This is a genomic window from Ruegeria sp. TM1040, assembly GCF_000014065.1.
Taxonomy (GTDB): Bacteria; Pseudomonadota; Alphaproteobacteria; order Rhodobacterales; family Rhodobacteraceae; genus Epibacterium.
Window position 1 is genome coordinate 147,501 of record NC_008044.1, and the last position, 223,594, is coordinate 371,094.

Sequence of the window (223,594 nt, forward strand, 5' to 3'; positions counted from 1 at the left end):
CTTAATCAAGTACTTATTACCTGAATACATAGGGTTTTAAGAGCAAACCCGGGGAACTGAAACATCTAAGTACCCGGAGGAAAGGACATCAATAGAGACTTCCCTAGTAGCGGCGAGCGAACGGGAACCAGCCGAGCCTGATGAGTGACTAGAATGTGTTGGGAAGCACAGCCATAGCGGGTGACAGCCCCGTATAGGAAGCTCTGAGGGACGTATTAAGTAGGGCGGGACACGTGAAATCCTGTCTGAAGATCGGAGGACCACCTCCGAAGGCTAAGTACTCCTTACTGACCGATAGCGAACCAGTACCGTGAGGGAAAGGTGAAAAGCACCCCGACGAGGGGAGTGAAACAGTACCTGAAACCGAACGCCTACAATCAGTTGGAGGCTCCTTGCGAGCTGACAGCGTACCTTTTGTATAATGGGTCATCGACTTGGTCTTACGAGCAAGCTTAAGCCGTTAGGTGTAGGCGCAGCGAAAGCGAGTCTTAATAGGGCGCATGAGTTCGTGGGATCAGACCCGAAACCGAGTGATCTAGGCATGACCAGGATGAAGGTGCGGTAACACGCACTGGAGGTCCGAACCCACACCTGTTGAAAAAGGTCGGGATGAGTTGTGCCTAGGGGTGAAAGGCCAATCAAACTCGGAGATAGCTGGTTCTCTGCGAAATCTATTTAGGTAGAGCGTCATCCGAATACCCCGGGGGGTAGAGCACTGGATGGGTAATGGGGCCCCACAGGCTTACTGATCCTAACCAAACTCCGAATACCCGGGAGTACTAGATGGCAGACACACTGCGGATGCTAACGTCCGTAGTGGAGAGGGAAACAACCCTGACCTCCGGCTAAGGCCCCTAATTCATGGCTAAGTGGGAAAGCAGGTGGGATGTCCAAAACAACCAGGAGGTTGGCTTAGAAGCAGCCATCCTTTAAAGATAGCGTAACAGCTCACTGGTCTAAATAAGACGTCCTGCGGCGAAGATGTAACGGGGCTCAAGCCATGAGCCGAAGCCGAGGATGCACATAGTGCATGGTAGCAGAGCGTAGTGTGACATAGAACAGCTCCTCCTTAGACCCCTCGGGGTCATTGGAGGAACAGTTCTTTCGATGAAGCGGGCGCGTGAGCGATCCCGTGGAGAGATCACTAGCGAGAATGATGACATGAGTAGCGACAAAGAGTGTGAGAGACACTCTCGCCGAAAGTCCAAGGGTTCCTGCTTAAAGCTAATCTGAGCAGGGTAAGCCGGCCCCTAAGCCGAGGCCGAAAGGCGTAGGCGATGGGAACCAGGTTAATATTCCTGGGCCAGGAGGATGTGACGGATCATGAAGGTTGTTCGCCCTTATCGGATTGGGCGGGCCGCTGATTGGTCCCTGGAAATAGCCCTCCATCAGACCGTACCCTAAACCGACACAGGTGGACTGGTAGAGAATACCAAGGCGCTTGAGAGAACGATGTTGAAGGAACTCGGCAAAATACCTCCGTAAGTTCGCGAGAAGGAGGCCCGGGTCCTACGCAAGTGGAATCCGGGGGCACAAACCAGGGGGTGGCGACTGTTTATTAAAAACACAGGGCTCTGCGAAGTCGCAAGACGACGTATAGGGTCTGACGCCTGCCCGGTGCCTGAAGGTTAAAAGGAGGGGTGAGAGCTCCGAATTGAAGCCCAGGTAAACGGCGGCCGTAACTATAACGGTCCTAAGGTAGCGAAATTCCTTGTCGGGTAAGTTCCGACCTGCACGAATGGCGTAACGACTTCCCCGCTGTCTCCAACATCGACTCAGCGAAATTGAATTGCCTGTCAAGATGCAGGCTTCCCGCGGTTAGACGGAAAGACCCCGTGCACCTTTACTACAGCTTCGCACTGGCATCAGGATTGTGATGTGCAGGATAGGTGGTAGGCATCGAAGCAGGAACGCTAGTTCCTGTGGAGCCATCCTTGAGATACCACCCTTCGCACTCTTGATGTCTAACCGCGGTCCCTTACCGGGATCCGGGACCCTGCGTGGCGGGTAGTTTGACTGGGGCGGTCGCCTCCTAAAGCGTAACGGAGGCGCGCGAAGGTGGGCTCAGAGCGGTCGGAAATCGCTCGTTGAGTGCAATGGCAAAAGCCTGCCTGACTGCGAGACTGACAAGTCGAGCAGAGACGAAAGTCGGCCATAGTGATCCGGTGGTCCCGAGTGGAAGGGCCATCGCTCAACGGATAAAAGGTACGCCGGGGATAACAGGCTGATACTGCCCAAGAGTCCATATCGACGGCAGTGTTTGGCACCTCGATGTCGGCTCATCTCATCCTGGGGCTGGAGCAGGTCCCAAGGGTACGGCTGTTCGCCGTTTAAAGAGGTACGTGAGCTGGGTTTAGAACGTCGTGAGACAGTTCGGTCCCTATCTGCCGTGGGTGTAGGATACTTGAGAGGAGTTGCCCCTAGTACGAGAGGACCGGGGTGAACGATCCACTGGTGGACCTGTTATCGTGCCAACGGTAGTGCAGGGTAGCTATGATCGGAAAGGATAACCGCTGAAGGCATCTAAGCGGGAAGCCCCCCTCAAAACAAGGTATCCCTGAGGGCCGTGGAAGACCACCACGTCAATAGGCCGGAGATGTAAGCGCAGCAATGCGTTCAGTTGACCGGTACTAATCGCCCGATTGGCTTGATCTGATCCAGTAAAAGACAGCCAAAAACCAAAAAGCAAAAACAAAACTTGGACAACTCGTTGACCCTCATAAAGGGGTCAACACGTTGATGATGAAAATCATCAACACGTTGATAAAACTGAAATGAAGCAGAACATACATGTTCTGTGACATAACTCAGGTGTGGCCACGCGATTTGCCTCCGGCATATCGCTTCCGGCCACCGTCTGAACTCGCTTCGCGAGTGCAGCTTTGGGTTCTTATTCGGTTTGGTGGCCAAAGCACAAGCGAAACACCCGGTCCCTTCCCGAACCCGGAAGTTAAGCGCTGTTGCGCCGATGGTACTGCATCTTAAGGTGTGGGAGAGTAGGGCACCGCCAAACCTAATAAGAACCCAAATAAATCCTCTCTAAACAAAAAAACAAAACAAACAACGCGGGATGGAGCAGCCAGGTAGCTCGTCAGGCTCATAACCTGAAGGTCGTAGGTTCAAATCCTACTCCCGCAACCAAATCAAATACATGATTACAACAAACTAAACCTCGCATCCGCGGGGAAAATCGCGTTCGAGAAAACGAAAAACAACGCACAAGGGTCACGAGAACTCGGAAACAAGTTGGTCCAGCATATCTCGTCCCAAGGGCTTCGACAGAAACCAGCCGACTGACGCAAATGACTCAGCCTTGCGTGCATCCGCGGGATTGCTTGACGTCGTCAAAAGAGCAACTTTGACTGGCGGTTGCGCCTGGCTCAACTTCTCATCGACAATCTCCAGGAACTCAAAGCCGTTCATTCGGGGCATGTTGATGTCCAGAAGAATAAGCTCCGGTAGCCTGTCACACCGCTCAAGCTCCTCAATCGCCGACTCGGCATAAGAGTAGAGTTCGAGCGAATTGACCTTGCCAGAGCGCTCGACCACACGCTGAAGCATCTTGCGGTCCAACATGTCGTCGTCGATTGCATAGATCTTGGTTAATGCCATGTATCAACCTCCTCGCTTTCGATAGAGAAGCTGAATATAGTCCCTTGCCCCTCGACGGATTCGACTTCGATGTCACTGTTATGATTATTTGCCACGCGTTTACATAATGCTAACCCAATGCCGGATCCTTCAAAATCGCTGTAAGTGTGAAGCCTTGTGAACAGGTTAAAAATCCGGGCATGGCAGTCTGGTGGCATGCCGATGCCGTTGTCGGCAATCGAAATCAAAACCCGGCCAGTCTCTGCGGTGGGTCCCGCTGAGATCTCGACCCTTAAGGGGCGAGAGGCATCGCGGTAGGTCAGTGCGTTTGATAGGAAATTTCGCAGCATGATAGCCAGTTGAAACGCGCTTCCGCGCACGACCGGGAGATGGGAGCATGAGATATCGGCTTGTGCTTCGTCGATCGCGTGGCGCATGTCAGACAGGGCGTCTTGGCACAGTTGGCTCATGTCGACCAATTCCCGTTCAAGCGTGTTTCCAACGACTTGCGAGTATTGCAATACATCATCGATCAGACGCTTCATGCGCTCTGCTGTCAGCGATGCATCCGATACGAGGTCTGCGCATTCGGATTCGCTGTCTGGTGGCAGTTCCTCTCGGATAGCATCAAGAAGCATGCCTATCGTGTTGATCGGAGATTTGAGGTCATGAGACAGCGCGTAGGAAAACTCTGATGTCTCCTTGTTGGTCTGGAGGAGCAAGCGATTGGACTGCTCCAGCTCCTCCGCCCTCTCTCGCAACTCTGCGGTGCGTTGGCGAACTTGAATGTCGAGGTCGCTGCGTTGTCGAGACAGCTCAAAGGTGGCGGCGCGCAGATCTTCCTCTATGCGCCGTCGCTCTGTGACTTCTTCTTTGAGGCGCGCAACATTGTTTTGGTACCCATGGATGGCCATATCGAACACTGAGACCCCTTCGAGATAAAAGTCCAATGCGCGTTCATAAAGATTGTTCCCCGGACCGGATTGCTCGAGAAGCTTGAAAAATGCTGCATGATGGAGACACGCAAAAACTGCGAGGGTCATGCTGGCAGCAAGACCTTCCCGGGCAAAGGCATATGCTTCGATCAAAGCCTCCTCGGAGCCGGTGTTGCAATATGTCACAAAAGCGGTTTCGTATTGTTCGGCCCAGGCCTCTGTGACCTCACTCTCGAGCATCGACATTGTCATGTCCCCTCCTGTGTCCAGGAGAAGGTCGCCAACGTCCGATCATCATTGTCACGGCCGAAGTCATTGAAGCAGCTATCGGCAAACTCACGCGGGGCTTGGTCATTGGGGTGTCTTTCACGAAACTTGCGAGAAACGCCATCGGTACAAAGTGCGAGCATGGACGTGGGCGGCCATGCATGTTGTTGCGGTGTGATTCCGGTGAAATAGTGACCGAGGGTGCCACCCCGCTGCATCATGCTGATCGTACGACTGCTGGTGGGTTCGGTGGGATAGATACAGCCCTCAATGTCGCCGACAGCGGCCCATTCCAGAAAGCCCTGGCCCAAGAAAAACTTGACCAGGCCCAGAGCAGCGCCGCGCGTACTGGTAAGCTGCGTGTGACAGGTTTCAAACAATGACGGCAAATCCATGTCATCCGACGCGGCAAGGATCCGGAGGCATGCGCTGGAGGCGTCATGCGCCAACTGACCACTCCCAACGCCATCGGCCAACGCAAAGAGCAGCGTGTCCTCGTCGCGTTTTAACAGGTAGCCGTCCCCATTCAATGCGCCATCGGTTTTGGTGGCCTGCGCGATGCACCAATGCAAAGACGCGGCCCTGGTCGTGGCATGAATCACGCCATCGGTCAGATGCGAAGCCATTTTACCGCCGTCACCGTAACACCGTCTCCGGGCGCGGATTGCAGCTGAAATTCGTCGACAATCCGTTTTGTCCCCGGCAAGCCCAAGCCGAGACTATTACCCGTAGAAAAGCCATCAATCATGGCGGACTCTATGTCCGCAATACCCGGTCCCTCGTCATGAGCCACAACCTGAATGCCCACGTACCCTGGCTTTTGAAGTTTTCCGAGCTCGATCCCTCCCTTTCCGGCATAGTTTACGATGTTGCGCGCCAACTCGGATATCGCGGTGGCGATGAGCGCCTGATCGGGGCGCGAAAACCCCATCTCAGCCGCCATCTTGCGCCCATTGCTGCGCGCGGTGACCACGTCGCGATCATCCTCGATCTCCAACTGAACCAGGTCAGTTTCGGTGAGAATGGCGTTCATGGTCTGGCTTTCAGAAGTTCGATGCCATGGTCGAGATCAAGTGCTGTTGGCACGCCTTCTAGCGACAGGCCCAGGAGAACCATGGCCATGGCCACTTCGGGCTGAATGCCAACAATGACCATTTGGGCTCCTCTCAAGCGGACCGCTGCCGCGATTTCGGACAGTGTTCTTGTTCCAAAGCTATCGAGGACGTCAAGCAAGCTGACATCGACGATAACGTTTCGCGCCTTCTTGGCGGCGACCTCATCCAGAATACGGGCCTGCAGATCAAGGATCTCACTATCTGACAACTCCTCCTGGATCGAGGCGATGAGCAACTCTCCTTGACTGAGGATCGGGACACGCAATGCCATCTTTAGCCGTCCAAAAGCGCTTCTGCCGTTTCGATCCCACGCTGAAGGTCGCCGGCTGGGTTCAGGGTTTCACCGGTGACGCCGAGCTTCACGAGGGATTGAGCGACATCCGAACTTATGCCCGTCAGGACGGAATGTGCGCCCATCAGGCGGGCAGCGCCCATGGATTGAATCAGGTGGTTTGCAACAGCGCTGTCGACGGCGGGGACGCCCGTTATGTCGAGCACCACCGCGCGAGCGCCGACCTTGCTGATTTCGTCCAGCATGCGAGACGTCAGTAGTCTGGCACGGTGGCTGTCGAGGGTACCGACGACCGGCACCAGAAGAAGGCCCTCGCGCATCTTGAGCACCGGTACCGGCAGTTCGCTGATTTCCCGTTCCCGATCCTCAATGGTCTGTTCCCGAGCCTTGGCAAAGGCCTCAATTGTCAAAGACTTGTGGCACGCTGCAATCCTGTGAAGCGACAAAAAGATCTCAATCGCTTCATCTTTGTTTTTTGCTTCCCTTTTTACGATGTCACAAATCCTATCGTAAAAATAGGAATAAGCGCCCATGTAAAAACTTGGGGAAACGCCAAATCGCTCGTTGAAAATGCCAGCATTCTTTCGCGTTTGGAAATAATCTTCGCCCAATCCGGCGTCCATAAGCTCAAGGAAGTGCCTTTTTTGCTCTTCTTTTATGAGCTCAAGGCTGTTTTTGTCCTGTATTTTCAACGCCGAATGATCAAAGCCGCCAGCGCGTTCATAAAAGTCGTTGATAATCTCATCAATATTATCGCGCACGAGAGGTTCGAGCGCAGATACGCGGGTGCGATCTTCAGCCGATACATCAAACCAGCCAAATGCATCATTCATTCCAGTGGTGTCTTCGGAAATCGTGGACGAAATAATCTGTGACATACAGCGACCTCATATCGTTGCCCCAATATTATGAAGTGTTCCTTATATTTGAGTAAACGACTCTTGAGGATGCTATTCAATCAATAGTTGTTTGATGCGGCGTGGATTTTCTGAATGAGCTTTTGGAGAGACTGTTTTTAAATGGCAGACTGTACCGCGATGACACTGCCCTGACGCATGCGGCGGGCAGTGGGGCGCAGCATGCATAACCTTCTATGAGGCTGGGCGTATCTAACTCAGCCGCCCCCAAAAGCCCGATTTGCGCGCATGTGCTTTTTGCAAGTCGCGCAGATACGCGCCATGGGGCGGGTGGCCCCTGTAATCTGAAATCTGGGCGTCCTCCGTTTCACAGGCGGTCAGTTGACGCGCCGCATGGCGATAGCGCGCAGCGCGCGCCTCGGAGAGCGTGTCATCAATCATCGCGCGCCACAGAAGCACCGCCGGCAGGGGGAACTCCGCACGAAGCGCTTCGGCAAGCGGCGCAAGGCACGTAAAGGTCTCGCCATCGATCTCAGGATGGCGTGCCAGGATCAGTTCTGAGGCCAAGCTGAGATCGGGGGCATCAAGGCAATAGCCCAGGGCGACTTCGATGGGAGCAAAGGTGAGTACATGTTGACGTGCCTGCTCTGCGGCTTCGATGTCGTCAAAATCGGGCAGGCGCTTCAGGTATTGCCGCAACGCGCGGGGGCAGAGCCGTCTCTCGAACCGGGCCCAAAGGGCAGACCTCAGATCCTCCTGCCGCCCCAGCGCCTCAAGGCAGGCAAAATGCGCGTCGTCCAGATCCGCTTTGTCGTGCCAGAGATCACCATTTGGCAAAGCCTGTTCGATGAGAGCCAGTGCTTCCTCCGCACGCCCCGCATCGAGCAATCGCGCGCTTGCTTCGGGTGCAATCGCATCTTGCGTGAGCTCCTCGGGTGCATAATGCGAGAGCCAGGCGTCCACATCGCCTCTCAGGTCAGCAATATCCAGCAAAAGCATCTCGCTGGCACGGTCGCGCGCGTTGCGCGCGCGGTCTTCGCGCTGTTGCGGATCGGTGATATAACCAAACAACAAGAGATCCGCGTCCGACAGAGGGGCTTCTCGTGCGCGCTCGGCGAGGGTCTCCAACCGCGCCAGTCCACTTCCTCCCAAAGCTTCTGCAAGCGCCTCTACGGTTGTATCAAACACGCCGTATGAATCTGTTGAGACAGCCTCGAAAATATCATCAGCCAAGGCAACAGGGTCACGGGTAAGCGACGACGAGAGACGCGTGACTGCCGCCATTGCCTCCTGCATGACGTTGGCAATCACGCCCTGACTATCGTCGGTGCGATCAAGGATATCATTCGCCAAGTGTAGCTGCGCCCACAGAAGATCAAACGCGAGGTCCGGCGCGTGCGGTGCAATCCTGGCTTCGATCAGTTGGGTGTGGTTCGCAAGTTCCTTGGCGAGGGTCTTTTGTGTCTTGCGCGAGATAAAACTGCGCGCCCGCCGGATCGAGGCAAAGCGTTTGCGCACATCGGCGGCAACCGTTTCGGGACCTTGATTGGCGGCGAGGGCCATCCGCACGCGCCTCTGCCGCGCTGCGTCTCCTTTGACGCTCTCTAGCAGAAGATCCGCGAGCATCTCGGCTCCCAGTGCTACAAGGTTGTTTTTATTCAATGTTTTGCCAGCCATGCGGACCCCACCTCCAGATATGGAAAAAGCGCCCGTGGGGCGCTTTGTTGTTTGGATCTGACGGCACCTCAAGAAGGAGCGTGCTCTGTCTTTGAGGGACTTAGTGCGTCCAAGGGCCGCGTCTATTGGTGGCGAAGTTTTCTCCGTAACCACCTGCCCGCAGATTAGGCTTGCGGGTCTTGGGCTCGTGTACTTCAACTTCGATGCCGTGGTCATCGGCGTATTCCAGTGCCTCTTCCTTGGTATCGAATTTGAGACGCACCTGGCTCTGGGTGTCGGAGGACGACGTCCAGCCCATCAGCGGATCCACCTCGCGCGCATCCGCAGGGGCGTATTCCAGCACCCATTTCCGCGTCTTGGCCATACCAGAGGTCATGGCGTTTCGAGCTGGCCGGTAAATCCGCGCACGCATGGCTGTCTCCTCAAGAAGATTCCTTTGCATCTATATGCGACGGATGATGGGGCGCGGCAAGGTCGCAAATATCGCTCATTTAACAGAGGTTGTATGTCGGCCACCCTGCCGGGAGAAGCAGGGATGTTTGACTTGTCCCTTGAAGTGGAACAAAAACGGACCAAACTCTGTCTGCGTGCCCGACAAGGAGTCGCCGATGCCTTACGCTCATTCCGACAAGACCCTGCCGATGATGGCCGATCGCGCCCCGGAGCGGCGCGAGAAGCTCGAAGGTGGGAAGAAATTCGTCATGCAGACGGCCTTTTCTCCGGCAGGCGACCAGCCCACCGCAATTGCCGAATTGAGCCAGGGTGTGCTCGATGGAGAGCGCGATCAGGTATTGCTTGGGGCGACTGGCACCGGCAAGACCTTCACCATGGCCAAGGTGATTGAGGAAACCCAGCGCCCCGCCATCATCCTTGCGCCCAACAAAACGCTGGCAGCGCAGCTTTACGGTGAGTTCAAAGGGTTCTTTCCTGACAACGCGGTCGAGTATTTCGTCTCATTCTACGATTACTATCAGCCCGAGGCCTATGTGCCACGTTCGGACACCTACATCGAGAAAGAAAGCCAGATCAACGAGCAGATAGACCGGATGCGGCATTCGGCTACGCGGGCCCTGCTGGAGCGCGACGATGTGATCATCATCGCCTCGGTGTCCTGTATCTACGGTATCGGTTCGGTGGAGACCTATTCCGCGATGACGCAGGATCTGATTGTCGGGCAGGACTATGACCAGCGCCAGATCATGGCGGATCTGGTGGCGCAGCAGTACAAACGCAACGATCAGGCGTTTCAACGTGGCGCGTTCCGGGTGCGCGGCGACACGCTGGAGATTTTCCCCGCTCACCTTGAGGACCGGGCTTGGAAGCTGTCGTTTTTTGGCGAGGAACTGGAGTCGATCACCGAGTTTGACCCGCTCACCGGCGAGCGTACCGGGAGCTTTGAGAAAATCCGCGTCTACGCGAATTCGCACTATGTGACACCAAAGCCGACGCTCAATCAGGCGGTGATTTCGATCAAGAACGAGCTGCGCCAGCGGCTCGACAATCTGGTGAGCGAAGGCAAGCTTCTGGAAGCGCAGCGGCTGGAGCAGAGGACCAATTTCGACATCGAGATGCTGGAGGCCACCGGGCATTGCAATGGGATCGAGAACTACTCGCGCTATCTGACGGGACGCGCGCCGGGAGAGCCACCGCCAACCCTGTTTGAATTCATCCCCGACAACGCCATCGTGTTTGCGGACGAGAGCCACGTCTCCGTGCCGCAGATTGGCGGCATGTACAAAGGCGACCACCGCCGCAAGATGACGCTCGCAGAGCATGGTTTCCGTTTGCCGTCCTGCATGGACAACCGGCCTTTGAAGTTCGAAGAATGGGACGCGATGCGCCCGCAGTCGGTCTTTGTATCGGCCACGCCTGCCGCATGGGAAATGGAGCAATCCGGCGGCGTGTTTGCGGAGCAAGTCATCCGACCAACCGGCCTACTCGATCCAGAGGTCGAGATCCGTCCGGTGGGGATGCAGGTGGATGACCTCCTCGATGAAATCCGCGATGTCACCGCGCGGGGATACCGGACGCTGGCCACAGTTTTGACCAAACGCATGGCAGAAGATCTCACAGAGTATCTGCACGAACAGGGTATCAAGGTGCGCTATATGCACTCGGATATCGACACCATCGAGCGCATCGAGATCCTGCGCGATCTCCGGCTTGGGGCCTTTGACGTTCTTGTGGGGATCAACCTGCTGCGCGAGGGGCTCGATATTCCCGAGTGTGGATTGGTGGCCATTCTGGATGCGGACAAGGAGGGCTTCCTGCGCTCTGAAACCTCGCTCATCCAGACCATCGGTCGGGCGGCGCGAAACTCCGAGGGCAAGGTCATCATGTACGCGGATCGTATCACCGGCTCGATGGAGCGCGCGATCGCTGAAACCAACCGCCGTCGTGAAAAGCAGATCGCCTACAACGAAGAACACGGTATCACGCCGGAGACGGTGAAGAAGAATGTCGATGACGTTCTGGCCGGGCTCTATGAGGGCGACACGGACATGTCCCGGGTCACCGCCACCATCGACAAACCCTTGCATGGTGCCAATTTCGAGGCTCATCTTGATGGTCTGCGCGAGCAGATGCGCAAGGCGGCAGAGAACCTCGAATTCGAGGAAGCCGCACGCCTGCGCGATGAGGTCAAGCGTTTGGAGGCGGTGGATCTGGCGATTGCGGACGACCCGCTGGCGCGCCAGTCTGCTGTCGAAGCCGCCGCCGAAGAAGCGACCCGCACGCGCGGTCGCTCCACCGCGGGCAAGGCCGGACAGCGTGGCGGCAACGTAAAGCGCCGGGGGCGGTAACGCCCCCGCAGGACCGTTGGATCAGCTTGGCACCTGACCGGTGATCATGTCGCGCACGCGGATCGCGTAGCGGTCGGTCATGCCGGAAACAAAATCGGTCAGCGCATGGGCGGCCGTGTAGTCGTCCGTTACGCCGCGCAGGTCGAGATCGACAGCGCGCACGAGCTGGGTCCAGTAGCCATGTTCCTTGAGCAAGCGCTGCGCATCCCAGTCGCAGGCCTTTAGGGCCACAAACAACGCGTGGAATTCGTCGAGGATCGTGAAGATCACTTTGCGTCCCACCACTTCGAGCGCAGTTTTACGCTGGGCGGTGAAAATGCGCGCGTTTGAGATCTCTTTCAGCCGGGCAAAGGTGGCAGCCTTGCTCGACACTTCCATCAGCCCATCATTGAAGGTGCCGTCCATGATGGCATCGTAGTGTTCAAGAAACGCCTCAACCGCGCTGTCGATGGCAGCGCCAATCGCCATCGCGCGCTGCATGCCGGTGCGCTCGCGCAGGGTCATTTCTGGCTCGGGCGAGCGGTTGGGCTTGCCGGTGATCTCTTCGAGGATTTCAGAAACCACCTCGCCGCCTAGATCGCCCACGGTCGCCGCGTCTTCGAGGTCGAGAATGCGATAGCATATGTCATCTGCCGCCTCGACCAAGAACGCCAGCGGGTGGCGGCGCCACCACCGCTCGCCAGAAGGGGTGCGTTCCTGGGGCAGGCCAAGGGCGCTTGCGACTTCGGCGAAAAGCGCTTCTTCGCCGGCAAAGCAGCCGAACTTCTTGAGGCCCACATAGGTGTCCTGCGCATCGGCGGCGGCACTGGCGGTGCAGGGGTATTTCGCAAATGCACCGAGCGTTGCATATGAGAGCCGCATGCCCCCCTCGCGCCGCGCCATTTCCAGCCGGGACACGATCCGAAAGCCCTGAGCGTTGCCTTCAAAGGCCTCAAATTCAGCGCGATGCTCGGGCGCGATGCCCGCGGCGATGCCGATCCCTGTGCCATTGTTGGCGGCAAATTGCTGCGCAAACCACGCACCGATGCTGGCTTCGCCGGAATGCCCAAAGGGCGGATTGCCAATGTCATGTACCAGACAGGCCGCCTGCACCGTGCCCGCCATCACATGCTGCAGCCCGTCCTCGAGCCGGCCATCGGCCACGAGCGCCTCGCCGACCTGAATTCCAAGGGAGCGCCCGACCGAGGAGGTCTCCATTGAGTGGATCATCCGGTGGTGGACGTGATCATGGTCATAGAGCGGATGGACCTGCGTTTTCTGCGCCAGACGGCGGAACGGCTCTGAGAACAAGATGCGGTCGTAGTCCTGCAAATAGGCGGGACGGTTGGGTTTGTCGGCATAGTCCGGGCGACACAGCCGTCTTGGGTTCAGCAGTTGTGTCCATTCCATCCGTGATCTCTCCTGCGCCGTAGGTTTGGGTCTAGAAACCCGCATGTGGTGGAAATTGCAACCGATCCCGTGGGATCAGAAATTGTCCGAAACGCGAAAGCCCTCGGGGATGGTGTCATTTCCATCAAGGAGCAGCTCCGCCATGACCTCGGCGACCTTTGGCGCCATTCCAAAACCGATCTTGAAGCCGCCATTGGCAATGAAATGACCGACGCGGCCCGGATATTCGCCCAGCATTGGGGCGCGCGTGCGGGCGCGTGGACGTACCCCGGCCCAGCGTTCCAGCACTTTGGCTCCCGCCAGTTGCGGCATGGCAGCAATCGCCCGAGAGATCACCTGATCTAGCTGAGCGTCTGGCTCGTCGGGGTGAAGAAACTCGCGCTCGCTGGTCGATCCAATGGCAAGGGTTCCATCCGCATGTGGGATGATATGCAACCCGTCGGCATAAAGCTGGGGCACGTCGCCCGCGTCATAGGCCAAAAGCGCGGCCTGGCCCTTGACGCCTGTGCCCACAAGGCGCGGCGACAGGGCATTCAGATCCAGTAGCCCCTGATAGCCGGTGGCATGGACAACCTGTCCCTCGTCGCGCCCATCGCCTTCGACCTCTATGCCGCCTGCACGCAGAGCGGCGACCAATGCGGCGCAGGCACGGCGGGGATGCATGCGCGCAGAGAGCGTGTCGTGGATCACCATGCCGGTCGGGCTTGGCGGGCACCATGCAGCAAAATCCGTCGTGGGGCGCACCTCCCAGATGGCGTTGTCCTGCCAGAGCTCGGCAGCGGTTTCACGGCGTGCATGAGCCAGTTCCAGCGCGCGGTCATCGCTGATCGGTTGCAATCGGCCCAGTCGCCCATACCCGGCAGAGATGCCGCCCGTCGCTTCAACTTCGGCCCAGAACCCTTCGGCCATCAACAGACTTTCAAGCTGAAAGGCTTTCTTCGGGTTCCAGTTTTCCGGCACATGCGGCGCGAGCGCTCCAACGAGTCCGCCGCTTGAGCCTGCACCGGGGCCCGCAGGGTCGATCACCTGCACCCGTGCGCCACGCCGGTGGCAGGCCCAAGCAATCGAGAGCCCAAAGATCCCAGCGCCGCGCACGGTGATTTCAGCAGTTGCCATTTCCATGACCTTTCGTCAGGTTCGCCCTCGTGTCATGTCCCACCTAAAGGAATTCGCGATGGCAGACCAGCAGGCACGGCTGAGCTGGCGAGAAGGCGATCTGCCTGTCTCCGATCAGTTCGACGATCCTTATTTCTCGCTGCAAAACGGACTTCTGGAGACAGAGCACGTCTTTCTGGCGGGCAATGACCTGCCCGCACGCTTTGGGCCGGGGTTTCATATCGCGGAACTTGGCTTTGGCACCGGGCTCAATATGCTGGCCGCCTGGCGCGCCTGGGAAGAAAGCGGACAAGACACGCCGCTGCACTTCACCAGCTTTGAGGCCTTCCCGATGACGCCAAGCGATATGGCGCGCGCGCTCGAGGCTTTTCCTGCCGTATCCCCCTGGGCAGACCGGTTTTTGGCAAAATGGTCCGGCGGCGGGCGTTGCGATCTGGGCAGTTTGCAGCTCAACGTGATCCTCGGAGATGCGCGCGAGGCGCTGCCTGTATGGTCAGGTGCGGCGAATGCCTGGTTTCTGGACGGGTTTGCGCCCGCCAAGAACCCGGAGCTCTGGCAAGAGGATCTTATGCAAGCTGTCGCCGACCACACCGCGGCGGGTGGGACCGCTGCAACCTATACTGCCGCAGGGTTCGTCCGTCGCGGCTTGGAGACGGCCGGTTTCACGGTTGAGCGCAGCCCCGGTTTTGGCCGCAAGCGGCATATGACACGCGCGGTACTGACCCCCGCAGCAGAGGACTGACCCATGGATCAACTCATGGCTAAGAACGATACCAGAATGGGCATTCTACTGATGATCGGCGCGACGATCATTTTTGCCCTGCAAGACGGGATCTCGCGCCACCTGGCCAGCGAGTACAACGTCTTTATGGTCATCACCATCCGCTACTGGTTCTTTGCGGCCTTTGTGATCACGCTGGCGCTGCGCCAGACCGGGAGCATCCGCGCGGCAGCGCAGACCAGCCAGAGGTGGGTGCAGATCTTTCGTGCCTTCGTACTGGTCGCGGAGATATGCGTGATGGTGCTGGCCTTTACGGTGCTCGGTCTTGTGGAGAGCCATGCGGTGTTCGTCTGTTACCCGCTTCTGATTGCCGCGCTGTCTGGTCCCATCCTGGGCGAGCAGGTGGGCTGGCGGCGCTGGGCAGCGATCGGTGTGGGCTTCATCGGGGTTCTGATTATCCTGCAACCGGGCTCTGGCGTGTTCCAGATTGCCGCGCTTATTCCGCTTTTGGCGGCCTTGATGTTTGCCCTTTATGGCTTGCTCACCCGCTATGTGGCGCGCCGGGACACCACTGCGACAAGCTTCTTTTACACGGGCGTCTACGGCATGCTTTTTGTAACGCCCCTGGGGGTGTGGTGGTGGGAGCCGATGACGGCTGCGGACTGGGGCTGGATGGCGACACTCTGTGTGACCGGAGCGCTCGGGCACTGGCTCTTGATCAAATGTTACGAGATGGCCGAAGCCAGCGCTGTGCAGCCCTTTGCGTACATGCAGCTCCCTTGGGCTGCGATGATCGGGCTGTTGGTCTTTGGCGAGGATATGCGCACCAATGTGATCATCGGTGCTGCCATCGTCGTCGCCGCAGGTCTATTCACCTTTTGGCGCGAAAGCCTGAAGCGTGCGGCCCGATAGTTCGCGTGAGAAGGGCACGGGCAGAGGCGCTTCTCCAAGCCGCGCTCGATAAACCGGCAGGCTCTCGGTCACGCGCATGACGTAATTGCGGGTTTCATTAAAGGGGATGTGCTCGATCCAGTCGATCACATCGACCTTTGGATCACGGGGATCACCATAGCGTTCCATCCAGGCGATCGGACGGTGCGGCCCCGCGTTGTAGCCCGCCGCCATCAGGACCACGTTGCCGTCGAATTCCTTGGCCAGCGCCGCAAGGTAGGTGGCGCCCAGCTTTGCGTTATATTGCCAGTCCGAGGTGAGGCGCGCGACCGCGTGCTCCTCCAGAATGCCGAGGCCCTTGGCGACCAGTTCTGCGGTGCCGGGCATCACTTGCATCAACCCGCGCGCGCCCGCATGGCTTACGACCACAGGGTCAAATTCGCTCTCGCGGCGGGCAATCGCCAGAACCATCTCGGGCGCCATGGGGAGGTCGAGGTCGGTAACCGGATGCAGCGGGTAATAGGCACCCGCAAGCTCCAATCCGTCCTGAGCAGCTCGCTTGGAGATCATCACGGCCAGATGCGGCAGTTTCATGTCGACAGCCATCTGCCCCAGTTGCAACGCCTGATCCGGGGGGAGGCTTTCCACGAGATGAGTGAGGAACCGCTCTGCAAGCGACACCTCACCGGCCTCCAGCAAGGCAATGCCTGCGGCATAGACTGAGGACTGCAAAAATGGGGCGTTGCGCCAGTTCGGGGCCTCTGGACGGGTCAGGCGCGGATCGAAGCTGCGCCCAAGCGCCTGGGCAGAGAACAGCCCGTAATAGGAGCTTTGATATTTCGCCCCCAGCCGATAGGCCGCGTGAGCCTTGTCGATCTCACCGAGCTGCGCATAGGCCCGCCCGAGCCAATATCCGGCACGGCCCACGGAGATCGGGCTTTCAACCGCGGCAAGGAAACGCGTGAAATGATAGACGGCAAGTTCCGCATCGTCGAGCTTGCGCAACGCGACATAGCCCGCAATCCATTCGTTGTCGGCGTAGCCATAGCCAGCATCGGGCGTGGCAAAGTGATAGGCCGCGAGCTTATAGGCGCGGGTATTGTCATTGTCGCGCATCAGCTGACGCGCGAAATCCGCACGTCTGCGCAGCCATTTTGCCGGCTCCCCCAGCGCCTCGGCAGAGGTGGAGCGTTCAAACATCATGGCAATCGCATCATCCTGGCGTCGCTTTGCGTCGCGCCAGGCGAAACGGTCATAGGCCAGCCCTGCATCGTCCTTGAGCGCATCCGGCACTGCAGCAATTGCCGCGTCTACGCCGTTGGCCTGCTCCTGCAAGGCAATGCGCGCTTCCGCCAGTTTGCGCGCACCATCGCTCACAAGCTCCAGCATCCGACGCGAGGACACTTTGTGCCCGTCCCAAAGCAAACGGCTGAGGCGTGCTTCGTGGTGTGCGGCCAAAAGGGTTTTGTGTCGCGCTAGATAGGCGTCGTGGACCTCCTGCGGCATCGCCATGCTACGCCAAGCGCGCACGATTTCTGCCTGGCCTTCGCCTGTGCGCCCGGCCTCGATCAGCGCTTCCCCGAGGCTGAGCGCGCCTTCGGCGGTCTGGGCCGAGGGCATATCGCGATAAAACGCGAGGATGGCGGAGTGTCCGGCCTTGGCAAGAGTCTCTTCGCTCTGGCGGCGCAGATAGTCCATGCCGGGCCAGTCGGGACGGCGGTCGATGAAGGACAATACATCGCGTGCCGTGCCTTCACCCGCGCGCAGGCGATGCCACTCGATGATGTCACGCTGGATCGAGCCTTCGCTTCCTGCATCGATCAGCGCCTCCTGCCATTGTCCGTCGCGCATCAGGGGCAGGGCGGTGTCCAGCCCGCGCGCTAGGGCGGGCGCGCCAAAAAGGGTCGCGCAAATCAGCAATGAGCAGGCGAGTCTGCGTGTCATCTCTTGCATTTTCCAGCAATCCGGGGATAGAGGCTGTGACGATAGTGCGAATGTCGCGGGGTGCAACTCAATTTCCCGCCAGCGCGCGCGTCCGGGCAAGGAATTGCCCGCATGAAAACCACTAACTGGAGCGTTCCCATGTTCAAAGGCTCTATGCCAGCCCTCGTCACCCCGTTTCGCAATGGTGAGTTGGATCTGGACACGCTCAAACACTTGGTGGAATGGCATATTGCGGAAGGGTCTACCGGTCTGGTGCCGGTTGGAACCACCGGTGAAAGCCCGACCCTGACCCACGAAGAGCACGAACTGGTCATCAAAGTGGTGGTCGAAACCGCCGCAGGCCGCGTGCCCGTGATTGCGGGCGCCGGGTCCAACAACACAGTCGAGGCGATTCGCTTTGTGGAGTATGCGCACCGCGTGGGGGCAGATGCCGCCCTCGTTGTGACGCCTTATTACAACAAGCCCACGCAGCGGGGTATGATCGCCCATTTCAGCGCGCTGCACGACTGCGCCGACATCCCGATCATCATCTACAACATCCCGCCGCGTTCGGTTGTCGACATGTCCCCTGCCACGATGGGTGAGCTGGCCAAGCTGCCGCGCATCATCGGCGTGAAGGACGCAACCGGCAAGCTCGAGCGTGTCAGCCAGCAACGGGCGTCCTGTGGCGCTGACTTCATCCAGCTCTCGGGCGAAGATGCAACCGCGCTTGGCTTTAACGCGCACGGTGGCGTCGGCTGCATCTCGGTGACAGCCAACGTTGCTCCCAAGCTCTGCGCCGAGTTCCAGGCGGCGACGCTTGCGGGTGACTACAAAAAGGCTCTGGACTACCAGGACCGCCTGATGCCGCTGCATGAGGCGATCTTTATCGAGCCGGGTCTTGTGGGTGCAAAATACGGCATGTCCAAACTGGGTCTCTGCACCGAAGAGGTGCGCTCTCCGCTCACGGGACTCGAAGACAGCACCAAGGCCAAGATCGACGCAGCCATGGCCCACGCAGGCCTGCTCTGACGACACTGGTCAGTTTTTGATTGCAGCAGCCCCGGTTCTTCCGGGGCTGTTTTGTTTTGCGGATGAGTTTTGCCGGGAGCGCCGCCCGGGACGCATCTGATTACAGCACGGCGGCCAGATGCGCGGTCTTTTCTGGGTTGCGGATCACATAGACCTTGGCGATCCGCCCGTCGCGGATTTCCAGTGCGGTCGCTTGAACCAGCCCTTCTGGCTCTTGGCTGAGGATCGCGGGCAGGCCGTTCAGCATCGCAAACCGCCAGCGCGGCGGCAGATGTGCGCCGTATTTGCGTGCAAGCCCTTCGGCAAGGCGCATCACCTTGTCGCGTCCGTAAATCGGGTTGAGCGCCGCCATGGCCTTGCCGCCCCCGTCACTGACCAATTCCACATCCTGCGCCAGAAGCTGCGTCAACGCCGCCATGTCGCCGGTCTTTGAGGCACGAAAGAAGGCCTCGGTCAGGGCCCGGCTCTCTTCGGGGGCAACCTGGCTGCGCGGGCGTTCGGATTGCACATGACGTCTTGCGCGCGATACCAGTTGGCGGCACGCAGATGGGCTGCGGTCGAGGGCACTCGCTACCTCGTCATGGCTGTTGCCAAAGACGTCATGCAGCAAGAACGCGGCCCGTTCGAGCGGGGTCAGACGTTCAAGCGCCAGCAAAAGCGCCACCGAGACATCATGATCGATCAGCTCTGCGGGATCTTCGGTCAGCAGCGGTTCGGGCAGCCAGGCCCCCGTGTAAGTCTCGCGTTTGACACGCGCCGATTTCAACTGGTCGAGACAGAGCCGTGTGACCACCCGCACGAGATAGCCGGTTGGGTCGCGCACCTCGCCTCGTGGTGCCGATTGCCAGCGCAAATACGCGTCCTGCAGGATGTCTTCTGCATCGGCGACACTGCCCAACATGCGATAGGCGACCGCGAAAAGACGCGGCCGCACCGAAAGGAACGCATCGGTTCCGGTATTCTCTGTGCCGTGGTTCACGCAGCAGAGGCCTCCTTGGCGGCAGGGTGGGGGGTGCGAAAACCAATTGCAATGCGGTTCCAGGCATTGATCGCCCCAATCAAGAGCGTCAGTGCGACCTGCTCGCGGGGGCTGAACGCCTTGGCGACCAGTTCATAGTCGGCGTCAGGGGCGGCCGTATCGGCAACCAGAGTTAGTGCCTCGGTCCAGGCCAAGGCTGCGCGTTCGCGAGGGGTATAGAGCGTGCTTTCACGCCATGCAGGCAACAGATGCATCCGGTCCTCGCTCTCACCCGCGTTGCGCGCGTCATGGGTGTGCATGTGGATGCAGAACGCGCACGCGTTGATTTGCGAGGCGCGCAGTTTCACCAGCTCGATCAGGCTGAACTCGAGGCCCGAGGTCTTCAGCAGCTCTTCTTGCTGCATCATCGGCTTGAAGAGATCGCCAGCGGCGGCGAATTGGTCGAGACGTTGTGTCATGGTCCAGTTCCTTTTCTGTCTTGGGGACTGACAACAGGACGCACGAGGGGGATGATCTGTGACAGGGGAGTGCAATTTTTTGCAAAAAATCTGATCAGGTCAGCAACAGGATGCCCAGAAGGATCAGCCCGGCGATGAATACCGTTTCGGTCACCAAGAGCCCGATGGCTGCGCCGCCCACCGAGAGCACCTGTTTGAGGTTGCTTTTCATGCCGACGGCGGCAATCGCGATCAGCAAGAGCCACCGCGAACAGGCGCTTAGAAAATCTGCAACAACAGGCGGGATCAGCGCCAGCGAATTGAGTGCGGCGAGCGCGATAAAGCCGATGACAAATCCCGGCAGGAGCGGAGGTTGGCGCCCTTCGGCGGAGGTCTCGATACGGGCGCGGATGAAGAGCGAGGCCACAAGCACCACAGGCGCCAGCATGGAGACGCGGATCAGTTTTACCAAAGTTGCGGTGTCTCCGGTCTCCTCCGAGATGGAAAAACCGGCCCCGACCACTTGGGCTACGTCATGAATGGTCCCGCCGAGGAAGACCCCGGCCTGAATGTGGTCAAACTGCAGGCTGCCCGCAAGGATCGGATAGAGGATCATGGCGATGGTCGACAGGACTGTGACCCCCATCACGGTGAAAATCAGCCGCTGCTCCGAGGATTTATCGCGCGGTAGGATCGCAGCAATTGCCATTGCCGCAGAGGCACCACAGATCGCAACCGAGCCCGCCGTCAGGAGTGCAAACCGCCACTCCTGACCGAAGAAGCGCGCAACCCAGAGGCCAAAGAAGATGGTCGCGACTACGCCGCCCGCGGTGAGAAAGATCAAGGGCAGTCCCAGTCCGGCGAGCACCATCATCGAGACCCGCACGCCCAAAAGCGCGACCCCGAGGCGCAGGAGGGTTCGCGCAGAAAACGCGACTCCCGGCACCGTGCGCCCCTCTTCGCCCAGAAAACTGACGGCAATCCCGAGGAGCAGCGCCATAAGCATTGCAGGCGTTGCGTAGTGTTCGGCCAAAAACTGCGCCGTGGCGGCAACGATAAAAGAGACGGCAACGCCCGGAAACAAGACCTTTGCCCTGCTGCGCAGGCGCGCAATCGAGAGGGGCAGGCGAGGGGACGGGGAGGTTTCAGGCACGGCGACCTCATCAGCTTGGGTGGTCAGGGACAGATGGTGCGGAGGCGATCCAGGCCCTGCTGCGCGCCGTGACAGGACCATAGCGCCCAATGTCCCTGCAGGAGTGGTACGCCTGTTCCTGCAACTTGGAAAGAGAGGAACATTTGTTTTTTGCGGGTCAGGGCACGGGCCGTGTCAGAACATCGCCCGTATCAGGCTGATGGTTGCAAGCGTCGCCAGAAGGATCACGACCTTTTGGCGAAAACCATCGGGTCGCGCATTGGCAAAGCCCCTGCTGCCGCACCACACGCCCAGGGCGAGTATCGGAAAGGCCATGACGGCGGCCCAAGCGGTTTCGGAGGTCACAAGCCCATGCGCCGACATCGTCGGCAAAGCCATGAGGTCAATTCCCGTCAGGAAGATGATCATGGTCGCTCGAAAAGCGGCCGGCGGCATGGCTTGCGCGGATAAAAAGGCGGCTGTCGGCAGGCCACCAACGCCTGCGGCATTGGCGGTCCCAGAAAGAATACCGACCCCAGCGTGCCCGAGGGCACCAATGGGGCGACGCAGTTGCCAGCCGCTCAGCAAGATGAGGCTCAGCAGCAAGATAAGCGCCGAGACCACCATCCGCGCATGCGTGGGCTCGAGCCGGGCCATCAAGGCGACAGCCGGGATCACCGCGATTGCGGCCCCTACCAGCAACGCAATCGCGCGGTGCCAGTCGATATGCGCCCGGATGCCACGCGCCTGAAACGCGGTCATGGCGATCTCGCAGGTGAAGACCACCGGAATGAGCGGCAGTGGATTGGTGACCATCGAGGCGATCACGATAAAGATCGCCGAGAAGCCAAAGCCCGAATAGCCGCGAATGACGGCCGCGAAAAACAGGGCAGCTGCCAGAAACAGCCCCTGCATCGCCGTGAGCGCAAAGGGCAAATCCACCAGCATCTCCGGCCCCATCAGGCGCGCGCCTGTGGACGCATGTCTGCGGCCGAGATCCCGGCAATCGCCACCGGCTTTTTCATGGCGTCGCGGCGAAAGGGCTCTCCCAGCTCCTGATTGATCAGGGCTTCGATCAGCGTGGTGATGCCTCGGCCCTGATCCTCGATCGCGTGGCGCAACGTCGCGGTCAGCTCTTCCATGGTGCGCGCGACAACGCCTTTCAGGCCGCAGGCTTGTGCAATCCCCGCATAAGAGACCTTGGTGTCGAGTTCTGTGCCCACGAAATTGTCGTCAAACCAGAGCGTCGAGTTGCGTTTTTCGGCACCCCATTGGTAGTTGCGAAACACCACCTGCGTAATTGCGGGCCACTCTGCGCGTCCAATAGCGGTCAGCTCGTTTACCGAGATGCCAAACGCACCGTCTCCGGCAAAGCCCACGACCGGGGTCTCGGGGCAGCCGATCTTGGCGCCCATGATCGCTGGCAAACCATACCCGCATGGGCCAAACAGCCCCGGGGCAAGATATTTGCGGCCTGCTTCGAAGGTGGGATAGGCGTTGCCGATGGCGCAGTTGTTACCAATGTCGGACGAAATGATGGCGTCTGAGGGGAGTGCGGACTGTATCGCGCGCCAGGCCATGCGTGGGCTCATCCAGTCGGGTTTTGCGGACCGCGCGCGGGCGTTCCAGGTGGTGCCGGGGTCGTCGTCTTCATGGTCCATCGCGGCAAGCTGCTGCGCCCAGCGGGATTTTGTTGCTGCGATATGGGCCTTGCGTGCGGAGCGCCCGGCATCTCCGGCGTCCTCTGAGAGCTGTTGCAGAATGCCATCGGCCACTTTGGCCGCGTCCCCCACAATCCCCACACGCACCGGTTTCGTCAGCCCGATCCGATCTGGGTTGATGTCCACCTGAATGATATCGGCTTCCGTTGGCCAATAGTCGATCCCATAGCCGGGCAGAGTGGAAAAAGGGTTGAGTCGGGTGCCGAGGCAAAGCACGACATCGGCATCGCGGATCAGCTCCATCGCCGCTTTAGAGCCATTGTACCCCAAGGGACCCACAAAAAGAGGATGCGTGCCGGGAAAGGCGTCATTGTGCTGATAGCCAACGCATACCGGCGCATCGAGCCGCTCCGCCAGCGCCATGGAGGCGGCGATACCCCCGCCAGAGAGCACCACGCCTGCGCCATTGAGGATCACCGGATTTTGGGCCTCAGAGAGGAGCGAGGCGGCTTCTGAGACGGCCTGCGCCCCTCCTGCAGGACGTTCGAACGTGAGGATTTCGGGGAGGGCGATATCGATGACCTGAGTCCACATGTCGCGAGGAATGTTGATCTGCGCCGGGGCCGAGGCGCGTTTCGCGTTGCAGATCACGCGATTCAGAACTTCCGCAACGCGGCTCGGGTCGCGAACCTCTTCTTGATAGGCCACCATATCCTCGAACAGTTTCATCTGTTCGACCTCCTGAAAGCCCCCTTGGCCGATGGTCTTGTTGGCAGCCTGTGGCGTCACCAGCAGCAGTGGCGTGTGGTTCCAATAGGCGGTTTTTACGGCGGTGACGAAGTTGGTGATGCCCGGGCCGTTCTGCGCAATCATCATCGACATGTTGCCCGTCACCCGCGTGTAGCCATCGGCCATCATCCCGGCGGAGCCCTCATGCGCGCAGTCCCAGAACGTGATCCCAGCCTTGGGAAACAGATCTGAAATCGGCATCATCGCGGAACCGATAATGCCAAACGCATGCTCGATACCATGCATTTGCAGTGTTTTTACAAAGGCTTCTTCGGTGGTCATGCGCATGGTTGGCTCTCCCGATTGCGGCGTGGCGAGACGCGCATTCGCGGCGCGCCATGCCTTGGTTTATGCAGGCTTGCGCGAAGGGGTTAGGGCCAGTTGTATGGTGCGGTAGTGCCAGAAGCGGTAGATGCTAGTCGGACCACCTTGTATGGCTCGCGCATCAGGACTGGCTATCCCGGATCGCCTCGGCCACATGTGCGATGCCTTGCGGGATGCGCTCTGAGGCGATCGACGAATATCCGAGCCGGTAGAAGTTGTGCCGCCGAGTGTCTCGCGCAAAAAAGGGCGCGCCGGGTTCGATCAACACACCTTTTTCGCGCAGCTTCAGGCCCACCTGCCCCATGTTGACCTGATCAGGGGCCTGCATCCAGAGAGAGGATCCCCCGTATAGGCTGCGATTGGCGGGGCACAATCCTTCGGCCTCGACCGCGCGCTCCAGTACGGCGCGGCGCTCTTGCAGGACTTTGGCGGTGCGCCGGATTTGCGCGTCGTAGTGACCAAGAGACAGGAAATAGGCAACGGTGCGCTGCACATGGCCCGGCGGATGGCGCAAGACATTGGCCCTGAGTGCGCGCGCCTGTCGGATGAAGGGCTCCGACCCCACCAGATACCCCAACCGCAACCCCGGAAAGAGCGATTTGGAGAAGCTGCCCAGATAGATCACCCGCCCATCGCGGTCGATGGATTTGAGCGCAGGCGAGGGCTGATTGCGAAAGGACATCTCGAATTCATAGTCGTCCTCCACTACCACCGCACCGATTTCAGTGGCGCGCGACAACAGCGCCTTGCGGCGCGCCATTGGCATTGTCGCGGTGGTCGGACTCTGATGGCTCGGAGTGGTGAAAATCACATCGGTGTTGGTTGCGATCTGTGCTGGCGGCAACCCGTCCTCATCCACCGCGATCACATCCAGATCGCAGCCTGTATGACTGAGTTGGTCACGCAGCGTGTAATAGCTCGGGTCTTCAATGGCGGCCTTGCGGCCGGGCTGCAACAACAGCTGCACCACGGTCCAGAGCGCGTTTTGTGCACCCAGCGTGATCAGGATTTCCTCGGGCCGGGCAATCACCCCTCGGCGCGGCAGCGTGTTGCGGGCGATATATTCGATCAAGAGCGGGTCATCCTGATCAAAGTAATCGCCGGTCATCGCAGCAAAGTCCTTTTGCCCGAGCGCCCGGAGCGCGCAGAGGCGCCAGTTGGCGTGATCAAACAGGGTGGCATCCGCCTGCCCGTAGATGAAGGGATAGCGATAGTTGCGCCAGTCACGCGGTTTGGGGGGGCTGTCGCCGCCGGTGAAATCCTGAGTGATGGCGCGGTTCCAATCGACGCTGTCCGCTTCTTTTTGAATAGGCGAGAAAGAGGGCGGCACCGGCGCGGTCTGGGAGACGAAATATCCCGACCGTCCGCGAGCGCTCAGATAGTCATTTGCCACAAGTTCCGTATAGGCCAGCGTCACGGTGATGCGGCTCACCCCGAGATGCTGCGCCAATTTGCGTGATGAGGGCAGTTTTTCACCCGCGCGAAACCGCCCCGAGAGAATGCCAGCGGCAATCATCTCCTGGATCTGGGCCTGTAACGTGCCCTGCGCATCGGTATTGAGAAAAAACGTTTCGACGGAAATGGCCATGCCGCGACCCTAGTCTGGACTTAGGGCCGGGGCAATCTGGACTGTTTGATGGGTTTGATTATGCAGGGTTTGGAATTTGGACTTGCGGGATCGATATTAAACTACAAAACTAGATATATAGAATCATGTTGGAGATCAGCTATGGATGAGGCTGTTGCCGCGCAGGGCTTTGCTGCGATGGGATCTGAGGCTCGCCTTGAAGTGCTGCGCGTCCTGGTACGCGCAGGAGAAACAGGGGTGAGCGTTGGCGATATTCGCGAGCGCACCGGGATCGCAGCGTCGACTCTGGCGCATCACTTGAAATTCCTGGCTGCCGCCGGCGTGGTCTCGCAGGAGAAAGTCGGCCGGAGCACGATCTGTCGTGCCGATCTGGCGCATCTGGAGCGTCTTGCGGGGTATATCCTGAGCGAATGCTGTCTAGATGAAAAACTGGGGCAGGTTGCAAGGGTGGCAAACGATGGCTGATACTTCTCTTTCCCTGCGGCCGATGCGGGCCGCTCTTGAAGGGATGCAGAGTCCGTGGACCCTCGGCGCGCTTATTCTGGCTGTTGTCGCTTTGGTGGATGGCGCAAATTTCTGGCCGGTTCTGAGTTTTGCAGCGCAGGCCTTGTTGTCGACATCCAAGTACATCCTTTTTGCGGTGACTCTCTTGGCCTATCTCAAGGCCACTGGCGCAGAGGCGATGGTGGCGCGGGCCTTTGTGGGGCGCGAGACACGGATGATCTTCCTTGCAGCGCTTCTTGGGGGGCTTGCTCCGTTCTGTTCTTGCGAGGTGATCCCATTCATCGCCGGGCTATTGGCGCTGGGCGCGCCGCTTTCGGCAGTGATGGCGTTCTGGTTGTCGTCGCCGCTGATCGACCCGCCGACATTGTTGATCACTGCGGCGGCGCTTGGCTGGCCCTTTGCGCTGGCAAAGGCGGTGAGCGCGGTGGCGCTTGGTCTATTTGGCGGTTTTGTCGTCAAGGCATTGCGCCGTGGCGGGCTTTTTGCGGAGCCTCTGAAACGAGCTCCTGTCAAAAGCTGCTGCGGATGCGCAGCGCCTGCCACCGATGCACGGCCCAATTGGCGTTTCTGGCAAGACGCAGAGCGCCGCGAGATATTCCGCGGTCAGTTTGTGGAGAACGCTCTGTTCCTGTTGAAGTGGCTTGCGTTTGCCTATGTGCTTGAGGCGCTTCTGGTGACCTATGTGCGTCCAGAGTGGATTGCCGCGATCGTGGGAGGAGAAGGCGTTGTCCCGATTGCAATCGCTGCGGTGGTTGGAATGCCCGCCTATCTCAACTCCTATGTGGCGCCGCCATTGTTGGCTGGATTGATGAGCCAGGGGATGAGCGCGGGTGCGGCGCTTGCCTTTATGATCGCTGGTGCCGTGAGCTCGATCCCGGCAATGGCGGCGGTGTGGTCGCTGGTGAAGCCGCGGGTCTTTGCCACCTATCTCGGGCTTGGTGTTTCGGGGGCGATCCTGTCGGGCGTCGTCTTCCAGATGATCTGAGGGCCTTTTGGGGGCGTGCTCCCGCCGACTCACGCTCCCATGCTGGTGCATGCGAGATGAGTCGTTGGGCCGCGCGCCTTCGGCGCGGGATGCGCACTAAGGGCTCTGAGGAGCAGGTTTGCCCGTCAAAGCCTGTGTCCATTCTGATAAGAGAGGCGGGTCAAGGACTGGCGGCCCCGAGGGGCGGGGCCTGCGGCCTCCTTGACCCGCAAGAGGCCTCCCGCATGCCGCAAGTGGATCTAAGTGCCGCATGTCAGACGATGTAAAAAGGCGGCCCCGAGGTGGGAGCCGCCTTTTTCAATGGGCGTGGGACCTATTGGTCAGGTTAGCCAAAGACCGTGGTCAACGCCTTGTCGACCGCATCGGTGATCTTGTCGATGTCATCCGCAGTGGCGATGAGCGCGGGCGAGAAACACAATGTGTTGTTGCGTCCGGGCACCGAGCGGTTGGTGACACCGATGATGACCCCATGATTTCCACATTCGGCGACGACCTTCTGTGCCAAGGCTTCTTCCACGGGTTCCTTGGTGTCGCGGTCCGTCACCAGCTCGGCGCCAAGAAACAGCCCCTTGCCCCGCACATCGCCGATCACAGCGTGTTTTTCCTGTAGGACGCGCAGGTTCGAGATCATCCGTTCGCCCATCTTGGTGCAGTTTTCCAGAAGGCCCTCGTCCTCGATGATGCGCATGTTTTCAAGCGCGGCCGCAGGACCCGCGGTGCAGCCACCAAAGGTCGAGATGTCACGGAAATAGTTGAGCTTGTCGGAGGTATCGTCCTTGAACAGTTCAAAGACCTCTTCGGTTGTGACCATACAGGCGATGGCTGCATAGCCGGAGGCAACGCCTTTGGCCATGGTCACGAAGTCAGGCTTGATTCCGTAGTGCTGGTAGCCAAACCAATGGGTGCCTGTGCGCCCGATGCCGCAGACGACCTCATCGATATGCAAGAGCACATCATAGGTCTTGCAGATCTCCTGCACGCGCGGCCAGTAGCCCTCTGGCGCTTCGATGACGCCACCACCTGCGGTGACGGGCTCAAGGCAGAGTGCGCCGACGGTCTCTGGGCCTTCGCGCAGGATGACTTCTTCGATCAGGTTGGCCGCCGCGATGCCGAATTCCTCGCCAGAGAGATGCTCAAGGCCAAGCTCATGCTTGCGGTATTCCATGCAATGCGGAACGCGGACGAAATCGGGGGCGAAGGGGCCGTATTGCGCGTTGCGCTCGTCCTGACCGCCCGCAGACATCGCCGCCAGCGTGGAGCCATGATAATCGCGGTCGCGGTAAAGGATCTTGGTTTTCTTGCCGCCGTATTTCTTGTGTGCGATTTGGCGCACCATCTTAAAGGCCTTCTCGTTGGCCTCGGAACCGGAGTTGCAGTAGTAGACACGGGACATACCCGGCATTTTCTCAATGAGCTTTTCGGCATAGAGCGCGCCTGGAACAGACCCGGCCGCCTGCGCAAAATAGCACATCTTCATCATCTGGTCGTAGACGGCCTTGCAGATGCTTTCGCGTCCATAGCCGACGTTGACGGTCCAGACCGCACCGGACACCGCGTCGAGCCATTCTTTGCCGTTCTGGTCCCAGACGCGCATGCCTTTTCCCTCGACGATAATCCGCGGATCGGAGGTTTCAAACGGCTTGTGCTGGACCAGGTGATGCCAGACGTGGGCCTTGTCGGCCTCGATCACATGGCTGAGGTCATTGTCGGTGAACGTGCCGTGCATGACATGTTCCTTTCATGGCTTATTCGAAGAAGAGCAGGGGCGTGATGAATGCGCCCTGTGTCGGGCGTCAGAAAATGACACTTTGCAGATGTGGAATAGGTCCAGGTGAGCGCAATGTTTAGGTCCAAAAGTAGAAAGCACATATGTTCTCAAATGTCGGCATTGGGGACATATGTGTTTGATGGCAATCTGAGCACGACGAATCCGACCGGCGGACTTCTCTGGGGCCATGTGTGCAGCCAAGGACCCGTATATGGTCGCGCAACGGGTGAAGGAGCACGGCGTTGACGGAATTCACACTGATGGTGGCGCCAAATGGTGCGCGTCGCGGTAAGGCAGACCATCCGGCCCTGCCGATGACGGCGCCAGAACTGGCCGAGACCGCACTGGCATGTCATCGCTTGGGGGCGCAGGCGCTGCACTTGCACGTGCGCGATGCCGAGGGTGTCCATTCGCTGGACGCCGGGCGCTATCGCGAGGCCATGTCACTGGTGTCTGAGGCTGTGCCCACGATGGGCATTCAGATCACCACCGAGAGCGCCGGTCTCTTTGATGTGGGTGCACAGCTGGCTTGCCTTGAGGCGCTGCGCCCGGCGGCGGCCTCTGTTTCGGTGCGTGAGATGGCGCGGGACAAGAGTTTGGCAGCGCGGGCCTATGCGCTTTGTTCGGAGGCAGGCACACAGGTGCAGCATATTCTTTACACGCCCGAATGTGTGGAACAGCTTGAGGCGTGGTATGCAGATGGAACGGTCCCCGACGAGATGCGGGACGTGATCCTTGTGCTCGGGCAGTATGCCACCGGACAGCCTGCGCGGCCCGCGATGTTGCCACCGTTTCTGGCGCTGATCGCGCCGTTGGACCTTCGCTGGTCGCTCTGTGCCTTCGGGCCCGAGGAACACGCCTGTTTGCTTGCCGCGGTAGAGGCCGGTGGCCAGGTGCGTATCGGATTTGAAAACAGCCTTGGCCCAATGGGCGGTCCTGCCTGGGCCGACAACGCTGCCTCTGTTGAGGCGTTTTTGAACCTGACCGTCGCGCGCGGTCACACCCTTGACCCGCATCAGAACATGCCGGGTGCAAATCTGCGAGAGCTGACATGAGCCACGTTTTTCCCCGTCACACAAAATCCGACCTGCCCACCGCTGTTGGTGGGGATGGCTGCTATCTGATTGATGCAAATGGAAAACGATACTTCGACGGTTCAGGCGGGGCGGCGGTTTCTTGTCTCGGGCATTCCGATGCGGCCGTGATCAAGGCCGTGCAGGAGCAGGTTGAAAAGCTGGCCTTTGCGCATACTGGTTTCATGACGTCCGAGCCTGCCGAGGCTCTGGCGGACCTGCTGATCTCAAAGGCGCCGGGCACTCTCGATCGCGTCTATTTTGTCTCTGGCGGGTCTGAGGCCACCGAGGCCGCGATCAAGCTGGCGCGGCAGTATCACCTCGAACGCGGTGAGCCGCAGCGGCGTCACCTGATTGCCCGGCGACAGAGCTATCACGGCAACACACTGGGTGCCCTTGCAGCTGGAGGCAATGCTTGGCGGCGCCAGCAGTTCGACCCGCTTTTGATCGGCGTGTCGCATATTGCGCCTTGCTATGAATACGTGGATCGCAGCGACGGAGAGAGCAGCTTTGACTATGGCCAGCGGGTCGCAAATGAGCTCGAAGCTGAAATCCTGCGTCTTGGTCCCGACACGGTCATGGCCTTTATGGCCGAGCCCGTGGTTGGAGCAACCCTGGGGGCTGTGCCTGCGGTCGAGGGCTACTTCAAGCGGATCCGCGAGATCTGTGATACCTATGGTGTGTTGCTGATCCTCGACGAGGTGATGTGCGGCATGGGGCGTACCGGACATCTTTTTGCTTGCGACGCAGATGGGGTGGCGCCTGACATCCTTTGCATCGCCAAGGGGCTCGGCGCGGGCTATCAGCCGATTGGAGCGATGCTCTGCTCCAGCGCGATATATGATGCGATTGCGCAGGGCACGGGGTTCTTTCAGCACGGGCATACCTATCTCGGGCATCCGGTTGCCACAGCGGCAGGGCTTGCAGTGGTCAATCAGATGCTGGAACGCGACCTGGTTTCGCGCGTGGCGGAGAAGGGCACGCAGTTGCAAGCGGCGCTGATGGAGCGATTTGCGCAACACCCCAATGTGGGTGATATCCGCGGGCGCGGTTTGTTTCGCGGTCTCGAATTGGTGCAGGACCGCGACAGCAAAGCCCCGTTTGATCCGGCACATGGTCTTGCCGCGCGGATCAAGCGGGCCGCGTTGGAGGCGGGTCTGATCTGTTATCCGATGTCGGGCACGCGCGATGGCCGGATGGGCGATCATATCCTGCTGGCACCGCCCTTCATCCTGAGTGAGACGCAGATCGAAGAGATCTGCGACAAGCTGGCGATTGCAATCGAAGAGGGGCTCGCCTCGATCTGATCATACACTTGCTTTCTGCCAGGTCGCTTAGGGCGGCTGGATTGTACTTGCCACGCTGCCGCCCATTGCACTGTGCTCTGGGATGGTTTCAATATGCCGCGACATCGAGACGACACAGCGCCCCGGCGGCAGAAAAGGACAGCGATCATGAGCCAGTACACTCAGACACCCGGAGCTCGACCGCAGCAGGTGCTATGCGATCTGCGCAGCGATACCGTTACGCGTCCTGATGCCGGCATGCGCGCTGTGATGGCCGACGCGGAGGTCGGGGATGATGTCTATGGCGAAGATCCAAGCATCAACCGCCTCGAGTCCGCCTTGGCGGAGCGCGCAGGAAAAGAGGCGGCTCTGTTCCTGCCCACTGGCACCCAGAGCAATCTTGTCGCCATGCTGGCCCATTGTGGTCGCGGCGAGGAGGTGATCACCGGGCGGGACTACCACGTCTACAAATACGAGGCGGGCGGCGCCTCGGCACTGGGCGGCGTTGTTCTGGACGCTCTGCGCGTCTCAGAGGATGGCGGATTGGAGCCTGCAGAGATTGCAGCCGCCATCAAGGAAGATGACTCGCACCATCCGATCTCGCGGCTGCTGTCACTGGAGAATACCCACAACGGTAAGGTCGTGTCGCTGGCGCGATTGGACAAGAGCATCGCGGTCGCGCGCGACGCCGGGCTCGCAGTGCATCTGGATGGGGCGCGGGTTTTCAACGCGGTGACTGCGCTGGGCTGCGAGTTGACCGACATTGCTGGGCGCTTTGACAGCGTCTCGATATGTCTCTCAAAAGGGCTTGGCGCGCCGGTTGGCTCTGTTCTGGTTGGCCCCACAGAAATCATCGTGCGGGCGCGACGTCTGCGCAAGATGGTAGGCGGCGGCATGCGTCAGGCTGGTGTTCTGGCGGCAGCGGGGCTCTATGCGCTGGAGCATAACGTGACGCGGCTCGCAGAAGATCATGCTCGGGCAGCCGAGCTTGCTGAGACATTGCGCGGGCTCGGGGCCGGCATGGTCGCGCACAACACCAATATGGTGTTTTTCACACCCGAAGCGGGGAATAACGCGGCGCTCGGTGCAGCGCTAGCCGAAGCTGGAGTGGTCATCTCCGCCGGTGGCACCGGCGCCATTCGAATGGTGCTCCACAAGGATGTTACCAGTGAGGGGTTCGAAGCGACATTGGCGGCTTTGCGATCCCATTACGGATAAGCCTAGAGAGCTGAGGGCGCCGGGGTGGTTCCCGCCCCCGGCGCCGCGCCAGCGGCGCGGCGGGACTGCACACCACACGGTGATGCGCAAACTCTAGGCGCGCAGTCTGGCCTCCGCAGCTTTGAGGTCGGTCAGGAACTTGAAGAACGGTCCCGGACCGTAACTGACCCGCGCGACATTCAAAGCCGCAATTTCTTTGAGGGACTGGGCCTGCCCACGCATCATTACGTTTACCGGCAGGTGCGTATGCTCCACACAGTGCGCGATGAGGTCGAGCTCTGTAAGCCCCGGCACAAAGAAACCGCAGGCTCCGGCCTCTGAATAGGCGGCTGCTCGCTCGAGCGCCTCTGGCAGCTGGTCTCGATGCGTCTCGGGGTCGCGTCCAAGGAACAGATCGGTCCGGGCGTTGATAAACAGCGGCACGCCTTCTTCTGCCGCGACCGTTTTGATGGCGTGAATGCGGTCGACCTGTACGGAAACCGGATGCAATCCCGAGCCGCCCACAACGCGGTCTTCGAAATTGATCCCGACGGCGCCCGCACGCAGGACCTTGCGAACGTTCTCGCCAACTTCGGAAGGCGCGGTTGCATAGCCGCCTTCAAAATCGACCGTGACAGGGACAGAAACCGTTTCACAGATCCGCGCCACGATGCGCAGGACAAAATCAAGGGGTATGCTCTCACCGTCTGCGTAGCCATGTGCTGCCGCCATCGACAAGCTTCCTGTCGCGACCGCAGGCGCACCGTTTTCAGCCAGTGCTTTTGCGCCTGCTGCATCCCAGATGTTGTAGAGCACCACTGGATCACCTTTTTGGTGGAGCGCGGCAAAGCGCGTGGCTTTTTCAATCTGCGACATGGGTAAATCCTCTCTTCAAATGCTCTGCGCCACTCAGTACGGCCAGTGCGGCCCGGTATGGCAGGTGCCCTGAAATAACACAGACAGAAAATCGCGCCGCCTGAGATCGGGCGCCGATCTCAGGATTTCAAATCTGCGCGCGGGAGGCTGCAAATCCCTGTTTGCAAAGGGGGCAAGCGTCGCGTCGGCCCGAGCTCAGATTTCCTTGCGGGCGCGCAATGCAGCCGAGATCGTGCCATCATCAAGATAGTCCAGCTCGCCGCCGATGGGCACACCCTGCGCAAGTGACGTGAGTTTGACACGTCCAGACAGTTGATCTGCGATGTAATGCGCCGTGGTCTGGCCATCGATCGTCGCGTTGAGTGCGAGGATCACCTCACTTACCCCTTCGGTGGAGACCCGATCCACGAGGCGAGGGATGCGCAGATCTTCGGGGCCAATGGCATCAAGTGCTGACAACGTGCCGCCCAGGACGTGATAGCGTCCCTTGAACACACCAGCGCGCTCCATCGCCCAGAGGTCCGCCACATCCTCGACCACGCAGAGTTCGCCATTGGCGCGCGTCTCATCCTCGCAGAGCGCGCAGATGTCGCTCGTGCCCACGTTGCCGCAGTTGAGGCACTCGCGCGCGGTCTCTGCAACACGGCTCATGGCATCGGCGAGTGGGGTCAGGACAAGCGCACGCTTGCGGATCAGGTGCAACACAGCACGGCGCGCGGAGCGGGGGCCAAGCCCCGGTAGCTTGGCCATCAATGCAATCAATGCCTCGATATCGCTGTTGTCCTGCGCAGCCATTCCTCTGCTCCGTTCTGCTTCTGTTCAACTAGGCCGCATTGCGCGGTGAAGTGCAAGCCCTGCTGGCATTTGCAGGCAGAGCCTGCGCGCGGTCATGAAAAAAGGCGACCCTCGGGCCGCCTGAATTTCGCATGTCACTGGCGTCAGAACGGCAGTTTCATGTCCTTGGGAAGGCCCAGACCTTCGGTGAGTTTGGTCATTTCGTCCTGCGCACGCTCGGCCGCTTTGGTCTGCGCGTCCTTGACGGCGGCGAGGATCAGATCTTCGACCACTTCCTTGTCATCCCCGTTGAAGATCGACGGGTCGATATCCAGCGACTTCAGATCGCCCTTTGCGCTCGCGGTCGCCTTGACCAGCCCGGCACCGGCTTCGCCGACAACCATGATATTGTGCAGCTCTTCCTGCATTTCGCCCATTTTGGACTGCATCTCTTGGGCTTTTTTCATCATCCCGGCCATATCGCCGAGGCCGGAAAGGCCTTTAAACATATCCTATCACTCCTGATTTCAGGTTTGCCACGTTAGATATGTGAGCGGCTGCGTGCAGGCAAGGGCAAAGCCTCTGGTGCTGCGCGCCGGCGCATGGGTCACTCCTCGAAGGGGTCCCATTCGTCTTCGACCTCGGGCAGGGCTTCGGCCTGAACCTCGGCGGCCAACTCCTCTTGGGTGCGGATCTTGGTGATCTTTGCCTTGGGAAAGTTCTGAAGGACCGCCTGAACAAGCGGATGTGCCGAGGCTTCGGCCCGCAGAGCGTTCTGCGCCGCATCGCGCAGCTCTGCGATCGTGGGCGCGTCGCCATCCGGGGCGATCGAGACGACCCAGCGGCTGCCGGTCCAGTTCTGGAGCGCAGTGCCGATCCGGGCCGCGAGATCCTGCGGGGCATTGGCGGCGGGGGTGAATTCGATCCGACCCGGCTGATAAGACACGAGCCTCACGCCTGTTTCGACCTCCACCAGCAGTTTGACATCGCGGTGATGGCGGATCAATTCGATCACATGTTCGAAGCTGGGATAGCGCGCGAGAGCGCTGTCGGCGCGCTGTGCAAGAACTGCGCTCTGTCCGCCGGAAGTCGACATCGTATGGCCTCCGCGCGGGTCCCCACCGGGCGCGCCTTGCGGCGGGGCGGAGGCGTAAGCCGGAGCCCCGCCTCCCCCGCCCGCCGCAGGCGATCCCATGCCCTGCATGGGGTGTCCGCCGCCCGGCCCACCTGGATGTGGCGGCGGCGGTGTGTCCTGCAGTTTGCGCAGCAATTCTTCTGGCGAGGGCAGATCGGCCACATGGGTCAGGCGGATTACCGCCATTTCGGCCGCCATCATCGCATTGGGGGCGGCGGCGACTTCTTCGAGCGCCTTGAGTAGCATCTGCCACATCCGCGTCAGCACTCGCATCGGCAGGCGCGCCGCCATATCCTGTCCACGGGCTCGCTCATCAGGGCTGATGGTAGGGTCCTCGGCGGCATCCGGCGTGATCTTCACCACCGAAACCCAGTGGGTGATCTCGGCCAGATCGCGCAGCACAGCCATCGGATCGGCGCCTTCGGCGTATTGTGCGGACAATTCTGTCAGTGCTGCAGCGGCGTCGCCGCGCAGGATCATATCCATCAGATCCAGCACCCGGCCCCGATCGGCAAGGCCAAGCATTGCACGGACCTGATCGGCCGTGGTTTCTCCGGCACCATGGCTGATTGCCTGGTCCAAAAGGGATGTCGCATCCCGGGCCGATCCTTCTGCCGCGCGGGTAATGAGCGCCAGCGCATCGTCGGCAATCTCGGCCTGCTCGCTGGTCGCAATCCGGCGCAAGAGGTCGATCATCACCTCCGGTTCGATCCTGCGCAGATCAAAGCGTTGACAGCGGGAGAGCACCGTCACAGGCACCTTGCGGATCTCGGTGGTGGCAAAAATGAACTTCACATGCGCGGGCGGCTCTTCCAGCGTTTTCAGCAACGCATTGAAGGCCGAGGTCGACAGCATGTGAACCTCGTCGATGATATAGATCTTGTAGCGCGCCGAGGCCGCACGATAGGCCACGCTGTCGATGATCTCGCGAATGTCGCCCACGCCGGTGCGCGATGCGGCGTCCATCTCCATCACGTCGACGTGGCGGCCTTCCATGATTGCGGTGCAGTGCTCGCACTTGCCGCAAGGCTCAGTAGTGGGGCCACCTTGGCCATCCTCGCCAATACAGTTCATGCCCTTGGCAATGATCCGCGCGGTGGTGGTTTTGCCCGTGCCGCGGATGCCCGTCATGATGAAGGCCTGCGCAATGCGATCCGCGGCAAAGGCGTTCTTGAGCGTGCGCACCATAGCGTCTTGCCCGACGAGATCAGCAAAGGTTTCGGGCCGGTACTTGCGTGCCAGAACCTGATATTGTCCGCTCTGTACTGCGTCAGAGATCTCGGGGCTGTGCTCGCTCATGAGGGCCTTTCGAATGGTCTTTAGGGGCGCAGGCCGGATTCGACCCCAGCGCCAAGTGTTCCGTGCAAACTAAGCTCCGACGACAGCTTCGTCCACCGCTGTTGGGGATGATCGTGCAGAATGGCGAGGTGACAGAAAAGACTACCTGTAGGACGCTTTGGCAGGCTAAGGTGACAAGACGGTATCGCGGATATGGGTCCGCGGCTCCCGGGGGGGAGAGTAAATGGTAAGTGCTACGAAATTGCAGCCGCAGCAGGCTGAACCAACTTTGTCGCTACATGCGCTTTCGGTGGGCGATGGGATCCTCGCCCTGAGCCGGGCGCCCGGTGCAGGGGGCGATTATGCCGCCGATCTGCGCCTGATCCACGAATGGCGCCCGTCTATGGTGATCTCGATGACCACGCGCGTCGAGCATGTTATCCTTGGCGTAGAGACTCTGGGCACGGACATTCAGGGGCTTGGCAGCCGCTGGTTTCATATGCCGGTTGAGGATTACCAGACCCCGACAAAGGATCTTGAGGATCATTGGCATCAGGTCAGCGCGCTCGCGCGGCAGGCCTTGTCGGGTGGAGGGCGTGTCCTTGTGCATTGCCGTGGCGGCTGTGGACGATCCGGCATGGCAGTGCTCCGGCTGATGATCGAGAGCGGCGAGCCGCCGGATGCAGCTCTTGCACGGCTCAGGGCCCTGAGGCCCTGTGCGGTGGAAACGGATGCGCAGATGGCCTGGGCCTATGGCCGCCGTCGCCAAGCGCCGCCAGCATAGGCCGAGCAGCTTAGCTCATCAGACGTGGTCTCTGTGCCCCCTGCGGGTGGCGAATTGAGGGCGCTTGCACGGGCGGACGCGCTGGGCGGGCTTCGCCAAACGCGCGGGGCATGTCTGCGCTGGAGGTGCCATGCGCGCTGCCCCCGTCTGCCGACAACATTGCATCCGCAAATCGGTCCAGCGTCTCTGTTTTGGTCGTGGCCTGCACATCGCAAAACACCCGAATACGGGCATGACTTGCGGCAAATCGCGCCGGGCAGGCTTTCTCACAGCCATCGAGGCGGCTTTCACCACTGATTTCGAAATCGTCTTTCGTAAGCCCGCGGGCGCTGTCGAGCGCTTTTGCCAGCGCCGCCAGCATCCGCTGCGCCGCTGGGCAGGGGCGCCCGAGGTGCAAACATGTTGTTGATACAAACTCATGCGTGCCCGCGTCACGCGTCTCTGTGTGGTCCGTCATTCTCGTGCCCTCCGCACTCGGATCAAGGGGCCGTAGGGATGAGCGGGACATCGGATGGGATCAGGCCCTTCGGGCGCGGAGTGATCAGCCATCAGACCTCCTCCGAGACACCCCGCCCGGCTTCAGGTTTACATTGCCGATGGCAGGTCTCCTGACTTGCGGGTCATCGCGAACCGGCCCTTCCCGACCCTTTTTTGCCGGTTACGACGTTGGGGTCAGTGGCTTTGCCGGGGAACTCGCCGCTCACAGTTGCGGGGGCAGTCACGGACTTGGCGGGACCCAATGGTCCAAAGCCTCACCGTATTCCCTTTTCATCCCACCCCAAACAGAGGCAGGAACCATCTGTCTGGATGCTACGCAGCGGTAAGTCGCCTCGTCAACTGGGATCTTTCTGCGAGCGCGAAATAGGTCAGCGGCGCGGCACAAGACACATGGGATGCGCAAGACAATGCGAGGATGTGCAGGTAGGGAGCAGGCTCATCAAACACAAAACCCCGCCTGGGGCGGGGTCGTGTGACAAGTGAGAGGCTGGACATCGACCCAAGCGGGGCTCGTTGTGGCTGCTTCCTTCCGGACCTGACCAGGTTGGCGAGGCGCTTGCCCGCGCCAACCTCTCGAATCCCGATATAGGGAAGCCGCGGAAAGATGACAACCCGCTGCCGGTTTGAATCCTCGTGTGTCGCGCGCTCAGAGGCGCAGCTTCAGCGCCAGAAACCCAGTGTCGAGCTCTGTTGCGGAGCGGGCCACATTCTCGGGCAATTCATGGAGGTGGCGCCTGGCACCCGGGCCCGTGAGGGCAATCGCATCCACGCCCAAGTCCGGGCTGAAGCGCCAGGGCGCCGGAAAGACGGCGGAAAGGTCATGTGCAGAGGCCACATAGGCGCCGACCACATCCCGGATCATCTGCGGCGGCAGGGGCAGACCGGGCGCATCCATAAGCATTCGAAAATTGCCACCGCCGCTGCTGCGGTAGCTGTTGAAGGCAACTGCAAACTGCTGGTCCCCGTGCATGGGGCGGCCATTCCACTGCAGGTTCCTGATCCGCCCCGGCCCTTCATGGAGCCTGCGTCCTTCGGCATCAAATCGCGCGTGCTCTCGAGGGTCGATTTCATACTGCAGGCCGAAAATGACATCAAAGTTGTGCCCCGGGCGCGCAGGATCTGCCAGCAGGCGCGCGTCTGCATCAGGCTCCAGCTGATTAAAGAGCCCTGCGGACATCTCGAGCCAGTCTCGCACTTGATGGCCGTTGACGATGATGCAGCGCAACTCGTTGGGGTAACTATAAATATCTGCGACATGACGGCGCGAGATCTCTCCCGGTGGGACGTCCGTGTAATTGAGCGGCCCGGCGCGCCCGCCAAATTTGGCCGGCGCCACGGCAGACAAAAGTGGCAGGTCCGCATACTCTGATTTCAGCAGCATCGGCTGCACTGCGGCAGCCTGTGCCGTCGCAATGAGTGCGAGGGCGCGATCTTCAGCAAAATAGGTGAAATAGGAATGATGTGCCTCGGACAATGTGCCGACTTTTGCCGCCATCTCGGCACGCGTCTGTTCGTGGACATCCCGTAGCGCCAGAACGAGATCTGGTGCCTCAGAAACAACCGGGCGCAGACCGTCGCGGGTTTGATGCGCTACGGCGCGTAGCGCCGCGCTGCCGCCTTCAACGCGCCAGCCCTGTGGCGTCTGACGCAGGCCGAGATCTATCACCCCGAGATGAGACCCGCCGGACCCGGGCATGACGACCGGAATCTCCCAGTCACGTCCCGAGCCGTCGGGCGGTGGGAGCAACAAATGCGTATGCCCTCCGATGGCTGCGTCGAGACCGGGCAGACGCGACAGGGGGCGAAGCGCGTTTTCCATTCCGTCCCGCGCAGTGTCATCGCCTTCTCCTGTGTGGGCGAGGGCAATCACCACATCCGCACCGGACGCCCGCAGGTCTGAAATCGCAGCCTTTGCGCTGCGCAGCATGTCATCCACATGCAAGCGTCCGGCCAGATGGTCCGCGTCCCAGAGCATGGTTTGAGGGGGCAGCACCGACAGCAGGCCAATCTTGACCTCCGCCACACCATCCTGGCCACCTGTCGCCCTTCGAAAGTGCCGCGTCAGGATCAGATGTTTGTGAACTGGCAAGGTGTCATCTGCTGAAAGCGGTGTGATGTTGCTGCTCACCGCAGGGCAGGGGAGCGCTGAGAGAACCCGGGACAAGGCGGATAGGCCGTAGTTGAACTCGTGATTGCCGAGGCCGACGGCATCATACCCGAGGACCTCAAATGCATGGATAGCAGGCGCCAAGGCGCTGTCCGTTGCCAGAGCCGGTTCTGCAAGCGGCGAACCTTGGAGCCAGTCGCCATTGTCCAAGAGTACAGCAATATCACCAGCTTCGGCTGCCTCTTTCCGGGCCTCTGCGATCAACTGAGCCGTGCGGCTGAGGCCGATGCCGGGGTGCTCTTGATCGGCGTAATAATCAAAGCCGAGAAGGTGACTGTGGACATCAGATGTCGCAAGCACGCGCAACCGCCCCGTCACGCCAGGTTGGTCGCCCGCCTCTTCTTGCGTTCCCGTGGCATCTTGATCGTCTTGGGTCATTCTATGCCATTCACCATCGCTCACAGGCGCCGTTCCGATATGGAACGCACCCGGTGCTAGATCTGTTTGTTAACGATTAGAAGAACAGAGACATGGGCCTCTGAGAAACCCCTGCGATGGGCTTTTTTTGAGTTTTTGAAAAGCGTGGCATTTTTGCTTGTGTGTATGACTCGATCACGGCATCACGCCTATCGCGGGCTGGCCAGTCATCGCCTATATAGGACGGTGACTTGAAATAAATTTCGGAAAGTGAGGCGGTTATGAAGCGAGCGGAGCAGGTGACCTTTGGTGGCAGCGGTCTCGATCGCGCCGCGCTTTTGCGTGCAGATGGCGATGCGCTTCAGACGCTTTGGGACGCCGCAGATGTCCAGATCATGCTTTTGTGGCGTGGCAAACCCTTGTGCGTTTTTGCGCCGGATCATGCCGAAATCGAGGGGCTGGCGTTTTTGAACGCGCGCGATCCGCTTGTCTCTGGGCGCCGTGCGGAGGCGCTTTTTCTGGGCCGGAGCGCAGAGGGGGCGGGGTATTTTGCCGTGAGCCTCGAGGACTGGCAGCCTGAGGGGCTTGATACAACCACGCTCGACAGTTTTCTCGATCCAAGCGAACAGCGTCATCCGGACCTACCGGACTCATATGCTTTTTTGGAATTGCGGCGGGTCATGACGCATCTCTCGGCCCGTGACGCAGAGCTGGCGGCAACAGCCAAGGCAATGCTCAGTTGGCACGCGAGCCATGGGTTCTGTGCCTGCTGCGGTGAGCCCAGCCGGGTGGAGCAAGCTGGCTGGCAACGCCGCTGCCCGAGCTGCAACGCGCCGCATTTTCCACGCACCGATCCGGTGGTCATCATGCTAATCACACGCGGGGATCGCGTTCTGATGGGACGGTCGCCCGGATGGCCCGAGGGCATGTATTCGCTGCTTGCGGGATTTGTAGAACCCGGAGAGACGCTTGAGGCGGCTGTGCGGCGCGAAGTACTGGAAGAATCCGGAGTGAGGGTTGGCGAGGTCGGCTACCTTGCCAGTCAGCCCTGGGCCTTTCCCATGTCGTTGATGTTCGGGTGTTCCGGCGTTGCACTGAGTGAAGACATCACCCTTGATCCACAAGAGCTAGAAGACGCATTCTGGATGACACGCCAAGAGGCGATGGACGCGATCGCGGGTCATCATCCCAAGGTGCGTGCCCCGCGAAAAGGTGCGATTGCGGGTTTTCTTTTGGAAAACTGGGTTGCAGATACACTTGAGTAACCAACATAAGTTATCTTGAAGCCAGAACACCCGGTGAAATACAGTTTTGCCGACCCAACCCGTGACCAAACGACAGGTCTGAGATATGCACTTCGAAACCAAAGAAGATACCGATAGCCCCATCGACGAGGTGTTCGCGGCGGTCACGGACTTTGAAAGCTTCGAGCGATCTGCAATCCGACGTGGCGTTGAAGTGCGCCGAAACGGCGACAGTGATGCGGCGCCCGAAGACCTATCTTGGGATGTGGTCTTTATGTTCCGTGGGTCTGAGCGCAAAATGCGGGTAGAGGTCGCCGAATGCGACCGTCCCAACACGGTTGTTTTTGCGGCCACCGGAAGCGGCATGACCGGTCTGTTGCGGGTGGATCTGATGGCCTTGTCTCCGCGACGGACGCGGATGACCGTGCGTCTGGAAATGAAGCCCAAAACTCTGGCGGCGCGACTGTTGGTGCAATCCCTGAAACTGGCACGCAATAAGCTCAATCGCCGCTATCGCAAGCGCGTAGCCGAGTTTGTCGACCTGCTCGAAAACCGGCAGTCTCAGACCGCATAGTTGCGAGCACCTCCTGCGGCCACGCCTTCCCCACAGCCAAATTCCTTCGCAAGGACTGACCTCGTGTGCATTGCATTTAATGCATTTTGAGTCTGATTGTTCTTTGTTTTTCCAAAGTTGTTAATCGCCTTGTGTCAGGATGCAGATCGAACTGCAGGACTCAAGGAATAGTGAATGTACCGCTTGCTGGATTGCATCACGCAAGAACATGATTACGCGTTTGTCGCGGTTGCGGCTCTGATCTGCGTGATCGGGTCGCTTTTGTCGGTTCATATGTCCGGGCGGCTGACTGAATGGACCGGCAAGCGAAAGATCGTGCAGCTCCCCCTGGCTGGCCTGGTGACGGGCGCGACGATCTGGTCCACGCATTTCATTGCTATGACAGCCTATGACCCGGGGTATGAACATGGCTATGAGCCTGTGTTGACGGCCACATCGCTCTTTGTGGGGGTGATCGGCTCTTTTGCGGCGAATGCGAGTCTGGCCTTTGTACCCGGTCGCGGGGCGCCGGTGCTGGCGGGCGGCCTGTTTGGCCTGACGGTATCGGCCATGCATTACACCGGAATGCAGGCCTATCTGGTGCCGGGTACGCTGTATTGGAATACCGGTGCGGTTGCGGCCTCGGTGCTTTTGGGCGTCGGGCTTGGCGCGTTGAGCTATGTGCTGATGGCGCGCCCGATGCGGGGCATTGTGGGGCGACTGGGACCGGCGCTGGTAATGGTGTTGGCGATTTGCCTCATGCATTTCACCGGCATGAGCGCGATTGAGGTCCTGTTTGATGTCGCGGTGGATGTACCGCCCAAGACCATTTCCGACAACGCCATGGCCCTGCTGGTTTTTGCGGTGACGGCAATCATTTTGCTGATCGCCATGGCCTCTGCGAGCATCGAGGTGAACATGGAGGATGATGCCCGCGATCAACTCAACCACGCCGCCACCCATGACCCGCTGACAGGCATGCCCAACCGCATGTGGCTCACCCGGAAGCTCGACGCGCTGAAGATCCGGCTCGACGAGAACGAGACCAGGCGCTGCGCGATCATGACCATCGATCTCAACCTCTTTAAGGAGGTGAACGATGTGTACGGACACAGTGCCGGCGATGCCGTTCTGCGGTGTGTGGCGTTGCGGATGATGCAGCATGAGGGTGAGGGCGAATGTGTCACGCGCGTAGGCGGGGACGAGTTTGTGGCGATCAAAGAGGGTTTTCGCCGGATGGAGGAGGTGCTGAGCTTTGCCGAGCGTCTCCACGCAGCCATTGTCGAGCCGGTCGACTTGGAGGATGTCTCTCTGCGGGTGGGGGCTTCGATCGGGATTGCGACAACCATGGATGACGGCCGCGACCCTGCGGATCTGCTCCACAAGTCGGATGTGGCGATGTATCGCGCCAAGTCGGATCCAGACACGCCGATTTGTCGGTTCAATGCGGAGATGGACCGCCGCAGTCGTGAAAAGACCCAGATTGTGCATGACCTGCGTCTGGCGGTGGACAACGACGAGTTCGAGCTGGTGTATCAGCTGCAAAATGCGCTCGACACGATGGAGCCGGTTGGATTTGAGGTGCTGTTGCGCTGGAACCATCCAAAACGCGGGCGGGTGTCGCCGGATGTTTTTATTCCGATCGCCGAGGAAACAGGCCTGATTCGAGACATCGGTCATTGGGTCTTGCGCGAAGCCTGCCGAGAAGCCTCACTCTGGCGCCGTCCTTTCAGTGTGGCGATCAACGTGGCGCCGCAACAGCTGGTTCAGCCCTCGTTTGTCGAGGATGTGATGGACATCCTGATGGAAACGGGCCTGGATCCCGCCCGTCTTGAACTCGAAGTCACCGAAGCCAGCATCATCGACGATCAGGCCCATACCTTGAAGGTGATGCATAAGCTGAAATCGATCGGCATTCGTATTGCGATGGATGATTTCGGCACGGGTTACTCTTCGCTTGCGACGCTTCAGGCGTTCCCGTTTGACAAGATCAAGATCGACCGCAGTTTTGTGCAGGATGTTCACAAGGACGCGCAGCGTGCTGCGATTGTGCGCTCGACACTGCTCTTGGGCGCGGCGTTGGATATTCCAGTGCTGGCTGAAGGGGTCGAAGTGGAAGACGAGTTGCGCTTTCTGCGCGCGGAGAGCTGCTCGTCGGTTCAGGGCTTTTATTTTGGCAAACCGATGCCACGCGATGATATGCGCGCGATCGCCTGCCGGGATGATGGTGAGGCGGACGTCGGTGTCGCCTGATGGGGCGGCAGCCTAGGGTCAGGACCCATTGATTTCCGTCCAGCGGCATGATTCACGGTTCGAAAACGAGCGTTGAACATGTCTGATCTTTCTGGCTTACGGACGCGCAGATGGCGCGTCTCAAGCCCTTCTTTCCGAAGTCTCATGGCAGACCCCGCGTCGATGACCGGCGCGTATTGAGCGGGATTATCTTCATTAATCGTAATGGGTTGAGATGGTGCGACGCCCCTTCGGCCTATGGCCCGCACAAGACCCTCTATAACCGTTGGAAGCGGTGGAACGACAAGGGCATCTTCGCCCAGATGATGGCGGGCCTGGCTGCCGAGCACGGCGAAGAGAAGACCGTGATGATCGACGCCACCTACCTGAAGGCCCACCGTACTGCGACCAGTTTGGGCGTCAAAAAAGGGGGCGTGGACGCCTGATCGGCCGCACCAAGGACGGCATGACCACCAAGTTGCATGCCATCTGCGACAGTCGGGGACGTCCACTCAACCTGTTCGTCACCGCCGGTCAGGTCAGCGACTACAACGGTGCACGAGCATTGCTGAGCAGCCTACCGGATGTCGAGTGGCTACTCGGGGACCGCGGATATGATGCCGACTGGTTCCGGGAAGCGTTGAACGACAAAGGGATACGCGCCTGCATCCCTGGACGGAAGCAACGGAAGAAACCGGTAAAGTACGACAAGCGCCGCTACAGGAGGCGCAACCGGATCGAGATCATGTTCGGCAGGTTGAAGGATTGGCGGCGTATCGCAACGCGATACGACAGATGCCCAAAGGTCTTCCTGTCAGCCATCGCCCTCGCAGCACTCGTCATTTACTGGCTATGAGTCCTGACCCTAGTGAAAATCCCGGCTTGGAAACAGGCGCTTGGCCTGTTCGCGTGGATGGCGCGCGCTTGTGGTGGCCTGTCTGGGGCGGGGGGCGTCATCGGCCTGCGGTTGGGTGATCCCCACGGCCTCGTCCAGCGGGTGCCCAAGGTCGGAGAGCCGGTGCGACATATCGGTGATCTCCTGGGCGATCAGATGCACGACGATCCCTTCGCGTTGCAGATATCCGCGCACCTGCAGCAGCCGCCCTCCCATGACGATGCGGCGATATTGTTCATAAATCTTGGGCCAGACGACCACATTGCTGACCCCGGTTTCATCCTCCAGCGTCAGAAAGATGACACCCGATGCCGTGCCGGGGCGCTGGCGTGTGATCACCAGCCCGCAGACCGTGTGCCGCCCCAATGGCGCGTCCAGAAGCGCGGCATGCGGGGTGAGGCCCGGCAGCGCGGGGCGCAGCAATTCCATCGGATGTGCGCGCAGTGTCAGCCGGGTGGAGATGTAATCCTCCACGACCTCTTCGCCCAGATGCATGACGGGCAGGTCTACGGCAGGCTCTGAAATGCTCTCGCCATCAATCGGGTCGTCAAACAGAGGCAACGGCTTGGCGCTGCGGATTGCCTTGACCTGCCACAGGGCGTCGCGGCGTGTAAGCCCCATGTCGGAAAACGCATCCGCCTCGGCGAGCCGGGTCAGGACATCCGGGCGCAGGCCAGCGCGCAGCCACAGCGATTCTGGGTCGGGATAGCCATTGCCGCGCGCGGCGGTGATCCAGCCTGCGTCCTCCTCGCGAAACCCTTTGATTTGGCGAAACCCCAGTCGCAGGGCCAGCGCCCCATCCGGGCGACGCTCCAGCTGGTTATCCCAATCCGACGCATTGACGCAGATCGGCCGGATCTCGACGCCGTGTTCGCGCGCATCGCGTACGATCTGGGCCGGGGCATAGAACCCCATCGGCTGTGAGTTCAAAAGCGCGCAGGCAAAGACCGCCGGATGGTGGCATTTGAGCCAGGCCGAAACATAGGCCAGCATGGCAAAGGCGGCTGCGTGACTTTCGGGAAAGCCATAATCGGCAAAGCCCTCGATCTGAGAAAAGCAGCGCGCGGCGACCTCCTGGCTGTAGCCTTTGTCGAGCATGCCGTTGATGAACTTGTCGCGAAAGGTGCCAATGGTGCCCATGCGCCGAAAGGACGCCAGCGAACGACGCAGGTGGTCGGCTTCTTCGGGGGTGAAGCCCGCACCGACCACGGCAATCTGCATGGCCTGTTCCTGAAACAGAGGCACGCCCAAGGTGCGTTTGGTGACCTGTTCAAGCTCCGGGCCAAAGGGTTCGGGCTCCTCGAGGCCATTGCGGCGGCGGATATAGGGCTGGACCATATCGCCCTGAATGGGGCCGGGGCGCACGATCGCCACCTCGATCACCAGATCATAAAACTCGCGCGGCTGCATGCGGGGCAGAAAGTTCATCTGTGCCCGGCTCTCCACCTGAAAGACCCCGACCGCATCCGCGCGGCATAGCATGGCATAGGTCTTGGCATCCTCCTGAGGAACGGTGCCGATAGAAAGGGTCTCTCCCTCATGCGCCTTGAGCAGGGCAAAGGATTTTTGCAGGCAGGTGAGCATGCCCAGCGACAGCACGTCGACTTTCAGGATGCCAAGCGCGTCGATGTCGTCCTTGTCCCACTCGATCACGGTGCGGTCTTCCATCGCGGCGTTTTCAATCGGGGCCAGCTCATCCAGGCGGCCCTTGGTGATGACAAAACCGCCGACGTGCTGGGACAGATGCCGGGGAAAGCCGATGATCTCTCCGATCAACCGGATGGTCTGCATCAGGCGGCGGTCCTGAATGTCGAGGCCAAGCTCTTCGATGCGTTTGAGATCAACGCCGCCGTTGCTCATGCCCCAGATCTGGCCCGACAGGCCTGCGGTGACGTCCTGAGAGAGACCCATGACCTTGCCCACCTCGCGGATGGCGGCGCGCGAGCGGAAATGGATCACGGTGGCACAAAGCCCCGCCCGGTCGCGGCCGTACTTCTGGTAGATCCATTGGATCACCTCCTCGCGGCGTTCATGCTCGAAATCCACGTCGATGTCCGGCGGCTCGCCCCGGTATCGCGAGACAAAGCGTTCAAACACCATGGTGATCATGTCGGGGCTGACGTCGGTGATGCCAAGCAGGTAACACAGGATCGAATTCGCTGCCGAGCCACGCCCCTGGCAGAGGATGTTCTGCGATTTGGCGTATTGCACGATGTCATGCACGGTCAGGAAATAGGCGGCAAAGCCCAGTTCCGCGACGAGTTTCAGTTCCTTGTCCATGAGGACGACGGCTTTTTGCGTGGGGCCGTCGGGATAGCGCCTCCTGAGCCCCTCTGCCGCCAGCCGCTCAAGCCGCGCCTGCGGTGTCTCACCATCGACGATCTCATGCGGGTAGTCATACGACAGCTCACCGAGATCGAAGCTGCATTTGTCCGCGATCTCCAGCGTGCGGCGTAGGGCGGCGGGGTGGGCCTGAAAGAGCCGGGCCATGTCTGCACCCGCCTTGAGGCGGCGTTCAGAGTTCGGCAGGGCGCGGCTGCCGATTTCATCAATGGTGATATGTTCGCGCATGCAGGTCAGCACATCCGCCAGCGGTCTGCGGCTGGCGCGGTGCATCAGCACATCCCCGACCGCCACCATTGGTGCGCTTGTGATCTGCGCGGCATGAGCGCAGGCCGCCAGATAGGCCTGATCGCTGCCATCGTACCGGGGCGCTGCGCCTAGAAACACATAATGCGGAAAACATTGCTGCATCCGGCGGATTTCGGGAATGGCGGTTTTCAGATCCGATTGTGGCAGCGCAATCAGACTCATGCCCCGGCAGGCCGCCATCAGATCTCTGGCGTCCAGATGACATTCGCCCTTGGGCGCGCGTCGTTTGCCAAGCGTCAAAAGGCGGGTCAGGCGCGCGTAAGCAGCCCGATCGCGAGGCAGGGCAATCCAGTCGGTCTGGCTGTCGCGCAGCACCAGACGGCAGCCGACAATCAGCTTGGGCAGGGTCGGGGCCGCAGGCGGCTCAAGCGGCGCGGAGGTGTCGATCTTCTGGCGCGAAGAGGGATCAACGCGCTGGTGCGAGCGGATCTGGATACCCGCCTCTGCCTCACGCCGCAGCTCTTTCAGGGCGCTCCAGGCGCGCACCACCCCGGCCAATGAGTTGCGATCCGTTATGGCGATAGCGGCAAGCCCGAGTTCCGCGGCGCGTGTCACCAGTTCCTCGGGATGAGAAGCCCCGGTCAGAAAGGTGAAGTTGCTGGTCACGCAGAGCTCGGCATAACCGGGCCCCGCGTGCGGGGGGCTCAGGCGCGCGGTGCTGAAGGTCTCGACCGGGCGGTGGGTTCGGTTGGGCTCCATCAGGCGAACTCCCCTTGCACGAACCAGCTTGGGGCTTGGGGCGTGAAAAACAGCCAGAGCCTGCGCCCTTCTTGGGTCTCCACCCGCCAATAGTCGCGCAGCCCGCTGCGCCAGGCCTCGTCCTCCATCCACCACTCTGGGCAGATCCGTTCGGGACCGATGGCGCGACCGGTGGTCAACGCCATGCGCCGCCAGCGAAACCGTTGCGGGGGGCGCGGGGTGCGTCCGGCGATGGGTTCGGGGGCAAACAGCAGCAGCGGGCGCGGGCGCGGCAGGGTCCAATGAGGTGCGGGGTCTGAGTAGGCGGCGGGCGAGATGATAAAGCTGCGCTCCGGGATGTGGCTGTCGGCGGGCAGGAACCGCTGGATGTTCTCCAGCCCCACCCGTGTGCCGAGGCGCGAGATCAGGTCTTCGAGCTTGTCCTTGCGCGCCGCCGAGACGTGAGTGAGCTGGCGTGCGGGCAGGGGTTCCACCACGGTGGCCTCAAGGCGCAAACGTTCGATGCCGAAACCGGCGTCCAGATCCTTTAGCCCGCGCTCGAACAGCGGCAGGATGCGATGGGCGTCATGCAAGGGGCGCGCGAGGCGCAGCTCGATTTGCTGGCTGTCGCGGTCCACGCGCCCCAGCGTCACGCAGAGCCGGCGCGCGCCGACCTCCTGCGCCTGTAGCTTTGGGCAGAGCTGCTCCAGCAGACGCCGGATGCCCGCCATGACATCCCCGACCAGCCCGATGGGCTCGGGCAGGGTCAGGCGCACGCCGTAATGGGGCGGCTCGGCTTGCGGGCTGATCTCCTCGGGCTGATTTCCAAGGGCCTGATCCAGTCGCATCAGCGCCGTGGGGCCAAAGCGGCGCGTGAGCGGCGCGCGCGGCGTGGTGGCCAGCTCGCGGATCGTGCGGATTCCCAGACGCTGCAGGGCAACCGAGGTGTTGGTGTCCAGTCGCAGCGCCGCCACGGGCAAGGGGGCGAGCGCCTCCAGCATGTCACCAGCAGGGGCGATCCCCTCGCCGTGATGAGCCAGTGCCCAGGCCGCCCCACGGGTATTGCCCAACCCGATCCGTACTGTCATTCCGGCGCGTGCCAGCCGCCGACGCATCTGCGTCAGCATCGCCTCTTCGCCGCCGAACAGATGCGTGGAACCGGTGACATCGAGCACCAATCCGTCATCGCCCTCAAGCCCAACCCAGGGGCAATAGCGCGTGGCCCAGCGGCGCAGTCCCTGCAAGAATCGCTGGTCCTCTGGGGGGTGCGCCACCTGGCTGCGCAGATCCGGGCAAAAGGCGCGCGCGTCAGAATAGGTCATCCCTTTATGAAGTCCCTGTGCCTCGGCGGTGGCGTTGAGGCAATGAATCCGGTTGGCATTGTTTTCCTTGAGGGTCAGGACAAAGGGGCCATCATTTGGATTCAGCCGTAACGCCCGGTCACTTGCCAGCCGGGGAAACCATAGCGAGACGACGCGACGCTCTATCCCATCGAACATACCAGACACCCAATGTTCCCGATTTGTTCTTAATAAGCTCCCACCGTTGGAGAGTCGAGTCATCGGGCGAAGGCGAGGGTCGATTTAGCGAGGTCTCGGCGGCGTCAAAATGAGGGCTACAGCGCCAGCGGGTTTCAGCGGCATTGCTGCCCATGCCCTCTGGGATCAGGGCCAGCCCGATGGATTTCCCTTCCTTTGCGGCCAGTTGCAGGCGCCGCCCTTCGGTCAGGCCAAGGGGTTTGGTGAGGCTCACCACAACGAGCGCCACTGCGCCAGAGCGCAGCGCCTCTTCGGTGGCGGCAAGGGCGTCGATCTGGCTGGGCGCATTGCACAAGAGCAGATCGGCTGGGTTGATGAACTCCGCGAATCCATCCGGGTTGATTCGTGCGGCTTCCCAGGTTTCGCGCACCCAGAGCACCTGCCCGCCGCGCGCAGCTGCCAGCGCGAAAGCAAAGCTATAGGCCCCTGCGCCGCAGACCTCATGGGCGCGGCCTTCAACAAGGGGAAAGGGGAGGGGGGCGTTGGCCATGGCGCATATTCAAGGCAAAGAAGGGGACAGGGTCAACACCCATACACTGCCTGCGCCGGATTGTCTCGCGCCTCTTAGGGGGCCAGCCCGGCGGCAATGGAACGGGCCGCGGTTTCAATAAAGCGCCGCACCTCATCCGGCTCGGCGCCTGCCCGTACCCGCAGGCCCAGCGAATGCAGAACCGCCGCTGCCATCTCTGCGGCGGCCTGTCTTGCGGTCTCTGATGCACCCGGGGCGGTGTGGTCAAAAAGGCGGCGAAACTGCGCGTCGGTCTGCACCAGGCGCTGGGCCAGCCGGGCGCGAATCTCCGGGTGCGCGGGGGCCTCTGCGACAGCGGTCGAGAAAACCAGGCAGCCCTTCGCATGCGCCCCGCTATAGATCTCCAGCATGGCGGTGTAGATGATCCGCAACGCGTCCTCGGGCGTCGCGTCGCGGGGCACTTGTCGGTTCAGATCACTCTGCACGCGGATGACAAAATCATCCATCGCGCGCAGGAACATCTCTTCCTTGTTACCAAAGGCCGCATAGAGGCTGGGGCGGACGAGGCCGGTGGCCTTGGAGAGGTCATCCAGCGATGTAGCGGCATAGCCCTTCTCCCAGAACACGCTCAGGATGGTCTGGCGCACCACCTGTTCGTCGAACTTGCGCGGACGCCCCCGACCCCGTACCTGCCCCGCCTTGCTCATTCGGGGAAATCCGCCCCATGCAGGACATCGCAAAAATGCGGCGGGTGAAAGTCCGGCACATGACGATGGGCCACGTCGGCGCCAAAATTATGCATCGCCGTCATGGGCTTGGCGGCATAGACCTTGATGAGGGCTTGTTCCATGGCCTTTTTGAACCCCAGTCGAGGGTAGGCGTCAAGCACCTGCTCCATCACTTCTGGGGTGATATGGTCATGCGGCATGACGCCCACATCGAGCCCCGCGCCGATCTGCACCAAGGCTGCCTCGGGCGACTTTTTTTGCGGGATCGAAAACGTCGTGTGCAGCGCAATCGCATCCCAGACACGGTCGATGCGGGATTGTTCGACATTTTGCGCCGCAAGGAACTTGGCGGCGGCTTCGGCGGCGTCCACCTCAAAGCGATCTTCTGCCATATAGGTTTCGGTCAGGCCAAGGTCGTGCAGCATGGCGGCGATGTAAAACAGCTCCGGATCATACTGCGTGCCCGTTGCGCGCGCCGCCAGCGCGCCAAAGATATAGGAGCGGCTGACATGGTTGTAGAGGAAGGGATCGCTGGCCATGCGCGCCATCTCTTCTGCGGCGGCGCAGAGGGCTGTGTCGGGCGGGGTGACAAGGTCGGTGAGAAGCATCTGAATTATCCTGTACGCAAAGGTTGCACATTTATTATGCGATTCGGTATAAAATAAAAGAGCCGGGCTTCAGATCGCTTGTGACAAAAAGAAAAGGCGCCCCGAAGGGCGCCTTAAGACCATGATATTATGAGTAATATCAGAGGTGTTCTTGTTGGGGCATGCCAAGCACATGGAAGCCGCCATCAACGCGGATGATCTCGCCCGTGGTATAGGCGCCCGCGTCGGACGCCAGGTAGACGGCGGTGCCGCCGACGGCCTCAAGCGTGGCGTTCGACCGCAGCGGAGCGTTCTGCTCGGTATGCTTGTAGGTCTTGCGCGCACCACCGATCGCAGCCCCGGCGAGGGTTTTCATCGGGCCGGGGGAAATCGCATTTACGCGGATGCCATCGGGACCAAGGTCATTGGCCAGATAGCGCGTGGCGCTTTCCAATGCGGCCTTGGCCACACCCATCACATTGTAGTTCGGCGTCACGCGATTGGAGCCACCGTAGGTGAGCGTCATCATCGTGCCGCCGCCGTTTTCCTGCATCAGCGGGTAGGCGCGGCGCGCCACCTCGATGAAGGAATAGGCAGAGATATCCATGGAGTTCTTGAAGTTCGCACGACTGGTGTTGATGAACCGGCCGGTGAGCTCGTTTTTGTCCGAATACGCAATCGCGTGGACAAGGAAATCAATCTTTGGCCAGCGGGCGCCCAGTTGTGCGAACGCCGTATCCAGCGAGGCATCGTCGGTGACATCCACGTCCACCATGAAGTCGCTGTCCACCGAGGCCGCAAGCGGCTCAAGACGTTTGCCGAAGGCTTCGCCCTGGTAGGTAAAGGCCAGCTCGGCCCCTGCCTCATGCATCGCCTTGGCGATCCCCCAAGCGATAGAGCGTTCGTTTGCAACGCCCATGATCAGGCCCCGTTTGCCGGTCAATACTCCAGTCACGGTCGTTATTCCTTGTACTTACTCAGAACCATGGAGCCGTTGGTGCCGCCAAAGCCGAAGCTGTTGGTCATGACACTGTCGAGTCCCGCGTTTTCAACATATTGTGTGGCCACTTCGCCCTCTTCGATGCCCTCTGCGAGGGTCTCGACGTTGATGGACGGCGTGATGAAATCATTGTCGAGCATCAAGAGGCAGAAGATTGCCTCCAGAGCGCCTGCCGCACCCTGCGCATGGCCGGTCATGGATTTGGTCGAGGAAATTGGCGGCACATTGCCGGCGCCAAAGACACGGCGCGCGGCTTCGACTTCGCCGACATCGCCCACCGGCGTCGAGGTGCCATGCGCGTTGATATAAGACACCTTGCGCCCCTCGGGTAGGGTTTGCAGGGCCAGTCGCATCGCGCGCTCGCCGCCCTCGCCGGACGGTGCGACCATGTCGTGCCCATCGGAAGTCGCAGCAAAGCCGGTGACTTCTGCATAGATCTTGGCGCCCCGCGCCAACGCGTGTTCGAGATCCTCGAGCACCACGATGCCGCCACCGCCCGAGATCACAAAACCATCGCGGTCCTGATCGAACGCGCGGGAGGCTTTTTCGGGGGTTTCGTTGTATTTGGAGGACATCGCGCCCATGGCGTCAAAGAGGCAGGACAGGGTCCAATCCAGTTCCTCGCCACCACCGGCAAACATCACGTCCTGCTTGCCCATCATGATCTGCTCTGCTGCGTTGCCGATGCAGTGCAGCGATGTGGAGCAGGCCGAGGTGATGGAGTAGTTGATGCCCTTGATCTTGTAGGCAGTCGCAAGGTTGGCCGAGATCGTAGAGGACATGCACTTTGGCACTGCGAAGGGCCCGATGCGCTTGGTTGCGCCGGTTTTCAGCACGGTCTGATGCGCGGTCAGCATTGAGGACGTGGATGGCCCGCCAGAGCCTGCCACCAGACCGGTGCGCTCGTTGACGACCTGATCTTCGGAGAGGCCCGCATCTGCAATCGCCTGGCCCATTGCGATATGGGCATAGGCCGCACCGGGGCCCATGAAGCGCAGGGTGCGCTTGTCCACGTGCTCGGCAGGGTCGATTTTCAGCGTGCCTGCGATCTGGCTGCGAAAGCCATGCTCCGCCATCTCTTCGCTGGCGACAATCCCGGACTTTCCGGCCCGTAGGGAGGCGATGACCTCTTCGGCATTGTTCCCGATCGAGGAGACAATCCCCAAGCCGGTGACGACGACGCGACGCATATTGCGTACTCCTGTAACTGGTGTGAAGGGGGCGCACCCCAATTGGAGGGCTCTGGGGGCCCGAGGCAATCCGACAGGCGGATCAGCTCTCGGACAGAGCCACCTTCATGTCCTTAACCTGATAGATCACTTCTCCATCGGCTTCCACGATCCCGTCTGCGACGCCCATGGTCAAGCGGCGGGTCTGGATTGCCTTGGTGAAATCGACGCGATAGGTCAGCATTTTGCGATCCGGTCGCACCATGCCGGTCAATTTGACCTCCCCAACGCCAAGCGCGTAGCCGCGTCCCTGCCAGCCGCGCCAGCCAAGGTTAAAGCCCGTGAGCTGCCACAGACCATCGAGTCCGAGACAGCCGGGCATGATCGGGTTGCCGGGGAAGTGACAGTCAAAGAACCACAGGTCCGGGGTGATGTCGAATTCGGCGAGGATATGGCCTTTGCCATGCTCGCCCCCATCCGCGCTCACCTCGGTGATGCGGTCCATCATCAGCATCGGCGGAGCAGGCAATTGTGCGTTGCCGGGTCCAAACAGCTCGCCTCTTGCGCATTTAAGCAGGTCTTCTTTGTCAAAGCTGTTGGGGTATTGGGCCATGTGCGGGGCAACTCCTGCCTGTGGGTCTGAATATAGGTTCAACGCCCCCATTAACATCGCGTTCACATGTCCTGCAAGGGGAGCGCGATGCCGCAAGTGCAAAGGTCTTTGGCCGAGTAAGGTCCGGCCCGTGCCGCGCAGCGGAGACGTTTTTTGCAAATCCGTTTGAAAAAAGGCAGGATAGTGCGATATAAGCCTGAGGTCGCAATGAATGCTAGGAAGGTGAGATGACACCGACCCATGAAGAGAATGCCAACAAGTGGCTGATGGAGGCGGGCCTGCGCCCGACTCGGCAGCGCGTGACGCTGGCTGCTCTGCTCATCGGCGATGGACAGCACCGCCATGTGACCGCAGAAAGCCTGTTCGACGCCGCCAAAGATGATGGCGCCGCCGTCTCGCTGGCGACGGTCTACAATACTTTGCGCGCTTTTTGCGATGCGGGCGTGCTTCAGGAAATCACTGTGGATGGCTCCAAGAGCTATTTCGACACCAATGTGCATGACCACCCCCATTACTATTGGGAAGGCGAGGGACGTGTGTCCGATGCCCCGTCCGAAGAATTGGTCATTCAATCCTTGCCGGAGCCGCCCGAAGGCATGGAAATCGCTTCTGTAGATGTGGTGATCCGCCTGCGTCACAAGGCCGAACGCGGCTGAAAGGGGCCTGGCTTCGGGTGCGTTACTCCCGCGGTATAGAGCTCAGACCTGAAAAAAAGGGGCTCTGCCTCCTCGGTGCTTTTGAACCTCACCCACGAGGTGTTTTGGAAAAGGTGAAGGAGCAATGCGCCGGACCGCGCAGGCTCAGAACCATTGTCCCGGCTCCATCAACCCAAGATCAAGAAGCTGACGGGAGTGCCACTCAAACGGGGCGGAGTTGTGCCATTTGAAGCTCTGAATGTCGAAGGTCGATCCGGGGTTGCGCTTCAGTGCTTTGGCGGCGCGGAAGGAACAGATCGCGGCCGTCAGATTGTGATGCCACGGACAAGAGTAGGTGTTGTATTCCTGATCGTTGAAGGTGTGATCCGATTGTAGCGTCAGATCAGGTTTGGCCTGAAACAGCGCAATGCGGTCGATTTTACGGCTTGTTTCGGGGATGTGCTCCTCGTGCCGCCAGCGGATGCCACCAAAAAAGTCAAGCTGGCGTTCCCGGGGATGCCCTGTTTCGGGATCTTTGCGCCCCTGCGCGTAATAGCCGGACTTGTCCAGATGCGCGTTTTCGATTGAGACCGCACCGGGGTGGGCCGCGAGGTCGCCTGCGTAGAGGTCGATCACATATGTCAGCATCGCATTGCGGCGCTCTTCGGTGTGGAATGTCAACATTTCGCTGACGGTCCGGGTCTCGCAGAACGGGTAGAAGAGGTATTCGCTGTTGTAGCAGTAGTAGAGCCAGCATCCCGGCGTGGCGGCCGCGATGATCTGGTTCATGGCCATGGTCACCGAATTTGCGCTGCTACAGTCATAGGGCACGCGATGGATCAGGGGCGCGACGTCTTCGGGGATGTCGAAGGCGTCCGGCATCAGCGCGACCACGGCCTTGAAGCCGCAGTTCAGGTGGTGACGCAGGGTCGTGCCGATTTCCACCTCGTCCTCGATAAAGATCAGCGCGACCGGCCCTTTGGAAAGAATGGGTTTGCCTGTCTGAAGAAAATCCCCCAGCGCGCGATAATGCATCGGGCCTGTCCTTATGCTCTGCTCTGGCTTCGCTGCCGAGCGCCTTCTGGTCTTTGACGACAAAATCGGGTAATTGCCCTGCCATTGCAAGCGGCCTAAATCCGCGCTATGCGCAGCCGCTGGTTATTCCGCCTTGGCCCATCCCGAAAAAGGTAGCTCACGTCATGTCCGCGCCCAAGAAACTCTATATCAAGACCTACGGCTGTCAGATGAACGTCTATGACAGCGAACGCATGGCCGAGACTTTGGGCGGGCAGGGGTATGTGGAGACACAGACGCCTGATGATGCGGATATGATCCTGCTCAATACATGCCACATCCGCGAGAAGGCTGCGGAAAAGGTCTATTCCGAACTTGGGCGCTTCAAAGGGCTGAAGGCCGAAAAACCTGATCTCAAGATCGGCGTGGCGGGTTGCGTCGCCCAGGCCGAGGGTGAGGAAATCATGCGCCGCCAGCCCCTGGTGGATCTCGTGGTCGGCCCGCAAAGCTACCACCGTCTGCCGGAAATGGAGGCCAAGGCCGGCACCGGGGAGAAGGTGCTCGACACCGATTTCCCCGAGGAAGACAAATTTGAAAAGCTGAAGCGCCGCCCCAAGGCCAAGCGTGGACCCACCGCGTTTTTGACTGTGCAGGAAGGCTGCGACAAATTCTGCGCCTTCTGTGTTGTGCCCTATACTCGCGGTGCAGAGGTGTCGCGTCCGGTGGATCGCGTGTTGCGCGAGGCAGAGGATCTGGTCGAGCGCGGCGTGCGCGAGATCACTTTGTTGGGCCAGAACGTCAATGCCTATCACGGCGCTGGGCCCAACGGAGACATGACACTGGCCCAGTTGATCTGGGAGCTCGACAAGATCGACGGGTTGGAGCGGATCCGGTTTACCACCTCGCACCCCAATGACATGATGGACGATCTCATCGAGGCGCATGGCACGTGCAAGAAGCTGATGCCCTATCTGCATCTGCCGGTGCAGGCCGGATCAGACAAGATCCTGAAACGGATGAACCGCAGCCACACCGCCGAAAGCTATATTCGCCTGATCGAGCGCATCCGCGCGGCGCGTCCGGACATTTTGATCTCGGGCGATTTTATTGTCGGTTTCCCGGAAGAGACCGAAGAGGATTTCCAGGCCACGCTCGATCTGGTGGAAGAAGTGAAATACGGGACCGCCTATTCCTTCAAATATTCCACCCGCCCGGGCACCCCTGCGGCGGAGCGTGCGCAAGTCGATCCCAAAGAAGCGGATGACCGGTTGCAGCGTCTGCAGGCCGTGCTGACGCGTCAGCAGAGGGAGGTGCAGGACAGCATGGTGGGACGCGAACTGGGCGTGTTGTTTGAAAAGGCCGGGCGCTTTGCGGGGCAGATGGTCGGCAAGTCTGATTATCTGCATGCCGTTCATGTGGCCGATTGTGACGCCAAGATCGGTGATCTGCGCCGCGTGCGGATCGTCTCTTCCGGGGCGAACTCGCTGGCAGGTGAACTGATCGACTGACATCCCTCAGCAAGTATCCCCAAAAATGGGGGCGCTGCCGAAGTTGGCAGCGCCCTTTCTTTTTGCCTGTGTCGAGGACTTGCTCTGAAGTGGCGCTTTTATGCGGCGCGACTCAGTTTTGCGCGCGACCGGGGTCACTTTATTGCCAAATCATTGATTGAGTTCTTGGCGTGGGCAATGCGGCACATGCCCTGAAATTGTTTCTCAGGGCGGCCTTTCTTTGGGCGAACTTCGCGCTTTAACGCCCTCAGATTCAGGGAAAATTAGGATAAACTGTAGATGTAATTAGGACCGGGGAAGCCAGAAGGACTTCTCTCAAGTGGGCCAACCGAAGGAAGCCTGTTGTGTTTGACCAAGTATTCGCCAAGACCTCTGCGGTCCTCGCTTGCGTTGGATTTTCCATCGTGCTCAGCGGGGCCTCTCCTGCATTGGCGCAGGATGGAAACCAGATCCGCGCAGAGCGGTATGTCCCGACAATTTGGGTTGACCCCGATGGGTGCGAACATTGGGTCATGGATGATGGCGCCGAGGGCTATATGACCACTCATATGACCCCGGATGGCAAGCCTGTCTGCCGTCGCGGTCAGTTGTGTGGCATGATGCCGACGGATCAGTTCTTCCCCACCAATGGTAGCACCGTGAATGCCGCAGGGCGCAAGCGACTGCAGGAGTGGTTTCAAAGCGTGATGCCCGGAACCCGGTCCTTTGTTGTGGCGGGTCATACCGACAGCCGCGCATCTGACGAATACAACATGGCCTTGTCGCAGCGCCGCGCTGACGCGGTGGCGCAGATCGGTCGCTCTGTTGGGGCGCGGATCAAGGATGTGCGTGCCTATGGCGAGCGCAGCCCGCGTGTTCCCAACCGCGGCGCGGCCAATCTGGCACAGAACCGCCGTGTTGAAATCTACTGCATCCGCCGCTGAGGACCCAGACTATGAAAACCACCAAGGCAATTGCCATCTTGATGCTTGGCCTTTCGCTTGCCGCCTGTAGTGACAATGGCGACAAAACGCGTGACCGGAACTTCTTTGACGGTGGCGATGGGGATCTGGCCGGCCTGGTAGCCGGGATCTGGGTTGACCCGCAAGGGTGTGAACACTGGATCGTGGATGACGGGGTCGAGGGGTATCTTGATCCGCGGCGCACGCCCGATGGCCGCCCGGTGTGCAACAGCGATCTGCCGCGCAATACGGCTTCCGGTCCGTTCAAAAGCGGCTCGAGGTTTGCAGACCCCATCTGATCCCCCCTGCGGGCATCGGCATGCAAGAGGACGGACATGACCATAGAAGGGCGGCTCCTCAGTGGCGCTGCCCATTTCTTTGTGGGGCATATTTGAGCGCAAGATCAGAGAATGTTTCAGTTCCGTGAAATCCGGCCCCTGTTTTGGGAGGGGGCCTTGCGCGTGCGCGCGCGGAGAGGCAGACTGAGAGGGCAATACCAAAACAGGAGAGCCGTTTGGCCACCAGTGTTCTGCCCCCGTCCTCCGAGCACGCCCAGCCACCCGAAGTGCTGCTGGAATTTCCTGACAATCGACTGCTGATAGAGCTTTGTGGCGAATTCGACCGCAATCTTGCGGAGATCGAGCAGCGCCTGGGCGTTCAGATCGTGCGACGTGGCAATCAATTGATCGTACATGGCGATGCCGACATGCGTCAGCAGGCCGGAGAGTTGTTGCAGGTGCTTTACGAGCGCCTCGAGAGCGGCCGTCCCGTGGAGCGTGAGGACATCGATCGCGAAATCCGTCTGGATCGTTCGGATGAAGATGGCGGCGCCGGTCCCGATAGCCAATTGGAGATGTTTTCCGGCGGCAAGGTCGAGATCAAGACACGCAAAAAGCTGGTGGAGCCGCGCACCGATGCGCAGAAGGTCTATGTGAAGAACCTCTTTGAGCATGAGATGGCCTTTGGCATCGGACCTGCGGGCACCGGCAAGACCTACCTGGCCGTGGCGGTGGGCGTGTCGATGTTCATTCAGGGGCATGTGGACAAGATCATCCTGTGTCGTCCAGCGGTTGAGGCGGGTGAGCGTCTCGGGTTCCTGCCGGGCACGCAGGAGGAAAAAGTCGATCCCTACATGCAGCCGCTCTATGATGCGCTGAACGACTTTCTGCCGGGCAAGCAATTGGCAAAGCTGAAGGAAGAAAAGACCATCGAGATCGCGCCGCTGGCCTTCATGCGCGGGCGCACCCTGTCCAATGCCTTTGTGGTGCTGGATGAGGCACAAAACGCCACCACCATGCAGATGAAGATGTTCCTGACCCGTCTGGGCGAGGGATCACGTATGGTGATTACGGGGGACCGTTCGCAGGTTGACCTGCCACGCGGGGTGCAGTCGGGGCTTCAGGATGCGGAGCGCCTGCTCTCGCCGATCCCCAAGATCTCGTTCAATTATTTTACCGCCAAGGACGTGGTACGCCATCCGCTGGTCGCGGCCATCATCGAAGCCTACGACAAGGACGAAAACTCCGCCTGAATACTCCATGAGTATACTCCGACCTTGAGCCTCCGCCCCGGTTAAAGGTGGGGGATGCAAGGTCGGATGCCTCCGGCAGGACATCTTGAGAGATCGGGAAGACCTAGCCCGCGCATGCATAGCGCATAAAAGCGCTTTCTGGATGCGCAGTGTAGTCGCCAAATGGTGCGCAATACGTGTAGCCGAGGCGCTCATAGAGCGCACGGGCGGCATCAAAGGCTGGCAACTGGTCTGAACCTGTCTCGAGGAACAGGGTTCTTGCACCGGATTGTGCGGCAAAGGCGTGCAGCCTGAGCATGAGGGCACGGGCAATGCCGCGTCCGCGAGCGCTGGCGGCCACATGCACGGATTTGACTTCCATCTGGCCTTGTCCAAGGTCCTTGAGAGCGCCACAGCCAACTGCAATGTCGTTGTCATATGCGGCGAAGAAGTGGATCTCCGGGGCTTTGAGCGCGTCGAGATCCAGCGCGTGACAGGCTTCGGGCGAGCTGGTGGTCGAGGTATGTTTCAGATGCGCTTCCAGTAGTGGTTTTACGGGGGCGCTGGCGGGATCTGCAGGGCGAATATCAAGCGCTGTGGGCATCGATGGGGTCCTTCATAGGGCGGGTGCTTTCAAAGGTTCTTTTTTTCCGGGGCGGGTCAAGCTATGGCGGCAGGATGATACTGGATGTTGTGATTGAAGATGCGCGTTGGGATGCGGCGGCGCTCGAGAAACAGGCACAAGAGGCCGTTTCGGCGACGCTGGCCTATCTTGAGCTTGAAGATGAGGATTGGGAAGTCACGGTCCTCGGCTGTGATGATGCGCGGATTGCGGATCTCAATGCAGAGTTTCGCGAAAAGCCAAAACCGACGAATGTGCTGAGCTGGCCTGCGCAGGAGTTGGCTGCCGCCCAAGACGGTGGTCAGCCCACTCCCCCGGAGGTCGATTTTATGGGGGATGCGGCGCTGGGCGATATCGCGATTTCCTATGATACCTGCGTAAAAGAGGCCAATTTGGCGCATAAATCACGCGAGGATCACGTGCGTCATCTGCTTGTTCACGGAACATTGCATCTTTTGGGGTACGATCACATTCGTGACGGCGACGCCACGATTATGGAAACTTTGGAGGTGGGGATACTTGGCAAACTGGGTATTCCTGACCCATATATCATAGAGGACGGGCCGTGAGAGGCCTCTTTGGAATGGATCAATGGGCGATATAGAAGGCAGTTCTAACGCAGCGCATCGCGCGCTGCAGGATATTGAAGCGACGGAACCGCATGTGGACGGGGCAGAGACGCCCGGATTCCTGAGCAAGATTTTTGGGAGTTTCTCCCCGTCCGCTGAGGACGATGAGCCGGAAAGCGGCGAGGATGAGGTCCTGGCGGATCCGCCTCCGGGCATGATGAACCTGCGCCGGTTGCGCGTCGAAGACGTGGCCATTCCCACTGCGGAAATCGACGCTGTTCCTGTGACCATCTCCCGCGAAGATCTGGTTCGCGTGTTCCGTGATTCAGGCTTTACCCGTATTCCGGTCTATGAAGGCACGCTTGATACGCCATTGGGGTTTGTGCACCTCAAGGATCTGGCGCTGACCTACGGGTTTGACTGTGAAAACGACGATTTTGACATCACCCCGATGCTGCGGCCCCTCCTGTTTGTGCCGCCGTCGATGCCGATTGGCGTTTTGCTGACCAAGATGCAGGCAGAGCGCCGGCATATGGCCTTGGTGATCGACGAATATGGCGGTGTTGACGGTCTTGTGACGATTGAGGATCTGATCGAACAGGTCGTTGGCGAAATCGAGGATGAGCACGACAGCGGTGAGGATCAGACCTGGGTGCAGGAAAAGCCAGGCTGCTATGTCGCGCAGGCGCGCACCCCGCTCGTGGACTTCGAAAATGAGATCGGCATCCCCCTGACGCAGCATGAAGATGTGGATGGGGAAGAGATCGACACGCTTGGCGGGCTGGTCTTTATGCTCTCGGGGCGGGTTCCGGCCCGTGGAGAAGTGATCGAGCATCCCGAGGGTGCTGAATTCGAGGTCGTTGACGCAGATCCGCGTCGGATCAAGCGGTTGCGCGTGCGTCTGCCGGGTATCGCGGCAGAATGAACTTGCCGCAACGGCTCGGCAGGCTCGGCTCCTATGGGCTGGCGGCGGGAGCGGGCGCGCTTATGGCGCAGGGCTTGGCTCCCGTCTCTGCTGTTTGGGCGACGCCGATATCGCTGTTGGTTGTGGCCGCGCTTTTTCATCATGCGTCCTCTCCACGCGCTGCCGCCGTGGTTGGTTGGCTGTTTGGATGTGGCTATTTTGGCTTTGGTCTCAGTTGGATCATGGAGCCGTTTCAGGTCGATGCGGCGACGTTTGGCTGGATGGCGCCCTTTGCGCTGATGTTGATGGCGGCGGGGCTCGCGCTTTTCTGGGGCGTGGCGTTCTGGGGGGCTGCGCGGCTTGGGCGCGGGAACGGGCGCATATTCGCGCTCATCGGTGGCTGGACGCTTATGGAGCTGGCACGGGCCTATGTGCTCACGGGGTTTCCTTGGGCCGGGTTTGCGCAGCTTGCCTTGATCGGCGATCTGGCACTGCGGGCGGTGCCCTGGGTGGGGCCGCATGGTGTGGCATTGGCCATCTTGTTGGCCATTTTACCGCTCGTCTTGATCCGGCGGCGTCCTCTTTTGGCTATTGGGCCCGCAGCATTGGTTGGGGTTGTGACGATCTGGCTACCGCAGGGGCAGCCGTTTGGTGGTCATCTGCCCCTCACCGAGCAGACCGTGCGGCTGGTACAGCCAAATGCGCCGCAGGCGGAGAAATGGCTCCCTGAAAAGCGGTGGTCATTTGTGCAACGGATGTTGGAGTATACCGCCGCCGAGCCGGAGCAGGCCTTTGGGAATCGTCCTGATCTGGTGATCTGGCCCGAAACTGCCATCCCGACACTCCAGAACTATATTGACGACTTCCGGCCCGCACTGGTGGAAGCGACCAGAGGGTCAGAGCTTCTCTATGGGATTCAGCGCGAGGAAAACGGGCGCTACATGAACTCCGCCGTGGTAATGAATGCTGCGGGAGAGGCGCTCGACATCTATGACAAGATGCATCTTGTGCCCTTTGGGGAGTATATGCCGCTCCCGCAATTCTGGGAGAGGTTTGGCGTCTTCGGCCTCGCGTCACGCGCCAAGGGGGGCTACGCGCCCGGCACGGAACGCAGGCTCTTGCAGACCTCCGCAGGCCGGGCGCTTGCGCTGATCTGCTACGAGGGTGTGTTTGCCCAGGATGTCAACGCAGCCCCCGAGCGCCCCGATTATCTGGTGCTGATTACCAATGACGCGTGGTTCGGGAGCTATTCGGGCCCCTATCAGCACCTCGTACAGGCACAACTGAGGGCCGCCGAACAGGGGCTGCCCATGGTGCGCGTTGCCAATACCGGGATCACCGCCGTGATCGACCCCTATGGTCAGATCCGCGATAGTTTGGCGCTGAACACCTCCGGATATCTCGATGCCCGCCTGCCCGCGCCGCTGCCTCCGACGCTCTACAGTGGCACCGGGGATTGGCCGGCGGCATTGGTGGCGGCCTTTCTCTTGGGTGTCTCCGTGCTGCCACGTTTGCGTTTGAAGCGCCGGCGAACACTTGCTTAATCTCTCAAAGCTATAGATTGACCCAGCACACGAGTGCGCTTAATGCGCTCTTTCATGCCGCCACAACGGCTTCCTGGCGTGGCGGATCTCATCCAATGGAGCACATCTCTTATGAGCCGTACCAACTACACCTTCACCTCGGAATCCGTTTCCGAGGGGCATCCGGATAAAGTCTGCGACCGGATTTCCGATGCCGTTCTCGATGCGCTGATCGCCGAAGAACCCGAGGCGCGCGTTGCCGCCGAGACCTTTGCCACCACAAATCGCGTGGTGATCGGGGGTGAGGTTGGCCTGTCCGATCAGGCCAAGCTGAAGGACTACATGGGCAAGATCGACGAGATCGCCCGCGCCTGTATCAAGGATATCGGCTACGAGCAGGACAAGTTTCATCATGAAACTGTCGAGATTACCAATCTTCTGCACGAACAATCCGCGCACATTGCGCAGGGTGTAGATGCCGCAGGTGACAAGGACGAGGGTGCGGGCGACCAGGGCATCATGTTCGGTTTTGCAACCGATGAGACCGATGCGCTGATGCCGGCCCCGATACAGTTCTCCCACGCGATCCTGCGCCGCCTTGCCGAAGTGCGCAAGAATGGCACCCTGCCGGTTCTGGGCCCCGATGCAAAATCCCAGATCTCGGTCCGGTATGATGCGGGCAAACCCGTTGAAGTCACCTCCTTGGTTCTGTCCACGCAGCACCTTGATGAGAAACTGACGTCCGCTGATATTCGCGCGCTCGTTGAGCCGTATATCCGCGAGACCCTGCCCGAAGGCTGGCTGACCGACAACACGGTCTGGCACGTCAACCCGACCGGAAAATTCGTGATCGGCGGCCCCGATGGCGATGCAGGTCTGACCGGACGCAAGATCATCGTGGACACCTATGGTGGGGCAGCCCCGCATGGTGGCGGCGCGTTTTCGGGCAAAGATCCCACCAAAGTGGACCGTTCGGCGGCCTATGCGGCACGCTACCTCGCGAAAAACGTGGTTGCGGCAGGGCTTGCGCATAAATGCACCCTGCAGCTGTCCTATGCGATCGGTGTGGCAGCGCCTCTTTCGATCTATGTCAACACCCACGACACCGGTGCTGTGCCGGATGAAAACATCGAAACCGCAATCCGCAAGTGCATGGACCTCACGCCACGCGGGATCCGTACCCATCTTGGCCTCAACAAGCCGATCTACCAGCGCACCGCGGCCTATGGCCACTTCGGTCGTGCACCCGAGGCCGATGGCGGTTTCTCGTGGGAGCGTACCGATCTGACCGAGGCTCTCAAAGGCGCGGTCTGAGGCGCAAGCCAAGGCCTATACGACCAAAGGCATCAGGGCGGGGGCAACCTCGCCCTTTTCTGTTTTGGGCCATGTCTTGGCGTTCGTGGGGTGGTTCAGCTTTGCTCTCTGTGCTTTGATCCCGGTATTGAAAAGACAGGCAGAGAGAGCAGTGGTAGCGAGTGTTATGGCAATGGCAGCATGGAAAAAGACAATCTGGGTACATGCTGCTGTCGTATGTGTGGCCCTCGTCGCGCTGGCGGGACCAGCGCTGGCGCGCAAGGGCAGCGATAAGCGCCTCTATGTCGACGGTGCGACCCTTGTTTTTGATACAGAATCGGTCTCCAAGGGCCAGCCTGGTGAAATCGTCGTCTCGGACATCGACCTGTTCCGCAGCATGCTTCAGGAACGGTCCGGTATTGAAACGCTCCGCCTCAATTCGAGTGGTGGCAGCGTCTATGCCAGCTCCGAAATCGCCTGGATCGTATCGGACTATGGGCTTCATACACAGGTGGATGGCGAATGTGTCAGCGCCTGCGTCGACATTTTCCTGGCGGGCGCACGACGCCAGATGACATTGGGGTCAAAGATCGGCTTTCATCGGCGGTCCTGGTCCCCCGAGGCCGTCGAGGGCTATTACAATGATCTGCGCGAAAATCAGGGGTGGGACACGCCCTTTGTGTTTGGGTCCTGGATCTACGCAGATACCCAGCGCGAGATGTATGAATACCTGAGCTACCTGGTCGAGCGAGGCGTGGAGGCCGGGTTCGCCATCGAGACACTGCAGGTGGACTCGGGCGACGAGTGGTATCCCTCACGTCTTCAACTGATGGCCGCAGGGGTGCTGCGCGAGGCTCCCTGAGCGCCCATGGGCGCGGATTCAGCCTCATGGCTTGACCTTTGGGGCCACCTGCTGCAGATGAAGGCGCGATTTCGTCTGCCCCTATTGGGGTGTGTAATCGATACGAGTTTATCAAAGAAAGCCCGCACACGATGTCCGACTCTGACGCTAGCCGCCCTTCCGCCATCGCCAGCGATGGCCCTGATGCTGCTGGCAAGCACGCGTCAGGTGCCCCGTGGCGGAATTTCTACGGTCGCTTCAAAGGCAAGACGCTGAAACCAAATCAGGTGCGCGATCTTGATGAAATGCTGCCCGAGCTCAGCCCCGGTGCGGTTGGGTGGGACGAGAACCCCGAGCGAGAACCGCTGGATCTTGAAGCGCAGTTTCAGGGGCGTGATGTCTGGCTCGAAGTGGGCTTTGGCGGTGGGGAGCATCTGGTGCATCAGGCCGAGAGCAATCCTGATGTTGGGATCATCGGGGCGGAGCCCTATGTGAACGGTGTCGCGATGCTTCTTGGCAAGCTGCGCAAGTCGTCAGCGGAAAACGTGCGCGTGCACGCAGGCGATGCCCGCGATCTGATGGATGTTTTGCCCGCACAAAGTCTTTCTCGTGCATTCTTGCTCTATCCCGACCCGTGGCCCAAGGCGCGCCATCATCGGCGTCGTTTTGTAACGCAAGAGCATCTGGAGCCCCTCGCGCGCGTCCTGAAACCGGGGGCGATTTTTCGCGTGGCTACCGATATTCCGGACTATGTGCGCCAGACCCTTGAAGAGGTGCCAAAGGCGGGCTTCAAGTGGCTTGCCGAAGGCCCCGAGGATTGGCGAAAGCCTTGGGGTGACTGGATCTCTACCCGATATGAGCAAAAGGCGCTGCGCGAGGGGCGCACGCCGCATTACCTGACGTTCCAGCGTCAGGACTGATCTGCAAGAGGCAGCTTGTCCGATAGAGCATCCCCCCGCCACAGAGGGCAGGGGGCTTTTCGCATTGATTAGTCGATCTCAGTGACCAGTGCGGCTTTGGATTTGCGCACTTTCGGCATTGGCAACAACCAGTCGCCCTCTTCTGCCCGGGTGCCGAGCGGCAACAGAACCTTGGCGCGCAGGCCCTTTGCGCGCAGGTCGAGGATCTCATCCACCTGATCGGGGTCAAACCCTTCCATCGGGGTGCTGTCGACGCCGAGTTCTGCGGCGGCGGCCAGTGCAAAGCCAAGCGCGATATAGGCCTGATGGGCTGCATGGGCGTGGTTCACCTCTGCGGGGCGCGGCAGGAGCATCTCCTTGAGATTGGCAAAGTAGTTCTGAAGCAACTCGGAATCGCCGCGCTCTTCGACCATCTGCGCCACGACCGCGTCAATGCGCTCTTCGGTGTAATTGTCCCAGGCAGCAAAGACCAGAAGATGGGAGCCATCTGTGATCTGGGCCTGATCCCAGGACACCGGGCGGATTTTCTCGCGCAGGTCCTTGTTGCGAATGACCAAGAGTTCAAACGGCTGCACGCCGCTGGAGGTCGGCGCCATGCGAATGGCCTCAACGATCTGAGCGACCTTATCCTCGGATACGGGCTTTGAGGGGTCCATTTTCTTGGCGGCATAGCGCCAGTTCAGCTTGTCCAAAAACATGGGAGACATCCTTTTCTTCATGTTGCCGCAGACATAACAACTAAACTGAACAGTTCAAGTTGATTTATCTCGACGTCGAGATTTATTTAGACGCCAAGGGAATGGGCAACAACCCCCATATTCAAGTTTTATTGGGTCGATGGTGGCGCGCAGCTGCGCGACAGCCAAAATGGACCTCAAATGACGTTGGGTCTAGCGGGGCTTGCGCGCCTCGATCGCGGCAATCGCCTTTGCGACGGCGTCGTCGATGCTGAGGGCGCTGGTGTCGATGATGACCGCATCCTCTGCTGGCCGCAGCGGCGCTTCGGCGCGGTTCATATCGCGCTCGTCCCGCGCTTTGACATCAGCGAGAACCTCATCGAGCGTAATGACGCTTCCCTTGGCGGTCAGCTCCAGAAACCGCCGCCGCGCCCGCACGTCGGCGCTGGCCGTCACAAAGAGCTTGGCCTCAGCTTCGGGGCAGATCACGGTGCCGATGTCGCGCCCGTCCATCACCGCGCCGCCCGATCGGCGGGCAAAGGCGCGTTGAAAATCCACCAAAGCGGCGCGAACTGCTGCAATCACGGCCACCTTTGAGGCTGCCTGAGCCACCTCTGGTGTGCGCAGGTCTTCGCGATCCAGATCGCTCACATCAAGCGCTTCGGCGGCGGCAACGGGATTGTCCCCATCCAGCATTTTCGCCCCGACGGCACGATAGAGCAGGCCTGTATCAAGGTGACCAAAGCCAAAATGCGCGGCAACCGCTTTGGAAATGGTGCCCTTGCCTGCAGCGGCTGGGCCGTCGATTGCAATCGTAAAGGCCATATGTGTCCTCATGGGTCGGAAAGGTCAGGGGTCTTGTCTACTTAAGCTTGCCGCGCCTGTCACGCGGGTTGGGGGCGCCAGCGATAGGAATCGTCGATCCCGTCACTGCCTGTGCGCTGAAATCCCGCGCGCTCGTAAAACGGCCCGGCAGGGCTCCCGGTGAGGGCGATCAACCGGATTTCCTGACGCGAGGGGCGCGCGATCTCTTCTTGGATCGACTGCAGGATCTGTGCGCCGAGCCCCGTTCCTTGATGCGTGGGCGCAAGATAGAGGTGATCGAGGTAGAGGTGGTCTGGCATCTGCCGCAGTACCAAAACCCCCACAAGCTCTGACCCGTCATAAAAGGCGGCAGTCGCCGTGGGGTCATAGCGATCCAAGAAACGACGTCGTACGCGCCCGGGATCAAAACGACCTGACGCTTCAAGGCTTGGACGCATCGCCTCTGCCCGCAGCTCCGCCAGCGCTTGTGGATCAAGGGGGCCACCTGTCACCACTCGCAAACCTTGCGGTGGCGGCATGCGGGAAAGATCGACGTCAGCCATCCGTGCGGATGATCGACGCCCCAAGATCGCCCATCAGCCGCTCGAAGATGGGAAAGGACGTCGCGATCGGGCTGCCATCGTCGACGGAGACCGGGTTTTGTGCGCCCATACCCATCACCATGAACGACATGGCGATGCGGTGATCAAGGAAGCTCTCGGCAGTGCCACCGCCTTTGACACCCTCGGGGCCGCAGCCTTCGACGCTCCACCAGTCCTCGCCTTCCTCGACGGTGACACCATTGGCGCGCAGGCCCTTTGCCATTGCATCGATGCGGTCGCTTTCCTTCACGCGCAATTCCTTGACGCCAGCCATCATGGTGGTTCCGGTGGCAAAAGAGGCCACCACAGACAGAACGGGATACTCGTCAATCATCGACGCGGCGCGTTCTGGTGGGACCTCGATCCCTTTCATGTCGGGCGAGTATTTGGCGCGCAGATCGGCCACAGGTTCGCCGCCTTCGGTCCGAGGATTCTCAAACGTCAGATCCGCGCCCATGTCTTGCAGGGTGTAGAACAGGCCCGCGCGGGTCGGGTTGAGACCAATCCCCGGCACCAGCACGTCAGAACCGGGCGTGATGAGCGCGGCGCAAACCGGGAAGGCGGCAGAGGAGGGATCGCGCGGTACTGCAATCACTTGCGGTTTCAGCTCAGGCTGACCGGTGAGGGTAATCACGCGGCCTTCCTTGGTGTCCTCAACCGTGATTTCAGCCCCAAAGCCCGCAAGCATCCGCTCGGAATGGTCGCGGGTGGCTTCGCGCTCAATCACAACGGTTTTGCCGGGCGCATTGAGGCCTGCAAGCAGAACGGCAGATTTCACCTGCGCTGAGGGCACCGGCACCTCATAGCGCACCGGCACGGGCTCGGCCGCGCCAACGATGGTCATCGGCAGACGGCCGCCCTCGCGGCCCACGGATTGCGCGCCAAAGAGCGCAAGCGGATCGGTCACACGCGCCATCGGGCGTTTGTTGAGCGAGGCATCGCCGGTAAAGGTCGCGGTGATCGGCGAGGTCGCCATCGCGCCCATGATGAGCCGCACACCAGTGCCGGAATTGCCGCAGTCAATCACGTTTTCCGGCTCGGCAAAACCGCCGACGCCCACGCCAAAGACGGACCATTCTCCACCGCCGTGATTGACGACCTCGGCCCCAAAAGCCTGCATCGCCTTGGCGGTGTCGAGCACATCTTCGCCCTCAAGGAGGCCGGAGATTTTTGTCTCACCCACAGCCATTGCGCCAAGGATCAATGAGCGATGCGAAATCGACTTGTCGCCAGGGACATGCGCCTCGCCTTTGAGGGGGCTTGCGCGGCGGGAGGTCATCGGGATGGGCGTGCCGTGGCCGGACATGTGGGCTCCTCTCATCAGTCGGTCGCAAAAGCTGTTAGCGCATTCACCTCAGCACGTCCACGCAGAAGAGAATGGGCGCGCGGCGGAGAGTGTTCACCGTTGCGCGCGGCGATCGTCTGCGCGGAGATTTGAAAAAGACGGATTGGGCGGGGCGTTGGATGCGACCGAAGAGTTCACAGTCGCTTGTGTGGGGGGCTGGAAAGAGCAAGGTCTAAGAGGCCTACATCACTGGCAATTCGATGAAGTTGTGCCACGCAAGCAATGTTAAGGCTCAGTCCGTCCGTTCAGCTGGGTCGCGCCTGACATTCTATCAGAAGGTCGCTTCTCGCTTCGTCAAAGTCAGGTGCTGGCTTATCCGCGGGGCGCCATGTGATGCCCCTTGCCAGCAAGGCCCAAACCGCCTATAAGCCGCCTTGTCAACTGAGATGCGAAAACGCACCAGGACGGACGGAGCAGGGTCGGGGCATACCTCGGCCCTTTGTGTTTGTTTGTGGTTCCGCCCCCGCCCGCGATTCGCGCTTTGACCGACCAACCCTGTTCAGACCGGTGGAGACAACCACTCGGCCAGCAAAACTCTGTAAAGGAAACCTGAGACCACATGGCTCAAACAACATCGATGGAGGAATTCGAAGCCCTCCTGCAAGAAAGCTTCGAAATGGACACCCCCGAAGAGGGTTCCGTTGTCAAAGGCAAGATCATTGCCATTGAGGCCGGTCAGGCCATCATCGACGTCGGCTACAAGATGGAAGGTCGCGTCGAACTCAAAGAATTCGCAAACCCCGGCGAAGCTCCTGAAGTTTCCGTTGGTGACGAGGTAGAAGTCTACCTGCGCGCCGCTGAAAACGCCCGTGGCGAAGCTGTTATCTCCCGCGAGATGGCACGCCGCGAAGAAGCATGGGACCGCCTGGAAAAAGCATACGCAGACGACCAGCGCGTCGAAGGTGCAATCTTCGGTCGCGTCAAAGGTGGCTTCACCGTCGATCTCGGCGGCGCCGTGGCCTTCCTGCCCGGCTCGCAAGTTGACGTGCGCCCCGTGCGCGACGCAGGCCCGCTGATGGGTCTGAAGCAGCCGTTCCAGATCCTGAAAATGGACCGTCGTCGTGGCAACATCGTTGTCTCCCGTCGTGCGATCCTCGAAGAGTCCCGCGCCGAGCAGCGTGCCGAAGTCATCGGCAACCTGTCCGAAGGCCAGGCGGTCGACGGTGTGGTCAAGAACATCACCGAATACGGTGCGTTTGTTGACCTAGGCGGTGTTGACGGCTTGCTGCACGTCACCGACATGGCATGGCGCCGTGTGAACCACCCCTCCGAGATCCTGTCCATTGGCGAGACCGTCAAGGTTCAGGTCATCAAGATCAACAAAGAGACTCACCGTATCTCCCTCGGCATGAAGCAGCTGCAGGAAGATCCGTGGGATCTGGTTGGCGCCAAGTACCCGCTGGAATCCGTTCACAAGGGTCGCGTCACCAACATCACCGATTACGGTGCATTTGTTGAGCTGGAGCCCGGTGTCGAAGGTCTGGTCCACGTCTCCGAGATGTCCTGGACCAAGAAAAACGTGCACCCCGGCAAGATCGTTTCCACCTCGCAGGAAGTGGACGTCATGGTTCTGGAAATCGACGGCGCCAAGCGTCGCGTGTCCCTGGGCCTCAAGCAGACCATGCGTAACCCGTGGGAAGTGTTTGCAGAAACACACCCCGAGGGCACTCAGGTCGAAGGCGAAGTCAAGAACATCACCGAATTCGGTCTGTTCATCGGCCTCGACGGCGACATCGACGGCATGGTTCACCTCTCCGACCTCAGCTGGGACGAGCGTGGCGAAGATGCGATCCAGAACTACCGCAAAGGCGACATGGTTTCGGCCGTTGTCTCCGAAGTGGACGTTGAAAAAGAGCGTATCTCCCTGTCGATCAAAGCCCTGGGCGGTGACAAGTTCGCAGACGCCGTTGGCGGCGTGAAGCGTGGCTCCATCGTGACCGTGGAAGTGACCGCGATCGAAGATGGTGGCATCGAAGTGGAATATGAAGGCATGAAGTCCTTTATCCGCCGCTCCGACCTCAGCCGTGACCGTGCCGAGCAGCGCCCCGAGCGTTTCTCTGTCGGTGACAAGGTCGACGTCCGCGTCACCAACATCGACTCCAAGACTCGTCGTCTGGGCCTGTCGATCAAGGCACGCGAGATCGCAGAAGAGAAAGAAGCCGTCGAACAGTATGGTTCTTCCGACTCCGGCGCGTCTCTTGGCGACATCCTGGGCGCAGCGCTCAAGAGCGAGTAATCCACTCCTCTGAAAGAATGGAAAGCCCCGCAGGTTCATTCCTGCGGGGCTTTTTTGTGAGGTAAGCCCGGAGAGGGCCGCTTTGGGCGGGGGCGCAGACTTAATGCGCGATCATGTCGTGCACGATGTCATCCCCACTGTAGCTTGCCGGGAAATAGGTCGGCCAATTGGTCAGCTCTTTCAGCACCTCGGCGCGATCATCTCCCCAGTAGAGATGATAGTGGCTCACTTTCTTGGGAGCGATGTGGTGATCGCTGAACTGGATGAAGGCTGGGGCGAGCGCGTCGCCGCTTTCTTTGGCAAAGACGTAGCGCACACCTCGGTTGCCCTTCTTATAGGTCAGGACCTCGTAGCCGTCCGAAACATATTCGCCACCATAACTCGCGCCATTTGCGGTGAATGTAACGGTCTGTCCTTGGATCGTGATGGCGTCCACATCGGTTGCGTATCCGATTTCATAATAGGCGCGGTAATCTTCGGCGGTCTTCTCGCTGTGTTCCGCTTTGTGGGCCAGCACGGGGTCCAACGTGCCATCAACGAGAAACGGATAAATCGACTGCCAGTCTCCTTCCCAGTCAGAGAGCGTCCGAGGCTGAATTTGGCTGTCGTCAAAGTACCCTTTGTAGACTTCTTCATCATGCGTATGCGCGTGATCGTGTTTGTTTCCAGCAGCGCCGGGGCTCGAAAAACCAACCGTCATTGCTGCCACGAGGGCAAGCGCACCAGTAGAAAACGGTCTCATTGTCGTTCACCTTGATTCGTTATGTTATAACACGTTACTAGTGGGACTCCTTGCGCGCCGCAAGGCACACCCTTCCCATTGCGCAGCGCGTGCGCTGCGCTGCCCTTCGAAGCAGAAGGGCGCCGAATCGTTTTGGAATGCGCTTGGGCGCAAGCTCTGCGGGGCACTGGTTTTGCCCCGATCTGCCCATTTCATGCTGCGAGAATTGTCAGCGGAACTGCGGGAAATGGGGCTGCGACTGGAATTTTACCCCTCCCCCCTTTCTAACCTGTTTGCGCAGAACAGTTTTCTTCCTATAGTGAAGCTATCCTTGATGTCACTGCGGCACAGATAGGCGACTTTGGGAGGTCCATACGCATGATCCGTTCGGAACTGATTCAGAAGATTGCAGACGAAAACCCGCACCTGTACCAGCGGGATGTGGAGCGGATCGTCAACACGGTCTTTGAGGAAGTCACCAATGCCATGTCGCGCGGCGACCGGGTGGAGCTGCGTGGCTTTGGGGCATTTTCGGTGAAGAAACGTGATGCGCGCGTCGGGCGCAACCCGCGCACCGGCGAGACGGTGCATGTTGAAGAAAAGCATGTGCCTTTCTTCAAGACGGGTAAGCTTCTGCGCGACAGGTTGAACGGAAAAGAAGAGTAAATGCGTTACATTCGCTATGCCGTATGGGGCGTTCTGGCGGTGGTGCTTGTCTCCGTCAGTCTCGCCAATCGCGGCCTCGTGAGTTTGAAACTGATGCCTGAGGCGTTGGCGGAACTGGTCGGGTTCAACCCCTCCATCACGCTACCTTTGTTTGTCGTGGTGCTTGGGGGGCTCGCCCTCGGCGTAGCGCTTGGGTATGTGCTCGAGTACCTGCGCGAGTACAAGCACCGCCGTGAGGCCCGCGTGAAGCACGGTGAAGTCAAAAAACTGTCGCGCGAAGTGAAACGTCTCAAGCGTCAAAAACACGAAGGCAAGGACGAGGTTCTCGCCCTTCTGGACGACGCCTCCTGATATGGCAGATATTCGGGTCAAGATTTGCGGCATGAAGACGCGCGCCGACATGGAGGCTGCGGCAGCTGCAGGCGCGGCCTATGTGGGTCTGAATTTCTACGCCAAATCAGCACGTTCCGTCACGATTGCTCAAGCTGCCGCACTTGCTTCAGACGCGCCTGTGGGACTTGCGAAGGTGGGGCTCGTCGTCAACCCCACCGATGCAGATCTCGATGCGATTACCGGATCCGTCCCGCTCGATATGATTCAGCTTCACGGTCAGGAGAGCGTGGAGCGCGTGGCCGAAATCAAGACACGCTACGGGTTGCCCGTCATGAAGGTGATCGGCGTCGCCGAGGCCGCAGATCTGGATCCCATTGATCTCTACGCGCAAGTTGCCGATCAACTGATGGTCGATGCCAAGGCCCCGAAAGGGGCGAAACTCCCCGGTGGAAATGGGATCTCCTTTGACTGGCAGTTGCTGGCCAGTAAAAAATACTGGCAGGCACCTTGGATGTTGGCTGGTGGTCTGACGCCTGAGAATGTCGCTGAGGCGATCCGGAAAACCGGCGCGCGCCAGGTGGATGTCGCCTCTGGCGTTGAGAGCGCTCCGGCACAGAAAGATCCGGATCTGATGCGCGCCTTTGTCGAGGCCGCGCAAGCCGTCTGACCGGTCCTACCGTTTCAATTTCAGCCCTTTCTTGACCCATCTGAGTGCCCTCAGGCGCAACAGGCGTCTTTTACGCCTGCGATAGCTGGCAAGGCGACGTTGCGCCCTGTGTCGTTCGATTTGCCAGTTGCTGTGTTCAGTAACGCGCGGCGATCGCGGTTGCGTATAGATCAAGGGCATCCCGCATGACTTTCATTTGTGATATGATGATGCCAGGATTGCCGATGTTTTGATGATGTTAGAGTGGGTGTCTTTGAAATCTGAGTTTCAAAAATGAAAAGCATTCCATCCCTTGATGATCTCGACCTATTTGCACGCATCGCTCAGGCGGGCGGCTTGGCTGTGGTTGCACGGCAAAGCGGAGTGAGCGTGCCAACCCTCAGCCGTCGCATGCGCGCGCTCGAACTTCAGATCGGAGTACATTTGTTTGAGCGTGGCTCTCACGGTTATCGCGTGACTGCGCTGGGGCGGGCATTTCTGAGCGAGACGCGCGCGTTTCAAGCGGAGGCGCAACGTCTGCGGCGGATGGTTGCGACGCCTCTGATGGCAGAGGTTCGCATTACTGCGGGCAGTTGGACCTCTGCTTTTCTGGCGCAGCAGTTGCCGCGCTTCTGGCAGGAGGACGCGCAGTGGCGTCCGGCCTTTCTGGAGGCTGATACGCGGCTGGATATCGCGCGGCGTGGGGCAGATATTGGCATACGGAACCAGCGTCCTGAGCAAGCCTGGCTGGCTGGGCGGTACACCGGTTTGATTACCTATGCGGTTTACGCGATCTCTGATCAGGTGCGAGGCTATGTCGTTTTGCCTGAGAACCAGGCAAAAACGCCATCCGCAAGATGGGTATGGTCGCACCATGGCGGCGAGGTCGCGGCGACGGCGCGTAGCCCACGCATGGTGGCTGATCTGGCCTGTGCCGGAGTGGGGCAGGTGGTGCTGCCTCGGTTTGCAGCGGCCATGTTTCCGGCCTTGCAGCAAGTTGGCCCAGAAATTGCGGAGCTCTCGCATGAGGAATGGCTGGTCTGTCATCACGACGGTCGGCATGATCCACCTGTGCGGGCTGCGCTAGAGGGGATCGCAGCTGTGCTGACCGATACAACCCTGCGCCCTATAGGAGCTTGACGGCAAAGGCTCCCGCCCGCTCTTGTGCTTCCCATTGGGAAGCCCATCGTGCCGTTGGGCTTGGCGCCGCGCGCGCCCGAAGGACGCGCGCGGCGCGAAACCACTCTGAAACCTCGCTTTCCACCGGTCGAAGGCGGAAATTGGCGAGAAACCTGTTTCTCTTGTTCTAAATGCACTTTAGAACCAGCGCATACGGAAGACGGAGACATCACCATGGCCGAAGATCTCATCAATAGCTTCATGAACGGGCCGGACGAAAACGGTCGGTTTGGCATCTTTGGCGGCCGCTTTGTCAGCGAGACACTGATGCCGCTGATCCTGAGCCTCGAAGAGGAATACGAAAAGGCCAAGGTGGATCCGGATTTCTGGGCGGAAATGGATGATCTGTGGAAGAACTATGTGGGCCGCCCGAGCCCGCTCTATTTCGCCGAGCGCCTGACCAATCATCTGGGCGGCGCCAAGGTCTACATGAAGCGTGACGAGCTCAATCACACCGGCGCGCATAAAGTGAACAATGTGCTGGGTCAGATCCTGCTCGCCCGCCGCATGGGCAAGACTAGGATCATCGCCGAAACCGGTGCTGGCCAGCATGGGGTTGCGACCGCCACTGTCTGTGCCAAGTTTGGTCTGAAATGCGTGGTCTACATGGGCGCTCATGACGTACGTCGACAGGCGCCCAACGTGTTCCGGATGCGTCTTCTTGGCGCTGAGGTGATCCCAGTCACCTCTGGCCGTGGCACGCTCAAGGATGCGATGAACGACGCGCTGCGGGACTGGGTCACCAATGTGCGCGACACATTCTACTGCATCGGCACCGTTGCGGGCCCGCACCCCTATCCGGCTATGGTGCGCGATTTCCAGTCCGTGATCGGCAAGGAAGTGCGCTGGCAGCTTGCAGAGCAGGAAGGCGAGGGCCGGTTGCCGGACACGGTGATTGCGGCTATCGGAGGGGGCTCCAACGCGATGGGCCTGTTCCACCCGTTCCTCGATGACCCTTCGGTCAATATCATTGGCGTTGAGGCCGGCGGCAAAGGTGTGGATGAGAAAATGGAGCATTGCGCCTCATTGACAGGCGGCCGGCCGGGCGTGCTGCACGGCAACCGGACCTATCTGCTGCAGGACGATGACGGCCAAATCCTCGAAGGCTTCTCGATTTCGGCGGGCCTGGATTACCCGGGGATCGGGCCGGAGCATGCCTGGCTGCATGAGACCGGGCGCGCGCAATACGTGTCCATCACCGACAAGGAAGCCCTCGAGGCGTTCCAGCTGTCCTGCGCGATGGAGGGGATTATCCCGGCGCTCGAGCCGAGCCACGCGCTCGCTCATGTCACTAAGATCGCACCAGAACTGCCCAAGGACCACATCATCGTGATGAACATGTGTGGGCGTGGCGACAAGGACATCTTTACCGTAGCCCGCCACCTCGGGTTTGATATGTCAGACACCGAAGAGGGCCGCGACCTCGAAGAGTGAGCGCAGGCTTTTTCGGAAAGATCCAAGTGGAAGGCGCGTCCTGAGGGGTGCGCCTTTTCTTTTTCTGGCGTGCGCCGGGACAGCCGTCGCGTCGTGGATCGACACAGGCGCAGGCGGGGCGATGCAGAGGGTCAGGATGTGGTTAGCCCTTCTGGCAGGCTCTCGCTCCATTTGCGCAACTCATCCAGAAAGCCAAGCGCCGTGCGACCGAGCTCCGTGATCTCGTAGTGGACTGAAACGGGGGCCGTCTCCATCACAGTGCGGGTGATCAGGCCCTGGGTTTCGAGCTGGCGCAACCGTTCGGAGATCATCTTTTTGGAGGCACCGCCGATCATACGCGACAAATCGTTGAACCTCACCGGGCCATCCTTCAGATGCCACAGGATCGATCCCGTCCATTTGCCACCAATGATGCGCATCCCGCGCTCGATCGCGCAGGGTTCCAGGCAGACGTTATAGGCCTGACGGCGGCCTGTCCCGTCCTCTTCGACGCGTGCATCCATTGCGATTCTCCTCAGCGATCTCTCAGCGAGTACTAGGTTACAAAAAGTATACTGGTTGAATATCGTTTCCACCATGCGCAATTTCGGTCCGAGCGGGACGCAAGTCAAGCGCCCCGGTTTACGCCAAGAAGGACGAGATTGATGAGCAAGATACTGATCCTGAACGGGGCGCAGCCCTATCCCTTTGCGCCGGGCGGGCTCAATGCGACCCTGGCAGAGCGGGCGCGCGCACGCCTCCTTGCGCAAGGCCACGAGGTACGCCTGACCACCGTGGCCGAGGGCTATGACGTGGAGCAGGAGGTCGCCAATCACCAGTGGGCCGATGCGATCATCCTGCAGTTCCCGGTAAATTGGATGGGGGTTCCGTGGTCGTTCAAGAAATACATGGATGAGGTCTATACTGCGGGCATGGACGGGCGGCTCTGCGCTGGCGATGGTCGCACGGCTGATGCACCCAAGGCGAACTACGGCATGGGCGGCACACTCGGGGGCACGCGCTATATGATTTCGGCAACATTCAACGCCCCGGCAGAGGCGTTCGACACCCCCGATGAGCCGTTCTTTGAAGGCGCGTCTATGGATGACCTGCTTCGTCCGGTGCATCTCAACGCAAAGTTCTTTGACATGGCGCCTCTGCCAAGCTTTGCTGCCTTTGACGTCATGAAAAATCCCGAGATTGACGCCGACCTGATCCGGTTCGACGCACATCTCGACAGCCTATTTGCGGAGGCCGAAGATGTCGCAACCTGATATAATCCTCTACACCGCCAACACGATGAACGGGTGGAAGCCGCTAATCTTCTTGCACGAAGCGGAGATCGATTACGAATTGGTCAATGTCGACTTTTCCAAAAAAGAGCAGCATGCCCCCGATTATGTGAAGATGAATCCAAACGGAAAGATCCCGACGATCTGGGACCGCTCCGAAGGGCGCGCGATCTTTGAAAGCGGTGCAATCCTCTGGCATCTGGCCGAGAAATACGGGCGCTTTCTGTCTTCTGACCCGGTGGAGCGGTCTGAAACCTTGCAGTGGCTTTTCTTTCAGGTCGGCCATATCGGTCCGATCATGGGGCAGGCGATGTTCTTTCAGCGCATCGCCAAACCCAATGGCGACGAGGTGCCCTATGCCATCAAACGCTACGTGGATGAGAGCCGACGCCTGCTGGAGGTGCTCGACACAAGGCTTGCGGGGCGCGACTGGCTGGTTGGCACAGAGATGTCGATCGCGGACATCGCAACCTACCCTTGGGCGCGCAGTCATTTTTGGGCCACGGTAGAGGTCGAAGGACTACCGCACTTGCAGGCATGGTTCGACCGGCTTGATGCGATGCCAAAGGTACAAGAGGCCCTGCAACTGCCCGAGCCGCGTCCTTCGGCGTTTGGCAAGGGCGACATCGCGGCGGCGGCCTCCGCCAATGCTGCCCGTTTCAAGGAGTAAAGCGATGACCCTTCGTGTGGATATTGTGTCGGACGTGGTCTGTCCCTGGTGTGTGATCGGGTATCTCCAGCTGGCCAAGGCTGCGGCAGAAACCGGCACAGACCTTGAGGTGCATTGGCATCCGTTCGAGCTGAACCCGCAGATGGCCCCGGAAGGCGAAAACTTGCGGGAGCATCTGGCTGCCAAATATGGTACCACGCCGGAAGACTCGCGCGCGGCGCGGCTGAGGCTCACGGAGCTTGGCGCGGCGCTGGGGTTTGCGTTCGACTATGCGGACGACATGCGGATGGTGAACACCTTCCGGGCCCACCAGCTGATTGACTGGGCTGAGGATCAGGGCAAGGCGCATGAGATGAAGCGCGCGCTGTTTGCCGCGTTCTTCACCCGGCGCGAAGACCTCAATGATGTATCGGTGCTTGCAGATGTCGCAGAGAGCCTTGGCCTTGATCGTGTGGCTGCAGTTGCCATGCTCGAGGGCGGCGAGAGGGCAGACGCCGTGCGCGAGAAACAGCAGTTCTGGACCTCCAAAGGCATAACGGGTGTTCCGGCAATGATCTTTGAACGTCAGTATCTGGTGACCGGCGCGCAAGGCGAGGAGACCTACGCTCGTATCCTGACGGAACTGTCAGAGACGACCCCAGCGTGAGCGCGCGGGTCTGACAGTAAATATGCAGGGGTGGTTCTCGTGTTCCGGGGGCTGCCCCTTTAGGCGAAATAGATCGGGACAGACATGGGGTTTGCCAAGTGAAGGCAAGCCGATTTAGCGCTATCAAGACGTAACGAAGCGTTACGACTCGAAAGGATGACCATGCGCGCCCGACTTATGTTGCTGCTTTCAGCTCTGGTGATGTGCTTTGCCGCTCCGGTGTGGGCCGAGACGCGTCTGCTTGACCGGGCCAGTGTCGTGGCGCCCCATGACGGGCGCGTGTCTGATTTTCTTGCGGTCGATATTGGCGCGGGGACGCGGTGCGTGCTGTCCGGCAGTGATCTGACCCGCCGTCACGCCCCATGGTCGAGCTTCAAAATCCCAAATTTTGTCATCGCGCTTGAAACTGGGGTCGCAACCGGCCCGGATCATTGGCGCGCCTGGGACCCCAGCCTGCGACCGGCTGCAGGCTTTTGGCCCAAGAGCTGGCGTCAGGGGCAGACGCTCGAAACCGCGCTTCAGCGTTCGGTGGTCTGGTATTTCCAGGACATCGCCCGAGACGTGGGGGGCAGCCGCTACCGTGAGATCCTGAAACGCTGGTCCTATGGCAACGCCGAGGCACCTGATGGCGATGACGGCTTTTGGCTATATGGCCCGCTTGCTATCTCCGTCGAAGAACAGGTGGCTTTTGTCTCCGCCTTGCTTTCCGGCGGGATCGCTCGGTCTCAGGACACTCTTGCGGCGCTGTTTGCCGCCACGCGCGACAGCGAAGACAAAGGCCGTATCATCTATGGCAAAACCGGCTCCGGCCCGTTGGAGCAGGGGCGTGCGGGCGCAGGGTTTGAGGGCTGGTATGTCGGATGGGTGACGCGGCAGGACCGCGCGCCTGTTGCCTTCGCGCATTATGTGCGCGCCAGGACATATGCTGACCTGAGGGTGTTTCGCCGAGACCAGAGCCTGATCCTGCTGGAGGCCTGTGGATTTTAAACAGGGTAAAAGGGGTGCCGCCGCGCTGGTGAAACAGTGCGGCGGCAGGTCGGCTCACGCATAGGCGCCGGCGGAATAGGTCAGCTCATAACTGTGGCTATAGAGCTCGAAGATGTTCCCAAAGGGGTCCTCGACGTAGACCATGCGGTAGGGTTTTTCGCCGGGGAAATACTCCCGCACGGGCATGCGCTGCTTGCCTCCGGCGGCAATGATCTTTTCCAGGAGCCCCTCAAGATCCGGGTCCTGGATCGCAAAGTGGAATGTGCCATGGCGACGGAAGGCGAAGTTGTCATCCGGTGCGTGATTTCCTGCAAATTCAAAGAGTTCAATGCCGATCCCGTCGCCGGTCGAAAGATGCGCAATCCGCAAATGCTCCCAGCCGGGGCCAAAGACATCGGTGCACATGACGCCAATCGCGCTGTCGTCTTCGACAACCTTGCTCGGCGGCATGAGGACATAAAACCCCAGGACTTCAGAGTAGAATTTGACGGCGGCATCCAGGTCCGGAACGGACAGGCCGATATGAGAGAAAGTGCGGGGGGTGGGTGTCATGATGATCTCCTTTCAGATTTGCTTGATGGAAATCTAGACACGCGCCACCCGTATGTGAAATTATCATATCGAATTAAAATGCAAATGAATGGTTATCATTTTGGTGCTCAATTCTACCTGGCTCGAAACCTTTACCGTGCTCGCCGAAGAAGGGCATTTCACCCGCGCGGCGGCCCGCTTGAATATGACGCAGCCCGGAGTGTCCCAGCACCTGCGCAAGCTCGAGCAGCAATTGGGACGGGCGCTGATCTCGAAGGAGGGCAAGCGCTTCACCCTGACCTCCGCCGGGGAGGCAGTGCGCGACCTCGGGTTGGCGCGGCGTGTCGAGGAGCAGGCGCTGCGCGATACAATTACGCGCGATGATCCGGACCGAGGGGAGCTGCGGATCGCATGCTCTGGCAGTTTTGCGATGCTGTTTTACCCACGCGCCATCGCGTTGATGAAAGAGGCACCGGGGCTTGTGATCCATGTGGAGGCTACGCCGCAGGCGCGCGTGCTAGAGGGTGTTCTGGCCGGGCATTTTGATCTTGGGATTGTCTCTGATGTCCCACACCATCCACGTGTCGAAGCACAGCAACTGGGGCAGGAGGAACTGTGCTTGCTGTTGCCGGCTGAGGTCGAGGACCCGGTGTCTTTCGAGACGCTTGAAGCCCTGGGACTGGTCGCACACCCGGATGTGGCCAACTATGCGGATGATCTGTTTTCACGTAACTTCCCCATAGATTTTGCTGGGGCGGACCGGTTGAAGCTGCGCACTTATATCAACCAGATCAGCCAGATCCCGTCTCCGGTGGCCGCTGGGGTTGGCTATACGCTGCTTCCGCGCAGTGGTCTTGCGGCGTTTGCGCAATCGGCACAGATCAGGACGGCGCGCCTGCCGCAGCCACGGTATCGGGAGCTCTGGCGCATAACCCGTCGCGGACGTATCGCAAGCGCGCGGCTAAAGCGGGTCTTGGCGGTCGTCGAAGACATCGCCGCGACCTTGGGATGAGATCTCTTCGCCTTGGCGTCCGGGCCGGAATGGGCGTGGTCTGCCTTGTGAAAGCGGATACCAAAGCGAGGCGCTTCGGGATCTCTATTTGAACTTGTCGAGCAGCTTTTGCATCGGGCTACGGCTGTCCTCGGGCGCTGCGGGAATGTCGCCCGCGGCGGGGGCTTCGGGCGTCGCGGCCTTGGCTGGCGTTTTTGCGACCCCCGGCTCGGACTTCTGTGCTTTCTTGCGCCCTTTGGAGGCCTCACCGGTAGAGCTGCGCGGTGGCGCGACCCGCAATGCGACCGCGTTCATGAACCGCCCGCTGTCGCCCGTGGCCAGCGCGGCCGCCCCATCCGATAGCCCGCGCATCAGATCATCTAGCCAGCCCTGATCCGCTTTGGGGAAGTCCCGCAGAACGTAGCCGGCAACTGCATCCTTGTGTCCGGGGTGGCCCACCCCGAGGCGCACCCGGCCGTAGTCGGCACCAATATGGGCATGGATCGAGCGCAACCCGTTGTGACCTGCATGGCCGCCGCCGTTTTTCACGCGGCATTTGCTCGGCGCGAGGTCAAGTTCGTCATGAAAGACCACAACATCCGCCGGTGTGAGTTTGAAAAAACGCAGCGCCTCGCCGACGGATTGGCCGGAGTTGTTCATAAAGGTCTGGGGCTTAAGCAGGATCACTTTTTCACCTGACAGGGTGCCTTCGCTCATTTGGGCCTGGAATTTCGATTTCCAGGGGGAAAACCCGTGATCTGAAGCGATCTGATCCAGCGCCATGAAACCGATATTGTGTCGGTTTCCGGCGTATTTTGCGCCCGGATTGCCAAGCCCTACAAAGAGTTTCATGCGCTGCGTCCCGCTGTCGTTTCGGGCGCAGTGATGCCCTTTTTTGAGAGGAAAATCCAGAGCAGCGGTGATAGGGATATGCAGGTGCATTTTCCCGCTCCTTGGCTCAGAGCCATTGCAGCGATTGCGACATTCAAAGAGGCGGTGCCGCCTCCAATAGACTTTGAGAAGGACAGCGTGATGAAAGACGCCATTTCAGGAAGAAGCCAAAGCCCGGCGGGCGCACGCCTTCTGCATCGCCTGGGTGCAAAAGCTGCTGTGATCGCATGTGGTCTGAGCGTGGCGGGCTGTGCCGCGGTAGAAAGCGGCCCTGCTGTGCCAGCCAAAAGCGGCAGCACCGTCTTTGAAGCGCGCCAGTCGCTTGCGTTTTGTGCGCCGCAAGGGCCCAAAGGCGCCAAAGCGGCAGTGACCTCGAGCTACATCGCCTCGATGCTGTTTCTGGGGATTTTGCCCGGCGCCGTTATTGCAGCCGCTGGCGAGGAGCATACCCGGTCACAAGGTGCCGTGAATGCGGTGGATGACTGCCTGAAAGATCAGGGGTATGAGCGGCGTGAACTGACTGCCGAGGAAACCACGGCAATCAAGCAACGGGATCGCTACGCGCGCGAGCAGCTTCTCTCGCATCTGATCGGCGGCGGAACATTGGCCGACTATACGGGCCCCTAAGTCGGACGATCTGCGCCTGACGCGCCTCGTTACGATACCACAATCCGACAACAAAAAACGGGCCCCGCAAGGGACCCGTTCTCAGCATTCAGTACCCAAGAGGGCAGCGCTGATTATTCAGCTGCCGCTTCTTCGGCGTCTTCACCTTCTGCTTCATCGTCAGCGGACTTGAGCCCGGACGGTGCAGAGATGTTTGCGATGACGAAGTCACGATCGATCGTCGGCTTGCTGCCTTCGGGCAGGGTCACGTCAGAGATGTGGATCACGTCGCCGATGGCTTTGCCAGTCAGGTCAACGGTCAGCTTCTCGGGGATGTCACCCGCGGTCACAACCAGTTCGACTTCGGCGCGCACAACGGTGAGAACACCGCCACGCTTCAGACCAACGCACTCTTCTTCGTTGATGAACTCAACGGGGATGAAGAGGTTGATTTTCGAGGTGCGGCGCAGGCGCATCAGGTCGAAGTGGGTGGGCAGGTCTTTGACAACGTCACGCTGAACGTCGCGGCAGATCACACGCACGTCGTCGTGGCCTTCAACCTTGAGGTTGAAAAGGGTCGACTTAAAGCGGCCAGCTTTCAGGCGCTTCAGCAGGACGTTGTAGGGGATCTGGATTGCCAGCGGGTCTGCGTCGCCGCCAAATACAACACCAGGAACCAGGTTCGCACGACGTGCTGCGCGAGCGGCGCCCTTGCCCGTCCCCGCGCGTACCTGGCACTCGAGATCAGGAATCTCATTCGCCATCTTAATTCTCCATATATGATTGGGGGTGCCTCCAAGGCTGTCACCCCGCGTGAAGCCGCCCTGTTAGACGGAAAACCCCTTTTTGGAAAGCCCTAATCCGCCATGTTCCGCAGTCGGGGCTGCAGTTTCCCGTCTGTATCCATCAAGCGGGCGTGCAAATCGAACTCTGCTCTGCGGGCAGCGCGAAGTTTGCGCTGCAATGAAGGCGAGAGCTCCGCCTTGGCAAAGGGCGAAACATTGTGGGGTTCAAAGATGATTCTGTGGCCAAACCTGTCGGCGAGGAAGGTCTCAAGCTGATCCCAGCGCTCATAGGCAAAGAGATGATCCACCAGAATTCGCCCACCACGACCGCTCAGCATGCGGTATTGGCTGCCGATCTGTGCGCAAGGGGGCGGATCTTCTGAGAGGACCGCCCCCACATATGCATCAAAGCTCAGGTGCCCTGCAAATTCGGGCTTGTCGCGAATGTCATCGCGGCAGCGGTATTTGTACCAGCTGCGGATCTGGTCTTCGGGATCCCTCAACACGGCAAAGCTCTCGAGCGCGATGCCAAAGGTACTGCGCACAAAGGGGCGGATCCGGCGGTGAAACCGCTGCGCAGACGTGTGTTTCTGAGACTTGCGAAACACGATGTCGGCATGGGGGCGCAACGCCTTTTCAATGGCGGTGGTTCCCGTCTTGGGCAGCGCGACAAATGCAAGAGCCTGCGGCGTGAAGATCAGCATACCCATGAAATAGCCGGTGCGCGAACGGCAGGCCAGCTTGTGCGCAGAGATTTTGGTGATTGTGGCGGCGCGCCCACTGTGCATTGTCGCCTTATGGAAATGCTGACGGATATGCGCACCAGTGCGGTGCATGGGCGGGCCTTTGTGGTCATGGGGTTCTGTGTCGGGGCCTTTGCGGCCTATGTGCCCCAACTGAAAAGTCAGGCGGGGCTGAGTGATGCCGAATTTGGCCTTGCCCTGTTGATCGGTGCCGCCGGAGCCGTGGGCGCGATGTGGCTCGCGCCGCGCGTGGATCGCCTGCTGGGACATGCGGCGATGACCATCTGCGCGCTCTTGCTGGCGACGGCCTTTCTGCTGCCGGGCCTTGCGCAGAGCTGGGCCGGTTTTGCCGCGGCGATGTTTCTGGCCTCCGGGGCGGGAGGGCTTCTGGATGTGGTGATGAATGCACGTCTGTCCGGGCTCGAGGCACGTTCTGGCCGCTCCTTGATGAACCTCAACCATGGTCTGTTTTCGCTTGCCTACGCCCTGGCTGCCCTGGTCGCCGGGCTCGTTCGCGAAGCAGGTGTGCCGCCCGTCTGGTGTTTTGCGGGCATCCTTTTGGTGTCGGGCCTGTTGGCATTGGGAATGCGGGATGAGGTGCCGCCTGCGCCCGCCGAAGATCCGCAAGGGAACGCGTCGCTGCCTCTGCCTGGGGCAATGATTGTGATTGCCGGGCTGATCGTGCTCATTGCCTTTACGGCTGAGCAGGCAACGGAACATTGGTCTGCACTGCATCTGGAGCGCGCCTTTGGCGCGAATGCGGCGGAAGGGGCTTTGGGGCCTGCGATTCTCGGTTTCACGATGGGTATCGGGCGTCTCTCCGGACAGGAGCTGGTGCGCCGCGTGGCCGAGGGCAGGCTCATGCAGATCGCCGCGGCGCTCGCGGCATCGGGGTTGATCCTTGCGGCGTTTGCCCCCGTGCAGGCTCTGGCCTACGCGGGCTTTGCGATCCTTGGATTGGGCGTTTCTACAGTCGGGCCGACGGCGCTCGCCTGGGTGGGCAAAACAATCCCATCGCGCCTGCGCGCGGCGGCCATTTCGCGGCTGGTGATGATTGGCTATTGCGGGTTCTTTGTGGGGCCGCCAGTGATCGGCTTTATTGCAGAGGTATTTGGTCTGCGGCTGGCATTGGCCCTGATGGGGGCAATGCTGCTCTGTATCACGGTACTTTTGGTGCCCGCCCTGCGCGCCAGTGCGCGGAAATCCGAGCTGATTGCCTGAATGCTACCGGGGCAACATGGCTGCCCCGGGGTGTGTCGACCAGGGTTCAGGCCCAGCGACCGGTGAAATCCTCTGGCACCAAGAGGTTGTGGCGACCAAGGTCGGTAACGTGTTTCTCGCCACAGAGCGCCATGGAGGTATCGAGCTCCTTGTGGATCACCTCAAGGGCACGGGTCACACCCTTTTGTCCCATGGCGCCCAACCCATACACAAAGGCTCGCCCAATCATGGTGCCGGTCGCCCCAAGCGCCAGCGCCTTCAGGACGTCCTGACCGGAGCGGATGCCACTGTCGAGGTGAACCTCCACCTGATCGCCGACCGCGTCCATGATCCGGGGCAGCATGCGAATCGACGAGAGCGCCCCGTCCAACTGCCGCCCACCATGGTTGGAGACGGTGATCGCATCCGCGCCGACCTTTGCCGCCATCTTGGCGTCTTCCTCATCCAGGATACCTTTGAGGATGACTTTGCCACCCCACATTTCCTTGAGTTTTTCGATCTTGCCCCAATCCAGCGAAGGGTCGAATTGCTCGGCCGTCCAGGACCCCAGCGAGGACGCATCCGAGACCCCCTCGACGTGGCCGACGATATTGCCGAAATTGCGTCGCTTTGCGCCGAGCATTTCGATGCCCCAGGCCCATTTCGTCATCAGATTTGCGATGGTTTTTGGGGTGAGCTTGGGCGGCGCAGAAAGGCCGTTTTTCAGGTCTTTGTGGCGCTGGCCAAGGATCTGCAGGTCGAGCGTGATCACCAGAGCCGAGCAATTTGCATCCTTTGCACGCGCGATCAGGCGGCGGATGTAGTCGTCGTCCTTCATGGTATAAAGCTGGAACCAGAAGGGCTTACTGGTCGCTTCTGAGACTTCTTCGATCGAGTTGATCGACATCGTCGAGAGCGTGAAGGGCACGCCAAAGGCTTCGGCTGCGCGGGCCGCTTTAATTTCGCCATCCGCACATTGCATGCCCGTCAGCCCAACCGGCGCCAGAGCCACGGGCATGGCGACATCCTGACCGATCATCTGCGAGGCTGTCGAGCGCCCCGCCATGTCGACCGCCACCCGCTGCCGCAGCCGGATCTGGTCGAAGTCCGTGCTGTTCTCGCGAAAGGTCTGTTCGGTCCAGGATCCGCTTTCCGCGTAATCATAAAACATCTTTGGCACACGCCGCGCATAAATACGCTTGAGATCTTCGATGTTGGTGATCACTGGCATGGGGGGCTCCTCGACCTGCGCAGAACTGGTAATGTTTTCTTACCAATATCTGACTGTGCTGGCAAGCCAGCCTGTCGTAACTATGCATTTACGGATTTCTGCAAGTTTATCGGTTAATATCTGCTGGAATCACTATGTATGCGTGCACGAGCCAGCAGAGCAGGAAGCTTCTGGAGAATTGCCGGAGTTTCGACAGCTGACCAACGCGCGGCTTGGAGTTTTCGTCGCCCCGATTGCAGAGCAACCCGGGGTTTTTGTGATATTGGTTCTTGCGCCTGCCAATCGGTCGTTTTGACCGGGCAGCAGCCCACGGGGCGGGCGCCAGTTGGAGTGAGAGACAACGTGAGAGTTGTGTTTTCAGATCGGGATCTGGCTGGCATGCGTATTTCTGCATGGGCCGCTCCGACATCGCCGCAGATCTGGCACTGTTGTGCAGGCGGGCAGGGGGGGCGCCTCGCGCCGCATGACATCAACGTGAGACGCAGCTGCAATGTCTGATCCTGCGTATGATGCCATGACCCCAGAGGAGTTGCGCGCGGCTTTGATGCAAGAGCGCAGGTTGCGCGCAGAACTCGAAGAATCCATGGAGCGCAAGTCCCAATCGCTGCGCCGGGCGAACGCGTCCCTCGTGTCCTTGGCCCGACAGATCGACCGGATGGTCAAAGAGCGCACCGAAGACCTCGCCCGCGACCGGGCCGAGGCGGAGGCCGAAAGTGCCGCAAAGACCCAGTTTCTGGCCACGATGAGCCATGAAATCCGCACCCCGCTCAACGGTGTTCTCGGGATGGCATCGGCACTTGCGGATACCGAACTGGCCGAGCGTCAATCGCAGATCCTTGGGGTTCTACGCGAAAGCGGGCAATTGCTCCTGAACATCGTTGATGACATTCTCGATCTCTCCAAGATCGAAGAGGGCAAGCTCGAACTCGAACGTCTGCCGACAGATGTGGTAGCTTTGATCGAGACGGTTTATCGCCAGTTCAAACCGCGTATCGAGGCCAAGGGGCTCAATTTCAGCTCGATCTATGGCGAGGGGTTGGCGCAGGGCCCCGCCTGGGTCCACATCGATCCCACCCGATTCCAGCAAGTGCTGACCAACCTGTTGTCCAATGCGATAAAATTCACCGACACGGGTGCGATTGCGCTTTCGTCCAGCCTTGTCTTGCAGCACGACGGTGAGCTCATTTTATGCGTTGCCGTGCGCGATACCGGCGTCGGGCTCACGGATGCGCAAGTGGAGCGCTTGTTCCAACCCTACATGCAGGCCGATGCGAGCGTGGCGCGCAGCCATGGCGGCACCGGTCTTGGCTTGGCCATCGCGCGCCAGATCTGCGAGCGCATGGGGGGCACCCTGACCTGCCGCAGCCATGAGGGCGATGGCAGCGAATTCTGCGCGACCTTTCGCGCCGCTCCGGCAGAGCCCGTGGTCTCGTCCCATGACCCCCAGGACGAGAACGAACTGGAGGCGCTGAGGGCGCAACGCTGGAAGGTGCTGGTGGCCGAGGACAACCGAACCAACCGGATGGTTCTCCACCATATCCTGCGCGGCTATGACCTGGATTTGTACTGGGTGGACAATGGCGAAGAGGCGGTAAAAACCTGGCGTCAAGAACGGCCGGATCTGGTGCTGATGGATGTGAATATGCCGCAGCTCGACGGGGTGTCTGCGACCTCTGTAATCCGTCAAGAAGAGGCTGATGCACAAGCCGCGCCGGTGCCGATCATTGCGGTGTCGGCCAATGCGCTGGTGCATCAGATCAAAAGCTACCTCGCGAGCGGCATGACCGACCATGTCGCCAAACCGATCCGCAAGAAAAAGCTGTTGTCAGCCATGGCGCGCGCGTTGAAGTCCCGCCCAACGCTGCCCCCCGTGCCAGAAGAACCAGCGGACAAAGGCGCAGCGCGGGTGCTCTCGCCCTAGCAGCTATGCCGCGCGCCGCCTCAGCAAATAAAAACCAGCAGGGAGGATCGCTCCGATGCTGGTTCCATGTGCGCCCCCTGGGGCGGTGTCTCAATTGGGATCAGCCCGCGTGGGCGCCATCCGCCAGTGTTTTTACAAAGGCCAGCACCTCGGCAGGTGATTTCCCGGCTCCGATCTCGGCCACGATGGCGCTGCCAACGACGGCCCCATCCGAGATCGAAGCGATGGTCTGCGCCCGTTCCGGCGTTTTGATCCCGAACCCCACGATGATCGGCAGATCCGTGGCCGCCTTGATGCGAGCCACTTCGGGCCCGACGTCCGCGGCCTCTGCCTCGGCGGCGCCGGTGATCCCTGTGATCGACACATAGTAGACAAAACCGGATGTGTTTTGCAGCACGCGTGGCAGACGAGCATCATCGGTGGTGGGGGTCGCAAGACGAATGAAGTTCAGCCCCGCCGCTTGTGCAGGCAGGCAGAGTTCGCTGTCTTCTTCTGGCGGCAGATCCACCACGATCAAACCGTCGATGCCGGCCTCTTTTGCATCGCTGAGGAATGTCTCGACACCGCGCGAGTAGATCGGGTTGTAGTAGCCCATCAGCACGATTGGCGTGGTGTCATCCTCCTTGCGAAAATCCCGCGCCAGCTGCAGTGTGCGCTCCAGCGTCATTCCGGCCTCCAGCGCGCGCTGACCTGCGAGCTGGATGGTTTCGCCGTCCGCCATCGGATCGGTAAAGGGCAAGCCGAGCTCGATCACATCGACGCCAGCGGCGGGCAGGCCTTTGACCACCTCCAAAGAGGTGTCGTAGTCGGGATCGCCCGCCATGACATAGGTGACGAAGGCCTTTTTGCCCGCGGCAGCGAGTTCAGCAAACTTAGCGTCGATGCGTGTGGTTGGGCGGGTCATATGAAGGCCTTTTTCGATCTCTGTTGCCTGCCTGATGTGCCGAAACTTCACGGTAAAATCAATCCCGGACGACAGGTCGGGCCAGCGCAGCGGGCAGTTTAGTTCAACGCGCGTTGCCCAAGCGGCATATGCAGCCGCAGGGTGATCGTATTGAGGCCCGGGTTTTCACGCGCCAGAGAGGCGTTGGACATATGCGTGAGCGCCAGTGACAGGCGCTTGCCCCCGCGCAGGTCGCGCCCGATGCCGATCAGCGAACGGATTTCAAAGTTGGACCCCAGATCATTGCGGGCCTCATTCTCGAAGTAGAGACCGGGCATCAGGCTGGCTTCGATGAACCAGCCGCGCCCGATATCGCGCTGGGCCTGCAGCCCGCCCCCAAAAAACACATCACCCGTCTCGTGGATGTGGCCTGCGACGCCCAGCCCAGCGTCAAAGCCCCAGACCTGCCAGTCGCGTGGCCCGAGGTACTCGGCGGAGAAATACGCGCCACTCTCGGCGATCTCATTGTTGAATTCCGCATGGCCCAGCCCGAACGTCAGCTCCTGAGCCCGGAGCGCGTGGCTCTGAAGGAGTGTAGAAATCAAAGTAGCAGCAATGATGATTTTGCGCATGCGGACCTCACAGTCTGTTTATACATCAAACCGGCTGGCCGGCAGAAGCGATTGAACAGATCAGCATAAGTGAATGCGTCTTTGCCATTTCAATAAGCGCCGCGTGCGTGTTGCAACGGCTGCGTGCTTGCGAAAACGGCGATTTGAGCCTAAGTGCTGGCTCCCAAATGGCATCAGGAGGCCGGTATGGGCTTTAAAATGGGAATCGTGGGTCTGCCCAATGTGGGCAAGTCGACCCTGTTCAACGCGCTGACCAAAACCGCCTCGGCGCAGGCGGCAAATTTTCCGTTCTGTACGATCGAACCGAACGTGGGTGAGGTGGGCGTTCCGGACGCGCGTCTCGACAAATTGGCGGCGATTGCGCAGTCCAAACAGATCATCCCAACCCGCATGACGTTTGTGGATATTGCTGGCCTCGTCAAAGGCGCCTCAAAGGGCGAAGGTCTGGGCAACCAGTTCCTTGCCAATATCCGTGAGGTGGACGCAATTGCCCATGTTTTACGGTGCTTTGAGGACGGTGACGTTACCCATGTCGATGGTCGCGTTGATCCGGTTGCGGACGCCGATACCATCGAAACCGAGCTGATGCTGGCGGATCTTGAGAGCATCGAGAAACGCCGCGCCAACCTCGTACGCAAGCTCAAGGGCAACGACAAGGAAGCCCAGCAGCAGGACCGCCTGCTCGCAGCGGCGCAGGCCATGCTCGAAGATGGCAAACCAGCCCGTCTGGTTGAGGTCGACGCAGAGGACCAGAAGGCCTGGACCATGCTGCAACTGCTGACCACAAAGCCGGTGCTTTACGTCTGCAATGTGGGTGAAAGCGAGAGCGTCGAAGGCAACGCACATTCCGCCAAAGTTGCCGAGATGGCCGCGGCTCAGGGTAACGCGCATGTGATCATTTCGGCGCAGATCGAAGAGGAAATCAGCCAGCTTGAGCCCGAAGAAGCGCAGATGTTCCTCGATGAGATGGGTCTCGCAGAAGCCGGTCTCGACCGCCTGATCCGCGCCGGTTACGAGCTCTTGCATCTGGAAACCTATTTCACGGTCGGCCCCAAGGAAGCGCGCGCCTGGACCATTCGCTCGGGCACCGCTGCGCCCCAGGCGGCAGGCGTTATCCACGGCGATTTTGAAAAGGGTTTCATCCGCGCGGAGACCATCGCCTATGACGACTACATCGCTTGCGGCGGTGAATCCGGCGCCAAAGAAGCGGGCAAGATGCGCGCCGAGGGCAAGAGCTACATCGTCAAGGATGGCGATGTGATGCACTTCTTGTTCAACACCTGATCATCCGCATCGTCACAAGTTCAGAATGCCCGTCTTCGAAGGAAGGCGGGCATTTTTGCGAAACAGTTGATGGATAATCGAGAGGCTGGCAGGCTTGAGTTGCCGCTAACATAGGTGCTAAACCCGCTCGATTAATCAGTCTTGGGGATAACAATGACAACAAAACTCATCATCGACACGGACCCCGGCATCGACGATGCGATGGCTATTTTCTACGCCGCCGCCGCGCCCGATATCGAGCTTCTGGGGCTGACCACGATCTTTGGCAATGTGACCACCAAGATGGCCACCCGCAATGCGCTGCGTCTGCTTGAGGCCGCTGAACTGGATCTGCCCGTTGCCCATGGCGCGGAAAAGCCGCTGGTCCTGCCCCCCTTTGAGCCTTCGGCCCATGTGCATGGCGACGAAGGCTTTGGCGACATTCCCGCCGTCAATCCCAAAGGGCAGGCGATTGCAGAAGATGCCGCCGATTTCCTGATCCGAATGGCGCGCGAACACAAGGGCGAGCTGGTGGTCTGCCCGGTGGGGCCGCTGACGAATATCGCCATCGCGATCGAGCGTGACCCGGAGTTTGTGAAAAACTGCAAGCGCATCGTCATCATGGGGGGCTCGCTTGAGGCGGGCGGAAATATCACGCCCCATGCCGAGGCCAATATCTACCACGACCCCCACGCCGCCGAGGCGGTCTTTGCCGCCGCCGCGGGCAAGGTGGTGATGGTTGGGCTTGATGTGACGCTCAAGATTCTCTGCACTCCCGAGGATTTCGACGGCATCAAGGAGCGCTCGCCGGAGCTTGGTGGCATGCTCAAGGACATGAGTGTCTTTTACATCAAGTTCTATCAGGAAGTGGCCAATCTCAATGGATGTTCTCTGCATGACCCCGCAGCGGTGATTGCCTGCACCCATCCCGACCTCTTTAAGACCCGGGCCGTGAAACTGGCCGTTTCGGTCGAGGAGGAGACCTCTGGCAAGACCCAGCTGGCCGAGGATGGTCGTGGCGATACACATGTCGCGATGGACGTGGACGCAGAGGCCGTCAAGGCACTGTTCCTGAAGCGCCTATCGCTGCTGCCCTGAACCACTCCGCCTGTGCCGGTGTGGCGCGGGCGGATCGGGCGAGAGGGCCAAGTCGCCCTCTTGCCGCCACGTCCAAAACGACGAATTCAGCCGGAGGGTGCCTCTCACAAGCAGCGGCTCTTGAATTTGCCCCCGCTCTCGGGTAGATCGCCCTCCTAGTCGACAAGAGAGAGTGCGAGAGCCCTATGGCCACCATCAATCCCGTTAAGTTCATCCAGCAGGTGCGCGCAGAAGTCAGCAAGGTTGTCTGGCCGACCCGTCGCGAGGTTCTGCTGACCACGGTCATGGTGTTCATCATGGCGGCTCTGGCTGCGGCATTCTTTGCTGTGGTGGACCTCTTGATCCGCACCGGTCTCAACGGTGTGCTCGGGCTCTTTGGCTGAGGCAGGCATTTGCAGCGCCGCCTTCGTCGCGGCGCCGTTGCCTCTTGATCTTGCCCGCGCAGGGGGATAGTTCAGCCGATACTGGATGAGGCGTGCGGCGATTCGCACGCCGATTTTTGTTGCACCGCAGCCACTGGGCTGCACAGAGATATTTTGCGGCAAAGCCCGCAGGGAACAAGAAGGACGAGCAGGTTCATGGCGAAACGGTGGTATTCGGTCAGCGTTCTTTCGAACTTCGAAAAGAAAATCGCAGAACAGATTCGCACCGCGGTCGTGGAGCAGGGTCTAGAGGACGAGATCGACGAGGTTCTGGTTCCCACCGAGGAAGTGATCGAAATTCGCCGGGGCAAGAAAGTCTCGACCGAGCGCCGCTTCATGCCGGGCTATGTTCTGGTTCACATGGAAATGTCCGACCAGGGCTATCACCTGATTTCTTCCATCAATCGCGTCACCGGTTTCCTCGGTCCGCAAGGCCGCCCGATGCCGATGCGTGATGCCGAAGTGCAGGGCATCCTGGGCCGCGTCGAAGAAGGTGTCGAGGCGCCGCGTACACTCATTTCCTTTGAGGTGGGCGAAAAGGTCAAAGTCAACGACGGCCCCTTCGAGGATTTCGACGGTATGGTCGAGGGCGTGGACGACGAGAACCAGAAGCTCAAGGTCACGGTGTCCATCTTTGGTCGCGAGACCCCGGTGGAGCTCGACTTCACGCAGGTCACCAAACAGGTTTGATCTGCGCCGGTTTCCGGCGCTACACGGAATTTCCCATTGGGAACTTGAGGATCGGCCCCTAAAATGGGGCCGATTTTTGTTTGGTCCGCCGGAGTTCCCGCCCATGAAATTGCTCGTCGTATCGACGAATGCTGCCCTCACCATGGGGGGCGAGGCGATGAAGGCGCTGCAGTATATGCAGCAGCTCTTGGCGGATGGACGCGATGCCACTCTCATCACCCATGAACGCTGTCGCGAGGCTCTTGCGGGGCAATTGCCAGAAGATCGGGTGATCTATGTGCATGACAGCCGTGCAATGAAGGCCTGTTGGCGCACGCCGGGGCTTGGGCGGTTGGTGAACAGTTTTTTTCACCTCGAGGTCGCCCGGATCTGTCGCGGCTTTAACCCGAGCGAGGTGGTGATCCACTATCTTTGTCCGATCTCCCCCGTCGAGCAGCGCTTCCCGCCGAAGGGGTATCGCTATGTCATCGGCCCGCTTTCAGGCAATATCTTCTACCCAGAGGGGTTTCGACATCTTGCGGGGCGGGGGCTGCGCCTGCAGCATCAGGCGTATCGGCCTTTGCAGATGGCGCTTGGCCTCTTGTCTAGGCAATTCACGCGCGCCTCGACCGTGTTGGTCTCTGGCTATGACCGTACCCGAGAGGCCCTCGGCTGGGCGGGTTGCCCGGAGGCCCGCATGCAGGACGTCTGGGATGCGGGCCTGTCTCCAGATTTCTTTGCGCGTTCCCGGATCCGGCCGGGCAAGAACCCGGCGCATTTTGTGTGGATTGGACGTATGGTGCCCTACAAGGGGGCGGATCTTGCGTTGCGCGCGCTGGCGCTTGCCCCGGCAGAGGCACGGCTCACGCTCTATGGAGATGGGCCGGATCGTGCCGAACTGGAGGCGCTCGCCCGCGATCTTGGCCTGATGTCGCGGGTCACCTTTGCGGGCTGGCTTGCGCATGGGGATCTCTCCGAGGCGTTGGGCCAGTACCGAGCACTTTTGTTCCCGAGCCTCAAAGAAGCCAACGGCATCATCGTGCAGGAATGTATGGCGATCGGCTTGCCGGTCGTGGCCTTGCGCTGGGGCGGGCCTGTGGGGCTCGCGGATGACACTGAGGCGCTGTTTGTCGAGGCGCAGAATGCCGTACAGGTCGAGCAGGACTTGGCTGCGGCCATGGCGCGTCTGACAGAAGACCCAGCCCTTGCGGAGGCGCTCTCTGATGCGGCGCGACGCAAGGCTGAAAACGAGTTCCCCTGGCCGCAGGTGGCCCAAAGCTGGTGCAGCGCAGCGCTTCGCGCGCAGGATGCGGCTGCAGCAGAGCCAAAGCACCGCGGCGGGGGTTGATCTCTGCAGAGATGGGGCGTATGAGCCGCCAATCTGCCCGGTTTCTCAACCGGGCGTGATTCTTGTGGGAGGCCCAAGCGTCGCGACGTGTTGGGTCGAACCACGCAACGCAAAAGAGCGTTTGGGCGCGCCCAAAGGCTGTTGAAAAGGAGACAACCACATGGCTAAGAAGCTTGTTGGTTCGATGAAGCTGCAGGTTCCTGCAGGTCAGGCAAACCCATCCCCGCCAGTTGGCCCCGCACTGGGTCAGCGCGGCATCAACATCATGGAATTCTGCAAGGCGTTCAACGCCAAGACCGCAGACATGGAGCCCGGCGCTCCGTGCCCGACCGTGATCACCTACTATCAGGACAAGTCCTTCACCATGGACATCAAGACGCCGCCCGCGTCTTACTACCTGAAGAAGGCTGCAAAGATTAAATCCGGCGCGAACAACCCGAGCCGTGAGACCGCAGGCACCGTCACTGCCGCTCAGGTGAAAGAGATCGCCGAAGCGAAGATGAAAGATCTGAACGCGAACGACATCGAAGCCGCGATGCAGATCATCCTGGGCTCCGCCCGCTCCATGGGCATCGAGGTGAAGTAAGATGGCAAAGCTCGGTAAACGTACCCGCGCAGCGCGCGAAGCCTTCGCAGGCAAATCGAACCTCACCATCGAGGAAGCCGTCGCACTGGTGAAGGCAAACGCCACCACCAAATTTGACGAAACCGTCGAAATCGCGATGAACCTCGGTGTTGACACCCGTCACGCAGACCAGATGGTCCGCGGCGTTGTTGGCCTGCCCAACGGCACCGGCAAAACCATGCGTGTTGCCGTGTTCGCACGTGGCCCCAAGGCTGACGAAGCCAAGGAAGCTGGCGCAGACATCGTTGGCGCAGAAGACCTGATGGAAACCATCCAGGGCGGCACCATCGATTTCGATCGCTGCATTGCAACCCCGGACATGATGCCCGTCGTTGGTCGTCTGGGTAAGGTCCTTGGCCCGCGCAACCTGATGCCGAACCCCAAAGTTGGCACCGTGACCATGGACGTGAAAGCGGCCGTGGAAGCAGCCAAAGGCGGCGAAGTTCAGTTCAAAGCGGAAAAAGGCGGCGTTGTGCACGCTGGCGTTGGCAAAGCGTCCTTCGACGAAGCCAAGCTGGTTGAAAACGTGCGTGCCTTTGTGTCCGCAGTGGCCAAAGCCAAGCCCTCCGGCGCCAAAGGTGCCTACATGAAGAAAATCGTCCTGTCCTCCACCATGGGCCCGGGCGTCACTCTTGACGTGGACGGTGCGGTCTCCGAGTAATCGGACCCCTTCCACATCTGAGAAAAGAAAGGCGGCACTCCGGTGTCGCCTTTTTTTGTGCACGATCCGCGCGTATGGGTGATCCTGACTGACGCGGGCCACACGCCCGGCGGGGCGCAATTTGCAAAGGATCACTGGCGGATATGGCACAGGCAAACAGGCAGCTTTGGCGCGTGGGAGCGATCATGAATGAGCCTCTCGCAGAGGTGCTGAAGTTCTGTGCGTGGTACCTTGAGCGCGGCGCGCATGAGTTGGTGATCTGTTTCGACAATCCCGACGATCCGGCGATTGCGCGGCTTGCCGGTCATCCTCGCATTCGCGCCATCCCCTGCACCGCTGCGTTCTGGGGCGCGCTTGACCTGACCCCGGATGTGGCCTTTGTCACGCGTCAGAACGCGGCGCTGACGTGGATCTATCATCAGTATCCGGACGGCTGGCTCTTGAACGTTGATGCGGATGAGTTCCTGTATCTGGTTGGGCGTGACGTGGCCGATCTCTTGGCGGAGGTGCCCGCAGAGAAAAAATCCCTGCGCGTGCGAACCGCCGAGCGTGTTTTGACCGAAGAGAATCCCACCTGCGCCCATTTTCGCCTGCCGATGGCGCGTCCGGTCCGACGCGCGGTGTATGGCGAGGATGCGCCTCTTTTTGGCCCCCGAAGAGAGGGGCTTGTGGGCCATTCTCACGGCAAATCCTTTGTGCGCAGCGGCATAAGGGGTCTCGTGCTCAGGCAGCACTGGCCGCGCGGGCTGCGTGACGATGGCGCGGATGAGCTGGTTCTGGGCCATCAGGATCGGGCCTATCTCTTGCATATGATCGGCGCGCGCTATGATATCTGGCGCGACAAGGTGACCTGGCGCTCCGCATCGCGCGGCTTTACCACGGGGCTGACCGAGCGCATTGCGGCAGCACAAGCCGCGCCCGCGCCGGAGGAGTCGCTTCGCGATTTGCACCGGCGTCTGCATGCTGCCACGCCCGCGCGTCTCTCCGCGCTCCGGGCCAGGGATGTTCTCCTGACGGTCCCGCTGGAACTAGATGCTTTGGCAGAGGCGCATTTCGGGGCGTGAGCTGCGCCGCGCCCAGAACGGGCATCGCGCTCGGCGCTGCCCAATTAAGGGGTTGGAAATCCGCCGCGACAGGACTATGAAGCCCCCACGGAGCAAAGCGTGCGATTCGTCGTGCGCTTTTCTCCTTTTCGTCCAAGATGGTGGGTGGTCTGTCGATCGGGCCTTAATTTCCCTCCTGAGACGGGTAAGACCAATGAAAGATCGAGAGTTTTCACTCTCGGGCGACTTTGGCTGGAACCCCGTAAAACGGACTTGACCGCCGCATCTTTCGGGATGTGGCAGAAAATGAGCCGGGGCATCTGCCCCTAATTTGGAGAGAACTGTGGATAGAGCCCAGAAAGAGAAAGTGGTCGAGGAACTCGGCCAGATCTTCGAAAGCTCTGGCGTGGTGGTCGTAGCCCACTACACCGGTCTGACAGTATCCGAGATGCAGGACCTTCGCGCACGTGCTCGTGACGCGGGCGGCTCCGTGCGTGTTGCCAAAAACAGGCTCGCCAAAATCGCCCTCGAGGGTAAGCCGTGTGAAAGCATGTCTGACCTGCTGACAGGGATGACCGTTCTGACCTATTCCGAGGACCCCGTGGCAGCAGCCAAGGTGGCCGAGGACTTCGCCAAGGAGAACAAGAAGTTCGAAATCCTTGGCGGTGCAATGGGCGAGAACGCTCTGGACCGCGCAGGCGTTGAAGCCGTGTCGAAGATGCCGTCCCGCGAGGAGCTCATTGCTTCCATCGTTGGCTGCATCGGCGCACCGGCCTCCAATATCGCCGGCGCAATTGGCGCACCTGCAAGCAACATCGCAAGCATCCTTTCGACCATCGAAGAGAAGGCGGAAGCTGCGTAAGCGGTTGGCACTTAATGACTGGCGTAGGGTGATATTACCCACGTTGGAACACACATCTGTAAACGGAAAGAGCTAATACAATGGCTGATCTGAAAGCACTCGCGGAAAGCATCGTTGGTCTGACCCTGCTGGAAGCACAAGAACTGAAAACCATCCTCAAAGACGAGTACGGCATCGAGCCGGCAGCTGGCGGCGCCGTAATGGTTGCAGCCGGTGGCGACGCAGCAGGCGGCGCAGCTGAGGAAGAGAAAACCGAATTCGACGTCGTTCTGAAGAACGCCGGCGCGTCCAAAATCAACGTGATCAAAGAAGTCCGCGGCATCACCGGCCTGGGCCTCAAAGAAGCCAAAGAGCTCGTTGAAGCTGGCGGCAAGATCAAAGAAGGCGTGGACAAAGCAGAAGCCGAAGACATCAAAGGCAAGCTGGAAGCAGCTGGCGCCGAAGTCGAGCTGGCCTAAGCACCGCGTTAGAGGACATTCGGGCTGGATTTCCTGCGGGAACTTCTGCTCTATAGGCCTCAAATCATTTGGCTGGATCCGGGGATGCCCGGGTCCAGCTGAACCTGTCTCAGAAAGGGGCCTTTTCACCTGTGTTTGGGTGGCCCTTTTCTCAGGCGAGGTTCGTTGGATCGGGAGGTCGCCATTCGGGACGGTGGCCATGAATTGATCCAGACCACGCTGTCTCTGACGGATGAGGTGCCGGGGCCCGGCGGCTGCCTTGTTTGTTGAGAACTCTGAAAGGTGAACTCTGACATGGCTCAAACGTTCCTTGGCCAGAAACGTCTTCGCAAATATTACGGCAAAATCCGCGAAGTGCTGGATATGCCGAACCTCATTGAGGTTCAGAAATCTTCTTATGATCTTTTCCTGCGCTCCGGTGATGCGCCTCAGCCGCTTGACGGCGAAGGCATCAAAGGTGTGTTCCAGTCGGTTTTCCCGATCAAGGATTTCAACGAAACCTCCGTTCTGGAGTTCGTGAACTACGCGCTTGAGCGTCCCAAGTACGACGTTGACGAATGCATGCAGCGTGACATGACCTACAGCGCACCGCTGAAGGTCACTCTGCGCCTGATCGTGTTTGATGTCGATGAGGACACCGGCGCGAAATCCGTTAAAGACATCAAGGAACAGGATGTCTTTATGGGCGACATGCCCCTGATGACCCCGAACGGGACGTTCATCGTGAACGGCACCGAACGTGTGATCGTGTCCCAGATGCACCGCTCACCGGGTGTGTTCTTTGACCACGATAAGGGCAAAACCCATTCCTCCGGTAAACTGCTGTTTGCCTGCCGCATCATCCCGTATCGCGGCTCCTGGCTCGACTTCGAATTCGACGCCAAAGACATCGTCTTTGCTCGCATCGACCGTCGCCGCAAACTGCCGGTGACCACGCTGCTTTATGCGCTGGGTCTCGACCAGGAAGGCATCATGGATGCCTACTACAACACCGTGAACTTCAAACTTGAGAAGTCGCGCGGCTGGGTCACGCCCTTCTTCCCCGAGCGTGTGCGTGGCACCCGCCCGACCTATGACCTCGTGGATGCCGCCACTGGCGAAATCATCTGCGAAGCAGGCAAGAAAGTCACCCCGCGCGCGGTCAAGAAGATGATCGACGAAGGCAACATTACCGAGCTGCTCGTTCCGTTCGAGCATATTGTCGGTAAATATGTCGCCAAGGATATCATCAACGAAGAAAACGGCGCGATCTATGTCGAAGCGGGCGACGAGCTGACGCTTGAGTATGACAAAGACGGCGACATCATTGGCGGGTCCGTCAAAGAGCTGCTCGATGCCGGTATCACCGACATCCCGGTTCTCGACATCGACAACGTCAATGTCGGCCCCTACATGCGCAACACCATGGCGCAGGACAAGAACATGTCCCGCGAAACCGCGCTCATGGACATCTACCGCGTGATGCGTCCGGGCGAGCCGCCCACCGTCGAAGCGGCCTCCGCGCTGTTTGACACCCTGTTTTTTGATTCCGAGCGCTACGACCTGTCGGCCGTTGGTCGCGTGAAGATGAACATGCGTCTGGCTCTGGATGCCGAAGACACTCAGCGGACCCTGCGCAAAGAAGACATCGTCGCCTGTATCAAGGCGCTGGTGGAGCTGCGTGACGGCAAGGGCGACGTGGACGACATCGACCACCTCGGCAACCGCCGCGTGCGTTCCGTGGGCGAGCTCATGGAAAACCAGTACCGCGTTGGTCTCCTGCGCATGGAGCGCGCGATCAAAGAGCGTATGTCCTCTGTCGAGATCGACACCGTGATGCCGCAGGACCTGATCAACGCCAAGCCCGCTGCTGCGGCTGTGCGTGAATTCTTTGGCTCCTCGCAGCTGTCGCAGTTCATGGACCAAACGAACCCGCTGTCGGAAGTCACCCACAAACGCCGTCTCTCGGCGCTTGGCCCCGGTGGTCTGACCCGCGAGCGTGCCGGCTTTGAGGTGCGCGACGTTCACCCGACCCACTATGGCCGGATGTGTCCGATTGAAACGCCGGAAGGTCCGAACATTGGTCTGATCAACTCGCTGGCGACCTTTGCCCGCGTGAACAAGTATGGCTTCATCGAGACCCCCTATCGCGTGGTGAAGGACGGACAAGTGACCGATGAAGTTCACTACATGTCCGCCACCGAGGAAATGCGTCACACCGTGGCGCAGGCGAACGCCAACCTCGATGAAGACAACCGCTTTGTGAATGACCTTGTGTCCACCCGTCAGTCGGGCGACTACACGCTGGCTCCGAATGAAAGCGTCGACCTGATCGACGTGTCGCCAAAACAGTTGGTATCGGTTGCGGCCTCGCTCATTCCGTTCCTTGAGAACGACGACGCGAACCGCGCCCTGATGGGTTCGAACATGCAACGTCAGGCGGTTCCGCTGCTGCGCGCAGAAGCGCCGCTGGTCGGTACCGGCATCGAGGAAATCGTGGCGCGCGACTCTGGCGCGGCGATCATGGCGAAGCGCGCAGGCGTGATCGACCAGATCGACGCTCAGCGTATCGTGATCCGTGCAACCTCCGATCTGGAGCTGGGCGACGCAGGCGTGGACATCTACCGCATGCGCAAGTTCCAGCGCTCGAACCAGAACACCTGCATCAACCAGCGCCCGCTGGTGAAAGTGGGTCAGACGGTCGAGAAGGGCGAAGTGATCGCAGATGGTCCCTCCACCGATATGGGTGAACTGGCGCTCGGTAAAAACGTGGTTGTCGCGTTTATGCCGTGGAACGGTTACAACTATGAGGACTCCATCCTGATCTCCGAGCGTATCGCGCGTGACGACGTCTTCACCTCGATCCACATCGAGGAATTCGAAGTCGCCGCTCGTGACACCAAGCTTGGGCCGGAAGAGATCACCCGCGATATTCCGAACGTTGGTGAAGAAGCGCTGCGCAACCTCGACGAGGCAGGCATCGTCTACATCGGTGCCGATGTGGAGCCGGGCGATATCCTCGTGGGTAAGATCACACCGAAGGGCGAAAGCCCGATGACGCCGGAAGAAAAGCTTCTGCGCGCCATCTTTGGTGAGAAAGCCTCCGACGTGCGTGACACCTCGCTGCGTGTGAAGCCGGGCGACTACGGTACTGTTGTTGAGGTTCGCGTCTTCAACCGTCACGGCGTCGAAAAAGACGAACGTGCCCTGCAGATCGAGCGCGAAGAAGTCGAACGTCTGGCCCGTGACCGGGACGACGAGCTCGGCATTCTGGACCGCAACATCTACGCCCGTCTGCGTGACCTTCTGCTCGGCAAAACTGCCGTCAAAGGCCCCAAAGGCGTGCGCGGCAACACCGTCATCGACGAGGATCTGCTGGACAACCAGCTAACCCGTGGTCAGTGGTGGATGCTTGCTCTGGAAGAAGAGCAGGACGCTCAGATCCTTGAGGCTCTGAACGAGCAGTACGAAGCACAAAAGCGTGCTCTGGACGCCCGTTTCGAGGACAAGGTCGAGAAGGTCCGCCGCGGCGACGATCTGCCTCCGGGTGTGATGAAGATGGTCAAAGTCTTCATCGCCGTGAAGCGTAAGCTGCAGCCGGGCGACAAGATGGCCGGTCGTCACGGGAACAAAGGTGTTATCTCTCGCGTGGTGCCGATGGAGGACATGCCGTTCCTCGCCGATGGTACCCCGGTGGACTTCTGCCTTAACCCGCTCGGCGTGCCGTCGCGTATGAACGTTGGTCAGATCCTTGAAACCCACATGGGTTGGGCCGCACGCGGCCTGGGTCTGAAAATCGACGACGCACTTCAGGACTATCGCCGCACTGGCGATCTGACCCCTGTGCGTGATGCGATGCGCGAGGCCTATGGTGAGGACGTTTATGAAGAGGGGATCTCTTCCATGGACGAAACCCAACTCATCGAGGCTGCTGGTAACGTGACCCGTGGTGTGCCGATCGCAACGCCGGTCTTTGACGGTGCGAAAGAAGATGACGTCAACGACGCGCTGGTGCGCGCGGGCTTTGACCAGTCCGGTCAGTCGATCCTGTTCGATGGCCGCACCGGTGAGCAGTTCGCACGTCCAGTGACCGTGGGCATCAAGTATCTCTTGAAGCTGCACCACCTCGTGGACGACAAGATCCACGCCCGTTCCACTGGTCCGTACTCGCTGGTTACCCAGCAGCCGCTCGGTGGTAAGGCACAGTTCGGTGGTCAGCGCTTTGGTGAGATGGAGGTCTGGGCTCTGGAAGCTTACGGCGCCGCCTACACCCTGCAAGAGATGCTCACCGTGAAATCGGATGACGTCGCTGGCCGGACCAAGGTCTATGAGTCGATCGTCAAGGGCGAGGACAACTTTGAGGCGGGCGTACCGGAATCGTTCAACGTTCTGGTCAAAGAAGTCCGCGGCCTCGGCCTGAACATGGAACTCCTGGATGCGGAGGTTGAGGAGTGAGGGGGCTTCCCCTCACCCCACGTCCCCCCTTCCGCAAGATTTGAGGTATCAAAATGAACCAGGAAATCACCAACAACCCGTTCAACCCGCTGACTCCGCCCAAGGTCTTTGACGAAATCAAAGTCTCGCTGGCCAGCCCCGAACGGATCCTGTCTTGGTCCTACGGCGAGATTAAAAAGCCGGAAACCATCAACTACCGTACGTTCAAGCCCGAGCGTGACGGCCTGTTCTGCGCGCGTATCTTTGGCCCGATCAAAGACTACGAATGTCTCTGCGGCAAATATAAGCGCATGAAGTATCGCGGCGTTGTCTGCGAGAAATGTGGTGTTGAAGTTACCCTTCAAAAAGTGCGCCGCGAGCGCATGGGCCACATCGAACTGGCGGCACCCGTTGCGCATATCTGGTTCCTGAAGTCGCTTCCTTCCCGGATCGGCCTCATGCTGGACATGACCCTGCGTGATCTGGAACGTGTTCTGTACTTTGAAAACTACGTTGTCATCGAGCCGGGTCTGACTGACCTGCAATACGGCCAGATGATGACCGAAGAAGAGTACATGGACGCGCAAGACGCCTATGGCATGGACGCTTTCACCGCCAATATCGGTGCGGAAGCGATCCGCGAAATGCTGGCGGCGATCGATCTTGAGGCAGAAGCCGAGCACCTGCGCGCCGAACTGGCCGAGGCCACCGGCGAACTGAAGCCCAAGAAGATCATCAAACGTCTGAAAGTCGTTGAATCCTTCCTCGAGTCGGGCAACCGTCCTGAGTGGATGATCATGACCGTGATCCCGGTTATCCCGCCGGAACTGCGTCCGCTGGTTCCGCTGGATGGGGGCCGTTTTGCGACCTCCGACCTCAACGACCTCTATCGTCGTGTGATCAACCGGAACAATCGTCTGAAGCGACTCATCGAGCTGCGCGCGCCTGACATCATCGTCCGCAACGAAAAGCGGATGCTGCAGGAATCCGTTGATGCTCTGTTCGACAACGGCCGTCGTGGTCGCGTCATCACCGGTGCCAACAAGCGTCCGCTGAAGTCGCTCTCCGACATGCTGAAGGGTAAGCAGGGTCGCTTCCGTCAGAACCTTCTCGGTAAACGCGTCGACTTCTCCGGTCGTTCGGTTATTGTGACCGGCCCCGAGCTGAAGCTGCACCAGTGTGGCCTGCCCAAGAAGATGGCGCTCGAACTCTTCAAGCCCTTCATCTACTCGCGTCTGGAGGCCAAAGGTCTGTCCTCCACCGTGAAGCAGGCGAAGAAGCTCGTTGAAAAAGAACGTCCCGAAGTTTGGGATATCCTCGACGAGGTGATCCGCGAGCACCCGGTGATGCTGAACCGCGCACCGACGCTGCACCGTCTTGGTATTCAGGCGTTCGAACCCACGCTGATCGAAGGTAAAGCGATCCAGCTGCACCCGCTGGTCTGTTCGGCGTTCAACGCGGACTTCGACGGTGACCAGATGGCCGTGCACGTCCCGCTGAGCCTTGAGGCCCAGCTGGAAGCGCGCGTCCTGATGATGTCGACGAACAACGTTCTGTCGCCCGCAAACGGTGCGCCGATCATCGTTCCCTCGCAGGATATGATCCTTGGTCTCTACTACCTCACGCTGGAGCGTGAAGGCATGAAGGGCGAAGGCAAGATCTTTGGCAACCTCGACGAGGTCCAGCACGCGCTGGACGCGGGCGAGGTGCATCTGCACTCCAAAGTGACCGTGCGGGTTCCGCAGATCGACGAAGAGGGCAACGAAGTCTTCCAACGCTTCGAGACCACGCCGGGCCGTGCCCGTCTGGGCTCCTTGCTGCCGAAGAACGCCAAGGCACCGTTTGAACTGGTGAACCGTCTGCTGCGCAAACGCGAAGTTCAGCAGGTCATCGACACCGTCTACCGTTACTGCGGTCAGAAAGAGTCGGTGATCTTCTGTGACCAGATCATGACCATGGGCTTCCGCGAAGCGTTCAAGGCGGGCATCTCGTTCGGCAAGGACGACATGGTGATCCCCGACAACAAGTGGACCATCGTCGACGACACCCGCGATCAGGTGAAAGACTTTGAACAGCAGTACATGGACGGCCTGATCACTCAGGGCGAAAAGTACAACAAGGTTGTCGATGCCTGGTCGAAGTGTAACGACAAGCTCACCGAAGCCATGATGTCCACCATCTCGGCGGTCAAAAAGGCTGAAGATGGCTCCGACATGGAACCGAACTCGGTCTATATGATGGCGCACTCCGGTGCGCGTGGCTCCGTGACGCAGATGCGTCAGCTGGGCGGGATGCGCGGCCTGATGGCAAAGCCGAACGGCGACATCATCGAGACCCCGGTTATCTCGAACTTTAAAGAAGGCCTCACCGTTCTGGAGTACTTCAACTCCACCCACGGTGCGCGTAAGGGTCTGTCGGACACCGCTCTGAAAACGGCGAACTCCGGTTACCTTACACGTCGTCTTGTGGACGTGGCGCAGGACTGCATCGTGCGCGAGCACGACTGTGGCACCGAGCGTGCGATCACGGCTGAAACCGCGGTCAACGACGGTGAAGTTGTGGCGTCTCTTGGTGAGCGTATCCTGGGTCGTGTGGCGGCAGATGACGTCAAGCGTCCAGGCACCGAAGAAGTCCTGTTGGCTGCAGGTCAGCTCATTGACGAACGTATGGCCGACACCATCGAGGAAGCTGGCGTTCAGTCCATGCGCATCCGCAGCCCGCTGACCTGTGAAAGCGAAGAGGGCGTCTGCGCCATGTGCTATGGCCGCGACCTTGCACGCGGCACCATGGTCAACTCCGGTGAGGCCGTCGGCATCATCGCGGCGCAGTCCATCGGTGAACCAGGTACACAGCTGACGATGCGGACCTTCCACATCGGCGGCGTGGCCCAGGGTGGTCAGCAGTCCTTCCTCGAGGCGTCCCAGGAGGGCAAGATCGTGTTCGAGAACACGAACACGCTCACCAACGCCAACGGCGAAGTTCTGACCATCGGCCGGAACATGAAGCTGATCATTCAGGACGAGCACGGTGAAGAGCGCTCCAGCCACAAGCTGGGCTACGGTACCAAGCTCTTTGTGAAAGAGGGCCAAGAGGTCAAACGCGGCGATAAACTGTTCGAGTGGGACCCCTATACCCTGCCGATCATCGCCGAGAAGCCGGGTACCGCGAAGTACGTGGACCTCGTGTCCGGTCTGGCCGTGCGCGAAGAAACCGACGATGCCACCGGCATGACCCAGAAGATCGTGATCGACTGGCGTGCGGCACCGAAGGGGTCTGACCTGAAGCCGGAGATCATCCTTGTGGGTGACGATGGCGAACCAGTGCGCAACTCCCTTGGAAACCCGCTCACCTATCCGATGTCCGTGGATGCGATCCTGTCCTGTGAAGATGGCCAGAAGATCGAAGCCGGTGACGTTGTTGCGCGTATCCCGCGTGAAGGCGCGAAGACGAAGGACATTACCGGTGGTCTGCCGCGTGTGGCCGAACTCTTCGAGGCGCGTCGTCCGAAGGATCACGCGATCATCGCGGAAATCGACGGCTATGTGCGCTTTGGTCGTGACTACAAGAACAAGCGTCGTATCTCGATCGAGCCGGCAGATGAGTCCATGGAGGCCGTGGAATACATGGTGCCCAAGGGCAAGCACATCCCGGTGGTCGAAGGCGACTTCGTTCAGAAGGGCGACTACATCATGGACGGCAACCCGGCGCCGCATGACATCCTCTCCATCATGGGTGTCGAGGCTCTGGCGAACTACATGATCGACGAGGTGCAGGACGTCTATCGCCTGCAGGGTGTGAAGATCAACGACAAGCACATCGAGGTGATCGTTCGCCAGATGCTGCAGAAGTGGGAGATCTCCGACTCTGGCGAGACCACGCTCCTCAAGGGCGAACACGTCGACAAGCAGGAGTTCGACGCTGCAAACGAGAAGGCGCTGGCCCGTGGCAAGCGTCCTGCTCAGGGCGAGCCGATCCTTCTTGGTATCACCAAGGCGTCGCTGCAGACCCGCTCCTTCATCTCCGCGGCCTCCTTCCAGGAGACCACACGGGTGCTCACCGAAGCCTCCGTACAGGGCAAGAAGGACAAGCTGGTCGGCCTGAAGGAAAACGTCATCGTGGGTCGTCTGATCCCGGCGGGTACCGGTGGTGCCACCCAGCAGGTGCGTCACATCGCGGCCTCGCGCGACAATGTGGTTCTTGAGGCCCGTCGTGAAGAAGCCGAAGCGGCGGCAGCCCTTGCTGCGCCGATGGCGGATGATGCGGCGGATGCGGACTTCCTCGTGGAAACCCCGGAAAGCCGCGACTGAGCCTGACCGGCCGTTTTGAAATGAAGAGCGCCCCGCGTCCACCGTGACGCGGGGCGCTTTTGTTTCGCGCGCGGGGCCTTGCAGGTGTCGCGCCTAGGCTCTTGGCAAGCGCGCGGCGGCGTGATTTCTGTGAGGGAACCAATCTGGGGAGGCGGGCGCGATGGCGGCGACATTCAAGATGGTGGGCGTGATCCGCTTTTCGCTGCTGACGCCTACGTTCAATGCGGACCGCTATCCCGATCTGGAGGCGGCGGCCGCCGCGATTTTTGCGCCGGACCGCATGGCCCTGCGGCTGCATCTTTTTGAGACGCTCTGCCTGCCCTCGCTTGTGCGGCAGAGCGATGCGGCGTTTCACCTGGTGGTAGCAACCTCAGATCGTCTTCCTGCGGTGATCTTGCAGCACCTTCAGGCGCTTCTGGCGCCGCATGATCACATGCAACTGATCCAGTTTGCCCCCGAGAACCACTATCAAATCCTGAAAGAGGCCTACCGCGCAGTGCCACAGCAGGGGGAGAGCCACCGCATCCTGTTTCGTCTTGATGATGACGACGCGCTGGATCGTCACTATGTGGCGCGCTGCAAGCGTCTGGCGGCGGGACTGGTGCCATTGCAGACCGAAGCCGTCTCTCCCATCGCGCTTGCGTTCAATCGCGGCTATTATCTGATCCGCGAAGAGGGTCAGCCGCCAGTGGTGATGGACAGTTGTGAACGTGCGCCGCTCTCGGCGGGGACGGCGCTGGTGCAGCCGATCGCGGCGCGCGGAAATCCCTATCGTTACAATCACCGCAAGTTTGCGCAGCACTACACGCTCTATTCCGATATTTCCGTTCCATCCTTTGTGCGCACCGTGCATGGCGACAACCATTCGACCCCGGCGATGATGGGGCTCACGGCGCGACAGAGCGATGCGGAGATGGACGCCGATCTACAGCGCCATTTCGACCTCAGCCTGTCCGACCTTAAAGCGATTTGAAATGACCACATCCCTCAGCCCGAACCAAAGAGGCGCGCTCTTGATGCTTGGGAGCATGGCGTTCTTCACCTTTAACGATACACTGGTCAAACTGGTGGGGGAGACGGTTCCGCTCTGGCAGATCGTAACCGTGCGCGGCGTTCTGGCGAGCCTCTTGCTGTTGGGGCTGGCCCGGGCGATGGGCGCGTTGCGGTTTGATTTCAGCCGTCGGGACTGGGGGCTGGTGCTGGCGCGCTGCGCCACCGAGATGGGCGCGACCTATTTCTTTCTGTCGGCACTTTTGCAGTTGCCGCTCGCCAATGTCACCGCGGTGCTACAAATGCTGCCGCTGACGGTGACACTGTGCGCGGCGTTGTTTCTGGGCGAGGCTGTCGGCTGGAAGCGTAGTCTTGCGATTGCGGTTGGGTTTGTCGGGATGTTGCTGATCGTGCGGCCGGGCGGTGCCGATTTTGGACCGGCCACGGCCTATGCGGTGCTGGCGGTTGGGGTCTTGACGCTCCGCGATCTTGTGACCCGGCAGATGTCAGCCGCCGTGCCGTCCCTGACGGTGACGTTCCTGTCGGCTTTTGCGGTGATGCTCTTTGGTCTCGGGCTCGGGATCGGCGAGAGCTGGCAGCCAATGGGGCTGCGCGAATGGGGGCTTCTCGCTGGCACCTCGGTGCTGATCCTGCTCGCCTATCTTTTTGCCGTAATGACGATCCGCGTGGGCGAAGTTTCGGCGGTGGCGCCGCTGCGCTATACCGGGCTTGTCTGGGCTCTGCTGTTGGGCTGGGCGGTCTTTGGCGAATTCCCGTCCGGTCTCACGCTCCTTGGCGCGGTCATCGTGGTGCTGGCCGGGCTGTTCACGCTCCTACGGGAACGTCAGGTGGCAGAAAACACCTGACGCACCTTATCCTCACGAATGGCAAAGCGCGCCACGAATTCGGCGATTTGGGCGGGGGTGAGCGGGGCGAGATCGAGGGATTTGACCGGCTTTTGACGCGAGTCGTTGGAGCCATGCCAGCCGCGCACAAACATGGGCGCATCCGACAGGGTCACTGTAGGCATAAATCGCAGGATCTTGTGGTGGGCAAAGTTCATGATCGTGACCCTCGCCCCGCCCCGGACATACATGCCAAGGGCTGCGACGTTATAGGGGCTGTGGACCTCTGCGGCCTTGATGCCTTCAGCGCCAAACTCGGCGACATAGCCCATGTTGAAATCCACCGCGACGCTCTTGTGACGAGCCACAAGCCCGGGGCAATCGGCGATGGTGCTGCGCAAGCGTTCCACAAAATCGACCGAGACCGCATCATCGTCATCAAAGCGAAATTGCAGGCAGGGCGCAGTGGGATCGCGCCGCGCCCGGTTCAGAACATCTTTCATGATCTCGCGCTGACGCCGAGGGGGATGCTGCTCGATCCGCGCCTGCGGCATCCCCGAAATCAGATCGCGCAGGCGGGCCTCGTGCCGAGCGGGCAGGCAGCTGCCAATGACGATCACAAGGTCAAAATCCTGATCTGTCTGCGCGCGAAGCGAGGGCAGGGCGACCGTCTCAAAGAGGCGAAACCGCTCTTGAAGGCGGGCGTCGTCATAGAGGAAGGCAATGCGTTCAGCGTGGCTCTGGTGTTCGATTTGAAAGCCGCCAATGGCGGGATAGGAGAACCGGCACAGGCCAATCACTTGCATCTCGAAATCCCCTCGTAAATAATCCTGCGCGACTATGGCGGGCCGATCCCAACGGGGCAAGGCCTGCTGGCGGGGCATGTGTTGACATCCCGCGCGACTCTCAATATACGCGCGCTATCCGGCATGGGGGAAATCCCTCTGACGCCGAACTCATATCTGTAGTGGCTCAAGGTCAGGGCACTTTTTTCACCCTGACCCTCTGTAAACCCACCGCGACGTTCACCTCGGAATGGGAACGTTTGCGGTTTTTGCGTTTGCGCAGACGCTGCTGATGATCTCGCCGCACGGCGCCTGCCGTGCATGACCATGTGTTGCAAAACGGGGAATAACCGGAATGCCAACGATCCAACAGCTGATCCGCAAGCCGCGTCAGCCGAAAGTAAAACGCTCCAAGTCCATGCACCTGGAGCAGTGCCCGCAAAAGCGCGGCGTTTGTACTCGCGTCTACACCACCACACCGAAGAAACCGAACTCCGCTATGCGGAAAGTTGCCAAGGTCCGCCTGACCAACGGTTTCGAAGTGATCTCCTACATCCCCGGTGAATCCCACAACCTTCAGGAGCACTCCGTGGTTCTGATCCGTGGCGGCCGTGTAAAAGACCTTCCGGGTGTCCGTTACCACATCCTGCGCGGTGTTCTGGATACCCAAGGTGTTAAAGACCGTAAGCAGCGTCGCTCCAAGTACGGCGCGAAGCGTCCTAAGTAAGAAGAAGGATAAGCACAGATGTCCCGTCGTCACGCTGCTGAAAAACGCGAAGTTCTGCCCGATGCAAAATTCGGCGACCGCGTTCTCACCAAATTCATGAACAACCTGATGATCGATGGTAAAAAATCGGTCGCAGAGCGTATCGTTTACAACGCCTTCGATCGCGTTGAATCGAAAATCAAGCGCGCGCCCGTGGAAGTGTTCCACGAAGCTCTCGACAACGTGAAACCCTCCGTTGAGGTCCGTTCGCGTCGTGTGGGTGGTGCAACCTACCAGGTTCCCGTCGAAGTGCGCCCCGAGCGTCGTGAAGCGCTGGCAATCCGCTGGCTGATCACTGCGGCCCGTGGTCGCAACGAGAACACAATGGAAGAACGCCTCGCCGGCGAGCTCCTCGATGCTGTACAAAGCCGGGGTACTGCCGTTAAGAAGCGCGAAGACACTCACAAGATGGCAGAGGCCAACAAAGCCTTCTCGCACTATCGCTGGTAACTCTTCAGAGGCTTATCCAATATGGCACGCGAATATCCGCTCGAACTATACCGTAACTTCGGTATCATGGCGCACATCGATGCAGGTAAGACGACCTGCTCGGAGCGCATCCTGTTCTACACCGGCAAATCCCACAACATCGGTGAAGTGCACGACGGTGCAGCCACCATGGACTGGATGGAGCAGGAGCAGGAACGCGGCATCACCATTACTTCGGCTGCGACCACCACCTTCTGGGAACGCACCGAAGACGGCGAAACCGCTGACACTCCGAAGCACCGTCTGAACATCATCGACACCCCCGGCCACGTTGACTTCACCATCGAAGTTGAGCGCTCGCTGGCGGTTCTCGACGGTGCAGTCTGTGTTCTCGACGCCAACGCTGGTGTTGAGCCCCAAACCGAAACCGTGTGGCGTCAGGCTGACCGCTACAAGGTTCCGCGTATGGTGTTCGTCAACAAGATGGACAAGATCGGCGCAGACTTCTTCAACTGCGTTCGCATGATCGAAGACCGCACCGGCGCCCGCGCGGTTCCGGTTGGTATTCCGATCGGCGCAGAGAACGAGCTCGAAGGCCTCATCGACCTGGTCACCATGAAAGAGTGGCTGTGGCAGGGTGAAGACCTTGGTGCGTCCTGGGTCCAGGTCGACATTCGCGACAGCCTCAAAGAGATGGCTGAAGAATGGCGCGGCAAGATGATCGAAGCGGCCGTCGAAATGGACGACGACGCGATGGAAAACTACCTGATGGACGGCGCAGAGCCCGACGTCGCGACCCTGCGCAGCCTGCTGCGCAAAGGCACGCTGTCGCTCTCCTTCGTACCGGTTCTGGGTGGTTCTGCGTTCAAGAACAAAGGCGTCCAGCCGCTTCTTAACGCTGTGATCGACTATCTGCCGAGCCCGCTCGACGTTGTGGATTACATGGGCTTTAAGCCGGGCGACGAAGAAGAAGTTCGCAACATTGCACGTCGCGCTGACGACGACATGGCGTTCTCCGGTCTGGCGTTCAAAATCATGAACGACCCCTTCGTTGGCTCCCTGACCTTCACCCGGATCTACTCCGGCGTGCTGAACAAGGGTGACTCGATCCTGAACTCCACCAAAGGTAAGAAAGAGCGCATCGGTCGTATGATGATGATGCACTCCAACAACCGCGAGGAGATCGAAGAAGCGTTTGCAGGCGACATCATCGCGCTGGCGGGTCTTAAGGACACCACCACCGGTGACACCCTCTGCGACGCCAAGGAGCCGGTGGTTCTGGAAACCATGACCTTCCCGGATCCGGTGATCGAGATCGCTGTGGAGCCCAAAACCAAGGGCGACCAGGAGAAAATGTCCCAGGGTCTGGCACGTCTTGCTGCCGAAGATCCGTCCTTCCGCGTCGAAACCGACCTCGAGTCCGGTCAGACCATCATGAAGGGCATGGGCGAACTTCACCTGGACATCCTGGTGGACCGTCTGAAGCGCGAGTTCAAAGTCGAAGCCAACATCGGTGCCCCGCAGGTTGCTTACCGCGAGACCATTGGTCACGAGGTCGAGCACACCTACACCCACAAGAAACAGTCGGGTGGTTCGGGTCAGTTCGCTGAGGTGAAGATGATCATCTCGCCGACAGAAGCTGGTGAAGGCTATTCCTTCGAGTCCCGCATCGTTGGCGGCTCGGTTCCCAAGGAATACATCCCCGGTGTTGAAAAAGGCATCAACTCGGTCATGGACAGCGGCCCGCTCGCTGGCTTCCCCGTGATCGACTTCAAGGTTGCCCTGATCGACGGTAAGTTCCACGACGTTGACTCCAGCGTTCTGGCGTTCGAAATCGCAGCCCGTATGTGTATGCGTGAAGGCATGCGCAAAGCTGGCGCGAAGCTGCTCGAGCCGATCATGAAAGTCGAAGTGATCACCCCGGAAGAATACACCGGCGGTATCATCGGCGATCTGACGTCCCGTCGTGGTCAGGTGTCCGGCCAGGAGCCGCGCGGCAACGCAATTGCGATCGACGCAAACGTGCCGCTGGCGAACATGTTCGGCTACATCAACACCCTGCGCTCCATGTCCTCGGGCCGCGCGCAGTTCACGATGCAGTTCTCGCACTACGATCCGGTTCCGCAGAACATCTCTGAAGAGATCCAGGCGAAATACGCATAAGCGTAACGATTTGGGGGAGTGCCGCCGCCGGCGCTCCCTCCCAAAGCTAAAAGGAGGCCATCATGGCTAAGGAAAAGTTTGAACGTAATAAACCGCACGTCAACATCGGCACCGTTGGCCACGTTGACCACGGTAAAACCACGCTGACCGCAGCAATCACCAAATACTTCGGCGACTTCAAGGCATACGACCAGATCGATGGCGCGCCGGAAGAAAAAGCGCGTGGTATCACCATCTCCACCGCCCACGTGGAATACGAAACCGAAGGCCGTCACTACGCACACGTCGACTGCCCCGGCCACGCTGACTATGTGAAAAACATGATCACCGGTGCGGCGCAGATGGACGGCGCGATCCTGGTTGTGAACGCAGCCGACGGCCCGATGCCCCAGACCCGCGAGCACATCCTGCTGGCGCGTCAGGTTGGCGTTCCCGCGCTGGTCGTGTTCATGAACAAAGTGGACCAGGTCGACGACGAAGAGCTGCTCGAGCTCGTCGAGATGGAAATCCGCGAATTGCTGTCGTCCTACGACTTCCCCGGCGACGATATCCCGATCATCGCAGGTTCCGCTCTGGCGGCGATGGAAGGCCGTGACCCGGAAATCGGCGAAAACAAGATCAAGGAACTGATGGCGGCTGTGGATGAGTACATCCCGACCCCCGAGCGCGCTGTTGACCAGCCGTTCCTGATGCCGATCGAAGACGTGTTCTCGATCTCTGGCCGTGGTACCGTTGTGACCGGTCGTGTTGAGCGTGGCGTGATCAATGTTGGCGACAACATCGAAATCGTTGGCATCAAAGACACCACCACCACCACCTGTACCGGTGTGGAAATGTTCCGCAAGCTGCTGGACCGCGGTGAAGCAGGCGACAACATCGGCGCCCTGCTGCGTGGTATCGACCGTGAAGCGGTTGAGCGTGGCCAGGTTCTGTGTAAGCCGGGCTCCGTGACCCCGCACACCAAATTCGAGGCAGAAGCTTATATTCTGACCAAAGAAGAAGGTGGCCGTCACACCCCGTTCTTTGCGAACTACCGTCCGCAGTTCTACTTCCGCACCACCGACGTGACCGGCACCGTGACCCTGCCGGAAGGCACCGAAATGGTGATGCCGGGCGACAACCTGAAGTTCGAAGTTGAACTGATCGCCCCGATCGCAATGGAAGACGGTCTGCGTTTCGCGATCCGCGAAGGCGGCCGCACCGTTGGCGCGGGCGTTGTGTCCAAGATCCTCGCGTAAGCGAAGATCCTCGCCTGATTTAAATGGCGAGTGACAATAGAGAGGGCCTCCCAATGGGAGGCCCTTTTTTGTTGCGAGGCGCTGCCTCGCGCTCCGAGGTATTTGGGAAAAGGTGAAATGGGCCGCGTGATTTAATTAGATCGCGTGAAATTCATCTCTTGATTTGACCTGCGCGTCTGGCGCAAATCACCTCATGGTTGAATTTCTCTTTATTGTATTTCTGATTGGCCTTCTGGCCCTTCTCTTGCGGCGGGATCGCCGCAGGCGCGCCATTAAAATTGCAGTCATCGATGGCTCAAACCTATTGTATTGGAAGGGCGAGGCGCTGTCTTTGCAGCCGGTTCATGATGCAATCGAAGCGCTCGTCGCGGCAGGGTATCGTCCCTGTGTGATATTCGATGCCAATGCTGGCTATCTGGTGGCCGGGCAATATTTGGATGGCGCTCGCTTTGCCAAACTGTTGGGGCTGAGGGCGGCACAGGCCTATGTGGTGCCAAAGGGCGAACCTGCAGACCCACATATCCTGCAGTTGGCGCGCAAGAGCGGCGGCATCGTGATCTCTCGTGACAGGTTTCGCGATTGGGCTGACAAGTTTGCGCCGGAGACCGCCTCGGACCGGGTGGTGCGCGGTGGCTATCGCCGGGACAAGCTCTGGCTCGATCTGCCGAAGGACAAGGTTGCCTGAAGGGGCAGGCGGGCGGGGCGTATCGCGCCTTTCGCGATCATAGACGCTCTGCGCTGTGCGATCCGAGAAGGTAGCTGCTCCGTCGGCGCGCGCGTCAATCCAGAGACCTAGGGGTCAGGCCTGTGTCGAAGATCACTGAATAATTACAAATATGCTGTGACGACGCGGCGGCAGAGTATCTGTGCCTCAGGCTGACGAGGCGGGAGGGGTGTCTCGCGGAGTAGTCAGTCAACAATTGGAAAGAGCCTGACTCGGGAGGCGTTTCTCTGTTCGGACCTGCGTGCCAGCCGTGTCGAAGCAATCGCATGTAGGCCCCGGATCAAAGAAGAATGATCGCAATTTATACGAGAGCGAGAGAAACATCATACACCTCTCGGTCTGGATCTTTCCGGGCCTGGCTGTTACGTCTCGAGCCCGACTAGGATGAGGAAATTCACATGCGTGCAGTATTGATGTTCGGTGCTTCGATTATTGTTTTAGCGGCTTGCAGCAGCGGCACTTCGGAAGGGCAAGTGTCCGTAAGTTATGATAATGGCGCGTTTTCAGGAAAGGCCGGCTCGAACTGGTCAGATGAAGAACTGCGCAGTAATTCTTTTGGAGTTCTCTGCGGCGAAGACGGCAAGGTCGCTGACCTTGCGATCTCCAGAGATAGCAAGGGCGTGGCCACGATCAGTGGTAAATGCGTGTAGCGACAGTAGGCGAGGTGCTGTCGGGGCCACCAGACGGTCAAGACGAGTTGCTTGGATTGCCTTGCAACCCCCTTGCCAAACCTCTGAGGAAGCCGTAAGGAGCGGCATCTCGCATTGCGAGACGAAGGCGGGGTGATTCCCGCCTTTTGGGTTCGATGAGGGTAGGTGATGAGCACTGGCCCTCCTCTCAACTCCAACGCCTGACTAAAAGGCTATACGATGCAAAGCCAAAACATCCGTATCCGGCTGAAGGCATTTGACTATCGTGTGCTGGATGCGTCCACACAAGAGATCGTCAACACTGCCAAGCGGACCGGCGCCCAAGTGCGCGGCCCGATCCCGCTGCCGAACAAGATCGAGAAATTCACTGTTCTGCGTGGTCCCCACGTGGACAAGAAATCCCGCGATCAGTTCGAGATCCGTACGCACAAGCGTCTTCTCGACATCGTCGACCCGACCCCTCAGACCGTGGACGCGCTGATGAAGCTCGACCTGGCTGCTGGCGTTGACGTCGAAATCAAACTGCAGTCATAAGATCGGAGGGTAATTCATATGCGCTCTGGTATTATCGCAAAAAAAGTGGGCATGACCCGCTTGTTCATGGAAGACGGCAAGCAGATCCCTGTGACCGTTCTTTCGCTTGATGGCCTGCAGGTTGTCGCTCAGCGTACCGAAGACAAAGACGGCTACACTGCCGTTCAGCTCGGTGCCGGTTCCGCAAAAGTAAAGCGCGTCTCCAAGGCGATGCGCGGTCACTTCGCGGCCTCCAAAGTTGAGCCCAAGCGCAAGCTGGTTGAGTTCCGCGTTCCCGCGGACGGCCTGATCGAAGTGGGCGCGGAAATCTCCGCCGAGCACTTCCTGGAAGGTCAAAAAGTCGACGTCACCGGTACCTCCATTGGTAAAGGTTTCGCCGGTGCAATGAAGCGCTGGAACTTCGGCGGTCTGCGTGCCTCTCACGGCGTGTCGATCTCTCACCGTTCCCACGGTTCCACCGGTCAGTGTCAGGATCCGGGCAAAGTCTTCAAAGGTAAGAAGATGGCCGGTCACATGGGCGCTGCACGCGTGACCACCCAGAACCTCGAGGTTGTCAAAACCGACGCCGATCGTGGTCTGGTCTTCATCAAAGGCGCTGTTCCCGGTCCGAAATCCGGCTGGGTCACCGTCAAAGACGCCGTGAAGAAGAAAGCACCCGAAGGTCTGCCGTTCCCGGCGGCTCTGAAGACTGCTGCTGAAGCTGCGGCTGAAGCACCCGCGGAAGGGGGTGAAGCATGAAACTTGACGTGATCAAACTGGACGGCGGCAAAGCGGGCGACATCGAACTGTCCGAAGACCTGTTCGGCCTGGAGCCGCGTGCGGACATCCTGCACCGTGTGGTCCGTTGGCAGCGCAACAACGCGCAGGCCGGCACCCACAAGGTGAAGACCCGCTCCGAGACCTCCTACTCCACCAAGAAGATCTACCGCCAAAAAGGCACCGGTGGCGCACGCCACGGCGACCGTAACGCGCCGATCTTCCGCAAAGGTGGTATCTACAAGGGTCCGACCCCGCGTAGCCACGGCCACGATCTGACCAAGAAATTCCGCAAGCTGGGTCTGCGCCACGCGCTGTCCGCCAAAGCAAAAGCGGGTGAACTGGTCGTGATCGAGAACGCAGAAGCCGAAGGCAAGACCGCCGCTCTGGCCAAGCAGGTTGCAAACCTGGGCTGGAAACGCGCTCTGGTCATCGACGGTGCTGCCGTCAACGAAGGCTTCGCTCGTGCCGCCAAAAACATCGAAGGTCTGGATATACTGCCGTCGATGGGCGCAAACGTCTATGACATCCTGAAGCGTGACACCCTCGTGCTCACGAAGTCGGCTGTCGAAGCACTGGAGGCTCGTCTGAAATGAGCGCGAAGGCAGAACACTACGACGTGATCCGCAAGCCGATCATCACCGAGAAATCCACCATGGCGTCCGAAAACGGCGCAGTGGTGTTCGAGGTGGCAATCGACTCCAACAAACCGCAGATCAAAGAAGCTGTTGAGGCTCTCTTTGGTGTGAAGGTCAAAGCGGTCAACACCACCGTCACCAAGGGTAAGGTCAAGCGTTTCCGCGGCCAGCTGGGCAAGCGGAAAGACGTGAAAAAAGCCTACGTCACCCTGGAAGAAGGCAACACCATCGACGTGTCCACCGGACTCTGAGATTTGGTTGCTTGAGAATTGAGAAGGCCCCTCGCAGCGATGCGGGGGGCTTTTTCATTGCGTTTTTGCTGTTAGCTTTGTCGCATTATGTTTTGGGAGATTTCGGATGAACCATAGGTACCGACCGCTGCTGTTTTCACGTGATTGGTGGTGTACAGTGCTCGTTGGTGTCTCAATGACTTGCGGAATCGTTAGCATCTCTTGGAGGTCTGCAAACGGCGGCTTTCTACCATCTGACGCATGGCACAGCTTAGGGGCACAAGTCGCATAGGGGTGGGCCTGCGTGACAGGAATAGGTACGTTTATTCTTGTGAATTCCAAAGCTGATCCCTTTAAAATTGGACGACGTCCTCTTGTGCGGCTCTTTTGGAATACTTTTGGAACTGCGTTTTTGGCTCATATAGGTTTTTTATCGGCCTTTACGACACCAGCAATGGTGTCCACATGGGTATCCTCCCAGTGGGAAGAGGCTGAGTATCAGGTGTTGAATCCACATGGTTCCAGCTCGCGACTTTGCGGAAAGCGGATGGATTTAGGAGATCGTTCTTCCTTTCAATACGAGCTTTGCGGAGTTCCAGACGTTTTGAGAGACAGTCTGGAAATTGGAAGCCGTGTGGTTATTTCTGGGCGTAAAAACTGGTTTGGGATGGTCCCCGACACTATCAGGCGCGCTGAAGAACGTTAGGCCCTTGGGCTGCAAACGCTGCTGTTTTCCGTCTTCCTCGCCACCGTTGCCGGGCAGGCCACGGCGATGTTCATCCAGCCGGATTGGTTTGATCCGACCCAGCCAGGGGTGGGGACGAATAGGTATTCTTATTCGAATAACGATCCAGTCAACTTACTCGATCCTTCTGGGAATCAAGCTGTTTCTGCCTTCACGCAGTCGCAGGAAGAACGTGACAGTGCCTACCGCGATACGGCTGACATGTACGATCGGCGCGCTGACGAGTTGGTAGCGGATGGCGCGCCGGACGATGATCTTGAGGTGTTGGAGTATCGCCAGAAGGCAAAGGATCAGCGCAGTCGAATTGGCGTATCCGGCACTCAGTTGGTAGTTGAGGATGTGGCGTCTGTTGCGGTGCCGTATGCTGCCGGGAAAGCTGCCGGGCTTCTCAGTCGCCTTTTCGGTGGCGCGGCGAAATCATCTACATCCGCTACAGCACCTGAGCTATCGACGGAGATTGCTTCGACCTTCCGTAGTTCAAAATACTCAACTGTTGTCGTAGAGGAGCCAACAACCCTATATCGAGTATACGGGGGTAGTGCGCGAATGATTGGCGGTTTTTGGACGAGGACAAAACCTCAAGGGCCACTACAGTCCTAATTGGATAGTGCGTTGGCGCCACAATGGGGAAATACTGCGGAAAAAGTCGTGACAATGACCGTTCCAAGAGGAACCGTAATTTATGAGGGGGTCGCCGGACCACAGTCAACGGGTGTTGGCCAATTGCTTGGCGGCGGCAGTCAAGTGTACGTTCCAAGGGTTGATACAAAATGGCTCCACTGAGGCAAGTTTAGCAGGTTTTGAGCGAGATAAATGAAATTTTGGACTCTGCTGGAGAGACTTATTGGCAGTCAAAAGTCGAAGAGGCCTTTGCTCGTTCAGGTGACAGACAAAGGGATCTGATCGCTTCTTGGTTTGGAGGGATGGGCTCGTTCTCCGACTTAATGCTCATGAAAATCAATGGCCACACTGTTGAAGAAGACCAAGAGCCTCAGTTAAATGAGAGGCTACGTATGCTCAGGAGTGAATTGTACAGCTTGATAAGGGCGAGGAACTGACGCTGCTCTCGCGGTTCTCTTCCCCATTGCCACCCCCTCCAACCTCTGCTACATCGCACCAATCCTGACAGGCCTCGGATTCGTTCCGGGGCCGTTATCTTTGTCGGGACATTCGACCCAGGGACCTTCGGGGCCCTTCATCGGTCACCTGAACCCGGCGCGGATGCGCCAAGGCAGGGGGCTTTAACATAGCTGGGCCAAAGATAATAACCTAAGGCTCGGCACGCTAAACGGAAGACAGAAAGCATGGCACTTAAGTCGTATAAACCGACGACGCCGGGCCAGCGTGGGCTGGTTCTGATCGACCGTTCGGAGCTTTGGAAAGGGCGTCCGGTCAAGTCTCTCACTGAGGGTTTGACCAAATCGGGCGGCCGGAACAACACCGGACGGATCACTTCTCGCCGCCGTGGTGGTGGCGCAAAGCGTCTTTACCGGATCGTTGACTTCAAACGGAATAAATTTGATGTCGCCGCGACCGTCGAGCGCATTGAATATGACCCCAACCGGACTGCCTTCATCGCATTGGTGAAGTACGAAGACGGCGAGCAGGCTTATATCCTCGCGCCGCAGCGTCTGGCAGTTGGTGACAAGGTCATCGCCTCCGCAAAGGCAGACATCAAGCCGGGCAACGCAATGCCGTTCTCGGGCATGCCGATCGGTACCATCGTTCACAACATCGAAATGAAGCCCGGCAAAGGCGGCCAGATCGCCCGTGCAGCCGGTACTTACGCTCAGTTCGTTGGTCGTGATGGTGGCTACGCTCAGATCCGCTTGTCCTCGGGCGAACTGCGCTTGGTCCGTCAGGAATGCATGGCCACCGTTGGTGCCGTGTCCAACCCCGACAACTCCAACCAGAACTACGGTAAAGCCGGTCGCATGCGCCACAAAGGCAAGCGTCCGAGCGTCCGTGGTGTGGTTATGAACCCGATCGACCACCCCCATGGTGGTGGTGAAGGTCGGACCTCCGGTGGTCGTCACCCGGTGACCCCATGGGGTAAGCCGACCAAGGGTAAGCGCACCCGCAACACCAACAAGGCGTCGCAGAAGCTGATCATCCGCTCGCGTCACGCTAAGAAGAAAGGGCGCTAATCTATGACTCGCTCTGTATGGAAAGGCCCATTCGTCGATGCTTACGTGCTGAAAAAAGCCGAAGCAGCGCGCGATTCCGGCCGCAATGAAGTGATCAAGATCTGGTCCCGTCGTTCCACCATTCTGCCCCAGTTCGTGGGTCTGACCTTTGGTGTGTACAACGGCCAGAAGCACATTCCTGTCAACGTCACGGAAGACATGATCGGTCAGAAGTTCGGTGAATACTCCCCGACTCGGACCTATTACGGTCACGCCGCTGACAAAAAAGCGAAGCGGAAGTAAGTCATGGGCAAGGATAAAAACCCCCGCCGCGTGGCAGACAACGAAGCAATGGCAAAAGTCCGCATGCTTCGCACCAGCCCGCAGAAACTGAACCTGGTGGCTCAGATGATCCGTGGCAAGAAAGTGGACAAGGCTCTGACCGACCTCACTTTCTCCAACAAGCGGATCGCGCAGGACGTGAAGAAATGCCTTCAGTCCGCCATCGCGAACGCCGAAAACAACCACAACCTTGACGTCGATGAACTGATCGTCGCCGAGGCATGGGTCGGCAAGAACCTGACCATGAAGCGCGGTCGCCCGCGGGCCCGTGGTCGCTTCGGCAAGATCCTGAAGCCGTTCGCTGAGATCACCATCAAGGTGCGTCAAGTTGAGGAGCAAGCCTAATGGGACATAAAGTCAATCCGGTTGGCATGCGCCTGCAGATCAACCGCACCTGGGACAGCCGCTGGTACGCTGACACCAAGGACTACGGTGATCTCCTCCTCGAGGACATCAAGATCCGTGAGTTCATCAAAGAAGAGTGCAAGCAGGCCGGTGTTGCCCGCGTGATCATCGAACGCCCCCACAAGAAGTGCCGTGTGACCATTCACACCGCGCGTCCGGGCGTGATCATCGGCAAAAAAGGCGCGGACATCGAAGTTCTTCGCAAGAAGATCGCTTCCATGACCGACTCCGAGCTGCACCTCAACATCGTTGAGGTTCGCAAGCCGGAACTCGACGCACAGCTCGTTGGCGAGTCCATCGCTCAGCAGCTGGAGCGCCGTGTGTCCTTCCGCCGCGCGATGAAGCGGGCCGTGCAGAACGCCATGCGCATGGGCGCCCTGGGTATCCGGGTGAACGTCGCTGGTCGTCTGGGCGGTGCAGAAATCGCACGTACCGAATGGTACCGTGAAGGTCGTGTGCCGTTGCACACCCTGCGCGCAGACATCGATTACGCACACTCTGAAGCATCCACCCCCTATGGTATCATCGGTATCAAGGTCTGGATCTTCAAAGGTGAGATCATGGAGCATGATCCTCAGGCGCGTGATCGCAAGGCTCAGGAACTCCAGGACGGTCCGGCACCTCGCGGTGCAGGCGGTAACCGTCGTGGCGATCGCTAAGGAGAACGCGACATGCTTCAGCCAAAGCGTACTAAATTCCGCAAGATGCACAAAGGCCGGATCAAAGGCCTCGCAAAAGGCGGTTCCGACCTGAACTTCGGCACCTACGGCCTGAAGGCAGTGACACCCGAGCGTGTAACCGCCCGTCAGATCGAAGCTGCACGTCGTGCAATGACCCGTCACATGAAACGTCAAGGTCGTGTCTGGATCCGTATCTTCCCAGACACCCCGGTGACCTCCAAGCCCGTCGAAGTGCGTATGGGTAAAGGTAAAGGCTCCGTGGACTTCTGGGCGTGCAAAGTGAAGCCGGGCCGCGTGATGTTTGAAATTGACGGCGTCAATGAAGACATCGCCCGCGAAGCTCTGCGCCTCGCAGCCATGAAGCTGCCGGTTCAGACCCGCATCGTGGTGCGCGAAGACTGGTAATCCCGGTTTTCCGTAACGGATAGAACCCCCCGCCAGGTGACTGGCGGGGGGCTTTTTTGTTCGTGCATGTGTAGGCCAGGTAACGGGTCGGAAAGGCCGTCGGTGCGTCTTCGCATTTGCCTGTCCGTGTTGGGCGCCGTTGCGGGCGAGATTTGCGAAAGGCTGATGGAAACTTATGCAAATGTTCACTTAATGTTCTTAATCTGAGTGGCAGATCAGGCGGGAACTCTAACCGCCACGTCGTTCAGGAGGCGAGAGCATGACATCCAAGAAATGCATTCGGCTATGCGTCACCGGCCTGTGCCTCGCCGCTCTGATGTCCTGTTCGGACACGTCGATCCGCCTCGAGAGCGCGGACCCCGCCGCAGTCACGCGGATTAGCCAAGCGCCCTATCGCTATCAGCACGTCACTTATTGGACCCTCGCCAATGGATGCACCTATTCGCGTGGGTTTTCAGGTCGGGGTGGATGGCGGTGGTTCTTGGTGGGCAACCCGATGTCACCGGAGCAGGGTGTGGTCCACGAGGGCTGTACATTTGTTTTTGATGCATCTGATTAAAAAGCAATTGAGCTACACGCTGCGTTTGGGGCTTTGGGGAACTTTTCCTTCAGCTTTATCAAATATGCTGCGCTCCAGAACAAAAGAGAGAAGGACGCTCCCGGATGAAATTTGTAACCAGTGTTGCCACCGTTTTTGCCCTTGGCTTTGCCGGGGCTGTGCAGGCCGCCGATGTCACCTTGTTGACCGAAGACTATGCGCCCCTCAACTTTGAGCGGGATGGCCAGATCGTTGGCCTTGGCGCGGATCAGGTGTTTGAGATCATGAGCCGGGCGGGCATCGCCTATGAGGCGGAATTGACCCAGTGGTCCCGTGCGATTGGTCAGGCGGAACGCCGTCCCAACACCTGCGTGTTCAGCACCACGCATACCGAAGAGCGTGATCCCAAGTTCCAATGGGTTGAGCCGCTCGCCAGCGATAGCACCATCCTCGTGCGTAAAGCTGGCAGTGACATCGCCCCGGCAACCATCGAAGACGCGCGCAGCTATCGCACCGGGACCCAGACCGGCGACTACACCGTCGGTGTGCTCGAAGAAGCCGGTTTTGAATCTATCGATCTTGCGCCAACCCAATCGGCCACGGTGAAAAAGCTGCTGCAGGGTCGGATTGACCTGATGATCACCTCCGGCTCTTTCCTCGAGGCGGCACTCGCCGACGGAATCGAGATTGAAGAAGCGCTGGTGGTTTCCACAACCACCATGTCGCTGGCTTGCAGCCTCAAGACCGACGAGGCGCTAATCGCGCGGATGCAGGACGCACTGCAGAGCATGATCGACGACGGCACTCAGGCCGAAATCATCGCGCGTTACGAATAAGTCGCGTCCTAAACCTATTTTGGTTTCGCAGCGCGCATGCTCGGTTCAGGGCATGCGCGTTTGCGTTTCAAAAGGCAGGGCGCGGCCAGCGCACAACGGCATCAAGCGCTCTCGCCAAACCTGGCGCGCCTGCGCTAAGAGAGCATCATGGCCCAGATTGATTCCCTCTTCGTGACCCGCCTTTATCGTGCTGCGCTCTCCGAGCACGGCCCCAAAATTGACCCGCAGGAAATGGAGGCGTCGTGCATCGCGATCGCCGAAGATGATGAGGCGGGGCAGGACTGGTGCGAGGAGAATGGCTATCCCGGCTATACGTCCTATGCGTCGCTCACCGATCTGCCCTGGCGGTTCCCTATTTTTGCTGATCTGGTCAAATCTCTGGACGCCCATGTCGCAGCCTTTGCGCAGGATCTCGAACTCAATCTCGATGGGCGTGATCTGAAGCTTGAAGATCTGTGGATCAACATCCTGCCTGAGGGCGGCACCCACGCCAGCCACATTCACCCACATTCGGTGATTTCCGGCACCACCTATGTCTCGATGCCTGACGGCGCGTCGGCGCTCAAGCTCGAGGACCCGCGCCACGCGATGATGATGGCGCATCCGCCGCGCACCAAAGACTGCCGCCGTGAGCTGCGCAGCTTTGTCTATGAGGCGCCCAATGTGGGCGATGTCCTGCTCTGGGAAAGCTTCATCCGCCACGAGGTGCCCATGAACATGGCCGAGGACGAGCGGATTTCCGTCTCCTTCAATTACGCCTGGGCCTGATCGCGCGGGACAGATTGTAAAGCGCTGAAAAACCTGCATAGCTTCTCGGACATCCTGTCCGAGAGGCTTTTTTATGGCGCGGCGTTCCCCTTTTGAAATTGGTGGTTTCCATATTCCGCCCGGCACCCGGCGCACCGTTGATCTGCCGGTGAGCGTGCTGTCGGATCACACACCGGTCAATATGTCGGCGCATGTGATCCACGGGTCCGAGGATGGCCCGACGCTCTTTGTGTCTGCGGCTATCCACGGCGATGAGGTGATCGGAGTGGAGATCGCCCGCCGCCTGTTGCGCAGCCGTCAGTTTGCGCGCCTGCGGGGCACCCTGATCGTGGTGCCCATCGTCAATACCTTCGGGTTTCTCAATCATTCCCGCTATTTGCCGGATCGACGCGACCTCAATCGCTGCTTTCCCGGCAGCGAGGGAGGCTCGCTCGCCAGCCGCCTCGCGCATCTTTTTATGACAGAGATCGTGGCGCGCTCGGATCTGGGGATTGACCTGCACTCCGCCGCGATCCACCGCACCAACCTGCCGCAGATCCGTGTCTCACCCAAGGCTCAGGATACGCTTGCCTACGCCGATGCCTTTGGCGCGCCGGTGGTGATCCGCTCGGGGCTGCGGGATGGCTCTCTGCGCAAAGAGGCGCAAAAGGCCGGGGTCGATATTCTGCTCTACGAAGCGGGGGAGGGGTTGCGGTTTGACGAGCAATCCGCCCGTGTTGGTGTCGCCGGGATTTTGCGCGTGATGCATGCGCTCGACATGATCCCCGAGGATGGCGTGCCACTGGCCGAAGGTGTGCCGGTTCGCGCCGCGGACTCGGCGTGGGAACGTGCACCCGCCGGCGGATTGCTCCGTGCCTATAAAACCACTGGCGAGATGGTCGAGGCCGGGGATGTGCTCGGGATCGTTGCCGACCCCTTTGGCGAAGAGGAAATGGAACTCACCGCAAGCCAGACGGGTCTTATCATCGGGCGCGCCAATATGCCCATTGTGAACGAGGGTGACGCGCTGTTTCACATCGCCAGCGTGAATTCCGCCACCGCCGAACAACAGATCGAAACGCTCAACGCGCAGCTTGATGGCGCGGCGATGTTTGACGAGGATGAGATCATCTAGGCTGCTGAAGCGTCACAAGGCGCGTGCAAAGAGGCCGATGATCCGGGTCATCTTTTCGCGGGGCAGGGCGGTTGGTTCGACCTCAAAGCGGGCCATGTAGCCGCGCATTTCTTTCAGCTCGAGAAACTCCTCGAGCACGCGATAGCGTTTGCGGTCGCGGTAGTCATCAAAGAGGATCGTGACCTTCCGGGTGCAGCGCAGCATCGCAGCCAGGGCGCAGGCGACCCGAAACCGGCCGTCAATCAGGATCAGATCCGGGTGCTGAAAGCCGTCGATATCCCAGATCGAGAGCGGGTATTTGTGATAGCGGTGGTGCTGCTCGGTGTTCACCGGCAGGCCCCACTTCCCGGTCTTGCCGATGTTGACGTAGTGCAGATGCGGCAGAGAGGGGACATCGTTTTCGTCAAAGTAGCGCTGCATCATCTTGTGCCAGTCGCGGCTGCTCTCGACAGAGTAGAGCGTTTTGCCGGGCATCTCGGCGCCGAGCACGGTGGATCCGCCGCTGCCATACTCCAGAATGACGTCTGCATCCTTGTAATGACCCTCGACCCAGTCGCAGACCTCCGGCGCAAAGGTCAGCTTTGGCCGCTCAATCCGGGGTTCACGGGTCTCAGACGCTTCCATGCCGATGGCCTTTGTCATAAATCACCTTATGGGTTTGTGGTGTGGGCTGGTTAGGACAAAGTCAAGCCTGCGCAAATATGTGGCTCTGGTTTGCGACGCCCTGCTGCCCACCGGACAAGCGTTGCGATCTTTCCCTTGCCCTTCTGGCATGGCTCCTGTAGAGGGACGCATCGCTCACCGCAATTCGCGAGTCGGATTGTGTCGGGCGATTCTTTTTCTGCACAATCTGTGCAGACGACATAACCCACCAGGGCAAAGGGTGACCCACCATAAGGGGCCCTCTGGTGCCAAGGAAAGGAACGCAAGGCGATGAACGCCAAGGATCTGCGCGACAAAACCGTGGACGAGCTCCGCGACGAACTCGCAAACCTCAAAAAAGAGAGCTTCAACCTGCGCTTTCAACAAGCGACCGGTCAGCTGGAAAACACTGCAGGCATCAAAGCGGCTCGCCGCAACGCTGCTCGCGTGAAAACCATCCTGAACGAAAAAGCTGCAGCAGCAGCTGAATAAGGAGCCTCTCAGATGCCCAAACGTATCCTGCAAGGCGTCGTGACCTCCGACGCAAACGCTCAGACCGTCACCGTGTCCGTGGAACGTCGTTTCACACACCCGGTTCTGAAGAAAACCATCCGTAAGTCCAAGAAATACCGGGCTCACGATGAAAAGAACGCTTTCAAGGTCGGCGACACCGTACGCATCATCGAATGCGCGCCGAAATCGAAAACGAAACGCTGGGAAGTTCTGGAAGCCTAAGAGCCTCGTTTGAGGCTCCTGGCGACTAGGCTTTTTAGCACAGTCGAAACCCTGGGGGATCACAGCACGCATCGCTGCCCCAAAGGTCGGGAGAAACCACATGATCCAGATGCAAACAAATCTGGATGTTGCTGATAACTCCGGCGCTCGCCGAGTTCAGTGCATCAAGGTTCTGGGTGGCTCCAAGCGTAAATACGCTTCCGTTGGCGACATCATCGTCGTCTCGGTTAAAGAAGCCATCCCGCGCGGTCGCGTGAAGAAGGGTGACGTCCGTAAGGCCGTTGTCGTTCGCACCGCCAAAGAGGTCCGTCGTGAAGACGGCACCGCCATCCGTTTTGACCGCAACGCTGCTGTTATCCTGAATAACAACAACGAGCCGGTCGGCACCCGTATCTTCGGCCCGGTTGTTCGCGAACTGCGCGCGAAGAACTTCATGAAGATCATCTCGCTCGCTCCGGAGGTGCTCTAATGGCTGCTAAACTGCGCAAAGGCGACAAGGTCGTCGTGCTTGCTGGTCGCGATAAGGGCAAAGAAGGCACCATTGCCTCCGTTGACCCCAAAGCCGGTAAAGCTGTCGTAGATGGCGTGAACATGGCCATCCGTCACACCCGTCAGACCCAGACGTCGCAAGGCGGCCGCCTGCCCAAGGCCCTGCCGATCGACCTGTCGAACCTGGCTCTGCTGGACTCCAACGGCAAAGCAACCCGCGTCGGCTTCCGCGAAGAAGACGGCAAGAAGGTGCGCTTTGCAAAAACCACCGGGGAGACTGTCTGATGCTTGACGATGCAACCTACACCCCGCGTCTGAAGACCCTCTACAAGGACACCATCCGTGGCGCCCTCAAAGAGGAATTCGGCTACAAGAACGAGATGCAGATCCCCAAGCTGGACAAGATCGTTCTGAACATCGGCTGCGGCCGTGCAGCCGTCAAAGACAGCAAGAAGGCGAAATCGGCTCAGGAAGACCTGACCAAGATCGCCGGTCAGAAAGCGCTGACCACCGTTGCAAAGAACTCCATCGCTGGCTTCCGCGTTCGTGAAGGCATGCCGATGGGTGCAAAGGTGACCCTGCGTGGCGAGCGGATGTATGAATTCCTCGACCGTCTGATCACCATCGCGATGCCCCGGATCCGCGACTTCCGCGGTGTGTCCGGCACCTCTTTCGACGGTCGTGGCAACTACGCCCTTGGCCTCAAAGAGCACATCGTGTTCCCGGAAATCGATTTCGACAAGATCGACGAAGCCTGGGGCATGGACATCGTAATTGCCACCACCGCGAACACCGACGCGGAAGCTAAGGCGCTGTTGAAAGCTTTCAACATGCCCTTCAACAGCTGATCGCGGAGAGGAAGAGACATGGCTAAAAAAGCAATGATCGAACGCGAAAAGAAGCGCGAGCGCCTGGTGGCCAAATACGCTGCCAAACGTGCCGAGCTCAAAGAGATCGCGAATGACGAATCCCGCCCGATGGAAGAGCGTTTCAAAGCGCGTCTGAAACTGGCGAAACTGCCGCGCAACAGCTCGGCAACCCGTCTGCATAACCGCTGCCAGCTGACCGGCCGTCCCCACGCTTACTACCGTAAGCTGAAGGTAAGCCGTATCGCTCTGCGGGAACTGGGCTCCAATGGCCAGATCCCCGGCATGGTGAAATCGAGCTGGTAAGGGAGAGACAATATGAACGATCCTATCGGCGATATGCTCACCCGTATCCGTAACTCTCAGATGCGTGGCAAATCCACCGTCATGACCCCGGCGTCCAAACTGCGCGCATGGGTTCTGGATGTGCTGCAGTCCGAGGGCTACATCCGCGGCTACGAGAGCGCGACTGATGAACGCGGCCACCCGGCGCTGGAAATCAGCCTCAAGTACTACGAAGGCGAACCTGTCATTCGCGAACTGAAGCGGGTCTCCAAACCCGGTCGTCGCGTTTACATGGGCGTCAATGACATCCCGTCGGTCCGTCAGGGCCTGGGTGTGTCGATTGTCTCCACCCCCAAAGGTGTGATGTCGGATGCAAACGCACGCGCGGCCAACGTTGGTGGCGAAGTGCTTTGCACCGTCTTCTAAGGAGGCCTCAGCACAATGTCTCGTATTGGTAAAAAACCGGTCGAACTGCCCAGCGGTGTTTCCGCGAGCCTGTCCGGCCAGACCATCGAAGTGAAGGGCCCGAAAGGCGCCCAGACCTTCACCGCAACCGACGACGTGACCCTCACCGTTGAGGACAACGTGGTGAAAGTTGAGCCGCGCGGCAAATCCAAGCGCGCGCGTCAGCAGTGGGGCATGTCCCGCACCATGGTGGCCAACATGGTCCAGGGCGTCACCCAGGGTTTCAAGAAAGAGCTTGAGATCCAAGGTGTTGGTTACCGTGCTCAGATGCAGGGCAACACCCTGAAGCTGAACCTCGGCTACAGCCACGACGTCGATTTCACTGCCCCGGAAGGTGTGACCATCACCGCTCCGAAGCAGACCGAAATCGTTGTGGAAGGTGCAGACGCGCAGGCGGTTGGCGAAGTGGCGGCGAAAATCCGCGACTGGCGTCGTCCCGAGCCCTACAAAGGCAAAGGCATCCGCTACAAGGGCGAATTCATCTTCCGCAAGGAAGGCAAGAAGAAGTAAGGACAAGCAAAATGGCAAACAGCAAACGTACCCTGTTTCTGAAGCGTCGTCTGCGCGTCCGGAACAAGCTTCGCAAGGTGAACGCAGGTCGTCTGCGTCTCTCCGTGCACCGCTCGAACAAGAACATCTCTGTTCAGCTGATCGACGACGTCAAAGGTGTGACTCTCGCCGCAGCCTCGACCCTGGAAAAGGATCTTGGTTTTGTGGGCAAGAACAACATCGAAGCGGCAACCAAAGTGGGTTCCGTGATCGCAGAGCGCGCGAAAGCGGCTGGCGTGACCGAAGCATACTTCGATCGTGGCGGTTTCCTCTATCACGGCAAAGTGAAGGCTCTGGCCGACGCTGCGCGTGAAGGTGGTCTGAAGATCTAAGGATCAACCGGGCGCCCCGCTGGCCGGGGCGCCCGAGCGATTTTGGAAAGAGTGGACCGCCTTGGTGGTCCCGATGATCCGGGAGCAGGCCGTGTTGCAGGCTCACCAGGATTGGAACATTTGACGGGGCGGTCTGACTTCCTCGTCACATCATGAAGGAATGCCAAATGGCAGAACGTGAAAACCGCCGCGGCAACCGCCGCGACCGTGAAGAGACACCGGAATTCGCAGATCGTCTGGTCGCGATCAACCGCGTGTCCAAAACCGTTAAGGGTGGTAAGCGCTTCGGCTTCGCCGCGCTCGTCGTCGTAGGTGACCAAAAAGGTCGCGTCGGCTTCGGCAAAGGTAAAGCCAAAGAGGTGCCCGAGGCGATCCGCAAGGCAACCGAGCAAGCCAAGCGCCAGATGATCCGCGTGCCGCTGAAAGAGGGTCGTACCCTGCACCACGACATGTACGGTCGCCACGGCGCCGGCAAAGTGGTCATGCGCACCGCTCCGGAAGGTACTGGTATCATCGCCGGTGGTCCGATGCGTGCTGTGTTTGAAATGCTGGGCATCAAGGACGTGGTTTCCAAGTCCGTTGGCTCTCAGAACCCTTACAACATGATCCGCGCCACCATCGACGGCCTGAAAAAAGAGCAGAGCCCGCGCTCTGTTGCTCAGCGTCGTGGCAAAAAGGTTGCTGACATCCTGCCCAAGCGGGACGAAGCACCCGCGGAAGCAGAAGCGTAAGGAAACTGATCCATGGCTAAAACCATCGTCGTGAAACAGATCGGCTCGCCGATCCGTCGCCCCGCCGAACAGCGCGCAACCCTGATCGGTCTGGGCCTGAACAAGATGCACAAGACCCGCGAACTGGAAGATACCCCTTCCGTGCGCGGCATGGTCAACAAGATCCCGCATCTGGTGGAAATCGTCGAAGAGCGCGACTAAGCCTCTTTGTCGACAAGACTTTGAAAACGCCCGCGGAGAAATCCGGGGGCGTTTTTTCGTCAGGGGAGAGCGCGCGTTCTATGCATCTGCGGCATAGCGGGTGTTCCGAACCGTCAGTTGTTAGCGCCAACAAGCTGCCTTATCTTCGCAAGTGTCAAAGGAATTGAACAGAGACAACAAGAGCCGCGGAAACCCGTCCCGGCTAGAGATAAGGACCAAAACACATGGCACATGTACTGAACACAAACATCGCATCTTCCTCTTTTGTGGCACGCCTGCGCGACGCCATCGAGCAGACCCGCAGCTCCTGGGCGCTCTACAAGGAATACAAGAACACCTATAACGAGCTGGCCTCCCTCACGGATCGCGACCTGGCCGATATCGGTGTGCGCCGCTGCGACATTGCAGACCTGGCCCGCAGCCACGTCTACGGCGCCTGATCGCGCGTCTGACAGGACTTTTCGGCCAGGTTCCCTTCCTCCTCCCTCGGGGAGCCATGGCCCATCAAGAGCGCCTCCACATCGTGGGGGCGTTTTTGTTGCGCGGGGGGGCGTACGCTCTGGTGAGGAGATTTTCAGCTCGATCAGGCATCGTGTTCGGCGTGTTGCGCAACACGCGGGCCTGCGGTGGCATGTAGGTCCACCCCGGAAAACGGGGCCCCGGAATGACGTCCGGGGCTGCAAGGTCAGATATCTGTTCTTCTTGGAGGGTGACGCCTCTGAACCCATTCCGAACCGGCGGCGCCGCCACCTTTAACGGGACGCACCAGCAGCCAAAGACATCGATAGAGGCGAATGGCGGCAGGGCAGGGGCCCTGCGGCCCGATACGGCATTGTTGCCGTCCGCTCCGCGTGGGGCAAGTCAAACCTTGATCCTGCTGTGCATCCCGTCTATACGCCCCCGGTGGCTATCTGTGCCGCAAGAATCAAAACCAAGAAATGCCGTGTCTGACCCTGCTCGCTTCATGGGGTCACTTCCGGCTTTAGGAGAAGCGATATGAAACTCAATGAACTGCGCGACAACCCAGGTGCATCCCCGAAACGGACCCGCGTTGGCCGTGGTCCGGGCTCCGGCAAAGGTAAAATGGGTGGCCGCGGTATCAAAGGTCAGAAGTCCCGTTCCGGTGTGGCGATCAATGGCTACGAAGGTGGCCAGATGCCGCTCTACCAGCGTCTGCCCAAGCGTGGCTTCAACAAGCCCAACGCGAAGAAGTACGCTGTTGTGAACCTCGGCCTGATCCAGAAATTCATCGACGCAGGCAAGCTCGACGCAGCTTCGATCACCGAAGACAGCCTCGTGGCATCCGGCCTCGTCCGTCGCAAGCTCGACGGCATCCGCGTGCTGGCGAAGGGTGAATTCACCGCCAAGGCGACCATCGCTGTGACCGGTGCCTCCAAGTCTGCCGTTGAGGCAGTTTCCAAGGCAGGCGGCGCCCTGACCGTGGCATCTGAGGCCGCAGCTGAGTAACGGCTTGTGAGCGGCGCGTAAGCCGCTTACATAAGTCATCAGTTTTCCCATACGCCGTCCGAGCCGGAAAACGGTTCCGGGCGGCGTTTTCGCAAGAAGAGACTCCTTTTATGGTATCAGCAGCAGAACAAATGGCGGCGAACACCAGCTGGGCAGCGCTCGGCAAGGCCACGGATCTGCGCAACCGCATCCTGTTTACGATTGGACTTTTGATTGTCTATCGTTTGGGCACTTGGATTCCCGTTCCGGGGATCGACGCCGATGCATTGCGCCAGTTCATGGACACCGCCGGGCAAGGCATTGGCGGCATGGTGTCGATGTTTACTGGGGGCGCTTTGGGCCGCATGGGTATTTTTGCCCTCGGCATCATGCCCTATATCTCGGCCTCCATTATCGTGCAGTTGCTGACCTCGATGGTGCCCGCGCTCGAACAGCTCAAGAAAGAGGGCGAGCAGGGCCGCAAGAAGATCAACCAATATACCCGTTACGGCACCGTCCTGCTGGCAACCGCTCAGGCCTATGGCCTCGCAGCATCGCTGGAAGCCGGGGATATGGCGTTTGATCCGGGTCTCTATTTCCGCCTGTCGTGCATGATCACGCTGGTGGGCGGCACCATGTTCCTGATGTGGCTGGGTGAGCAGATCACCAACCGCGGCATCGGCAACGGTATCTCGCTGATCATCTTCGTCGGCATCATCGCCGAAATCCCCGCCGCCATTGTACAGTTCTTTGCCTCTGGCCGCTCTGGTGCGATTTCTCCGGCCGTGATCATTGCTGTGATCGTGATGGTGGTTGCGGTGATCATGTTTGTGGTCTTCATGGAGCGTGCGCTGCGCAAGATCCACATTCAGTATCCGCGTCGCCAGGTGGGTATGAAAGTCTATGACGGCGGCTCTTCGCACCTGCCTGTCAAGGTCAACCCGGCGGGCGTGATCCCTGCGATCTTTGCCTCCTCGCTGCTCTTGCTGCCGACCACGATCTCCACCTTCAGCCAGGGCTCTGCTTCGAGCCCGGTGATGAGCTGGCTCTTGGCCAACTTTGGCCCCGGTCAGCCGCTCTATCTGCTGTTCTTTACGGCGATGATCGTGTTCTTTGCGTATTTCTACACCTTCAACGTCTCCTTCAAGCCGGATGACGTGGCGCAGAACCTGAAGAACCAGAACGGCTTTGTGCCCGGCATCCGCCCCGGCAAGAAGACCGCGGAATACATCGAATATGTGGTGAACCGCGTCCTCGTCCTCGGCTCTGCCTATCTCGCGCTGGTGTGCTTGCTGCCTGAGATTTTGCGCAACAATTTCGCAATTCCGGTTTACTTTGGCGGCACCTCGGTTCTGATTGTGGTCTCTGTGACCATGGACACGATCCAGCAGGTACAGAGCCATCTTCTCGCGCATCAGTACGAAGGCCTCATTGAGAAGAGCCAGCTGCGCGGTCGGAACAAGAAACGCACCAAACGGGGACCGTCTCGTCGATGACCAATATTATTCTTCTGGGCCCGCCCGGCGCGGGCAAGGGAACGCAGGCCAGCCACCTGGTCAAGACCCGCAACATGACCCAGCTCTCCACCGGGGACATGCTGCGCGCGGCGCAGTCCTCCGGCTCCGAGATGGGCAAGAAGGTCGCGGCGATCATGGCCGAGGGCAAGCTCGTCACGGATCAGATCGTGATCGGTCTTATTCGCGAGCGTCTGCAAGAAGGTTCCGAGGGCGGCTTCATCTTTGACGGCTTCCCACGCACCCTCGCGCAGGCAGACGCGCTCGAGAAGCTCCTGACCGAAATGGGCCTGAAGCTTGATGCAGTGATCGAGATGCAGGTGGATGACGAGGTGCTCGTGAAGCGCATCGTCAACCGCGCCGAAGAGGCCCGCGCTGCGGGCAAGGAAGCGCGCGCCGATGACAATGAGGACTCGGTCCGTATCCGGCTGATGGAATACTACAAGAAGACCTCGCCGCTTATCGGCTATTACTGGGCCAAGGGCAATCTGCAGCGTCTGGACGGCATGGCCTCCATCGACGAAGTGCAGAAATCCATCGCTTGGATTCTGGGCGACTGATCGCACCCGTCGCGTTCACGCGGTGCATGAAATAGACCAGACAGGCTGCCCTTGGGCGGCCTGTTTTGTTTTGGACGCAGGGCAGGGCGCAGGGGTGGGCCAAGAGAGGCGCGCAGGGTCGAATTGCCCAGAGATTATGCATTGCGGCGCGCCTCAGGATGGGCGATACGGGATTGACGCAACAGGAACTTCAGCCCGTGCCAGTTGATGCCGGTTTCAGGGTTGACCCATAGGTCAAATCCACATACCAACCGACATCCCTGCTGGGAATCATTCCAGGCGGGCAATTTGCGTTGTCCACCTGATTACCTCGATACATCCGAGACCCTTTGGCCCATGCCAACTGGTTGAGTGTTGTGAAAAAAGGTTCTGGAGCTACGGAACCGCAACCAAAAAGGAAAGTGACACGTGGCACGTATTGCCGGCGTTAACATCCCGACCGCCAAACGGGTTCCGATCGCCCTGACTTATATCACGGGTATCGGCCCTGCATCCGCCAAAGCTATCTGTGAGGCCGTGAACATCGACGCAACCCGTCGTGTGAACGAACTCTCCGACGCAGAAGTTCTGGCCATCCGCGAACACATCGACGCCACCTACACCGTTGAAGGTGACCTGCGTCGTGAAGTGCAGATGAACATCAAGCGCCTGATGGACCTGGGCTGCTACCGTGGCCTGCGCCACCGTCGCAACCTGCCGGTTCGTGGTCAGCGCACCCACACCAACGCTCGTACTCGCAAAGGCCCCGCAAAGGCCATTGCCGGTAAGAAGAAGTAAGGGAGGGTCCTGACAGATGGCACGCGATAAAACCCGCACGAAGCGTAAAGAGCGTAAGAACATTGCATCGGGCGTTGCCCATGTGAACTCCTCGTTCAACAACACCAAGATCCTGATCTCTGACGTTCAGGGCAACGCGATCTCCTGGTCCTCCGCTGGCACCATGGGCTTCAAGGGCTCCCGTAAGTCCACGCCCTATGCCGCGCAGATGGCTGCAGAAGACGCAGGCCGCAAGGCACAGGATCACGGCGTAAAGACCCTCGAGGTCGAGGTTCAAGGCCCCGGTTCGGGTCGTGAATCCGCCCTGCGCGCGCTGGCCGCAATCGGTTTCAACATCACCAACATCCGTGATGTGACCCCGATCGCACACAACGGCTGCCGCCCGCCGAAGCGCCGCCGCGTCTAAGCGACACAAACTTTGACTGAGGCCTTGTCTTGGACAGGGCCTCAGTTCGTCATTTGAAACCTCGGGCGTCTGATCCTTTGGACATGGGGTTCAGACAGGAATGGAGGGAACGCATGATCCATAAGAATTGGGCAGAATTGATCAAGCCCACGCAGCTTGAGGTGAAACCGGGCAATGATCCGGCACGTCAGGCAACGCTCGTTGCGGAACCGCTGGAGCGTGGCTTTGGTCTGACGCTCGGCAACGCGCTGCGCCGCATCCTGATGAGCTCGCTGCAAGGCGCGGCCATCACATCCGTCCAGATCGACAACGTGCTGCACGAGTTTTCCTCCGTGGCCGGTGTTCGTGAAGACGTCACAGACATCATCCTGAACCTCAAGCAGGTCTCCCTGCGCATGGAAGTCGAAGGGCCCAAGCGCCTGTCGATCAATGCCAAAGGTCCGGCCGTCGTCACCGCAGGCGACATTGCCGAAACCGCTGGCATCGAAGTTCTGAACCGCGAGCACGTCATCTGCCACCTCGACGATGGTGCGGATCTGTTCATGGAACTCACTGTCAACACCGGCAAAGGCTATGTCTCTGCCGAGAAGAACAAGCCCGAGGACGCACCGATTGGTCTTATTCCGATCGACGCGATCTATTCCCCGGTCAAGAAGGTCTCTTACGACGTTCAGCCGACCCGCGAAGGTCAGGTTCTGGACTATGACAAGCTGACCCTCAAAGTTGACACCGACGGCTCCATCACCCCCGAAGACGCGCTGGCTTTTGCGGCCCGCATCCTTCAGGACCAGCTGTCGATCTTCGTGAACTTCGACGAGCCGGAATCCGCAGGTCGTCAGGACGAGGACGATGGTCTCGAGTTCAACCCGCTTCTCCTCAAGAAAGTGGACGAGCTGGAACTGTCCGTGCGTTCGGCAAACTGCCTCAAGAACGACAACATCGTCTATATCGGCGATCTGATCCAGAAAACCGAAGCCGAGATGCTCCGCACCCCGAACTTCGGCCGCAAGTCCTTGAACGAAATCAAGGAAGTGCTGTCTGGCATGGGTCTGCACCTCGGTATGGACGTCGAGGACTGGCCGCCGGACAACATCGAAGAGCTGGCCAAGAAATTCGAAGACAGCTTCTAAGCTGGACTTTCGATCCGAGGGGGGCTAAGGCCCCCTTCAAAATTCCCGGAGCTGCCGGGGAAAATCCGGGCCTTCCGCCCCAAGGTGAGCAGCCGACACGCATCAGCTGCCTGACAAAGCAAAACGCAAGTTAAAGGATATCAAAAATGCGTCACGCACGTGGTTATCGCCGCCTGAACCGTACTCACGAGCACCGTAAGGCCCTGTTCTCCAACATGGCTGGCTCGCTGATCGAACACGAACAGATCAAGACGACCCTTCCCAAAGCAAAAGAACTGCGTCCGATCATCGAAAAGATGATCACGCTGGCAAAGCGCGGCGACCTGCACGCTCGCCGTCAGGCCGCGTCCAAGCTGAAAGAAGACAAGGACGTTGCAAAACTGTTCGACGTTCTGGGCCCGCGCTACAAGGATCGTCAGGGCGGTTACGTCCGCATCCTGAAGGCCGGTTTCCGTTACGGTGACATGGCGCCTATGGCGATCATCGAATTCGTTGACCGCGACGTTTCCGCCAAAGGCGCAGCCGACAAGGCCCGTCTGGCAGAAATCGAAGCTGTCGAAGACGAAGAATAAGATCTCGCGGTCATCTGACCGTCTGACTTTCCCCCGCTCTGGCAACAGGGCGGGGGTTTTTGCTTTTCGGACCCGACCTTGGCAGCTAACATCCGCTCAAGGTACATTTTTGGGCAAGGCATGTTTAATCAGATTATCACGAAGGCCGCGTTCATACTGGGTCTGAGCCTCGCAGGGGCGCTCCCTGCTGGTTCAGAAACTGTCGCAGGGCAAGAAGATGCCGCATACCTCTCTGCACGCGAGGATTGGTTGGCGGGAAACGACATCAAGGCACTTAAAGCTCTTGGTGTTCTGGCAAGGCAAGGCAACACCGCTGCCCAAATACTTTTGTCACGGATCGCCGCATCGAAGCTTACACATCAGCATGTGACGGCAGATTTACCGCGTCGCGAGCGCATCGCCTTGCTGCGCAAGGAACAGGGATTGTCTGGCAAGGATTGGCTGACAGAGGCGCGGTCTTCTTCTGAACTTGTAGAGGCGCTTTGGACATTGAACAGAACCCCGGATGCGATGGACGCAGGACAAGCTGTCGAAATCCTTTGGGACCACGGCGAGGCCAAAGCCGCAATCAATATGATGCTTGAAGCGTGGTCTCGGGGCGAAGAGGATAGCGTTCTGAAACGGATCGAAGCGAGCAGTCACGATCTCGGACCCGATGGGGCGCAGATGCTGGCCTTCCTGAAAGGAGATATTGACCAATGGCGAGTGGACGAGCTGCGCGGGCGGCTTGCACTTGAAGGGTTGCTAGAGCCGCTCACCAGTCTCTCGGATGCGTCCCGCTTGGCCAAGGTGGAGGAGATTCCTTCTCTGGAGCCATTGAGCAAATATTGCGCGGCCACCTGTCCCGAGTCCGTTGCGCTTTGCCTCAGATCGGGGCTTCGTGCTGCAACCGTTGCCGGTCGCTTCCCACAGCCTTTCGCAAGCCCGTCGCAATCCCTCATTCCCGACGAGGAATACTGGGACAGTGCCCGATTTCAGGGTGATTTCTCGGCGCTCATGAAGGCCGGAGGTGGGTTGACCTGCGAGTAGCCGCAGCGATGCGCGCTACTCTGCCGCCTTTTTCACGAACTGGCTCTTGAGGCCCATCTGGCCGATGCCGGGCACTTTGCAGTCGATGTCGTGATCTCCGTCCACCAAGCGGATGCCGCGCACCTTGGTGCCGACTTTGACCACAGAGGAGGAGCCTTTGACCTTGAGGTCCTTGATCACCGTTACGGTGTCGCCATCGCTCAGCACGTTGCCGACGCTGTCGCGTACCACCGGCGCGTCTGAGGCGGTCTCGGCGGACCATTCATGGCCGCACTCGGGGCACACAAGCAGCGCGTCCATTGCATAAGCATAAACGGAGCCGCATTCGGGGCAGGGGGGCAAGCTATCTGTCATGTCCCGTCTTTAGCGCCCCATGCGCGCCGCGCACAGGGTTATTTCAGTCTAGGTTCTATTCTCTGGTCGTCCCGGTGATCAGGCCTCGCGCGGGTCATTGAGGTACATTCGCCAATTGTGCTCCGGCGCAAATCCCAACATCCGCTTTGCTTTCTCGATGGAATAGAAGGTCTCCGTCTCGCCCATCTCGGCCTTGGGGATGCCGCGATAGTAGTGGCTGATGATCTCCGAGGTGCTGAGGTTCACCGAATGGTCCTCATTGGCGACGTTGAAGATCTCATAGCCAAGCCCGTCGGCGTCCAGACAGCGCTGCACCATCTGGCCGAGGTCGCGGGCGTCGATATAGGCAAAGATATTGCGCCGTCTGAGTTCGGGATCGGCCATATAGGCTGGGAAGTTCGCCTTGTATTCATGGGGTTCGATCACGTTGTTGATGCGCAATCCATAGATGTCGGCGCCACTGCGGCGTTGAAAGCTCAGCGCCGCCTGTTCATTGGCCACCTTGGACATTGCATAGGCGTCTTCGGGCACCACCGGATGTGCTTCGTCGATCGGCAGATACTCGGGCTTGCGCTCGCCCCCGGCAAAACAGATGCCATAGGTGGTCTCGGACGAAGCAAAGATCACCTTGCGCACCCCCGCCTTCAGGGCGGCGTCGATCACATTGTAGGTGCCCACGGTGTTGATCCGGTAGCACTCATTGTCCGACCGCATCAGCAGGCGCGGGATGGCTGCAAAATGCACCACCGCGTCAAAGGGCGGCGGGCTCCGATGCTGCTCCATCTCGTCATATCCGGCCCAGGCGTGCATCACGTCATGCATCTGACCCGCATCGGTCATATCCGCGATGCGATTGTCCACACCGGGCAGATCGAGCGGGGTGAGATCCACATTGACGACCCGATGCCCCTGCGCCAGCAGATAGGCGATGACATGGCGTCCAGCTTTGCCAGAGCCTCCGGTGAACAGAATACGCATGATGGCCTCCTCTCCTTGCGGCGAGGATAGCGGTAACGGCGCTGTGGTCCAGTGCACGCTTACGTGATCTTTGCCGTCACGGCCGAGTCCCCCCGGCGGCCTCGGCGATTGTTTTATGTCCTGCAGCGGCTTATCACGGGAACACAGCCTCAAGGAGACCGCTGATGCGCACCCCACAGACCAAACCCCTCCTGACCCTGTTTGATCTTCAAGGGTTGGTGTTCGGGGTATTGATGTGCTCGCTCGGGGTGGTGTTCCTCAAGGCGGCAGGGCTAGTGACGGGACAGACGGCAGGCATTGCGCTCTTGTTGTCCTATGTGCTGCCGCTCGGCTTTGGGCCGTTGTTTTTTATGATCGGTCTGCCGTTTCTGGTGCTGGCGTGGGTCAAACGGGGCGCGGTCTTTGCCCTGCGCACGGTCCTCGTGGTGCTCGGGATCTCTGCCGGGGCGCAGATCCTGCCACTCTACCTGAGCTTTGACACGCTGCACATTGGGATTGCTGCGCTTTTGGGCGGGGCCTGTAGCGGGGCGGGGCTCATTGCGATCTTTCGCCACAACGCTTCGGCGGGGGGGATGACGATCCTCGGGATCATCATCGAGCACCGTACCGGCTTTAAGGCGGGCTGGTTTCAGCTTGGCGTTGATGCTTGCGTTTTTGCGGTCTCGGCTCTGGTGCTGTCGCCCGAGCAGCTGATCTATTCCTTTGTCGGGGCGATGTTCACCAACCTCTGCATCGTGTGGAACTTTGACGTTGCCCAAAGCGGCACGGGCCGCCCCGGATACGGGCGCGCGGCCCCAAAGGGCGCTAGCGACGACTGAAGGCCAGGATGATCTGGCGCGCCTGACGCTGGAACAGGCCGGGACCCTTGGGGGCGCCGCCGCGCGCCTCGACCTCTGCGATCACCCGCCGTGCAAGCCAGATCGCAAAAAGCCCAAAAATCACGCCGCCCACGGCCTGGCCGATCAGCGCGCCCGGGGCGCCAAAGAAATGCGCCCCGATCCAGACCAGAGGAATGGTCCCGATGGTATGCCGCCCCCAGTTAAGCCATGTGGAATGAAACGGATGGCCGAGGTTGTTAAAGCTGGCATTGGCCACAAAAATCGCCCCGTTGAAGAAAAACGCCAGCGCAAGCGGGCCGCAAAAGAGGTAGATCAGCGAGAGCGCGGTCCCTTGCGCATCAAACAGCGCCGCAATGGGCGCGCGCAACACAAAGAGGATCGCGGTCACGGCCACCACAAAGAGCCCCGTGAACAGGAGCGCGTCCCAGAACGCGCGCCGCACGCGGTCAAAATTCCCCGCCCCGTAGTTCTGCCCCACGATAGGGCCAATCGCCCCCGAGAGCGCAAAGATGGTGCCAAAGGCCAGCGGTGACATCCGCGCAATCACGGCCATGCCCGCCACGGCCTCCTCACCAAACTCCGCCATCGCGCGGGTGACAAAGGCCTGTCCCACGGGCGTGGCAAGCTGTGTCAGGATCGCGGGAAAGGAAATCGCAAAGATCGGCGCAAGCCCGGCCACAAAGAGCGCAAACGGCGGGCGCTCCAATCCGCCGTGGTGGCGAAAGATTGGCCCCAGGGCAAAGACCGCAACCGCAACGCGCGAGGCGGCACTGGCCCAGGCCGCACCGATCAGCTCCAGATCGAAGCCGAAGATCAGGATCGGGTCGAGCGCTGCATTGACCACGCCGCCTGCAATGGTTGCCATCATGGCGCGTCGGGCATCGCCATGGGCGCGCAGGATCGCCCCTCCGGCCATCCCCATCAGCAAGAGCGGCAGCGTCGGCACGATGATCTGCAGATAGGCCACCGCCAGATCGAGCGCGCGCCCCTTTGCCCCCAAAAGCGCCACCAGCGAGGCGAGGTTGAACCAGATCACCAGCGCAAATATGGCTGAGAAAATCCCGCCCCAGATCAACGCGTTAGAGGCTTGCTGGCGGGCCAGAACGGACTCCCCGGCCCCCAGCGCCCGCGCCACAAGGGCGCCCGCGGCAATGGCGATCCCGATGTTGAAGGAGGTGGTGAAAAACAGGATGGCGCCCGCATAGCCCACCGCCGCGGCCAGCTCTTCCTTGCCGAGCATGGCGATGAACACCATGTCGATGAAATCCACCGCAAATACCGCCATCAACCCCACCGATGAGGTCAGCGACATCACCGTGATATGGCGCAGCAGGTTGCCCTTGAGAAACTTGGCCTGTTCCATCGGAGATCTCCTCGGATCGGGTTGGACTCGGTGCGGAGCCTCCGCCACCCTTAACTAAGCGCCTGACACAGAAGTATAAACCCTGCGCCTTGTGTTTTGAGGTCTGGCCCGCTGACGCTCCGCGTGATTTGGGGGATCGACAGGCTGGCGAATCTCGGCTAGCGTCCGGCCCATGACCCAACAGTTCGCTCAGTTCTGGTATTACTTTTATCCGCGCCACATGGCGGACGGAGGGTCTTTGCGTTTCTGAATTGAACTGACAGAAACAGCCGAATACCACACCAAACCGCCCCGGGACCGAGGGCGGTTTTTTGTTGCCCAGAGGTCCACGCGGGGCCCCCGCCCAAGGAACCGCCCGATGACCACCCTCTCTCAGACACCGACCCATGATCTGCGCATCACCGACATGCAGGAATTGATCTGCCCCGAAGCCCTCGCGGTGAAACACCCGCTGACAGATGCCGCGCGCGAAACCGTGCTCTCGGCGCGCGCCAGCATCCAGAAGATCCTGCATGGCGCCGACGACCGGCTGGTCGTCGTGGTCGGCCCCTGTTCGATCCACGACCCGGAGGCCGCGCTGGACTATGCGCGCCGTCTTGCGCCGCTGCGCGCCGAGCTGGGCGATGCGCTTGAGATCGTGATGCGGGTCTACTTTGAAAAACCGCGCACCATCGCGGGCTGGAAGGGGCTGATCAACGACCCCAACCTTGATGGGTCTTTCCGCATCAACAAGGGGTTGTCGGTCGCCCGCAAGCTCTGCCTGGATCTGAGCGAAATGGGCCTGCCCGTGGGGACCGAATTCCTCGATGCCTCGGTGCCGCAATACATCAGTGATCTGGTGAGCTGGGCCGCGATTGGCGCCCGCACCACCGAGAGCCAGATCCACCGCGAAATGGCTTCGGGCCTGAGCTGCCCGGTGGGCTTCAAGAACGGCACCCGCGGCAATGTGCAGATCGCCATTGACGCGGTGCGCTCGGCGGCCACACCGCATCATTTCATGGCGCTGGCCCCCTCGGGTCTCGCGGCGATTGCGGCGACGGCCGGAAACCCGGATTGCCACATCATCCTGCGCGGCGGCGGTGGTACCAACTTTGATGCCGAGAGCGTGGATTCAGCCTGCAAAAAGGCCGAAGCCGATGGCATCCGTCCGCAGGTGATGATCGACGCAAGCCACGCCAACTCTGCCAAGGATCCCGCCAAACAGCCCGAGGTGCTCTCGGATGTGGCCGGCCAGATGGCACAGGGTGAGACCCGCATCACCGGCATCATGATCGAAAGCCACCTCGAACAGGGTCGTCAGGATCTGCCCAAGGACGGGGACCTGTCGAAACTCACCTATGGTCAGTCGATCACCGACGGCTGCATCGGCTGGGAGCAAACCGAGGCCGAGCTGCGCAAACTGGCCCAGGCGGTCAAAACACGCCGCACGCAGGGCGCCCGCCTGGCGGGTTGAGCTCGGATCAAAACGAAACGGGGCGGTGCACCGCCGCCCCCCTTCATCTTCTGACCAAAATATCCCGGGGTGAACTGACCGCAGGTCAGGAGGGGCAGCGCCCCTCAGCCGCCTTTGTGCTGTTGCGCAGCAGCGGCTTGCAATCCCCTGCGCGCCTTCGCATATCATCAGGACCAAAATCACGTCCCGGAGGCCCCATGATCCGCAGTCTCGCCCTTCCCCTGACGATTGCCCTCGCAACTGCTCTGCCGCTTGCGTCACCAGCAGAGACCAAGATCCCGCAGAGCCAGACCGAGATCTCGCTGGGCTTTGCCCCCTTGGTCAAAGAGGCCGCGCCCGCTGTGGTGAATATCTATGCCAAGATCATCCGTCAGGACCGTGCGCGCAGCCCCTTTGCCGATGATCCTTTCTTTGATGATTTCTTTCGCCAGTTTGCCCAGCCGCGCCCAAGGGTGCAGAACTCGCTCGGCTCTGGTGTAATCCTCTCCGAAGATGGCATCGTGGTCTCCAACTATCACGTCGTGGGCGAGGCGTCGGATATTCGCGTGGTGACCAACGACCGCCGTGAATATCAGGCCGAGGTGATCCTTGCGGATCAGGCGTCCGATCTGGCGATCCTGCAACTGCAAGATGCCGAAGGGCTGCCGCATCTGGGATTGCGCAACAGTGATGAGGTCGAGGTGGGCGAGCTGACCCTGGCCATCGGCAACCCGTTCGGGGTCGGTCAGACGGTGTCCTCCGGCATTATTTCCGGGCTTGCGCGCACCGGTACCGGCGGCGGGCAGGGCTTTGGCTATTACATCCAGACCGATGCGCCGATCAATCCTGGCAACTCTGGTGGGGCGCTGATTGATGTGAATGGCGATCTCATCGGGATCAACACGCGGATCCTCAGCCGTTCGGGTGGCTCCAACGGGATTGGCTTTGCCATTCCGGCCAATCTGGTGCGTGAATTTGTGCGACAGGCGCGGGCCGGTGCAGAGGAGTTTCAACGCCCCTGGGCGGGGATGACTGGCCAGCCGGTGGATTCCGATCTGGCAGAAGCGCTGGGCCTTGGTCAGGTGGATGGGATGTTGATTTCAGAGCTCCACCCCCAGAGCCCCTTTGTCGAGGCGGGATTTGAGGTTGGCGATGTGGTGCTGGCCGTGGATGGCGAGCCGGTGAACTCGCCCTCGGAGATGGCCTTTCGCTTGTCGGTGGCGGAACTGGGCGGCACCAGCGCGGTGACGCGGGTGCGTCAGGGCAAGACGGACACTGTTGAGGTCGCCTTGATCGAAGCGCCTGACACCCCCGCCGCCGATCCGATCACGCTGAGCGAGCGCACCCCGATGCCGGGTCTGGTGGTGGGACGGGTGAACCCGCAGGTCATCACCAAGATGCAGCTACCGCTATCGACCGAGGGTGTTGTGGTGATGGACCCCGGCCCCTATGCCGGACGCGGCGGCGTGCGCGCGGGGGATTTGATTTTTGCGATCAACGGCGAGGCGGTTGAGGCCCCCGAAGATGTAGCAAATCTCCTGATGAGCAGTGACCGCTGGATGCGGATGGACCTGATGCGTCAGGGCCAGCGCGTGTCTCTGCGGTTCCGGCTCTGACATGGCGGATCTCTTTGACAGCGAGGAGGCGGGCGCTCGGGCGGCGCAGAACGGGGCCAGTGATGCCCCGCGCCCGCTCGCGGACCGGTTGCGGCCCCGAACCCTTGCAGAGGTGATCGGGCAGGACCAGGTGCTGGGTGCAGAGGCGCCTTTGGGGGTGATGCTCAGCTCGGGGAGCCTCTCGTCGCTCATTTTCTGGGGGCCGCCGGGTGTCGGGAAGACCACCATCGCGCGGCTCCTGGCGCAGGAGACGGATCTGCATTTTGTGCAGATCTCGGCGATCTTTACCGGTGTACCGGATCTGAAGAAAGTGTTCGAGGCCGCCAAGATCCGGCGCCAGAACGGGCAGGGCACGCTCTTGTTCGTGGATGAGATCCACCGTTTCAACAAGGCCCAGCAGGACGGGTTCCTGCCGCATATGGAGGATGGCACCATCCTTCTGGTGGGGGCCACCACGGAGAACCCGAGCTTTGAACTCAATGCCGCGGTGTTGTCGCGCGCGCAGGTTCTGGTTCTGGAGCGCCTGAGCCTTGCGGATCTGGAGCGGCTGACGCAGCGCGCGGAACAGGCGCTGGAGCGCCGCTTGCCGCTGTCGCCCGAGGCGCGCGATGCGCTGCATCAGATGGCCGATGGCGACGGGCGGGCGCTCTTGAATTTGATCGAGCAGGTCTCGGCCTGGAAGGTCGACCAGCCCCTGGGCCGCGAGGCGCTGGCGACGCGGCTGATGCGGCGGGCGGCGAAATACGACAAATCCGGCGATGAGCATTATAACCTCATCTCGGCGCTGCATAAATCGGTGCGCGGTTCGGACCCGGATGCGGCCCTTTATTGGTTTGCGCGGATGCTGGAGGGCGGCGAGGACCCCAAATACCTCGCCCGGCGCCTGACCCGGATGGCGGTGGAGGATATTGCGCTCGCGGATCCGCAGGCGCAGGCGATCTGCCTTCAGGCCTGGGAGGCCTATGAGCGGCTAGGCTCGCCCGAGGGCGAGTTGGCGCTGGCGCAGGCGGTGATCTACCTCGCGCTCGCGCCCAAGACCAACGCGGGCTACATGGCCTATAAGGCGGCGCGGCGTCTGGCCAAGGAGACCGGGTCGATGTCGCCACCCAAACATATCCTCAATGCGCCGACCAAGCTGATGGCGGAGCAGGGCTATGGCAAGGGCTATGACTACGACCATGATGCCGAGGATGGGTTTTCGGGGCAGAATTATTTTCCCGACGGGGTCAAACGCCCTGTGCTTTATCAGCCGGTGGAGCGCGGGTTTGAGCGCGAACTGCGCAAGCGCACGGAATTCTTTGCCAAGAAACGCATCCAGCGCCAAGGAGAGTAAATCAGGTTTTGCGGACAAAACCTGAAGGCCTCCGGCGGGGATATTTTCTGTTAGAAGAAAGGGCGGCGTCAGGCTGTGACGCGCACCCATGTGCCCATGCCCGCGGCGTGATGCGACAACATATGGCAGTGAAAGAGCCAGTCGCCTGCGTTGTGCGCCTGAAAAGCGATCTCGCGGGTCTCTCCCTGCAGCATCAGGAGTGTGTCGCGCAGGGGGCCGAGGCTGCCGTCCGCACGGACCTCGGAGAAATGCATGCCATGGAGGTGCATCGCATGCGGAAAGCGAGTGTCGTTGACCATGCGGATGCGAATGGTCTCGCCGAGGCGCGCGGTCACAAAGGGCTCAGGCGGGCGGCCGGCGCTGCCGTTGAACGCCCAGAACTGCCCCAATTGGGCGAGATCCTGACCGGAGAGATCCTCGCCCTTGAACCTGGCGCCGCTGAGCCACGCCATCGCGCCGCCCTCGGTGATGAGATCGACGCTGCGCGCGGACGGGAGGTCGATCGGGAAGTCGGGATTGGGGGGCAGAGCGCTGGGCGCGGGGCGGCGGGCGCGGGTGCCGGAAGCCACCGGGAAGCGCGCAAGCTCGTAGCCACCATCGCGTTCAAACTGTACAAGGAAGGCGTCTTCGCCTGCGGCTGCGGTCACATCCACAAAGAGGTCGACGCGCTGGGCGGGGGCAAGCAGGAGCCGGTCCGGCAGCGCCTCAGGGGTGGCCAGCGGCATACCGTCATAGGCCATCACCCAGCCCTCGAGGCCCTGCAGGCCGAGGGTGAAGATACGCGCATTGGCGCTGTTGATGAGGCGCAGGCGCAAGCGGTCTCCGGTTTTGACGGGATGATCGGCAACCATTTTGCCATTGCAGAGCAGGATGTTCCCCATGCGCCCGGCGTGTGACAGATCGTGCGGCACGGCGAAATTGGCATCTATCGCCGCCTCGGCTGTGACGCGCAGGTCGTCGATCACCAGCGGCAGGTCCTGATCCACGTCGGGCGCGTCGGGTTCTTCGATGATCAATGCGCCTTGCAGGCCACGTTCGACCTGCTCCACCGATTGCGCGTGGGAATGATACCAATATGTGCCCGCATCGGGCAGGGCGAAGTCATAGGTGAAGCGCGTGCCGGGCTGGATCGGATCCTGGGTGACGCCCGGCACCCCGTCCATGGCATTGTCGATGCGGATGCCGTGCCAATGGAGGCTTGTGGCCTGCGGGAGCTGGTTGTCGACCTCAACCACCAGACGCGCGCCCTGTGTCCGGCGCAGGGTTTCGCCCGGCATTGTGCCGTTGACGCACCACAGATCTGTGGCGGGATAGTCGGTTGGTGCAATCTGCTGGCGGGCCGGGGCAAGGGTCAGACGATGCGCCGCTGATTCCACATTTGTCTCTGTGCTGGCCTGTGCAAAGCGGGGCAGGGCGGGCAGGCTGGCACATGCGGTGAGACCTGCAAGGACATGGCGACGGCTGGGGTTCATGACACACCTTTTGGATTTCGATGTCATAACCCTAGTGGGCGGCCGCGCGGGGGCAAGACTTCCACCCACTGGAAGCTGTCGCATTTGTGAAGCGTTCAGCGAGGAGCTGGTCGGGGCTTGCGTCTGGTGCAGAGCGGCCATGGGGGCCGGGATGAGCCGCAAAACTTGACATCCTGCGCGCCCCGCGCGAAGGGAGCGGGCATGTTGATAACCGTATTGAATGTGGCGCTTGGGGGCGCGATCGGCGCAAGCTGTCGCTACCTGATCGGTGTCGGCGTGCTGCGCGCGCTGGGACCGACGGGGTTTCCGGTCGGGGTGCTTGGGGTGAATATCCTTGGCTCTGCCCTGATGGGGGCCTTTGTGGTGCTGGCGGCGCATAAGGGGCTGACGCATCTGTCGCCCTTTGTGATGACCGGCGTTCTGGGCGGGTTCACCACATTTTCGGCCTTCTCACTGGAGGCGGTTACCTTGTTCGAGCGTGGGGCCTACGGGCAGGCCGCGCTTTATATTGGCCTCTCCGCAGGCCTGTCTATTGCAGCCCTTGCCCTTGGCATGATGGCGGCCAGAGGAGTGCTGACATGAGCGGCGTGCAAATGATCACCGTGACCGAAGACGACGGCGGCCAGCGGATCGACCGCTGGTTGCGGCGTCTGTTCCCGCATGTGAACCAGGGCCGCATCGAGAAGATGTGTCGCAAGGGCGAGCTGCGTCTGGATGGCGGTCGCGTCAAGGCCAACACCCGTGTTGAGGCGGGACAGGTTGTGCGGGTGCCCCCGCTGGCCGAGAGCGACATGAAACCGGCCGAGGCGCGCCCGGTGAAGATCTCGGATGCTGACGCCAAGATGATTCGCGATTGCGTGATCTACAAGGACGACGATGTTCTGGTGATCAACAAACCGGCCGGACTGGCGGTGCAGGGCGGCTCTGGCACCACCAAACACGTAGATGGCCTCTCGGAAGCACTGCGCTTTGACGCCGAGGACAAGCCGCGGCTGGTGCATCGTCTCGACAAGGACACATCCGGGCTCTTGGTGCTGGCGCGCAACCGCAAGGCGGCGCAGGGGCTGACCGCAGCCTTTCGCCACAAGAACACCCGCAAGATCTACTGGGCCTTGGTGGCAGGCGTGCCGACGCCCTACCTTGGCGAGATCAAGACCGGGCTCGTAAAGGCGCCGGGACATGGCAAATCCGGCGAGGGCGAAAAGATGATCCCCGTTGATCCGCGCGATGTGGATGCCACGCCCGGGGCAAAGCGCGCGCATACCTATTATGCCACGCTCTACCGCGTTGCGAGCCGTGCAAGCTGGGTCGCGATGGAGCCGGTGACGGGCCGCACCCACCAGCTGCGTGCGCATATGGCGGGCATGGGGCATCCGATCATTGGCGATGGCAAATATGGCGGCTCGGGTCAGGAGAACCTCGGCGATGGCTGGGGCGCGCAAATCGGCGGTCTGATCTCGAAGAAACTGCACCTGCATGCGCGCCGTTTGCAGTTCGAACACCCCGTCACCGGCAAAGTGGTGACAGTGACTGCCGCGCTGCCCGACCACATGAAAGAGAGCTGGGACACCTTTGGCTGGACCGAGGATCTGGCCGCCGACGACCCGTTTGAGACGCTGTTTTGACCTCTGCGCTAAAGCTCATTCTGTTTGATGTCGATGGCACCCTGGTGGACAGCCAGGGGACCATTGTGGCCTGCATGAACGAGGCCTTTGAACGCGAGGGGCTTGTGCCCCCGTCGCATGCGGCGATCCTCTCGATTGTGGGGCTGTCGCTGCCGCAGGCGCTGGCGCAACTGGCACCGGAGCAATCGGCGCAGGCACAGGGTGCGCTCGTAGAGGGCTATAAGCAGGCGTATATGGCAGCGCGACAGCGCGAGGGGGCAGCACATTCGCCGCTCTATCCCGGTGCGCGCGAGGTGCTGGACACGCTTCATGCGGTGCCGGAATACATCCTTGGTGTGGCCACCGGCAAATCTCAGCGCGGGTTGGACGCGCTGATCGAGGGGCATGATCTGGGAATGTTCGTCACCCGTCAGGTGGCCGATCACCACCCCTCCAAACCGCATCCCTCGATGATCCTCACGGCGATGTCGGAGACGGGCATCCCGCCTGCCGACACGGTGATGATTGGCGACACCACATTCGACATGGAGATGGGTCGCGCCGCCGGGGTCAAGACCATCGGCGTGGATTGGGGCTATCACCCGGCTGCGCATCTGCGCGCCGATCACATGCTTTCGGACTATCGCGCCCTGCCGGATCTGCTGCGCCGGATCTGGTCGGACTGATCCCGTCAGCGACCACGCTAGAGACAAAGACCGAGACGAAGACCGAGACGAAGAAGGACAGACCTAGATGAGTGAATGGAAACAGAAGCGATTCTGGAAAGCAGTCAGCGTCGAGGAGGACGACAGCGGTTTTGCCGTGGCTCTGGACGGGCGGCGCGTGAAAACACCGGCAAAAACCGCGCTATTGGTGCCCACGCGCGCGCTGGCCGACGCCATCGCCGCCGAGTGGGACGCACAGGAGGAGCAAATCGACCCGCTGTCGATGCCCTACACGCGCTCTGCCAATGCGGCCATCGACAAGGTCGCGGTACAGTTTGCCGAGGTGGCGGATATGCTGGCGGAATACGGCGACAGTGATCTGTTGTGCTACCGCGCCGAAAGCCCCGAAGGACTGGTGGCGCGGCAGAGCGAATCTTGGGACGCAGCGCTCGATTGGGCCGAGGGCGCGCTGGGCGCACGCCTCTTGCCGCGTGCCGGGATCCTGCATGCACCCCAGGATAGCGCCGCTTTGGAGACCCTGCGCACCCGAGTGCATCAAATGACGCCGTTTCAGCTCGCGGCCTTTCACGATTTGGTGGGGTTGACCGGATCCTTGATCCTTGGATTCGCCACCGCAGAGGGCTGGCGCGCGTTGGATGAGATCTGGGAAATTTCGCGCATTGATGAGCGCTGGCAAGAAGAGCTCTGGGGCCCCGATGACGAGGCACAGGCCATCGAAGCCCAGAAAAAACAGGCCTTTGAGCACGCGGCAGCCTTCTACGCCCGCGCCTGAGCCGCGCGCCGAGAGCAGTGCGAATCCATCTGCGTTTTTGCGACATCGATGGCGGCGTTCCGGTCGGAGCGCCGTTTGCCGAATCGCGCGGTCTGTGATTCGCGCCAAAGGCTGCGCAAAAAATACCAGCCTCACGCGGTTCAAGGCGAAAAGCCCATTGATTTCGGTGATACTGCCCTTGACGTACGTTGATGAATCCGCCCAAACTCGGCCTCGAAAACGGGGCCAACCCCGTTTCAAACAGCCCGCACCGTGACGGGGTGGGTGATAAAGAACCACCAAACTCAGGTGGATAGTCAGGAAGAGGTAAACATGAACAATTCCGTATTCTTTGGCGCGCTGACCGTGGCCGGTCTCGCAGCCGGTGCAGCCGCAGCCGGCACGCTTGACGACGTCAAGGCACGCGACAAACTGAACTGCGGGGTCTCCACCGGTCTGGTCGGCTTTTCTGCGCCGAACGCGAACGGTGAGTGGGAAGGCTTTGACATCGCGGTCTGCCGCGCTGTTGCTGCAGCCGTCCTGGGTGACCCGAGCAAGGTCGAATACGTGCCGACCACCGGCAAGACCCGCTTCACCGCACTGGCCTCCGGCGAGATCGACATGCTGGCCCGCAACACCACATGGACCTTCAGCCGCGACGTTGACCTGAAGTTCGAATTCGTCGGCGTGAACTACTACGACGGTCAGGGCTTCATGGTCCCCAAAGAGCTGGGCGTGTCCTCCGCCAAGGAGCTGGACGGCGCAACTGTCTGCATTCAGACCGGTACCACCACCGAACTGAACCTCGCGGACTTCTTCCGTGCCAACAACATCTCCTATGAGCCGGTTCCGATCGAGACCAACGCAGAAGCGCGCCAGCAGTATCTGGCCGGTGCTTGCGACGTCTACACCACCGACGCATCCGGTCTGGCGGCAACCCGCGCGACCTTTGACGACGCAGCAAACCACGTGATTCTGCCGGAGATCATCTCCAAAGAGCCGCTCGGCCCGCTGGTCCGTCACGGTGACAACGAGTGGGGCGACGTTGTGCGCTGGACTCTGAACGCAATGATCGCAGCTGAAGAGCTGGGCATCACCTCCGCAAACCTGGCTGAGAAAGCTGCAGGTACCGACAACCCGGAAATCAACCGTCTGCTCGGCACCGAAGGCACCCTCGGCGAGATGCTTGGCCTGGAAGCTGACTTTGCTCAAAAAGCGCTGGCCGCTGGCGGCAACTACGGTGAGATCTTTGCCAAGACCATCGGCGAAGACACCCCGGTTGGCCTGGCGCGTGGTCTGAACGCACAGTGGACCGATGGTGGCCTGCTCTACGCACCGCCGTTCCGTTAATTAGCGAAACCGGAAAAGGGCGTGAGGTTCTCCTCGCGCCCTTCTTCCAAGTTAAAGAATAACGAAATCTGCGGCTGATCCCGGAGTGAGGAAGAACCTCACCGGGAGGATTGGAACCGCAGGCCTCGGGGATCCCAACATATGTCGACTTTGACTGACCCGCCGAAAGAGACTTTTCGGCTGTCGATGCTGATTTACGACACCCGTTATCGCTCAGCCACCATTCAGGTTGTCGCGCTGATCGGGTTCTTGATCCTGGTTGGATCAATCATCAGCAATACCGCACAAAACCTAGCAGATCTGGGTAAAGAGCCCAGTTTCAGATTCCTGTCAGAGCCTGCGGGCTATGACATCAACCAGCGCCTTCTGGATTATGACAATCAGGACAGCCACATGCGCGCGTCCCTGATGGGGCTGTTGAACACGCTGGTTGTGGCCGTTCTGGGCTGTATTACCGCAACCATTCTGGGTGTGATCATCGGTGTTCTGCGCCTGTCTTCGAACTGGCTTGTTGCCCGTTTGATGGCCGTTTACGTCGAGATGTTCCGCAACGTGCCGCTGCTCTTGTGGATCGTGTTCATCATGGCGATCCTGATCGAGACCCTGCCTGCGCCGCGGGCGTTCCGGGGGGAAAACCCCGAAGCGACCATGAGCGTCTTTGACAGCGTTGCCGTCACCAACCGCGGTGTCTATGTCCCGGAGCCGCTGTTCCATAACTCCCTTGGAAACATAGGTGTTTTTGGTGATTCAGCTGTTCGCTTTGACGTCTCGCTGGACCTGATCGCGTTGCTGGTCGTTCTGGGCGCGAGCCTTTATGTCTCCAAACGCATCCGCCTCTGGGCCGATCAGACACAGGAGAGCACGGGGCTTCGGCCAACCACCTGGCACATGCGCTCTGCCGTGGTTGTGCTGCCTTCGGCGTTGCTGCTGTTCGTGCTGGGGTTCCATCTGGGCTATCCGGCGCTCAAGGGGTTCAACTTTGCGGGCGGCACTCACCTGCGGAACTCCCTGATCGCTTTGTGGCTTGCGCTTTCGCTTTACACGGCTGCGTTTATCGCTGAAATCGTGCGCTCTGGTATCCTTGCGATCTCCAAGGGGCAGACAGAGGCGGCCGCCGCCCTTGGCCTGCGTCCCAAGCGTATCATGAACCTTGTGATCCTGCCGCAGGCGCTGCGCGTGATCATTCCGCCGCTGATCTCTAACTATCTGAACCTGACCAAGAACTCCTCGCTCGCGATCGCCGTGGGCTACATGGATCTGACCGGGACCTTGATGGGGATCACCATGAACCAGACCGGACGGGAGTTGGAAACCGTGCTTTTGGGCATGCTCGTGTACCTCACGATCAGCCTGCTGATTTCCAGCGTCATGAACTGGTACAACAATCGCGTCAAACTGGTGGAGCGGTAACATGAGTGACATTTCTTTTGTACGCACAGAGATGCTGCCGCCCAAAGAACCCCCTGCAAGCGAAGTGGGTGTGCTGGGCTGGATGCGCGCAAACCTGTTCTCGAACTGGTTCAACTCGGTCCTGACCCTGGTATCGCTCTATTTTGTGATCCAGATCCTGATAGGGCTGATCACTTGGGCCTGGGTGCCAACATGGTCGGCGGGCTCGCTCCCGGAGTGTCGTGTCATCTTTGAAGAGCTGGGCCGCACGGGCCACAATGCCGGGGCCTGCTGGGGCGTGATCGCCGAACGCTGGCCGCAGCTGCTGTTTGGGTTCTACCCGAATGGCTCCGAGCCGGGGACGGCTGACCTGCGCTGGCGACCGGTTCTGGCCTTCTTGCTGCTGTTCGTGGCTTTGGCGCCGGTGCTCTTTGCCGACAAGGTGCCTGCAAAGCTGATCTACTTCAGCGCAGCATACCCGTTCCTGATGCCCTGGCTTCTGTGGGGCGGTACCGTTTGGACGCCGGTTATGATCGCAGCGGGCTTTGTTGTGGGCTACTTCGTCTACAAAGCGGTGTCGCAAGCGACGTCGGAACTGATTGGCCTGATTTCAGGGGTCGTTGGCGCCGTTGTCTGGTGGCTCTTTGTGGCGTCGTTCATTGCGTCGGTTCTTGCAGGGATCGTGCCTTTGGCACTGGAATCTGTCGAGTCGCGCCAGTTCGGGGGCTTCATGCTGTCGATCCTCATCGGGGTTGTGGCCATCGGTCTGTCCTTGCCGATCGGGATCGTGCTGGCGCTTGGTCGTCAGTCGGACCTGTTGATCGTCAAGACACTCTGCGTGGGCTTTATCGAGTTCATTCGCGGTGTGCCGCTGATCACGCTTCTGTTTGTGGCCTCGACGCTGTTGAACATCTTCATGCCTCCGGGGACGAACTTTGACATCATCATGCGTGTGTTCATCATGGTGACGCTCTTTGCCTCTGCCTATATGGCCGAGGTGATCCGGGGTGGCCTCGCGGCTCTGCCCAAGGGTCAGTATGAGGGTGCCGACAGTCTTGGCCTCAATTACTGGCAGGCGCAGCGTCTGATCATCATGCCGCAGGCATTGAAGATCTCCATTCCGGGCATCGTCTCCACCTTCATCGGCGTTTTCAAGGACACCACCCTGGTGTCGGTCATCGGTCTCTTTGACCCGCTGAACCTGACAAACGCCATCCGTGCTGACGCAAATTGGAACGGCCTCGTGTGGGAGCTTTATGGCTTCATCGCGCTTCTGTTCTTCGTCTTCTGCTTCGGCATGTCCCGCTATTCCATGTACCTGGAGCGCAAACTCCAGACTGGCCACCGTTAAGGAGTTCAACATATGTCTGAACTTGCTCTCGACCGAGAAATCGACCGCTCCAAGATGAAAGTCTCGGATGAGGTCGCCATCCAGATCACCGATATGAACAAGTGGTACGGCGCGTTTCACGTGCTGCGCGACATCAACCTGACGGTGAACCAGGGCGAACGCATCGTCATCGCGGGGCCTTCGGGCTCCGGCAAATCCACCCTGATCCGCTGTCTCAATGCGCTCGAAGAGCATCAGGCGGGCAAGATCGTGGTGGATGGGACCGAGCTGTCGAATGATCTCAAGAACATCGACAAGATCCGCTCCGAGGTTGGCATGGTGTTCCAGCACTTCAACCTCTTCCCGCATCTGACCATTCTGGAAAACTGCACGCTGGCCCCAATCTGGGTGCGCAAGACGCCCAAGAAGGAGGCTGAAGAGCGCGCGATGCATTTCCTCGAAAAGGTGAAAATCCCCGAACAGGCGGATAAATATCCCGGTCAGCTGTCCGGTGGTCAGCAGCAGCGTGTGGCCATTGCACGGAGCTTGTGCATGATGCCTCGGATCATGCTCTTTGACGAGCCGACCTCGGCGCTCGATCCGGAGATGATCAAGGAAGTGCTCGACACCATGATCGAGCTCGCCGAAGAAGGCATGACCATGCTCTGCGTGACCCACGAGATGGGTTTTGCCCGTCAAGTGGCGAACCGCGTGATCTTTATGGATGCGGGGCAGATTGTGGAGCAGAACGAGCCCGAAGAGTTCTTCAACAATCCGCAAAGCGAACGCACCAAGCTGTTCCTGAGCCAGATCCTCGGTCACTGAGATCTGTTGTCAAATTGAGAAAAGGCCGGGCGATGCCCGGCCTTTTCGCATGGTATGGGGGGAGGGGGCGCTGCCCCCTTTCGAGCCCTGCGGGCCCGACCCCCGGGATATTTTCAAAAAGCTGAAGGCAGAGCGCAGTTGCTTTTGCGCTCCGGTTCCTGCGTCAGCTTGGTAGGCGCATCACGATTTCTTTGTGTTTGAAGAAAGGGTTGAGGCGTTCTTCTAAAGGTGTGAAACCGTAGGCCTCGTAGAAACGACGCGCCGTGTGGTTTGCCGCAAAGACACTGAGCGTGAGCGCCTCGCGGCGCGCTTGTACGTGATCCAGAAGGGCGCGCCCGTAGCCCTTGCCCTGATGGTCTGGAAGAACAAACAGCCCGCCGACCTCATTGCCCAAGAGTGCGATGAAGCCAACGGGTGTGGCACCCGGCGCGATCATCCAGGTTTCGGCAAGGTCAAGGAACTGGTCGCGGATCATGGCTTCGGCCTCGGCCACAAGCCTTTGGCTGAGGAACGGGTGGGCGATGGCACTTGCCGCGCGCCAGATGTCGAGGACCGTCGATTTATCCGACGGAGAATAGGGTCTGATCATTGTCAGGACTGTCCCGTGTTGCGCCGCACAGGGCGGCGGAGGAGTTGATGGGATTGCACACACCAGCAGGAGCGGCCGAAGCGGCACGCGATTGCCTGGTTGGGGGTGCAGCACTGGCGCGGTTGCGCCGGTATCAACGGGACATCAAATCTCCTGTGTCTGAGCTAGAGCCTACCGCGCGGGGCCTCTGCAGGCAAGGCGCGGTTATTCTCCCAAGAGTTCGCGGGAGACCACAAAATCGATCACCCGGCCGCTGTGCGGTTGCATCTCGGCCCAATGCGCGATGTCGAACTCGACCAGCAGAGTTGCCCCTGTGGGGTAGTCGTCGAACCGCGAGTGTGGCGGCGGATGTTTGACGATATCATGAGCAAAGGCCAAAAGACCCGGATTATGGCCCAGCAGCAGCACATTGGGCTGGGTGGCCTCGCGCAGCACATCGTAGAGGATCTCGGGCGTGGCATGATAGAGGCGCTCGGTGAAGGTCGCCGGAGCGGTGAGTGCCATGAGATCATAGGTCTCGCGGGTGCGCTGCGCCGAGGAGGAGAGCACTTGCAGAGGCGGGCTGCTCTGTTCGCGGACCCAGGCGCCCAGAGCGGCGGCCGAGCGGCGGCCGCGCGTGTTCAGCGGGCGCGCGTGGTCGCTGGGGGCGTCGGTGTTCCAGGCGGATTTTGCGTGGCGGGTCAGAAACAGGGTACAGGTCATGGGCGATGAAAATATCTCATGTGGTGGGCAGATTGCGCAGGCTGGCGTCCGGCACCGTCACTGAGCGGGCAGGCCCGGCGCGCGATGCAGCCCGATGCCATGCACTCCGCCCCCTGTGGTGTGTCCAGGTGGTTGTGGCAGGCTGCCAGTTTATAGGGGCCTTCGTCAACCAAGGCGTGTACGGGGCAGGCCGAGAGGCAAGGGCGCGCGGCGCAGCTTGCACAGGGAGAGCGGGAAAGCCGGGGCGGTGGGGTCGCAAATGTCTCGTCAAAAAACAGGGCTCCGCGGTAGGAAATCAGCATGCCGACCTCATCATGCACCAGCAGTTGCGACGGAGATGTGAAGGCGCGCCCCGAGGCGAGCGCCCAGGCGACAAATGGCGCGTAGGGTGGCCCGCCAAAGGGAAATTCTGCCTTCTGTGCCCCATGGTCGTGCGCCAGTCTTTCAATCACCCGGCGGGAGTAGCGATCAACCGGATCCGGCCTGTTGTCGCGGCCCTCGGGGGCGGTTGACAGCACCTGCCAAAAGGTAGACGCGGCGCCGATCAGGATCAATGTGCCGCTATCATAGCCGGGCACAGGCACACGTTTAGGGTGAACACTGCCATAAACCATCAAACCAAGCGGAGGGAGCGCTGCCGAGAGCTGGTCGTATCGGTTTTGAAGGTCTGGAGAAAACTGAGGGGCTGCCATTGCCCCAGAAGACCCTGAACCGGGCGTTCTGGCAAGCCTGCGCGCAGACAAGGGCTGCGCGGGGCATTTGTATCGGCCGGGTCGTGGTCCCGAGACGCCCGGGACCAATACAGCGCATCAGCTGAGGATCAGCTGCGGATCATCGAGCCTGCGCCGTGATCCGTGAACAGCTCCAACAGGACCGCGTTGGGCACGCGTCCGTCGACGATGGTGCAGGCGCGCACCCCGCCGCGGACGGCGGCCAGAGCGGTCTCGGTCTTGGGAATCATACCACCGGCGATCACGCCCGCGGCGGTCATTTCCTCCACATCGGCGGCCTTGAGCTCGGTCACGACCACACCTTCGGCGTTCTTCACACCGGCCACATCCGTCAGCAGCAAGAGCCGGTCGGCCTTGAGTGCGGCGGCCACGGCGCCTGCGGCGGTGTCGCCGTTGATGTTGAAGGTTTCGCCGGCCGTCCCGGAGCCGATGGGGGCAATCACGGGGATGAACTCTTTTTCAAAGAGGTTCTTCAGCATGTCGGCGTTCACCTCGGAAGGGGTGCCCACGAAGCCAAGTGCGGGATCGGTTGCCTCGCAGGTGATGAGGTTGGCGTCTTTGCCCGACAGGCCAATCCCCTTGCCGCCCTGGGCGTTGATCGCCTGCACGATGCGCTTGTTGACCATGCCGGAGAGCACCATCTCCACCACTTCCATGGTGGCTGCGTCGGTGACGCGCTTGCCGTTCACGAATTCGGACTTGATCTGCAGCTTGTCGAGCAGCGCGTTGATCATCGGCCCGCCGCCATGCACGATCACCGGGTTCACGCCCACCTGACGTAGAAGCACCACGTCGCGGGCAAAGCTCTCCATGCCTTCGTCGCTGCCCATGGCGTGACCGCCGAGCTTGATGACCACGATGGCGTCGTCATAGCGCTGCAGGTAGGGCAGGGCGCTTGAGAGGGTTTCGGCAGTGGCAATCCAGTCGCGGTTCATGTCTCTGGTCTTCATCTGTCTGGTCCTGAGGCCTCGGGGGATGCCGGGGCGAAGTGTTCCATCGGTGTTACGCATTTCCGGCCCGCCTGCCAAGCAGGATCTGGTTGCAGCGCTCCTCTCCGATGGGGATCTGACCCGCATGGTGGTGCAGGGCGCCCTCTGCTGTGCCGGATGCCATTGCCGTGGCGGCACGGGCTGCTAAGGTCTGCGCAGCATCAGCCGTGAGAGGACAGCCCATGCGTCGCAAAACCCTGCTCTTGACCGGAGCCAGCCGGGGCATCGGCCATGCCACCGTGCGCCGGTTCAACGCCGAGGGATGGCGGGTGATTACCTGTTCACGCCAACCGTTTCCCAAGGAATGCCCCTGGGGCGGCGGCGAGGAAAACCATGTGCAGCTGGATCTGTCGGACCCCTCGGATACCATCAATGCGGTTGGTGTCATTCAGGAACGTCTGGAGGACGGCAGGCTTGACGCTTTGGTCAACAACGCGGGTATCTCGCCCAAGGGCCCCGATGGCGAGCGGCTGAGCACGCTCAACACCGATCTGATGGATTGGGCCAAGGTGTTTCACGTCAATTTCTTTGCCTCGGTGGTGCTGGCGCGCGGCCTGCGCGAGGAACTGGCCGCGGCCAAGGGGGCAGTGGTCAATGTGACCTCGATTGCGGGCAGTCGGGTGCATCCTTTTGCGGGGGCGGCCTATGCCACCTCAAAGGCGGCGCTGGCGGCGCTGACGCGCGAGATGGCGCATGACTTCGGGCCGATGGGCGTGCGCGTAAATGCGATTGCGCCGGGCGAGGTGGAGACCTCGATCCTCAGCCCTGGCACCGACAAGATCGTGGAAAAGCTGCCGATGCGCAGGCTTGGCCAGCCCTCCGAGGTGGCGGATGCGATCTATTTCCTGTGCTCGGAGAAGAGCAGCTATATTTCCGGCACCGAGATCGAGGTGAACGGCGCGCAGCACGTCTGAACGCCGCAGGATTGGCCCGGCCTTGTGCGCAAAGCCGGGCCGAGGGTCAGCTGACCACGCGCTTGAGGCGGGGCAGGTTCGACAGGATCAGCACATCCAGTGCCAGAACCGCCAAGAGCGTCAGACCCACCAGCGGGAAGGCCAATGAGGCAAAGAGCCCGATCAGCACCGCACCCTTCCAGAACGGCAGATCCTCGGGCATCGGCGGGGCCGCGAGACGTGCGGCACGCGTGGGGCGGCGCTTGAGCCACATCACCATGCCCGAGATGCAGACAAAGATCATCGACAGGCAAAACACCGTGTTCAGAACGAGGTTCCACAGCCCCATGAGCCCCATGTGAAAGGGGATGCCAACCGCCATGGCCTTGCCCGCCAGCGAATAATCGTCAAAACGCACGTCCGCCAGGATTTTGCCCGTGTATTGGTCGACATGCACCGTGCGGTCGACAAAGGGGTCCGTGCTGTCCCCGGACATGCTGTCGCGATTGAGGGTCCAGACCCCATTGGCATCGCGCGGGAGGGCGACGCGGAAGCGGCCTTCCATCCCGAGCGCGCGCCCAAGCGCAATCACCGACCCCAGCGAGACCGCTTCGCCCGGTGCAAGCCCCTGTGTTCCGGCGGTGGAGCCAGACATGGGCATCGGCGTCTGTTCCAGTGCCCAGGGGACATCATTGGTGCTGCCGTGGTTCAGATGCGCGGCATGGGTGCTGTCCGAGGTGGGCACGGCGTCCCATTTCTGCGCCGGAAAGCTGGACCAGGCCTGCACGAATTTCTCACCCCAGATGCCGGTCCAGGCCAGACCGGAAATGAGAAACACCACCAGAAGGCCGGACATCCAAAAGCCCAGCACCCCGTGGAGGTTTTTCCATAGGGCGCGTCGCCGCGCGCGCAGATCCGGCAGCAGCGCTGCACGCCAGTTGCCGCGCGGCCACCAGAGGTAGAGCCCGGTGACAACCAGCACAATCCCGAGCCCGGCTGCGATCTCGATCAGGCGGTCGCCCGTCTCTCCGATCAGGAGAGTTCCATGCATATTGTCGGCCCAGTCGTACCACCCGGCGCGCCGGTCCCAGATCTCAAGCACCTCGCCCGTGTATTGGTTGAGAGCAACCATCCGGTTTCCGCCCTGAGGCGGGGCAATGCGATAGACGGTGGCGAGATCGGCGCTCTTGGGGGCGATCCATTCGACAATTGCGCCAGGCTGGGCGGCCAGGACGGCCTGCATCTGCGCCTCGATCGGCATCTCGACGCCCGTGACTGAGACGCGCAGGGTCTCGCCGTCGCGACCGTCCACCTGCGTGATGAACATCATCATCAGACCGGTGACGGCCAGCATGATCAGAAAGGGAATAACGTAAAGCCCTGCGTAGAAATGCCAGCGCCAGGCGGCGAAGTAGAATTTCTGCGACAGGTTCGGGGCGGCGGGACGGCTGTCCACGCCGGTGGTTTGGCTGAGTGCCATTGTGGGATGTCTCCATACCAGTAAGACCACGTTAAAACGCGGTGAAATCAGGGTGATTTTTGCAAGGATCAGGAGAGAGCGGGCGGGCCGCGGGCGTCATAGCGCCAGTGAAAGCCAGCGCTGTGATGGGTAAACGGCGCGCGCGCCCAGAGATCGCGCTCCGGCCCGCTCAGGGGCAGGGGCAGGAGGACCGCGTCATGCGCCGCAAGCGTGGGCTGCGCCGCAAACGGACAGTCGCGGCTGGTGCTTTGGTCTTCGTCGTGGGCCGGCACAGGCGCGCCCAGATCGACCCAGCGTTCCTCGACGCCCTCGGGGGTACAGAGCACCAGCAGCACCTTGCCATCCTGCGCCGTCACCGGCATCCAGCCCGCCGGGATCAACCCGGCGATCAGAATGGCCATCAGGCCCAGATGTGACAGCAGGCGGCGCAGGCGCCTAGTCCAGATGCGCGATAATCGAGCGCAGGGTGGCGATGCCGTCGCCTTTTTCCGAGGAGGTCAGCACGATCTCGGGATAGGCGGCGGGGTGTTTGGAGAGCGCGTCGCGCACCTGATCAAGGATTTTGGCGCGGTCCTTCTCTTTCACCTTGTCGGCTTTGGTCATCACCACCTGAAAGGTCACGGCCGACGTATCAAGAAGCTTCATGATCTCTTCGTCGACCTTTTTGACACCGTGACGGGTGTCAATCAGCACAAAGGCGCGGCGCAGGGTCTGGCGGCCCGAGAGATACTGTTTCAGGAGACGCTGCCATTTCTCCACCACGGCGAGCGGCGCGTTGGCATAGCCATAGCCGGGCAGGTCCACGAGATAGAGCTCGGGCCCCTGGGTGAAGAAGTTGATCTCCTGCGTGCGCCCCGGCGTGTTTGAGGCGCGCGCCAACCCTTTGGTGCCGGTGAGCGCGTTGATGAGCGAGGATTTCCCCACGTTGGAGCGCCCGGCAAAGCAGACCTCGATGCGGTCCGCGGGCGGCAGGCCGGACATGGCGACCACGCCCTTGAGGAACTCGGACTGGCCGGCAAAGAGCTTGCGCCCGGTTTCCATGGCCGCTGCATCGGGCTCTTCGGCGAGGGGAAAGGGAAGCTGCATCACAGAACCTCTAGGCTGTCGGAAAGCGCGATGTCGCCATCGCTCAGGACTCTGGCGCGGATGCCAAAATCGGTGTGGCCCCAATGCTCGCGCAGCGCTTTCAGCGTGTTGGCATCGCGCGCGCCGGTCTCGGGGTTGGTCTCGGTGGCGCGACAACGGGTGATACGGTCCACCACCTCAAGGCGCGCGGTTCCTATCTTGAGCTCGCGCCCGACCCAGTCAAATTCTTCAAAGGGGGCGGTGCCGTCGATCCAGAGATTGCCCCGGAACCGGCGCGGGTCGAGCTCCTGTCCCAGCGCATCACCAAGCGCCTTGAGGGAGGTGAGCGACAGGATCGCTACGGCAGAGAAATCCGCATCCGCCATGCCGCCCGCGGGGGCCTTGATGAGCGTATGAGGCTGAGGGCGCTCGGCGGGGTAGAGCGGCAGGAGCCACTCCAGAAGCCGTGCGCCATCGGTGGCCGGATCAAGGGTGATCTCGCCCTGTTTGGGGTGGCGCAGGGTGATCTGGTTGCCTTGCGTCTCGGCGGTGATCGCCATCAGTTCGGGACCAAAGCAGCCGCGCGCAAAATTGCGGCAAGGCTGCCATGCGCCGGTGTCCTCGGAGGTGCCGGTCAACACTGCCCAGGCCCGATCCAACGGCATAGGCCCGCCTGTTTCCAAGCGGACCTCTGTCAGTGGTTCGGCCCCGATCCCCTTGATCGGGTGCCGCCACATTTGTCTGACAGTTGCTGTCATTTCTTCTCGGCTTTCTCGGCTTTGTCCTTCTTGAAGCCTGACTTGATATTGCCAAAGACATCAGGGGTATAGCCGTGCGAGCGCATGATCAGATACTGCTGGGTGAAGGTGATCACGTTGTTGGTGATCCAGTAGACCACGAGGCCCGAGGCAAAGCCGCCCAGCATGAACATGAAGACCCAAGGCATCCACGCAAAGATCATGCGCTGGGTTTCATCCGTCGGGGCAGGGTTCAGTTTCTGCTGTACCCACATGGAGACCCCGAGGAGGATCGGCAGGATGCCGATGAAGACCAGCGACAGCAGGCTGTCGGGGGCCGGTGCCGCCCAGGGCAGCAGGCCAAAGAGGTTGAAGAGCGAGGTGGGATCGGGCACCGAGAGATCCTGGAAGGGACCAAAGAAGGCTGCATGGCGCAGCTCGAGTGTCACGAAGATCACCTTGTAGAGCGAGAAGAAGATCGGGATCTGGATCAGGATCGGCAGACAGCCTGCGGCCGGATTGACTTTCTCGCGCTTGTAGAGCTCCATCATCTCCTTTTGCATCTTCTGACGGTCATCGCCCGCGCGTTCGCGCAGCTTTTCCATCTCGGGCTGCAGTTCCTTCATCCGCGCCATCGAGGCGTAGGATTTATAGGCCAGCGGGAAGACGAGGATTTTCAACAGGAACGTCAGCGCGATGATTGCAACACCCATGTTGCCGATCGCGGCATTGAGCCAGTGCAGCACGGCAAAGATCGGCTTGGTGAAGAAGAAGAACCAACCCCAGTCGATCGAGTCGAGGAAGCCTTCGATGCCTGCACGCTCATACTCGCGGATGGTGGCCCATTCCTTCGCGCCCGCAAACAGCTGGGTGTTCGCGCTGGTGCTCTCGCCGGCGGCGAGGGTCACGGTCGGCAGAACCACATCCGTCTGGTAGATGTCGCGGCGTTCGTCGTATTTTGCGATGGCGCGGAAGGCCTCACCGGGGGCGGGGATCAGCGTCGACATCCAGTAGTGGCCGGTAAAGCCAATCCAGCCGTTCTCGGTCACGGTGTTGACCTGCGCGCGCGACCCGTCGCGGGGATCGGGGTCGAAATCGGTCATGTCGTCATAGTCGATTTCCGACAGCTCGCCATCGGCCATGCCCACAACGCCCTCGTGCAGAACAAAGAAGTTCTCGAGGTTGGCGGGTTCGCCATGCCGGGCGAGGGTGCCGTAGGGCGCCAGCGCGACGGACGCGCCGGAGCTATTGGTCACCGACTGGGTGATCGAGAACATATAGTCCTCATCGATGGAAACTTCGCGCGAGAAGGTCAGGCCCTTGCCGTTGTCCCAAGTGAGCGTCACCGGGGTGTCTGGGGTCAGGGTCGCGCCCGCTTCGGCCTGCCAGAGCGTATTGGCGGTGGGCACATCTTCGATGCCAAGACCGGCCCCCGGCGCCCAGCCGTAAAGCGCGTAGTAGGCATGGGGCTGACCGGCAGGCGACAAGAGCGTCACGATTGGCGAATCGTCATCCAGCGTCTCGCGGTAGTCCTTGAGCCGCAGATCGTCGATCCGGCCCCCTTTGAGAGAGATGGAGCCCTCGACACGCGGGGTGTCGATCGTGAGGCGCGGGACGTCTTCGGTGATTTCGGTTTCGGCGGCGGCCGCGTCGACCTCGGCGGTTGCCGCACCGGCACTGGGCGCGGCCGCAGGTGCGGTCGTATCGCCTTGGGGCGCGGTTTCAGTGACTTCAGTCGCAGGCTGAGGCGCCTCTTCCGGCGGGGGGAAGAAGAAATACCAGCCGAGGATCACCAGGAAACTCAGAGCGGTTGCGAGCAGTAGATTCTTGTTCTGATCGTCCATCTGGACAGCCACCTCATGCATGCAAAGTCAGGGTGTGGTTCAACAGAGGTCGGTCCGGAAGGTCAAGGGAAATCCGGGTCTCGCATCCAACTGTGGGCCGGGAATCCCTAAAAATGGGGGCGTGGCGGTGGCGTGGATGCGCAAACCACTTGCCTCGTCGTGTTTTCTCAGGCGCAAGCGTGCCTCGGGGTGCGTGCCACGGCGCGTCGAAAACGTTGCGCGGATTCGCGGTCAGTGGCAGCAGCGTGAGCCGCGCTTCCAAGACCGGATTATGGCAAGGTTCGGGGCATCAGAAGGCGGCGCGCGCATGGCGGGCGGGCGCAACGGCCGGCCTTGTCGCTGATCTCTGTACTGATCTCTGACCGGTGGTTTCTGGCTAGAGGTTTCTGGCAGGTCGTTTCTGGCGGGGCGTCTTCGGCGCGACCTCAGGGGCGCTGGCGACCGATGGCGGGGGCGTCCTGAAGCTTGGCCTCGTGGTTGATGACCCAATCGATGGTCTGGTCAAAGGGCATCGGGCGACCGATCCCGAACCCCTGCACATGATCACAGCCCAGCTGCGCCAAGAGAGCGTGTTCGCCTGCGGTCTCCACCCCTTCGGCGAGGGTCTTGAGGTCAAGCCGTTCTGCCATGGTCAGAATCGCGGTGATCATCTTCTGCTGCTCGGGATCGTGATCCGCTTTGGTGACAAAAGACCGGTCGATCTTGATCCGGGACACGCGGAAACGGCGCACGGAGGCAATGGAGGCATGACCGGTGCCAAAATCGTCGAGATCAATGTGGCAGCCCATCTCGCCCAGGGCGGTGATGTTGCGTGCCACCACCTCGTCCGGCTGATCGGTCATTACCGTTTCCAGCACCTCGATGGTGAGCCGGTCCGGGGTCAGGCCAAAGCGGTCCAGTTCCCAGCGAATGCGGTTGACCAAGCCGGGATCGCGCAGCTCGTCCGTGGCGAAGTTCACTCCAACCGTTGGCACCTTGAGCCCAGCGGCATCCCAGGATTTCAGCGCGGTCAGCGCTTGTTCAACCATGACCTGGCTGAGTTTTTGCAGCAGACCGGCATGTTCGAGAGCGGGCAGAAAAGCCGACGGGGGGATCATGCCTTTGACCGGGTGGCACCAGCGTGCCAGCGCCTCAAACCCCGATACGCGCCCGGTGTCGGTGCAGATCTGTGGCTGGAACCAGGCCTGGATCATACCGTTCTGGAGCGCGGAGGCCGCGTCCTCCATCAGGTTGACGGTGCGGTCCAGATGAACATGCGTGTCACTGGAATATGCGCGGATGCTGGAGGGGCCGACCACCAGCGCCTCGTCAAGGGCGGCGACCGCGCAATCGAGCCAGCTGCTGCCGGCGTCCTTGGGGACGCGGTGGCGCTGACAGATTCCGATCGAGCAGGACACAAAGAGCGATGTGCCCCCGAATTTGATCGGCTCTTCAATCCGGAACTGCAAGCGTCCGGCGAGCTGGATGCAGAGCTCCAGATCAAGCTGCATGATCGGGGTGAGGCAGATCGCAAAGCGGTTGCGCCCCAGTCGCGCAATGGTGTCGCGATGACGCAGGATCGAGCGCATGCGCTCGCCCACGCGCTGCATCACGATGTCACCGGCGTCCTGGCCATGGGCGGCCACAAGCGCATCGAATTCGTCGATTTCGACCACCACCAGTGCGGATTTGAGGCCCGTACCCTCGGTGCGGTCAAACACATCGCGCACATGGGTTTCAAACCCCGGCGCCAGCAGGAATCCGGTCAGCTCGTCCCGCCCCGGTGTAGTTTCGCGCGATTTGGAAAAACCCCCAAGCACGGCGTAGGTCAGCGGCAATCCAAGGGCCACGGCCAGCAGCGCGGATTCGCCGCCAAACCAGAAGGCGCTGAGGCTGATGGCAGGCAGGAAGGCCAGCATCGGCGGCCCGAAGACAACTCGCGACATTCCGTCCCTGACCCGCAGTAGAAGGCGTGAATACGGAAAATTCATGAGTTCGAGACCTTTCGACTTCGCCGGTGGTGCAGGCATAGACTAGGTCGCGGGTCTGACTGAGGAGTTAACGCAGCTCGGGGATTTCTTCAGTTTCCGTCGAATTATCGATATTTTTCAGCGCAAGCCCCGTGAAATCAAAGAGCTTCGGGTCCAGAAGATGCGACGGACGCGCATTCATGAGCGCCCGGAACATCACCTGCCGCCGTCCGGGGCTGTTTGATTCCCAGGTATCAAGGATCTGTTTCACCTGCTGGCGCTGCAGCCCATCCTGGCTGCCGCAGAGATCGCAGGGAATGATCGGATAGTTCATCGCGCGGGCAAATTTCTCGCAATCGGCCTCGGCCACATGTGCGAGCGGGCGAAACACAAAGAGGTCCCCCTCTTCGTTCACCAGCTTTGGCGGCATCGTGGCGAGGCGCCCGCCGTGAAACAGGTTCATGAAGAACGTCTCGAGAATGTCGTCGCGATGATGACCAAGCACCACTGCAGAGCAGCCCTCCTCGCGGGCGATGCGGTAGAGATTGCCGCGACGCAGACGCGAGCAGAGCGCGCAATATGTGCGCCCCTGCGGGACTTTATCCATCACGATGGAGTAGGTGTCCTGGTATTCGATCCGGTGTGGCACCTGCATCTTTTCCAGAAACTCCGGCAGCACCGTCGCGGGAAACCCCGGCTGGCCCTGGTCGAGATTGCAGGCCAAGAGATCCACCGGCAGCAATCCGCGCCACTTGAGCTCGTAGAGTACGGCCAAGAGCGTGTAGCTGTCCTTGCCGCCCGAAAGGCACACCAGCCATTTTGGCAGGGAGCCATCCTCGCGCCGTTCAACCATGCCATATTGCTCCACCGCCTCGCGGGTGTAGCGCACGATGCGTTTGCGGAGTTTCTTGAACTCGGTGGTTTGTGGCGCGCCCTGAAAGAGCGGGTGAATATCGTCGAGATCCTGGTCCAACATGTGCGCCCCGTAGCGCCTGTCAGGAGGCTTGCCAAGTAAAACCTGCATCTCGGCTGCGCAAAGTCAGCGATGATTTTGGATCCGTAGCCACCGCTGGGGCGTATCTATTCGTGAACTGGCAGGGAGAGACCTCAATGAGATATCTGTGGCGTGCGGCGCTGATGATGGGCGCTTTGGTGGCGATGCTGGGGCTTGCCAACTGCGGGCGGCCCTCGCTCGAGGATGAGAAGCTGAGCGATCAAAAGCTCAATCTTGAGGAGTATTTTGACGGCAAAACAGTGGCCTACGGTCAGTTCAAGGACCGCTTTGGCACCGTGCGGCGGCGCTTCAAGGTGGAGATCGACGGCACATGGGATGGCGAGCAGCTGAGGCTCAACGAGCGTTTTGCCTATGCGGATGGCTCCAGCGAAACGCGCAATTGGGTGCTCACGAAGACGGGCCCTGACGACTGGGTCGGCACCGCCGAGGGTGTGCAGGGCGAGGCGCGCGGACGCGAGGTCGGAGACACGTTCAACTGGGCCTACACGATTGATCTGCCACTGCCCGACGGCGACAGCATGCGAGTCGATTTTGACGACTGGATGTGGCTTCTGGAGGACGGGCGGCTTTTGAACATCGCCTATATGGAGCGCTTTGGCGTGACCCTGGGCGAGGTCACGATCTTCTTCGAGCAGCGCTAGGGCGTGCGTCCGCAGCAGCGGTCGTGCTTCGGGTCCGCGCCCGGAACAGGATCATAGCCCGACCCGCCAAAAGGGTGACAGCGGCCAATGCGGCGCAGCATCAGATAGGTGCCCTTGAAGGGGCCGTGACGCTCCAGCGCGTCGAGAGCATAGGCCGAGCAAGTCGGCTGGTACCGGCAGTTAAAGCCGACCCAGGGGCTGAACAGCAGCCGATAGCCACGAACGGGCAGGGCAATGAGGCGGGCGAGAAGGCGCATGGACGTGACATAGGCACTGGCGCATGTCAGCGCAACGTCAATGAGGCGCGGATTTGCGCCGCGCAGCGGCGCCGGGCCCAACGGGGGAGGGGGCTTTTTATTGCACCTGACACGGGCGGGAGCCCCCGTGGACAGACGTCTGAGCGGCCCGCCGGTCTGCCCGCCCGCGTACCCTTGCGCCTGTCACGATTCGTGCTGTCAGGATCCGTGTAGCTTGCGCAGCGCGTAGAGGAAGTCTTTTTGCATCTGCTCAAAGGGGCAGGTCGTTGTCTCACCCGCGCGCCCGATGAGCACATAGTCCCAACCCGGTTTGCCATGCTCCTTGAGCAGGAGCCGCGCGATCTCGCGCAGGCGGCGCTTGGCACGGTTCCGCGTCACCGCATTGCCCACCTTCTTGGAGCAGGTAAACCCGACCCGAAGGGAACCCTCATCGCCGCGTTTGCGGCCCTGCACCATCATCGAGCGCGTGCCTTGCTTGCGCGCCCGAGCCGCAGCGAGGAATTCGCCGCGTTTGGTCAGCAAAACCATCCCCGCCCGCGTTTTTACGGGCTTGGCCGCAGCTTGGGCCTCTTGGGGAGATGATGCACAAACGGACACCGCCGGAGGCTGTATCCCTTGGTCAGCGGTGCTTGCCATGGGAGCCTCCGGCGGTGTCATGTCCGTCAGAACTGTCGTCTGAGTGCGAAACTTATGCGCTCAGGGACTTACGACCGCGTGCGCGGCGTGCGTTCAGGATTTTGCGGCCTGCTTTGGTGGCCATACGCGCACGGAAGCCGTGGCGGCGTTTGCGAACCAGGTTCGAAGGCTGATAGGTGCGTTTCATCGCTCCGGTCTCCAAATGTTGTCATCGGGTACGGCGCGGAATCGCCCCCCGGGGTCTATCTCGAAGCCCGGTCTCTAGACGCCTCCTGCCGCGCTGTCAAACCCATTGCGGTCAATTTCCGCATCCCTTGCCATATTTCTGTTAAAAAACGCAAGCGACCGCGCGGGTGGCCCGTCTTGGGTCGCCCATTGATCGCCATTTGGCCCTCAGAGATGCGGTGCGCAACGTCAAAACCGGTCACAAAGGGAATCATCTTTGGTGCGTTTTTCGCCCGTTGCGGTGCTGAAATGTTTCAGTTTTGTCATCAAGGCCCCCAGATCATCACGAAACCGAAACGGGTCATCAAGCGGGCGTGAGGGTGCGCGCATCCCTCTCGCCAGCGCCACATCTGGGAGGATAGAGCAGTGAGACCCCTCAACACCTTTGTGCAACGGGTGGGTAACGGGCCCAAGCTAAGGATGACACGATGATGAGCGACACCCCTTCTTCTCCCAAGCGCAAGAACTGGCTGCGGCATCTGCCGCTCGCCCTGGTGGCGGTGGGGGCTCTTGTCGGCGCCGTGACGCTGGGCGATGTGCTGTCGTTTGAAACCCTGCGCGACAACCGAGAAGCATTGTTGGCGTTCCGCGACCAGAACTATCTGGGCCTCGTGCTGGTGTTTCTTGTCGCCTATGTCGCCATCGTGGCCTTCTCGCTGCCCGGGGCTGCAGTCGCCTCGGTTACGGGCGGGTTCCTGTTCGGATTGGTCGCAGGCACCGGCTTGAATGTTCTGGCCGCAACCATCGGGGCGATGGCGATCTTTCTGGCGGCGCGCTGGGGGCTTGGCGCGGCGCTTTCTGCCAAGATCGAGTCCAGCGAGGGGCGCATCCGGCGCCTGAAGTCGGCGCTTCATGATACCGAGATCGAGGTGCTGTTGCTGCTGCGCCTGGTGCCGGTGGTGCCGTTCTTTGTCGCCAACCTCCTGCCGGCACTGGTCGGGGTGCGCGTGTGGAATTTCTTCTGGACCACGGCGCTGGGCATTATTCCGGGGGCCATCGTGTTCACATGGATCGGGGTGGGACTCGGTGAGGTGTTCGATCGTGGCGAAAGCCCAAACCTGAGCCTGCTGTGGGAGCCCCATATCATCGGTCCGATCCTCGGACTTTGCGCGCTGGCGGCGCTGCCGATCCTCATCAAAGCCCTGCGCGGCACATCGGAGGTATAAGACATGGCTTCGATCAAATGTGATCTGCTCATTATTGGTGCGGGGTCTGGCGGGCTGTCCCTGGCTGCCGGTGCCAGCCAGATGGGGGCGGATGTCGTGCTTCTTGAGGGCCACAAGATGGGCGGCGATTGCCTCAACTATGGCTGTGTCCCGTCAAAGGCGTTGCTGGCCAGCGGCCATATCGCCCATACGCAGGCCCATGCGCAGGCGTTTGGCATCGCTGACCAGGCCGCGGAGGTGGATTATGCCGCCGCCAAAGGGCATGTGCAGCAGGTGATCGACACCATTGCGCCGGTGGACAGCCAAGAGCGGTTCGAAGGCTTTGGCGTGCGCGTGATCCGCGAGATGGGCCGCTTTATCAGCGCCAACGAGGTTGCAGCGGGCGACACCACCATTACTGCCCGGCGGATCGTGGTTGCCACGGGCTCCAGCCCCTTTGTACCGCCGATTCCGGGTCTTCAGGACGTGCCCTACCTGACCAATGAGACGCTCTGGGCGCTGAACGAGCGGCCTGAACATCTCATCGTGATTGGCGGCGGTCCGATCGGCATGGAGATGGCCCAGGCGCATCGCCGTCTGGGCAGCAAAGTCACTGTGCTTGAGGCACAGGCGGCGCTGGGGCGCGATGACCCGGAAGCGGCCGCCTTTGTGCTGGAAAGGCTGCGTAACGAGGGAATCGAGATCCGCGAGCACACCGCAGCGCAGGCCGTGCGGCAGGAGGCGGGGCGGATCGTGGTGCAAACCAGCGCCGGGACCGTGTCCGGATCGCATCTTCTGGTGGCGGTTGGGCGCAAACCCAATCTCGATGGGCTCAATCTGGAGGCCGCCGGGGTTGAGGTCGGCCGGGCAGGCATCAAGGTGGGGCCGGACCTGCGCAGCAGCAATCCCAAGGTCTATGCCATTGGCGATGTGGCCGGGCAGGGGCAATTCACCCATCTGGCGGGCTATCACGCCAGTGTCGTCATTCGCTCCTTGCTCTTTGGTTTGCCTGCAAAAACCAAGACGAACCATATCCCCCGCGCCACCTACACCGATCCCGAGATCGCGCAGGTGGGGCTGACCGAAGCCGAAGCGCAGGAGACATACGCCGCAAAGCTCGAGATTGCCCGGTTCGACTACAGCCACAATGACCGCGCCATCGCGACCCGGCAGGCGGAGGGCTTTATCAAGGTCATGGTGGTCAAGGGCCGCCCCGTGGGGGCCACGATCGCGGGGCCGCAGGCGGGGGAGCTGATCTCCACATGGTCGCTTGCGATTGCCAATGGGATGAAAATGAGCCAGATCGCCGCAATGGTTGCGCCGTATCCAACCATCTCTGAGCTTAACAAAAGGGTCGCGGGCGCGTATTTCTCCCCGAGACTCTTTGAAAATTCCGCCGTAAAGCGGGTTGTCCGGCTGGTGCAACGCTGGCTACCCTGAGACGAGAACGGGGACTGATGTTAAACACGCTTTCGGGCCGATTTCTGATCCTGACGACGGTCTTCGTGATGTTGGCCGAAGTGCTGATCTTTGTCCCTTCGATCTCCCGGTTTCGGCAGGACTATCTGGAGGACCGACTGGAGCGGGCGCAGATCGCCTCGCTTGCGCTTCTGGCGGATGACATGATCGAAAGTGACCTGGAGCGGGAGCTGTTGGAAAATGCCGGTGTCTACAACGTCGTGCTGCGGCGGGACGAGATGCGCCAGCTGGTGCTGTCGTCGCCTATTCCCAGCCCGATCACAGAGACCTTCGATCTGCGCGACGCCAGTGCGCCGACCCTGATCGGCGATGCGTTGACGCGGCTCTGGTCGCCCGGCAATGAGATCATCCGGGTCATTGGCGCGCCGGTTCGCGACGCAGGCCTCCTGATCGAAATCACCATGGAAACCGGGCCTTTGCGGGCCGCAATGATCGATTACGGGTTGCGTATCCTGCTGCTCTCGGCGGTGATCTCCGTGCTGACGGCGGTGTTGTTGTTCATCGCGGTGCGCATGGTTCTGGTGACACCGATCAAGGGGGTCATCGGCTATATGCAGCGCTATGCGGCCGCCCCCGAGGATGCGCGTGGGATCATTACGCCCAAGGCCGGGGTGATCGAGCTGCGCGAGGCCGAAGAGGCGCTGCAAAAGCTTCAGACCGAGCTGACCCATGCGCTCAAACAGCGCGAGCGGTTGGCGCAGCTTGGCGGTGCGGTGGCCAAGATCAGCCATGATCTGCGCAATATCCTCACTTCGGCGCAACTGTTCACCGACCGCATCGAAATGAGCGAAGACCCCCTGGTGCGACGTCTGGCGCCGAAACTGGTGAATTCCATCACCCGCGCGGTGTCGCTCTGTGAAGGCACGCTGGCCTTTGGCCGCGCCGAAGAGCCAGCCCCGACATTTGGTCGGGTGTGCCTGAGCGAAATCATCGACGATGTGGCCGAGAGCGAAACCCTCGTGGCATCGGATGTGGACGTGGAGATCTGCAATACGGTGCCGCTGCCGACGATGATCCGCTGCGACAAGGAGCAGATCTTTCGCGTGATCATGAACCTCGTGCGCAACGCCCGGCAAGCGATCATCGCAACCGGGCGCAATGGGCGCATCACGGTGTCGATGCGCGAAGAGGAAAACGCATGGTGGGTCGAGGTGGCCGATGATGGCCCGGGCCTGCCCAAAAAGGCGCTCGACAATCTGTTCACCCCGTTTCAGGGCGGTGCGCGCAAAGGCGGCACCGGACTTGGCCTTGCCATTGCAGCCGAGCTCATCAAGGGCCACGGCGGGCATCTTGCGCTTGCACGGACCGGTCCCGAGGGCACGGTCTTTGAGATCTGCCTGCCCAAAGGCGATGGCGCGGTCTGATCTAGCAATCCTCCGTCCACTGCGCCCGCCTTTGCTGCGGATCAAGCGGCGTTGTCATAGATGTGTCAAAAAAGTTCTGATTTGGGGTTGCGCCTTCCCAAGGGCAGCTATAAACCGCGCCCCAGTGGACCGATAGCTCAGCTGGATAGAGTACTTGACTACGAATCAAGGGGTCGGGGGTTCGAATCCTCCTCGGTCCGCCACTACCCCCCCCTCGTAAAACATCAGACGACATTGACCTAGGTGTCATTGACCGATGCAATCCACCGTTTTGGCGTGTTGCGTTGGCCTGACCTTCCCTTGGGAAAATCAGGGCAGATGTGCAGGTTCAGATTTTGAGCCCGCCGGTTCCTGCTAATCTGCCCCATATGTCCAAAGGTAGGCGAACGCGGGAGGGGGCGAGGCAATGCTATTCGACCGGTTTGGTGCGGCCCGCAGGCGCAGCCGAGGACACGGCCCGGTCAAATAAACTGCCCTCGGGGAAGGCCAGAGGCGTTTGGCTCGTCCAAATCCCACTGGCCCACAAAACAGAAGCGGCGGGGCCGCCAGTCCCGCCTTAGTGTTGCGGTCATTCAATTTTGAAAATTGAGTTCACAGGTTGCGGACAATGCGGCCACTCGTATGTTCGGAGGCAACGACCGAGGGCAGCGGTAAATCCCGTTGGAAAGTGGCTCGACCGGTCTGTCCAAAGGGGGGCGATCAAACCAAAACCCGGATCACCCCCGCCGCCGAGATCAGAATTCACGCTCAGTTCGCGCGTCAGAAGCCAGACCCACGGCACAGCGGCCCCAAACAGCTTGATTGGCGCGCAAAGCGTCGCCAGAGTGACAAAGGCCGTGTTCTACTTGGAGAATGTCGGCTATGCCAATGCAACTCTTTCAAAGTGCCGAATAAATGCTCCGCCATCTCACAACAAAATTCGTACTCGCCCTTCTCCTCGCAGCTTGTAGCACAACACAAGGCAGCGTCAGCCGAAAGTCAATTCAGATCGACGCAATGACGGTAACCTGGAACGACATGCTGCAATTAAGTTCATTGCATGAAGCCTTTCCGACGGAAAAGGGCACAAGCATTTACATGTTCACGAGGTTGTTCAAAGACCCAACCTACACCCCGCGAAAGGCGCAGCTGTCAAATGGCTGGACTGTTACAGGAAACATAGGTGCTTGTGACCTTATTTTGAGGAAACAGCCCGCCAATGCACAACAGTTGTATGACGAATGCCGTACAAAACTTGCGGCGCTAGCCGCGCCTAAACCGCAGCCTGAGCTTGGGCTTAAGGAGTTTATCAATTTGGCAGAGCGCGCTGTTCAACAAGAGGGGAGCTGCCAGTGGCTTGGATATGACCGCGGCCTTGATTTAACTGTCCGGGCGCATGGAAGCCTAGCCAGTTTTTCTGACGAAAGACTTTTCTTTGCTAAGCTGAAATGCAGCTAAAACACTAGCTGCTGAAAGATGGTAGTCTCAACGCGGTTCCATTGCTTGCTGTGAGGTGGCTGCCATCATCCCGATTCTGGCAACAATTGTCGCTAAGGAAATCGCGCTCGATTGCTCTAAGCTGCACATGTCGCGTAGGGCCGGATAGCCCCACATCCCCTGCGTTCGAAGGTGGTCGTCGGCTGCACCTGCGGGTCTGGTTTTCATGATCTTCGGTTTCGGTTTGGGCAAGCTCGGCGAACGGCGGCTTCTCCTAGTCCTCGTGCATCGTGTGGCCGCTGCTTTACAGATCAAAACCACGACTTTGCAAAGGTCACTAACTGCGCTTTCCAGTCATTCGACCAGGGAGCAGCATTTGGTAAAGTGGGCCTCTGCACCCGCCGTTGTTTCGATCTGCATGTGCGGCCGCTGTCGATCTTGGGTCAGAAATACTTGACGTTTGGGTCAAAATCGAGAGGCGCGGCCGTGCCGTTCTCTCAGGCTTTGGTCGCTGATTGGGGCAACGGTGTTCGACGTTCCACGCCTCGCCTCCAAATAGCTGACGCTTGGCGCCGAGCGCGAATGTGGCTTTGTCCGAGCATCTCGTCCTAACCGCAATCACAGATACGAGTTGTTCTGGGCGTGATCCGGTCTGGCCGGTCGGGTTGATGCGCGCGGGCGAGAAGTCTGGCTAGGGTGGCCCAGACTGTCGCTGCGTTCTATCCCCCCGTGGGCGCCCCAAAAACGATTGTGCACAGACAATTCATCCGGGGGCTTGAAGGTTTATGAACGCGTGTCCATATACGCGTCATGACACGCACCGGACGCCCCAGATCCTTTGACGAAGACACCGCACTCCAGGCGGCGATGACCGCGTTTTGGGAAGGCGGGTACACTGGCACCACCTATCGCGACCTCGAACAAGCCACCGGCCTTCGGCGGCAAAGCCTGACCTACGCGTTTGGTGAAAAGCCCGATTTGTTCCGGCGTGCGCTGGCGCTTTATATCGACCAAAGGGTGCGCAAGGCCTGCGCGTTGCTCGCCCAAGATGCGCCGTTCAGGGACAATCTGAGTGCGCTGCTGAACGCCTGGGAGGCGGATGCGTCTTCTGGCAATGGCCGCGGGTGCCTGTTGGTGCGCGCCACCGCCGAGGTTGGGCTTGATCCGCATATGACCTCGGAAATACGCCGGGGTGACACCCTGTTGTTGCAGGCGCTCACGCAGGCCTTTGACCGCGCACAACTGGCGGGCGAGATACCCTCTGCCGCGCCCCCAGAGGCATTGGCCCGGTTGGTGATCTCGGTCGGCAATGGCGCCATGACGCAGGCCGTGGCCCGCCAAGATCCGGAGGTATCCCGTGCCGCGCATGACGCGCTGCTCTCACTTTTGACCTAGGCCCTGATAGATCCGCCTGACGCCTTCGGGTCCCGGTCCATTCATTGCGGACAATTTATGTTCGCTTGTCCATAATCTATCGAGTGCCGGCCTCGATGGATTGTCATCCTCCCGACTCGCCGGCTTGGAGTAAGACATGACCGTGTTCACCCATCATTCGATCGAAACCGCCCCCGAAGCTGCAAAGCCGCTGATGGAACAGGCCGTGAAGGACTATGGCATGCTGCCTGGCCTTTATCAGGTGATGTCCGCGTCGCCGGAGCTGCTGGAGAGCTATTTCAAACTGCATGAGCTGTTTGAGCGCACCGCGCTTTCGGTCACCGAGCGCAACATCGTGTGGCTGACGATCAACGTCGAGCATGATTGCCACTACTGCGTGCCCGCACATACCGCCATTGCCAAGATGCAGGGGGTCGATGACGAGATTGTCGCCGCTCTGCGGGAGGAGCGTCCGCTTGCCGATCCGCGCCTTGAGGCGCTGCGCCAGTTCACACTGATCCTCGTGCGCGAGCGGGGCAATGCTCCAAAGGCAGAGGTGGAGCGCTTTCTTCAGGCCGGGTTCGAGCCGCGCGCGATCCTCGATATTCTTGTTGGTTTGGCGCAGAAGGTTCTGTCGAACTACACCAACCACCTCGCAGAGACGCCAGTAGACGCGCCGTTCCAGGCGTTTGCCTGGGAGAAAACAGCCGTCGCTGCGGAATAACGCCCACGCGTTTTGCCCCCGGTCCCGCGCATCCGTGCGGGGCCACCATAAATTTATGCAAGGATTATGCCGCATGCTGCGCGACACGCCCCTTTGTTCCTTCGGCTGGAAGGCACCTGATTTCACGCTGCGCGATCCCGAGGGTCGCCCCTATACGATGTCCGATCATCTCGGCGAGAAGGGGCTGCTTGTGGCCTTTCTCTGCAACCACTGCCCCTATGTGCAGGCGGTTGCCGACCGGCTGGCAGAGGATACTGGTACTTTGTTGGACGAGGGCATTGGCGTGCTGGCGGTCATGTCGAACGACTATCACGCGGTGCCGATGGACCATCCGGCCTATATGCAGCGGTTTGCGCGCGAAGTGGGCTGGCGTTTTCCCTATCTCGTTGATGAGGATCAGTCGGTTGGGCAGGCTTGGGGCGCGGTTTGCACGCCGGACTTCTTTGGCCTCAATGCCGCGGGCGCGTTGCAATATCGCGGTCGTCTGGACAACGCCCGTTTTGATGCGCCTGCAGGTCGCAACCGCGAGCTGGTCGCGGCCATGCGGCAGATCGCGATGACGGGTGAGGGGCCACAAGAACAGTTGTCGTCGATGGGATGTTCGATCAAATGGCGCAGCGCCAGAGGTTGAGGCCCGATCCCGCGACGCCCGGACCGTCGCTGTGATCTGATCCATTCGGGAAGCTGTTGCAGAACTCTGTGGGGGCCTCGCGTCGCTCAGCTCTCCTTGGCGGCCTCTCTGATCCAATCGGTGAAGACCCTTACACCCTGTTTGTTGCGCGACAGCGGGTTGCGCACGAGGTAAAAGGCAAACCCGTGAAGCTCGGGGCCGGGGACCTGTTGGTAGCGACCCGACTGCAGGCCTTCGTCGGCGAGCGCGCTGCTGGACAAAAGCAGCCCCAACCCTCGGTCCAGCGCATTGAAGGCCGAGCTTTCATCGCTGAAGCGGGTCATGCGTTCGGCGGGGAAGGGCTCTCCGGCTGCCTTGAACCAATCTTCCCAGACTGGCCCGCCCATATCCGCATTGCGCCAGCGAAATCCCAGCAGGCGGCTTTCTTGCAGGTCCGCCTCGGGCTGGCTGGCCAGCCGCAGGGGGATGAAACGGTCCGAGAACAGGACTTCGGCGTGTTCCGTTGCCGCGGTCTGGGGCCCGTAGCGGATCGCCAAATCCAGCCGATCTGCGCGTAAATCAAGGATGGCGTCATCCGTCTCCACCTCGACGCGGATGTCGGGGTGCTGCTCGAAAAACCCCGTCAGGCGCGGCACCAGCCAACGCTCGGCAAAGGCATAGGTGGCCGTGACCCGCACCAGGGATTGCTCCACATCCTTGTCGAGCATCGCAAAGGCTTCTCCGAGTGTGTCGAACGCCATCTGCAGCTTGGGAAACAATTCCTGGCCTGCGGGGGTGAGGGCGATCTGGCGGGGGCGGCGCTCAATCAGTTGAAACCCGAGATAGGCCTCAAGATGCCTGATCTGGTGGCTGATCGCGGTGGCCGTCACCCCGAGTTCATCGCCCGCATCGGCAAAACTGAGCCGTCTGGCGACAGCCTCGAAGGCACGAATTGCGTTGAGCGGCGGGAGTTTACGCATTGCACGCCTCGGGTGAGAAAAGAAATCTCAGCATGGGCTGACGAATGGTCATTTGTTTTTCGGCCTCCTCTTTCTGAAGCTTGTGGAATGAAAAGGGAGGATAAAATGACACTAAATATTATCACCACCCGCCGGCGTCTGATCAAGGGGGGGATCGCAGCAGCGGCCACCCTTGCGGCCCCGTCCGTCCTGCGTGCCCAAGGGCGTCGCGATCTGTCGATGCTGACATGGGCCGGCCATGCGGACCCGGATGTGATCGGCGCGTTTGAAGAGGCGCATAACGTGCGCATCCGCGCCAAGGAATATGTCGGCGGCGATCAGATGCTGGCGCAGATCGCGCAGTCCCCGGCGGGCACTTATGATGTGATCCTGTCGGATGCGGAATATGTGGTGCAGCTGCAGCAAGCCGGGTTCATCGACCCGCTCTCGCCCGAGGATTATCCGTTTGACGACTTTTTCCCCGAGTTCCAGAATTTCCGTGGGCATTGGTTCGACGGCCAGCCCTACGCGGTGTTTCTGAGGTTCGGCTTTCTGGGCCTGTCGCATCATCGCGGCGCCATGAGCGAGGCGGAGGCGCGCAGCTATCGTAGCATGTGGGAGACCCGCCACGAGGGGCGGATCGGCCATTTTGACTGGCATCTGCCCAACCTGGGGGCCCTGAGCCTCATGAATGGCAACGCGGCGCCCTTTGATCTCGGTGCGGGAGATTGGGCGGTGCTCACAGAGACGATGATGTCGCTGCGCCCGCAGGTGCGCGGGTTCTATGATTATGGCGGCATGCTGTCGGCGCTGCGGTCCGGAGAGGTTACCGCGATCCCCGGCATTGGTGACTGGATCACGGGCGTCCTTGCCCGAGATGGTGCCGATGTCACCACGACTATCCCCGAGGAAGGGGGACTGCAGTGGACCGAGTCGCTGTCGATTGGCACCCGCTCCCGGAACCCGGATCTGGCGCGTCAGTTCATCCAGTACATGCTCTCGCCCGACGGGCAGGTCAAAACCGCGACGCTCAAGGCCTATCCGGCGATGATCCCGACGCGGTCGGGCTGGGCGCGGTTGAACGCAGAGCAACCGGGCGAGGCCAAACGTCAGAACATGGTGCTGAACGGCCCCAATGCGCTGGATGAAATCCGCGCCGGGCGGATCCGTCTGCGCGAGCTTCCGGTACAGCAATCGCTGGAAACCTGGAACGACGCCTGGACCCGGTACAAGAACGCCTGATGCCTGCGTGAGCCCCTATCCGGGCCGTCTCTGAGCCCTGTTTGCCCCGCATGGGGGCCGGGGCGACCGCTTCTTGGAGATCTCGATATGACGTCTTATTTTTCTCCGGCACCCGCCTCGGTGCGCCGGACCCCGTTTCTGTTTGGCCGTTTCTGGCGGGCGCTCTGGGTGCTGCCGCTGCCGGTCTGGCTGCTGCTGTTTTTTGCGGTGCCGCTAGGCCTGCTGGTGGCGATTTCCTTCTGGTCGGTGGTGAACTACCGGCTCACACCTGACGCCACGCTCTCGGCCTGGCGCTATGTGCTGGGGCTCGAGTTCCTCTGGGCGAGCTTCTGGCGCAGCTACGGCCTTGCCATGGCCAGCGCGGTCGCGATTTCGCTTTTGGCGTTTCCGGCGTCCTACGCGATGGCCTTTGTGGTGGCACCGCGGCAGCGGCTGATCCTGCTGGGGCTGGCGATTGCACCGTTTTTCACAAGCTATCTGGTGCGGGTTTACTCCTGGCAGGTCTTCCTGACCGAGGGCGGCGTGATCCCGTCGATTGTGCAAGCCCTGGGTGGCAGCGGCGAGAGCCTGCTCAACACCTATTTCGCGCTGTTTCTGGGACATGCAACCCTGGCGCTTCCGGTGGTGCTGATCCTGCAGACCATCGCGCTTGTGAATGTGGACCGGACCGGGATTTCTGCGGCGGCAAACCTTGGCGCACGTCCCGGAGCCATCCTGTTGCAGGTGATCCTGCCCGCCGCCCGGCCCGGACTCACGCTGGGGCTGCTGTTTGCGTTTCTGCTCTCCTATGCCGAGTTCGTCAGCGCGTCTTATCTCGGGGGCGGCAGCTTTCAGACCCTCCCGATCCTCGTGACGGATCTGGTGCGGGCAGGCCAGCAATGGCCACGCGCCGCCGTGGTGGCGCTGATGATGATCGCAAGCCTTTTGATCACGGCCTTTGTCACCGTCCTCTGGGCGTACCGCGAGAAAGGATAAGCCATGCCTGTTCATCTGAAACATGCCCTTCCCAAAGCCTTCTGGATTGGCGGCCTCGTTCTGGTGTTCGTGCTGCTTTATGCCCCGATCCTGTCGGCCGTGATGTTCTCTTTCAGCGCCGATCGCTTCCCCAGCCTCAGCCTGTCGGGGTTCAGTTCCAAATGGTATGCGCAAGTCCTCAGCGACCGCGCCATGCTGGACGCCCTCTGGAACAGCCTGCGCGTGGCCATGCTCACAGCGCTCATCGCGACGGCGCTTGGATTTGCCGCGGCTTATGCAGATTATCGGTTCCGTTTTACCGGCCAGAGAGCCGTTCTGGCGCTGGCCTTGTTACCGCCGACGGTGCCGCTGGTGATCCTGGGGCTTGCCATGCTCGCCTTTTTCTCTCGCATCGGGATCGCAGGGACCTTGATGGCGGTGGTGGCCGCCCATGTGGTGATCGCGGCACCTTTTGCGATGGCGGTCTGCCGCCTGCGGCTGGCGCAGCTTGATGACAGCCTTGAAATTGCGGCTCAGAACCTCGGCGCGCTGCCGCATTCTGCGCTCACCCGGATCGTTCTGCCCCATACTCTGCCCGCGATCTTTGCAGCCTTTCTCATCACCTTTGCCGTGTCCTTTGATGAATATGTCATCTCCTGGTTCACCGGGGGGCTCAACCAGACCATCCCGGTTGCGGTTCTGACCACGCTGCAGGGGCAGGTGGACCCCACGATCCATGTGATCGGCACATTGAGTTTTTCCGTCACGCTGACGCTGGTTCTGATCGCGCTTGGCGTGGTCCTGACCCAGAGCAGCGGCGCCATGTCCAAGGAGGAGACAACATGACCCACTCACATCTGAAACTGGATGGGCTGGCCAAGTCCTATGGCAGCTTTGTTGCCGTCGAGGAGGTCTCGCTGGATATTGCCGAAGGGGAGTTCATCGCCATCATGGGGCCGTCCGGCTGCGGCAAGACCACTAGCCTGCGCATGCTGGCCGGGCTTGAGACCGCAGACCGGGGCGAGATCACCCTGGCAGGCACCCGGATCGACCAGTTGCCGGTCTGGGAGCGCGAAACCCCGATGGTCTGGCAGAGCCTTGCGCTGTTTCCGTTTATGACCGTGCGTGAAAACGTCGAGTTCGGGCTGAAGATGCGCGGTGTTTCCAGGACCGAGCGCCGTCACCGCGCCGATGACTGGCTGGAGCGGCTGGGCATCTCGGGGTACGCGGATCGCAATGTGGCGCGGCTCTCTGGGGGGCAGCGGCAACGCGTCGCGCTGGCGCGCAGCCTTGTCCTTGAACCCAAGGTGTTGCTTCTGGATGAGCCGCTGTCGGCACTGGATGCCCATATGGCGATCAAGATGCAGGGTGAGCTGAAAAAGCTGCAGCGTGAGCTGGGTATCACCTTTGTCTATGTGACCCACAGCCATTCTGAGGCTTTCTCGCTTGCGGATCGTGTTGTCATCATGAACGGTGGCCGGGTCGAGCAGATTGGCAGCCCGCAGGACATCTTCTTGCGCCCGCGCAGCAAGTTTGTCGCGCAGTTTGTCGGCGGCATCAGCCTGTTGGAAGGCAAGATTGCCGGCACCCCAGGGGGCAAGCGGTATCTGGAGACCCGAGACGGCAAGGTTCAGCTTGCAGGCAGTTTTACGCACGCGGAGGGTGCGCGCGCCGATCTGGCAGTGCGGGCGGACCGGATCTCGGTGACGGCCAACCCGGGCTGGGGCGAAAACGAGATCGCCTGCACATTGGTGTCGGAAGAGTTCGCCGGCGCGGTGGTCAACCTGCATCTGACCACGGCCTCCGGGCACAGCCTTGTGGCGCAGGTTCAGCAGCGCGAACTGGAGCAACTCGACGCCAGCATTGGCGCGCAGGTCTATGCCTCCTGGCACCCGAGCGACGGATTCCTTCTCGAGCCGCCGCAGGCCGAGGGGGGCGATGCGAGGGGCAGGGCGGCATGAGCGCTGTCCTCGAGGCCACCCAAGAGGCGCTGAGCCGCGCCGAGCAAGCGCCGGAGGTGTTCCTGTCGCGCTTGCCGGAGCGCGCCCGCGCAGAAGCCCGAGAAAGCGCGGCGCGTCGCTCCAAGCTGGGCCCGCTTGATGGGGCGACAATCTCCTGGAAGGACATGATTGCCCTAAAGGGTGTCGCGGCGCGTGCAGGCGCGGCCCATGACCCGAAGCTGGCGCCCGCCGTTTCGGATGCAGACGTCGTGACCCGTGCGCGCAGGGCGGGGCTTGTCAGCATCGGTATCACCAACCAGTCCGAGCTTGCGTTTTCCGGGATCGGTTACAATCCGCATCACGGCACCCCGCTCCTTGAGGGGCGGGTGCCGGGGGGATCGTCCTCGGGAGCGGCGGCTTCGGTGGCGCGGGGGATCACCCGGCTCGCGGTGGGCACGGATACCGCTGGCTCTTGCCGGGTGCCAGCGGCGTTTCAGGGCGTGGTGGGCTTTCGCCCCACACGCGGGCGCTACCCGATGGCGGGGGTGATGCCGCTTGCCCCGAGTTACGACACCGTAGGCGGCTTTGCCCGCTCGGTGAGTGACATGATCGCGCTGGATGCGGTGCTCTCGGGCGATGAGACCTGTGCGGATGCGGCCAGCAGCCTTGGGGTGCTCCATGAGGTGCTTGGGGCTGGTGATGTGGCTACAGGGGTCGCGGCGTCTTTCAAAGCGGCGGTGGTCCGACTTGCTGAGGCGGGGCTGAAGATGGAGCGCGCCAGACAGTCGCCCCTTCTGGACGCATTGGCGCTGATCGCTGCAGGGGGCTGGCCCGGCGCGCGTGAGGCGGTGGACACCTACGGGCATCTGTTGGCTCCCGAGACGGCTCTGCGCCTTGACCCCTTTGTTGCGGAGCGGTTGCGTGTGTCGGCCCGCCTGGACCGCGAACCACTCGAAAAGGTCAAAAGGCAGGCCTGCAGTCTGCGCGCCAGGATGCAGACCGAAGACACCCTCTATGTGTTGCCCACCGTCGCCATCGAGGCGCCCCTTCTGGCGCCGCTCTTGGCAGACCCGGAGGCCTTTGCCGCCACCAATGCCGCTGCCCTGCGCCTGACGATGCCTGCCAGCCTGCTCGATTTGCCAGCGATCTCGCTGCCCATCGGCCAGACGGAGGCGGGCTGCTGGGTGGGCCTGCAGCTGGTCGGGCCGCCACATAGCGACCGTCGTCTGCTCGCGACATCACAAACGGTCGAAAAGCTGTTGATGAGAAAGGATAAGCTCAGATGATCCGCAATCCGATAAAATGGCCCAATGGCGCCCGCTGCGCCTGTGCGATCACGTTTGATGTCGATGCCGACAGCCTGATCCATATCGCCCGTCCCGAAGACGCGCACCGCCGCCTCTATCCGATCAGCATGGGCCGCTATGGCCCCAATTCCGGCGTGCCGCGCATCCTGGACACCTATCGACGGCTTGGGCTCAAGCAGTCCTTCTTCATGCCCGGCTGGGTGATGGAGCGCTATCCCGAAACGGTTGAGGCGATCCTCGCCGGGGGCCATGAGATCGGTCATCACGGTTATCTGCACGAAGACCCCGCCGAGCAGAACGCCGAAGACCAGACCTATTGGTTCGAGCGCGCGCTGGAGGTGCACCGGCGCCTCACCGGTCGCACGCCGCGCGGCTACCGCGCCCCGGTCTATAACGTCACGCCCGAGGTGCTCTCGCTCGCGGTGCAGCATGGGCTGACCTATGAAAGTTCGATGATGGCGGATGATCTGCCCTACCGGATCGACACCCCAACGGGCGCGCTCTACGAGCTGCCGGTGCATTGGGGCAGTGATGATTGGCCACCCTTCGCGCATTTCGACGAGATCGGCTATAAGATGCCGGTGATGTCGCCACGTCGCGGGCTTGAGGCCTCTTTTGAAGAGTTTGAAGCGCAATATGAGGCCGGAGGTCTCTGGATCGGCATCTGGCATCCTTTTCTCACCGGGCGGCTGGCCCGCTGGCGGGTCGTGGAACGCTGGCTCGAAGCGGTGCTGGCGCGTGGCGATGTCTGGTTCGCACCGCTCGAAGAGATCGCCGCCTATGCGGCCTCCCAAGAGGCCGAAGGCCTTTGGCAGCCGCATCGCGAACCTGCCGCTCCCTACGCAAATCCCGTTTTGATGGAGAAAACGCATGACCAGTTTTGACCGCCCCTTTGAGGCCGCGCGGCCCGATGGCGAAAACCCAAGCGCCCATGAGACGCTGGCAGAAGGCGGACGACTGCGTCCCGAGGCGACCTATACCATTCCTGCCCGACAGGGGCGGGCGATCCGCATGGCACAGGGGGAGGCCTTGATGGTCATCAACCGGGATGGCAGCCAGATCGGGGATTTCTGGGCCTTTGTGGAGGGTGACTGTGGCGAGTACCTGTCAATGGAGCACCTGCGCCCGACGTTGAGGCGCGTCTCGCCGCGTCCCGGCGATGTGCTGGTGAGCAATCGCCGCCGTCCGATCCTGACGTTGCTGGAGGATAGTTCGCCCGGGGTCCACGACACGCTTGTGGCCTCCTGCGATGTGCATCGCTACGCGCAGCTTGGGCATGAGGGCTATCACGACAATTGCACCGACAACCTGCGCATGGCGCTGGGCGCGCTGGGTCTGCGCCCGACCACGGTGCCTTGTCCGCTGAACCTCTGGATGAACACCCCCGTGGTCGAGGGCGGCGCGATGGAATGGCGCCCTCCGGTCTCACGCAGGGGGGACCATGTGCTGTTTCGCGCGGAACTGGATGTCGTGGTGGTGATTTCCTGCTGCCCGATGGATCTCTTGCCAATCAACGGTGAGGAGGCGCAGCCCCGCGCGCTGGATGTGCGGCTGCGCCCAAGGCCCGCGTGACCTGGCGCGCAGATTGTCTGAGGCGCGCGGATCTTCATCCACGCGCCCGGTGGGTCTTGGCTTGGGCGTGGCGCTCAGGCGGCTTTTACCGCTGCACCGGCCAGATCTGCGGCGCGCGCGCGGGTGCGGGTCTCAGCCGAGGCTACCGATGCCTCGTGGCGCGCGTCCTTGAACTCCTGGTATTCGATCGCGATTGTTTCGATGTCGGCTTGCGCAACGCCAAAGTAATGCGCGCAGGCTGCCAGCGCCGGATCAAGCGCATTGAGATGCGCGCGCGCGCCCCCGGGCGCGAAGCCGAACTCGCCGCGCGAGGAGAGCACCACCAGCCGTTTGCCCGAGAGGATCGGCTCAATCGGGGTGTCGCCACGCGCCAGATCAAAGGAAAAGGTCCGGCCAATCCGCGCGACATGGTCGATCCAGCCCTTCAGTGCGGTGGGCATACCGTAGTTGTACATCGGCGCGCCAAGCACGAGAATGTCGGCCGCGATCACCTCATCGACCAGTTCATCCGACAGCGCCAGACGCTCGGCCATCCACGGCTCTCTGTCCTCGGGTGGGGTAAAGGCGGCGTGGATGAATTTGTGGTCGATCGCAGGGATCGGCTCACGCCCGACATCGCGGGTAATGACCTTAGTGTCGGGGGCCTTGGCGAGGAATTCCTTGGTGAACACATCGGTCAGGTGACGGGTGAGGGAGCGTTCTTCAAGCTGGGCGCTTGCATCAATTCGCAACAGAGTGGGCATTGGCAATCTCCTGTGTCCATGCACTATGCGCCTTGCCTAACAAGCGCGCGCAGCACTGGCGAAAGCGAATATCTCAGGCTCGGGATGAAGCAGATTCATCCACCTGTCGGCCAGATTGATCCCAAAGACATCGCCTCAGACAGAACGCCAGACAGAAAGGATGAGACCGATGCGGCGCTTGCCTCCGCTCCATGCACTTCGCGCCTTTGAAGCTGCTGCACGGCACCTGCATTTTGCGCGGGCCGCGGCAGAGCTCCACTTGACGCCAACGGCGATCAGCCACCAGATCCGGCTCCTCGAAGAGATACTCGGTGTCAAACTCTTTCACCGCTACCCGCGCCCGATCCGGCTGTCGGCAGAGGGCGCGGCGCTTTATCCGGTTCTGCGTGAGGGTTTTGATCGCATGGCCGATGTGATCGCTGCGCTTTCAGCACCAGATGCGCGCCGCCCGCTGACGGTCTCGGTCACGGTGGCCTTCGCGAGCCTCTGGCTGATGCGGCGTCTGCCCGCTCTGCGCAACGAGGCGGGGTTGAACCTCAAGGTCGAAGCCGACAATCAACCGGTGGATCTTTCCGGGGGGGATGTGGATTTTGCGGTGCGATACGCCCGACAGCCCGGCCCGGAGGGGCATTGGCGGGCACTTTTCGAGGACCGGCTGGTGCCGCTCTGCGCGCCCGACCTGCTCTGTCGGCACCCGGTTGTGCGGGACGCGGATGTGCTGGGGTTGCCTCTGATTGCCTACCGCTGGAGCGGGGGGGCGGAGGCCGCGCCAAGCTGGCACGGCTGGTCGCGCGCCGCGGGGCTTTCGCAGGACGTGCCGGAGGTCTCGCAGCATTTTTCCGAGGAAATTCATGCTATTGATTCCGCGATTGCAGGGCAGGGTGTGGTGCTTGCATCCAGCGTTCTGGCCGCCGCATCCGTTGCCGCCGGGCAATTGAAGCCGCTGTCCACAACCTCATTGCCGGGGCGCAGCTTTTGGGCGGTTGCGCGCAACGATCACCCGCGTCTCGAGGAGGTGGAGCGTTTTGCCGCCTGGGCGCGCGACTCTGCAGAGGCGCCGGTTGCCCCTTAGCGGCTGCCTGACCCGATGGGCATCCTGAACGGTCGCGGTCAGATCTCGGTGATCGCCTGTGTGAGCGCCTGCCATTGGTCGCGCGACACACCCTCTGGGCTCGTCAGCATCCAGTAGGTCTCGTGATGGGGCAGGGAAGCCGTGCTGAGCCGCACCAAGGCGCCGCTGTCCAGAGCCTCTGCGCAGAGGGGCAGAGAGGCCAGAAACACACCAAGCCCGGCCTTGGCCGCGCCAAGCGCCGACAGGTGAGTGTCGAACCTGAGACTTGGCAAGGGCGTGGTCGGGATACCAAAGCGTGCCGCCCAGGCGTGCCAACCCGGGCGCGGACCCGCGCAGGCGATGCGGGGCAAGCCGGTCCAATGCGGCGCGCCCGCCACAAGCGCGGGGGCTGCGACGGGTGCGATCTCTTCCTTGTAGAGGCTGGCGCGGTAGGCATGCGGCCAGTTGCCTGAACCATAGCGAATTCGGATCACATCGTCTTGAGGCGCGTCATGGGCACCAACAACCATGGACTGCACCGAGATTTCAGCATTGGTCAGCGTTTGCAGGCGGGCCAGTCTGGGCAGGAGCCACAGCTCGATCACGGTCTGGCTGGCCGAAAGCGTAAGACGCTGGCGGCTGGTGCCAAAGACGGCCTCTGTGCTGTCGCGCAACCCTTCGAGCGCAAGTCGGACGTGGGGCACCCAGGCTTCGCCCTCTACCGTGAGCGAGATGGCGCGGGCCCGGCGGTGAAAAAGGGGCGTGCCAAGAAGCTGCTCCAGCTGTCCGATCCGCTGGCTCACTGCGGCCTGTGTCAGCCCGAGTTCCTCTGCGGCGGCGGTAAAGCTGCCAAGGCGCGCGGCGGCTTCGAAGGCGCGGATCCATTCAAGCGGAGGCAGGCGATCTTTATTCATAAGGAAAACCACGTCTCAGGTCATATATTCCTGATTTGTGTTTATTGATTGGCCCTGAGAGACTCCAGTGAAATCGAAATCAATCCCGAAGGGCCTCTTATGCCGACACTCTCCGTTGACCCATCCGGAACCTATCTGAGCCTTGAAACCGCCACGGGTACGCAGCGGTTCCATGCGATCTGGCTGCGTGACAATGCGCAGGATGCCGAGACCCGCGCGCCGGGGAACGGCCAGCGGTTGATCGCCCTGCGCGATATCCCCGCTGACACAAGGATCGCCACCGCCCAGATCAACCCGGACGGGGTGGTGCAGGTGCGCTTTGCGCCAGAGGACAAGACCGTTGACTATGATCTTGCGTGGCTTGAGGCGCATTCCTACGACCGCGCTGCCCCCAGCACCCAAGGGTGGCTCGCCCAAGAAATCGAGCCATGGGATGCGGGGCTGATGGGCAATGTGCCATGTGGGGATTTTGCGGCGCTCGCCGAGGGTGGTCAGGCGCTGCGTGACTGGCTTGGGCAGATTGTGCGCTACGGCTTTGCCAAGCTCAAGAATGCCCCGGTGGAGCCGGGCGGGCTGTTCAAGGTGGTCGATCTCTTTGGCTTTGTGCGCGAGACCAACTACGGGCGGCATTTTGAGGTGCGTACCGAGGTGAACCCCACAAACCTTGCCTTCACCGGGCTCGGGCTTCAGGCGCATACGGACAACCCCTACCGCGATCCGGTGCCGACGCTTCAGGTGCTCTATTGCCTCGAGAGCTCTGCCGCCGGAGGCGAGAACATGGTGGTCGACGGCTTTGCCGCCGCGCTGCGCCTGCGCGAAGAAGACCCGGAGGGATTTGCGCTTTTGGCGACGCATTGTGCAAAGTTTGAATATGCGGGCGAGGCGAGCGTGTGTCTGACCTCTCGGCGTCCGATGATCGAGCTGGCACCGGATGGGGAGCTGATCGGCATTCGGTTCAACAATCGCTCCTGCGCCACCATCACGGATGTGCCCTTTGACAAGATGGAGGCGTATTATGCCGCCTACCGACGCCTTGGCGAGATCATTGATGATACGGCGATGGAGGTGACGTTCCGGCTCGAGCCGGGTGAGGCCTTTGTGGTCGACAACACCCGTGTTCTGCACGCGCGCAAGGGCTATTCGGGCGAGGGGACACGCTGGCTGCAAGGGTGCTACGCCGACAAGGACGGGCTGCGCTCCGCCTATCATGCGATGATGCGGGATGCGCGCGTGGAGGCTGCGGAATGAAGCCGGATATCGACAGCCTGAACCGCGAGACCATCGTAGCGTTTATCGGGTCGATTTTTGATCGCCGCGGGGACGAGGAATATCTGGGCGAGCCTGTGACGATGGGTGAACATATGTTGCAGGGCGCCACAATCGCAGAGCGCAACGGCCAGCCCGAAGAGATCATCGTCGGCGCGCTGCTGCATGATATCGGACATTTCACCAGTGAATTTGGCACGTTCACGATGGATGACACCGAGGATCGCCATCACGAGGATGCGGGCGCCGAGGTGCTGGAGCGGTTCTTCCCGTCAGTTGTCACAGACTGCTGCCGCTACCATGTGGCGGCCAAGCGGTATCTCTGTGCCACCCGGCCCGAGTATTTCAAGCGCCTCTCAGACGCTTCGGTCCACTCTTTGAACCTCCAAGGGGGTCCGATGTCACCAGAAGAGGTGAGCGCCTTCGAGCAGAACCCGAACCTCAAGCAGATCATCGCGGTGCGTTACCTCGACGAGGCGGGCAAGGTCGCCGGGATGGAGACACCCGACTTCTGGCATTTTGCCCCCATGGTGCAGCGGATGGTCGATCGGCATCTGTCTGCGGTCTGATCGCGCGCGATAGGCCCAGACAGAGCGTCGGTGGGCCGAGCACCGATTGAACGGTGGATCGCGCCCGGGCGCTTCTGGAGCGGGCGAAGGTCACCCGACATCGCATCACTTGATCTTTGCCCCCAGCAGCCAGGCTTTGACGCCTGGTTGTTGTCATGTGTGAGGTGGTTCTTGCATGGTGGAGAGAACGCTTCTGGTGGCCATACGTGCGCCTCAAGTTCCTGAAATGGCTCAGAGAAACCCCTGTGTGGCCATGGCGAGCACCACATAGCGGCCGCCCTTTGAGAGCGTGACAATCAAAAGGAAACGCCAGAGGGGCTCTTTCATCACGCCTGCCGCGAGCGTCAACGGATCGCCGACGATGGGCAACCAGCTGCCAAGCAGGCTCCAATAGCCCCAGCGCCGGTACCATCCGGCGGCTCTGGAGAGCTGTTGTTCGGAGACGGGAAACCAACGCCGGTCCGCATAGGCGGTGAGAAAGCGGCCCAAAACCCAGTTCACCACCGATCCAAGCACATTGCCGAGCGTGGCCGTCATGACCAGCAGTAGTGCAGAGTGACCCCCGGACAGCAGCAGCCCGACAAGCACCGCCTCGGATTGGGCAGGGATCAAAGTCGCGGCCAGAAACGCCGCGAAAAACAGACCAAGGAGGGCGATCATCCTATCCCTGCGTTGGCCAGTGACGGTGCAGATCGTCGATGATGATCGCGTGTTGATGCGGTGTGGTGCCAAATTGGCGCATGTGGGGATGGTCCGCCGGCAGGTCCTCATGGTCATGGAGGATCACGTCGGGCGCGTTCTTGGGCCAGAGCCGCAGGCAGGCAAGGATGCCGAGCCCGGAGAGGGCTGCCAGCACGACCAGTGCTGGCAATGGGCCAAGCCCCGTCATCAGCCAGCCTGACAGCGGATAGGTCAGCAGCCAGCAGGCGTGGGATAGCGCGAACTGCGCGGCAAAGATTGCAGGGCGGTCTTCGGCATGGGCGGAGCGGCGCAGCAAACGGCCCGAGGGCGTTTGTGTGCTTGAATAGCCGATCCCAACCAGAAACCACGCCACCAGCACGCCTGCCCAGGATAGATCGGCAAGGGCAATGACAGCCGCAAGACCAAGAAGCGCCCCCACCATCAGGGTGGCCCCGGCGATCATCACCGGACGGTCCTTGAGCGTGTCGAGCACCCGCGGCAGCGCCAAAGACGCCAGCATCGACCCGGCCCCGAAGGCAAAGAGGGTCCAGGCAAGCGCGCTCTCGGAGAGGCCAAGCTCTCCGCGTATCAGCACAACCGAGTTCACCAGCACCATGGCTCCGGCAGATGCGACCGCGAGGTTCAGGCACAAGAGCCCGCGCAGCCGAGGCGTGGCAAGGTAGATCCGAATACCGCGTGTGGTGCGGGCATAGATCCCGCGCCGCGTGCTTGGCTTGGGGCTGGGCAGGAGCACCGAGACCACAAGCAGCGCAGATCCCAGAAACCCGATCGCCGTGCCGAGGAACAGCGTGTTGTAGGCCATCACGGTCAACAGCAGCGCGGCCAGCGTCGGGCTGATGATATTTTCGAGATCATAGGCGAGACGCGACAGTGACAGCGCGCGGGTGTAGCGCTCCTCTTCGGGCAACACATCCGGAAGGGTTGCCTGAAAGGTGGGCGTAAAGGCGGCGGAGGCCGATTGCAGCAGGAAGATCAGCACATAGACCTGCCAGATCTCGGTCACGAAGGGCAGGGCGATGGCAACCCCGGCGCGAACCAGATCGAGGATCACGAGCAACTGGCGCCGGTTCACACTGTCGGCAAAGGCCCCGGCCACCGGCGCAATCCCCACATAAGCGACCATCTTCAGGGTAAAGACAGTGCCGAGCACCATCGCGGCGCTGTTGCCCGCCAGGTCATAGGCCAATAGCCCAAGCGCGACCGTCGACAGCCCCGTGCCCAACAGGGCGACGACCTGCGCGAGGAAAAGATGTCGGTAGGTGCGGTCTGCCAAAATCGAGAGCATCAGAAACCTCGGCGGGCTGGGGCGGGTCGACCGCGGGAATGATCCGGGCTGGGCGTGGGCTGCGCCATGAACAAGCGCTAGCGCCGCCAGAAGGATATGGCAAGGCGACAAACGGGCGCCGCGCCGGTGACAAATCCGATCCTTGAACGACGCAGGCGATTGGCCCTTTTGAAGAAATCATGGCGCCAACCCCGTCGAATGTCGTATGAACGGGCGCGGCCGCACTGGTTCACGACATCTGAAGGACACCCGATGACCCAAACCGTCTACATTCTCAATGGGCCCAACCTGAACCTTCTGGGCACCCGCGAGCCCGAGATCTATGGGCGCGAAACGCTGGCCGACATCGAGGCGCGGTGTCGCACGCTGTGCGAGGGGCACGGGTTTGAGCTTATGTTCCTGCAGTCCAACCACGAGGGCCAGCTTGTCGACTGGATTCAGGAGGCCCGGACCTCGGCCTGCGGTATCATCATCAACCCCGCAGCCTATACGCATACCTCTGTCGCCATTCGCGATGCGCTAAGTGCCTGCGAGATGCCGATCTTCGAGGTGCATCTGTCGAATGTACATGCGCGCGAGGCCTTTCGGCACCATTCCTATGTGTCGGCGATTGCGACCGGGGTGATCGCGGGGTTTGGCTCTTTTGGCTATGTCGCCGCGCTAGAGAAACTGGCGCAGGACGTTGGAGCCTGAACGCCCTACCCTCCTAACGGACGGAGGTGTGGCTGGTCTTCTCCCATAGCTGACGCGGGGTAGCACTGTCTGCGGGTGGCCGCGGTTTTGCACCGGTTTTGAGGTTCCTATGAGCACAAGTGGGGATCGGCGCAGGCCGGCGCGCGCCCCTGGGCGGGTCCGACTGTGCCCAATACGCCCGACATCTTGCGTCTCACATTTTGTCCCCGCACGTCGGGTTTTTTTGGTTTGCGCCCTTTGAAAGAACACGCCACAAATCCGGCTGTAAGGGAGGAAAACTAGAAATGACTGACATAACAAGCGGTTATGCCGCCTCAGAGGGTGCCGCGCACGCGCAGCTGGACCGTGCGCGCCTGGACCCCGAACTCTATAACGAGGATCAACTGCCCACCACCGCCGCCGAGCGCACATGGAATTGGCTGTCGATTTCGGCGCTTTGGGTCGGGATGGTGGTCTGTATCCCAACGTATCTTCTGGCGTCCTATCTGATTGGCGCGGGAATGAGCTGGGATCAGGCGGTTCTGACCATTCTGGCGGCCAATGCCATCGTGCTCATCCCGATGGTGCTGGTGGGCCATGCCGGCACCAAATACGGCATCCCGTTTCCGGTGCTGTTGCGCGCGTCCTTTGGTCCCGTGGGGGCCAAGATCCCGGCTGTTGCCCGTGGGATCGTGGCCTGCGGCTGGTTTGGCATCCAGACATGGGTTGGCGGTTCTGCGATCTTTGTGATCGTCAACAAGCTCACCGGAGGCGCGCTCGCGGCGGAGGCGCTGCCGCTTCTGGGGATCAGCCTTGGCGAATTTGTCTGCTTCTTGGCGTTCTGGGGCCTGCATCTCTACTTCATCAAGAACGGCACCGAGTCGATCCGCTGGCTTGAGACCTATGCCGCGCCGTTCCTGCTGGCGATGGGGCTTGCGCTCCTGGCATGGGCCTATTCTGCGGCGGGCGGATTTGGCGAGATGCTCTCCACCCCCAGCGCCTTTGATGTGGGCCAGCCCAAAGAGGGGCAGTTCTGGGCGGTGTTCTGGCCAAGCCTGACGGGTATGATTGGCTATTGGGCGACGCTTGCGCTCAATATTCCGGATTTCACCCGTCACGCCCGCAGCCAGAAAGATCAGTTGGTGGGGCAGATGGTGGGTCTGCCGATCCCGATGGCGTTGTTTGCCTTTATCGCCTCTGCTGTGACCTCGGCCACGGTTGTGATCTTTGGTGAGGCGATCTGGGATCCGGTGCAGCTCTCTGAACGCATGGGCGGCTCTGCGGTGATCATCGCGCTTTTTGCGCTGATCGTGGCGACGCTGACGACAAACCTTGCGGCCAATGTGGTGGCCCCGGCGCATGGGTTTGCCAATCTTGCGCCAAGCAAGATCAACCTTAAGCGTGGCGGCTATATCACGGCAGCCATCGGGATCGCGATGTTCCCGTGGATTCTGGTGAACCACATCGTTGGGTGGCTGATTGCCTATTCCGCGCTTTTGGGGCCGATCGCGGGCGTGATGCTGGCGGATTATTACCTCTTGCGCAAAACCCGGCTCGAGGTTGCGGATCTCTTTAAATCAAACGGCATCTATGCGGGGCACAATGGCACCAACTGGGCCGGTGTCCTGGCGCTGGTCATCGGCATTCTGCCAAATCTGCCGGGCTTTCTGGCCGGGGTGGGGCTTACGGATGGGACCTCGCCGTTCTTTGCGATGATCTATACCTACGCCTGGTTTGTGGGGCTCTTTGTTGCGGGCGCGGCCTATTTGCTGCTCTCCAAAATGGTTAACAAATAACAACTGTTGCTCCGGGGGAAGACCCCGGAGCGCCTTGATTTTAGCGCCAACTATCCAGCGTCTAGCGACAAAAAGCACCCTCAACTCAAAATGTTGACATGATTCGGTCGAGTGGTTAACAAAAGGTAAACGTCAAGTAACAAGTTTATCGTCGGTGGCGTTTTGCGGACCGGTGACGGGTGAGGGACAAAATGCAGCAGTTGAAACAGAGGCAGGATTTCACTGCCCGGTCGGCGCACACCAGCAGAACAGAGACCTCGCGATCTCCTACTCAGATCAAGACGATTTCCACGTCCGGCAATATCAAGCTGGCCCTCAAGAGCAGGCCTGACGCGGAGGGGCCCGCTGATGCGGCCAACTTGCCGCCCAAAGCCCAGCCCAAAGCGCTTTCAGCTGGCCCCCGACAGGACGCCCCGACCGCATCTGAACACGCATTTGGATCAGGTGGCGATTTTGGCGGCCAGCCGCGCGGAGCGGGTTTTTTGTCCGATGAACGCTTTGCCAAACCAGCTTTGGCGGCAGCTGCTTTGGCGGGGCTCCTGATCCTCGGCGCCACCACATTTGCGCTGTTGCCAGAGACCGAGGTCCCTGTAGAGGTGTCGCAAACCGCCGCGGGAACTGCCACGCCCGGGCCTTCTGACAACCTCGCTCGCTTGATGCAGGTGGCGGCAGTTAACCCGTCACCTGCTTCGGCAGAGGTCGCGCCCGCCGCTGACACCCCCGCAATGGCCGCGGCTGCAACGGGGGCAGGCGATGACATCATGTCGAAGATGACCGCCAGCACCTTGGCCGCGCTGCGCAGCCCTGCGCCGACTGCTGCGGCTCAGACCGACACTGGCGGGCGAGCGCCCCAGGCCGGGGGTGGTGCGCTTTATCAGTTGGTGATGACGGCGCATGCCCAGGGGCAGTCGCCAGCCTATATCGACCAAATGCTCAACGCCGCCTATCAGCGCGGCCAGATCTCGGTGCCAGAGGGGCTTGTTCGCGCCGATGGACGTGTCGACACGACCACCATACTGAGCCTTTTTATCCATTGATAACAGAGAAATAGCCCCGTGTTTTCCAGTGCGACTGGCGACGCGGTAGCAAGGCAAAGATCAAGAGCGAGCGCCAAGCTCGACAGGACGATACCATCTAAAATTGTTCTTCAGGGGGACCGAATGAGAAGATTGATCGCGGCTGCGGTGCTGGGCGTGTCTGCGCTCTGGGCGCAGGCAAGTGCAGCGCAAACCTGTGGTGGCATGTACACGGTTCAGCCCGGAGACAGCCTCTCGGTGATTGCGGATCGGCTCTATAAGAATGCGGGCATGTGGACTGCGATCCACAACCGCAACATAGCCGCCATCGGCCCCAAACCCGGATCGATCCGGGTGGGGATGCGGCTGGAGATCACCTGCCTCAATGGGTTGCCCGTTGGTCTTGAAGGCGGGCGCGCACTGAGTGCGTCCGCCCCGACAGAGGCGACGCCGGTCCAGATCGTCGCAGGCAATGCCACGGTGCGCCAGAAGATCAACCTTCTGACGGGGGATGATTTTGAACCCTTTACCGGAAAGTCCCTGCACAACGGCGGGCTGCTGACGGATCTGGTGAATGCGGCCATGACCGAGGCCAACCCCGCGCAGGGGTTTGCGATCCATTGGGTCGACCATTGGGCGGCGCATTTCGACCCGCTCTTGTCCAATGCGCTCCTCGACATCGGGTTTCCGTGGTACAAACCCAATTGCGCCGAGTTGCCAGACAACTACCGCTGTCAGAACCTGCTGTTCTCTGACCCGCTTTTTGAGACCTTGACCCTGATGTTCGCGGATGCGGCGCGCCCGGTATCTTTTGGCAGCGACGAGGACCTCTACGGCAAATCGATCTGTCGCCCCAAAGGCTATGATACCTCTATTTTCAACGAAAACGGCCGCAACTGGCTGCGCGAGGACAAGATCACGCTGGTGGTCGGCGCAACGCCCGGTGACTGCTTTGACATGGTGCTTGAGGGCAAGGCCGACGGGGTGGTGCTGAATGAATTCACCGGTCGCGACAAGATGAAGGAAATGGGGATCGTGGAGCGCATCCAGGTGGTGCCACAACCGATTTCGATTCAGTCGCACCATGTGGTTGTCCATAAGTCCCACCCGCAGGCCCAGGAGCTGTTGGCAATTGTAAACACCGGGCTGCGCGGGATCCGGGAGGATGGCTCCTATCAGGCCATCGTCGAGGACCATCTGGCACGCGTCTGGGCCGGATTTTGACGGGGGCGAGGATGCAACGCGATTTGGCTTTCTGGATCGGGCGCCTGCTTTTGGTGGTTGGGCTGCTGTCGGGGGTGGCCCCCAGTGCTGCCCGGGCGATTTGTGATGTGGATTATGTGGCCCAGCCGGGGGATAATCTTTTTACCATCGCGGAAGCCCATTACGGGGACCGCGATCGCTGGACGGTGATTTATTATCGCAATCAGGGCGAGCTGGCGGGGCCTTCGGTCATTCCGGGGCGCACGCTGTTTATTCCCTGCCCACCCAATATGCCAATCGAGAGCGCCCCCGCTGACGCGGTCGTGACGCAGGAGACGACTCCGGCCCCAACGGTGCAGCCCGCCGCAGAGCTCAATCTCTTGACCGGTGGGCAGTATGCGCCTTTCACCGATCCTGATCTGCCTGAACAAGGGCTCATCACCGAGCTTGTGCGCGCCGCGCTGGAGGTGGCCCCGTCGCCGGTGCCCTACGCGATTGGCTGGGACAATGATTGGAGCCAGCATCTGTCGCCAAAGCTGGAGAGCAAGCAGTTCGACATGGGGTTTCCCTGGGCAAAACCGGATTGTGCGGCTGACCCGAGTGCGGTGCGCTGCATGCGCTATCACTACTCCGATCCGCTAATGGAAGTCCCGGTGATGCTCTTTGTGCGCAGCGGCGGGGGCATGGTCTACGGCAGCGACGCGGACGTGATTGGCAAGACTCTGTGCCGCCCGCTGCGCGAGGATGTCTTTGATCTCGACACAGCAGCGCGGCGCTGGATCAGCGACGACAAAGTGACCCTTGTGCAGCCTGCCGCTGCCGGCGACTGTTTGCGAATGGTGGCCGACGGGCGTGTGGACGCGGCGGCTCTCAATCTCTTTGTGGGGGCGAGCGCGCTGGTGGCCGAAGGGCTGCGGGGGCGGGTCGAGCCGCTTGAAAAGCCGCTGTCGCAGGTGAGTCTCCATGTGATTATCTCAAAGACCCATTGGCGCGGCACCTCTCATCTCTATCGGATGAACGCCGGGTTGCGCCACCTGCGCGAGAGCGGGCGATACGATGAAATCGTAAGCAGACACATGGAGTTGTTCTGGTCGGGCCTCCAATAAGATCCGCTGCAGCCTTGCCATATCGGAAACAATGTCCCGGTGATCTTCGTGATTATCGGTTGATTTTGAATTACAAATATCTCTTTGAGCTTCGAGGGAATGATGAAACTGTGCTTGTTTAACGGCACGGGAAGGATTCTGATGGATACTGCCTGCTAGTGTTAACGAGGACCAAGTATGAAACGGAGACCGAAGCGGTGCGCGATTGGTTGCAGTCATTTTTTGTAGCTCTGGGGAACCGGACGTATCTGCCAACCTGGATCGCACTCTTTGTCGTTGGCATCGCCTTTGCCTATGCAGAGAGACAGAACCAGATCATCAATGATCAGGAACTGCGCGCCGAGGTGCAGGCAGAAGTCGGGCTGATCCGATCCCATCTCGAAGGCAAGCTGACAGCAGATGTGCAGCTGATCAAAGGTCTTGTCGGGGCGTTGATGGCTGAACAGCTGATGACGCAGGAAACCTTTAACGAGGTGGCCTCTTACGCTGCCGGTGATCGGCATGAAATCCTGAACATCGCCATCGCGCCCGATCTGGTTGTCACCATGGTCTACCCCTACGAGCGCAACAAGGCGGTGCTCGGCCTTGATTACAACAAGAACGAAGCCCAGCGAGAAGCCGTCATGCGCATGCGTGACAGTGGCGAGATCGTGTTGGCCGGTCCGGTGAACCTCGTGCAAGGGGGCACGGGGTTTATCATTCGCTACCCGGTCTTTGCCGGTGAAGGCGCGGATCGCAGGTTCTGGGGTATGGTCGCGGCCGTGATCGACGCCGATGCACTTTATGCGGAGGCGGGGCTCGCGGCAGAGGACCTGCCGATTGAAATCGCACTCAGTGGCCGTGACGGGACAGGCCATCAGGGCGGTGTTTTCTACGGGGATCAGAACATTCACGACCATGATCCGATTGTGACGGATGTGTTTCTGCCAACCGGCACCTGGGAATTGGCGGCGATTCCGCGTGGCGGCTGGCCCAAACAGCCCGGGAACCTGCTAGAATTGAGGCTGGTCCTTTTGGCGGCCGGGATCTTGATCATTGTGCCGACGTTCATGGCATGCCGGCTCTCTGCGGTGCGGCGGGCGACCATCAACACGCTGCGCAAACGTGAAACCGAGCTGGAGCGCAATCAGGCGGAGCTTGAACAGCTCTCGACCGTGGCGCAGAACGCATCGGACAGCATCGTTCTGAGCGGTCCAGATCAGCGGATTTTCTGGGTCAACGAGGCGTTTTCGCGCATGACTGGCTACACGGTTGACGAGGCCGTCGGCAAACGTCCCGGCGAGCTGTTGAACGGACCTGAGACCGACCCGGCCACCATCCGCGAGATCAGCGAGTATATCTCGCGCGGGGAGCGGCTCCACCGCGAGATCCTGAATTACACCAAAAGCGGCAAGACGATTTGGGTCGATACCAATCTTGTGCCCGTGCTTGATGAGGACGGCGAGATAAACATGGTGATTGGCATCGAACGCGATGTGACCTCGCAAAAGCAGAACGCGGCAGAACTGGCGGTGGCCAAGGTTGCGGCAGAGCAGGCAGATCGCACCAAGACGGAATTTCTCGCCAATATGAGCCATGAGATCCGCACCCCCATGAACGGCATCATCGGCATGGCGGATCTCCTGTCGGAGACGGAGCTACACGAGGATCAGGAGCAATATGTCCAGATCATCCGCACCTCCTCGAAGGCGCTGTTGAAGATCATCAACGACATTCTGGATCTCACCCGGATGGAGTCCGGCAAACTCTCGCTGGAGCCTGTCGATTTCGATCTTGAGAGCTGCATCGAGAATGCTGTTGATATTCTGCGTCCCGTCGCCAGCGAAAAGGGGCTGGATCTGACCGTCAATTACGCCTCGGGGCTGCCAAGAACCGTACGGGCTGATGATGGACGCCTGCGACAGATCCTTGTGAACCTCGTGGGCAATGCAGTGAAATTCACGGCCTCCGGTCGCGTGGACGTGCGCGTGCTCTGCGCATCAACCAACCCCTACCGGCTGACGATCGACGTGCAGGACACCGGGATCGGCATGACGTCAGCACAGCTGCACAATATCTTTGATCGGTTTTCGCAGGCAGATGCGGCGACCACGCGCTCCTTTGGTGGCACCGGCCTCGGGCTGACGATCTCGCGCTTGCTGGCAAAGCAGATGGACGGGGATATCACCGTGTATTCCGACCCGGGACGAGGCAGCTGTTTCTCGCTGCATATCCAGTGCCAGGCGCCCCTTGGCCTGCCCGGGCATATTGACGCCGACGAAGCGCCGGATCTCGATCTGATCTATGGCTGCAAGGTCCTGCTGGCCGAGGACAATCGCACCAACCGCCTGTTGATCCGCAAATACCTCTCGGATCTCTCTGTCGATCTGATCGAAGCCAGCAATGGCCAAGAGGCGGTGGAACTCTGCGCGCATCATCGTCCGGATCTGATCCTGATGGATATGTCGATGCCGGAAATGGACGGGCTCACGGCGACCCGTCTGATCCGCATGCCGCAAAACCCGCACCAACCACCAATCGTGGCTTTGACGGCCAATGCCTTTGCAAGCGATCGGGAGGCTTGTCTGGCGGCCGGGATGAACGGCTTCTTGTCAAAGCCCATCAACAAGCGCGAGCTCTTGCACGGAATGGCCGGTGTGCTTGATGACCCTGACAACCTCAGACGCGTTGCAAGCGGCTGATCGCGTGACCCTGAGGTGATCTGCAGGTCCAAGGTCAGAAGATCGGGCGTCATACCCAATCAGAAAACCCAAGGCCGCAAACACGGGCCTTGGGTTTTATCGTTTGGATGCGCGGAGCGGTGCAGGCGCCGATCCGCAGTAGAGTCATGCCCGCGCCGTTTGCGGCAGAACAAAGACGGCGGCATCTGCGGGCACTTTTCCGATGCGCAGGTCGCATCCGTAGACCTCTGACAGGCGTTGATCGGTCAGAACGTCCGCCACTGTTCCGGCACCTGCGGTCTCTCCGCCGGTCATGACATGCACGTGATCGGCATACATCGCGGTGAGGTTCAGGTCGTGCATCACCGCAACCACCCCGCCACCGCCATCCGCAAACTGGCGCGCGATATCCATCACCGTCAGCTGATGGGCGATGTCGAGACTGGAGACAGGCTCGTCCAGAAACAACCAGCAAGGTTGCCCCTCCCGCATCGGAGCGCCGACCTGCGCCAGAACCCGCGCCAGCTGGACCCGCTGTTGTTCGCCTCCGGAGAGTTCCTGATAGGAGCGCCCGGCATAGCCCTCAAGGTCCACGCGGGCCAGTGCCTCAAAGGGAAGCCGCGTGTTCTGTGCCTCAGGCCCGGCCATCAGCCCCAGTCGCACTACCTCCAGCACCGTGAACGGAAAGGCGAGATGGGCGGCCTGTGGCAACACCCCGCGCAGGCTTGCCAGCTCCCAGGCGGCGTAGTCCTGCAACAGCCGCCCGTTGAGGGAGATCTGTCCCTCTGACGGCAGCTCTGCAACCAAGGCCTTGAGCAAGGTGGACTTGCCGGAGCCATTTGGTCCCACGATCGCGGAGAGCGCCCCAGCGCGTGCCGCGAACGTCACATCCTTCAGGATCTGCTTTTTGCCGATCGAGAGGGAAATCTGCTGTGCATGCAAGGTCATTGATCCACCATCCCCCGTCGTTTCAGCAAGATCCACAGAAACACTGGCGCGCCAAGGACGGCTGTGACGATGCCGATTGGCAGTTCGGCAGGCGCGATGATGGTACGGCTGATGAGGTCGGCGCCAAGCAGCAGCGTCGCGCCAAGGAGGGCCGCATTGGGCAAAAGCGTGCCATGATCCGGCCCTGTGGCAAGGCGCAGCACATGCGGGACCACGATGCCTACAAAGCCTATGCCCCCGGTGGCCGCAACGGCGACGCCGGTGGCCGCAGCAACCGAGAAGATCGCGGCGTTTTTCATGCGCTGAACTGAAATGCCCATATGGGCGGCGGCCGCTTCTCCAAGCGCCAGACAGTTCAACCCATGCGCAAGCCATGTCGCACCCGCGATGGCGATCACGATCACTGGACCTGCGATCATGGATTTCTCCCATGTGGCCCCGGCAAGGGAGCCCATCTGCCAGAATGTCAGGTCACGCAATTGGTTGTCGTCGGCCATATAGACCAGAATGCCGGAAACCGCGCCTGCAAGCGCTCCGAGTGCAATCCCCGCCAGCAGCATCGTTGCCACAGACGTGCGCCCGGCGCGGGTTGAGACACGGTAGAGGATCAAGGTGCTCCCCCAGCCGCCGACAAAGGCCGCAGCCGGGGTTACATAATGACCAAAGAGGCCCTGCACCCCGACCGGAAGCAGGCCCCCGAGAACAATCGACAGGATCGCGCCAAGACCTGCGCCGGCTCCCACGCCGACAAGGCCCGGATCGGCAAGCGGGTTGCGAAACAGGCCCTGCATCACTGCCCCCGAGACCGCAAGCGCGGCCCCCACCAGGACACACAGGAGCACGCGCGGCAGGCGAATGTCCCAGAGGACAACGCGCTCCATTGTGCTGAGGTCCTGACCGGAGAGGAGTTTGCCAAGCGCCCCCCAGAGCGAGGTACCAGAGGCGCCGAGGGCGAGGTTTACAACGATGGCAAGGGCCAGCAGCACCACAAGAACGACGCTCAGGCGGCGCGCGAGGATGCGGCGATCAAGCTGTCTGATGTCGCGCGCATAGGGCCCGGGGGAGGGGTCACTCAGTGCCACCATGGTTCAGATCTCACCATATAAAGCGCGGGCGAGTGTCAGCGCCGCATCCGCTGTCCGCGGACCAAACCCCAGTAGATAGAGGCCATTCATGCGCACAACGGAGCCCGTCTCGGCCGCGGGGGTGGTGACGATGGCGGGCAGCGCGAGAAGTGTCTCGTCGGGCATGCCGTGGTCGCCGCCGCGATCCATCATCAGGATCACATCCGGCTGCGCGCGGGTCACGGCCTCGTCGGTCATGAGCTTGTAGCCCTCAAACTCCGACAGCGCGTTGACGCCCCCCGCGAGGGCGATGATGCCATCGGCGGCTGTATTTGTCCCCGAGGCCATGATGCGACCGCCACGCGTGGAAAGGACAAACAAGACGCGTTTGCGCTCGCTGTCGGGAAGGCGTGCGACGCGCTCGGCCACTGCTACCAGTTCGCCCTCTACTTTGTCGGCGAGGGTTGCGGCCGCGTCGGGTTCGCCAATGGCCGCACCCACGGCGTTGATCTTGTCGACGATGCCTTGGGCACTGAAGTCATCCGGCACTTCGACAAAGGTGATGTCGGCCTGTTTCAGGACTGCCAGCGTTTCTGCCGGGCCTGCGCCCGCCTCGGAGACGATCAGGTTTGGGTTCACGGATAGCACCCCCTCGGGTGCAAGGGCGCGCATATAGCCCACATCGGGCAGGGCCTCGGCCTCTGCTGGATAGCTTGATGTGGTGTCGCGGGCGACAATTTTGTCCTCTGCACCAAGGGCATAGATGATTTCCGTAACGGAGCCTCCGATCGAGAGGATCCGGTCTGCGGCCTGCGCCACCGGTGCCGTCATCAGGCTGGCGGTGGCCGTCGCGACCAAGAGAAGGTGACGCATCACACGGTCTCCTCTGTGTGCAGACGGGGCAGGGTGGAGAGGATGTCGGCCCATGCGGGGCGGCTGTCGCGGGCCTCGGCGTTGCGGCCAAAGATCTGTAGGATGATGTTGCCCTCCCCGTCAAAGGCCTCGAGCGAGAGCGCCGGGCCGCGCTGGGTCGGTTTGTTGACCACATAGACTTCTTTGATGTGATCAAGGCGCAGGTGCAGGTTGAAGCGTGGATCCATCACGTTCTGCCAAGGCCCCATCGCGCGCAGGGTCTCGATGGGCCCGCTGTGGATCTGGATACAGCCGCGATTGCCGACAAAAAGCATGATCTCTGTTTTGCTCTTGGCCAGTGCCTGCAGGGCGGCGTCCACGGCTTCGGGGGGCACGCGCTCCACAAAGGGCGCGCCGACGATGCGATAAGCGCCCAAGCGGTTCATCTTGAGCTTGGAGGTCAAGCGCAGGAATTGATGGGTATCGGTCATCTTGCGCCATTCATCGCGCAAGACTTCGCATTTGGCAGGGTTGCTTTTGGGCGCCTCTACGGGTTTGCGCGCGGCCACCTCGAGCACATCGGAGGTGTCGCCGCTGGCCAGCGCTGCCACCACCTCGTCCCAGGCCGCGTGATCGGAGGTCTCGCGCAGGTGGATCTTGTGGACGGCATCGCCCGCGGCATCAAAGATCTGGATCGAGCGCTTGGGGCCGGTGTCGGTGTCTTCATTCAGGGCAAAGGCGTGGATCCAATGGCTTGGAAAGAGGCGCAGGTCGATTTCTGGCTGCAGAATCATCGCGGCATGCGGGCCGCTCTTATAGTTGCCATAGACGCCAACGCGTTCATGCACGCAGGAGGCATTGCGGGTGAGCGCCATGACCTCGCCGAGGCGTTCGATCTGGGGCATCACCGCGTCGGGATGGGCGTGCAGCCGGGTCACGCCTCGCCCGGTATAGGCCGCGAGCAACTGTGCCTCGCGGATCTGAAAGCGGTCGCAAAAATCCCGCGCACGCAAAGCGTTATGCTCTGCGCGCAGGTCGCGGATAACTTGGGGAGACAATGCACTCTGGGCATTGGCGGAAGGGGAATGTGCCTGATCCATCAGGGTCCTCGAACTTTGGGTTGGGAGACTGCTGGCTTGCGCCCTCATGGTTCGGGGCGTTCAGGCTGACGTCCGAGACGATCCGTGTGCATCGGCTCGGGATAATTCTTGACAGATTTAATAAATCATTTTAGAGGCCGCAAGAGTGAACGCTGAAAGATCGGAATATTTCGATCCTTGAGGCGCAAGATACCAAGCCAGCCCCGGGCGAGCATGCGGAATCCAACTGCAGAAAGAACATGGGGACGACATGCAAATCAAAGACATGCGCGGGGTGCTTTTGTGCTCCGCTTCGGCAATGGCATTGGCGCTGAGCGCACCGGTGGCGAAGGCTCAGGACGTAAGCGAAGAGGACGGCTTCCTCGGGCTCTTGGTGCTTGGCAACAACAAACGCGAGGTGCAGACCGACACCGCAGCGCCTGAAACGGTCATCAACGCCGAAGAAATTCAGGACCGTCAGGCCAGCAGCATTGCCGAGCTCATCGACTCTGTGCCCGGTGTGGCGCTGGTGAATTCCGGCACCCCGACGGGGGCGGGGATCAACATTCGCGGACATGGTGCGGATGGCACCTATGGCGCCAACCAAAAGGTCCAGATCCAGATCGACGGGGCCTCGGTCGGCTCCGAGGAGCTCTATCGCATCGGCACCCAATTGACGACCGATCCTGAGCTCTATCGCGAGGTTTCCGTCATTCGCGGCACTGTGGGGTCGTTTGAATATGGCTCCGGGGTGATTGGCGGCGTGGTGCGGCTTGATACGATCAATGCCTCGGATCTCACCGATGGTCAGGTCGGTCTCTCGGGACGGCAGACGCTGGGCTATCACGGCAATTCGAACGCGCGGATCTCATCGACGATCCTGGGCTGGCAACCCACTGAGAACCTTGAATTCTTGTTCAACTACACGCGGCGCGAGCAAGATGATTACACCGATGGCAACGGGGATGTCGTCAGCGATACCGCCTCTGAGGTTTCATCGCTGCTCTTGAAAGGCAAATACAGCTTTGGCGACAATGCGGCGCAATCCCTGACCCTGTCGTTCAATGAGAGCACATCGGACGAAAAAGACGTCCCCTATGATGCATTTGCGGGCAATGCGGCCTTTGGCAATGTGGACCGCCTGACCGAGACCAAATCGGCCGTGCTGGAATATGCTTACAACCCGCTGGGCAATGATCTGGTCGATCTCACGGCGACGCTGTCCTATGCGGATCAATACATCGAGCAAGAGCAGGTGAGTGGGACGCCCTTTGGTATTCAGGACGCCGATCACCGCTATGAGACAACCAAGCTCACTGTGAAAAACAGCGCGTTGTTTCAGGCGTTTGGGGCCAAGCACACCCTGCGTGCGGGGGCTGAAATCCTGCGAAAGGAACGGTTGAATGCGGCGTCGGCCCCGGGCGGTACGGATCAACGGCTGGCGCTCTTTGCGATTGATGAGCTTGATTTCGACAATGGCCTGACGGTGACACCGGCGCTGCGCTACGAACGCCAGGAGATCGAGGCCAGCACGGATGGCAACAACATCCGCGCGGGAGAGACCTTCAACAACAGCGCGCTCATGGGCGGGGTCTCTGCACGCTACGCGTTCCAGAACGGCTTTGCGGTATTTGGCTCGGTCGCCTATACGGCCGGTTTCCCGATCATCGACGATGTTGATTACGCCGACTATCCGACCTTGATGACCCAGACTGAAAAAGCGGTCACGCATGAGATCGGCGCGTCCTTTGACCGGGTTGGCGTATTTGCCTCCGATGATGTTGTGATGGCCAAGGTGAACCTCTGGCAGACCAGACTCTGGGACTACACCTCGTCGGGATCCAGCTTTGCCGAGTTTGACCGTCAGGACACCAAGGGCGTGGAGATCGAGGCCTCTTACAGCCATATGTCGGGGTTCTATGTGGATATGAACGCCAACATCAGCAGCGGCCATTGGACCAAATTCCAGAGCGGAACCAATGAGCGCTATCGCGAGCGCTATGATGGCATGCCGCCCACCAATCTGGCGCTGACCCTCGGCAAGAAGTTCAACGAACAGCTCGATGTGTCCTGGGAAGGCGCGTTCTTCAAGCGGTTCGAAGACACCCCCGGGTTTGCGGTGCACAACCTGCGGGCCTCTTACGACATCGACACGGGGTTCTTGAAAGAAGCCAAGCTACGCGTGGGCGTCGATAACCTTTTTGACAAGCAATATCAGACGCATCTGGCGACGCGCCCGGCGCCGGGTCGCAACATCAAAGTGTCGCTGACGGCGGCTTTCTAACCAAGGAGCAGAGACGAAGATGATGATCCAAAGCCAGGTTTACAAAGCCGTATGCGCGCTTGCTGTCCTCACCTCCCTCGGGGGGGCAGCCATGGCGCAGGACACGGCCACCCCGCCAACGGCCGTCCCTTCACCGGTCGGCGTCGCGATTGAACTCAATGCGTTGCAGGATCAGGCGGGTGCATGCCGTCTGTCTTTCATGGCGCAAAACAAGGCACAGATCGCCATTGAGACAGCCGTCTACGAGGCCGTGCTGTTTGATCGGGCCGGAGAGGTGATGCTTCTGACGCTCTTTGATTTTCGCGAGTTGCCGGCCGGGCGTCCGCGGGTGCGCCAGTTCGATGTTGCTGGTGTGGCCTGCGCGGATCTTGGGCGGGTGCTCATCAACGGCGCCAGCCAATGTCAAAGCAGCGGCGACGGTGATCTCTGCGAGGCGGGGCTTGGCCTGTCCAGCCGGACGGAAGTGGAGTTGTTGGGATGAGTGAGATCAGGGAGTTCTGGACGGCAATAAAGGCGTCCTTGCTGGAGGTGGTGGAGATCGGCGGGCCGGTGGTCGTGGTGCTTATTGGACTGTCGATCGTCAGTGCGGCGACGGTGTTATACAAGCTCTGGCAGTTCCGGCGCTCAGGCGTGGGGCGTCACCGGAGCATTTCCATGGCGCTGGAAGCCTATGAACGCGGCGATGCCAAGACCGCCCGCGCGCTGTTGGCCCAATCATCAAGCTATCTGGTTGCGCCCCTCCAGCGCGCCATGCAAGGCGGCGCTGGCCCAGATCATGCAAGACAGTCGGATCGTTGCGATGCGGAGGCGGAGGCCCTGTTTTCGCGCCTTGAAACCGGGCTTGGGTTTCTGGATCTGGTGGCGCAACTTGCGCCGCTTATCGGGCTGTTTGGCACCGTTCTGGGGATGATCGAGGCGTTTCAGGGACTTCAGGCTGCGGGCACCTCGGTTGATCCCACTGTTCTGGCCGGGGGCATCTGGGTTGCGCTTTTGACCACGGCTGCGGGGTTGGCGGTGGCGATGCCTGTGGCTGCCGTGCATGGCTGGCTCAGCGCAGCGGTGGAGCGTGACCGGGTGTTTGCCAATCACGCGTTGCGTCGGGTCTTTGCGCCCGACGCGCTCACCCCGGTGCAGTTGAGCCCGAAAGAGGCCGCCTGATGGCACTGCGCTTGGGATGTAAAAAGAGGCGCAGACTGTCGATGACTTCGCTCATCGATGTGATCTTTCTGCTGCTGTTGTTCTTTATGCTCTCTTCGACGTTTTCGCGCTTTGGCAGTGTCGACCTCATGGCCGCCAACGCCGGATCGGGGCGTTCCGATGAGACGCGTCCAGTGTTTTTGAAACTCGCGCCCACGCAGATGTCGCTGAATGGTGAAGCACTCGCTCTTGAGGGGCTTGGGATGCGCCTTGACGCCTTGCGGGCGCAACGGCAGGGGACGCCGCATCAGTTGTTGCTGAGCCTGTCCGGCGCGGTGACCTCACAGCGTTTGGTGGACGTGCTCGCGGTTTTGCGTCGCCAGCCGGATCTCGCCGTGACGGTGGTGGAGTAACCCATGCCGATAGAACGACGCACGAAAAAGAGCCACCGCGAGCCGACGATTGCGCTCATCAACGTGGTGTTCCTGATGCTGGTCTTCTTCATGGTGGCGGGATCGCTTGCGCCCTCACTGGACCCAACGGTGCGCCTGGTGCAAGCCTCAGAGCTGGAGGCCGCACCCCCGCCGGACGCTCTGGTGATCCGGGCCGATGGTAGCCTGCATTTTCGCGGTGCCGAGCTCACCTCTCCTGAGGCCTATGTGCGCATCATCTGGGAAGAGGAAGACGCCTTTACCGCGCGTCTGGTGCCGGACCGCGCCTTGCCGGCCAGCACGCTTTTGACCATCGCAAAGGAACTGCGCCGGCTTGGCGCAGAACGGGTGACACTCTTGTCAGAACAGAGCCTCACATGATTGCGCGTTCGCCTTTGATTGCCTGTGTATCGCTCTTTTGTGCGCTGGCTGCCCATGCGGCTCTCCTGGTGGATCTCGAAGAGACCGCTGTGGAAATCGAAGGGGGGGACACCCAAGCGCCCGCAGCGCTGGGCAGCAGTTTTGCGGACCTTGTTCAGGGCACTGCCACAACTGTCGAGGCTGATGCCACGCGCCACACCACGCCGGTTGATCCTGTTCCCCCCGCGCCGACAACGCAGGTGAGCGCCACACCAATCGCGCCGGTTTCCACGCCCGCTTCTGCGCCGCGCTCTGCTGCGGTCTCGGCGCCTGTGATGCCTGCTGTGCCCCCCGTGACGGAGGCTTCGCCCTCGCCGATTGCTGCGGCGGTGGCTCCTGTTGAGGCCCCAGCCCGCGAGGTTCAGCCCGACCAGGCCGAGGCTCTGGACACCGCTTCAGAGCTGGCACCTCAAGAGAGCCCGCGCCCGCTGCGCCGCCCCGAAGCTGCGCCACAGGCACGCGACAAGGCGGAAACGCAAGCCCCGGCAGCGCCTGCGCCGCGCGGCAACAGCACCGTCAACGCCCGCGCGGGCAGCGAGACGGGCGCAGAACAACAGCGCGCGAGCCAAGCCGCTAGCACCCGGCCTGCAGCGGGCAGTGGCGCGGGGAATGCGGCGGCGTCCAATTATCCGGGGCAGGTGATGCGCAAGATTTCCCGCGTGCGCAAACCCCGAACCTCGGTGCGGGGGGTGGCGCATGTGTCCTTTGTGATCGGCAGCGGTGGACAGTTGGCGTCGGTGCGCATTCGCAAGAGCTCCGGCTCGACAGAGCTCGATCAACTGGCGCTGCAGCAGATCCGCAGAGCCGCGCCGTTCCCGCCGCCACCCGTGGGCGCGCGGACGCAATACTCTATTGCGATCAAAGGCCGTTAGCGCCAGCGCGGATCGGCCAGTTCGGATTGAAACCGGCGCGGCATCAGACCGGCCTGAAACCATTTTAGAAAGCTCTCGATGGAGTAGACGGGCAGGCCGGTTGCGCGGCGGATATCATAGGCGAAGGGCACCATATTGGTGCACTCGAGCACGATGGCGCCGACCTCGGGGTGGGTTGTGCATAGCTGCTGTGCTGCGCCCAGCAGATCGGCGCGGCAGGCCTCGATGTCGATCTCAAGCCGGTCATTGAGAAAGCCATCGCAGAAGGCGCGCCCCTCTTCGGTGCCGACAACAGGCGTGTCTGCTGCGACGCCCGCTGCGGCCAAATGCGCCTCTGTAAGGGCGGGGCGAGAAACCGTGAGGATGCCAACCCTTTGTCCAGCCGGAAGCAGGGCTTGCACCATTGGAACCTGCATCAAAGAGGAGGCCGCGACTGGCACGCCGAGCGCATCCTTGATCTGGTCCTGAATGAGCGACAGGTACCCGCAGGTTGTGGTGATCCCATCACAGCCCATATCGACCAGATCGCGGCCAGCGGCGATGAAGTCCTCGACCAGCGCGCGCGGGTCCTGCCGCACGGCGCGATCCGGTGTCGCCCCGCGTACAACACGATATTGCATCGGAAAATCAAAGCTCTCGGCATGGCCGATGTCACCGGGTATGCGGGGAAAGCGTGTTTCCAGCATCAACACGCCGATGCTCGCGCCATAGACCGTTTTGCCGCCGCGTTGCATGGCTATCTCCGTTTTCGTTCTGCGGGCACCAAGGGCCGCCCCTCTACCGAATAGTGCTGCAATTCACCAAGGAGGAGGTCAAGAAACTCCTTGCCCAATTGTGACATGGGACGCGATTTTGAGGTGATCACGCACATATCCATGCGAATTGTCGGGCGAAACGGGCGCGTGATGACATCACCCTGCATGTCATAGTCGAACATGAACCGATCAAGGAGCGCCACGCCCATGCCTTCTTGCACGAAGCTCAGAAGGTTCTTGAACAGATGCGAATGCACGCGGGTGCGCAATGGCACGCCTGCGTCCTGAAAGGCTTCGCGCAGACGCCGGTGGGTCATGTGGTCCTGCCCCATCACAATAAAGGGCTCGCCTGCCAGCAGCTCCGGGGTGAGCACCTCATGACGGGCCAGTGGGTTGTCCTTGTGGAGCGCTAGCATGGTTTCCACATAGAGTGGGTAAACCGTGAGCGTGTCGTAAAGGAGCGGCATCTCGCAGACGCCGATCTCAAACAGCCCGTTCCAGACCCATTCCTGCACCTTGCTGGAATATTGTGATTGAAAGGAGATGTTGAGCTCGGGCCGATCTGAGGCAAAGCGTGCGATCAACCGGGGCATAAAGCCAAAGGACATCGCGTGCTGGGAGGCGATCTGCAGCTGTCCGAGCTTGCGCGTCTTGAGATCCACCATGGTCTGCGTGACCTTGCTCATCCCGCGCATCACTGTGTCGACCTCGGCAAAGAGAAGCTCTGCTTCGGGGGTAGGCAGGAGCCGCCCGTGAAGCCGCTCGAACAAAGCCATCCCGGCCTGATCCTCAAGTTGAGACAACAGGTTGGAGACGCCGGGCTGCGAAATCCCCAAGAGCCCCGCCGCACCCGTCACGGTGCCGGTCTCCACGATGGCGTGAAAGGCCTGAAGCTGGCGAAAGCGGAGTTTCATGACGGGTACATAAGTTTTGATGATGCTCTCATGATCAAATAGTATTTGAAATGATGATCTATTGTCGACAGTCTCGCAGGGAACAAGGTTTGGGGACGTGAGATGGCAACTCAGCATATTGTTGTGGTTGGTGCAGGCATCATGGGGGCCGCGAGCGCCATCTGGCTGCGCCGGGCGGGGCTGGAGGTGACGCTGGTGGACAAGGGGCGGCCCGGCATGGGGGCCTCTTATGGCAATGCCTGTATTCTGGCGCGTTGCGCGATGGTTCCTGTGACGACACCGGGGCTGATCGCGAAGGGGCCAAAGTATCTGTTGGACCCGAACTTTCCGCTCTATCTGCGGTGGTCCTATTTGCCCCGTCTGTTGCCCTGGCTTGGGCGCTATCTGAAACACGCAAATGATCAGGACACCCGGCGTATCTCGCAAGGGCTCGCGGGGATTGTGGGCGACAGTGTCGAGCAGCACAAAGCGCTCACCGAAGGGATGCCTGCGGCCAAATGGATCCAGGACAGCGATTACAACTTTGTCTACCGCGACCGCGCGGCCTTTGAGGCGGAGTCTTATGTGTGGTCGCTTAGGCGCGAGGCAGGGTTTGAGCCCGAGATCATTGAAGGCGATGACGTCCACGCGCGCGAGCCGATCCTGTCGCGGGACATGCGGCTTTTGGCGGTCAACAAGGACCACGGCTATATCCTCAACCCCGGCAACTATGTGCAGGATCTGGTGCGCCAGCTCGAGGAGATGGGCGGGCGGTTTGTTCAGGCCGAAGTGAAGGATTTTGACCTCATGGGAGGGCAGATCACCGCGGTGGACACCGATCAGGGGCGCATCGCCTGTGATCGGGCGGTGCTCTCGGCGGGGGTCTGGTCGGCGGCGCTTATGAAGCGGCTCGGGCTCGACGTGCCGCTGGAGGCAGAGCGCGGCTATCATATCGTCTTCAAGGACCCAAGCCAGCTGCCAACCGCGCCGATGATGCTGACCGAAGGCAAATTCGTGGCCACGCCGATGGATCAGGGGCTGCGCTGTGCGGGCATCGTGGAGTTTGGCGGGCTGAGCGATGTGAAGTCCAAGAAGCCGCTTGAGATGCTGCGCCGCACCGTCGCGCGCACATTCCCGAACCTCAGTCACTCTGCCGAGGAAGAATGGCTGGGCTTTCGCCCCGCCCCTTCAGACAGCCTGCCGCTTATTGGTGAAGTGCGCGGCAGCGGTGTCTTTACCGCTTTTGGGCACCATCACATTGGGTTGACAGGCGGGCCCAAGACAGGCCGACTGGTCGCGGATATGATCACGGGCAACTGGCCCAATGCCGATACCAGCGCCTTTGATCCAATGCGCTTTGCAACGCAATAACAAGAAACGAAAAAACGAACCAACACGGGAGACAAATCAATGACCAAAATGACGCTCAAGACCACTGTTGCCGGCGCTGCGCTGGTGCTTGCAGCCGGGGTGGCTCAGGCCGAGAAATGGGACATGCCGATGGCTTATGCGGCCTCGAACTACCACTCCGAGATGGGTGTGGTCTTTGCCGACAAGGTGCGCGATTACACCGGCGGAGAGATCGACATCACCGTGCATCCGGGTGGTTCGCTCTTCAAGGGCGGCGAGATCAAGCGCGCGGTGCAGACCGGACAGGCCCCGATTGGCGAACGTTTCATGTCGGCCCACGCCAATGAAGAGCCTCTCCTGGGTTGGGACAACCTGCCGTTTCTTGCCACCACCTATGCCGAGAACGACAAGCTCTGGTCTGTGGCCAAGGACAAGGTGAACGCGGCGCTTGCGGATCAGAACCTGGTCACGCTCTACACCTGCCCATGGCCGGGTCAGGGGTTCTACTTCAACAAGGAAGTGACCTCCTCTGAGGACACGCAAGGGGTGAAGTTCCGCTCCTATAACACCGCCACCGCGACTTTTGCCGAAGAGCTCGGCATGATCCCGGTGCAGGTGGAAGCCGCCGAATTGAGCCAGGCGCTTGCAACAGGCGTGGCCGAGGCATTCATTTCCTCCGGCTCCACTGGCTATGACCGCAAGGTCTGGGAACAGCTGAGCCACTACTACAAAGTGAACGCCTGGCTACCACGCAACTACGTGATGGTGAACAAGCAGGTCTGGGACGGGCTGAGTGCCGAAACCCAGGGCGCCATCCAGAAAGCCGCGGATGAGACCGGCGCTGCCTGCGCTGCGAAATCCGAAGAGCTGGCCAACTGGTACTTCGAACAGCTCGAGGCCAATGGCATGACCGTGGCCGACGCAGGCCCGGAGTTCCTTGCGGAGTTGCAGGCGATTGGCGCCAAGATGACAGACGACTGGCTGGCATCGGCGGGCGAGGACGGTCAGGCGATCGTGGACGCTTTTAAGGCCAACTGAACCGTATTGCCGCCTTGGCCTTCGGGGCGAAGGCGGCAGCTGTCTGAGATCCGTCTCAGCGGGCGCGAGGGGCAGACCCTCGCGCAGCCGCTCCCTCATTCAAAGGACTTGTTATGCGAGACTGGCAACCTGTTCTGGGCCTGCCTCTGTGGGTATGGCTTTTTGTTGTGCCAAGCGGCCTGATGCTGTTGTGCCTGTTTAAACCCGAGCCGATGCGGCGGGTGTTGCGGCCTTGGTGGGCGTTTCTTGACCGGATCTACAATGGAGCAGGTGTGGTCGCGGCGGTGTTCATGGTGACGATCCTTCTGCTGATCGTCGGACAGATGATCGCGCGCTGGGCGTCGCTGACCTTTCCCGGCTCTACCGAATACGCGGGCTATGCCATGGCGGCCACGTCCTTTTTTGCGCTGGCCTACACGCTTACACATGGCGGCCATATCCGGGTGTCGATCTTTCTCAATATCGGCGGGCGCCATCATTTCTGGCTGGATGCGGGGGCAATGCTGATTTCGGCGCTCACCGCCACGTATTTCGCCCGCTACGCTATCAAGACAAACCTGTTGTCGCATATGCTCAACGACCGCACGCAAGGGCAGGATTACGCGCCTGAATGGCTGCTGACCCTTGTGTCGATGTTTGGCACATGGCCGTGGAACTGGGGGCAGCTTTGGGCCGAAAGCGGGTCTGGCTGGGTCTACACTCCCGTCTGGCTACCGCAGCTGCCGATGTCGATCGGCACCGTTCTGTTGGCGATCGCGCTTTGGGATTACCTATCTCGGATGCTGGTCACAGGCGCGCCACAGATCAAAGGGGAGGCTCTGGAATGAGCGAGATCTACACCACAGTCATTTTCCTCTTTGTGCTGTTTGCGCTTCTGGGCGGGTCGGTCTGGATCGGTCTCGCGCTGATGGGCGTGGCCTGGGTCGGGATGGAGCTTTTCACCACCCGTCCGGCAGGGGATGCGATGATCACAACCATCTGGAGCGGCGCGTCGAGCTGGACGCTTACGGCCCTGCCGCTCTTTATCTGGATGGGCGAAATCCTGTATCGGACCCGATTATCGGAGGACATGTTCCGGGGACTTGCACCATGGATGCGGTTCCTGCCGGGGGGGCTTTTGCACACCAATATTGCCGGTTGCACAATCTTTGCTGCGGTCTCGGGGTCATCTGCGGCGACGCTCAACATGGTTGGCAAGATGTCGATCCCGGAACTGCGCGCGCGCGGCTATCCCGAGTATATGATCATTGGCACACTTGCGGGCGCGGCAACTCTCGGCCTGATGATCCCGCCGTCGCTGACTCTGATCGTCTATGGCGTGACCATAAATGAGAGCATCACCAAGCTGTTCATGGCGGGGGTATTTCCGGGTCTCGTGCTTGCCGGGCTCTTTATGCTCTATATCGTGGGCTGGCACTTCTTTGGCCCGGGCGAACGCCCAAAGCCGGAACCCCGTCTGACATTCGGTGAGCGGATTGCCGAAAGCCGGTTCCTGCTTCCGCTCTTCGGGCTCGTCTTTGTGGTGATTGGCTCCATGTATATGGGTTTTGCCACCGCAACCGAGGCGGCGGCCGTGGGGGTTCTGGGTGCTCTTGGGCTGTCCTTGATGCAAGGGAGTCTCAGCTGGGGAACCTTTGTCGAGAGCCTGATGGGCGCGACGCGTACCTCGGCGATGATCGCCTTTATCCTGATGGGGGCTGCATTCCTGTCGCTGTCGATGGGCTTTACGGGTCTGCCGCGGGCGCTGGCAGGCATGATCGAGAGCTACAACCTGTCGCCCATTGCGCTCATTGCGGTGCTGACGGTGTTCTACCTGATCCTCGGCATGTTCATGGATGGGCTGTCCTCGGTGGTTCTGACCATGGCCATTGTGGAGCCGATGATCCGGCAGGCCGGGATTGATGTGATCTGGTTTGGTATCTTCCTCGTGGTGGTCATCGAGACCGCACAAGTAACGCCACCGATCGGCTTCAATCTCTTTGTGCTGCAGGGCATGACCCGGCACGAGATCTCCTACATCGCCAAAACCGCTGTGCCGATGGTCGCGCTGATGCTGTTGATGGTGGTGATCCTGGTGGTCTGGCCGGAGCTCGCAACCTGGTTGCCAAACAACATCCGTTGATCCGTAAAAACGCCAAAGGCCCTTCTGCGTGAAGGGCCTTTGTGCGCAGCGCTGTGCTGTCTTGCGGGCGCTGATCTTTCAAAATTTAGCGAAATCTTTGGCATTTATATGCGTGGATTTCGCCTTTTCACCTTGATTTGCGGGGTGAAACTGATCTTGGCCGACCGGCATTTCACCAAAAATTAAATGCCCCTCCCGAAAACTTCTCTCTGTATGAAACCGGAGAGTATGATGTGGTCTAGCTGCCAAAACGACCCTGTCGAACGTGTCCTTGTGACCCTGTTGAGCGCGCCAGTAGAGCTGTGCGCCCCGCCCAGAATGTGCCGCGCTCCGGTCATTTGGCGGTGCGAGATCGCTTGACCTACGCTGCCGCCTCCTCCGCGCTCTTGCGCTGCCCTGACTCAACCCCACGCAGAGGACACTATGCCTAAGCTGAAGACTTCCTCATCCATCAAACGTCCTGGTTTTGGTGTGTTCCGTAGTATCCGTGCCAAGATGAGCCTGATCCTATTTGTCATGGGGGCGTCGTTTTGCGTCTTCGCCTACATGATCCACACGGTTCTGTCGGGCATCGACCGGGACATGACCACGCTCAATTCAAAGGATCTCCCGGGGCTGGAACTGGCGGGGGAGATTTCTCTGGCTTCTGAACAAGCCAAGAACACCATGTTGTCGCTGATTTCCGCCACCGAGGTTTCCGTGATCGACACGGCCTCGCGCGAAGCTGAGGCCGCCGCAGAGCATATGATGCAGTTGATCGGCCAGCTTGATGCGGAGATGCAGCCCGTGTTCGAAGCGCAGGCGACTCAGGTTGCGGGGGCGCTCTCGGATCTGGCTGATGCGCGGCGCGATGCGCTCAATAGCGAGGCGCAGATCGAAGCGGAAATCGAGGCTTTCAACATCATCGTCAATGACCTTGGGGAGCTGATGACGGGGCTGGTGCAGGCGGCATCGGTGGAGTTGAACCGTGGCGCGGCGAATACCTATGACGCCATCGACAAATCCCTGAAGCTCTTGGTCGAGCGCGATTTTCACAACTTGGAGCTGCTCCTCGAAGCGCGGGCCGAACTGAACCTTCTGGCGGGGGCTGCCGTGGCCTTTGGGGGTACCAAGGACAAGGAAACGATTGCGAGGCTGCAAGCGCTCGCTGACAGTTCTGATGCCCGCCTGCAGGAGATTTCCGAGGAGATTGAGGCGAACGCGCCCGAAATGCTGGATGTTTCGCTCATCCACAGCGCCCTCTTTACGCTGCAATCCGTGATTGCGCAGAGCCTGTTTCCGTCCGAGTCCCTGCGCCAAGCCGCAATGAAATCCCGCGCCGACACGGATCGGTTTATCGTCATGGCGATTGATGCGCAGCTGTTGAAGCTCTCCGCCTCTGCGGCGCGCACCAGCAAGGAAAACGGTGACACGCTGCGTGAGCTGATGACCAATGAAGTGGGCTTTCTCAATGTCCTGATGGAGATCAGCCAGCATCTGAACAGTTTTCAGGTTGCGGCGCTTGATGTGTTGACCGCCTCGGATGAACAGCAGGTGAAGGACGCGGCATTCTCGCTCTCGCAGGCGAGCCGCAATCTGGCGAATTACACCGATTTTCAGGACCCGCTTGTTGTCGAGCTTCTCAGCCGTGTGGCCGCCTTTGCCGAAGAGGAAGCCGGGCTTGCCGCCCTGCGCATGAATGAGCTTTCAGCGCGCGCCGCCGCCCAGGAGGCCACGCAGAAAACCGAGGCAACGGTGCTGGAAATTGCGGACCGTGCCTCTGAGTTTGCCGCCCAGACTCTTGGCGTCATCCGCACCATGTCCAGTGACATCTCGGGCGAAGTGGCAACGGCCAGCCGCAACATGGTGATTTCTCTGGCGATGGCTGCGGGCGTTTTCCTGACGGCCTTGCTGGTGACCCAGCTTCTGATCCTGCGTCCGTTGAACCGGATCAGTGCGAGCACGGAACGGCTTGCGGAGGGGGATCGCAGCCCTGTCACCGGGTTTGAACGCACCAGTACAGAGATTTACCGGATCGCGCGCTCGCTGTCGGTGTTTCGCGATGGGATCGTCGAAAAAGAAGAGCTCGAAGAGATGGCGGCCGCCGAACGGCAGGAGCGCGAACGGGTGCAGGCCAAGGCGGTCGAGGCGCTGGGCACGGGGCTGGAGCGCCTCTCCAGCGGGGATCTGACCGGCCACATCCACGAAGAACTCGGCGAGGGCTATGACCGGCTGCGGCTTGACTTCAACCGCACGCTCGACACCTTGAATGACACTGTCGGCCAGGTGATCGACACCTCTGCCTCCATTCGCAACGGCGCCTCGGAAATCAGCCAGGCCTCGCAGGACCTGTCGCATCGCACCGAAAGCCAGGCCGCGACGCTCGAAGAGACCGCCGCCGCATTGGATGAGATGACGGCCAGCGTGACCTCTGCCGCGGAAGGCGCGCGCGATGTGGAACGCACCTCGAACGAGGCGCGCAGCGAGGCCGAAGCCAGTGGCGATATCGTGCGCAGCGCGGTTTCGGCGATGACCGAGATCGAACAGAGTTCGGGCAAGATCGCGCAGATCATCTCGGTGATTGACGATATCGCCTTTCAGACCAACCTCTTGGCGCTCAATGCCGGTGTCGAGGCGGCCCGGGCCGGGGAGGCGGGGCGTGGCTTTGCGGTTGTGGCCTCCGAGGTGCGTGGCCTTGCGCAGCGCTCTTCGGATGCGGCGCTGGAAATCAAGAACCTGATCAGCGACAGCTCGAAACAGGTGGAGCGTGGTGTTGATCTTGTGGGCAAGGCCGGGGAGGCGCTGGACAACATCCTGAACCGCGTGAGTCATGTCTCTGAGCTGATTTCCGGGATCGCCACCGGTGCGCAGGAGCAATCCACGGGGCTCTTGGAAATCAACACGGGTATGAACCAGCTGGATCAGGTGACCCAGCAAAACGCTGCCATGGTCGAGGAGGCCACTGCGGCGAGCCAGCTCCTGAACACGGATGCGGAGACGCTTGCGGATCTGGTGGCCCGGTTCCAGACGGCAAATACGGCGCGGACCCCTGCCGCGGGCGCTGGGGATGTGGGCGAGGACGCCGGATCAGAGGCGCTTGCCCCCACAAGCTGGGGCGATGCACAGGACATCGAGTGGGAGGCCACCGAGGTCGAAGAGCCCTTTGTCCCGGAGCAGACAGACTGGTCCGACTTTGATGGCGACGACACTCAGGCAACCGGGACGTAATACTCCGGCCCAATCTGAACACGAAGCACCCCGGCAGGCCCACTGTGCCCGCCGGGGTCTTTTTATGCCTCGAGTAACATTCCGCTATGAGGTACATAATTCCGCATGTTGAAATTACTAGCGAGGCGCGGTAGGTGATACGTTGAATCACAGTCGCTGCCGTGCAAGGAGGAGCCGTCCGTGTCAGACCCCGTGCTTTTGGAAATTACCGATGACATCGCGGTCATCGCCATCGCAAATCCCCCCGTAAACGCCCTGAGCCATTCCGTACGGCAGGGTTTGGACGCGGCCTTTGACGAGATTGCCCGCCGCGATGACGTCAAGGCGGCGGTGATCTATGGAACCGATCGCACCTTTATTGCCGGGGCGGACATCCGGGAATTTGGCAAACCTCCGCAAGAGCCGTTCCTTCCTGATCTGATAAACCGCATCGAGGCCTGTGCGGTCCCGGTTGTGGCCGCGCTGCATGGAACCGCACTTGGCGGCGGGTTGGAGGTCGCGCTTGGCGCGCATTACCGTATCGCGGTACCCTCGGCGCGTTTTGGTCTCCCAGAGGTGACGCTGGGCATCCTGCCCGGGGCCGGTGGCACCCAGCGTCTGCCACGGTTGGCAGGGGTGGAATTTGCGCTGGAGGCGATCACCTCGGGACGTCAGATCGGCGCCGAAGAAGCGCTCGCGGCGGGTGTCATTGACCGGATCAGCGACACGGCAGATATCCGCGAAATGGGCCTGTCCTATGCGCGAGAACTGATAGCATCGGGCGCGCAGCCGCGCCGCACCAGCGACATCGCCCCGGAGCCCGTCTCTCCGGATGTGTTCGAGCAGGCGCGGGCAAAACTTGCCAAGAAAGCCCGTGGCCAGCTGGCCCCTCAGAACTGTGTCAAAGCAGTCGAAGGCGCACTCTCATTGCCGTTTGCCGAGGGACTCGCCAATGAGCGTGCCTTGTTTCAGGAGCTGATGGAGAGCGACCAGCGCGCGGCCTTGATTCATGCGTTTTTTGCCGAGCGACAGGTGGCAAAAGTGCCCGAAATCAATGGGGTAGAGCCGCGCGCGATCTCTCGGATCGGTGTGATCGGCGGCGGTACCATGGGCGCGGGGATCGCGGTCTCGGCGTTGTTGGCGGGACTTCAGGTCACGTTGATCGAACGCGACGCCGAGGCGGTATCGCGTGCAGAAACCAATGTTGCCAAGATCCTGCAGGGCTCGGTCAAACGCGGCAAGCTCACTCAAGAGAAATTCGACGCCATCATGCGCGAGGCCTTCGAGGCCAGCGCGGAATACGCCACGCTCGCGACGGCTGATGTGGTGATCGAGGCGGTGTTTGAGAGCATGGAGGTCAAAAAAGAGGTCTTCACCAAGCTGGATGCGATCTGCAAGCCGGGCGCGGTTCTGGCCTCCAACACTTCCTATCTCGATGTGAATGAAATTGCCGCGATGACGACGCGGCCTCAGGATGTGATCGGGCTGCATTTCTTCTCGCCCGCGCATGTGATGCGGCTGTTGGAGATCGTCGTGGCGGATGAAACCGCGCCCGACGTGACCGCAACCGGGTTTGCCCTTGCGAAACGGCTGAAAAAAGTTGCGGTGCGCGCAGGCGTCTGTGACGGCTTTATCGGCAACCGGATTCTGAGCCATTACCGCAAGGCCGGAGATGGCGCGGTTCTCGCCGGGGCGAGCCCCTTTGAGGTAGACCGCGCCCTGGTGAACTTTGGCCTTGCCATGGGGCCCTACGCGGTGAGCGATCTTGCAGGGCTGGATATCGGCTGGGCCACGCGCAAGCGGCTTGCGCCGACGCGGGACCCGCGAGAGGTCTATGCCGAATTTGTCGACCGGTTGTGCGAAGCGGGGCATTTGGGGCGCAAAACCGGCAAGGGCTTTTACGTCTATGATGACGGCGGGCAGACGCCCAACGCAGAGGTGCTCGACCATATTGCCGAGGAACGTGCAGCCAAGGGCATTGCCGCACGCGAAATCCCCGAACAGGAAATCGTGGATCGCTATATGGCGGCGATGATCAACGAAGCGGCCCGCGTCGTTGAGGAGGGTATCGCGCTGCGTCCGCTGGACGTCGATGTGACGTTGCTCAACGGCTATGGGTTCCCCCGCTGGCGTGGTGGTCCAATGCAATATGCCGACACCGTGGGGCTGGAAAAAGTTCTCGCCGACATCGAGCGTTTTGCGCAGGAGGATGACTTCCTCTGGCAGCCTGCACCGCTTTTGAAACGATTGGTGGCAGAGGGAAAGACCTTTGCCGATCTCAATAACGCCTGATCGCCCAGAGAGGAAAAGACTATGAAACAAGCAGTTATTGTCTCAACGGCCCGGACCGGCCTCGCCAAATCCTATCGCGGGGCGTTCAACGACACCCATGGCGCGCAGATGGCAGGGCATGCCATCGAACATGCCGTTGCCCGCTCCAAAGTGGATCCGGCGCTGATTGAGGACGCATTTATCGGCTGTGGCTACCCCGAGGGCTGGACCGGCGGCAATATCGCCCGCCAAGCCGTTGTCCGCGCAGGACTGCCCGTGACGGTGGCGGCAGCGACGGTGAACCGGTTCTGCTCCTCGGGTCTTCAGGCGCTGGCGATGGCGAGCCATGCAGTCACCATGGAGGGCGCCTCTGCCGCAATTGCGGGCGGGGTCGAAAGCATCAGCCAGATGCCCCCCTCGCGTCCGGCGCAGCGCCGCGACGCCTGGATCGAGGCCAACAAACCCGATGTCTACATGACCATGATTGAGACGGCGGACGTGGTGGCCAAGCGCTACGGCGTAAGCCGAGAGGCACAAGACGAACTCGCGCTTCAAAGCCAGATGCGGACTGCTGCTGCGCAGGCTGCGGGCAAATTCGACGATGAGATTGTTCCGATTACCGTCACCCAGAAACTCACCGACAAGGAAACCAAGGAAGTCTCTTACAAAGAGGTG

General features: G+C 60.5%; 223 protein-coding genes, 2 tRNA genes, 2 rRNA genes, 1 other RNA gene and 2 riboswitches (2 of these 230 only partly in view). Of the genes, 149 read left to right on the plus strand and 79 right to left on the minus strand.

The window, feature by feature from the left end:
- The 3 genes from TM1040_RS04995 to TM1040_RS05005 all read left to right on the plus strand — a co-directional run.
- Positions 1-2,655: ribosomal RNA gene (locus tag TM1040_RS04995) — 23S ribosomal RNA — on the plus strand (it extends 178 nt beyond the left edge of the window).
- A 243-nt stretch (positions 2,656-2,898) separates the two neighbouring features.
- Positions 2,899-3,013: ribosomal RNA gene (gene rrf, locus TM1040_RS05000) — 5S ribosomal RNA — on the plus strand.
- A gap of 51 nt (positions 3,014-3,064) precedes the next feature.
- A tRNA-Met gene (locus tag TM1040_RS05005) sits at positions 3,065-3,141 on the plus strand.
- An 84-nt stretch (positions 3,142-3,225) separates the two neighbouring features.
- Here TM1040_RS05005 and TM1040_RS05010 read toward each other — a convergent pair.
- The 8 genes from TM1040_RS05010 to TM1040_RS05045 form a co-directional block, all read right to left on the minus strand.
- Positions 3,226-3,612, minus strand: a complete 387-nt coding sequence (locus TM1040_RS05010) for a response regulator (protein WP_011537504.1) — start codon at positions 3,610-3,612, stop codon at positions 3,226-3,228.
- Positions 3,603-4,772: a sensor histidine kinase gene (locus TM1040_RS05015; RefSeq protein ID WP_044026642.1), complete on the minus strand. Its 1,170-nt coding sequence runs from the start codon at positions 4,770-4,772 to the stop codon at positions 3,603-3,605. The genes TM1040_RS05010 and TM1040_RS05015 overlap by 10 nt, the downstream gene beginning before the upstream one ends.
- 2 nt (positions 4,773-4,774) lie before the next feature.
- Positions 4,775-5,419, minus strand: a complete 645-nt coding sequence (locus TM1040_RS05020; RefSeq protein WP_011537506.1) for a SpoIIE family protein phosphatase — start codon at positions 5,417-5,419, stop codon at positions 4,775-4,777.
- Positions 5,404-5,826, minus strand: coding sequence for an anti-sigma regulatory factor (locus TM1040_RS05025; protein ID WP_011537507.1), 423 nt, complete (start codon positions 5,824-5,826; stop codon positions 5,404-5,406). Before TM1040_RS05025 ends, TM1040_RS05020 begins: the two co-directional genes overlap by 16 nt.
- Positions 5,823-6,179: an STAS domain-containing protein gene (locus TM1040_RS05030; protein WP_011537508.1), complete on the minus strand. Its 357-nt coding sequence runs from the start codon at positions 6,177-6,179 to the stop codon at positions 5,823-5,825. Before TM1040_RS05030 ends, TM1040_RS05025 begins: the two co-directional genes overlap by 4 nt.
- A 2-nt stretch (positions 6,180-6,181) precedes the next feature.
- The gene (locus tag TM1040_RS05035) at positions 6,182-7,078 is read right to left on the minus strand and encodes a protoglobin domain-containing protein (protein WP_011537509.1); all 897 of its coding nucleotides are present in this window, start codon (positions 7,076-7,078) and stop codon (positions 6,182-6,184) included.
- A 231-nt stretch (positions 7,079-7,309) separates the two neighbouring features.
- Positions 7,310-8,734 carry a DUF6880 family protein gene (locus TM1040_RS05040; protein ID WP_011537510.1) on the minus strand — a complete coding sequence of 475 codons (1,425 nt, stop codon included), beginning with the start codon at positions 8,732-8,734 and terminating at the stop codon, positions 7,310-7,312.
- A 100-nt stretch (positions 8,735-8,834) separates the two neighbouring features.
- On the minus strand, positions 8,835-9,146 hold the full coding sequence (locus TM1040_RS05045) for an ETC complex I subunit (RefSeq protein WP_011537511.1): 312 nt from the start codon (positions 9,144-9,146) through the stop codon (positions 8,835-8,837).
- 196 nt (positions 9,147-9,342) lie between these two features.
- Between TM1040_RS05045 and uvrB the strand changes: the two genes are divergently transcribed.
- Positions 9,343-11,535, plus strand: a complete 2,193-nt coding sequence (gene uvrB, locus TM1040_RS05050; protein WP_011537512.1) for an excinuclease ABC subunit UvrB — start codon at positions 9,343-9,345, stop codon at positions 11,533-11,535.
- A 21-nt stretch (positions 11,536-11,556) separates the two neighbouring features.
- Here uvrB and dgt read toward each other — a convergent pair whose 3' ends face one another.
- Positions 11,557-12,924, minus strand: coding sequence for a dGTP triphosphohydrolase (gene dgt, locus TM1040_RS05055; RefSeq protein ID WP_011537513.1), 1,368 nt, complete (start codon positions 12,922-12,924; stop codon positions 11,557-11,559).
- Between the two features lie 75 nt (positions 12,925-12,999).
- Positions 13,000-14,040 carry an NAD(P)/FAD-dependent oxidoreductase gene (locus tag TM1040_RS05060; protein WP_011537514.1) on the minus strand — a complete coding sequence of 347 codons (1,041 nt, stop codon included), beginning with the start codon at positions 14,038-14,040 and terminating at the stop codon, positions 13,000-13,002.
- Between the two features lie 58 nt (positions 14,041-14,098).
- Between TM1040_RS05060 and mnmD the strand changes: the two genes are divergently transcribed.
- Together mnmD and TM1040_RS05070 are read left to right on the plus strand one after the other, a co-directional pair.
- Positions 14,099-14,782 (plus strand): tRNA (5-methylaminomethyl-2-thiouridine)(34)-methyltransferase MnmD, encoded by a 684-nt coding sequence (gene mnmD / locus TM1040_RS05065; protein ID WP_011537515.1) that lies wholly within the window; start codon positions 14,099-14,101, stop codon positions 14,780-14,782.
- A 15-nt stretch (positions 14,783-14,797) separates the two neighbouring features.
- On the plus strand, positions 14,798-15,673 hold the full coding sequence (locus TM1040_RS05070; protein WP_254658847.1) for a DMT family transporter: 876 nt from the start codon (positions 14,798-14,800) through the stop codon (positions 15,671-15,673).
- Here TM1040_RS05070 and TM1040_RS05075 read toward each other — a convergent pair.
- Positions 15,629-17,596, minus strand: a complete 1,968-nt coding sequence (locus TM1040_RS05075) for a lytic transglycosylase domain-containing protein (RefSeq protein WP_011537517.1) — start codon at positions 17,594-17,596, stop codon at positions 15,629-15,631. The genes TM1040_RS05070 and TM1040_RS05075 overlap by 45 nt on opposite strands.
- A gap of 138 nt (positions 17,597-17,734) precedes the next feature.
- Between TM1040_RS05075 and dapA the strand changes: the two genes are divergently transcribed.
- Positions 17,735-18,607 carry a 4-hydroxy-tetrahydrodipicolinate synthase gene (gene dapA, locus TM1040_RS05080; protein ID WP_044026643.1) on the plus strand — a complete coding sequence of 291 codons (873 nt, stop codon included), beginning with the start codon at positions 17,735-17,737 and terminating at the stop codon, positions 18,605-18,607.
- A 100-nt stretch (positions 18,608-18,707) separates the two neighbouring features.
- On the opposite strand, the gene TM1040_RS05085 is transcribed toward dapA, so the two are convergent.
- The 6 genes from TM1040_RS05085 to TM1040_RS05110 form a co-directional block, all read right to left on the minus strand.
- Positions 18,708-19,586, minus strand: a complete 879-nt coding sequence (locus TM1040_RS05085; RefSeq protein ID WP_011537519.1) for a sigma-70 family RNA polymerase sigma factor — start codon at positions 19,584-19,586, stop codon at positions 18,708-18,710.
- Complete coding sequence (locus TM1040_RS05090) at positions 19,583-20,044, minus strand: carboxymuconolactone decarboxylase family protein (RefSeq protein ID WP_011537520.1); 462 nt, start codon at positions 20,042-20,044, stop codon at positions 19,583-19,585. The genes TM1040_RS05085 and TM1040_RS05090 overlap by 4 nt, the downstream gene beginning before the upstream one ends.
- 94 nt (positions 20,045-20,138) lie before the next feature.
- Positions 20,139-21,176: a YeiH family protein gene (locus tag TM1040_RS05095; protein WP_011537521.1), complete on the minus strand. Its 1,038-nt coding sequence runs from the start codon at positions 21,174-21,176 to the stop codon at positions 20,139-20,141.
- A gap of 174 nt (positions 21,177-21,350) precedes the next feature.
- Complete coding sequence (locus TM1040_RS05100; RefSeq protein ID WP_044026644.1) at positions 21,351-22,115, minus strand: TSUP family transporter; 765 nt, start codon at positions 22,113-22,115, stop codon at positions 21,351-21,353.
- Positions 22,115-23,893: a sulfoacetaldehyde acetyltransferase gene (gene xsc / locus TM1040_RS05105; protein WP_011537523.1), complete on the minus strand. Its 1,779-nt coding sequence runs from the start codon at positions 23,891-23,893 to the stop codon at positions 22,115-22,117. Before xsc ends, TM1040_RS05100 begins: the two co-directional genes overlap by 1 nt.
- A gap of 157 nt (positions 23,894-24,050) precedes the next feature.
- Entirely contained in the window at positions 24,051-25,517 is a 1,467-nt protein-coding gene (locus TM1040_RS05110; RefSeq protein WP_011537524.1) for a PLP-dependent aminotransferase family protein, read from the minus strand.
- A 141-nt stretch (positions 25,518-25,658) separates the two neighbouring features.
- Between TM1040_RS05110 and TM1040_RS05115 the strand changes: the two genes are divergently transcribed.
- Together TM1040_RS05115 and TM1040_RS05120 are read left to right on the plus strand one after the other, a co-directional pair.
- On the plus strand, positions 25,659-25,982 hold the full coding sequence (locus TM1040_RS05115; RefSeq protein ID WP_011537525.1) for an ArsR/SmtB family transcription factor: 324 nt from the start codon (positions 25,659-25,661) through the stop codon (positions 25,980-25,982).
- Positions 25,975-27,006, plus strand: coding sequence for a permease (locus TM1040_RS05120; RefSeq protein ID WP_011537526.1), 1,032 nt, complete (start codon positions 25,975-25,977; stop codon positions 27,004-27,006). Before TM1040_RS05115 ends, TM1040_RS05120 begins: the two co-directional genes overlap by 8 nt.
- Before the next feature lie 325 nt (positions 27,007-27,331).
- Here the strand turns inward: TM1040_RS05120 and TM1040_RS05125 are convergent, their stop codons facing one another.
- On the minus strand, positions 27,332-28,732 hold the full coding sequence (locus TM1040_RS05125) for an aspartate aminotransferase family protein (protein ID WP_011537527.1): 1,401 nt from the start codon (positions 28,730-28,732) through the stop codon (positions 27,332-27,334).
- Between the two features lie 284 nt (positions 28,733-29,016).
- On the opposite strand from TM1040_RS05125, the gene TM1040_RS05130 reads away from it, so the two are divergent.
- The 3 genes from TM1040_RS05130 (at position 29,017) to ltaE (ending at position 32,351) form a co-directional block, all read left to right on the plus strand.
- A complete protein-coding gene (locus tag TM1040_RS05130; RefSeq protein WP_011537528.1) occupies positions 29,017-29,829 on the plus strand; it encodes a 3-keto-5-aminohexanoate cleavage protein in 813 nt (270 codons plus the stop codon).
- Positions 29,826-31,154 (plus strand): aspartate aminotransferase family protein, encoded by a 1,329-nt coding sequence (locus TM1040_RS05135; RefSeq protein WP_011537529.1) that lies wholly within the window; start codon positions 29,826-29,828, stop codon positions 31,152-31,154. Before TM1040_RS05130 ends, TM1040_RS05135 begins: the two co-directional genes overlap by 4 nt.
- A gap of 147 nt (positions 31,155-31,301) precedes the next feature.
- Entirely contained in the window at positions 31,302-32,351 is a 1,050-nt protein-coding gene (ltaE, locus tag TM1040_RS05140) for a low-specificity L-threonine aldolase (protein WP_049763229.1), read from the plus strand.
- A gap of 93 nt (positions 32,352-32,444) precedes the next feature.
- Here the strand turns inward: ltaE and TM1040_RS05145 are convergent, their stop codons facing one another.
- From TM1040_RS05145 to TM1040_RS05160, 4 genes are all read right to left on the minus strand, one after another.
- Positions 32,445-33,206 carry an isocitrate lyase/PEP mutase family protein gene (locus TM1040_RS05145; RefSeq protein WP_011537531.1) on the minus strand — a complete coding sequence of 254 codons (762 nt, stop codon included), beginning with the start codon at positions 33,204-33,206 and terminating at the stop codon, positions 32,445-32,447.
- A 195-nt stretch (positions 33,207-33,401) separates the two neighbouring features.
- Complete coding sequence (gene recR / locus TM1040_RS05150; protein ID WP_011537532.1) at positions 33,402-34,001, minus strand: recombination mediator RecR; 600 nt, start codon at positions 33,999-34,001, stop codon at positions 33,402-33,404.
- Positions 34,002-34,144: 143 nt separating this feature from the next.
- The gene (locus tag TM1040_RS05155; protein WP_011537533.1) at positions 34,145-34,489 is read right to left on the minus strand and encodes a YbaB/EbfC family nucleoid-associated protein; all 345 of its coding nucleotides are present in this window, start codon (positions 34,487-34,489) and stop codon (positions 34,145-34,147) included.
- A gap of 98 nt (positions 34,490-34,587) precedes the next feature.
- Positions 34,588-36,414, minus strand: coding sequence for a DNA polymerase III subunit gamma/tau (locus tag TM1040_RS05160; RefSeq protein WP_011537534.1), 1,827 nt, complete (start codon positions 36,412-36,414; stop codon positions 34,588-34,590).
- 223 nt (positions 36,415-36,637) lie between these two features.
- Between TM1040_RS05160 and TM1040_RS05165 the strand changes: the two genes are divergently transcribed.
- The gene (locus tag TM1040_RS05165; RefSeq protein ID WP_011537535.1) at positions 36,638-37,177 is read left to right on the plus strand and encodes a protein-tyrosine phosphatase family protein; all 540 of its coding nucleotides are present in this window, start codon (positions 36,638-36,640) and stop codon (positions 37,175-37,177) included.
- A gap of 10 nt (positions 37,178-37,187) precedes the next feature.
- Here TM1040_RS05165 and TM1040_RS05170 read toward each other — a convergent pair whose 3' ends face one another.
- The 3 genes from TM1040_RS05170 to TM1040_RS05175 form a co-directional block, all read right to left on the minus strand.
- A complete protein-coding gene (locus TM1040_RS05170; RefSeq protein WP_254658848.1) occupies positions 37,188-37,634 on the minus strand; it encodes a hypothetical protein in 447 nt (148 codons plus the stop codon).
- 123 nt (positions 37,635-37,757) lie between these two features.
- Positions 37,758-37,992: riboswitch (cobalamin riboswitch) on the minus strand.
- 160 nt (positions 37,993-38,152) lie between these two features.
- An RNA gene (gene ffs / locus TM1040_RS19965) (signal recognition particle sRNA small type) lies at positions 38,153-38,251 on the minus strand.
- 70 nt (positions 38,252-38,321) lie between these two features.
- The gene (locus tag TM1040_RS05175) at positions 38,322-40,220 is read right to left on the minus strand and encodes a 5'-nucleotidase C-terminal domain-containing protein (RefSeq protein ID WP_011537537.1); all 1,899 of its coding nucleotides are present in this window, start codon (positions 40,218-40,220) and stop codon (positions 38,322-38,324) included.
- 260 nt (positions 40,221-40,480) lie between these two features.
- Here TM1040_RS05175 and nudC point away from each other — a divergent pair, with 260 nt between their 5' ends.
- From nudC to TM1040_RS19970, 4 genes are all read left to right on the plus strand, one after another.
- Positions 40,481-41,464: an NAD(+) diphosphatase gene (nudC, locus tag TM1040_RS05180; protein ID WP_011537538.1), complete on the plus strand. Its 984-nt coding sequence runs from the start codon at positions 40,481-40,483 to the stop codon at positions 41,462-41,464.
- 85 nt (positions 41,465-41,549) lie between these two features.
- Complete coding sequence (locus TM1040_RS05185; protein ID WP_011537539.1) at positions 41,550-42,017, plus strand: SRPBCC family protein; 468 nt, start codon at positions 41,550-41,552, stop codon at positions 42,015-42,017.
- A gap of 174 nt (positions 42,018-42,191) precedes the next feature.
- The gene (locus TM1040_RS05190) at positions 42,192-44,249 is read left to right on the plus strand and encodes a putative bifunctional diguanylate cyclase/phosphodiesterase (RefSeq protein WP_011537540.1); all 2,058 of its coding nucleotides are present in this window, start codon (positions 42,192-42,194) and stop codon (positions 44,247-44,249) included.
- Between the two features lie 110 nt (positions 44,250-44,359).
- Positions 44,360-45,084 (plus strand): IS5 family transposase gene (locus tag TM1040_RS19970; RefSeq protein WP_085978754.1). Its coding sequence is split into 2 segments (ribosomal slippage): positions 44,360-44,663 and positions 44,663-45,084, totalling 726 coding nucleotides; the frame shifts between segments, so codons are not numbered across the junction.
- Between the two features lie 9 nt (positions 45,085-45,093).
- Here TM1040_RS19970 and TM1040_RS05205 read toward each other — a convergent pair.
- The 8 genes from TM1040_RS05205 to fabA form a co-directional block, all read right to left on the minus strand.
- Positions 45,094-48,474: an error-prone DNA polymerase gene (locus TM1040_RS05205; protein WP_011537543.1), complete on the minus strand. Its 3,381-nt coding sequence runs from the start codon at positions 48,472-48,474 to the stop codon at positions 45,094-45,096.
- Entirely contained in the window at positions 48,474-49,952 is a 1,479-nt protein-coding gene (locus TM1040_RS05210) for a DNA polymerase Y family protein (RefSeq protein ID WP_193339802.1), read from the minus strand. Before TM1040_RS05210 ends, TM1040_RS05205 begins: the two co-directional genes overlap by 1 nt.
- Entirely contained in the window at positions 49,894-50,481 is a 588-nt protein-coding gene (locus TM1040_RS05215) for an ImuA family protein (protein WP_011537545.1), read from the minus strand. The genes TM1040_RS05210 and TM1040_RS05215 overlap by 59 nt, the downstream gene beginning before the upstream one ends.
- A gap of 74 nt (positions 50,482-50,555) precedes the next feature.
- Positions 50,556-51,167 (minus strand): TetR/AcrR family transcriptional regulator, encoded by a 612-nt coding sequence (locus tag TM1040_RS05220; protein WP_011537546.1) that lies wholly within the window; start codon positions 51,165-51,167, stop codon positions 50,556-50,558.
- Complete coding sequence (locus TM1040_RS05225; RefSeq protein ID WP_011537547.1) at positions 51,164-51,796, minus strand: HD domain-containing protein; 633 nt, start codon at positions 51,794-51,796, stop codon at positions 51,164-51,166. The genes TM1040_RS05220 and TM1040_RS05225 overlap by 4 nt, the downstream gene beginning before the upstream one ends.
- A gap of 139 nt (positions 51,797-51,935) precedes the next feature.
- Positions 51,936-52,730, minus strand: coding sequence for an enoyl-ACP reductase FabI (locus TM1040_RS05230; RefSeq protein WP_011537548.1), 795 nt, complete (start codon positions 52,728-52,730; stop codon positions 51,936-51,938).
- Positions 52,731-52,735: 5 nt separating this feature from the next.
- Entirely contained in the window at positions 52,736-53,965 is a 1,230-nt protein-coding gene (gene fabB, locus TM1040_RS05235) for a beta-ketoacyl-ACP synthase I (RefSeq protein ID WP_011537549.1), read from the minus strand.
- 82 nt (positions 53,966-54,047) lie between these two features.
- Complete coding sequence (fabA, locus tag TM1040_RS05240) at positions 54,048-54,557, minus strand: bifunctional 3-hydroxydecanoyl-ACP dehydratase/trans-2-decenoyl-ACP isomerase (protein ID WP_011537550.1); 510 nt, start codon at positions 54,555-54,557, stop codon at positions 54,048-54,050.
- Positions 54,558-54,784: 227 nt separating this feature from the next.
- Between fabA and irrA the strand changes: the two genes are divergently transcribed.
- Positions 54,785-55,213, plus strand: coding sequence for an iron response transcriptional regulator IrrA (irrA, locus tag TM1040_RS05245; protein WP_011537551.1), 429 nt, complete (start codon positions 54,785-54,787; stop codon positions 55,211-55,213).
- Positions 55,214-55,357: 144 nt separating this feature from the next.
- On the opposite strand, the gene TM1040_RS05250 is transcribed toward irrA, so the two are convergent.
- Positions 55,358-56,227, minus strand: a complete 870-nt coding sequence (locus TM1040_RS05250) for a hypothetical protein (RefSeq protein ID WP_011537552.1) — start codon at positions 56,225-56,227, stop codon at positions 55,358-55,360.
- A 164-nt stretch (positions 56,228-56,391) separates the two neighbouring features.
- Between TM1040_RS05250 and miaB the strand changes: the two genes are divergently transcribed.
- The 4 genes from miaB to TM1040_RS05270 all read left to right on the plus strand — a co-directional run bounded on the left by miaB (position 56,392) and on the right by TM1040_RS05270 (position 60,186).
- Positions 56,392-57,714: a tRNA (N6-isopentenyl adenosine(37)-C2)-methylthiotransferase MiaB gene (gene miaB, locus TM1040_RS05255; RefSeq protein ID WP_011537553.1), complete on the plus strand. Its 1,323-nt coding sequence runs from the start codon at positions 56,392-56,394 to the stop codon at positions 57,712-57,714.
- Between the two features lie 344 nt (positions 57,715-58,058).
- Entirely contained in the window at positions 58,059-58,637 is a 579-nt protein-coding gene (locus tag TM1040_RS05260; protein ID WP_011537554.1) for an OmpA family protein, read from the plus strand.
- An 11-nt stretch (positions 58,638-58,648) separates the two neighbouring features.
- Complete coding sequence (locus tag TM1040_RS05265; protein WP_011537555.1) at positions 58,649-58,954, plus strand: hypothetical protein; 306 nt, start codon at positions 58,649-58,651, stop codon at positions 58,952-58,954.
- A 215-nt stretch (positions 58,955-59,169) separates the two neighbouring features.
- Positions 59,170-60,186 carry a PhoH family protein gene (locus TM1040_RS05270; RefSeq protein ID WP_011537556.1) on the plus strand — a complete coding sequence of 339 codons (1,017 nt, stop codon included), beginning with the start codon at positions 59,170-59,172 and terminating at the stop codon, positions 60,184-60,186.
- Positions 60,187-60,289: 103 nt separating this feature from the next.
- On the opposite strand, the gene TM1040_RS05275 is transcribed toward TM1040_RS05270, so the two are convergent.
- Positions 60,290-60,769, minus strand: a complete 480-nt coding sequence (locus TM1040_RS05275; protein WP_011537557.1) for a GNAT family N-acetyltransferase — start codon at positions 60,767-60,769, stop codon at positions 60,290-60,292.
- 74 nt (positions 60,770-60,843) lie between these two features.
- Between TM1040_RS05275 and ybeY the strand changes: the two genes are divergently transcribed.
- From ybeY to trmB, 6 genes are all read left to right on the plus strand, one after another.
- Positions 60,844-61,356 (plus strand): rRNA maturation RNase YbeY, encoded by a 513-nt coding sequence (gene ybeY / locus TM1040_RS05280; RefSeq protein ID WP_044026985.1) that lies wholly within the window; start codon positions 60,844-60,846, stop codon positions 61,354-61,356.
- A 22-nt stretch (positions 61,357-61,378) separates the two neighbouring features.
- Entirely contained in the window at positions 61,379-62,281 is a 903-nt protein-coding gene (locus tag TM1040_RS05285) for a hemolysin family protein (protein ID WP_011537559.1), read from the plus strand.
- The gene (gene lnt, locus TM1040_RS05290; protein WP_011537560.1) at positions 62,278-63,804 is read left to right on the plus strand and encodes an apolipoprotein N-acyltransferase; all 1,527 of its coding nucleotides are present in this window, start codon (positions 62,278-62,280) and stop codon (positions 63,802-63,804) included. Before TM1040_RS05285 ends, lnt begins: the two co-directional genes overlap by 4 nt.
- Before the next feature lie 54 nt (positions 63,805-63,858).
- Positions 63,859-63,907, plus strand: a riboswitch (SAM-SAH riboswitch).
- 8 nt (positions 63,908-63,915) lie between these two features.
- Complete coding sequence (gene metK / locus TM1040_RS05295; protein WP_011537561.1) at positions 63,916-65,097, plus strand: methionine adenosyltransferase; 1,182 nt, start codon at positions 63,916-63,918, stop codon at positions 65,095-65,097.
- A gap of 166 nt (positions 65,098-65,263) precedes the next feature.
- Complete coding sequence (locus tag TM1040_RS05300) at positions 65,264-65,938, plus strand: hypothetical protein (protein ID WP_011537562.1); 675 nt, start codon at positions 65,264-65,266, stop codon at positions 65,936-65,938.
- A gap of 131 nt (positions 65,939-66,069) precedes the next feature.
- On the plus strand, positions 66,070-66,837 hold the full coding sequence (gene trmB, locus TM1040_RS05305; protein ID WP_011537563.1) for a tRNA (guanosine(46)-N7)-methyltransferase TrmB: 768 nt from the start codon (positions 66,070-66,072) through the stop codon (positions 66,835-66,837).
- Between the two features lie 68 nt (positions 66,838-66,905).
- Here the strand turns inward: trmB and TM1040_RS05310 are convergent, their stop codons facing one another.
- From TM1040_RS05310 to aroA, 4 genes are all read right to left on the minus strand, one after another.
- Positions 66,906-67,535 carry an NAD(P)H-dependent oxidoreductase gene (locus TM1040_RS05310; protein ID WP_011537564.1) on the minus strand — a complete coding sequence of 210 codons (630 nt, stop codon included), beginning with the start codon at positions 67,533-67,535 and terminating at the stop codon, positions 66,906-66,908.
- Positions 67,536-67,727: 192 nt separating this feature from the next.
- Positions 67,728-68,339 (minus strand): (d)CMP kinase, encoded by a 612-nt coding sequence (cmk, locus tag TM1040_RS05315; protein WP_011537565.1) that lies wholly within the window; start codon positions 68,337-68,339, stop codon positions 67,728-67,730.
- A gap of 59 nt (positions 68,340-68,398) precedes the next feature.
- On the minus strand, positions 68,399-68,830 hold the full coding sequence (locus TM1040_RS05320; RefSeq protein ID WP_254658850.1) for a GNAT family N-acetyltransferase: 432 nt from the start codon (positions 68,828-68,830) through the stop codon (positions 68,399-68,401).
- 43 nt (positions 68,831-68,873) lie between these two features.
- The gene (gene aroA, locus TM1040_RS05325; RefSeq protein WP_011537567.1) at positions 68,874-70,226 is read right to left on the minus strand and encodes a 3-phosphoshikimate 1-carboxyvinyltransferase; all 1,353 of its coding nucleotides are present in this window, start codon (positions 70,224-70,226) and stop codon (positions 68,874-68,876) included.
- A gap of 598 nt (positions 70,227-70,824) precedes the next feature.
- Here aroA and rpsA point away from each other — a divergent pair.
- Complete coding sequence (gene rpsA / locus TM1040_RS05330) at positions 70,825-72,501, plus strand: 30S ribosomal protein S1 (RefSeq protein WP_011537568.1); 1,677 nt, start codon at positions 70,825-70,827, stop codon at positions 72,499-72,501.
- A gap of 100 nt (positions 72,502-72,601) precedes the next feature.
- On the opposite strand, the gene TM1040_RS05335 is transcribed toward rpsA, so the two are convergent.
- Positions 72,602-73,243 (minus strand): metal-binding protein ZinT, encoded by a 642-nt coding sequence (locus tag TM1040_RS05335; RefSeq protein ID WP_011537569.1) that lies wholly within the window; start codon positions 73,241-73,243, stop codon positions 72,602-72,604.
- 357 nt (positions 73,244-73,600) lie between these two features.
- On the opposite strand from TM1040_RS05335, the gene ihfB reads away from it, so the two are divergent.
- The 5 genes from ihfB (at position 73,601) to trpB (ending at position 77,480) form a co-directional block, all read left to right on the plus strand.
- Positions 73,601-73,888 carry an integration host factor subunit beta gene (ihfB, locus tag TM1040_RS05340; protein ID WP_005610003.1) on the plus strand — a complete coding sequence of 96 codons (288 nt, stop codon included), beginning with the start codon at positions 73,601-73,603 and terminating at the stop codon, positions 73,886-73,888.
- Entirely contained in the window at positions 73,889-74,239 is a 351-nt protein-coding gene (locus TM1040_RS05345; RefSeq protein WP_011537570.1) for a lipopolysaccharide assembly protein LapA domain-containing protein, read from the plus strand.
- Position 74,240: 1 nt separating this feature from the next.
- On the plus strand, positions 74,241-74,888 hold the full coding sequence (locus tag TM1040_RS05350; RefSeq protein ID WP_011537571.1) for a phosphoribosylanthranilate isomerase: 648 nt from the start codon (positions 74,241-74,243) through the stop codon (positions 74,886-74,888).
- A 273-nt stretch (positions 74,889-75,161) separates the two neighbouring features.
- On the plus strand, positions 75,162-76,007 hold the full coding sequence (locus TM1040_RS05355) for a LysR family transcriptional regulator (protein WP_011537572.1): 846 nt from the start codon (positions 75,162-75,164) through the stop codon (positions 76,005-76,007).
- Positions 76,008-76,220: 213 nt separating this feature from the next.
- Positions 76,221-77,480 carry a tryptophan synthase subunit beta gene (gene trpB / locus TM1040_RS05360; RefSeq protein WP_011537573.1) on the plus strand — a complete coding sequence of 420 codons (1,260 nt, stop codon included), beginning with the start codon at positions 76,221-76,223 and terminating at the stop codon, positions 77,478-77,480.
- Between the two features lie 131 nt (positions 77,481-77,611).
- Here the strand turns inward: trpB and TM1040_RS05365 are convergent, their stop codons facing one another.
- A complete protein-coding gene (locus TM1040_RS05365) occupies positions 77,612-77,983 on the minus strand; it encodes a winged helix-turn-helix transcriptional regulator (RefSeq protein ID WP_011537574.1) in 372 nt (123 codons plus the stop codon).
- 141 nt (positions 77,984-78,124) lie between these two features.
- On the opposite strand from TM1040_RS05365, the gene TM1040_RS05370 reads away from it, so the two are divergent.
- The 4 genes from TM1040_RS05370 to TM1040_RS19715 all read left to right on the plus strand — a co-directional run bounded on the left by TM1040_RS05370 (position 78,125) and on the right by TM1040_RS19715 (position 81,054).
- Complete coding sequence (locus TM1040_RS05370) at positions 78,125-78,733, plus strand: NAD(P)H-dependent oxidoreductase (RefSeq protein WP_011537575.1); 609 nt, start codon at positions 78,125-78,127, stop codon at positions 78,731-78,733.
- The gene (locus tag TM1040_RS05375) at positions 78,720-79,421 is read left to right on the plus strand and encodes a glutathione S-transferase family protein (RefSeq protein ID WP_011537576.1); all 702 of its coding nucleotides are present in this window, start codon (positions 78,720-78,722) and stop codon (positions 79,419-79,421) included. Before TM1040_RS05370 ends, TM1040_RS05375 begins: the two co-directional genes overlap by 14 nt.
- Before the next feature lie 4 nt (positions 79,422-79,425).
- Positions 79,426-80,067: a DsbA family oxidoreductase gene (locus TM1040_RS05380; RefSeq protein ID WP_011537577.1), complete on the plus strand. Its 642-nt coding sequence runs from the start codon at positions 79,426-79,428 to the stop codon at positions 80,065-80,067.
- A 162-nt stretch (positions 80,068-80,229) separates the two neighbouring features.
- Complete coding sequence (locus TM1040_RS19715) at positions 80,230-81,054, plus strand: penicillin-binding transpeptidase domain-containing protein (RefSeq protein WP_011537578.1); 825 nt, start codon at positions 80,230-80,232, stop codon at positions 81,052-81,054.
- 54 nt (positions 81,055-81,108) lie between these two features.
- On the opposite strand, the gene TM1040_RS05390 is transcribed toward TM1040_RS19715, so the two are convergent.
- A complete protein-coding gene (locus TM1040_RS05390; protein ID WP_011537579.1) occupies positions 81,109-81,606 on the minus strand; it encodes a lactoylglutathione lyase family protein in 498 nt (165 codons plus the stop codon).
- An 88-nt stretch (positions 81,607-81,694) separates the two neighbouring features.
- On the opposite strand from TM1040_RS05390, the gene TM1040_RS05395 reads away from it, so the two are divergent.
- Positions 81,695-82,597, plus strand: coding sequence for a LysR family transcriptional regulator (locus tag TM1040_RS05395; protein ID WP_011537580.1), 903 nt, complete (start codon positions 81,695-81,697; stop codon positions 82,595-82,597).
- A gap of 84 nt (positions 82,598-82,681) precedes the next feature.
- Here TM1040_RS05395 and pth read toward each other — a convergent pair whose 3' ends face one another.
- Positions 82,682-83,428 (minus strand): aminoacyl-tRNA hydrolase, encoded by a 747-nt coding sequence (gene pth, locus TM1040_RS05400; RefSeq protein WP_011537581.1) that lies wholly within the window; start codon positions 83,426-83,428, stop codon positions 82,682-82,684.
- A gap of 180 nt (positions 83,429-83,608) precedes the next feature.
- On the opposite strand from pth, the gene TM1040_RS05405 reads away from it, so the two are divergent.
- Positions 83,609-84,094, plus strand: coding sequence for a hypothetical protein (locus tag TM1040_RS05405; protein WP_011537582.1), 486 nt, complete (start codon positions 83,609-83,611; stop codon positions 84,092-84,094).
- A 113-nt stretch (positions 84,095-84,207) separates the two neighbouring features.
- Here the strand turns inward: TM1040_RS05405 and TM1040_RS05410 are convergent, their stop codons facing one another.
- Positions 84,208-84,837: a 50S ribosomal protein L25/general stress protein Ctc gene (locus TM1040_RS05410; protein WP_011537583.1), complete on the minus strand. Its 630-nt coding sequence runs from the start codon at positions 84,835-84,837 to the stop codon at positions 84,208-84,210.
- Positions 84,838-84,929: 92 nt separating this feature from the next.
- On the minus strand, positions 84,930-85,694 hold the full coding sequence (locus tag TM1040_RS05415; RefSeq protein WP_254658851.1) for a hypothetical protein: 765 nt from the start codon (positions 85,692-85,694) through the stop codon (positions 84,930-84,932).
- On the opposite strand from TM1040_RS05415, the gene TM1040_RS05420 reads away from it, so the two are divergent.
- Entirely contained in the window at positions 85,674-86,822 is a 1,149-nt protein-coding gene (locus TM1040_RS05420; protein ID WP_254658852.1) for an MFS transporter, read from the plus strand. The genes TM1040_RS05415 and TM1040_RS05420 overlap by 21 nt on opposite strands.
- A 46-nt stretch (positions 86,823-86,868) precedes the next feature.
- Here TM1040_RS05420 and TM1040_RS05425 read toward each other — a convergent pair whose 3' ends face one another.
- Complete coding sequence (locus TM1040_RS05425; protein WP_011537586.1) at positions 86,869-88,032, minus strand: alpha-hydroxy acid oxidase; 1,164 nt, start codon at positions 88,030-88,032, stop codon at positions 86,869-86,871.
- 490 nt (positions 88,033-88,522) lie between these two features.
- Between TM1040_RS05425 and TM1040_RS05430 the strand changes: the two genes are divergently transcribed.
- Positions 88,523-89,953 carry an ATP-binding protein gene (locus tag TM1040_RS05430; RefSeq protein WP_011537588.1) on the plus strand — a complete coding sequence of 477 codons (1,431 nt, stop codon included), beginning with the start codon at positions 88,523-88,525 and terminating at the stop codon, positions 89,951-89,953.
- A 100-nt stretch (positions 89,954-90,053) separates the two neighbouring features.
- Here TM1040_RS05430 and trpA read toward each other — a convergent pair whose 3' ends face one another.
- Together trpA and TM1040_RS05440 are read right to left on the minus strand one after the other, a co-directional pair.
- Entirely contained in the window at positions 90,054-90,857 is an 804-nt protein-coding gene (gene trpA / locus TM1040_RS05435) for a tryptophan synthase subunit alpha (protein ID WP_011537589.1), read from the minus strand.
- Between the two features lie 98 nt (positions 90,858-90,955).
- Entirely contained in the window at positions 90,956-91,468 is a 513-nt protein-coding gene (locus TM1040_RS05440) for an acyloxyacyl hydrolase (RefSeq protein ID WP_011537590.1), read from the minus strand.
- A gap of 186 nt (positions 91,469-91,654) precedes the next feature.
- On the opposite strand from TM1040_RS05440, the gene ychF reads away from it, so the two are divergent.
- The 14 genes from ychF to TM1040_RS05510 all read left to right on the plus strand — a co-directional run bounded on the left by ychF (position 91,655) and on the right by TM1040_RS05510 (position 110,493).
- Positions 91,655-92,752: a redox-regulated ATPase YchF gene (gene ychF / locus TM1040_RS05445; protein WP_011537591.1), complete on the plus strand. Its 1,098-nt coding sequence runs from the start codon at positions 91,655-91,657 to the stop codon at positions 92,750-92,752.
- A gap of 153 nt (positions 92,753-92,905) precedes the next feature.
- The gene (locus TM1040_RS05450; RefSeq protein WP_011537592.1) at positions 92,906-93,829 is read left to right on the plus strand and encodes a nucleoside hydrolase; all 924 of its coding nucleotides are present in this window, start codon (positions 92,906-92,908) and stop codon (positions 93,827-93,829) included.
- Positions 93,830-94,014: 185 nt separating this feature from the next.
- A complete protein-coding gene (secE, locus tag TM1040_RS05455; RefSeq protein WP_011537593.1) occupies positions 94,015-94,212 on the plus strand; it encodes a preprotein translocase subunit SecE in 198 nt (65 codons plus the stop codon).
- Positions 94,213-94,407: 195 nt separating this feature from the next.
- Positions 94,408-94,941 carry a transcription termination/antitermination protein NusG gene (nusG, locus tag TM1040_RS05460; protein WP_005621026.1) on the plus strand — a complete coding sequence of 178 codons (534 nt, stop codon included), beginning with the start codon at positions 94,408-94,410 and terminating at the stop codon, positions 94,939-94,941.
- Between the two features lie 103 nt (positions 94,942-95,044).
- Positions 95,045-96,268, plus strand: a complete 1,224-nt coding sequence (locus TM1040_RS05465; protein ID WP_011537594.1) for a glycosyltransferase family 4 protein — start codon at positions 95,045-95,047, stop codon at positions 96,266-96,268.
- 160 nt (positions 96,269-96,428) lie between these two features.
- Positions 96,429-96,854 carry a 50S ribosomal protein L11 gene (rplK, locus tag TM1040_RS05470; RefSeq protein WP_005621043.1) on the plus strand — a complete coding sequence of 142 codons (426 nt, stop codon included), beginning with the start codon at positions 96,429-96,431 and terminating at the stop codon, positions 96,852-96,854.
- Position 96,855: 1 nt separating this feature from the next.
- Positions 96,856-97,554 (plus strand): 50S ribosomal protein L1, encoded by a 699-nt coding sequence (gene rplA / locus TM1040_RS05475; protein ID WP_011537595.1) that lies wholly within the window; start codon positions 96,856-96,858, stop codon positions 97,552-97,554.
- 185 nt (positions 97,555-97,739) lie between these two features.
- Positions 97,740-98,618 carry a glycosyltransferase family 2 protein gene (locus TM1040_RS05480; protein ID WP_254658853.1) on the plus strand — a complete coding sequence of 293 codons (879 nt, stop codon included), beginning with the start codon at positions 97,740-97,742 and terminating at the stop codon, positions 98,616-98,618.
- A gap of 322 nt (positions 98,619-98,940) precedes the next feature.
- Positions 98,941-99,459 carry a 50S ribosomal protein L10 gene (gene rplJ, locus TM1040_RS05485; protein ID WP_011537597.1) on the plus strand — a complete coding sequence of 173 codons (519 nt, stop codon included), beginning with the start codon at positions 98,941-98,943 and terminating at the stop codon, positions 99,457-99,459.
- Between the two features lie 80 nt (positions 99,460-99,539).
- Positions 99,540-99,917, plus strand: a complete 378-nt coding sequence (rplL, locus tag TM1040_RS05490) for a 50S ribosomal protein L7/L12 (protein WP_011537598.1) — start codon at positions 99,540-99,542, stop codon at positions 99,915-99,917.
- A gap of 294 nt (positions 99,918-100,211) precedes the next feature.
- The gene (gene rpoB / locus TM1040_RS05495; protein WP_011537599.1) at positions 100,212-104,351 is read left to right on the plus strand and encodes a DNA-directed RNA polymerase subunit beta; all 4,140 of its coding nucleotides are present in this window, start codon (positions 100,212-100,214) and stop codon (positions 104,349-104,351) included.
- A 53-nt stretch (positions 104,352-104,404) separates the two neighbouring features.
- Positions 104,405-108,637 carry a DNA-directed RNA polymerase subunit beta' gene (gene rpoC, locus TM1040_RS05500; RefSeq protein ID WP_011537600.1) on the plus strand — a complete coding sequence of 1,411 codons (4,233 nt, stop codon included), beginning with the start codon at positions 104,405-104,407 and terminating at the stop codon, positions 108,635-108,637.
- Between the two features lie 160 nt (positions 108,638-108,797).
- Positions 108,798-109,610 (plus strand): putative rhamnosyl transferase, encoded by an 813-nt coding sequence (locus tag TM1040_RS05505; protein WP_011537601.1) that lies wholly within the window; start codon positions 108,798-108,800, stop codon positions 109,608-109,610.
- Between the two features lies 1 nt (position 109,611).
- Complete coding sequence (locus TM1040_RS05510) at positions 109,612-110,493, plus strand: DMT family transporter (RefSeq protein WP_044026646.1); 882 nt, start codon at positions 109,612-109,614, stop codon at positions 110,491-110,493.
- Here the strand turns inward: TM1040_RS05510 and TM1040_RS05515 are convergent.
- Positions 110,472-111,278 carry a putative rhamnosyl transferase gene (locus tag TM1040_RS05515; RefSeq protein WP_044026647.1) on the minus strand — a complete coding sequence of 269 codons (807 nt, stop codon included), beginning with the start codon at positions 111,276-111,278 and terminating at the stop codon, positions 110,472-110,474. The genes TM1040_RS05510 and TM1040_RS05515 overlap by 22 nt on opposite strands.
- 334 nt (positions 111,279-111,612) lie before the next feature.
- Here TM1040_RS05515 and rpsL point away from each other — a divergent pair, with 334 nt between their 5' ends.
- From rpsL to TM1040_RS05615, 21 genes are all read left to right on the plus strand, one after another.
- Positions 111,613-111,984 (plus strand): 30S ribosomal protein S12, encoded by a 372-nt coding sequence (rpsL, locus tag TM1040_RS05520; protein WP_005621086.1) that lies wholly within the window; start codon positions 111,613-111,615, stop codon positions 111,982-111,984.
- Between the two features lie 18 nt (positions 111,985-112,002).
- Positions 112,003-112,473, plus strand: a complete 471-nt coding sequence (gene rpsG / locus TM1040_RS05525) for a 30S ribosomal protein S7 (RefSeq protein ID WP_005621089.1) — start codon at positions 112,003-112,005, stop codon at positions 112,471-112,473.
- Between the two features lie 21 nt (positions 112,474-112,494).
- Complete coding sequence (gene fusA, locus TM1040_RS05530) at positions 112,495-114,615, plus strand: elongation factor G (protein ID WP_011537604.1); 2,121 nt, start codon at positions 112,495-112,497, stop codon at positions 114,613-114,615.
- A 62-nt stretch (positions 114,616-114,677) separates the two neighbouring features.
- On the plus strand, positions 114,678-115,853 hold the full coding sequence (gene tuf / locus TM1040_RS05535; RefSeq protein WP_011537605.1) for an elongation factor Tu: 1,176 nt from the start codon (positions 114,678-114,680) through the stop codon (positions 115,851-115,853).
- 193 nt (positions 115,854-116,046) lie between these two features.
- Complete coding sequence (locus tag TM1040_RS05540) at positions 116,047-116,538, plus strand: NYN domain-containing protein (RefSeq protein WP_011537606.1); 492 nt, start codon at positions 116,047-116,049, stop codon at positions 116,536-116,538.
- A 437-nt stretch (positions 116,539-116,975) separates the two neighbouring features.
- Positions 116,976-117,227 carry a hypothetical protein gene (locus TM1040_RS05545; RefSeq protein WP_011537607.1) on the plus strand — a complete coding sequence of 84 codons (252 nt, stop codon included), beginning with the start codon at positions 116,976-116,978 and terminating at the stop codon, positions 117,225-117,227.
- 219 nt (positions 117,228-117,446) lie between these two features.
- Positions 117,447-117,761: a 30S ribosomal protein S10 gene (gene rpsJ / locus TM1040_RS05550; protein WP_005621947.1), complete on the plus strand. Its 315-nt coding sequence runs from the start codon at positions 117,447-117,449 to the stop codon at positions 117,759-117,761.
- An 18-nt stretch (positions 117,762-117,779) separates the two neighbouring features.
- Positions 117,780-118,499, plus strand: coding sequence for a 50S ribosomal protein L3 (gene rplC / locus TM1040_RS05555; protein ID WP_005621928.1), 720 nt, complete (start codon positions 117,780-117,782; stop codon positions 118,497-118,499).
- Positions 118,496-119,113 carry a 50S ribosomal protein L4 gene (gene rplD / locus TM1040_RS05560; RefSeq protein ID WP_011537608.1) on the plus strand — a complete coding sequence of 206 codons (618 nt, stop codon included), beginning with the start codon at positions 118,496-118,498 and terminating at the stop codon, positions 119,111-119,113. The genes rplC and rplD overlap by 4 nt, the downstream gene beginning before the upstream one ends.
- On the plus strand, positions 119,110-119,406 hold the full coding sequence (locus TM1040_RS05565) for a 50S ribosomal protein L23 (RefSeq protein WP_009176651.1): 297 nt from the start codon (positions 119,110-119,112) through the stop codon (positions 119,404-119,406). Before rplD ends, TM1040_RS05565 begins: the two co-directional genes overlap by 4 nt.
- 751 nt (positions 119,407-120,157) lie before the next feature.
- Positions 120,158-120,730 (plus strand): hypothetical protein, encoded by a 573-nt coding sequence (locus TM1040_RS20410; RefSeq protein ID WP_011537610.1) that lies wholly within the window; start codon positions 120,158-120,160, stop codon positions 120,728-120,730.
- A gap of 221 nt (positions 120,731-120,951) precedes the next feature.
- Positions 120,952-121,188: a DUF6966 domain-containing protein gene (locus tag TM1040_RS20600; protein WP_371261774.1), complete on the plus strand. Its 237-nt coding sequence runs from the start codon at positions 120,952-120,954 to the stop codon at positions 121,186-121,188.
- Positions 121,189-121,434: 246 nt separating this feature from the next.
- Entirely contained in the window at positions 121,435-122,277 is an 843-nt protein-coding gene (gene rplB / locus TM1040_RS05575) for a 50S ribosomal protein L2 (RefSeq protein WP_008207548.1), read from the plus strand.
- 3 nt (positions 122,278-122,280) lie between these two features.
- A complete protein-coding gene (gene rpsS / locus TM1040_RS05580) occupies positions 122,281-122,559 on the plus strand; it encodes a 30S ribosomal protein S19 (RefSeq protein ID WP_011537612.1) in 279 nt (92 codons plus the stop codon).
- Positions 122,560-122,562: 3 nt separating this feature from the next.
- Positions 122,563-122,943, plus strand: a complete 381-nt coding sequence (gene rplV / locus TM1040_RS05585; protein WP_009176439.1) for a 50S ribosomal protein L22 — start codon at positions 122,563-122,565, stop codon at positions 122,941-122,943.
- Positions 122,943-123,662, plus strand: a complete 720-nt coding sequence (gene rpsC / locus TM1040_RS05590) for a 30S ribosomal protein S3 (protein ID WP_005621904.1) — start codon at positions 122,943-122,945, stop codon at positions 123,660-123,662. The genes rplV and rpsC overlap by 1 nt, the downstream gene beginning before the upstream one ends.
- Before the next feature lie 12 nt (positions 123,663-123,674).
- Positions 123,675-124,088 (plus strand): 50S ribosomal protein L16, encoded by a 414-nt coding sequence (gene rplP / locus TM1040_RS05595; protein ID WP_005621901.1) that lies wholly within the window; start codon positions 123,675-123,677, stop codon positions 124,086-124,088.
- A 259-nt stretch (positions 124,089-124,347) separates the two neighbouring features.
- Positions 124,348-124,647: a hypothetical protein gene (locus tag TM1040_RS05600; protein ID WP_011537613.1), complete on the plus strand. Its 300-nt coding sequence runs from the start codon at positions 124,348-124,350 to the stop codon at positions 124,645-124,647.
- Positions 124,648-124,751: 104 nt separating this feature from the next.
- Positions 124,752-125,462 carry a substrate-binding periplasmic protein gene (locus TM1040_RS05605; protein WP_011537614.1) on the plus strand — a complete coding sequence of 237 codons (711 nt, stop codon included), beginning with the start codon at positions 124,752-124,754 and terminating at the stop codon, positions 125,460-125,462.
- A gap of 147 nt (positions 125,463-125,609) precedes the next feature.
- Positions 125,610-126,230: a TIGR02466 family protein gene (locus tag TM1040_RS05610; RefSeq protein ID WP_011537615.1), complete on the plus strand. Its 621-nt coding sequence runs from the start codon at positions 125,610-125,612 to the stop codon at positions 126,228-126,230.
- 73 nt (positions 126,231-126,303) lie between these two features.
- The gene (locus TM1040_RS05615) at positions 126,304-127,344 is read left to right on the plus strand and encodes a succinylglutamate desuccinylase/aspartoacylase family protein (RefSeq protein ID WP_011537616.1); all 1,041 of its coding nucleotides are present in this window, start codon (positions 126,304-126,306) and stop codon (positions 127,342-127,344) included.
- Positions 127,345-127,356: 12 nt separating this feature from the next.
- Here the strand turns inward: TM1040_RS05615 and TM1040_RS05620 are convergent, their stop codons facing one another.
- Positions 127,357-127,986 (minus strand): hypothetical protein, encoded by a 630-nt coding sequence (locus TM1040_RS05620; protein ID WP_011537617.1) that lies wholly within the window; start codon positions 127,984-127,986, stop codon positions 127,357-127,359.
- 291 nt (positions 127,987-128,277) lie between these two features.
- On the opposite strand from TM1040_RS05620, the gene rpmC reads away from it, so the two are divergent.
- The 20 genes from rpmC to TM1040_RS05720 all read left to right on the plus strand — a co-directional run bounded on the left by rpmC (position 128,278) and on the right by TM1040_RS05720 (position 140,073).
- Positions 128,278-128,478: a 50S ribosomal protein L29 gene (gene rpmC, locus TM1040_RS05625; RefSeq protein WP_005621881.1), complete on the plus strand. Its 201-nt coding sequence runs from the start codon at positions 128,278-128,280 to the stop codon at positions 128,476-128,478.
- A 12-nt stretch (positions 128,479-128,490) separates the two neighbouring features.
- Positions 128,491-128,721: a 30S ribosomal protein S17 gene (gene rpsQ, locus TM1040_RS05630; protein ID WP_008555996.1), complete on the plus strand. Its 231-nt coding sequence runs from the start codon at positions 128,491-128,493 to the stop codon at positions 128,719-128,721.
- A 100-nt stretch (positions 128,722-128,821) separates the two neighbouring features.
- A complete protein-coding gene (gene rplN, locus TM1040_RS05635) occupies positions 128,822-129,190 on the plus strand; it encodes a 50S ribosomal protein L14 (protein WP_005621870.1) in 369 nt (122 codons plus the stop codon).
- Positions 129,190-129,495, plus strand: coding sequence for a 50S ribosomal protein L24 (gene rplX / locus TM1040_RS05640; protein WP_005621849.1), 306 nt, complete (start codon positions 129,190-129,192; stop codon positions 129,493-129,495). The genes rplN and rplX overlap by 1 nt, the downstream gene beginning before the upstream one ends.
- Positions 129,495-130,058 (plus strand): 50S ribosomal protein L5, encoded by a 564-nt coding sequence (gene rplE / locus TM1040_RS05645; RefSeq protein WP_011537618.1) that lies wholly within the window; start codon positions 129,495-129,497, stop codon positions 130,056-130,058. The genes rplX and rplE overlap by 1 nt, the downstream gene beginning before the upstream one ends.
- 18 nt (positions 130,059-130,076) lie before the next feature.
- Entirely contained in the window at positions 130,077-130,382 is a 306-nt protein-coding gene (gene rpsN / locus TM1040_RS05650) for a 30S ribosomal protein S14 (protein WP_005621844.1), read from the plus strand.
- A 12-nt stretch (positions 130,383-130,394) separates the two neighbouring features.
- Positions 130,395-130,787 carry a 30S ribosomal protein S8 gene (rpsH, locus tag TM1040_RS05655; RefSeq protein WP_011537619.1) on the plus strand — a complete coding sequence of 131 codons (393 nt, stop codon included), beginning with the start codon at positions 130,395-130,397 and terminating at the stop codon, positions 130,785-130,787.
- Between the two features lie 15 nt (positions 130,788-130,802).
- A complete protein-coding gene (gene rplF / locus TM1040_RS05660; protein WP_011537620.1) occupies positions 130,803-131,336 on the plus strand; it encodes a 50S ribosomal protein L6 in 534 nt (177 codons plus the stop codon).
- 11 nt (positions 131,337-131,347) lie between these two features.
- Positions 131,348-131,707 (plus strand): 50S ribosomal protein L18, encoded by a 360-nt coding sequence (rplR, locus tag TM1040_RS05665; RefSeq protein WP_005621834.1) that lies wholly within the window; start codon positions 131,348-131,350, stop codon positions 131,705-131,707.
- Between the two features lie 167 nt (positions 131,708-131,874).
- Complete coding sequence (gene rpsE, locus TM1040_RS05670; protein ID WP_009176874.1) at positions 131,875-132,438, plus strand: 30S ribosomal protein S5; 564 nt, start codon at positions 131,875-131,877, stop codon at positions 132,436-132,438.
- Positions 132,439-132,450: 12 nt separating this feature from the next.
- Positions 132,451-132,639: a 50S ribosomal protein L30 gene (rpmD, locus tag TM1040_RS05675; RefSeq protein ID WP_011537621.1), complete on the plus strand. Its 189-nt coding sequence runs from the start codon at positions 132,451-132,453 to the stop codon at positions 132,637-132,639.
- 224 nt (positions 132,640-132,863) lie between these two features.
- On the plus strand, positions 132,864-133,079 hold the full coding sequence (locus TM1040_RS05680; protein ID WP_011537622.1) for a DUF1127 domain-containing protein: 216 nt from the start codon (positions 132,864-132,866) through the stop codon (positions 133,077-133,079).
- A gap of 556 nt (positions 133,080-133,635) precedes the next feature.
- A complete protein-coding gene (gene rplO, locus TM1040_RS05685) occupies positions 133,636-134,106 on the plus strand; it encodes a 50S ribosomal protein L15 (protein WP_011537623.1) in 471 nt (156 codons plus the stop codon).
- A gap of 110 nt (positions 134,107-134,216) precedes the next feature.
- Entirely contained in the window at positions 134,217-135,581 is a 1,365-nt protein-coding gene (secY, locus tag TM1040_RS05690) for a preprotein translocase subunit SecY (RefSeq protein ID WP_011537624.1), read from the plus strand.
- On the plus strand, positions 135,578-136,159 hold the full coding sequence (locus TM1040_RS05695) for an adenylate kinase (protein ID WP_011537625.1): 582 nt from the start codon (positions 135,578-135,580) through the stop codon (positions 136,157-136,159). Before secY ends, TM1040_RS05695 begins: the two co-directional genes overlap by 4 nt.
- A 408-nt stretch (positions 136,160-136,567) precedes the next feature.
- Positions 136,568-136,936 carry a 30S ribosomal protein S13 gene (gene rpsM / locus TM1040_RS05700; RefSeq protein ID WP_011537626.1) on the plus strand — a complete coding sequence of 123 codons (369 nt, stop codon included), beginning with the start codon at positions 136,568-136,570 and terminating at the stop codon, positions 136,934-136,936.
- A 16-nt stretch (positions 136,937-136,952) separates the two neighbouring features.
- Entirely contained in the window at positions 136,953-137,342 is a 390-nt protein-coding gene (gene rpsK, locus TM1040_RS05705; protein ID WP_011537627.1) for a 30S ribosomal protein S11, read from the plus strand.
- A gap of 113 nt (positions 137,343-137,455) precedes the next feature.
- Entirely contained in the window at positions 137,456-138,472 is a 1,017-nt protein-coding gene (locus TM1040_RS05710; RefSeq protein WP_011537628.1) for a DNA-directed RNA polymerase subunit alpha, read from the plus strand.
- 146 nt (positions 138,473-138,618) lie between these two features.
- Positions 138,619-139,044: a 50S ribosomal protein L17 gene (gene rplQ, locus TM1040_RS05715; protein WP_011537629.1), complete on the plus strand. Its 426-nt coding sequence runs from the start codon at positions 138,619-138,621 to the stop codon at positions 139,042-139,044.
- 120 nt (positions 139,045-139,164) lie between these two features.
- The gene (locus TM1040_RS05720) at positions 139,165-140,073 is read left to right on the plus strand and encodes a hypothetical protein (protein WP_011537630.1); all 909 of its coding nucleotides are present in this window, start codon (positions 139,165-139,167) and stop codon (positions 140,071-140,073) included.
- Between the two features lie 15 nt (positions 140,074-140,088).
- On the opposite strand, the gene TM1040_RS05725 is transcribed toward TM1040_RS05720, so the two are convergent.
- Both TM1040_RS05725 and TM1040_RS05730 read right to left on the minus strand, forming a co-directional pair.
- Complete coding sequence (locus tag TM1040_RS05725; protein WP_011537631.1) at positions 140,089-140,427, minus strand: zinc ribbon domain-containing protein YjdM; 339 nt, start codon at positions 140,425-140,427, stop codon at positions 140,089-140,091.
- Between the two features lie 78 nt (positions 140,428-140,505).
- On the minus strand, positions 140,506-141,405 hold the full coding sequence (locus TM1040_RS05730; protein WP_011537632.1) for an NAD-dependent epimerase/dehydratase family protein: 900 nt from the start codon (positions 141,403-141,405) through the stop codon (positions 140,506-140,508).
- Between the two features lie 164 nt (positions 141,406-141,569).
- Between TM1040_RS05730 and TM1040_RS05735 the strand changes: the two genes are divergently transcribed.
- Positions 141,570-142,223 carry a YitT family protein gene (locus TM1040_RS05735; protein WP_011537633.1) on the plus strand — a complete coding sequence of 218 codons (654 nt, stop codon included), beginning with the start codon at positions 141,570-141,572 and terminating at the stop codon, positions 142,221-142,223.
- Here TM1040_RS05735 and TM1040_RS05740 read toward each other — a convergent pair.
- Positions 142,210-143,607, minus strand: a complete 1,398-nt coding sequence (locus tag TM1040_RS05740; RefSeq protein WP_011537634.1) for an MATE family efflux transporter — start codon at positions 143,605-143,607, stop codon at positions 142,210-142,212. The two genes, TM1040_RS05735 and TM1040_RS05740, sit on opposite strands and share 14 nt — an antisense overlap.
- 358 nt (positions 143,608-143,965) lie before the next feature.
- Between TM1040_RS05740 and TM1040_RS05745 the strand changes: the two genes are divergently transcribed.
- The 3 genes from TM1040_RS05745 (at position 143,966) to TM1040_RS05755 (ending at position 147,988) form a co-directional block, all read left to right on the plus strand.
- Positions 143,966-145,060 (plus strand): 3-deoxy-7-phosphoheptulonate synthase, encoded by a 1,095-nt coding sequence (locus tag TM1040_RS05745; RefSeq protein ID WP_011537635.1) that lies wholly within the window; start codon positions 143,966-143,968, stop codon positions 145,058-145,060.
- 197 nt (positions 145,061-145,257) lie between these two features.
- Positions 145,258-146,655: a trypsin-like peptidase domain-containing protein gene (locus TM1040_RS05750; protein WP_011537636.1), complete on the plus strand. Its 1,398-nt coding sequence runs from the start codon at positions 145,258-145,260 to the stop codon at positions 146,653-146,655.
- A 1-nt stretch (position 146,656) separates the two neighbouring features.
- Positions 146,657-147,988: a replication-associated recombination protein A gene (locus tag TM1040_RS05755; RefSeq protein ID WP_011537637.1), complete on the plus strand. Its 1,332-nt coding sequence runs from the start codon at positions 146,657-146,659 to the stop codon at positions 147,986-147,988.
- Between the two features lie 68 nt (positions 147,989-148,056).
- On the opposite strand, the gene TM1040_RS05760 is transcribed toward TM1040_RS05755, so the two are convergent.
- The gene (locus tag TM1040_RS05760; protein ID WP_044026648.1) at positions 148,057-149,460 is read right to left on the minus strand and encodes a multicopper oxidase family protein; all 1,404 of its coding nucleotides are present in this window, start codon (positions 149,458-149,460) and stop codon (positions 148,057-148,059) included.
- 201 nt (positions 149,461-149,661) lie between these two features.
- On the opposite strand from TM1040_RS05760, the gene crcB reads away from it, so the two are divergent.
- The 8 genes from crcB (at position 149,662) to TM1040_RS05800 (ending at position 157,395) form a co-directional block, all read left to right on the plus strand.
- Positions 149,662-150,042 (plus strand): fluoride efflux transporter CrcB, encoded by a 381-nt coding sequence (gene crcB / locus TM1040_RS05765; protein ID WP_044026649.1) that lies wholly within the window; start codon positions 149,662-149,664, stop codon positions 150,040-150,042.
- Entirely contained in the window at positions 150,039-151,085 is a 1,047-nt protein-coding gene (locus tag TM1040_RS05770; RefSeq protein ID WP_011537640.1) for an RluA family pseudouridine synthase, read from the plus strand. Before crcB ends, TM1040_RS05770 begins: the two co-directional genes overlap by 4 nt.
- Positions 151,082-151,750, plus strand: a complete 669-nt coding sequence (locus TM1040_RS05775; protein ID WP_011537641.1) for an HAD-IA family hydrolase — start codon at positions 151,082-151,084, stop codon at positions 151,748-151,750. Before TM1040_RS05770 ends, TM1040_RS05775 begins: the two co-directional genes overlap by 4 nt.
- A 67-nt stretch (positions 151,751-151,817) precedes the next feature.
- Positions 151,818-152,522, plus strand: a complete 705-nt coding sequence (locus tag TM1040_RS05780; protein WP_011537642.1) for an ATP12 family chaperone protein — start codon at positions 151,818-151,820, stop codon at positions 152,520-152,522.
- A 312-nt stretch (positions 152,523-152,834) separates the two neighbouring features.
- A complete protein-coding gene (locus tag TM1040_RS05785) occupies positions 152,835-153,851 on the plus strand; it encodes an amino acid ABC transporter substrate-binding protein (RefSeq protein WP_011537643.1) in 1,017 nt (338 codons plus the stop codon).
- A gap of 141 nt (positions 153,852-153,992) precedes the next feature.
- Positions 153,993-155,261: an amino acid ABC transporter permease gene (locus TM1040_RS05790; RefSeq protein ID WP_011537644.1), complete on the plus strand. Its 1,269-nt coding sequence runs from the start codon at positions 153,993-153,995 to the stop codon at positions 155,259-155,261.
- A gap of 1 nt (position 155,262) precedes the next feature.
- Positions 155,263-156,591, plus strand: coding sequence for an amino acid ABC transporter permease (locus TM1040_RS05795; protein ID WP_011537645.1), 1,329 nt, complete (start codon positions 155,263-155,265; stop codon positions 156,589-156,591).
- 12 nt (positions 156,592-156,603) lie between these two features.
- Positions 156,604-157,395, plus strand: a complete 792-nt coding sequence (locus tag TM1040_RS05800; RefSeq protein WP_011537646.1) for an amino acid ABC transporter ATP-binding protein — start codon at positions 156,604-156,606, stop codon at positions 157,393-157,395.
- 163 nt (positions 157,396-157,558) lie between these two features.
- Here the strand turns inward: TM1040_RS05800 and TM1040_RS05805 are convergent, their stop codons facing one another.
- The 4 genes from TM1040_RS05805 to argB all read right to left on the minus strand — a co-directional run bounded on the left by TM1040_RS05805 (position 157,559) and on the right by argB (position 160,367).
- A complete protein-coding gene (locus TM1040_RS05805) occupies positions 157,559-157,984 on the minus strand; it encodes a GNAT family N-acetyltransferase (protein ID WP_011537647.1) in 426 nt (141 codons plus the stop codon).
- A 204-nt stretch (positions 157,985-158,188) separates the two neighbouring features.
- Positions 158,189-158,686 (minus strand): SixA phosphatase family protein, encoded by a 498-nt coding sequence (locus TM1040_RS05810; RefSeq protein ID WP_011537648.1) that lies wholly within the window; start codon positions 158,684-158,686, stop codon positions 158,189-158,191.
- Positions 158,683-159,378, minus strand: a complete 696-nt coding sequence (locus TM1040_RS05815; RefSeq protein ID WP_011537649.1) for a hypothetical protein — start codon at positions 159,376-159,378, stop codon at positions 158,683-158,685. The genes TM1040_RS05810 and TM1040_RS05815 overlap by 4 nt, the downstream gene beginning before the upstream one ends.
- Before the next feature lie 128 nt (positions 159,379-159,506).
- Entirely contained in the window at positions 159,507-160,367 is an 861-nt protein-coding gene (gene argB, locus TM1040_RS05820) for an acetylglutamate kinase (RefSeq protein ID WP_011537650.1), read from the minus strand.
- 49 nt (positions 160,368-160,416) lie between these two features.
- On the opposite strand from argB, the gene TM1040_RS20215 reads away from it, so the two are divergent.
- Both TM1040_RS20215 and TM1040_RS05825 read left to right on the plus strand, forming a co-directional pair.
- The gene (locus TM1040_RS20215; RefSeq protein WP_166485524.1) at positions 160,417-160,554 is read left to right on the plus strand and encodes a hypothetical protein; all 138 of its coding nucleotides are present in this window, start codon (positions 160,417-160,419) and stop codon (positions 160,552-160,554) included.
- A 34-nt stretch (positions 160,555-160,588) separates the two neighbouring features.
- Positions 160,589-161,320: an SDR family NAD(P)-dependent oxidoreductase gene (locus TM1040_RS05825; RefSeq protein WP_011537651.1), complete on the plus strand. Its 732-nt coding sequence runs from the start codon at positions 160,589-160,591 to the stop codon at positions 161,318-161,320.
- Positions 161,321-161,366: 46 nt separating this feature from the next.
- Here the strand turns inward: TM1040_RS05825 and TM1040_RS05830 are convergent, their stop codons facing one another.
- The 7 genes from TM1040_RS05830 to ttcA form a co-directional block, all read right to left on the minus strand.
- Positions 161,367-162,779 (minus strand): PepSY-associated TM helix domain-containing protein, encoded by a 1,413-nt coding sequence (locus TM1040_RS05830; protein ID WP_011537652.1) that lies wholly within the window; start codon positions 162,777-162,779, stop codon positions 161,367-161,369.
- A 68-nt stretch (positions 162,780-162,847) separates the two neighbouring features.
- Positions 162,848-163,180, minus strand: coding sequence for a hypothetical protein (locus TM1040_RS05835; RefSeq protein WP_011537653.1), 333 nt, complete (start codon positions 163,178-163,180; stop codon positions 162,848-162,850).
- A gap of 34 nt (positions 163,181-163,214) precedes the next feature.
- Positions 163,215-163,865, minus strand: coding sequence for a ribosome biogenesis GTP-binding protein YihA/YsxC (gene yihA / locus TM1040_RS05840; RefSeq protein ID WP_011537654.1), 651 nt, complete (start codon positions 163,863-163,865; stop codon positions 163,215-163,217).
- A complete protein-coding gene (locus tag TM1040_RS05845; protein ID WP_011537655.1) occupies positions 163,865-164,602 on the minus strand; it encodes an MOSC domain-containing protein in 738 nt (245 codons plus the stop codon). Before TM1040_RS05845 ends, yihA begins: the two co-directional genes overlap by 1 nt.
- Positions 164,599-166,425, minus strand: a complete 1,827-nt coding sequence (yidC, locus tag TM1040_RS05850; protein ID WP_011537656.1) for a membrane protein insertase YidC — start codon at positions 166,423-166,425, stop codon at positions 164,599-164,601. The genes TM1040_RS05845 and yidC overlap by 4 nt, the downstream gene beginning before the upstream one ends.
- Before the next feature lie 425 nt (positions 166,426-166,850).
- Positions 166,851-168,350 (minus strand): putative bifunctional diguanylate cyclase/phosphodiesterase, encoded by a 1,500-nt coding sequence (locus tag TM1040_RS05855; protein ID WP_011537657.1) that lies wholly within the window; start codon positions 168,348-168,350, stop codon positions 166,851-166,853.
- A 112-nt stretch (positions 168,351-168,462) separates the two neighbouring features.
- The gene (gene ttcA, locus TM1040_RS05860) at positions 168,463-169,350 is read right to left on the minus strand and encodes a tRNA 2-thiocytidine(32) synthetase TtcA (RefSeq protein WP_011537658.1); all 888 of its coding nucleotides are present in this window, start codon (positions 169,348-169,350) and stop codon (positions 168,463-168,465) included.
- A 134-nt stretch (positions 169,351-169,484) separates the two neighbouring features.
- On the opposite strand from ttcA, the gene TM1040_RS05865 reads away from it, so the two are divergent.
- Positions 169,485-170,030, plus strand: coding sequence for a DUF3833 domain-containing protein (locus TM1040_RS05865; RefSeq protein WP_011537659.1), 546 nt, complete (start codon positions 169,485-169,487; stop codon positions 170,028-170,030).
- Here the strand turns inward: TM1040_RS05865 and yidD are convergent.
- The 3 genes from yidD to rpmH form a co-directional block, all read right to left on the minus strand.
- A complete protein-coding gene (yidD, locus tag TM1040_RS05870; protein WP_011537660.1) occupies positions 170,027-170,287 on the minus strand; it encodes a membrane protein insertion efficiency factor YidD in 261 nt (86 codons plus the stop codon). The two genes, TM1040_RS05865 and yidD, sit on opposite strands and share 4 nt — an antisense overlap.
- A 198-nt stretch (positions 170,288-170,485) precedes the next feature.
- Positions 170,486-170,944, minus strand: coding sequence for a ribonuclease P protein component (rnpA, locus tag TM1040_RS05875; protein ID WP_044026652.1), 459 nt, complete (start codon positions 170,942-170,944; stop codon positions 170,486-170,488).
- 31 nt (positions 170,945-170,975) lie between these two features.
- Positions 170,976-171,110: a 50S ribosomal protein L34 gene (gene rpmH / locus TM1040_RS05880; protein ID WP_005980833.1), complete on the minus strand. Its 135-nt coding sequence runs from the start codon at positions 171,108-171,110 to the stop codon at positions 170,976-170,978.
- A 466-nt stretch (positions 171,111-171,576) separates the two neighbouring features.
- On the opposite strand from rpmH, the gene TM1040_RS05885 reads away from it, so the two are divergent.
- From TM1040_RS05885 to TM1040_RS05920, 8 genes are all read left to right on the plus strand, one after another.
- A complete protein-coding gene (locus TM1040_RS05885; protein ID WP_011537662.1) occupies positions 171,577-172,314 on the plus strand; it encodes a TVP38/TMEM64 family protein in 738 nt (245 codons plus the stop codon).
- A gap of 3 nt (positions 172,315-172,317) precedes the next feature.
- Positions 172,318-173,733 carry a dihydrolipoyl dehydrogenase family protein gene (locus tag TM1040_RS05890; protein WP_011537663.1) on the plus strand — a complete coding sequence of 472 codons (1,416 nt, stop codon included), beginning with the start codon at positions 172,318-172,320 and terminating at the stop codon, positions 173,731-173,733.
- Positions 173,734-173,750: 17 nt separating this feature from the next.
- Positions 173,751-175,136 carry a sensor histidine kinase gene (locus TM1040_RS05895; protein ID WP_011537664.1) on the plus strand — a complete coding sequence of 462 codons (1,386 nt, stop codon included), beginning with the start codon at positions 173,751-173,753 and terminating at the stop codon, positions 175,134-175,136.
- Positions 175,137-175,262: 126 nt separating this feature from the next.
- Positions 175,263-175,339, plus strand: a tRNA-Arg gene (locus TM1040_RS05900).
- Positions 175,340-176,030: 691 nt separating this feature from the next.
- Entirely contained in the window at positions 176,031-176,573 is a 543-nt protein-coding gene (locus TM1040_RS05905) for a hypothetical protein (protein WP_011537665.1), read from the plus strand.
- A gap of 789 nt (positions 176,574-177,362) precedes the next feature.
- Positions 177,363-177,947, plus strand: a complete 585-nt coding sequence (locus TM1040_RS05910; protein ID WP_011537667.1) for a TetR/AcrR family transcriptional regulator — start codon at positions 177,363-177,365, stop codon at positions 177,945-177,947.
- A 136-nt stretch (positions 177,948-178,083) separates the two neighbouring features.
- Positions 178,084-178,650: a carboxymuconolactone decarboxylase family protein gene (locus TM1040_RS05915; RefSeq protein ID WP_011537668.1), complete on the plus strand. Its 567-nt coding sequence runs from the start codon at positions 178,084-178,086 to the stop codon at positions 178,648-178,650.
- 73 nt (positions 178,651-178,723) lie between these two features.
- Positions 178,724-179,281, plus strand: a complete 558-nt coding sequence (locus TM1040_RS05920; RefSeq protein WP_011537669.1) for a thioredoxin family protein — start codon at positions 178,724-178,726, stop codon at positions 179,279-179,281.
- An 86-nt stretch (positions 179,282-179,367) separates the two neighbouring features.
- Here the strand turns inward: TM1040_RS05920 and TM1040_RS05925 are convergent, their stop codons facing one another.
- Positions 179,368-180,240, minus strand: a complete 873-nt coding sequence (locus TM1040_RS05925; protein ID WP_011537670.1) for a LysR substrate-binding domain-containing protein — start codon at positions 180,238-180,240, stop codon at positions 179,368-179,370.
- A 105-nt stretch (positions 180,241-180,345) separates the two neighbouring features.
- On the opposite strand from TM1040_RS05925, the gene TM1040_RS05930 reads away from it, so the two are divergent.
- From TM1040_RS05930 to TM1040_RS05960, 7 genes are all read left to right on the plus strand, one after another.
- On the plus strand, positions 180,346-181,461 hold the full coding sequence (locus TM1040_RS05930) for a polyamine ABC transporter substrate-binding protein (protein ID WP_011537671.1): 1,116 nt from the start codon (positions 180,346-180,348) through the stop codon (positions 181,459-181,461).
- 87 nt (positions 181,462-181,548) lie between these two features.
- Positions 181,549-182,436, plus strand: a complete 888-nt coding sequence (locus TM1040_RS05935) for an ABC transporter permease (protein WP_011537672.1) — start codon at positions 181,549-181,551, stop codon at positions 182,434-182,436.
- Positions 182,437-182,439: 3 nt separating this feature from the next.
- Positions 182,440-183,261, plus strand: a complete 822-nt coding sequence (locus tag TM1040_RS05940; RefSeq protein WP_011537673.1) for an ABC transporter permease — start codon at positions 182,440-182,442, stop codon at positions 183,259-183,261.
- Complete coding sequence (locus tag TM1040_RS05945; protein ID WP_011537674.1) at positions 183,258-184,376, plus strand: ABC transporter ATP-binding protein; 1,119 nt, start codon at positions 183,258-183,260, stop codon at positions 184,374-184,376. Before TM1040_RS05940 ends, TM1040_RS05945 begins: the two co-directional genes overlap by 4 nt.
- Complete coding sequence (locus tag TM1040_RS05950) at positions 184,373-185,641, plus strand: amidase family protein (RefSeq protein ID WP_011537675.1); 1,269 nt, start codon at positions 184,373-184,375, stop codon at positions 185,639-185,641. Before TM1040_RS05945 ends, TM1040_RS05950 begins: the two co-directional genes overlap by 4 nt.
- Positions 185,638-186,546: a polysaccharide deacetylase family protein gene (locus TM1040_RS05955; RefSeq protein ID WP_011537676.1), complete on the plus strand. Its 909-nt coding sequence runs from the start codon at positions 185,638-185,640 to the stop codon at positions 186,544-186,546. The genes TM1040_RS05950 and TM1040_RS05955 overlap by 4 nt, the downstream gene beginning before the upstream one ends.
- Entirely contained in the window at positions 186,533-187,234 is a 702-nt protein-coding gene (locus TM1040_RS05960) for a DUF1989 domain-containing protein (RefSeq protein WP_011537677.1), read from the plus strand. Before TM1040_RS05955 ends, TM1040_RS05960 begins: the two co-directional genes overlap by 14 nt.
- Positions 187,235-187,308: 74 nt before the next feature.
- On the opposite strand, the gene TM1040_RS05965 is transcribed toward TM1040_RS05960, so the two are convergent.
- Positions 187,309-187,977 carry an FMN-dependent NADH-azoreductase gene (locus tag TM1040_RS05965; protein WP_011537678.1) on the minus strand — a complete coding sequence of 223 codons (669 nt, stop codon included), beginning with the start codon at positions 187,975-187,977 and terminating at the stop codon, positions 187,309-187,311.
- Between the two features lie 169 nt (positions 187,978-188,146).
- Between TM1040_RS05965 and TM1040_RS05970 the strand changes: the two genes are divergently transcribed.
- A complete protein-coding gene (locus tag TM1040_RS05970; RefSeq protein ID WP_011537679.1) occupies positions 188,147-189,049 on the plus strand; it encodes a LysR substrate-binding domain-containing protein in 903 nt (300 codons plus the stop codon).
- 38 nt (positions 189,050-189,087) lie between these two features.
- On the opposite strand, the gene TM1040_RS05975 is transcribed toward TM1040_RS05970, so the two are convergent.
- The gene (locus TM1040_RS05975) at positions 189,088-189,942 is read right to left on the minus strand and encodes a LysR family transcriptional regulator (protein WP_011537680.1); all 855 of its coding nucleotides are present in this window, start codon (positions 189,940-189,942) and stop codon (positions 189,088-189,090) included.
- Positions 189,943-190,041: 99 nt separating this feature from the next.
- Between TM1040_RS05975 and TM1040_RS05980 the strand changes: the two genes are divergently transcribed.
- Positions 190,042-191,190, plus strand: coding sequence for a 2-trimethylaminoethylphosphonate dioxygenase (locus TM1040_RS05980; protein ID WP_011537681.1), 1,149 nt, complete (start codon positions 190,042-190,044; stop codon positions 191,188-191,190).
- The gene (locus tag TM1040_RS05985; RefSeq protein WP_011537682.1) at positions 191,187-191,777 is read left to right on the plus strand and encodes a (R)-1-hydroxy-2-trimethylaminoethylphosphonate oxygenase; all 591 of its coding nucleotides are present in this window, start codon (positions 191,187-191,189) and stop codon (positions 191,775-191,777) included. The genes TM1040_RS05980 and TM1040_RS05985 overlap by 4 nt, the downstream gene beginning before the upstream one ends.
- Positions 191,778-192,008: 231 nt before the next feature.
- On the opposite strand, the gene TM1040_RS05990 is transcribed toward TM1040_RS05985, so the two are convergent.
- Both TM1040_RS05990 and TM1040_RS05995 read right to left on the minus strand, forming a co-directional pair.
- Positions 192,009-192,437, minus strand: a complete 429-nt coding sequence (locus TM1040_RS05990; protein ID WP_011537683.1) for a YqaA family protein — start codon at positions 192,435-192,437, stop codon at positions 192,009-192,011.
- A gap of 1 nt (position 192,438) precedes the next feature.
- Positions 192,439-193,764 (minus strand): MFS transporter, encoded by a 1,326-nt coding sequence (locus tag TM1040_RS05995; protein WP_011537684.1) that lies wholly within the window; start codon positions 193,762-193,764, stop codon positions 192,439-192,441.
- A 252-nt stretch (positions 193,765-194,016) separates the two neighbouring features.
- On the opposite strand from TM1040_RS05995, the gene aroQ reads away from it, so the two are divergent.
- The 6 genes from aroQ (at position 194,017) to TM1040_RS06025 (ending at position 202,238) form a co-directional block, all read left to right on the plus strand.
- Positions 194,017-194,457 (plus strand): type II 3-dehydroquinate dehydratase, encoded by a 441-nt coding sequence (gene aroQ, locus TM1040_RS06000; RefSeq protein WP_011537685.1) that lies wholly within the window; start codon positions 194,017-194,019, stop codon positions 194,455-194,457.
- Between the two features lie 284 nt (positions 194,458-194,741).
- Entirely contained in the window at positions 194,742-196,232 is a 1,491-nt protein-coding gene (locus TM1040_RS06005; RefSeq protein WP_011537686.1) for an NCS1 family nucleobase:cation symporter-1, read from the plus strand.
- Between the two features lie 482 nt (positions 196,233-196,714).
- On the plus strand, positions 196,715-197,269 hold the full coding sequence (locus tag TM1040_RS19720; RefSeq protein WP_193339803.1) for a hypothetical protein: 555 nt from the start codon (positions 196,715-196,717) through the stop codon (positions 197,267-197,269).
- Positions 197,270-197,392: 123 nt separating this feature from the next.
- Positions 197,393-198,472 carry a transporter substrate-binding domain-containing protein gene (locus TM1040_RS06015; protein WP_011537688.1) on the plus strand — a complete coding sequence of 360 codons (1,080 nt, stop codon included), beginning with the start codon at positions 197,393-197,395 and terminating at the stop codon, positions 198,470-198,472.
- 11 nt (positions 198,473-198,483) lie between these two features.
- Positions 198,484-199,557, plus strand: a complete 1,074-nt coding sequence (locus TM1040_RS06020) for a transporter substrate-binding domain-containing protein (protein WP_011537689.1) — start codon at positions 198,484-198,486, stop codon at positions 199,555-199,557.
- A gap of 197 nt (positions 199,558-199,754) precedes the next feature.
- On the plus strand, positions 199,755-202,238 hold the full coding sequence (locus TM1040_RS06025) for an ATP-binding protein (RefSeq protein ID WP_011537690.1): 2,484 nt from the start codon (positions 199,755-199,757) through the stop codon (positions 202,236-202,238).
- Between the two features lie 144 nt (positions 202,239-202,382).
- On the opposite strand, the gene TM1040_RS06030 is transcribed toward TM1040_RS06025, so the two are convergent.
- The 4 genes from TM1040_RS06030 to TM1040_RS06045 are packed head-to-tail and all read right to left on the minus strand — an operon-like array spanning position 202,383 to position 206,181.
- Positions 202,383-203,165: a heme ABC transporter ATP-binding protein gene (locus tag TM1040_RS06030; protein ID WP_011537691.1), complete on the minus strand. Its 783-nt coding sequence runs from the start codon at positions 203,163-203,165 to the stop codon at positions 202,383-202,385.
- The gene (locus TM1040_RS06035; protein WP_011537692.1) at positions 203,162-204,250 is read right to left on the minus strand and encodes a FecCD family ABC transporter permease; all 1,089 of its coding nucleotides are present in this window, start codon (positions 204,248-204,250) and stop codon (positions 203,162-203,164) included. The genes TM1040_RS06030 and TM1040_RS06035 overlap by 4 nt, the downstream gene beginning before the upstream one ends.
- 3 nt (positions 204,251-204,253) lie before the next feature.
- Positions 204,254-205,102: a heme/hemin ABC transporter substrate-binding protein gene (locus tag TM1040_RS06040; RefSeq protein WP_011537693.1), complete on the minus strand. Its 849-nt coding sequence runs from the start codon at positions 205,100-205,102 to the stop codon at positions 204,254-204,256.
- On the minus strand, positions 205,102-206,181 hold the full coding sequence (locus TM1040_RS06045; RefSeq protein ID WP_011537694.1) for a hemin-degrading factor: 1,080 nt from the start codon (positions 206,179-206,181) through the stop codon (positions 205,102-205,104). The genes TM1040_RS06040 and TM1040_RS06045 overlap by 1 nt, the downstream gene beginning before the upstream one ends.
- A 250-nt stretch (positions 206,182-206,431) precedes the next feature.
- Between TM1040_RS06045 and TM1040_RS06050 the strand changes: the two genes are divergently transcribed.
- The 6 genes from TM1040_RS06050 to TM1040_RS06075 are packed head-to-tail and all read left to right on the plus strand — an operon-like array spanning position 206,432 to position 211,304.
- The gene (locus TM1040_RS06050) at positions 206,432-208,444 is read left to right on the plus strand and encodes a TonB-dependent receptor domain-containing protein (RefSeq protein WP_011537695.1); all 2,013 of its coding nucleotides are present in this window, start codon (positions 206,432-206,434) and stop codon (positions 208,442-208,444) included.
- Between the two features lie 19 nt (positions 208,445-208,463).
- On the plus strand, positions 208,464-208,925 hold the full coding sequence (locus TM1040_RS06055; RefSeq protein ID WP_011537696.1) for a hypothetical protein: 462 nt from the start codon (positions 208,464-208,466) through the stop codon (positions 208,923-208,925).
- On the plus strand, positions 208,922-209,602 hold the full coding sequence (locus TM1040_RS06060; RefSeq protein ID WP_011537697.1) for a MotA/TolQ/ExbB proton channel family protein: 681 nt from the start codon (positions 208,922-208,924) through the stop codon (positions 209,600-209,602). The genes TM1040_RS06055 and TM1040_RS06060 overlap by 4 nt, the downstream gene beginning before the upstream one ends.
- Positions 209,602-209,994, plus strand: a complete 393-nt coding sequence (locus tag TM1040_RS06065; protein ID WP_011537698.1) for an ExbD/TolR family protein — start codon at positions 209,602-209,604, stop codon at positions 209,992-209,994. The genes TM1040_RS06060 and TM1040_RS06065 overlap by 1 nt, the downstream gene beginning before the upstream one ends.
- A gap of 3 nt (positions 209,995-209,997) precedes the next feature.
- The gene (locus tag TM1040_RS06070) at positions 209,998-210,393 is read left to right on the plus strand and encodes an ExbD/TolR family protein (RefSeq protein ID WP_011537699.1); all 396 of its coding nucleotides are present in this window, start codon (positions 209,998-210,000) and stop codon (positions 210,391-210,393) included.
- Positions 210,390-211,304, plus strand: coding sequence for a TonB family protein (locus TM1040_RS06075; protein ID WP_011537700.1), 915 nt, complete (start codon positions 210,390-210,392; stop codon positions 211,302-211,304). Before TM1040_RS06070 ends, TM1040_RS06075 begins: the two co-directional genes overlap by 4 nt.
- Here TM1040_RS06075 and TM1040_RS06080 read toward each other — a convergent pair.
- Together TM1040_RS06080 and TM1040_RS06085 are read right to left on the minus strand one after the other, a co-directional pair.
- Positions 211,301-212,038 (minus strand): aspartate/glutamate racemase family protein, encoded by a 738-nt coding sequence (locus tag TM1040_RS06080; RefSeq protein ID WP_011537701.1) that lies wholly within the window; start codon positions 212,036-212,038, stop codon positions 211,301-211,303. The genes TM1040_RS06075 and TM1040_RS06080 overlap by 4 nt on opposite strands.
- Positions 212,039-212,040: 2 nt before the next feature.
- Positions 212,041-212,973 (minus strand): LysR family transcriptional regulator, encoded by a 933-nt coding sequence (locus tag TM1040_RS06085; RefSeq protein ID WP_011537702.1) that lies wholly within the window; start codon positions 212,971-212,973, stop codon positions 212,041-212,043.
- A 102-nt stretch (positions 212,974-213,075) separates the two neighbouring features.
- Between TM1040_RS06085 and TM1040_RS06090 the strand changes: the two genes are divergently transcribed.
- From TM1040_RS06090 to TM1040_RS06120, 7 genes are all read left to right on the plus strand, one after another.
- Positions 213,076-214,323, plus strand: a complete 1,248-nt coding sequence (locus TM1040_RS06090) for an NAD(P)/FAD-dependent oxidoreductase (RefSeq protein ID WP_011537703.1) — start codon at positions 213,076-213,078, stop codon at positions 214,321-214,323.
- A gap of 39 nt (positions 214,324-214,362) precedes the next feature.
- Positions 214,363-215,340 carry a TRAP transporter substrate-binding protein gene (locus tag TM1040_RS06095; protein WP_011537704.1) on the plus strand — a complete coding sequence of 326 codons (978 nt, stop codon included), beginning with the start codon at positions 214,363-214,365 and terminating at the stop codon, positions 215,338-215,340.
- A gap of 113 nt (positions 215,341-215,453) precedes the next feature.
- A complete protein-coding gene (locus TM1040_RS06100; RefSeq protein ID WP_044026654.1) occupies positions 215,454-216,167 on the plus strand; it encodes a TRAP transporter small permease in 714 nt (237 codons plus the stop codon).
- Positions 216,164-217,462: a TRAP transporter large permease gene (locus tag TM1040_RS06105; protein ID WP_011537706.1), complete on the plus strand. Its 1,299-nt coding sequence runs from the start codon at positions 216,164-216,166 to the stop codon at positions 217,460-217,462. Before TM1040_RS06100 ends, TM1040_RS06105 begins: the two co-directional genes overlap by 4 nt.
- Positions 217,463-217,885: 423 nt before the next feature.
- Positions 217,886-220,669, plus strand: coding sequence for a methyl-accepting chemotaxis protein (locus TM1040_RS06110; protein ID WP_011537707.1), 2,784 nt, complete (start codon positions 217,886-217,888; stop codon positions 220,667-220,669).
- A 180-nt stretch (positions 220,670-220,849) separates the two neighbouring features.
- On the plus strand, positions 220,850-222,940 hold the full coding sequence (locus tag TM1040_RS06115) for a 3-hydroxyacyl-CoA dehydrogenase NAD-binding domain-containing protein (protein ID WP_011537708.1): 2,091 nt from the start codon (positions 220,850-220,852) through the stop codon (positions 222,938-222,940).
- Between the two features lie 21 nt (positions 222,941-222,961).
- A protein-coding gene (locus TM1040_RS06120) for an acetyl-CoA C-acyltransferase (protein ID WP_011537709.1) crosses the window boundary here: on the plus strand, positions 222,962-223,594 show its 5' portion. The gene runs 546 nt beyond the window's last position; 633 of the gene's 1,179 nt are visible here — the first part of the coding sequence; its start codon is at positions 222,962-222,964; its stop codon lies off the right edge, out of view.

What these genes read in the sequence shown, in the direction of transcription:
- TM1040_RS05010 (WP_011537504.1), bottom strand. Translation starts at nt 3,612, where the DNA reads ATGGCATTAACCAAGATCTATGCAATCGACGACGACATGTTGGACCGC.
- TM1040_RS05015 (WP_044026642.1), bottom strand. Translation starts at nt 4,772, where the DNA reads ATGTCGATGCTCGAGAGTGAGGTCACAGAGGCCTGGGCCGAACAATAC.
- TM1040_RS05020 (WP_011537506.1), bottom strand. Translation starts at nt 5,419, where the DNA reads ATGGCTTCGCATCTGACCGATGGCGTGATTCATGCCACGACCAGGGCC.
- TM1040_RS05025 (WP_011537507.1), bottom strand. Translation starts at nt 5,826, where the DNA reads ATGAACGCCATTCTCACCGAAACTGACCTGGTTCAGTTGGAGATCGAG.
- TM1040_RS05030 (WP_011537508.1), bottom strand. Translation starts at nt 6,179, where the DNA reads ATGGCATTGCGTGTCCCGATCCTCAGTCAAGGAGAGTTGCTCATCGCC.
- TM1040_RS05035 (WP_011537509.1), bottom strand. Translation starts at nt 7,078, where the DNA reads ATGTCACAGATTATTTCGTCCACGATTTCCGAAGACACCACTGGAATG.
- TM1040_RS05040 (WP_011537510.1), bottom strand. Translation starts at nt 8,734, where the DNA reads ATGGCTGGCAAAACATTGAATAAAAACAACCTTGTAGCACTGGGAGCC.
- TM1040_RS05045 (WP_011537511.1), bottom strand. Translation starts at nt 9,146, where the DNA reads ATGCGTGCGCGGATTTACCGGCCAGCTCGAAACGCCATGACCTCTGGT.
- uvrB (WP_011537512.1), top strand. Translation starts at nt 9,343, where the DNA reads ATGCCTTACGCTCATTCCGACAAGACCCTGCCGATGATGGCCGATCGC.
- dgt (WP_011537513.1), bottom strand. Translation starts at nt 12,924, where the DNA reads ATGGAATGGACACAACTGCTGAACCCAAGACGGCTGTGTCGCCCGGAC.
- TM1040_RS05060 (WP_011537514.1), bottom strand. Translation starts at nt 14,040, where the DNA reads ATGGCAACTGCTGAAATCACCGTGCGCGGCGCTGGGATCTTTGGGCTC.
- mnmD (WP_011537515.1), top strand. Translation starts at nt 14,099, where the DNA reads ATGGCAGACCAGCAGGCACGGCTGAGCTGGCGAGAAGGCGATCTGCCT.
- TM1040_RS05070 (WP_254658847.1), top strand. Translation starts at nt 14,798, where the DNA reads ATGGCTAAGAACGATACCAGAATGGGCATTCTACTGATGATCGGCGCG.
- TM1040_RS05075 (WP_011537517.1), bottom strand. Translation starts at nt 17,596, where the DNA reads ATGACACGCAGACTCGCCTGCTCATTGCTGATTTGCGCGACCCTTTTT.
- dapA (WP_044026643.1), top strand. Translation starts at nt 17,735, where the DNA reads ATGTTCAAAGGCTCTATGCCAGCCCTCGTCACCCCGTTTCGCAATGGT.
- TM1040_RS05090 (WP_011537520.1), bottom strand. Translation starts at nt 20,044, where the DNA reads ATGACACAACGTCTCGACCAATTCGCCGCCGCTGGCGATCTCTTCAAG.
- TM1040_RS05100 (WP_044026644.1), bottom strand. Translation starts at nt 22,115, where the DNA reads ATGGGGCCGGAGATGCTGGTGGATTTGCCCTTTGCGCTCACGGCGATG.
- xsc (WP_011537523.1), bottom strand. Translation starts at nt 23,893, where the DNA reads ATGCGCATGACCACCGAAGAAGCCTTTGTAAAAACACTGCAAATGCAT.
- TM1040_RS05110 (WP_011537524.1), bottom strand. Translation starts at nt 25,517, where the DNA reads ATGGCCATTTCCGTCGAAACGTTTTTTCTCAATACCGATGCGCAGGGC.
- TM1040_RS05115 (WP_011537525.1), top strand. Translation starts at nt 25,659, where the DNA reads ATGGATGAGGCTGTTGCCGCGCAGGGCTTTGCTGCGATGGGATCTGAG.
- TM1040_RS05120 (WP_011537526.1), top strand. Translation starts at nt 25,975, where the DNA reads ATGGCTGATACTTCTCTTTCCCTGCGGCCGATGCGGGCCGCTCTTGAA.
- TM1040_RS05125 (WP_011537527.1), bottom strand. Translation starts at nt 28,732, where the DNA reads ATGCACGGCACGTTCACCGACAATGACCTCAGCCATGTGATCGAGGCC.
- TM1040_RS05135 (WP_011537529.1), top strand. Translation starts at nt 29,826, where the DNA reads ATGAGCCACGTTTTTCCCCGTCACACAAAATCCGACCTGCCCACCGCT.
- ltaE (WP_049763229.1), top strand. Translation starts at nt 31,302, where the DNA reads ATGAGCCAGTACACTCAGACACCCGGAGCTCGACCGCAGCAGGTGCTA.
- TM1040_RS05145 (WP_011537531.1), bottom strand. Translation starts at nt 33,206, where the DNA reads ATGTCGCAGATTGAAAAAGCCACGCGCTTTGCCGCGCTCCACCAAAAA.
- recR (WP_011537532.1), bottom strand. Translation starts at nt 34,001, where the DNA reads ATGGCTGCGCAGGACAACAGCGATATCGAGGCATTGATTGCATTGATG.
- TM1040_RS05155 (WP_011537533.1), bottom strand. Translation starts at nt 34,489, where the DNA reads ATGTTTAAAGGCCTTTCCGGCCTCGGCGATATGGCCGGGATGATGAAA.
- TM1040_RS05160 (WP_011537534.1), bottom strand. Translation starts at nt 36,414, where the DNA reads ATGAGCGAGCACAGCCCCGAGATCTCTGACGCAGTACAGAGCGGACAA.
- TM1040_RS05165 (WP_011537535.1), top strand. Translation starts at nt 36,638, where the DNA reads ATGGTAAGTGCTACGAAATTGCAGCCGCAGCAGGCTGAACCAACTTTG.
- TM1040_RS05170 (WP_254658848.1), bottom strand. Translation starts at nt 37,634, where the DNA reads ATGACGGACCACACAGAGACGCGTGACGCGGGCACGCATGAGTTTGTA.
- TM1040_RS05175 (WP_011537537.1), bottom strand. Translation starts at nt 40,220, where the DNA reads ATGACCCAAGACGATCAAGATGCCACGGGAACGCAAGAAGAGGCGGGC.
- nudC (WP_011537538.1), top strand. Translation starts at nt 40,481, where the DNA reads ATGAAGCGAGCGGAGCAGGTGACCTTTGGTGGCAGCGGTCTCGATCGC.
- TM1040_RS05185 (WP_011537539.1), top strand. Translation starts at nt 41,550, where the DNA reads ATGCACTTCGAAACCAAAGAAGATACCGATAGCCCCATCGACGAGGTG.
- TM1040_RS05190 (WP_011537540.1), top strand. Translation starts at nt 42,192, where the DNA reads ATGTACCGCTTGCTGGATTGCATCACGCAAGAACATGATTACGCGTTT.
- TM1040_RS05205 (WP_011537543.1), bottom strand. Translation starts at nt 48,474, where the DNA reads ATGGAGCCCAACCGAACCCACCGCCCGGTCGAGACCTTCAGCACCGCG.
- TM1040_RS05210 (WP_193339802.1), bottom strand. Translation starts at nt 49,952, where the DNA reads ATGTTCGATGGGATAGAGCGTCGCGTCGTCTCGCTATGGTTTCCCCGG.
- TM1040_RS05215 (WP_011537545.1), bottom strand. Translation starts at nt 50,481, where the DNA reads ATGGCCAACGCCCCCCTCCCCTTTCCCCTTGTTGAAGGCCGCGCCCAT.
- TM1040_RS05220 (WP_011537546.1), bottom strand. Translation starts at nt 51,167, where the DNA reads ATGAGCAAGGCGGGGCAGGTACGGGGTCGGGGGCGTCCGCGCAAGTTC.
- TM1040_RS05225 (WP_011537547.1), bottom strand. Translation starts at nt 51,796, where the DNA reads ATGCTTCTCACCGACCTTGTCACCCCGCCCGACACAGCCCTCTGCGCC.
- fabB (WP_011537549.1), bottom strand. Translation starts at nt 53,965, where the DNA reads ATGCGTCGCGTCGTCGTCACCGGCTTGGGGATTGTCTCCTCGATCGGG.
- fabA (WP_011537550.1), bottom strand. Translation starts at nt 54,557, where the DNA reads ATGGCCCAATACCCCAACAGCTTTGACAAAGAAGACCTGCTTAAATGC.
- irrA (WP_011537551.1), top strand. Translation starts at nt 54,785, where the DNA reads ATGACACCGACCCATGAAGAGAATGCCAACAAGTGGCTGATGGAGGCG.
- TM1040_RS05250 (WP_011537552.1), bottom strand. Translation starts at nt 56,227, where the DNA reads ATGCATTATCGCGCGCTGGGGGATTTTCTTCAGACAGGCAAACCCATT.
- miaB (WP_011537553.1), top strand. Translation starts at nt 56,392, where the DNA reads ATGTCCGCGCCCAAGAAACTCTATATCAAGACCTACGGCTGTCAGATG.
- TM1040_RS05265 (WP_011537555.1), top strand. Translation starts at nt 58,649, where the DNA reads ATGAAAACCACCAAGGCAATTGCCATCTTGATGCTTGGCCTTTCGCTT.
- TM1040_RS05275 (WP_011537557.1), bottom strand. Translation starts at nt 60,769, where the DNA reads ATGCCCACAGCGCTTGATATTCGCCCTGCAGATCCCGCCAGCGCCCCC.
- ybeY (WP_044026985.1), top strand. Translation starts at nt 60,844, where the DNA reads ATGATACTGGATGTTGTGATTGAAGATGCGCGTTGGGATGCGGCGGCG.
- TM1040_RS05285 (WP_011537559.1), top strand. Translation starts at nt 61,379, where the DNA reads ATGGGCGATATAGAAGGCAGTTCTAACGCAGCGCATCGCGCGCTGCAG.
- lnt (WP_011537560.1), top strand. Translation starts at nt 62,278, where the DNA reads ATGAACTTGCCGCAACGGCTCGGCAGGCTCGGCTCCTATGGGCTGGCG.
- metK (WP_011537561.1), top strand. Translation starts at nt 63,916, where the DNA reads ATGAGCCGTACCAACTACACCTTCACCTCGGAATCCGTTTCCGAGGGG.
- TM1040_RS05300 (WP_011537562.1), top strand. Translation starts at nt 65,264, where the DNA reads ATGGCAATGGCAGCATGGAAAAAGACAATCTGGGTACATGCTGCTGTC.
- trmB (WP_011537563.1), top strand. Translation starts at nt 66,070, where the DNA reads ATGTCCGACTCTGACGCTAGCCGCCCTTCCGCCATCGCCAGCGATGGC.
- TM1040_RS05310 (WP_011537564.1), bottom strand. Translation starts at nt 67,535, where the DNA reads ATGTTTTTGGACAAGCTGAACTGGCGCTATGCCGCCAAGAAAATGGAC.
- cmk (WP_011537565.1), bottom strand. Translation starts at nt 68,339, where the DNA reads ATGGCCTTTACGATTGCAATCGACGGCCCAGCCGCTGCAGGCAAGGGC.
- aroA (WP_011537567.1), bottom strand. Translation starts at nt 70,226, where the DNA reads ATGTCCGGCCACGGCACGCCCATCCCGATGACCTCCCGCCGCGCAAGC.
- rpsA (WP_011537568.1), top strand. Translation starts at nt 70,825, where the DNA reads ATGGCTCAAACAACATCGATGGAGGAATTCGAAGCCCTCCTGCAAGAA.
- TM1040_RS05335 (WP_011537569.1), bottom strand. Translation starts at nt 73,243, where the DNA reads ATGAGACCGTTTTCTACTGGTGCGCTTGCCCTCGTGGCAGCAATGACG.
- ihfB (WP_005610003.1), top strand. Translation starts at nt 73,601, where the DNA reads ATGATCCGTTCGGAACTGATTCAGAAGATTGCAGACGAAAACCCGCAC.
- TM1040_RS05345 (WP_011537570.1), top strand. Translation starts at nt 73,889, where the DNA reads ATGCGTTACATTCGCTATGCCGTATGGGGCGTTCTGGCGGTGGTGCTT.
- TM1040_RS05350 (WP_011537571.1), top strand. Translation starts at nt 74,241, where the DNA reads ATGGCAGATATTCGGGTCAAGATTTGCGGCATGAAGACGCGCGCCGAC.
- TM1040_RS05355 (WP_011537572.1), top strand. Translation starts at nt 75,162, where the DNA reads ATGAAAAGCATTCCATCCCTTGATGATCTCGACCTATTTGCACGCATC.
- trpB (WP_011537573.1), top strand. Translation starts at nt 76,221, where the DNA reads ATGGCCGAAGATCTCATCAATAGCTTCATGAACGGGCCGGACGAAAAC.
- TM1040_RS05365 (WP_011537574.1), bottom strand. Translation starts at nt 77,983, where the DNA reads ATGGATGCACGCGTCGAAGAGGACGGGACAGGCCGCCGTCAGGCCTAT.
- TM1040_RS05370 (WP_011537575.1), top strand. Translation starts at nt 78,125, where the DNA reads ATGAGCAAGATACTGATCCTGAACGGGGCGCAGCCCTATCCCTTTGCG.
- TM1040_RS05375 (WP_011537576.1), top strand. Translation starts at nt 78,720, where the DNA reads ATGTCGCAACCTGATATAATCCTCTACACCGCCAACACGATGAACGGG.
- TM1040_RS05380 (WP_011537577.1), top strand. Translation starts at nt 79,426, where the DNA reads ATGACCCTTCGTGTGGATATTGTGTCGGACGTGGTCTGTCCCTGGTGT.
- TM1040_RS19715 (WP_011537578.1), top strand. Translation starts at nt 80,230, where the DNA reads ATGCGCGCCCGACTTATGTTGCTGCTTTCAGCTCTGGTGATGTGCTTT.
- TM1040_RS05390 (WP_011537579.1), bottom strand. Translation starts at nt 81,606, where the DNA reads ATGACACCCACCCCCCGCACTTTCTCTCATATCGGCCTGTCCGTTCCG.
- TM1040_RS05395 (WP_011537580.1), top strand. Translation starts at nt 81,695, where the DNA reads ATGGTTATCATTTTGGTGCTCAATTCTACCTGGCTCGAAACCTTTACC.
- pth (WP_011537581.1), bottom strand. Translation starts at nt 83,428, where the DNA reads ATGAAACTCTTTGTAGGGCTTGGCAATCCGGGCGCAAAATACGCCGGA.
- TM1040_RS05405 (WP_011537582.1), top strand. Translation starts at nt 83,609, where the DNA reads ATGAAAGACGCCATTTCAGGAAGAAGCCAAAGCCCGGCGGGCGCACGC.
- TM1040_RS05410 (WP_011537583.1), bottom strand. Translation starts at nt 84,837, where the DNA reads ATGGCGAATGAGATTCCTGATCTCGAGTGCCAGGTACGCGCGGGGACG.
- TM1040_RS05420 (WP_254658852.1), top strand. Translation starts at nt 85,674, where the DNA reads ATGCGCACCAGTGCGGTGCATGGGCGGGCCTTTGTGGTCATGGGGTTC.
- TM1040_RS05415 (WP_254658851.1), bottom strand. Translation starts at nt 85,694, where the DNA reads ATGCACCGCACTGGTGCGCATATCCGTCAGCATTTCCATAAGGCGACA.
- TM1040_RS05425 (WP_011537586.1), bottom strand. Translation starts at nt 88,032, where the DNA reads ATGCCAGTGATCACCAACATCGAAGATCTCAAGCGTATTTATGCGCGG.
- TM1040_RS05430 (WP_011537588.1), top strand. Translation starts at nt 88,523, where the DNA reads ATGTCTGATCCTGCGTATGATGCCATGACCCCAGAGGAGTTGCGCGCG.
- trpA (WP_011537589.1), bottom strand. Translation starts at nt 90,857, where the DNA reads ATGACCCGCCCAACCACACGCATCGACGCTAAGTTTGCTGAACTCGCT.
- TM1040_RS05440 (WP_011537590.1), bottom strand. Translation starts at nt 91,468, where the DNA reads ATGCGCAAAATCATCATTGCTGCTACTTTGATTTCTACACTCCTTCAG.
- ychF (WP_011537591.1), top strand. Translation starts at nt 91,655, where the DNA reads ATGGGCTTTAAAATGGGAATCGTGGGTCTGCCCAATGTGGGCAAGTCG.
- TM1040_RS05450 (WP_011537592.1), top strand. Translation starts at nt 92,906, where the DNA reads ATGACAACAAAACTCATCATCGACACGGACCCCGGCATCGACGATGCG.
- secE (WP_011537593.1), top strand. Translation starts at nt 94,015, where the DNA reads ATGGCCACCATCAATCCCGTTAAGTTCATCCAGCAGGTGCGCGCAGAA.
- nusG (WP_005621026.1), top strand. Translation starts at nt 94,408, where the DNA reads ATGGCGAAACGGTGGTATTCGGTCAGCGTTCTTTCGAACTTCGAAAAG.
- TM1040_RS05465 (WP_011537594.1), top strand. Translation starts at nt 95,045, where the DNA reads ATGAAATTGCTCGTCGTATCGACGAATGCTGCCCTCACCATGGGGGGC.
- rplK (WP_005621043.1), top strand. Translation starts at nt 96,429, where the DNA reads ATGGCTAAGAAGCTTGTTGGTTCGATGAAGCTGCAGGTTCCTGCAGGT.
- rplA (WP_011537595.1), top strand. Translation starts at nt 96,856, where the DNA reads ATGGCAAAGCTCGGTAAACGTACCCGCGCAGCGCGCGAAGCCTTCGCA.
- TM1040_RS05480 (WP_254658853.1), top strand. Translation starts at nt 97,740, where the DNA reads ATGAATGAGCCTCTCGCAGAGGTGCTGAAGTTCTGTGCGTGGTACCTT.
- rplL (WP_011537598.1), top strand. Translation starts at nt 99,540, where the DNA reads ATGGCTGATCTGAAAGCACTCGCGGAAAGCATCGTTGGTCTGACCCTG.
- rpoB (WP_011537599.1), top strand. Translation starts at nt 100,212, where the DNA reads ATGGCTCAAACGTTCCTTGGCCAGAAACGTCTTCGCAAATATTACGGC.
- rpoC (WP_011537600.1), top strand. Translation starts at nt 104,405, where the DNA reads ATGAACCAGGAAATCACCAACAACCCGTTCAACCCGCTGACTCCGCCC.
- TM1040_RS05505 (WP_011537601.1), top strand. Translation starts at nt 108,798, where the DNA reads ATGGCGGCGACATTCAAGATGGTGGGCGTGATCCGCTTTTCGCTGCTG.
- TM1040_RS05510 (WP_044026646.1), top strand. Translation starts at nt 109,612, where the DNA reads ATGACCACATCCCTCAGCCCGAACCAAAGAGGCGCGCTCTTGATGCTT.
- TM1040_RS05515 (WP_044026647.1), bottom strand. Translation starts at nt 111,278, where the DNA reads ATGCAAGTGATTGGCCTGTGCCGGTTCTCCTATCCCGCCATTGGCGGC.
- rpsL (WP_005621086.1), top strand. Translation starts at nt 111,613, where the DNA reads ATGCCAACGATCCAACAGCTGATCCGCAAGCCGCGTCAGCCGAAAGTA.
- rpsG (WP_005621089.1), top strand. Translation starts at nt 112,003, where the DNA reads ATGTCCCGTCGTCACGCTGCTGAAAAACGCGAAGTTCTGCCCGATGCA.
- fusA (WP_011537604.1), top strand. Translation starts at nt 112,495, where the DNA reads ATGGCACGCGAATATCCGCTCGAACTATACCGTAACTTCGGTATCATG.
- tuf (WP_011537605.1), top strand. Translation starts at nt 114,678, where the DNA reads ATGGCTAAGGAAAAGTTTGAACGTAATAAACCGCACGTCAACATCGGC.
- TM1040_RS05540 (WP_011537606.1), top strand. Translation starts at nt 116,047, where the DNA reads ATGGTTGAATTTCTCTTTATTGTATTTCTGATTGGCCTTCTGGCCCTT.
- TM1040_RS05545 (WP_011537607.1), top strand. Translation starts at nt 116,976, where the DNA reads ATGCGTGCAGTATTGATGTTCGGTGCTTCGATTATTGTTTTAGCGGCT.
- rpsJ (WP_005621947.1), top strand. Translation starts at nt 117,447, where the DNA reads ATGCAAAGCCAAAACATCCGTATCCGGCTGAAGGCATTTGACTATCGT.
- rplC (WP_005621928.1), top strand. Translation starts at nt 117,780, where the DNA reads ATGCGCTCTGGTATTATCGCAAAAAAAGTGGGCATGACCCGCTTGTTC.
- rplD (WP_011537608.1), top strand. Translation starts at nt 118,496, where the DNA reads ATGAAACTTGACGTGATCAAACTGGACGGCGGCAAAGCGGGCGACATC.
- TM1040_RS05565 (WP_009176651.1), top strand. Translation starts at nt 119,110, where the DNA reads ATGAGCGCGAAGGCAGAACACTACGACGTGATCCGCAAGCCGATCATC.
- TM1040_RS20410 (WP_011537610.1), top strand. Translation starts at nt 120,158, where the DNA reads ATGTTCATCCAGCCGGATTGGTTTGATCCGACCCAGCCAGGGGTGGGG.
- rplB (WP_008207548.1), top strand. Translation starts at nt 121,435, where the DNA reads ATGGCACTTAAGTCGTATAAACCGACGACGCCGGGCCAGCGTGGGCTG.
- rpsS (WP_011537612.1), top strand. Translation starts at nt 122,281, where the DNA reads ATGACTCGCTCTGTATGGAAAGGCCCATTCGTCGATGCTTACGTGCTG.
- rplV (WP_009176439.1), top strand. Translation starts at nt 122,563, where the DNA reads ATGGGCAAGGATAAAAACCCCCGCCGCGTGGCAGACAACGAAGCAATG.
- rpsC (WP_005621904.1), top strand. Translation starts at nt 122,943, where the DNA reads ATGGGACATAAAGTCAATCCGGTTGGCATGCGCCTGCAGATCAACCGC.
- rplP (WP_005621901.1), top strand. Translation starts at nt 123,675, where the DNA reads ATGCTTCAGCCAAAGCGTACTAAATTCCGCAAGATGCACAAAGGCCGG.
- TM1040_RS05600 (WP_011537613.1), top strand. Translation starts at nt 124,348, where the DNA reads ATGACATCCAAGAAATGCATTCGGCTATGCGTCACCGGCCTGTGCCTC.
- TM1040_RS05605 (WP_011537614.1), top strand. Translation starts at nt 124,752, where the DNA reads ATGAAATTTGTAACCAGTGTTGCCACCGTTTTTGCCCTTGGCTTTGCC.
- TM1040_RS05610 (WP_011537615.1), top strand. Translation starts at nt 125,610, where the DNA reads ATGGCCCAGATTGATTCCCTCTTCGTGACCCGCCTTTATCGTGCTGCG.
- TM1040_RS05615 (WP_011537616.1), top strand. Translation starts at nt 126,304, where the DNA reads ATGGCGCGGCGTTCCCCTTTTGAAATTGGTGGTTTCCATATTCCGCCC.
- TM1040_RS05620 (WP_011537617.1), bottom strand. Translation starts at nt 127,986, where the DNA reads ATGACAAAGGCCATCGGCATGGAAGCGTCTGAGACCCGTGAACCCCGG.
- rpmC (WP_005621881.1), top strand. Translation starts at nt 128,278, where the DNA reads ATGAACGCCAAGGATCTGCGCGACAAAACCGTGGACGAGCTCCGCGAC.
- rpsQ (WP_008555996.1), top strand. Translation starts at nt 128,491, where the DNA reads ATGCCCAAACGTATCCTGCAAGGCGTCGTGACCTCCGACGCAAACGCT.
- rplN (WP_005621870.1), top strand. Translation starts at nt 128,822, where the DNA reads ATGATCCAGATGCAAACAAATCTGGATGTTGCTGATAACTCCGGCGCT.
- rplX (WP_005621849.1), top strand. Translation starts at nt 129,190, where the DNA reads ATGGCTGCTAAACTGCGCAAAGGCGACAAGGTCGTCGTGCTTGCTGGT.
- rplE (WP_011537618.1), top strand. Translation starts at nt 129,495, where the DNA reads ATGCTTGACGATGCAACCTACACCCCGCGTCTGAAGACCCTCTACAAG.
- rpsN (WP_005621844.1), top strand. Translation starts at nt 130,077, where the DNA reads ATGGCTAAAAAAGCAATGATCGAACGCGAAAAGAAGCGCGAGCGCCTG.
- rpsH (WP_011537619.1), top strand. Translation starts at nt 130,395, where the DNA reads ATGAACGATCCTATCGGCGATATGCTCACCCGTATCCGTAACTCTCAG.
- rplF (WP_011537620.1), top strand. Translation starts at nt 130,803, where the DNA reads ATGTCTCGTATTGGTAAAAAACCGGTCGAACTGCCCAGCGGTGTTTCC.
- rplR (WP_005621834.1), top strand. Translation starts at nt 131,348, where the DNA reads ATGGCAAACAGCAAACGTACCCTGTTTCTGAAGCGTCGTCTGCGCGTC.
- rpsE (WP_009176874.1), top strand. Translation starts at nt 131,875, where the DNA reads ATGGCAGAACGTGAAAACCGCCGCGGCAACCGCCGCGACCGTGAAGAG.
- rpmD (WP_011537621.1), top strand. Translation starts at nt 132,451, where the DNA reads ATGGCTAAAACCATCGTCGTGAAACAGATCGGCTCGCCGATCCGTCGC.
- TM1040_RS05680 (WP_011537622.1), top strand. Translation starts at nt 132,864, where the DNA reads ATGGCACATGTACTGAACACAAACATCGCATCTTCCTCTTTTGTGGCA.
- rplO (WP_011537623.1), top strand. Translation starts at nt 133,636, where the DNA reads ATGAAACTCAATGAACTGCGCGACAACCCAGGTGCATCCCCGAAACGG.
- secY (WP_011537624.1), top strand. Translation starts at nt 134,217, where the DNA reads ATGGTATCAGCAGCAGAACAAATGGCGGCGAACACCAGCTGGGCAGCG.
- TM1040_RS05695 (WP_011537625.1), top strand. Translation starts at nt 135,578, where the DNA reads ATGACCAATATTATTCTTCTGGGCCCGCCCGGCGCGGGCAAGGGAACG.
- rpsK (WP_011537627.1), top strand. Translation starts at nt 136,953, where the DNA reads ATGGCACGCGATAAAACCCGCACGAAGCGTAAAGAGCGTAAGAACATT.
- TM1040_RS05710 (WP_011537628.1), top strand. Translation starts at nt 137,456, where the DNA reads ATGATCCATAAGAATTGGGCAGAATTGATCAAGCCCACGCAGCTTGAG.
- rplQ (WP_011537629.1), top strand. Translation starts at nt 138,619, where the DNA reads ATGCGTCACGCACGTGGTTATCGCCGCCTGAACCGTACTCACGAGCAC.
- TM1040_RS05720 (WP_011537630.1), top strand. Translation starts at nt 139,165, where the DNA reads ATGTTTAATCAGATTATCACGAAGGCCGCGTTCATACTGGGTCTGAGC.
- TM1040_RS05725 (WP_011537631.1), bottom strand. Translation starts at nt 140,427, where the DNA reads ATGACAGATAGCTTGCCCCCCTGCCCCGAATGCGGCTCCGTTTATGCT.
- TM1040_RS05730 (WP_011537632.1), bottom strand. Translation starts at nt 141,405, where the DNA reads ATGCGTATTCTGTTCACCGGAGGCTCTGGCAAAGCTGGACGCCATGTC.
- TM1040_RS05735 (WP_011537633.1), top strand. Translation starts at nt 141,570, where the DNA reads ATGCGCACCCCACAGACCAAACCCCTCCTGACCCTGTTTGATCTTCAA.
- TM1040_RS05740 (WP_011537634.1), bottom strand. Translation starts at nt 143,607, where the DNA reads ATGGAACAGGCCAAGTTTCTCAAGGGCAACCTGCTGCGCCATATCACG.
- TM1040_RS05745 (WP_011537635.1), top strand. Translation starts at nt 143,966, where the DNA reads ATGACCACCCTCTCTCAGACACCGACCCATGATCTGCGCATCACCGAC.
- TM1040_RS05750 (WP_011537636.1), top strand. Translation starts at nt 145,258, where the DNA reads ATGATCCGCAGTCTCGCCCTTCCCCTGACGATTGCCCTCGCAACTGCT.
- TM1040_RS05755 (WP_011537637.1), top strand. Translation starts at nt 146,657, where the DNA reads ATGGCGGATCTCTTTGACAGCGAGGAGGCGGGCGCTCGGGCGGCGCAG.
- TM1040_RS05760 (WP_044026648.1), bottom strand. Translation starts at nt 149,460, where the DNA reads ATGAACCCCAGCCGTCGCCATGTCCTTGCAGGTCTCACCGCATGTGCC.
- crcB (WP_044026649.1), top strand. Translation starts at nt 149,662, where the DNA reads ATGTTGATAACCGTATTGAATGTGGCGCTTGGGGGCGCGATCGGCGCA.
- TM1040_RS05770 (WP_011537640.1), top strand. Translation starts at nt 150,039, where the DNA reads ATGAGCGGCGTGCAAATGATCACCGTGACCGAAGACGACGGCGGCCAG.
- TM1040_RS05780 (WP_011537642.1), top strand. Translation starts at nt 151,818, where the DNA reads ATGAGTGAATGGAAACAGAAGCGATTCTGGAAAGCAGTCAGCGTCGAG.
- TM1040_RS05785 (WP_011537643.1), top strand. Translation starts at nt 152,835, where the DNA reads ATGAACAATTCCGTATTCTTTGGCGCGCTGACCGTGGCCGGTCTCGCA.
- TM1040_RS05790 (WP_011537644.1), top strand. Translation starts at nt 153,993, where the DNA reads ATGTCGACTTTGACTGACCCGCCGAAAGAGACTTTTCGGCTGTCGATG.
- TM1040_RS05795 (WP_011537645.1), top strand. Translation starts at nt 155,263, where the DNA reads ATGAGTGACATTTCTTTTGTACGCACAGAGATGCTGCCGCCCAAAGAA.
- TM1040_RS05800 (WP_011537646.1), top strand. Translation starts at nt 156,604, where the DNA reads ATGTCTGAACTTGCTCTCGACCGAGAAATCGACCGCTCCAAGATGAAA.
- TM1040_RS05805 (WP_011537647.1), bottom strand. Translation starts at nt 157,984, where the DNA reads ATGATCAGACCCTATTCTCCGTCGGATAAATCGACGGTCCTCGACATC.
- TM1040_RS05810 (WP_011537648.1), bottom strand. Translation starts at nt 158,686, where the DNA reads ATGACCTGTACCCTGTTTCTGACCCGCCACGCAAAATCCGCCTGGAAC.
- TM1040_RS05815 (WP_011537649.1), bottom strand. Translation starts at nt 159,378, where the DNA reads ATGGCAGCCCCTCAGTTTTCTCCAGACCTTCAAAACCGATACGACCAG.
- argB (WP_011537650.1), bottom strand. Translation starts at nt 160,367, where the DNA reads ATGAAGACCAGAGACATGAACCGCGACTGGATTGCCACTGCCGAAACC.
- TM1040_RS05825 (WP_011537651.1), top strand. Translation starts at nt 160,589, where the DNA reads ATGCGTCGCAAAACCCTGCTCTTGACCGGAGCCAGCCGGGGCATCGGC.
- TM1040_RS05830 (WP_011537652.1), bottom strand. Translation starts at nt 162,779, where the DNA reads ATGGCACTCAGCCAAACCACCGGCGTGGACAGCCGTCCCGCCGCCCCG.
- TM1040_RS05835 (WP_011537653.1), bottom strand. Translation starts at nt 163,180, where the DNA reads ATGGCCATTCTGATCGCCGGGTTGATCCCGGCGGGCTGGATGCCGGTG.
- yihA (WP_011537654.1), bottom strand. Translation starts at nt 163,865, where the DNA reads ATGCAGCTTCCCTTTCCCCTCGCCGAAGAGCCCGATGCAGCGGCCATG.
- TM1040_RS05845 (WP_011537655.1), bottom strand. Translation starts at nt 164,602, where the DNA reads ATGACAGCAACTGTCAGACAAATGTGGCGGCACCCGATCAAGGGGATC.
- yidC (WP_011537656.1), bottom strand. Translation starts at nt 166,425, where the DNA reads ATGGACGATCAGAACAAGAATCTACTGCTCGCAACCGCTCTGAGTTTC.
- TM1040_RS05855 (WP_011537657.1), bottom strand. Translation starts at nt 168,350, where the DNA reads ATGTCGCGAGTTGTCTTCGGGCCGCCGATGCTGGCCTTCCTGCCTGCC.
- ttcA (WP_011537658.1), bottom strand. Translation starts at nt 169,350, where the DNA reads ATGTTGGACCAGGATCTCGACGATATTCACCCGCTCTTTCAGGGCGCG.
- TM1040_RS05865 (WP_011537659.1), top strand. Translation starts at nt 169,485, where the DNA reads ATGAGATATCTGTGGCGTGCGGCGCTGATGATGGGCGCTTTGGTGGCG.
- yidD (WP_011537660.1), bottom strand. Translation starts at nt 170,287, where the DNA reads ATGCGCCTTCTCGCCCGCCTCATTGCCCTGCCCGTTCGTGGCTATCGG.
- rnpA (WP_044026652.1), bottom strand. Translation starts at nt 170,944, where the DNA reads ATGACACCGCCGGAGGCTCCCATGGCAAGCACCGCTGACCAAGGGATA.
- rpmH (WP_005980833.1), bottom strand. Translation starts at nt 171,110, where the DNA reads ATGAAACGCACCTATCAGCCTTCGAACCTGGTTCGCAAACGCCGCCAC.
- TM1040_RS05885 (WP_011537662.1), top strand. Translation starts at nt 171,577, where the DNA reads ATGATGAGCGACACCCCTTCTTCTCCCAAGCGCAAGAACTGGCTGCGG.
- TM1040_RS05890 (WP_011537663.1), top strand. Translation starts at nt 172,318, where the DNA reads ATGGCTTCGATCAAATGTGATCTGCTCATTATTGGTGCGGGGTCTGGC.
- TM1040_RS05895 (WP_011537664.1), top strand. Translation starts at nt 173,751, where the DNA reads ATGTTAAACACGCTTTCGGGCCGATTTCTGATCCTGACGACGGTCTTC.
- TM1040_RS05905 (WP_011537665.1), top strand. Translation starts at nt 176,031, where the DNA reads ATGCTCCGCCATCTCACAACAAAATTCGTACTCGCCCTTCTCCTCGCA.
- TM1040_RS05910 (WP_011537667.1), top strand. Translation starts at nt 177,363, where the DNA reads ATGACACGCACCGGACGCCCCAGATCCTTTGACGAAGACACCGCACTC.
- TM1040_RS05915 (WP_011537668.1), top strand. Translation starts at nt 178,084, where the DNA reads ATGACCGTGTTCACCCATCATTCGATCGAAACCGCCCCCGAAGCTGCA.
- TM1040_RS05920 (WP_011537669.1), top strand. Translation starts at nt 178,724, where the DNA reads ATGCTGCGCGACACGCCCCTTTGTTCCTTCGGCTGGAAGGCACCTGAT.
- TM1040_RS05925 (WP_011537670.1), bottom strand. Translation starts at nt 180,240, where the DNA reads ATGCGTAAACTCCCGCCGCTCAACGCAATTCGTGCCTTCGAGGCTGTC.
- TM1040_RS05930 (WP_011537671.1), top strand. Translation starts at nt 180,346, where the DNA reads ATGACACTAAATATTATCACCACCCGCCGGCGTCTGATCAAGGGGGGG.
- TM1040_RS05935 (WP_011537672.1), top strand. Translation starts at nt 181,549, where the DNA reads ATGACGTCTTATTTTTCTCCGGCACCCGCCTCGGTGCGCCGGACCCCG.
- TM1040_RS05940 (WP_011537673.1), top strand. Translation starts at nt 182,440, where the DNA reads ATGCCTGTTCATCTGAAACATGCCCTTCCCAAAGCCTTCTGGATTGGC.
- TM1040_RS05945 (WP_011537674.1), top strand. Translation starts at nt 183,258, where the DNA reads ATGACCCACTCACATCTGAAACTGGATGGGCTGGCCAAGTCCTATGGC.
- TM1040_RS05950 (WP_011537675.1), top strand. Translation starts at nt 184,373, where the DNA reads ATGAGCGCTGTCCTCGAGGCCACCCAAGAGGCGCTGAGCCGCGCCGAG.
- TM1040_RS05955 (WP_011537676.1), top strand. Translation starts at nt 185,638, where the DNA reads ATGATCCGCAATCCGATAAAATGGCCCAATGGCGCCCGCTGCGCCTGT.
- TM1040_RS05960 (WP_011537677.1), top strand. Translation starts at nt 186,533, where the DNA reads ATGACCAGTTTTGACCGCCCCTTTGAGGCCGCGCGGCCCGATGGCGAA.
- TM1040_RS05965 (WP_011537678.1), bottom strand. Translation starts at nt 187,977, where the DNA reads ATGCCCACTCTGTTGCGAATTGATGCAAGCGCCCAGCTTGAAGAACGC.
- TM1040_RS05970 (WP_011537679.1), top strand. Translation starts at nt 188,147, where the DNA reads ATGCGGCGCTTGCCTCCGCTCCATGCACTTCGCGCCTTTGAAGCTGCT.
- TM1040_RS05975 (WP_011537680.1), bottom strand. Translation starts at nt 189,942, where the DNA reads ATGAATAAAGATCGCCTGCCTCCGCTTGAATGGATCCGCGCCTTCGAA.
- TM1040_RS05980 (WP_011537681.1), top strand. Translation starts at nt 190,042, where the DNA reads ATGCCGACACTCTCCGTTGACCCATCCGGAACCTATCTGAGCCTTGAA.
- TM1040_RS05985 (WP_011537682.1), top strand. Translation starts at nt 191,187, where the DNA reads ATGAAGCCGGATATCGACAGCCTGAACCGCGAGACCATCGTAGCGTTT.
- TM1040_RS05990 (WP_011537683.1), bottom strand. Translation starts at nt 192,437, where the DNA reads ATGATCGCCCTCCTTGGTCTGTTTTTCGCGGCGTTTCTGGCCGCGACT.
- TM1040_RS05995 (WP_011537684.1), bottom strand. Translation starts at nt 193,764, where the DNA reads ATGCTCTCGATTTTGGCAGACCGCACCTACCGACATCTTTTCCTCGCG.
- aroQ (WP_011537685.1), top strand. Translation starts at nt 194,017, where the DNA reads ATGACCCAAACCGTCTACATTCTCAATGGGCCCAACCTGAACCTTCTG.
- TM1040_RS06005 (WP_011537686.1), top strand. Translation starts at nt 194,742, where the DNA reads ATGACTGACATAACAAGCGGTTATGCCGCCTCAGAGGGTGCCGCGCAC.
- TM1040_RS06015 (WP_011537688.1), top strand. Translation starts at nt 197,393, where the DNA reads ATGAGAAGATTGATCGCGGCTGCGGTGCTGGGCGTGTCTGCGCTCTGG.
- TM1040_RS06020 (WP_011537689.1), top strand. Translation starts at nt 198,484, where the DNA reads ATGCAACGCGATTTGGCTTTCTGGATCGGGCGCCTGCTTTTGGTGGTT.
- TM1040_RS06030 (WP_011537691.1), bottom strand. Translation starts at nt 203,165, where the DNA reads ATGACCTTGCATGCACAGCAGATTTCCCTCTCGATCGGCAAAAAGCAG.
- TM1040_RS06035 (WP_011537692.1), bottom strand. Translation starts at nt 204,250, where the DNA reads ATGGTGGCACTGAGTGACCCCTCCCCCGGGCCCTATGCGCGCGACATC.
- TM1040_RS06040 (WP_011537693.1), bottom strand. Translation starts at nt 205,102, where the DNA reads ATGCGTCACCTTCTCTTGGTCGCGACGGCCACCGCCAGCCTGATGACG.
- TM1040_RS06045 (WP_011537694.1), bottom strand. Translation starts at nt 206,181, where the DNA reads ATGGATCAGGCACATTCCCCTTCCGCCAATGCCCAGAGTGCATTGTCT.
- TM1040_RS06050 (WP_011537695.1), top strand. Translation starts at nt 206,432, where the DNA reads ATGCAAATCAAAGACATGCGCGGGGTGCTTTTGTGCTCCGCTTCGGCA.
- TM1040_RS06055 (WP_011537696.1), top strand. Translation starts at nt 208,464, where the DNA reads ATGATGATCCAAAGCCAGGTTTACAAAGCCGTATGCGCGCTTGCTGTC.
- TM1040_RS06060 (WP_011537697.1), top strand. Translation starts at nt 208,922, where the DNA reads ATGAGTGAGATCAGGGAGTTCTGGACGGCAATAAAGGCGTCCTTGCTG.
- TM1040_RS06065 (WP_011537698.1), top strand. Translation starts at nt 209,602, where the DNA reads ATGGCACTGCGCTTGGGATGTAAAAAGAGGCGCAGACTGTCGATGACT.
- TM1040_RS06070 (WP_011537699.1), top strand. Translation starts at nt 209,998, where the DNA reads ATGCCGATAGAACGACGCACGAAAAAGAGCCACCGCGAGCCGACGATT.
- TM1040_RS06075 (WP_011537700.1), top strand. Translation starts at nt 210,390, where the DNA reads ATGATTGCGCGTTCGCCTTTGATTGCCTGTGTATCGCTCTTTTGTGCG.
- TM1040_RS06080 (WP_011537701.1), bottom strand. Translation starts at nt 212,038, where the DNA reads ATGCAACGCGGCGGCAAAACGGTCTATGGCGCGAGCATCGGCGTGTTG.
- TM1040_RS06085 (WP_011537702.1), bottom strand. Translation starts at nt 212,973, where the DNA reads ATGAAACTCCGCTTTCGCCAGCTTCAGGCCTTTCACGCCATCGTGGAG.
- TM1040_RS06090 (WP_011537703.1), top strand. Translation starts at nt 213,076, where the DNA reads ATGGCAACTCAGCATATTGTTGTGGTTGGTGCAGGCATCATGGGGGCC.
- TM1040_RS06095 (WP_011537704.1), top strand. Translation starts at nt 214,363, where the DNA reads ATGACCAAAATGACGCTCAAGACCACTGTTGCCGGCGCTGCGCTGGTG.
- TM1040_RS06100 (WP_044026654.1), top strand. Translation starts at nt 215,454, where the DNA reads ATGCGAGACTGGCAACCTGTTCTGGGCCTGCCTCTGTGGGTATGGCTT.
- TM1040_RS06105 (WP_011537706.1), top strand. Translation starts at nt 216,164, where the DNA reads ATGAGCGAGATCTACACCACAGTCATTTTCCTCTTTGTGCTGTTTGCG.
- TM1040_RS06110 (WP_011537707.1), top strand. Translation starts at nt 217,886, where the DNA reads ATGCCTAAGCTGAAGACTTCCTCATCCATCAAACGTCCTGGTTTTGGT.